Raw genomic sequence first — 168,433 nt, 5'->3', positions numbered from 1 at the left:
CACTCCGCCGATGAACTAGACCGGGTCGCCGCCGAACTCAACGGGCGACCCCGCAAAACCCTCCTGTGGAACACTCCAACCGAACAACTCAACGAACTACTTGTTGCAACGACTGCGTGAATCCACCGAGTCCAGGGACTCGTCAACCGCTCACAGGCGGAGCTAGATGCGCTCGGCGAGACCCGGGTAGTCGAGGACGAATCCGTCGCCGTCGATACGCACGGAAGACGACGACACCGGTGACAGCACGTGGATCCCGTCCGAGCCGCTGCTGTAGGTGATGCTCGCCGCCTCGACCGAGAGATCGAGCAGTTTGACGTACACGACGGGAACCTCGATGTCCTCGGACGTGGAGTTCATGTCGAAACGCCTGATCGGAAGGGTGTTGAACAGCGGGCTGAGGACCACGTCCACATCGAGCGCACCGTTGAAGGTGGACCGCTGATGCTGGGACCCGTTGTCCACCATCCACACGCCCTCTTCGTCACGGCTGATCGACATCTGTCGTTCGCCTGCCGCCATGGATGTGCGCAGAGACAGACGGCGGGTGACGCCGTTCTCGTCCGTGACGAGGTCGTAGGACGCGCTGAACGCGGGGTGCTCGGAGCATTCCGCACCGATGATGCGGCCGGCCGCCTTGATGCGGTCGCCGGAGAGTTGGACCCGCGCCGACTCCATGCGGGGTGCATTGTGTGCCCGCCAGGTCAGCACGGCGGGCCAGGTCGAGGCATCGGACGCTGGCGAGTTCACCCATCTACGGTAAGCGACAACGGGCCGCAATGCGGCAGTGGGCCGCGTTCGCCGACGTCAGTGGTGGAAGGACTGCGTGTTGCCGGCCGTGGACAGGCGGTCGAGTCGCTGCAGCACGCGATCCACCACCTGCGGGTCCTGCCCCTTCTCGGAGCGGGCAGCCAGAACCTCCACCTGAGCCGCGGACAGTGCGGCGCGCTGCAGGTCCTGAAGGGCCCTACGTCGATGCTTGAGTTGCTCGACGTGTTCGGCGTACTCGTTGGTGTGAATGCCCGGCGCCGATTCCTCCTCGAGCCGGTGGTAGAGCGCCTTGATGTGCGCAACCGACTCGGGCGGGAGATCTCCGGGAGCCTCGGTGATCACGACGAGGGCCGCGGTCCGCGCCCGCTCCACCAATGCACGTTCTTCGGCATCTTCGGCGTCCGCCATCCCGGACACCCCGAGCTTCTTCACCATCCACGGCAGAGTGAATCCAGGGATGATCATGCTCATCACCAGAACGACGGCCGCGATGACGACTGCCTCGGATCGCCACGGAAAGTTCTCGGCAGGAAGACTCAGGGCCAACGCGAGCGTCACGAGTCCGCGCATCCCACACCACGTCATGACGAGCGCCTCGGCTGCCGTCCGGGGAGCCGAGGACCCACTGTCCTCCTTGCGTCGCACCGCCAGCCAGGTGAGACCCATCCACGCCGCCCGCACTCCCACGAGAACGAAGCCGATGATCACTCCGTGCAACACCATGGTCCAGAGGTCGCTGCCCGCGTTCTCGACGATGTAGCGGAATTCCAGACCGACCAGGCCGAAGGCGAGACCTGTGACGAGCAGTTCTGCGACGTGCCAGAACGAGGCGCTCGCCAACCGGTCCTCCGCCTCGATCTCCGAGTCGGCAGCGCTCATCTGCACTGCGGCCACCACGACGGCGATCACGCCGGACGCGTGGATTTCCTCGGCGAGCAAGTAGACGACGAACGGGATGACCAACGTCAGCCCGCTGCGGCCTGGAATGTCGACGATCCGCACCACCAGGGCCGTACCCAGCCAACCGACGATCAGACCGATCGCGACGGCCGCCCCGGCGGTGTAGAGGAAGTGCAGCACCTCGAATCCGAAATCGAGATCTTGCTGCGCAATGGTCGCGGCGACGGCGGCCTGGAAGGCGACCAGAGCGGCGGCATCGTTGAACAGCCCCTCGGTCTGCAGCACGCCCACGATCCGCCTGGGGATGCCGACCGGCTCCGCAACCGCCTCGACGGCAACCGGGTCGGGTGGTGCGCACATGGCGCCGATGGCAATCGCTGCGGCAACGGTGATCCCCGGAACGAGCGCCCACGCCGACCACGCCACCGCGGCTGTGGTGACGAACACCAGGCCCACCGAGTGCACCACGATCGTTTTCCACCGATCCCGGAACATCGACCAGGAGGTGCGTCGCGCCAACGCCCACAGCAGAGGTGGCAGGAAGAGCGGCAGGATCAATTCCGGCTCGAGTGCAACGTGCGGGATGCCCGGAATGAACGCGGCACCGGCCGCCACCAGCGTCAACAACACCGGCCACGGTGCATGGAACCGATCGCCCAGACCGACGATCAAGACCGTCCCCAGCATGAGCCCGACAACCACGATCAACTGATCCATGGAACGCATCCCCTCCCGTTGTGCAGGGACCGAGCCCTGCTGCGCCGCCGGAATTTTTCCACACAGTCCCCGAAGGGGAGGTCGTTGGTCCGGGCGGTATCGGTTCTCGAGTAACGTTCACTGACGAACTGGTCGTGAAGAAGGGGTGCCGTGACGTCAACCGGGAGCATGGTGGGCTTGTTCGCCGGCATCGGCGGGCTCGAACTCGGCCTGCGCGGACACGGCTGGAACACCGAACTGCTCTGCGAGATCGACCCCGGAGCGGGTGCGGTCCTGCGGAATCGGTTCGCCGACGTGCCCCTCCACACCGATGTGACGACGCTGCGGTCGCTGCCCGCGAACATCGAACTCGTCGCTGCCGGGTTCCCCTGCCAGGACCTGTCCCAAGCCGGCCGGACCGCGGGCATCACCGGTGCCCGCTCGGGTTTGGTCGACGAGGTCTTTCGTCTCGTGAAAAGGCAGAAGGGGCCGCGCTGGCTGCTGATCGAGAACGTTCCGTTCATGCTGCAACTGGGACGCGGCGCCGCGATGCGGCACATCACGCACGCACTCGAAGACCTCGGCTACATGTGGGCCTACCGCGTCGTCGATGCGCGCGCGTTCGGTCTGCCGCAGCGCCGCCAGCGAGTGCTGATGCTGGCGTCCCGGACCGAGGATCCGCGAACCGTGCTGTTCGGTGAGAACGCGGGCGAGCCGCCGGCCGAGGACTTCCGCGAGGTGCCGTGCGGCTTCTACTGGACCGAGGGAACGCGCGGGCTGGGCTGGGCAGTCAATGCGGTCCCCACCTTGAAAGGTGGTTCGTCGGTGGGGATTGCGAGTCCCCCGGCGGTTCGTCTGCCGTCCGGCGAGATCGTCACACCGGGACTGGTGGACGCCGAGCGTCTGCAAGGCTTCGATCCCGACTGGACCGCTCCCGCAGCCGATGTGCCCGGCCTACGAAACAGCCACCGCTGGAAGCTTGTCGGCAATGCGGTGAGCGTTCGCATGGCCTCCTGGGTGGGCGGCCGGATCGACAATCCGCTCCCCTACGCGGACGAGACCGAGAGTCCACTCGTGCCAGGGGACGCCTGGCCGACGGCGGCCTGGGGTCGTGATCGTCAGGCGGTGCGCGTCCACACGTCCACCTGGCCGGTGCAGCAACCGTACGAGGATCTGAGCGGATTCCTCGAAGACTCGAGACTGCTGTCCGCAAGGGCCACAGCGGGTTTCCTCAAACGGGCCCGGGCCGGAAATCTACGGTTCTCTCCGGGATTCATCGACGACGTCGAGAGTCACCTCGCACGGATGGGCGGCTTTCCGGAGGCGGCGGCGTAGGCCATGCCGGCCACCGATCCCGCCACCAGTGCGCGGCTCTCCGCCCAGCGACGGCGCGACACCGCGCCGGAGATGGCGCTGCGGCGAGAACTGCATCGCCGCGGGTACCGGTACTTCGTGGACAAGGCCCCGTTGCGTGGGCTTCGTCGTCGCGCCGATCTGGTGTTCCCGAAACGGAAGGTGGCCGTCTACGTCGACGGCTGTTTCTGGCACAGCTGTCCGCAACACGCGACGCGGCCGAAGAACAATGCCGAATGGTGGGCGGAGAAGCTTGCGGCGAACGTTCGCCGCGATCGCGACACGGACGAACGCCTCACCGAGTCCGGATGGACGGTGATTCGGGTCTGGGAGCACGAGGACCCGGTGACAGCAGCCACACGAATACAGTCTCACCTGGCGTAACCGCCGATGTAGGTGAAAAATGGGTGACCCATACTCTGCTCGCAACGTCTCCGGAGGAGCATCATGATCCGCAACGTTGCGGCTGCCGCACTCATCTCGATGTCAGCAGTCGTGCCCTTGTTGTTTCTCTCGCCGATGGCGGGTGCGGCACAGAGCGACACATACATCAGCAATCCGGCCGACGACTCTTCGATGCAAGGCTTCTGTGACGACCAAGCGACCGTCGCGAACAATCTGTCGAAACAGAACCATCAGGCGCAGGCAGAAGAAGTGACATCGGCCGCGAACATGCGAGGCTGCCGAATCTTCACCTTCGAAAGTCCATAGCGCGCAAGCAAAAGGGCCCCGCGACCGTGGTCGCGGGGCCCTTTTCGTCACGCTGATGGATCAGGAAGAAGCGTCCAACCAGTTGGGGAGAACACCCTTCTCTGCCAGCCAGCCGGCGGGATCGATCTTGTTGCCGGCAGCATCGTGCAGTTCGAAGTGCAGGTGCGGTCCGGTGGACTGGCCGAGGTTGCCGACCGTCGCGATCTCCTGACCGGCGGAGACCTGCTGGCCCACGTTCACGAGGAACTCGTTGATGTGGCCGTAGATCGAGGTTGCGCCGTCCGGGTGCAGGATGCGAACCCACTGGCCGAAGCCGTCGGCCGGTCCCGCGCTGATGACCTCGCCACCCTCGGTCGCGACGACCGGGGTTCCGATGTCCGCCGCGATGTCGAGACCACCGTGCTGGGCGCCCCAACGGCTGCCGAAGCTGGACGTGAGGGTTCCGTCGACGGGCTGGACGGTGCCGTTCGCGGCCGGAGCCGGAGCGGATGCGTCGTCGGCCTGCGGTGCGGGTGCTTCCTCGACAGGAGCCTGGGCCGGTGCCTGGGTGGCGCCGCCGAGGTTCAGGGTCTGGCCGGGGAAGATGAGGTCGGCGTTCGTGACCTGCGTGATCAGGTCCTGCAGCGACGCGCCCTGGGTCTGCGAGATGCCGGACAGGGTGTCACCGAGCTGGACGATGTAGTTGCCGACCTCGGCGGGGGCCTGGGTCGGGGCGGGCGCTTCCGCCGGAGCCTCTGCAGCGGCCTCGGTGGCAGGCGCGGTATCGGTGGTGGCGGTGGTGCCGCTGGTCAGGTACTGACCGCAGACCGGCCATGCCCCGACGCCCTGACCCGCGAGGACGTTCTCCGCAACGCGGATCTGCTCGTCCTGGCTGGCATTCGCGGCGTTGCCCTGGCCGCCGAAGGCGTTCCAGGTGCTCTGCGTGAACTGCAGGCCGCCGTAGAAGCCGTTACCGGTGTTGGCCGCCCAGTTACCGGACGACTCGCAGTTTGCGACGCCGGACCAGTCGTGGCCGGACTGAGCCTGGGCCACTCCGCCACCGAAGGCGAGTGGGAGGGCAACTACCGCTCCCGCGGTAGCGGCTGCGCCCAGGGCATGCTTGATGTTGAAGCTGGTCATTCGGGTAGATCCTCTCCGCACCCACCTACGAGTAAGCCCGTGCACCAAACGCGCCCTGGGTCTTGTTCGCTCTCGCTCCCGCCCCTCGGGGTATGGATTCCGGTGCCTGCGGGGCGGGATCTGGCAGATGGCAGGTCCGGATGTTTCGGTTCCGTTGTTCGGGTCTTTCGAACCCGAAGCTTTCGGGCTGTGAACGACCGTAGGCACAGATCACGAATAGGTCACGGAGAGGTTTTCTGGACGACCGTACATGTTCTTTTTGCCTGGTGGGAGCACCTATGCAGGTCACGATGCTTACAGCAAGAGCACAGCCGTAACTGTTACACAGTCGTTATGTGATGACTGACACGGGCAAAATGTGGCGCGGGCCACGCTTTTACGGTGGACATTGCGGCCGAAAAGTACATCATGACTGGTCGGTTACGGTTTTTGGGGTGCCCGCACGTGCCTGAGTGCACACAAGATCGCTTCGCGGGCGGGATCCCGCCTGTGAAGTGGATTTGTGTGCAGTTATGCACGTTCATCGAGCCGCGTGAAGGCTCCTCAGCGGAATTCGTCTACGTTCTTCTGCAACCACTCGTCGATACCGGTCGCCGGGCGGGCGGTGATCTGTTCGACCAGATCGTTGGCCGGCACGACATATCCCGCACCGTCTCCCTCTTTGAGTTGCACGTACCAACGCGCATAGTCACCCATCGCGGGGGTGAGGGCCTCGATCGCCTCCTCGGGCGAGACCTGTCGAAACTCGATCTCGCAACCCAACGCGTTGCCGATGTGCTGCACCAAATCGCGGCGGCTGATCGGCTCAGGTCCTGTGATCGACAGCGCTTCCCCGACGCGCTCACCGCTGATGAGGAGGGCGGCGGCTACCTCTGCGATGTCGTTCATCGTGATCAGTGGACTCGCCGAATCCGGGAACGCCTCACGAACTACGCCGTGATTCTTGATCTGCTCGGCAATCATGACCGAGTTCTCCATGAATTCGTCGGGCCACAGGTGGGTCCACGAAATCCCTGAATCTTCCACTGCCCGTGTCACATCGCCCCAGTGACTCTCGTGTTCACCGGACAGATCGACCACCCGCTGAACTCCGGCCTTCTTTGCGAGAGCCAACACGTCGGCAGTCGTTTCGGGCGTCGGGGCGAGGTACATGGCTTCGACACCGTCGAATACGCCGGTAAGGCTGTCGAGATCTCGTAGATATCCCTTGGCGACCTCGACCGAATCGGGGAGTTTCGCCTTGTCGGGTTTGTTTGTCAGGGCCCGCACGTCTGTTGCACGGCGAGCGAGCAGATGGTCGACGACCATTCGGCCGATATTTCCAGTTGCGCCAGTCACCAGAATTGTCACCGCACCAACCATACGTACGTGATCGAGATATGGCCGGAGAGTCCGGGTTCGAGCTCAGTCACTTTTCGCCCGCGCCGACCCGTCGGTGTCCGCGGCGGCCATCAACTCGTCTGGATCTCGAGTGCGGAGTTGAGAACCACAACGTCGACGTCGAGGTCATCGGCCTGCTTTTGCATGATGGTGACCGTGAGTTGAGTCAAGAACTGGGATGACCCATCCGTGGTGAGAACGTAGCGGTTCGTCGCGGCAAAAACCACATCATTCACCACATAGCTTCCCTGCACGAAAGCCGAGGAATGCCCCCAGTGTGGTCGTCGCGATACCGCGTATTCCTGCCAGCACGGCAGGTTACGAGAATCGGCCGGCGCACGATCGAGCAGTGTGTCCGCGTCGACGTGCGCGCTGAGCCTCCCGTGCAGCAGCACGGCGTTCGGAGTCCAGGACTGTTCACTGTGCGATGGGTTCACAAGGACCTGGTATGCGTTGGGAATCAGATCGGGAGGTGTCGGCTCCCACCCGGGTAGTTCAGGTATCGACACGAGCGAATGATCACCCGATCCGGGTATGCAGGGATCGCATATGACCCCAGCGGCCTCGAGGTACTCGGCGACAGTCGGTAGGCCGTGCGCTTCCGCACCGTCAAGCATTCGAAGATGTCCTGGACCGCTCGAGTTTCTTCGCCTTCTTCACCTCGCGGGCCGCGCGGAATCGCTCCCGCAGCGGCGGGGGCCTCAGTAGTTCCGTGGCATCCACTCGGCCAAGTAATTCGCGATCCTCCGGATGTTCGTGCATATATGCCATCAACGAGTACAACGTGTTCGGTTCGGCAACCATGAGATGCGCCTGGACCAGAAAATCTTGCTCCAACGCCGAATCTGCTTGAGATGAAAGGGATCCGCGATATGTGACGCGGACCTGAGGATTATGAATATCGGATTGAGCGGTATGCACGACATACGTTTCCGGCGTGATCGTGGTGATATCAGACCAGGCGGCAAAGTCGTCCACCACTGTGCGTCTGAAACCCCGGTAGCGGCGTACGTGATGCGCGATCCCTGACGGTGTCAATGTCAGCACGGCAGGAGAGCGGAAGAAAAGGAAGAAGATGACGGACAGAAGCGCCACTCCACCAAAGATCCCCATGACGGTGGCCCCGCCCTGGTTGTCACGGCTGGCAGGCAGGAGCGACTCGCCGATACCCAAAAACCAAGCAGCGCTGGCTCCGATTCCCAGCGCCGCGCAGCATGCGAGCATCGCGACGAGGACGGAAGTCGTACGCCCTGCGGGGACAGCTATGCCGATATCCGCGCCATTGTCGACGGCCGAAATTCGCGAGGAGAGCTTTATCCAACGGAGCCCGGCGAGCCGGGTGGCGACTCCGGAAAGGATCAACATCATCAACGCGAAGACCGCAGATTCACCGGTCTTCAACAGATCTCCCTGCCGAATTCCGTCCGCAACATTGAGGAAACCGACCCCGACTACAGCAACGAGCACAACAATCCCCGCAACCGCAAGGTAGCTCAACCGTTGTGGCCACTCGACTCGGAGCTTTACAGGCACCTCGGCGGGATATGACAGGGCATCTTTTGGTTCGTTCATCGGTCCTCGAGTCGTTACGGATGCTTACGCTGGCCTGGTTGGGCAGCACAGTGGTTGGTATCAGTCCCACGCCTCTTGGATCTTCTTGGAGGTGTACCACGACGCAACTCCACCTGCCGCAACGCCAACTACGAATCCCACTGCGGTCCCGGCGCCAGGCACAACAGAGCCGACGGCGGCCCCAGTCAGTCCGCCTGCAGCCCATCCTCCGACACCACCAGCGACCGCGCCCGCTGTTTCGGACACGATGGCCTTGTCCGCATCCATGCCGCCGTTGATGTCGACGATGATTGCGGGAACCGTACCTATCGCCGCACCGAATGGACCCAATCCTCTAGCTATGTTCTTGGCGACATCGTCTCCGGATCCGACCGCGGCATTCATCAGTCCAAGCTTTGTACCATCGGCCATGGCACCGATCGTCGACGCAGCTGCAGTAGTGGGGATATCAGCGTTCATGGTGAACTGGTCGTTTCCGACTGTCACGACGTCGCCGGCGACCGCTTTCGCGGCTGCATCCTCGAGTTGCGTGATGGCGCCTTTAATGAGAGCGCTTGCGTCGGTTGCCGCTTGGTTCGCCTGACGAAGCGCGTCGACGACAGCAATGGTGAGCTCCGCCGCCTCTTTCTCGATTTGAATTCTGGCGACCTCTCGGGTCGCAGGAGGAGCGATAGCTAACCAGCTGATTTTTCCCGAGGGGTCGACAACCCCGTCGTCGTGAACAGTGAAGCCCCGTCCGCGAGCGTTTACGACCGTAGCCACCAAATGTTGCCTTCCGCCTTCCACCATCCCCGACGCCGCACGAAACTGAGTACCAATCTCGGCGAACGCACCACTCACACCCTTCCCCAGTGATCCTTCTTGAACCACCCGCGCGGCGGCAGCACTCGCAGCAGGGCCATCCCACGTCTCGGCGATGGAATCCTGAGCCTGGGCAAGACCGTGGTAGTGCTCGTTGAGGTTCCGTCCCATGGCGTCGAGTCCATCAGCCGTCGTATTGAGTGCATGCGGATTCCATGCAGTGACCTGCGGAACGTTCGCCGTCATGGCGCTACATCCATCGCATGCAGCATCCCGACGAAGTCGTCTTCCGTAACCCTGTACTTCTTGGCGTTCCCCACCGCGATCTCCGCCACTTCACTCACACGCTTGCACAGATTCTGCAGCGCGAGCAGGCTCGCATCGCAGGCCGCGATACACACGTCGGGCATGTCCGTTCCCGGTAGAGCGTCCTGGGACTCGGCGAACGGCGTCGTCGCGTCCATCTCCGCGATTTCCCCACCAACAGTCGCTGTTGCCGCCGCGAACTCTTTCAGCTTGTCCGGATCTACCAACAACGCCATAGCCGCCCCCCAAGATCAGTACATTTGACCGGTCACGACGGTATCAGCGGCATCGGGGCGCGGCGATCGGGCGGGCCGAATTATCCATATACACGGTTGGGCTTGCCAGCCGCGATACTCGGGACGTCGTGCTACCTTCTCACCGGCGAGCCGCCGAGATCGGTTGCTTATGCGCCAGGGGACTTCCGGGGGGATGACACGCTTTATGACCGAGATGACGTTTGGAAATTTCCAAGACGACGATCCCCCGCCTCAGCCGCAGTCCGCGACCCTGACCAGTGAACAACCCGTGGTCACGATGACGCTCGACACCGACCGCCTGCCGATCGATGTCCGACTGGACAGCCAGTGGGATCGCAAGGTCTCACCGCACGAGATGGGTGCCGCGATCTTTCAGGGCTATGTTCAGGCTCTCTGGCGCCACGACCGCGTTGCACTAGAATCGGGCGAGCTCGAGCGTCTCAGCTCGTTTCCGTCTCGACGCGAACGGCTTCTCTCGTTGATGGAAGCCCGTACGACGGAGGAGCATCGGGCCCTTCTAGTTTCGTTCTTCGACTCTGGCACCTTCGTGGGTAAGAGCCGGCAACTCGACCGTTGGGACGTGCCCGCAGTAACTCTGACCGCCGACAGAGGAACCGTGCGCTCTGCAACCGTATCCAGCGAATGGGTCGCCGAAGCAGACACCGATGCCATTGTCGGCGAAATCCTTTCCTGTGCAGACCAGTTGCGAGAATCTCGACCGAGTCACCGCGCCATCGGCGGATACGACCATCTCTCCGATGACGAGGTAGAAGAACGCTACGAGGCGCACCTCGCCGAACTGACCAGAACGGCGGCGACCCGATGAGCGGACCTCCCGGCGGACTGAAAGCATCCGTCGAACACATGCGCATCGCTGCAGAGAACTGGAGCAACGGCGCCGACAGGCTCGAAGGCGCGGCGACCGCGGCCACAGGCATGGACAAGACGCGTCTGGAATTCGGAATCTTCCAGATCGTCTGGTCCGAGTACGACAGTGCCGCGCAATACATACAAGACCGTCTCAGCGAAGGAAGTGCCGAATTCAATAGTGCAGCAGGCGCACTCAATAAGTGTGCTGACGCGTACGAGACCGCCGAAGGCAACTTTGCGAGCAACATCAAGGATCTGCAAGTGGGCGGCGGGCAATGACCAACGATGCAAAGGCAGAACTCGAAGGGCACATCAATCAGCTCACCGACCAGAGCAAGAGGGTCGACGAGAGTTCCGATGAAGTCGTTGACGCGTTCGACACACTGATCGGGGCACTGAGAACTGGCACGAGCATCATTCCCGGTATATCGATAGCCGGCTGGCTGACTGCCGAATACGCCGAGTCCAAGCGGGCCGAGATCCTGTCGGGAATCGACACCCTGCGCGGCAAATTGAGTGAAGCCCTCGAAGGTGCCGCGGCCCCGTTCAAGTTCATCGACGATGCGGCCGAATGGGGAAAGGTCAAGGCAGCTGTCATCGAGGCAGGAAACGACGCCGACAAACAGACGCTCAACGGCTACTGGGAAGGCTTCGCGTTCGACCGGTACGACAGCGCGATGTCCGCACAGATCGATGCGACTACTTCCGTCGCCAACCTCTGCGCCACCGTGGTCACCGCTCTTGAAGACATGGCGAAGGCGGGGCTGCAGTTCTATACCGATGTCGTCGAGGCGGTCACCGGTTACGTGACTTCTCTAGCCGCAGCCATCAGCAAGATCGCGACCGTGCTCGAGGCACCGTGGGGAATATCGGATGCCATCGACCTGGTCACAGGAATCGTCGAGACCTTCGTCCGCCTCGCGGGTACCGCAGCCAAATTCATCCATGAGCAACTGATTACCGCCGACGACCTGTCCACCGACGTGCTCGCGCAAGACGGCATCCCGGGCAACAAGTGGCCGGCAGCTACATCCGATGATTACGACGACAAAGAGGCATGGGAGTTCCCCGCATGATTCCGGGTCGGCCCTACACCGCCATTGTCACTGCGCTGATGTGCTTGCCCGCTGTCGCCGGTTGCGGCTCAGAAGCAGAACGCGCTCCACTGTCGGACAGCTCCCTTTCCGATCTGTGTGAACGCCCAGAACAGTTGTTGGTGGATGTGTGGCACTTCCCCGAACCCATCGTCGGTGAGCCCAACAACCCCGAAGCAGGTCCGAACGACAAGATCGGGGCTGGAGGGCATTGCACGTTCCGTGCGAACGGTGGTCGTGTGGCCACATCATCGCTGATCACAGCCACACCCGGATTTCTCGCCCCCCCACGTGATGCCGACACGGTGCAGGTCGGCGACCACATCGTGAAGACGTGGCCAATCAATAGTGCTCGGCTGACCTTCGAAACTGTGATCGCCGGATGGGCAGGATCAGTCACCTTGACGCCAGGGACCGATCGTGCGACCAACGAGCCCGCGGCCACCTACAGTCAGATCCATGACACTGCAGAAGAACTCGTGAAAATCGTTTCCGAGTTCAAAGGCCCCGATTTCACACCGAAGCAGTACTGACCAACACAATCGGAGGACTCAGGCGTCCGGCATCGCACCCAGACGCGCGAGCAGTGGAGCAGCTTCCGCCAATTTCGCTGCTTCTTCCGGGCTGAGGTCTGCCAACAGGTTCCGGACTCCGCGGGTCCACATGTCATCGATCTTGTCGTTGTTCTGCTGAGCCAGTTCGGTCTGATGTAACCGGTGCGAGCGGCGGTCGGCGGGGTCGGCCCGTCTCTCGAGCAGACCGCGGTCGACGAGGCTGCGGACAGTGGTGCTCACGTTGCTGCTCTGCAATCCGAGGAACCGCGCAATCTCGGAGACCGTGCTCCCCGGGCGCTCTTCGAGAGTGCGGAGCACTTCGATCTCCGAATGCGGAAGCCGAGACAGGCCGGCCTCCCTTTCACCGAAGCGGCGCAGCGACCACACCAACGAGCGCGCGGTGTGTGCCAAGCGCTGGACATCGGCATCGACTACTACGGGCGCAACCTTGGACACAAAGACCATCTTACCGTTAATCTATTTATAGTTTTAGATATACCTCTACCAATGGAAGGCTGATGTGACCCAGCTGCAAACCGCTCCGACCACGCGTTCGCCCCAGCTCCCCGCGCGAATCGTTGCAACCCTCGCCCTCCTGGCAGCGGTGGCGCCCCTCGCGATCGACATGTATCTGCCGGCGTTTCCGGAGATGGCAGCCGAGTTCTCCACCAGCGCGTCTGCCGTGCAGTTGACCCTCACGACGTTCCTGATCGGCCTCGCACTCGGGCAGCTCGTATTCGGCCCACTCTCGGATCGATACGGACGACGACCACTCCTTCTCGTCGGCACACTCGCCTGCGCAGTGTTCAGCGCGGCAGCCGCGCTGGCCCCCACAATCGAACTGTTGGCGGGCGCGCGCTTCGTACAGGGATTCGCCGGAGCGGCGGGCATCGTCCTCGGTAGGGCCGTGATCTCGGACCGCGCGACCGGCACCGCCGCCGCGAAGCTGTTCGGCATCCTCGTCGTCATCAATGCGGTCGCTCCCGTCGTCGCGCCCCTGCTCGGCGGCGTAGTCGTCACCGGATTCGGATGGCGCGCAGTGTTCTGGGTTCTGACCGCCCTGTCTGTACTGATGTTCCTGTGCGTGGTCGCACTCGTACCCGAAACCCACCCGGTGGAACGACGCACCACCGGCGGCACCGGAGCCATGCTCCGCGAGGCCCGCAATCTTCTCGGTAACCGCCGCTACGTCGGCTTCACCCTGGCATACGCATTCGCCTTCGGCGTGATGTTCGCGTACATCTCCGCGTCACCATTCGTCCTACAGGACGTCCACGGACTCTCGACCGGTTGGTACAGCGTCGTTTTCACCGTCAATGCCTTGGGCCTGGTCATATTCAGCATCGCCAACAACGCTGTCGTCTCACGGGTAGGCGACCGCGTCACCCTGCGAATCGGTCTGACTCTACTAGCGGGGTTCGCGATCGTGATGCTGATCAACAGCCTTCTCGGCCCTGCACTTCTGGTCACTCTGATCGCACTGTGGGGCACGATGGGCAGCCTCGGCCTGATCATTGCCAACGCCACGACCCTTGCGCTCGGCGAAGCGACGCATGCGGCCGGCACCGGTTCTGCCGTCCTCGGCGCACTGCAGTTCCTGCTGGCCGCGTTCATCTCACCCGTCGTCGGCATGGGCGGCGAAGACACCGCGGTGCCGATGGCTATCGCCATGGTCGCCAGTGCGGCCGTCGCGCTGGGTGCATTGGCCCTGACGGGAGGGGCGAAAGCCGCGCGGCGCGTTCTGTAGCAGATTGCTACACTGGACAGACGGGTGGTTCCTCGCTCGAAGGAGAAGATCATGACCAACGTCGCCGATCGCGTGACCAGGTTTTCGTCCGAGCTGGTGGATGCGGCCGCGAGCGAAGGCGAGCGCGAGAATCGATCCGCGCGTCAACAGCTCGAGCACTGGGCCCGCGTCGGCCGCGAGGTGTCCGATCAACGTCAGGTGGCGCGTCGTCGGGTCGAGGCCGCGCTCGCCGGCCGTGTGCCGCTGAGTGAGCTGTCGATCGAGGAAGGCGTGGTGTTCAACGCCGAGGTCGCCGCTGCCCTCGAAGAGTCGCTCGCAACCGGCAACCACGTCGCTGACCGCGCAGCGCAGGGTCGTGCAACCATCGTTCTCGACGAGCGAGGGCGCATCGTCAAGCATCACCCCGACGGCACCCAGACCGTTCTTTGAAACGCCTGGACCTGGTAATCGGCCCCAACGGCTCCGGAAAGTCGACCTTCGTCGAGCAGCGCCTCGCACCCCTCCTACCGGGCAGCGCCTTCGTGAACGCGGACGAGATCGCGAAAAGTCGCTGGCCCGACAGCGCAGAGCAACATTCGTACGAGGCCGCGCGGATAGCCGCGACCATTCGCGACAAGCTGATCGACCAGGGCGAATCGTTCATCGCGGAGACGGTGTTCTCGCACCCTTCCAAACTCGAGCTGATCGACCGCGCTCACCACGCCGGATACGTCGTGGTGTTGCACGTGATGCTCGTGCCGGTCGAATTGTCGGTGGCCCGCGTCGCCGAACGCATCATCGAAGGCGGACATTCGGTGCCCGAGGACAAGATCCGTCAGCGATTCGCGCGCCTGTGGCCACTGGTCGTCGATGCGATCACGTCGACCGACCACGCCACCGTGTACGACAACACCGCTGCCGACGTCGCCCGTATCGTCGCGCGCTACGCGGAGGGCGATCCGGTGAGCACACCCGCCTGGCCCGGATGGGCACCGGCGGAGTTACTTGGGTGAGGCAACGCCGACCCCTCGCCTGATCGTCGCCGGCTGATCGAGAACGTCGAGCATCGCCAGCGCTAGGTCGGCTCGCGTCATACTGCCGGGCACGTTGGCATCGATAGCGTTGCGGTAGTTGCCGTGTGCCGCGCCGTCGGTGAGGTATGGAGGACGCAGGATGGTCCAGTCGGTGTCGGTTCGCCTCAGGATCGTCTCCATCCGATCCAGGTCGGCGTAAACGTTACGGAAGACTGCGCGCACGATCGGCAGAATTGTAATGCGTTGCCACAGAGGCTCGCCCGCTCCGTTTCCGAGCACGGGTTGGGCACTGAGCGCGACAATTCGCCGTACCCCCGTTACGTCCATCGCCCCCAGGATCGCGCCGACCGCGGCCGCGCAGACCCCGGTGGTGTCTTTGCGATCGCGCGGACCCAGCGCCGACAGCGCGGCATCGTGCCCTTTCAGCACCGGTTCGAGAGAACTGCTGTCGAACACGTCGGCCACGACGACGTCCAATTCTGGGTGCTCGACGGGAAGCCGCGCCGGATCCCGCACCACAGCCGTCACCTGGTGTCCGTCGCCCAATGCGCGCTGCACCAGAAGGCGGCCGGTGCCACCGGTGGCGCCGAAAACAACCAGCTTCATGCGACTTCGCTCCCGATCCGAGCGGCCGGCGTTCCTGCCCAGATGCTGAGCGCGGGGACTCGAGCCAACGATGACAAGGGTTTCACGACGGCCCAATGGACCGGGCCAGGCAGTCCCATCCGACGACGGGTCGACGTGGTCCATTCGACACCGTCGACCATCCACGCAGCGAACCGAATCGATTCCCGCACCGTGTATCCATCGATCCACGCACGTTGTTCGAAGTCCTTCCACTCCTGGTGGTCGAGCGCCCGGGACGCGATTTCCATACCCCCACCCTCCTCGTGGGCGAGGTGCTCGAGCAAGGGTTTCTCGAGTGCATTCAGCGCATCGATCACCTCGCGAGGTTCCGTGCGGCTCGCGACGAGACCACGCGCGCAGGCCTCGAGCCGGAGCCGCGGCTCGTCGATTGCGTGGTGCTCTGCCTCCATGGCGTCGAGGACCGACGAGCTTTCGGGCTCTCGCTCGAGAAGGAGCGGCCATAGGTAGTGGTCTTCGCCTTCGTGATGCCAGCGAAGATTGCCCATCATCCACAGAAGATGTCGGCCGAGTCGACGCCGCCCGCGCACAGACAGCTCGTCCGAGGCTTCCAACAGAATCCGGGCCCGCTCGAGGTCGCGGCGCAATGCGGAGTGGAACAGCGTCATGGTCAATGTATCGGCTGGTTTCGCCGGATCGGCGTTCGTCATCTCGACCTCCCATATGTTGTGATTCCAGTCTGCGTGAGCAGCATCTATTTATCCAACCGATCAATTCGATGGGTAGAATCGGAAAATATGATGGATGTTCTGAAGCTCGAAGCGTTTGTCGCGGTTGCCGAGGAAGAGTCCTTCGGCGGCGCTGCCGACCGACTCGGGATCGCGCAGTCGACCATCAGCTCGCGGATGAAGGAGCTCGAAGCCCATCTCGGACAGCGGCTGTTCGCCCGCACGAGCAGGCAGGTCCGGCTGTCCCCTGCCGGGGAGGTGGCGCTACCGAAGGTGCGGGCGGCTCTCGCCGCACTGGATGGCGTCCAGCAGGCCGTGGACGACATCGCAGGCATCCGGCGCGGCACGGTGCGGCTGGGTCTCGTGACAGGGGCCGATCTCCCCGAACTGGGAGAAACCCTGGCGGCTTTCGGGTCGGAGTTTCCTGGAATCGAACTCGTCATCACCTCTGCCTCTTCCACCGACCTCGAACGGGACGTGTCCGACGGCGCCCTGGATATCGCCCTCGTGGTGCGCACCGCCCCGTCGCCACTGCACTGGCAGGAGCTGATGAGTGATCCCCTCACGGTGGTCGGCCTTACCGACGCGACAGAAAGTGTGTCGATCACGGACTTGCAGAACGAATCACTGATCGTTCTCGATGCGAGTGCCGGCGCCCGCAATGCGCTCGAGTCCGTCGCTCGACAGGACGGCGTAGACCTGAAAATCGCCGTCCAGGTCTCGACGCCCGGTATGGCACTGGATCTGCACTCGCGCGGCATGGGATTACTCGTCATTCCGCGTAGCCTCGCCCCCAGCGGCGGGACCGTGATCCTCGACGCGGGCGGAGCACAGATCAGAGTCCTGGTGGGGATTGTCAGCCACCCCGATATACGCACGCCCGCAACAGAACTACTCACGGAGCGGCTCACGCAAAACCTCGGCCTCAGCGGCTGAACAATCTCCCGTGCACCGATGAACCGCGTGGAACTACAGGCCTTGCCGGACTCGCGTCTTGTACATCAGCGGCGATTCGCCGACGTGCCGCTTGAAGGCTGAACTGAACGCACTTTCGGACGAATAGCCGAGCTCGAACGCGAGCGATCCGACGCGGGAGTCAGCAGCACGTAATTCTCGTTGGGCCAGCAGCATCCGCCAGTTGATGAGGTACGACAGCGGCGGCGTGCCCGCCACGTCGCGGAATCGCTGGGCGAACATGGTGCGCGACATAGCCGATGCGCGGGCCAGGTCGTCGAGGCTCCAACTTTTGGCGGGTTGCTCGTGAATGAGCGCCAGCGCCGGGCGCAATCGTTCATCGGCAAGGACTTTCAGCCACCCGGCGGGCATGTCGGCCTCCTGCATGAACCCACGGACGACATCGAGTACCAGCAACTGCCCGTACTGGCGGATCGCAAAGTCGGCTCCGGCTCGGCCGGTGACCATCTCGGTGAAGAGACGCTGGACATGCCCCCGCAATTGCGGCCCGACGGGGCTCGAGGCACCGACGTGCGCGACGGCCGGAAGCGCTTGGAGCAGTAGCTCTCTCCCGGTCGGGTTGAGATCGACGCGTCCACCGATGAGGACATCCGCGTCAGGCGCGTCGAGGTCGGCATCGTGGACCGCAGATCCGGCGGTCGGCGGCTCGATATTCTTCGGTTCGCCCGGCCCCGTGCCCCCGTCGAGGGCGAGCCATGAGCGGCCGTTGAAGATCGCGACATCACCGGCAACCAGTTCGATCGGCGTGAGCACGTCGTTTGCGGTGAGCATCGCGCCACCTCGCACTACTGCGACGAACTTCAAGTCGTCATCTATGACACTGCGTGTCCGCCACCGCCCGCGCACCGCAGAACCGCCGGAGACCACGCTCCTGACCTCGATGAGGTCGAGCACCTCGGAGAGCCGGTCTATCGCCATAATCGGACTATAGAGCATGAAAAGCGCACGGAACATCATTCCACGTGCGGATCGTGCGCTGCAGACTGGTGTCCTGAGTCGAAACCGACCGCGGCTCGGAAAGGAAACACCATGACCGACCCCATGATCGCCCTGGTAACCGGAGCCAACAAAGGCATCGGCCGTGAGATCGCCGCACAACTCGCACAGCTGGGCCACACCGTAGTGATCGGTGCCCGCAACCGCGAGCGCGGCGAAGAGACCGCCGACGAGTTGCGCGCGGCCGGTGGCACCGTGACTGCCGTCGCTCTCGACGTCACCGATCCTGCGTCGGTGAACGCGGCAGCGAACGCCATTGAAGCGCAACACGGCCGACTGGACGCCCTGATCAACAACGCCGGCGTCAGCCATCAGCCCGGTGCCGATTTCGCGGGGCAGCTCCCCCGGTCCGCCGATGTCGAGCACGTCCGGTACGTCTTCGAGACCAACGTATTCGGCGTCATCACCGTCACCAGTGCATTTCTGCCACTGCTGCGACGCTCCGAATCCCCTCGGATCGTCAACGTCTCCAGCAGCGCCGGTTCGTTGAGCTCGATCTCCGACTTCGACAATCCCGACCCGATCGCACTCGGCTACGTCCCCTCGAAAACTGCGCTGACCGCGGTCACGATGATGTATGCCCGCGACCTCGCCACCGAACACATCCTCGTCAACGCCGTATGTCCCGGCTTCGTCGCCACGGACCTCAACAACCACCACGGCGTCAGTACGCCCACCGAAGGTGCCCGGTCAGCAGTACGTATGGCCACCATCGCCGCCGACGGCCCGACAGGAACGTTCACCGACGAAGACGGCCCCGTGGCCTGGTAGCCGTTCCCCGCACGACGACCTCGAGCCCGCCCACCGAGCATCACACGTCCAGCCGACCCCCGAGGTGCTCGGCGAAGTGACGTTCGACCGCGCGGTAGAGCCGAAGTTGGTTCTCGGGGTTCGCAAATCCGTGGCCCTCGTCCTCGGCGAGAAGATATTCGACCGAAACGCCGCGCTCTCGCAGGGAACGCACCATGTTGTCGGACTCCGCTTGGACCACCCGAGCGTCGTTCGCGCCCTGGGCAACCAACAGTGGGGTGCGAATCCGGTCGACCATGGTGATGGGCGAACGAGCGAGCATGTCGGCCTCCTGGGCAGGGTCGTCCGGATCTCCGACGTAGCGGTACCAATTGTTGTGGATATGGGGGCGAGTGAACGGGGGAAGTGTCCGCATGAAGTTCGCGAGATCGGAGATACCGACGTAATCGACTGCGGCGGCGAAACAGTCGGGCGTGACAGTGACACCGACGAGGGCCGAGTAGCCGCCGTACGAACCACCGAAGATCCCGATTCGGTTCGGGTCGGCGTAGCCCTGCGCGACGGCCCACTCCACGGCATCTATGAGGTCGTCGTGCATCGCACGCGCGAATTCACCGATGGCACTCGTGATGTGCCGACGCCCGTAGCCTGTCGATCCCCGAAAGTTGACCTGCAGCACGGCATATCCGCGGTTGGTCAGGAGCTGCGCCTCCGAGTCGTATCCCCAGGTGTCGTGCGCCCAGGGCCCGCCGTGAACCAGGAGAACCAACGGCAGATTCTGTGGCTCGATCCCAACGGGGAGGGAGAGGAAGGCGTGCAGGGGTAGGCCGTCTCGCGCGGGAAAGCTCACGGCCGTCATCGGAGCCAGCGCTGCGGGATCCAGGTGCGGCAACGAACGGAACAGTTCCCGGCTCTCCCCGGTGGTGTGATCGTAGAACCACGTCACGCCCGGTTCCCGGTCGTGGACGAACGTGACGACCCAGCGTTGCTCCGACTCGTCCGACGACGCCGTGCCCAGCACACCGTCGGAGAGAGTGCTCAGAGCTTCGTAGACCTCCGCGAAATGCGGATCGAGTACCTCTATTCGGGGCCTGTCGCCGACGAACCGGGCCGCGATCGCCTCGCCGGTACGGCGGCTGATCAATACTGCCGGTGGCAGCAGGCCGGGGGCGTGCAAGTCCAACGTGCACAGGCTGTGCCCGTCCACGGCGCTCACCACGGTCTCCTCACCGGTGTCACGGTCGATGCGCACCAATCGCAGGTCGTCCGAGTCCTGATAGCTGCCGATCAGAAGCCCATTCCCGTCCGGCGTCACGATCTGCGGGTAGATGGCGTACGGGTGCTCGGCGCCGCCCATCCGACGGAGAAGTCGTCGATCGCCGGTATGCGATTCCACCGCGGAGATCTCGAGAGTGCCATCTTCGGCCAAGAGCGTTTCGAACGCCGGACGTCCACTGCGGTCGAGCAGAACAGTGCTCGTCGGGACGGTCTGTTCTTGGTGCACCGTGATTTCACTGCTGGCGACATCGACTCGGAACACGTCGACGAACATCTGCCGCTGATTCATCCACACCAACACGCTGCCGGGTGACGAAAACGATGGGTTCACAGCGAACACTCGCGATCCGGGCTGTAGCGGGGTCAGGTCGACCGCTGGTGTGTCCGGCGCCTCCGGATCCGCCCGGTAGAGATGCCAGTCCTCGTTTCCATCGGTGTCCTGCAGGTAGAGCAACCAGCGCGAATCGTCCGTCCAATAGAAGGTCGAGATCCCCCTTCTGCTGTCGTGCGTGACACAGACCGCATCGTCGTGGTCTTCGTCGATACCGCGCACCCAGACGTTGCGCCGCCCGCCCTTCGGCGACAGGTAAGCCAGCCTGGTGCCATCGGGAGAAATCGATGCACCGGAGAACTCGGGGTCGGTGAAGAAGTCTTCGACGGCGATCAATTCAGGAGCGAGGTGGGTAGTGGTCATCGGAGGTCTCCTCGGTAGGCGTCTCGTCTTGGTCATTACGACGAGACACCGTGCCGCCACGGCACAGTCAAGGAAGATCGGAACAATGCTGACGCGCCATCCGCGCCCGACACAAACAAGTCACCCCCTGAACTGCGAGGTATCGCAGTTCAGGGGGTGATCTTCTGTGCGCCCGAAGGGATTCGAACCCCTAACCTCCTGATCCGTAGTCAGGTGCTCTATCCGTTGAGCTACGGGCGCTGGTCTTCAATTTTTGCCGGCCAACTATCACCGGCGTGGCGGAGGCGAGAGGATTTGAACCTCCGGTCCCTCGTAAAAGGGACAACTCATTAGCAGTGAGTCCCATTCGGCCGCTCTGGCACGCCTCCCTGGGGTGGTTCCGATCCCTTCGGACCGCCGAGCGGAAAGATTACACACCTTTTCACCTCAAAGGCAAAACGTGTGGTCACGGCGTTAACGTAGGTTGCTGTCGAACCAATCGAAGATGCGACGTTGCGCGTCGAGGATAGCTTCGGCGAGCGCCTCGTCGCCACCTTCGTCACCGGGGACCTGCGGAGGTTCGTCGGCACGGTGAGCGAGGCCCGAGTAGCTCACGACGAGGGCCGCGACCTGAGCCTTACCTGCCGCCTCCCGCAACTGCTCGACGTGATCGAGTGGAATCGACGGGTCGTCTTCCCCGTACAGACCGAGCCAGGGCACCTGGAGCGCCGGCGCCGCATGAACGAGAGCGGTGGCGTCGTCCGTCAGCGGTTCCAGGATCCCGGGTGCCGCCACACTGACGGCCGCCCCGATACGGCGGGTGGTGGCGACGAGGAACGCGGCCGTCCCGGCGTCGTCGAATCCGAGTACGCCGATGCAATCCTCGTACACCCCGCGGCCCACGAGCCAGTCGAAGGTTGCGTCGAAGTCGGAGAACAGGTGGTCACCGAAGACCTCTGCGGAGCTGTGCAGTGGTTCCCGGTGGAACAGGTGGGGCGCGACGGCGACCCAGCCCTCCAGGGCCAGCGACTTCATCAGCTCGAGGAACGGCTCGGTGAACTCACGAGCTTCGTGAAGAACCACAATCCCGCCGCGCGCGGGCCCGTCCGGCTCGATCGCGGTGAGGGGCACACTGCCCGGAGCCTGGTCCGACGGCTCCCCGACCACACGCAATTGCGCGCTGTCCTCGAAGATTCCCGACATACAACCACCTTGGCACGGACGGGCCGCCGACGCACCACATAGCGGGGCGCATAATCGCATCGTGACCACTCGGACTCGTACAGACCTCGACTCGATCCCGGCCTACGTTCCCGGCAAGAACTTCCCGGGCGCCATCAAGCTGGCAAGCAACGAGACGACGCCTCCACCGCTACCGGGCGTACAGGACGCGATCGCGGCGGCCGTCACCACCGCCAACCGCTACCCGGACAACGGTTCGACTGCGCTCATCGACGCGCTGGCCGCCTTCCTCGACGTTCCGCGAGAGAACATCGCGACCGGCTGCGGCTCGGTGAGCCTGTGCCAGGAACTGGTGCACGCCACGTGCAAGGACGGCGACGAGGTCGTCTACGCCTGGCGCTCGTTCGAGGCGTACCCGGTCGTGACGAAGGTGGCCGGCGCCGTACCGGTCCAGGTTCCGCTGACCCCCGACTACGGTCACGACCTCGATGCGATGCTCGCGGCGATCACCGACCGCACTCGACTGGTGTTCGTGTGCAACCCCAACAACCCGACCGGCCGCTCGTTGGGCCGAGCCGAACTCGAACGCTTCCTCGACGCCGTCCCGGACCACGTGGTGGTCGCGCTGGACGAGGCGTACTTCGAATACAACCGCACCGACGCCGACGGCATCACCCTCCTGCCGGGTCGACCCAACGTGATCGTCCTCCGCACCTTCTCCAAGGCCTACGGGCTTGCTGGGATCCGGGTGGGGTACGCGGTAGCCGATCCGTCGATCATCACTGCGCTCGGCAAGGTGCACATCCCCTTCAGCGTCAACGCGCTCGCGCAGACGGCCGCGATCGCGTCACTCGACGCGCGTGACGAGCTCCTGGCCCGCACGGACGACGTCATCGTCGAGCGCGAGCGGGTACGCGACGCCTTGATCGCTGCGGGCTACGACGTCCCGCAGACGGCTGCGAACTTCGTGTATCTGCCCATCGAGGAGCGGTCCCCGGCATTCGGCGCCGCCAGCGCCGAGGCAGGTGTTCTGGTGCGTCCGTACGGAAACGACGGCGTGCGCATCACCATCGGCGACCCGCACGAGAACGACACGTTCCTCGCCTTCGCCACCAAAGACGAAACGCGGACCCTGGCCGGTGCCAAGGTCCGCGCGTGATCGCTTCTTCGTGTTGAGCGGCTAGAGCCCGAGCGACTTCTGGAGCAGAGGCCAGGCCGCCTTCAACTCGTCCTGCCAGTACGGCCACGAGTGAGTGCCCCACTGGTGGTAGACGAAGGTGGCCGGGATCTTCAGCTCGTCGAGCCGCTTCTGGAACGTCTGAGTGCAGAAGTAGGCTGCGGCCTCGAGCGGTCCACCCACAGCGACGGTCGAGGCGATGTCGCCGCCGGCCGCGCGCTCGTGCGGTCCGGGGAGACCGTTTCCGGTGGAGATGTAAACGTCCTTGCCGCGCAACACCTCTGCGTGACGAGTGGGATCGTGTTCACTCCACGCCGGATCGGAGTCGGGTCCCCACATGTTCGTCACGTCGCCGCCCTTGAAAGCGACCGTGCCGCGGACCGACTCACGTGAGCTGGGCTGGGTGTTGTCCAGACATCCACTGAACGCGGCAAGACCCTGGTACATGTCCGGGTGGCGGGTGATGAGGTTGCCCGCGCCCATCGCGCCCATCGACACACCCGCGAGCGAGTTGGTGCCGTTGCCGTCGAACTTGGAGTCGATGATCGGCGGCAGTTCCTTGGTGAGGAACGTTTCCCACTGGTTGACGCCGAGCACGGGGTCCGGCCGGTTCCAGTTGGTGTAGTACGAAGCCATCCCACCGACGGGGAGCACGACGTTGACGTTCTTGCCGGCGAAGAAGTCGACGATATCGGTCTTCTGCGTCCAGGTGCTCTCGGTGTAGTTGGACTCCTCACCTGCACTGACGCCGTCGAGCATGTACAGCGACGGCCGCGATCCGCTACCGGCCGGATGAAGCACCTGAACCTGGACGACCCGCTGCATCGCAGGCGATTCGACGAAGACGGCACTACGCGTGGGGGTCAACTCGTCGACCCTCTCCACGCGCACCGAATCGATGCGGGGACCGGGCGCCGGAGCGGGATCGGCATTCGCCGTGAGACCGCCCCCCAAGAGGGACAGCGTCAACGCCGCCCCGACCGCAGCCATTACACGACGACGCATTCAGATCCTCTTCCCCGAGTGATGAACAGCAATTGCACAGCACAGACAACCCACTGGTCAACCCAAGACCACAACTTTGTGACTCCTCGGTAACCGACCGCCCCGACGGTGTGAGTAGAGGCTAACCGAGATGCGCCAGAGCGGCTGCGACAGCGGCCTCGGTTCCCGTCCTGAGGGTCGGCATGATCGCCGGCGCGAACGCCGGGCTGTGGTTACCGACCGTCGGCGTTCCGGGCAGGAAACCGCCGGTGGCCCAGAACGTGTACGGCACCCCGAAAGCCGTGGGAATCAGACCGAAATCCTCCGATGCCGGCACCGGCGCGAGTTCGTGCACACGGTCCGCACCGAACATCTCGGTGAAGGCGGCGGTGACAGTGTCGGTGACCTGTGGATCGTTCACAGTCAACGGGAAGGTGGAAAGCGTCTCGATCGTGGGTTCCTTCGGTGACCCGGATGCTTCGCACTCACCCCGGACGATGCGCTCTATGGCTGCAAGGATCGTGTCTCGGACACCCGCGTCGTACGTCCGGACGTTGAGCACGATCTCGGCGTGGTCACTGATCACATTGGGGGCCGTGCCGACGTCGATCTGCCCCACGGTCACGACGCCGAACTCGCCGGGCGGTATCTCTCGGGAGACGATTCCCTGCAGTCTCAGCACGATCGACGACGCCAGCACGGCCGGATCGACACCCAGGTGCGGCATGGAGCCGTGGGTTCCCTTGCCGTAGACCGTCACCTTCAGGCTGTCACCGGCGGAGAGCACCGGGCCGACCCTGGTGGCGACGTGACCGGCTTCCGGCACGGAGAGCACGTGTTGAGCGAGACATACGTCCGGCTTGTCCGCACCGATCTTGTCGACGAGGCCGTCGTCGATCATCGCCCGCGCACCCTTGCCGGTTTCCTCACCCGGCTGGAACAGCGCGAGGTACGTGCCGGACCAGGCGTTTCTGTTCCTGGCGAGTAGCGCCACGGCGCCCAGCCCCCACGCCACATGCATGTCGTGGCCGCAGGCGTGCATCTTTCCCGGCTCTTCGGAGGCGTAGTCCAGGCCGGTCTCCTCCGTTCCCGACAGCGCGTCCACGTCCGCGCGGAACAAGACCTTGCCGCCCTCACCATTGCGGATGACGGCAACCACGCCACCGCCGATTTCCAAGACCTCGTCCACACCGAGCGACTCGAGTCGCTCGACGATCTTCGCCACCGTACGGGCCTCGTCCGGCCACACGTCGGGATGCCGGTGCAGGTCTTTGTAGACCTCCTCCTGCCAGACCTGAATCTCGTCCAGGCCATTGGTCGCCTGGTCGAGTCGCGCAGAATTCTCCGGCGAACCCGCGGTGGACGGGTTCGCGCCGGTGGTCGGCGCCGGCGCGGCATCTTGTCTCGGCGCACACGCGGCCAACAACGCCGCCGCGGTGAGACCACCGACCCCCGCAAGCATCCGACGACGCGACATCGACGATCGCTCCACCTTCACAACGGGCGCCAGCTTTGCCTGACCCCAACCACACACGTGGGCTGGATCTGCCTCACACATCGAAATGCCTCTCCATCGGCCGACCCCCGCTCGGATGGGAGGACTGTACAGCCGTGAAGACTTACCCGCCGGTACGTTCGGATGCCGAACAAAAAGAGCCCTGACCTGCTGATTATCAGCAGGTCAGGGCTCTTTGCCTATGGCGGAAGCGGAGGGATTTGAACCCCCGGTGGTTTTACCCACGCTCGCTTTCAAGGCGAGTGCATTCGGCCGCTCTGCCACGCTTCCGTGGGCGATCCTATCGGTAGGACACCTACTTGCGACAACCGGTCAGCGGCTGTCGATGGCCTTGTCGACGCGTTCGAAGACCTCGGCGAGGACTTTCAACTGCGTCTTGGTGAGCAGGTCGACCAGGTTCCGTCGAACGCTGGCCACGTGTGTGGGTGCAGCTTTCGTAAGGCGGCGCCGGCCTTCGTCGGTGATCACAGCGAGAACCCCTCGACCGTCCTCGATGCAGGTGTCCCTTGTGACCATGTGCTCGTTCTCCATGCGCCGAATCTGGTGTGTGAGCCGACTGCGCGACGACAACACGCCGTCCGCCAGATCGCTCATTCGCAGTGACCCATCGGGCGATTCCGACAAGAGCACGAGAATTCGATAGTCCGCAAGGGACAGATCGTGGAAATCCTGTAAATCACGGTTGAGCACCTCCATCAACCGCTGGTTGCCGTCCATGTACCCCCGCCAGGCACGCTGCTCCGCGGGCGTGAGCCAGTTCGGCTCCACATTCGCGTCCGTTCGCTCCGTTGTCACACGCAACATTCTAGAGGTGAGCGCCGAGTCCAGAGTGCGGGACGTCGATCTCACAAAATCGACGAGACCCGGTGAGCTTTGGATAACGTCGGTGACATGTATGCCATCACTATCGACCCCGACGATTCGAATGCGATGAACTGGTCCGAACAGCCGGATCCCCGACTCGAACCGGGACACGTGGTCGTCGACGTCGCGGCGGCTGGGGTGAACCGCGCCGACCTGATGCAGCGACGCGGCCTCTACCCGCCGCCGCCCGGGGCGAGCGAGGTTCTCGGCCTGGAGTGTTCGGGCATCGTGTCGGAGGTGGCAGAGGACGTCACGGACTGGGCGGTCGGCGACAAGGTGTGCGCCCTGCTGTCCGGCGGAGGCTACGCGGAGAAGGTACTGGTCCCGGCCACCCAACTTCTCCCGCTGCCCGAAGGCGTGGATCTCCTGGCCGCCGCGGCACTGCCCGAGGTGGCCTGCACGGTGTGGTCGAACATCGTCATGGGTGCGGGCCTGCACCAGGGCCACGTTCTGCTGGTGCACGGCGGCGGCAGCGGCATCGGCACGCACGCCATTCAGGTCGGGAAAGCGCTCGGCGCGACGGTCGCGGTCACCGCCGGTTACGAGAACAAGCTCGCTCGATGCCGCGAACTCGGCGCGGACATCGCCATCGACTACAAGGCGAGCGACTTCGTCGAGAAACTGAAGAAGGCGACCGACGGCTACGGGGCGGACATCATCCTGGACAACATGGGCGCGGCCTATCTGGACCGAAACATCGATGCGCTCGCCCCCGACGGCCAGCTCGTCGTGATCGGCATGCAGGGTGGCCGCAAGGGCGAACTCGACTTCGGAAAAATGATCGGAAAGCGTGCCCACGTGAGTGCTGCCGGCCTACGCAGCCGCCCCACCACCGGAACCTCCAGCAAGGCGAACGTCGTCGCGGACGTCCGAGCCAAGTTGTGGCCGCTCGTCGCGGAGGGCGCCGTGACGCCGGTGGTGCACGCCGAGCTGCCCGTCACCGAGGCCGCCCGCGGGCACGACATGCTCGATTCGTCCGACACCGTCGGAAAGGTGATTCTGACGATCCCACGCAGATGAACCGATTCAGCCCAGCGTCGAGAGCTCGGCCGCGAGTTGATCTATCTCGTATCGGGTCGTGTAGGGCGCCAATCCGACCGTGACCGCACCGCCCTCGTCGTTGACGCCGAGTGCATCGAGGAGACGTGAACCGCCGTGCGTTCCGCTGACGGTGGCGATGCGCTTGTCGGCGAGGTGAGTGGCCACCTTGTCGGCGGGAACCCCGTCGATCGTGAAGCTGACGGTGGGGACTCGGCTCGGCGACCTGCCGATCACCATCACCTGCGGGAGACGCTGCAAATGGGCGACGAGCCGTTCGAACAGGGTGTCCTGGTAGTTCTGCAGCGAGCTGATCGACGTCTCGAGCTTCTCGCGCCTGGTTCCGGTGGCCGAATCGTCGAGACCGGCCAGGAAGTCGATGGACGTGGTGAGGCCCGCGAGCAACGCGAACTGGTGTTCGCCCACCTCCAGACGCTCGGCGCCGCGCGCGTACGGGTTCAACGACATCGCGGGAATGCGGTCGAGCAGTGTCGGGTCACGGAACACCAGCGCGCCCACCTGCGGCCCTCCCCAAGCCGTGGCGCCGACAGCGACGACATCCGCGCCGAGCTCCTCGATGTCCACGTGCGCGTACGGCGCCGCACCCTTCGCATCGACGACGATGAGACCGCCGACCTCGTGAACCCGGTCCGCCGCGGCGCGCACATCCGGCGCCGAACCTGCGATGGGCGATGCAGCCGTCAGAGCGACGAGCCGAGTGGTGTCGGTGATCAGATCCTGGAACTGCCACGCCGGCAGTTCGCATGTCTCGATCTCGACCTCGGCCCACTTGACCTGGGCTCCGTATCGGTTCGCCACTCGCAACCACGGGGCGACGTTCGCTTCCTCGTCCAACCGTGACAGCACGAGACCGGTCCCGAGCCCGAGCCGGGTGCTGAGCGATTCCGCCAGCCAGGCGAGCAGAACCGCTCGATCCGCTCCGAGTACGACACCGGCCGGGTCGCCGCCGACGAGATCCGCGACGGCAACGCGGGCCGCTTCGAGAACAGCCGCACTGCGCCTGTTGGACACGTGTCGGCCGGTGGCCGACGAGGCGGAAGCACGGAAAGCCGTGGAGACGCTGCGAGACACCGCATCCGGAATCTGCATCCCTGCTTGGGGGTCCAGATGTATCCAACCGTCGCCTAGTGAGGGGATGTGTCCCCGAACGCGGGCAACGTCGTAAACCATGACCGACACTCTAGGACCCGAAGTCAACGCGGTCGAAGCCAGATGCCTGTTGCCCCGACATTCCTGCCACCGGTGCTGCGCGTGGGCACAGACTGCACACCGGCGCGCCGGAACAGACAAGATGGAGTCATGACGAACTCGGATAACGAAGACGCCGTCGTGATCGGCCCGGATGGCCGTCCGACCGCCCGTCCCTCGGACAGCACCGAGAAACCGCAGAACAACGATGCCCGCAGCGAGTCCGACGCGGACGAAGAGGCCGACCGGCCCGACGGAGTTTCGGGCCTGGTCGAGCAGCCGGCCAAGGTCATGCGGATCGGAACCATGATCAAACAGCTACTCGAAGAGGTACGCGCGGCTCCGCTGGACGACGCCAGCCGCAATCGGATGAAGGAAATCCACAGGTCCTCCATTCGTGAACTCGAACAAGGTCTGGCGCCGGAACTCCGTGAAGAACTCGAGCGACTCACGCTCCCCTTCACCGATGACACCACCCCGTCCGACGCCGAACTGCGGGTCTCGCAGGCACAGCTCGTCGGTTGGCTCGAGGGTTTGTTCCACGGCATCCAGACGGCATTGTTCGCTCAGCAGATGGCGGCGCGTTCCCAGCTCGAGCAGATGCGACAGGGCGCGCTGCCGCCCGGTGGGATGCTGAGTACGGCGCCCGCCACCGAAGACGAACGGCACGCCCCCGGTACCGGCCAGTACCTGTAGCAACCGGCGAAATCGTCGCCGGTTTCGACCACGGTAGGCTCGGTCTCCGTGTCAGCATCCGCAATCGAATCCGAGGCCCCCGGCGCCGGCGCGCCAGTCTCCGACTCGCAGACGTACCGTCGCGCGTTCCAGGACCTGAAGGGCGGTTTCGCCCACCGGGAACTGTGGTTGAGCCTCGGCTGGCAGGACATCAAGCAGCGGTACCGCCGGTCGGTCATCGGCCCGTTCTGGATCACCATCGCCACCGGTGTCCAGGCGTCGGCGATCGGGCTGCTCTACGCGGCGCTGCTCGACATCCCGCTCGGCGAGTTCCTGCCGTACGTGACCGTCGGCCTCATCGTGTGGAACCTCATCAACGCGAGCATCACCGAGGGTTCCGAGGTGTTCATCGCGAACGAGGGCCTGATCAAACAGCTGCCCTCACCGTTGAGCGTGCACGTGTATCGGCTGGTGTGGCGGCAGATGCTGTTCTTCGCACACAACCTGGTCATCTACCTGATCATGATGGTGGCGTTCGGGGTGTGGCGCGATCTGACCTGGGCTTCCCTGGCGGCCTTCCCGGCGCTGGCACTACTGGTCCTCAACGCCCTGTGGGTGTCGATTGTGTTCGGAATCTTCTCGACCCGCTACCGGGACATCGGCCCCATCCTCAGCAGCCTCACACTCCTGCTGTTCGTCCTCACCCCGATCATGTGGACCACGCAGAGCCTGGAGGCCCAGGGTGGACAGGCCGCCGAGCGGGTGAAACTGGCGGAGATCAACCCGCTGTTCCACTTCCTCGACATCGTGCGCGCACCGATGATCGGGCAGGAGCAGGAGGCGTACCACTGGTACATCGTTCTCGCCATCACCGTCGTCGGCTGGGCAGTGGCACTGTTCGCACTGCGCAAGTACCGTTCCCGCGTCGCCTACTGGGTTTAGAGGTAGCAAGTTCATGACCGACAACGTCAGCATCGAGACGCGTAATGCCTGCGTCGACTTCCCCATCTTCGACGCGAAGTCGCGCTCACTGAAGAAGGCGTTCCTCGGCAAGGCCGGTGGCTCGATCGGCCGCAACGACTCGGACGTCGTGGTGGTCGAGGCCCTCAAGGACATCACCCTGTCCTTGAAGGAGGGCGACCGCATCGGACTGGTCGGGCACAACGGCGCCGGCAAGTCGACACTGCTGCGGTTGCTGTCCGGCATCTACGAGCCCTCGCGCGGCACCGCCCACATTCGCGGCCGTGTCGCCCCCGTCTTCGATCTCGGCGTCGGCATGGACCCGGAGATCTCCGGGTACGAGAACATCATCATCCGCGGGCTGTTCCTCGGACAGACGCGCAAGCAGATGCTCGCCAAGATGGACGAGATCGCAGATTTCACCGAGCTCGGCGACTACCTCGACATGCCGTTGCGCACCTATTCGACCGGTATGCGCGTTCGCGTGGCGATGGGTGTCGTCACCAGCATCGACCCCGAGATCCTGCTCCTCGACGAGGGCATCGGCGCCGTCGACGCCGAGTTCATGAAGAAGGCCCGCATTCGCCTGCAGGCCCTGGTCGAGCGCTCCGGCATCCTCGTCTTCGCGAGCCACTCCAACGAATTCCTCGCGCAGCTGTGCGACTCGGCGATGTGGATCGATCACGGCCAGATCCGTCAGCACGGCAACATCGAGGACGTCGTGCGCGCCTACGAGGGCGAGGACGCCGCGGCCCACGTACGGCGCACCCTCGAGGAGATGGAGCGTGACGAGAAGAACGCTGCCGCGAGTGAGGGCACCGCACAGTGACAGACCGTTCAGGGGACGCCGGCTTCATCGTCGGCGTCGTGGTCACCCACAAGCGCCGCGAACTGCTCGCCGAGTCGCTGAAGGTTCTCGAATCGCAGACGCGTCCGCTCGACCACCTCGTGGTGGTCGACAACGCGAACGAAACTGCCGTACGCGAACTCGTCGAATCGGCCGGCGTGCCGACGTCCTACCTGGGCTCGCAGCACAATCTGGGTGGCGCGGGCGGCTTCGCGCTCGGCATGCTCTACGCGCTTTCCCTCGGCGCCGACTGGGTGTGGCTGGCCGACGACGACGGACGCCCCGAAGGGCCACAGGTCCTGGAAACACTGCTCGACTGCGCCGTCCGACACAACCTGTCCGAGGTGTCGCCGGTGGTGTGCGACATAGACGAACCCGATCGTCTCGCATTTCCGCTGCGCCGTGGCGTCGAGTGGCGTCGCCTCCGCTCGGAACTCGGCACCGACGATCTCCTGCCCGAAATCGCCTCCCTGTTCAACGGCGCCCTGTTCTCGGCCGCGGCCATCGACGCCGTCGGTGTTCCCGATCTGCGCCTGTTCGTTCGCGGCGACGAGGTCGAGGTACACCGTCGTCTGGTGCGCTCCGGGCTCGCATTCGGCACGTGCCTGCAGACCGCGTACGTGCACCCCAACGGAGCGGACGAGTTCAAGCCGATCCTCGGCGGACGGATGCACACGCAATACCCGGACAACGAGACCAAGCGCTTCTTCACCTACCGCAACCGCGGATACCTGCTGTCCCAGCCCGGAATGCGCAAGCTGCTGCCGCAGGAGTGGATCCGTTTCGGCTGGTACTTCCTCGTCACCCGGCGCGACCCAGCTGGGCTTCGCGAGTGGACGCGGCTACGCAAGCTGGGACGTCAGGAGAAGTTCGAGCGCCCCAGCTAGCCGGCCGACCCGTCCGGCTCAGTTGCCGATCGGTGCGCCGAACAGCCCTGCGACCAGATCGCCGACGCTCTCCTGCCACACCGGCCAGGTCCGTTCGTCGAGGGCCATGGACCCGACATCGTGGGTGGTGCAACCCTTTTCGACAGGAGCACCGTCGAATCGGTCACCCATCCACAACATCCACGTCGGTAGACCGGCGAGGGCGAGCGATATGTGCTCGCTGGCATTGTCCTTGGTATAGACGATCTCGGCGTTCGGATCCTCACAGTAAGTGCGCACGAGCTGGTCGACCGGCCCGACGGGCGCGATCCAGTCCGGGTTCGAGTGGTACTGGAAGACTGGCATGTCAGGCGTGTTGCGACCGAGCCTGGTCTCGTCGAGAACCTTCGCAACCATGGGGGCCTGCAACGGATCACCCCCGGTGAGCAACGCCTTGTTGTCGGTGAACGGCAGCACCGCTGCCTGATACGTCAGGCACAGGCGCTGTTTGGTGTCGACCATGGCGTGACCGGCCGGAGTGAGGTGGGCGTCGAGATAGGACGCCAACTCGGGATACTCGCGGGACAGCCCTATCACTGCGCCGAGAATCAGCCCGGACGCAGCGTTGCCGTTGGCAAGGTTCAGGGCTGCCGCCAGGTCCGGAAGACTGCCGCCTGCCGCAGCGCCGACGATATCGAGTTCGGGCGCGTACGACTGGTGAAGTTCGGCGGCCCAGTTGGTGACCATGGCACCGAGGGAGTACCCGGCCATACCCACCTTCGTGGAAGCACCGTCGAGCCCAAGTGCTGGGAAGTTTTCTGCCGCACGGATGCCGTCGAGTGTGATCCGGCCGGACAGCGGTCCAGCGGCGTACGCCGATTCCGGACCCTCGACATCGGGCACTACGACGGCCCAGCCCTGCGCCACTGCGGCCTGCACCTCCAGGAATTCGGACCCGGCCGCACCAGACCCGGTCAGCATCCAGGGGATCGACCCCTGCTGCATGAGATACGACGGGTCGCAGTAGCGGGCAAGGGAATCCGCAGCCGACTGGAACGAAAGCAGCGGACGCGGCGCACCGTTCTTGGTCGCGCCGCGGGGCTTGATCACCGTCGCCATCGCTGCGATCGGCTCACCGAGGTGGTTGTTCGACCGGTAGGACACCTGCCAGGCGTCCACGTTGAGCGGGACCACCGAAAAGTTCGCCAGCTGCACGGGACGGGCCGCGACGATCTCGCCCGGCGCGGTAGCGGCCACCACCTCGGCGGGCGGGTCGTAGAACGGATCGTCGTCCGGGAGCGGTGGCGGAATCGGTGGCGCCGGCGCCATGTCGACACCCACCGGAACCTGCGCACCAACGGGATCACCTGCCGCTACACCGGACCCCACCAGCGGGATCGACACGGCGACCGCACTGATCATCGCCAGCGCGCACAGTCGCCTGCCACCACTCCCGATACCCGCATTTCGCGCCACGCCACCCACACCTCTCGCCGATACCCCTGGGCCCGGGAACAACGCCAGCGCCGTGACTGCACAGCACGACGCACCATTATGTGCGCCATGCCACTCCGGGTTCAGGAAGTAGAGCACAGGCGATCCGTGTAAAACAAGCCATCGTTTCCAAAACCTGATCGATTTTTCCTCCGGCGCCCAGCACGAGCGGATTGGTTAGTCTGTCAACCGTGACGGAAACTTCTGCCTCCGCTGGAGCGCCGCGGCGGATCCGAGGTCTGGACCCGGAGCAGCGTCGGGCTCAGCGCCGGGATCTGCTGCTCGACGCGGCACTGGAGTTGTTCACCACGCGCGGCTACACCAATACGTCGATCGAATTGCTCTGTCGGACCGCCTATGTGAGCACGAAGAGTTTCTACGGGCTGTTCGACGGCCGCCCGGAATGTTTTCTCGCGCTCTACGAGCGGACCTCCATGGGCTACCGCGACCATATGGGCGCAGCGCTTGCGCAGGCCCCCGACGGTGAACAGACCGCTGTGCGACATCTACTACAGGTCTATGTGGACATGCTTGCCGACGACCCGCGCAAAGCGCAGGTCACCTTTGGTGGTGCACGGCTGACCTCGTCGGCCACCGAAAGCGCACGCCGCGACAACCGCCGCTGGGCAGCCGAGTTCGTAGAACTGATCTGGCGGCGCTATGGCGTCGAGGGTGATCACCGCCGCATCGCGATCGCCGTGATCGGCGGCATCTTCGACGTCATCGCCGACTGGCTCCACGACAGCGACCCGACGGACGTCATCACACGTCGATCACTCGTCGACGATCTGATCGAGTTCTACACCGCGGTAAGACAAGGGCTCGCGACGATCGCGTCGACCTGACCGGCCTGGCACCATGGTGACATGTTCGATCGTGCACGCGGCAACGCCAGACAGAAGCTTCAACGCGCTCTGACCGAGGTGATCGGGGAATCCGACCGGCGAACCCACGAACTCCTCGAGGCTCAGCATCGGCAAGTTCTCGCGGAACTCGGCGAGGTCCGCACCCAACTGACGGACACCCGCGCCCGCATCGATCACCTCGAACAACAGGTGCGCCGCGACCTCACGCACGTGATGGACGTCGATGCCGCGCGCACGTCCGGTGACTTCGTGCTCGAGCACATGCCCAAGGCGCCGTTGTTCTGGAATCCTCAGGACACGTTGCGGTATGCGCTGTCGAAGGTCACAGTTCCTGGTCTCGCGTTGGAATTCGGCGTCGCCACCGGCTCGACCCTGCGCATCGTCGTCGAAAAGCTCGACGGCAAGCACCCGGTCTACGGCTTCGACGTGTTCTCCGGCCTGCCCCAGGCGTGGAGAACAGGTTTTCCCGAAGGCGAGTTCGCTCAGGAGACCCTGCCCGACGTTCCGGGTGCCGAACTGATCTCCGGGCTCTTCGAGGACACCCTGCCCGGGTTTCTCGCCGAGCGACCCGAGCCGGTGTCGTTCCTGCACCTCGACGCAGACCTGTACTCTTCCACGGCCACGGTGCTCGATCTGATCGAACACCGCCTCGTGCCCGGCACGATCATCGTGTTCGACGAGTTCTTCAACTTCCCCGGGTGGGAGCAGCACGAATACCGCGCGTGGCAGGAGTTCGTCTCACGCACCGGAATCCGCTTCGAATACCTCGCCTACACCGCCGACCACGAACAGGTGGTCGGCCGAGTACTCGCGGCCTGACTCGAGGGATTATTTGGAGTAGAGACGCGCCCAGTTCTCGCGGCTCGTGAGTTCTGGAACGGCATCGCGGTACTTCTGCTGCACCGAATCGCCTTCTTCTTCGAGGCGCTTCAGCAGCGCGAAGGTGCGCCGCATCAATTTGTCCGCCTTCTTCTTGTCGCGGCGGCGAATTCGCACACCGGACTGCGACGCATCGGTGACGACGACGTGATCGAAGAGCGACACGTGCCACCAGTGGGCGTCCTCACGCGGAACCCCGATGAGTCCGTGCTGGGTCCTTCCGAGCCACTGCTGCACGACACGCTTGAACAACACGAGCATCGGACGACTCGGGTGGTCCTTCGCAGCCCGACGCGTGGCGAGATCGGCCGCGCGCACGGGTGCGGTCGCGGCCGGATGAGCCACCGTCTCGGGGTACTCCGCGCGCTCACGGCGAATAGCAGCCATCGCCTCGATACCGCCGTCGTGCAACACATCCGGACCCGACAGGAAGTCCTCGATGCCGCGCAGCGTGGTAGCCGCGAGGCCGTACTGCATGGCCACGAGGTACTCGCTGATCTGACGCAGGAACTGGCGCCTGATGAACTTGGTGGCGACGTCTCCGTGCAGCGCGGCAACGATCAGCGAGTTGCGGGTGCTGAAGTAGCGCGCCCAGTCGTCGTGGTCCTTCCAGTAGAAGTCCGCGTGCCACACCGCCGCATTCGGCAGGGTCACGGTGACGAATCCTGCTTCACGAGCACGAATTCCGTACTCGACGTCGTCCCACTGGAAGAAGATCGGAATGGGGAGTCCGATCTTCTTCACGACCTCGGCGGGGATGAGGCAGGTCCACCAGGCGTTGTAGCCGGCGTCGACACGGCGCTCCTGGTTCTTCTCCAGCATGCTGGTGTTGCCGAGCGCCTTCTCGACCTTCTGACCGTGGGCCAGACGGTGAAGGTGGACCTCTTCTGCGCCGACGTTGAGGTAGTCGGGGTTGAGGAGGTAGAGCATCTGCGCGCCGACGAGCGTCGGCTCGACGGTCACGTTGGCGAAGGCGTTGAGGCGCAACACGGTCTCGGGCTCGCACAGGATGTCGTCGTCCATGAGGATGACGTCGGCGTGCTCGTTGACGGCCGACACCTCGTAGAGGCCGCGGGTGAATCCGCCCGCGCCACCGAGGTTGGGCTGACGCACGTAATGGAGCTTCTCACCGAAACGCGGGGCGACCTCCTGGTACAGCCCCCGATCCTCGACCAGATCGGTGCCCTGATCGACGACGTAGACGGCGTCCAGTGCCGCGAGCACACGATCGTCGGACGCGAGTGCGGCAACGGTGTCGGCGCAATCCTTCGCGCGGTTGAAAGTACAGATGGCGATCGCCACCGGGCGCACGGTCGACGGCGACTCCACCGTCCACTCGACCTCGGAGATTCCGACGCCGCCACCGACCGCATCGAACTCGACCCACAATGCGCCGCCGTCGACGAACTTGTCGAGGGCCCCGGTGAGCTCGATCGTGTCGGATCCTCGTACGACGGTCGAACCCACGATTCGCCGGTGCCCGGCGATGTCGGAGGCCACCAGACGCACCTTGCACCGTGACTCGGCTTCCACGCGGGCACTGACGACCACTTCCCGCACGGTGGTCCACCGCTGCCAGTAACTGGCGGCGAAACGCCCGAAGTAGGTGTTGGTGTGTGCGCGCGCATCTTGTTCGAGATGCAGATCGAACCTGGTGTGGTCGGACCGACCCTCGACGACGGCATACAAGGCGTCGTTGACGATCGGCGACGTTCCGGAGAACAGCCCACGCTGGGCCAAGAGTCGACCGGGCGCTCGGTGTTCCGACAACATCAATCCTGTGTCCGTTTTCTCGGGCACGCTCAACACCATCCACAACTTCGATCGATTTTTCCCCGACAGTCTTCGTTCGCAGGGTATCGCGAACACCCGAACACTTCCGAACGCACGCAGGTCGGTCGGTTATTGTCTGTTCACATCCTCGTACCTCTGGAGTTTTCGTGACGTTCCGCGCAGATCGTTCCCCTCGCCCGGAACGCTGGCTGTGGGGCGCCCTGGTCGCCGTGGTCGTGTCTTGTGGTTTCGCGGCGATAAAGGCGATCGACTCTCGCTACTTCTACGTCGACGACACCGAATCGGGAGCAGTCGGCAACTGGATCCAACTCGGACACCTCATGAGAGAGGGACAGTGGTTCCCCACACTCGTCCTCGACCAGTGGATGGCCGGCAACTACCCGGTCGAGGGTCAGGGCGGACTGTGGAACCCGGTCCAGATGCTCATCAACTACGCCGCACCGTCCGTCGACGACATGTCGATGCTGGCAACGCTCGTCAAGCTCGGATTCTCGATCGTCCTGGCATGGGGTGTGTACCGCGTCGCGCTCGAGTACGGAGCCCGGCCCGGCTGGGCCGCGGTTGCCGCGGTGAGTGCGCCGTTCACCGGGTTCACCTTGTACTTCGAGCACCCGTCGTGGGTCACCTCGCTGATCGGTACGGCGTGGGTGGTCCAGGCTTGGGCATCGGGGGTGCGATACGCACGCGGCCGATCCGGCCCGATTCCCACGTTCGTCTTTCTGTACCTGGCGATCACCGTCGGGTATGCCCACGCTGCGCTGCTTGCCGCAGTGACCATCGGTGCGCTCGTCATCGGCGAATACCTGTTCCGGAGACAATGGCGCGACGTCGTGAAGTTGGCGGCGGTGGGTGTCGCGGCGGCCTCGGCGGCAGCAATAGCGTTCTTGCCCGGCGTGCTCACCTCCGATGTCACGTGGCGCACCGGCGACGAAGGCACCCTCAACGACAACTTCCTCACGGCCCCCTGGTCAGAATCACTGACAGCGAGCATCCCGTCGTCGGTGTCGAGTATCGAATCGTGGACCGGCGAGACCACTACGGCGCCCGTCACCTACATCGCGTGGTTCCTGATTCCGGCACTGGCGTTCATCGGTTGGCGGGCGGCCCGATCGTCGCTACGCGAACTCTCCGCACCACTGCTGCTGCTGTCGTTCGCTCTCCTCTTCACTGCAGGCCCCAGCGACATCGGCCAGATCCGATGGCCGGCTCGACTCCTGCCGTTCGTCGCACTCACCGCACTCATCCTCTTCGTAATTTTGATCAGCCGATTCGGCACGACGAAGCCGCTGCGCCCGCGCCTGATTGCAGCCGGAATCCTGATATTCGTATTGGTCCTTCGAGCGAGCTCGTCCGGCCCTCAGTACTTCGGGCGGCACGTGATGTGGGGAGTGGTGATCGCGGCGGTCGGCGCGGCAATCGTCTTCCTCGGGCGCCGGTACGGGCCGACCGTCGTCACCGCGCTGCTGATGGTGACCGTCGTTCCGATCTCGCTCTACCAGGTCGCGACATATCCGAAGGCTCTGAACAAGTGGTATCTCCCGACCAGCCAGTCGGAGGCAAAGGCCCAGTTCCCGAACTGGGAGGGCACCACCTTGCAATTGGGAACACGGGGCCTCGTGAAGATCGACGCCGACACTCCCCGACTCCCCTGGCATTCCCTCGTGTTCGGCAACTACGCGAAGGACCTCGACCTCGACTACGTCAACGCGTACACCCCGGTCGGCCACAGAGACTTCACCTCGATCATGTGCATGAGCTTCGATGGCTCCACCTGCGACGACGCTTACCAACGTGTCTTCTCCGTCGACGTGTACACCCAGCGGACGTTCGCCGACCTGATGCGCCTGGACCGCGTGGTTCTCCAGCGGAAGCAGTATCCGAACGTGGACGAGACTCCGCCACCTCTCGGCTGGCATTGGATCACACCACCAGCGGTCACGAAGGGCGAGATCGCGGTTCTCGAACGCGACGTTGGACTCGTCTCGACGCTCCCCGGGCGGGTATCGGCCACCGTCGGCGCAGAAGTTCGCCCCATCTCGGACAGCGCCGACCACGAAAAGCTCGAGGTGACGTCACCAGCCGGCGGTTCCGTCGTGTTCGCACGGCTCGCGTGGCCCGGTTACACCGCCACGCTGGACGGCCAACCGATTCCCACCAAGGGGATCGGCGGAACTTTCGTCTACGTCGATGTTCCCCCCGGTACGCAGAACGCTGAACTCGAACTCACCTTCCGTCCGCCCGGATGGCGCATGGGATTTGCAGGAATGGCATTCGGCCTCATCCTTCTCGCGGTGCTGACCGGACTCCACTACCGTCGGAGATTTTTGGAGCGCCGAGAAGCCGAAGGCACTTCGACCACGATCACGGACTCGTTGTAGACGAACGCCGGACGACTCAGGCCGTGTGCAGTTACGTTCGAGAATATGACCCGAATCATGAACGCGGGGCGCGACTCGCGTCCACCCGCGCCGGGCTGGGAGGAGGCAGTGAGGTTTGCGTATAAACTCCGGGCCTGTGAAGACCGATGACACCGAATCGTCGGCGCAGCCGCACCGACTGTCCATAGTTGTGCCGGTCTACCAGGGCGAGAAGACTCTCGACGCCCTGGTAGGAGAGATTCTGCCGTGGACGACGGCGAGTTCGACGCCGGCAGGTAGGCCGATGGTCGTCGAGGAAATTCTCCTCGTCTTCGACCACGGTCCCGACAATTCGGCGGAAGTCATTCGCGACCTTGCCCGCAAGCACGACTTCGTTCGCCCCATCTGGCTGAGTAGGAATTTCGGTCAACATCCGGCAACGCTGGCCGGCATGGCATCGAGTGGCGGCGAATGGGTTGTCACGATGGACGAGGACGGACAGCACGATCCGGCTGCGATCGGCGGGCTCCTCGACACCGCACTCGACGAGCAGGCGACTCTCGTCTATGCCAAGCCCGTCAACCCCGCGCCGCACGGCCCCTTCCGAAATTCGGCATCCCGATCCGCGAAGTGGACGATCACGCATCTGCTGTCCGGGGAGAACTCCTCCAACTTTCAGAGTTTCCGTTTGGTCCTGGGCGAGATCGGTCGGTCGGTGGCCGCTTATGCCGGGTCCGAGGCCTATCTGGATGTGGCACTCGGGTGGGTAGCGGGATCTTCGACCACCAGTCCTGTGACTCTGCGCGAGGAGGACCGGGACTCCGGCTACCGCCTGCGCACGCTCCTGTCGCATTTCTGGCGGATGGTCCTGTCGAGTGGAACCAAGGGCCTACGCATGGTGAGCCTCATCGGCTTCTTGTTCGCCGTCGGCGGCGTCGGCGTCATGATCTACGTGCTGATGTCCTACCTGTTCTTCGATGCCGGAGTCGAGGTCCGTGGGTGGGCATCGACCATGGTCGTAATGTTGCTCGGGTTCGGATCGACCCTGTTCTCGCTCGGCGTCATCGCGGAATATGTCGGGGTCAACGTCAAGACCGCAATGGGCAAGCCCCCTTATCTCATCGTGAGCGACCCAGCGGGTGGTCCGCTCGGTCGACGCGAACCGGAGCAGCGGCGGCCATGACGGCGCCGACCTGGGTTGTCGGTAGCGGAGGGCTTCTCGGTAGGGCACTCACGCACGAACTTCATCGGCGAGGCGCCGATGTTCGTACATCCACGGTCACCTGGGGCGACAACCTGGCAGCGCGCGCTGTCCTGTGCGCCGATGCACGAAGGTTCGTCGCAGATGCTGCGGGAGGTCGCTGGAACCTGGTTTGGTGTGCCGGCGCCGGCGTGAACGGCACCAGCGCCGATCAGTTCGCACGCGAGAACGCCCTCTTCGCGGCTGTGCTGGAGGTGCTGGCAATCGCCGGCGGCGACGGCACCGTCTTCCATACATCCTCTGCAGGGGGCGTGTATGCGGGAACGCCTGCACCGCCTCACACGGAACTGAGTGAGACAGTGCCGCTCGGCGACTACGGACGCGCAAAGATAGCTGCGGAACGAATCGTCACCGAGTTCGCCGAGACGACCGGGGCCACCGCCGTGATCGGTCGGTTCGCGAACCTTTACGGTCCGGGCCAGAACCTGGCGAAACCCCAGGGGCTGATATCCCACCTGTGCAGGGGATATCTGCTCGCGGCCCCGGTGTCGATCTACGTGTCGATGGACACCCTTCGCGATTACCTCTACGTGACCGACGCCGCCGAAATGGTCGCAGACACGCTTGTCCACGCCGAGGTGAAGGGAACAGGCCCGACCACCACCAAGATCTACGGCTCGGGGCAATGCGTCACCATCGGCGCGATTCTCGGGGCTTGCCGCACCGTATTCAAACGGAAGCCGAACGTGGTTCTCGCGGCATCACCGCTTGCGGCGATGCAATCCCGCGACCTACGTCTGCGGTCCGTGGTGTGGCCAGAACTCGACGAGCGCAGCCACCGGCCGTTGCCGGCAGGCATCGCGTCCACCCTCGAGTCGATTCGGCACGGAGTGCTCTCCGATCGCTGAGGCGACACCGGCCCGAAACGTCAGACCGTTTTCTCCTCGCCCGCCGCGGCATACTTCTGTTCCGTGGCCACCTTCCCGGGTCGCCACCAGGCTTCGTTGTCCCGGTACCACTCGACGGTGGCGCCCAACCCGCTCCGAAAGTCCTCGTAGCGCGGCGACCAGCCCAGTTCGGTTCGCAGCCGCGTCGAATCGATTGCGTACCGCCGGTCGTGGCCGGGACGGTCGGTGACGAAGTCGAATGCGTCGGGACTCTCGCCGAGAACCTCGAGGATCGTTTCGACGACTGTTCGATTGTTCACCTCGCCATCCGCCCCGATGAGATAGGTCTGACCGATCTCCCCCTTGTCGATGATCGCCCACACGGCGCTGTTGTGGTCATCGACGTGAATCCAGTCGCGCACGTTCAGCCCGTCGCCGTACAGCTTCGGCCTGATGCCGGACAGGACGTTCGTGATCTGCCGCGGTATGAACTTCTCGATGTGCTGATACGGACCGTAATTGTTCGAACAGTTGGACAGGGTGGCACGTACCCCGAACGAGCGGGTCCAGGCCCGCACCAACATGTCGCTCGATGCCTTCGACGACGAGTACGGGCTGGACGGGTTGTAGGCGGTGGATTCCGTGAATCGTGAGGGGTCGTCCAGTTCGAGATCCCCGTACACCTCGTCCGTGGAGATGTGGTGGTAGCGCACGCCGTGCTTTCGGACGGCCTCGAGCAACGTGTAGGTGCCCACGACGTTGGTGTGGACGAACGGCCACGGGTCTCCGAGCGAGTTGTCGTTGTGCGACTCCGCAGCGAAATGCACCACGACATCGGAGGCGGCCACCAATCGGTCGACCAGCGCCGCGTCCGTGATATCGCCGTGGACGAACTCGACCCGATCCGCCACCGGATTCAGTGATGCCTGATTGCCGGCATATGTGAGCGCGTCGAGCACCGTGACCTGGGAATCCGCACGTTCGCGCACTGTCTGGTGCACGAAGTTCGCCCCGATGAACCCGGCCCCACCCGTGACAAGTACTCGCACAACGCCTCCATGACGACGGACCGGCGGACCGGCGGACTACGAAACCCGCACGATACCGCGCCGATGTAATTTGATTCTCACTTGAACACTGGAAGACTTCGACCCATGCGCGGAATCATTCTGGCGGGCGGGACAGGGTCACGCCTTCACCCGATCACCCTCGGGGTCAGCAAACAGCTGGTGCCGGTGTTCGACAAGCCGATGATCTACTACCCACTTTCGACCCTGATGTTGGCCGGAATCCGCGACATTCTCATCATCACGACCGTCGACGACGCACCGCAATTTCAGCGTCTCCTCGGCGACGGCTCCCAGTACGGCGTCAACCTCACCTACCGCGTACAACACGAGCCGAATGGACTCGCGCAGGCGTTCGTGCTCGGCGAGGACCACATCGGATCCGACTCGGCGGCCCTGGTGTTGGGTGACAACATCTTCTACGGCCCCGGTCTCGGTTCGAAGCTCAAACGGTTCGAGAGCATCGACGGCGGCGCGGTGTTCGCCTACTGGGTCTCGGACCCCAGCGCATACGGTGTGATCGAGTTCGACGAGTCGGGGCGTGCGGTCTCACTGGAGGAGAAGCCGACGCACCCGCGCTCGAACTACGCGGTACCTGGCCTGTACTTCTACGACAACGACGTGGTGTCCATCGCCAAGAACCTGAAACCGTCCGACCGCGGTGAGTACGAGATCACGGATATCAACCGCGCCTACCTCGAGGCCGGTGAACTTCAGGTGGAGATACTACCTCGGGGAACTGCATGGCTCGACACCGGTACCTTCGACTCCTTGCTCGATGCCTCGAACTTCGTACGCACCATCGAGGAACGACAGGGACTGAAAATCGGGGCACCCGAAGAGGTCGCATGGAGGCACGGCTTCATCTCTGACGACGAACTCCGCATTCGCGGCGAACAACTTCTCAAGTCCGGATACGGCAGCTATCTCTTGGGATTGCTCGAGCGCGGCAAGGAGTGGTGATGGAATCGAGGGCGCTGAGTATCGCTGGGGCGTGGGAATTCACCCCCAAGCAGTTCGGTGACAACCGCGGTGTCTTTCTCGAGTGGTTCCGTGAACCCGGCTTCTCCGAGGCCACCGGACGCACCTTGGATCTCCAGCAAGCAAATTGCTCCGTATCCGCAGCCGGTGTGCTGCGCGGAATCCACTTCGCCGACGTCCCACCCGGCCAGGCCAAATACGTGACATGTGTCCGCGGCGCGATTCTGGATGTCGTCGTCGACCTTCGTGTCGGATCTCCCACCTACGGTCGATGGGATTCCGTACTCCTCGACGACGTCGATCGCCGGGCCGTGTTCCTGTCCGAGGGGCTGGGACACGGTTTCCTCTCCCTCGAGGACGACTCCACCGCGGTCTATCTCTGCTCGTCAGGCTACGACCCGAAGCGTGAACACGGCATCCACCCACTGGACTCCGCCGTAGGTATCGAGTGGCCGGTCACCGGGCGAGACGGTAAACCCCTGGACTTTCAACTGTCCGAGAAGGATTCGGCTGCACCATCCCTCGCACAGGCACACGGTTCCGGCCTACTGCCGATTTACCACAGCACCTCCCAGAGCTGATGACCGCCGTGAGCGAGCCACAACAATCGTCTGTCACCCCACCCGCGGGGATGCGTGGTCGTCCCGGCCCACTCATGCGAATCGTCAAGAACCAGGCACTCGCTTTTCTCCTGGTGGGTGGGATCAACACCGCCCTCGGCACACTGTGGTTCATAGCGTGGCAGCTCGCGCTCGGCGACCAACTGGGATATCACTTCGCGATCGTCGCAGGGTACGTCTGCAACGTGGCGTGTGCCTTCGCGATGTACCGCTACCTCGTGTTCGAAGTGCGTGGGCATTTTCTACGGGATCTCTGGCGATTCGTGGTGGTCAACTTCGGCGCTTTCGCGCTCAACATGGCGCTGATGACGATCGCGGTGTCCTTGTTGCACTTTCCACCCATCCCGTCGCAGATCGCCATCACCGCCATCACGGCAACCGCAAGCTTCTTCGGATACCGCGATTTCTCGTTCCGCCGTAAGACACAGTCAGGAATCTCATGACCCCTCGTGTTTCCGTTGTCGTCCCCGCTTACAACAATGCCGACTACATCGAGGAGACGATCGATTCGATCCTGAATCAGACGTTTCAGGACTTCGAGCTGATCGTCGCGGACCACTCGTCCACCGATGGAACCACGGATGCATTGGCGCGCTACGCGGAGGACCACCGAGTCCAGTTACTCACCACACCGGCAGGTGGTGGCGCCAAGGCGAATTGGGATCGCGTGAGCGAGGCTGCTAACGGCGAGCTCCTCAAACTGGTGTGCGGTGACGACACCATCTTCCCGACAAGCCTGGCGGAACAGGTTGCGGCATTCGATCGGCATCCTTCCGCAGTGCTGGTCGCTTCGCAGAGAACTTTGGTCGATGCCAGAGGAAAAACGATCATCTCCGCCCGCGGCCTCGCCGGTCTCTCCGGACTCGTCACGGGCCGGGACATGGTCCGCAATGCGGTCACCTCCGGCGCAAACATCTTCGGCGAGCCCGGTTGCGTCATGATGCGTAGGGCAGCCCTGAAGGAGGTCGGATGGTGGGACGACACCAATCCCTATCTGATCGACGAGGCCACCTACGTTGCCGTTGCGCTGCAGGGCGACGTGGTCGCATTACCCCACCCGCTCGCGTCGTTCCGCGTCAATGCCGGACAGTGGAGTGTGCGGTTGGCGAAGCAACAAGCCGGCCAGGCGGCCGCCTTCCACCGCTCGTTACGAGAATCCGACCCGACACTGCTGTCGGCACTGGATGTTCGAATCGGAAATCTGAAGGCGCTGGCAACATCGTTCATGAGGCGGGGCGTGTATTTCCTACTGCGCCACCGCATGTCCTGACGAACGCTAACGCGCGGACATCGCCAATCGACGTGCGACCAGGGCGGCCTGTAGCGGTCGGAGTCCGGAGGGTCGAACCGGGTCGAGCCCGGTGAGTTCGGCGATCCGCTTGAGCCGATAGTCGACGGTGTTGGTGTGTACGTGCAACTGCCGCGCAGTGCGCTGGCGGTTCAGGTCGTTGCGAAGATGAACTTCCAGGGTGTTGATGAGATCTGGGGTCTTCTCGAGAGGTTCGAGAAGAGCGACCAGATATTCGCGTCCCGCGCCGGGACGCATCATCTGATACTCGAACACCAGGTCCGCCATCCGATACACCTTCGGATTGCTGTGCAACAGCTGCGCGAGATCGAGAAGCTCGTGTGAGCGCTCGGACGCGTGCGGCACCTCTGCGGTCTCGGCGGTGACGGCGGACGCGATGATGTCCACCTCTGCAACAGCGCTCAACTGCGCGACAAGCGAATCCACCCACTCGTCCGTGGGGGAACCCGGCAGAAGCACGGTTCCGCCCTCGGGACTCAGGAGCGACAGAGCGGTGCGACCGCACGCCTTGGCGAGCTCCGCCTGCACGCGGCGCAGCTTGCGGCGAGCGGGTACCACCGGATTGATGGCGGGATCGGTCTCGTCGGGATGCTTCGGAAGGTAGACCGCCAGGACCACGTACTCGGTGGCCACATCGATTCCGAACTGACGCTCCATCGCCGCGCCGGCCCGGCCCGCCAGCAATGCCGTCACCAGTGTGTGCGCCGCCGTGTGATGCTCGCTCGCCACCACCTTGAGTTCCGAGATGTACGACTCGGTGGCCGCGACCGTGACCCGGGCCAGCATCGCGATCAACAACTCGCCGCCCTGCGCCATGTCCTTGACGTCGGCGCCCTCTGCACCATTGACGACGTGCAACCAACCGAGCCGGAAACCCTCGTGCAGTACCTCGAGGATCGTCTCCAGCGGAATGCCCTCACGCGCCCACTGCGCCGCCGACTCCCGGAAGCCTTCGAGTTCTTCGTCGGTGGGCACCCGACGCTTGTCCAGCATGTCCATGGCAAGGCGGAGGCACCCCATGGTCACATTGGTGACATCACCACTCAGTTCCTCGCGAGGCAGATTTCCGCACGGTATGACATTGGCAGCGAAGTGGCCGACCAAGTTTCCTGCGACAGCCTTCAGATTGCTGAGCTGTGACGATGCGGGCATCCCCGCAACCATGATTCTCGAACTCGAATTGTCGATCCCCGAACTACCGATTGTTGACACGCCGATCCTCCCCTTACCCGGCCAGGCCGAAATGTACGCGTGACCTACCGGAACACCATAGTGACCATTTCGTGATCTAGGGGGTAATTCGATGAATTACTCGCCTGCAGCGGGTGGGACCGGCGTGTCGGTCAGTTGTCGGACGAACCGGTCGCCGCGTCCGCGGATCCGGTGCCGAGCGGGCCACCGTTCGAGCTACCGCCGATCGGCGAGTTGCCGACGCAACGCACGTCGTCCTCCGTGAAGTTCTCCGGATCCAATGCGTGCTTGATCCAGTCGATCGCTCGCGGCGAGTACGACATGCTCAAGTGGTCCGACACATCGATTCCGCAGCCGTCTTGAAGCGTGATGTTGTGAACGCTCGCGCCGGGGCCCGCTTCGAGGAAGGTCCACTGGTAGGGATTCGTGACCTGGTCGTACCGGGTGCCGATCACCGTGTAGTCGATTCCGGGCACGGTGTCACCGTCCGCGTTCAGTGCCAGGAGAAGCGGTGAGTCGAACACCTGCTGCATCGGCGCCTGGCCCACTATGTAGTCGAGCATGGGATCCAGGTCGATGCCGGACACATCTCGGATAGCGCGGTCGAGGCTGGCGATTCCCATGAGTTGGGTGCCATGGTGGGTGGCGCCGAGTGTGACGAGCTTGTCGACCTTGTTCTTCGTCGCGTCGTCGATGTTCGCTCCGCCCTCGAACTTCAGATACTGGCGTGCCATCAGTCCGCCCTGCGAGTGGGCGACGATATCGACCTTCGGTGCGCCGGTGGCGGCGAGAACGGCGTCCACGAAAACCGCCATCTCCTTGGCCGATTGCTCGATCGCACCTACGCCGTTGACGCCCGGAACGATGGTGCCGGCCCCACCCTTCTCGACCAGTCCAGCCTCCCCGTAGTTCAGCGCGAACAGGCAGTAGCCCTCGTCCTTCAGGATCGGTGCCGCGCCGGACCAGTTGTTGTAGGCGTTCTCCCACGTCCCGTGAGCCAGAACCACCGGTTGCGGATGTTCATCACTCGGCTTGCAGTTCCAGTCGTTGGTGCCGACCGGCGCCGCATCCGGGGCGAGCAGTCCCTTCGCGAACGCGTCGGGAAAGTTGTTGCTCGGCAGCCCGATTCCAATTGTCGAACCTGGCTGAGTCGGTGCTGCTACCGCAGCGGGCGCAAGCGCAACGGACAGCGCGAGTGCAGCGGCCGCCGCGCCCGCAACCGTCGATGCAGCGGAGAGCCTTGATTGAGGTGTGGTCCATGTCATGACCGCAGAAGCTAGCCCATGACGGAAGGACCCCCGACTTACTTCGGAGCGCGGACTATCGCCGGACCTCGGCCGAGATCACGGGTCGCAGGGCGCCATGTCGGCGCCGCCAGCACGGCCCGCCCCGGCTTCGGAGGACGGGCAATCTCACCGATTCCGGAACTGCCTTTCACATTGCCGTACTTCACTTTTCGATTCTCCTACTCGTGGCCACGCGATACCTGAGGACGCTCCACGCAGGAGCGATGCCGATGTTGGTCGAGGTGGTCGAGCGCGCCCGCTGAAGACTTTCGACCACTGGGTGGGTTCACAGCACCGAGAACGGTGATCCACCCAAGACTCACAGTGCGGTGCCGGACCGCTTTCTCGAAGATTCGAGCCTCCGCGCGACCAGCGCTGCCTGCAGTGGACGCAGACCGGAGGGGCGAGCCGGGTCCATTCCCGTGATCTCCGCGATCCGCTTCAGTCGATAGTCGACGGTGTTGGTGTGCACGTGCAACTGTCGCGCGGTCCGTTGCCGATTGAGATCGTTGCGCACATGCACGTCCAGCGTGGTGATCAGATCGGGTGACTTCTCGAGCGGGTCCAGCAGGCCGATCAGGTGTTCACGACCGGGACCTGGGCGCATCATCTGGTACTCGAACACCAGATCGGCCATGCGGTACACCTTCGGCACGCCCCGCATCCGTTGCGCGAGGTCGAGCAACTCGTTCGCCCGCTCGGCCGCCTCGGGTACCCCCTCGGTCACCGCCTGCACGACCGCCGCGGTCACCGGGACCTCCGCGGCTGCGCCCAGCTTGCCGATCATCTCGTCGATCCAACTGTCGGAGTTCGCACCCGGGAGCAACACCGTTCCCCCGTCGGGACTCAGCAGGGACAGGCCGGTCCGGCCACAGATCTTTGCCAGTTCGGCCTGCAGACGACGCAGCTTGCGACGTGCCGGAACGGCGGGATCGATCGCGGGATCGTCCTCGTCCGCATGCCGCGGAAGGTGCAACGCGATCACCGTGTACTCGGTGGCGATCTCGACTCCGAACTGCCTGACCATGGCAGGCGACGTTCGGCCGGCGAGCAATGCGGTCACCAACGTGTGCGAAGCGGTGTGGTGCTCGCTCGCAACCACTTTCAGTTCCGCTATGTACGACTCCGTGGCCGACACGGTCACCCGAGCGAGCATGGAGATGAGCAGTTCCCCGCTGCGCGTCATACCTTCGACGTCGCCGTCTCCGGCGTTGCTCACCAGATGTAGCCAGCCGAGCCGGAACCCCTCGTGCAGCACCTCGAGGATGGTGTCGAGAGGTATGCCCTCCCGCGCCCACTGCGCCGTCGACTCACGGAATCCGGCCAGGTCGTCGTCGGTGGGGACCGTACGACGGTCGAGCATTTCCATCGCCAACCGCAGGCAGCTCATGGTCACGTTGGTGACGTCACCGCTCAGTTCCTCGCGCGGCAGATTTCCGCAGGGAACCACGGTGGAGAAGTGTCCGACGAGGTCGACGGCCATGGAGCGGAGATTACCGAGCTGAGAGGACGCCGGGGCGCCGGCCATCATTATCCGCGGACTCGTTGGGTCGAGAGTGGTCACGTTGCACGTCCTTGCGTCGAGGCTAGAGGGGCAGCAGATAATGTTTGTGCGTAGTGGGTTCGGTTCGCTTGTCACGCAAAAGCTTCAGAGCATGGCGAATCTCCAGGCGCGTACTGGACGGCTCGATCACCGCATCGATGTATCCGCGTTCTGCCGCCGCGTAGGGGGTGGCCACACTCTCGTTGTAGGTATCGATCAACGTTTGGCGAAGGTTGGCGCCGTCGTCACCGGCCGCCTCGATCTCGCGCCGGTACAGGAGGGAAATCGCCGCCTCGGCGCCCATCACGGCAATCCGCGCCGTCGGCCACGCGAAGTTGATGTCGGCTCCCATCTGCTTCGACCCCATGACCGCGTACCCACCGCCGTAGGACTTGCGCACCACCACAGTGACTTTCGGAACCGTCGCCGAGGTGAAGGTGTGCAGGAATCGACCACCGCTACGAAGCACTCCGTTGCGCTCCTGCTCGACGCCGGGCAGGAATCCCGGTGTGTCGACGACGAAGACGAGCGGAATCTCGAACACGTCACAGAGGCGAACGAAACGCGCAGCCTTGTCCGCGCTCGCCTGGTCCAGAGCACCCGAGTAGAACAGCGGTTGGTTTGCGACGACACCGACCGTCCGACCGTCGACTCGCGTCAGTCCGGTGACGATGTTCTGCGCCGCCTGCGAGGCAATCTCCAGGAAGTCGCCGTCGTCGAACATGTAGACCAGCAGGTCCCGCATGTCGTACGACTGGTTGTCCGAATCCGGGATGATGGAATCGAGCTTCAGATCGTTCGCGGTGACCTCGGGTTCGAGACCGGGATTGACAACGGGCGGAGCGTCGTGCCGAGTGGTCGGCATGAACCCGAGGTAGTCGCGAACCCAGGCGAAGGCTGCTTCTTCGCTCGGCGCCACGTGATGTACGTTGCCGTTCTCCGCCTGAGTGCGAGCGCCACCGAGTTCGTCGAGCGTCACATCCTCACCCGTCACCGACTTGATGACGTCCGGCCCCGTGACGAACATGTAGGCCTGCTCGTCGACGGCCACGACGAGGTCCGTGTTGATCGGCTGATACGCCGCGCCGCCCGCGCACTTCCCCAGCAGGATCGAGATCTGCGGGCACACGCCGGACAACGGAATCTGCCTGCGGCCCATCTCGGCGTACCAGGCGAGCGAAGCCACCGCGTCCTGGATGCGCGCGCCGCCGGAGTCGTTGATCCCGACAATCGGGCAACCCATCCTCGCTGCGAGTTCCATTACCGCGCAGACCTTTCGGCCGAACATCTCGCCGACACTGCCACCGAAGACGGTCTGATCGTGGGAGAACACCGCGACCGGGCGCCCGTCCACGGTTCCGTATCCCGTCACCACGCCATCGCCGTACGGGTTGTCGGGCGACCCCGGATTCTTCGCGAGTTGCCCGGTCTCGATGAAGGTGCCCGGGTCGAGGAGCATCCCGATACGCTCACGCGGGCTCGGCAGGCCCTTCTCCTTGCGGCGGGCAGTGGCGGCTGCGCTCCCCGGTTCCAACGCCGCGTCGAGTCGCTCGCGCAGATCGGTCAGCAGCTCCGCGGTGGTCATGCTCATGTTCGGGGTTTCCTCCTTGCGAGGCGGCCCCGACACAACGGTCGTATCGGCGCAACGTTCGCGAATCGTCTTCCAGCGCGGTACGCGACGCCGGGTCTTTCTTCCTGAAGCCGTCCAGGGATGCGAAGAGCGTATGTTTGCCGCCGCCGCAGTTCCATAGCCGAAGGCGAACCCTGGGCACTTCCCGCAACCACGGCCCCCGGAGACTGTGAACTGTCACAGAGACCCTAACCCACCCTTCGGCACGCCCGAATCGAGTAACTTTCTCTTCGTGACGAGAGCGCGGCCGATGCGGCTGACCGCAGTCGCGGCGCTGGTCGCCGCGACCATGATCGTCGGCGCCCGGTCGCTCGAACCTGCGTCGATACCGCCACCGGAAACCCCCGCAGCCCCGGTCGTCACCGCACCGGAGCGGCCGGTCCTCGCACCCGACCAAATCGAGCTCGCCGTGTCCTCGTGGACGGTGGCGATCACTGCCGACGCGGTCACTGCAACCACCGCAGGCACGGGCGTCGTCATCGGTGACGACGGACTGGTGGTGACCAATCATCATGTGATCTCAGGGGCCCGCACGGTCTCTGCCCGCTCGTTCGATACCGGGACGCAGTTCGACGCCGAGGTGCTCGGCTACGACTCGACCGAGGACATCGCGGTGCTGCGTCTCGGCGGCGCCGACGGGCTGCCGACGGCACCGCTCGGAGACCGCACGGACCTGCGAATCGGGGACGCGATCACCGCGATCGGAAATGCCGAAGGCGACGGACTCCCGATCGCTGCCCGTGGCGCCGTCACGGATCTCGAGCAGGTCCTGACCGCACGCAGCGCCACGGACGGCTCGCAGAATCGGCTCTCGGGAATGATCGAGGTGAACGCCGCTGTGCGGCCGGGCGATTCGGGTGGTCCACTCGTCGACGACACCGGCACCGTGATCGGTATCAACACCGCAGGAAACGCCGAATCCGATCCCGCACAGCCGGTGGATACACCACGTTCCTACGCGGTGCCGATCGATGTCGCGACCGGCGTGGTCGACCAGGTCCGCTCAGGAGTCGGTTCCGACACGGTTCGGGTGGGCCCGACTCCTGTTCTCGGTGTCACCGTCGCAGATCACGCGCGCGGCGCCGAGGTGCTGCGGGTGGCGATGTGGAGCCCCGCAGAGAACGCCGGCATGAAGGCGGGCGACATCGTCACTGCCGTCGACGGACGTCCGCTCACCTCGTCGCGCGAACTCACCTCGCTCATGATGCAGCGCGGTCCCGGCGATACCGTCGCCTTCACCTGGACGGATCGAGAGGGCGCCACCCGAGACGAGAAAGTCACGCTCGAAGAGGGACCGCCTCGTTGACTCGTCCACCCGGCGTCGTGTGGGTGAGGACGAAACGTGCGACGTTGCGCAGCACCGCACGGCTCTCCGGCAACCCGGGCGCCACGGCCGGGAAGGCGTGAATCTGTCCGTCCCAGATCTGTAGGCGACAGTCGACACCAGCATCGGTGAGGCGGGCCGCCATCAGCTCGGAATCGCACCGCAGAACTTCGGACTCGGACGCAAACAGAAGAGTCGGCGGCAGTCCTGCCAAGTTCCCGTTGACCGGCGACAACGACGTATCGAGAGCGCCGTCTTTCTGCGCACCCAGTCGTCCGATCTCGACGAGAGCCGACACAGGTGCGAAAGCATCACGCTCGGCATTGGCATGTGCCAGCTTGGTCGCGCAATCCAGGTCGAGGAACGGGGAGAGTCCGACGAGACCCGCCGGGGTCGGCACTTTTTCGGTCATCGCCTTCAGCGCCGTCGCGAAAACCAGGAAGCCACCTGCGGAGTCTCCGGCGAACACGGTCCCGTCCGGGCGTGCCCCGTTCTCGAGAAGCCACCGGTAGGCAACGAAACAGTCGTCGACCGAGCCGTTGATGTCGGTGTCCGGTAGCTGCCGATATCCGACGTGCATGACGGGTAGTCGCGTGCGCTTTGCGAGCGCGGCAACCACCGGACGGTGAGTATTGAGCCCGCAGCACAGAAATCCACCACCGTGCAGGTACAGGATCACGCCACGCCCGAGATCGGAAGGGACGCCCGGCGCACGAACTATCTCGGCATCGAATCCGGGCAGGCGCACAGCGGTCCGGGTGATTCCCCTGGTCGGCCGCACGCCGGCGGCGACGTCGAGCATCGCGGCCCTGCGGATGGCGCTCGCGTTGATGGGGGCGACCTTGGCCACGGGCCTGATGAACCACCTGCATGCCTGGTACAGAAGCTGCGACTCGATACTCGGACCGGCAAGACTCGCTCCGGTCCGATACCGGACACTCGCGGCCTGTGGTTCTTGCGTACTCGACATACCCACACTCCCGTCACCGTCGCTCCACGCTGAACTGCGGTTCGTTCAACGCTATTCGCCGGGGACGCACGGTGTCTCCAAGTACTCCAATTCGTTACAGATTCAACGAGAGCAGCACTCGCCGTCCGCTTAACGGATCTTGAAGATCACGACTCGCTGGACCACGAAATTGATGACCGTCGCGATACCCTGCGCGATGACGAAGGCCAGTGGGAATCGCCACCATTCGTCGGGAAACACGTGGTACAGCCAGCCGTTGATACCGACCTGGACCGCGTAAGTGAGTGCGTACAGCGCCACTACCGCGACGAAGCGTGCCCGGCTGGGTTCGGCCTTGAACGTCCATCGCCGGTTGATCAGGTAGGCCGTGGTCGTACCGACGACGAAGCTGATGGACTTCGATACGCCGATCGGGAGACCGAACACGAACACCAGAAGCGCGTACAGGCCGAAGTCGACGACGGCCGACAACCCACCCGTCAGCACGAATCGGACAATCTGCGTTTTCAGGTCAGGAGCGTCGTCCGCGATGTTCTCGGTGACCGGGATCTCGACAGGCAGCGGAACATGCGGCTCGTCGTGGTGAGCACCATGTTCACGGGCGACGTCTTCGTGACTTTCGGGCGTTGCAGGCACGCGCACGAGCCTAACCCCCTCTACCTCCAGGTAACCTCTATCCCGATGTCCGAGACAGCAGAAGAGACGCCGAACGAGGCGCTCCCCACACAGACCCGCACCCTCACCGGCTGGGGACGCACCGCGCCGACCACGGCGCAGGTGCTCTCCACCCCAGACGTGGAGGTGATCGCGAAAGCCGTCACCCAGGTTGCGGAGCAGAACGAGTCCAAGCCCTCCTACCTGCAGCGAGGGGTGATCGCCCGCGGCCTCGGCCGCTCGTACGGCGACCCGGCCCAGAACGCAGGTGGCCTGGTCGTCGACATGACCGCGCTCAACCGCATTCATCGAATCGACCGCGACACCCACCTCGTCGAGGTCGACGGTGGAGTCAGCCTCGATCAGCTGATGAAGGCCGCCCTGCCGTTCGGTCTGTGGGTCCCGGTCCTGCCGGGCACCCGCCAGGTCACCGTCGGCGGCGCCATCGCCTCGGACATCCACGGCAAGAACCATCACAGCGAGGGCAGCTTCGGCAACCACATCCGCGCGATGGATCTGCTCACCGCGGAAGGAACGGTTCTGCACCTGACGCCGGACGGCGAGAACTCGGCGATCTTCTGGGCGACCGTCGGCGGTAACGGCCTGACCGGCATCATCGTGCGGGTCGTCATCGCGATGATCCCGACCGAAACCGCCTACTTCATCAACGACGGCATCCAGACGAACAGCCTCGAAGAGACGGTCGCTGCCCACCAGGACGGCACCGAGAACAACTACACGTACTCGAGTGCGTGGTTCGACATCGTGAGCGCACCCCCGAAGCTCGGCCGCGCCGCCATCACCCGCGGCTCGCTCGCCAAGTTCGATCAGCTCCCCAAGAAGCTGCAGAAGGATCCGCTCAAGTTCGACGCCCCGCAGCTCTTGACGATGCCGGACGTCTTCCCGAACGGCCTCATGAACAAGCTCTCGGCCAGTGCGATCGGCGAGCTGTACTGGCGGCGAGGCAAGGACTACACCGGCAAGGTGCAGAACTTGACGCAGTTCTATCACCCACTCGATCTGCTCGGTGAGTGGAACCGCGCGTACGGCTCCAAGGGCTTCCTGCAGTACCAGTTCCTGGTCCCCACGGATGCCCTCGAAGAGTTCAAGAACATCATCCGTTTCATCCAGCGGTCAGGGCACTACTCGGCCCTCAACGTGTTCAAGCTGTTCGGCCCGGGAAACCAGGCGCCCCTGAGCTTCCCGATGGCGGGCTGGAACGTGGCGATGGACTTCCCGATCAAGGACGGCCTGAACGACATGGTCACCGAGCTCGACAAGCGCGTGCTCGAGTTCGGTGGACGCCTCTACACCGCAAAGGACTCCCGCACCACGGCGGAGACCTTCCACGCGATGTACCCCCGGATCGACGAATGGATCAAGGTTCGTCGCTCCGTAGATCCCACAGGCGTATTCGCCTCCGATATGGCCAGAAGGTTGGAATTGTTGTGACGATCGACGCAGTCGGTAACCCCAAGACGATCCTCGTACTCGGCGGAACGAGCGAGATCGGTCTCGCGATCACCGAGGTCTACCTGTCGCGTTCACCCGCACGCGTGATCCTCGCCGCGCTCCCCGGCGACCCGGGCCGTGACGGCGCCGTCGCGCAGCTGAAGGCGAAGGGTGCGACCGAGGTCGACGTCGTCGACTTCGACGCGGTCGACACCGACAGCCACCCGAAGGTCATCGACGAGGCGTGGTCGAAGGAAGACGTGGACGTCGCCATCGTCGCGTTCGCCCTCGACAGCGACTCCGAAGAACTGTGGCAGAACCAGCGCAAGGCGGTTCTCACGGCCAAGGTCAACTACACCGCCGCCGTCTCGGTCGGCGTTCTCGTCGGCGAGAAGATGAAGGCGCAGGGCTCCGGGCGCATCATCGCCATGTCGTCTGTGGCCGGTGAGCGCGTCAAGCGCGCCAACTTCGTCTACGGCTCCACCAAGGCCGGCCTGGACGGCTTCTACCTCGGTCTTGGCGAGGCACTCGCGGAGTTCGGCCCGCGCGTGACCGTCGTCCGCCCCGGCATGGTGCGCACGCAGTTCAGTGCCCACGTGAAGGAAGCTCCGCTCACCGTCAACAAGGAAGACGTGGCCGCACTCGCGGTCGCCGGTTCCGACAAGGGCAAGGAAATCGTCTGGACGCCCGGCCTGTGGCGTTTCGTGATGATGGGTCTGCGGCACGTGCCGCGCCCGATTTTCCGGAAGCTGCCCATCTAGGCTTCTGTTTCGTGACGAATGCAGAAATAGCCCCCGTCAGGCGGACGCTGTCGGCGGCAGGAGAAATGCTGTCGGCAGCGGCCGTCGCGGTCGTGGTCGCGGCCGTCGGCCTGTTCGCCATCGGACGGGTGCAGTGGCCGTCGTTCAACTCGTCGAACGTCACCCAGGCAGTGACGACGGTTGCCCAGGTGGTGACCATCGCCGGCGTCGCACTGTCGGTCATCCTCATCAGGCGGAAAGTCGCCCGCACGTTCGCGAAGCTGCTTTCGTGGGCAAGCCTGTCCGGCTTCGTCACCGTGACCCTCGGGCTGCCCCTCGGCGCGACGAAGCTCTATCTGCACGGCGTGTCCGTCGACCAGGAGTTTCGCACCGCATATCTCACGCGGCTCACCGACTCGGCGGCCCTGCACGACATGACCTACGCGGATCTGCCGCCGTTCTATCCGGCCGGCTGGTTCTGGATCGGCGGACGCGTCGCCAACATCCTGGGCATGGACGGCTGGGAAGCGTTCAAGCCGTACGCGATCGGATCGCTCGCCGTCGCCGCGGTGGTGGCACTCGTTCTGTGGAGCAATCTGATCCGTCAGGACTGGGCGATCGTGGTGTCGTTGGCAACCACCGCCGCTGCGCTCGCCTACGGCTCGGCCGAGGTGTACGGCGCAGTCGTCGTCCTGCTGATGCCGCCTGCCCTGCTCATGGCCTGGGGCGGCCTGCACCGTAAGGGCCTGTCCGGTGGCTGGGGCGCCGTCGTCGGCACCGGACTTTTCCTCGGTCTCGCCGCCAGCTTCTACAGTCTCTATCTCGGATACGCGGCGTTCGTGGTCACCGTGTTGGCTCTGCTGACCGCAGGGCTGGCGATACGCGAACACAAGACATGGCGCGCGGCCGTGCCGCCGCTCGTTCGCCTCGCCGCGATCGCCGCCGTGTCCGGGATCGTGGCGCTGTTCGTGTGGCTGCCGTTCCTGCTCGAGATGCTTCGCGGAAAACCCGCATCCTCCGGCACGGCCATGCACTACCTGCCCGAGAACAGCGCAGAACTCCCCTTCCCGATGATCGATTTCTCGCTCGTCGGTGCTCTCTGCCTGCTCGGCACGGTGTGGCTGGTGTCGAGGGCTGCCACGTCGAGACGCGCTCAGGCTCTCGGGGCCGGCGTCGTGTGCGTCTACCTGTGGTTCCTGCTCTCGATGACCGCCACGATCGCCGGTACCACCCTGCTGGCCTTCCGTCTCGAACCCGTACTGCTGACCCTGCTGTGCGCGGCCGGCACGTTCGGATTCATCGAGTTCTCGGGCTGGATAGTTCGCGCCACGAGCGACAGTCCGCGCGTGAAGGGATCATTGCTCGCGATCGGCGCCCTCGGCGCGCTGTCCTTCGTCCAGAACATTCCGCAGGTGCTCGGCCCGGACATCGCAGTGGCCTACTCGGACACCGACGGCAACGGTGAACGCGCCGACATGCGCCCGCCCGGATCGGCGGCACACTACGCAGAAGTCGACAAGCTGATCACCGAGCAGACCGGCCGCGACCGCCACGACACCGTCGTCCTCGCCGCCGACACCGGTTTCCTCAGCTTCTACCCCTACTTCGGATTCCAGGGCCCCACGTCCCATTACGCGAACCCGCTGGCCGACTACGAGGGCAGATCTGCGGCCATCTCGGAGTGGAGCGAGTTCGACACACCCGACGAACTGGTCGCCGCACTCGAGAAGACACCGTGGCGCGCACCCGATGCATTCGTGTTCCGCCAGGGCCCGGACGGCTACACCATGAGGCTCGCCGAGGACGTCTACCCCAACGACCCCAACGTTCGCCGCTACTCCGTCACCTTCCCCAAGGAACTGTTCGACGATCCACGGTTCACGGTGACCGAGACGGGACCGTACGTGGTGGTCACGCGGAACTAGGCCTCGAACCAGGCCTGTGCGTCCAGTCCAGAGGCCTCGCTCTCCGTGACGGCGTACAGCCCGTCCTCGAGCGCGAGCAGGCTGTCCGCGCCCATGGCGTTCGCCCATTCGCTGCGGATCTCGCCGAAGATCTGCGCCGAGATCCGCAGTACTTCCAGACCCCGGTCGGTGAGGACTACCTTCTTGCTGCGCGCGTCGTCCGGATCGGGCAACCGTGTCACGTAACCCAGATCCTCGAGGCGTTCGACGGTCTTGCCCGCCGCCTGCTTCGAGACGCCGAGGCGACGACCGAGCAGGGTCGCGCTCGCACCTTCGATCCCCACCGCCTGCATTGCGAATCCGTGCGCGGGTCGCACCTGCGGGTGTCCGCGTTCGGCGAGCCGGCGATGGGTCTCGTCGATCAATTGCCGGAAGCCCGCGAAGAGCAGGAACGGCAGCCGATATCCACGTGCGTCGTCCTCAGGCACGAGAACCCTTGCCAAAATAGACAACCATATTTACTATTTGGTCAACCATGTTGTCATTCTAACGCTGGAGGTTCACGATGACGTTCACCCGACACACGATCGGATCCGCACCCGAGGGCGCCAAGGCCACCATGACCGCCATCGAGAAACAGTTCGGCTACCTCCCCGCCGCGGTCGCCGCGATGGCCACGTCACCGCAGTTGCTTCACGGCTTCGTCCGCGCCAACGCGCTTTTCACGGAGTCGACCCTCACCGAGATCGAACGCGAGGTACTGGTGATGACCGTCGCGGCGCACAACGCGTGCCACCTGTGCGTCGCCCTGCACACCGCACACCTCGTACACAGCGAGGCGCCGGCCGACCTCGTCGACAGTCTTCGCGCCCAGGAACCACTGGGCATCGAACGACTCGAAGCCCTACGCGGATTCGTTCTGCAGGTTCTGTCGCACGCCGGAGACGTACCCGATTCGGCCCTGACAGCTTTTCTGGAAGCCGGGTTCTCGGAGCGAAATGCCCTCGAAGTCGTATTGGGTATCGGCACCTACACGATGTCTACGTTCGCCAACCGCCTCACCAGAGCGCCGATCGACCCGCAATTGGCGAGCTACGTCTTGTGATCGATTACAGAATGTTTGCCACAACGCCACCATTTGGTTCATTACCGTGGATAAACTAAACCGACTGGTCGGCGTCAGGAGTGGTAATGCGCGGTGCACAACCGTCCGACAAAGAGGAATACCTGATCGGAACGACCGTCGGGGTCAATCTGATTCATATCGGACTCGCATGGACTGTTGCGGGAGTGGTAGCGATCTACGGCGGATTCTGGATCGCTCTCGCGCTCCCCGCACTGGGAGTGGTGCTGTGGCTTGTGAGCCTGCCCATCACCAAAGCAAAGCCGGCTCATAGCTGGAAAATCCCAGCGAGGGGCGGCTTCACCGCTCCTCGCGAGCACGAGATGCGGTCAGCGGCCTGACCTGAACTCGGCTTACGGAGGCCCCCTTCACGAAAGCCTTTGCGGTACCCCGTACGTCATCACCGTGTCACCGTTCGCGGTGGTTGCCATCGCGTACGGCCGAATGGTCACCGGCCCGATCGCACCGTGCACGTGTCCGTGCAGATTGGCCAGCCGCACGCTGGCGATGGGTCCGTCGAATTCTTGATTCTCGAGAATGGGCACCGTGGTGATTCCGCCCGGCGCGAGTTCGATGTCGAGTTCCTGTGAGGGAATGATCGAGCCGCCGATTCCGGCATTGTTTCCGGCCTCGAGTCCGAGCTCGAAATCGGGCACCAGCCCGAGAATGATGGCGTTCTGCGTACCCACCTCCCAATCGAGGTTTGGTGTGTTGAGAACGACCACCGCGCCGGCCACTGCCACCGGGTATCCGATCTGGTAGCCGATCGTCAGCCTGGTTGCCTTGAACTCCGCCGCGTTCGGTCCGGTGATGTTCACCGAAGCCACACCGTCGTGAAAGAACTCGACGGTGAGCGGCGAGCTGTCGAGCGGCGGGACGGTTCGGATGAACGTGCCCCCCTGGATGACCTCGATCCGGTTTCCGTGGGCGTCCGTGACAGAACTGGCGTTGTCGATCCCTGCGGAGGCAGTCCCGTTGCCGGTGACCATCGCGAGGGCGGCGACCGCAGAGATCACTGCCACCCGTACAAGTTTGTTCGAACCGAATCGTCTTGATGTGCCGACTGCCATGATTACCCCGTTTGTGAGTGGGCCCCACAGTGTGATGAGTGGGCCCCACAGTGCGAGTGGGTCGAGGAAAGCGTCGAATGTTCGTGACGGACCCAGATTAGTCCGGCCGAGACACTGTCGTGACCGGATTGCCGAGATACTCACGTGCCCTAACATCGTATTCTGTGCCCCCTGATGCCCCTGTGACTTCACTCCAGTCGGAAGCCCGCCGCGTTCGCACGTCTCGCACCATCGCGATCGTCACCGGGTTGCTCGGATTCGTCCTGGCACTTGCCACTCCGTTCCTGCCGGTGAAGCAGGAGGCAGCCTCGATCAGTTGGCCACAGAATCAGTCGACCGAGAGCGTGACCGCTCCGCTGGTGTCCTATACGCCGACCGACCTCGACATGACGATCCCCTGCAACGCGCTGGGTGAACTCGGCAGCGAAGGTGGCACCCTCGTCAGCACCCTCCCCGCCGGGGCTGTGCAGCCTTCTGCGGGCATGCGCGCCTCCGTCCGCGGCGGGGAACTGGAAATCGCCGTCCGTGACACCGTTCTCGCCTCCGGCCCGCTCGCCGCGCTGGACGGTTGCAGCGCCATCCATGTGACATCCACCTTCGAACAGACCTCGGCCGAGATCGTGGGAGCTCCCGCCGACAAGGACGCTCTCACCGCGAAGACACTCGCCGGCGACTTCCGGCCGCAGGTGGTCGGAATCTTCACCGATCTGCAGGGCCCGCCGCCCGAGGGGCTGAACGTCCACGCCGATCTCGATTCCCGCTTCTCGTCGAGTCCGACGCTTCTGAAGCTGTTCGCCATGATCGTGTGCGCCCTCGCGACGCTCGTATCGCTGTATTCGCTGCACCGCATCGACGGCGTGGACGGCCGACGAGCACGCCGCTTCCTGCCGGCCCGTTGGTGGCGATTCACCGGCGTGGACGGAATCGTCATCGGTGTACTCGCGCTGTGGCACGTCATCGGCGCCAACACGTCCGACGACGGCTACCTGCTCGGAATGGCCCGCGTCTCCGAGCACGCCGGGTACATGGCGAACTACTTCCGCTGGTTCGGCGTCCCCGAGGCGCCGTTCGGCTGGTACTACGACGTGTTGGCAGCATTCGCCAAGGTCAGCACGATGAGCATGTGGATGCGTCTGCCTGCGCTCATCGCCGGAATCCTGTGCTGGATGGTGATCAGCCGTGAGGTGATCCCCCGCTTGGGCGTTGCGGTGCGGCGCAACAAGGTCGCGCTCTGGACCGGCGGGCTCGTGTTCCTGGCGTTCTGGTTGCCGTACGACAACGGGCTGCGCCCCGAACCGATCATCGCGCTCGGCGCACTTCTCACCTGGTGCTCCATCGAACGAGCCATCGCGACGGGCCGACTGCTGCCGGCCGCCATCGCCGTCCTCATCGCCGCGTTCTCCCTCGCGGCGGGACCGTCCGGGCTGATCTGCATCGCCGCACTCATCGCCGGGGCTCGGCCCGCCTTCCAGATCCTCGTGGCACGAGGACGCCGGGTCGGCTTCTTCTCCCAGATCGCGCCCATTCTCGCGGCGGGAACCGTGGTTCTCGTCGCGGTGTTCGCCGACCAGACACTCGCCACCGTCCTCGAATCGACTCGGGTGCGCACGGCAGTGGGCCCCAACCAGACGTGGTTCGAGGAACGCATTCGTTGGGACGCGCTGCTGTCGATCACCCCGGACGGTGCATTGAGCCGCCGATTCGGTGTCTTCGTGATGCTCCTGTGCGTCGTGCTCTGCGTCATGCTGATCCTCCGCAAGGGGAAGGTGCCCGGCACCGCCATCGGGCCGTCCAGGCGCATCCTCGGCATCGTCTTCGCGTCGCTGCTGCTCATGATCTTCACGCCGACGAAGTGGACCCACCACTTCGGCGTGTACGCGGGCCTCGCCGGTTCGGTCGCCGTTCTCGCCGCAGTCGGGGTGGGTGCCGCGAGTATCCGGTCCAGACGCAACAGAACCCTGTTCGCGGCCGGTGTGCTGTTCATTCTCGCCGTGGCCTTCACCGGTTCCAACGGCTGGTGGTACGTCTCGAGCTACGGCGTCCCGTGGTTCGACAAGCCGCCGACCGTCGCGGGCAAGGGCTTCGCCACCCTGTTCCTCGGGCTCACCGTCCTGACGCTGCTGCTCGCCGCCTGGTTCCACTTCCGCGAACCGTACGAGAAGAGCAAGCCACCGAACGGAAAGCGCGCACGGTTGCTGGCACCCTCACCGCTGACGATCGCCGCCGGCGCAGTGGTGCTCTTCGAGGTGCTCTCACTGGTGAAGGGCGCCCAGGCGCAGTACCCCGCGTACTCCATCGCGAAAGCCAACATCGACTCGCTGACCGGTAGTTGCGCGCTCGCGGACGAGGTTCTCGTCGAGACCGATCCCAACGCCGGCGTCCTGCCGCTGCGGACGCCGCCTGCCGACAGTTCCGGCGCGGGTGCATTCGGAGCGACCGAGTCCACCGGTTTCGAACCGAACGGGGTCGCCGACGACCTCACCGCGGACGCCGAGAAACTCGTCTCCGGCGGCGCCAACACCATCGACAAGGACACGGACACCGACGAGACCACTCCGGGTACCAGGTCCGGTACCGGCGGCGGTTCCGCGGAGACCGTCGGTGTGAACGGCAGCAACGTCGCACTGCCGTTCGGCCTCGACCCCGCACAGGTCCCCGTCCTCGGCAGCCTCCAGGGCGGCAAGCAGAAGCCGGCCGACCTCACGACGGGGTGGTACGCGCTCCCCGAGCGCAGTGCCGACTCGCCCCTGCTGACCATCGCGGCCGCCGGCCGAATCCACTCGGTGGACGCGGACGGCATCGTCACCCCGGGTGGCCGCCTGCAGGTCGAGTACGGGCGCACCGAAGCCGACGGCAACGTCACGGTTCTCGGTGTCGCCGACCCCATCGACATCGGACCGTCACCGACGTGGCGCAACCTCCGGGTGCCGCTCGATCAACTGGCCGGCGACGCCGACTCGGTGCGCCTGGTGGCCGCGGACACCAGCCTCGACCCGGCCCAGTGGCTCGCCGTCACTCCCCCGCGGGTACCTCGAACAGAGACCTTGCAATCGGTTGTCGGGTCGCAGACGCCCGTTCTCCTCGACTGGGCCGTCGGCCTGGCCTTCCCGTGCCAACGCCCGTTCGATCACCGGTACGGCGTCGCCGAGGTGCCGGAATACCGAGTCCTTCCGGATCGGGGCGGAGCCGAGGCCACCAACGCATGGCAGGACCGCTTCGGCGGTGGGCCGCTCGGCTGGACCGGCCAGTTGCTGTCCTCGCGCACCCTCTCGACCTATCTGTCGAACGACTGGGACCGAGACTGGGGATCGCTCGAGCAGTTCGCCCCGCTGGACGAGGCGCCACCGGCCCGCGTGGACACGACGGAGGAGACTCGATCGGGCACTTGGACCCCGGGGCCGGTGCGCCTGCAGTAGGGAACCTTCGCCTGTGACGGTCGTCCTGCACCGCCCGAAATACCCGTTGACATACGATCGACAACCGTGCCCGACGTCGCAGCAGTTCCTGCCACCACATCCGACCCACACTCGGAGTATCGAAACGTTCGACTGATCGCGGTCGTGACCGGTTTGATCGGCTTTCTGCTCGCGCTCGCGACGCCGTTCATGCCGGTCACGCAGACGACTGCCACGGTGCAGTGGCCGCAGAACGGATCGGTCGGTGACCTCGAGTCGCCACTGATGTCGCAGGCTCCGGTCGACATCGAGGCGACGATCCCGTGCACCACGGTCGCCGACATGGACGAGCGTGGCGGAATCCTGCTCGCGACCGCGCCGCCGCAGGGTGAGGGCGCGGCACTGAATGCGCTGTTCGTGCGGGTTTCCGCCGACACGGTCGACGTCCTCGACCGAAACGTGACGATCGCGTCGGCCCCTCGTGACCAGGTTCAGTCCGGGCAGTGCTCGAACCTCGTCCTCAGCTCCGACATCGACCGCACGAGAGCCGAATTCACCGGCCTGGTGAACGACGAGGGCGCGCCCGTCGTCGGCGAGCTCGGTGGCGACCTCCGACCGCAGGTGGTCGGCATCTTCACCGATCTTCCAGAGGGCACCGCAACCGACGGACTGTCGTTCACCGTGGACGTCGACTCACGGTTCTCGTCCAGCCCCACGTTCGTCAAGACGGTGGCGATGATCGGCGCGGTCCTCTTCACCCTCATCGCCATGGCTGCACTCGGTCGTCTCGACGGCACCGACGGCCGCGGCCACCGCCGCTTCTTCCCCGCACACTGGACGAAGGTGACCGGGCTGGACGGCCTCATCGTGGGCACTCTGCTCGTCTGGCACTTCATCGGCGCGAACACCGCCGACGACGGCTACCTCCTCACCATGGCCCGAGTCTCCGACGGCGCCGGATACATGGCCAACTACTTCCGCTGGTTCGGTGTCCCCGAGGCGCCGTTCGGCTGGTACTACGACGTCCTCGCCGAAATGACCAAGATCTCCACGGCCAGCGTGTTCATGCGCCTCCCCGCGCTGATCGCCGGAATCCTGTGCTGGCTGGTGATCAGCCGTGAGGTCGCGCCGCGCCTCGGACGAGCGGTTCGGGGCAATCGCGTTGCGCTGTGGACCGGCGGACTGGTGTTCCTCGCCTTCTGGCTGCCCTACAACAACGGGCTTCGCCCCGAGCCCATCGTCGCGCTCGGCGCCCTGCTGACGTGGTGCTCCATCGAGCGCGCGATTGCGACAGGCAGGTTGTTGCCGGCCGCCGCGGCGGTGCTCATCGGTGCGTTCACACTTGCGGCGGCGCCGACCGGCCTCATGTGTATCGCCGCGTTGCTCGCGGGCGCCAGGCCTCTCGTCCACATCGTCGTCAAACGACACCGTCTCGTCGGGACGTGGCCGCTGATCGCGCCGATCCTCGCGGCGGGAGCCTTGGTTCTCGTAGTCGTGTTCGCGGACCAGACGTTGGCATCCGTGATGGAAGCGACCCGGGTCCGCACCCTGATCGGCCCCAATCTCGAGTGGTACAAGGACTTCCTGCGGTACTACTACCTCTTCGTCCCCACCGTCGACGGCTCCGTCGCCCGGCGCTTCGCGTTCCTGACGATGATCCTGTGCCTCTTCACGACACTGTTCGTGCTGTTGCGGCGCAAGAAGATTCCCGGCGCCGGAATCGGGCCTTCGTGGCGCCTGCTCGGCGTCGTGTTCGGAACCATCTTCTTCATGATGTTCAACCCCACCAAGTGGACTCACCACTTCGGTGCGTACGCAGGCATCGCCGGTTCGCTTGCCGCACTGACTGCCGTGGCGGTGTCCGCTTCGGCACTTCGTTCGCGGCGTAACCGCACGATCTTCCTCGCCGGCCTGCTCCTGATGCTGGCGCTGACGTTCGCGGGTATCAACGGCTACTGGTACGTGTCGAGCTACGGAGTGCCGTGGTTCGACAAGACCATCTCGCTCGGTGGCCGCGAATCCAACACGCTGTTCCTCGTCCTCTTCGGACTCGCTGTCGCGCTCGGTGCGTGGCAGTACATGCGTGAGGGTTATGCGCCGTCGCCGCCGAAGTCGAACACCCAGAAGGGCAGGCGAATCCGCAAGTTCGCTGCCGCTCCGCTCACGGTGATAGCCGGATTGATGGTCCTGCTCGAGGTGGCGTCGCTCGCCAAGGGCGCCGTCTCGCAGTACCCGGCGTATTCGTTGGCGCGCTCCAACATTCAATCGCTGGCCGGGGAAACCTGTGGGCTGGCGAAGGACGTACTCGTCGAGTCCGACACCAACTCCGGCAACCTCGCGCCGGTACCGGAGCCCGGCCAGGTCCTGACCAATCCGAACGATCCACTCGGTGGCGACAGTCCACGTGGCTTCTCACCCAACGGAATCCCCACCGACCTCACCGCCGACTTCGTCGAGGTGAAACAGGGAATGGGCAACACCGACAATCAGAGCGTCGGGCCCACCTTCGAGACGGGTTCCAGCGCCGGTACGAGTGGCGGCACAGGTGCTGTCGGCGCCAACGGCAGCAGCGCGAAACTTCCATTCGGGCTCGATCCCGAGATCACGCCGGTCATGGGCAGCTATCAGGAGGGTGTGCAGGAACCCGCTACTCTGACCTCGAGCTGGTACGCCTTGCCGGAGCGTAGCGAGGACGCACCACTGGTGATCGTCTCCGCGGCCGGTCGCATCTGGTCCGTCGACATCAGCGGGGCCGTCACCTACGGACAGTCCCTGGTGCTGGAATACGGCAAGCGCCAACCGGACGGCACCGTGGTCTCGCAAGGCACCTACCTGCCCAAGGACGTCGGGCCCGCGCCGTCGTGGCGCAACCTGCGCATTCCGATCGACGAACTCGCACCCGACACGGACACCGTGCGTATCGTCGCCAACGACCCGAACCTGACTGGCGACCAGTGGTTCGCGTTCACTCCCCCGCGCGTCCCACAGATGCAGGATCTCGACACCGTGGTCGGGCGCGAGCAGCCCGTGCTGCTGGACTGGGCTGTAGGACTGCAGTTCCCGTGCCAGCGTCCGTTCTCACACGAGTACGGCGTGGCAGAGATGCCCAACTACCGGATCCTCCCGGACCGGCCGCTCGCCATCAGCTCTACCGACACCTGGCAGGCCGCCGAAAACGGTGGCCCACTCGGCTTCACCGAGTCGATGGCCGGCGCCACCACCATCCCCACCTATCTGCGCGACGACTGGGGTCGTGACTGGGGATCACTCGAGAAGTACGACAGGCACTACCCCGACGCAACCCCGGCAACCGTCGAGACAGCCGAAGAAACCCGTTGGGGCTGGTGGAAACCCGGGACCCTGCGCGTCTACTAGCCTCCCCCTCCCCCGACCAATGTCACACACGTTCAGCTCACGCGAACCGGTGTGACATTGGTCGGGGTGGGTTAGTGGGCACCGATCAGGTGAACAGCCGGACGCGGGCGTGACACGGCCAGCTCCCAACCCGCACGAAGGTCCGCCAGGACCGTCGCCGGTTCCGAGCGCAGCTGCTTGGGCAGGTGCGTGACCACCACGATTCCGGCGCGCTGCATGCGCGCCCGCCGAACTATCGTCGCCTCGTGTTGCTGCGCCGACAGGTGATAGCGAAGCGAATCGATCTCCCACGCCATCGCAACGCCGTCCAGCCAACCGTCGGGCCGAGCTATCCACTTTCCGTCCACCGCGATATCCCGGTTGTGAATCATCGGGGGCAACCCGCTCGTCGCGTACAGCTTCTGTGCCTGCACCTCCGCGACGGAATGCGCGTCGTCCGTCAGTTCCCTCAGCACGGCGCGTGGAACGCGGCTGCCTCGGTCGCTGCCCGCCGACAGTTCTCCGACCAGTTCGCTCACGGTCACGTCGCCGCGTTGTAGTGCCTCGGTGAGCAGGGCCCGGCAGGTGTTCGCGTTCGACATGCGCCGCGACGCATCCAGCAGACATCGGGCCACCGGCGCCGTACGCAGGGTGCCCGCGCCGTACTGCCTCTGGCTGACGCCATGTGCGTTCGACGGTCACGTACGAGACGTCACGACGATGCTGCGTCGACGGAACCAGCAGCAACACCTGATTAATCGACGATGCCGCCGGATACCCCAGCGCCGCAAGCCCGGCATGACCCGACAGCAAAGCGTGTGGCCCGCCATATTCGAGAGCTGCGACCACCCGCTGATTCCAGGACGGCGGACCGTTGTGGAGTAGAACGACCCCCGGCAACATCCGCTGCCACGGCCCGCCCGGCCGGCAACGAGAGGACACCGTGGCCCGGCCGATCTCGAACTGCTCGAGCGCAGCCGACCGCACTACGCCATCACAGCTTGCAGCAACAATTTCGTGGTGGTTCTCCACCCAGGTTCCCCGCAACATGGGGTCAGGATGCAGTACCTACTCGGACAGAAGCGGACCAATATGGCCGGCAGAACCCGCCAGTGGACAACCCTCTGCCTGTGGACAACCGCGCGAAACTACCCCACCACCCCCGACCAATGTCACACCGGTTCGCGTCAGCTGAACCGGTGTGACATTGGTCGGAAAGGGGGGAGGGAAAAATCAGAGCGGGAGAAGGTGATGCTTGCGCGGGTTGCGCTCGACCTTCTTGTCACGCAACAGCGTCAGTGCCTTGCGGATCTCGAGGCGGGTGGTCGACGGTTCGATCACCGCGTCGATGTAGCCGCGTTCGGCTGCGATGTACGGCGTGGCGATGTTCTCGTTGTAGAAGTTCACCAGCTCGCGGCGGACAGCATCCGCGTTGTCACCTGCGGCCTCGATCTGCCTGCGGCCCATGATGTTCACGGCGCCCTCGGCACCCATGACGGCGATACGGGCGGTCGGCCACGCGAGATTGATGTCCGCGCCCAACTGCTTGGAACCCATCACGGCCCAGCCGCCGCCGTACGCCTTACGAATCACGACGGTGACCTTGGGAACAGTGGCCTCGACGAATGCGAAGAGGAAGCGGCCACCGCGTTTGATGACGCCGACCTTCTCCTGCTCGAGCCCTGGAAGGAAGCCGGGGGTGTCTACGACGAACACCAGCGGGATGTCGAATGCGTCGCACAGGCGCACGAAATGCGCAGCCTTGTCCGAACTGGCGGCATCCAGCGCTCCGGACAGGAACATGGGCTGGTTGGCCACCACTCCGACCGAGCGTCCGTCGACACGTGAGAATCCGGTGATGATGTTGGGCGCGACCAGAGCACCGACCTCGTGGAACGTTCCGTCGTCGAAGATCCCGAGCAGGATGTCGTGCATGTCGTAGCCGGCGTTGTCGGCATTGGGCATGAACGAATCGAGTGCGCGGTCGCTGTCGGTGATCTCGGGTTCGAGTCCGGGATTGACGATCGGCGCCAACTCGTGACAGGTCGACGGGAGAAAGCTCAAGTACTCACGAACCCACTCGAAGGCAGCCTTCTCGTCGGGCGCAACGTGGTGAATGTTGCCGTACTGGGCCTGGTTTCGGGCCCCGCCCAGCTCGTCGAGACTGACGTCCTCGCCGGTGACGGACTTGATGATGTCCGGCCCGGTGACGAACATGTACGAATCGTCCGTGGCGACCACAATATCGGTGTTGATCGGCGCGTACACGGCGCCACCGGCGTTCTTGCCGAGCACCATCGAGACCTGCGGGCACATCCCGGACAACGGTTCCTGACGGCGACCGAGCTCCGCGTACCAGGCGAGCGACGTCACCGCGTCCTGCACACGGGCACCAGCCGATTCGTTGATGCCGACGCACGGGCAGCCGTTCTTCGCGGCGAACTCCATGATCGCTGCGACCTTGCGGCCGAACATCTCTCCAGCCGCGCCACCGAACACCGTCTGGTCGTGGGCGAACACTGCGACCGGTCGGCCGTTCACGCGACCGTGCCCGGTGACGACGCCGTCGCCGTACGGATTCGAGGCGTCACCCTGCATCTTCGCGAGCTTGCCGGTCTCGATGAAGCTACCTTCGTCGAACAACATGTCGATCCGCTCACGCGGCGACGGCATACCCTTCGCCTTGCGCTTGGCGAGGGCACGCTCCGAACCGGGCACTTCAGCCGAATCGAGCTTTTCGCGTAGCTCGGCCAGCTTCTCTGCCGTCGTCGATGTTGTCACTCGGTCGCTCCTGTTCCCGCGGGATCGATGGCCGCGAGCTTCTTGGTGAGATCCGCACCGATCTTGGAGATGTACGGCTCGTCGACGATCTGGATGTGATCGCCTCCGATATGGATGATCTCGAGGTTCTCGACCGCGTCACCCCAGCCGCCGTCGGGCTTGCGCGTCTTGAACGCAGGCTCGAGTGCGATGGCATCGTCGTGGTACTTGTCGGCCAGGTAGAGAACGACGTCGCCGTCGTACTGCTCCGCCTTGGCCGTGAGCAGCGCGCGGTTGTCGAGGTACGACGTCCGCTGATGCTCGATGATGCCACCGGGAATCTTTGCGCCACTGAGCTTGAGGAGCTCGCCGAGGATCTTGATCTGTTCCTCGTCGGTCTTCGCGGCCGCAAGCTTGTCGTATGGCAGTGGGTAGTCGACGTTGTACGTCTTCTTCGCGAACGCCGCGTACCGCTGCCAGCGCTTCTTGTTCTCCTCCGGAGTCTCTTCCATGTCTTCACCGGCCATCACGGTGTCGATCAGGCCGACGACGCGAACGTCCGCGCCGGACTCGCGCAGCAGCTTGCCGACCGCGTACGCCAGCACGCCACCGAGCGACCAGCCGTACAGCACGTACGGGCCGTCGCCTTGGATCTCACGCACGAGCGGCAGGTACTCGGCCGCGCGCGTCTCGATCGGGCCTTCCGTCCGCTCGAGGCCGAACATCGGCGTGCCCTTGGGCAGACGACGCAGCAACGGCTCGTACGCCACGGTGGAACCGCCGGCTGGGTGGAACACGAACACCGGTGTGGCCGTGGAACCTTCCGGGCGCGGCGACAGCGTGCGGACCAGTCCGTCGATCTTTCCGCCGTCTTCGAGGAATCCGCGCACCACGTTGGCGAGTTCTTCGACAGTGGTGGAATCGAGGACGTCGTCGAAGGTCACGTCACCGCCCGAACGCTCGGACAGACGAGCGGACAACTTCTCCGCCACCTCGTCCGTGAGGATCGGGAGAGTGTTGAAGATGCCCTTCGCGGACGATCCGGTGACGACCGCCCAGGTCGCGAAGGTCAGTCGTTCTGCGGCGTCGCGCGGTGGGACGTCGTCTTCGCCGACCTCCGGGATCACGGTCTCCTCTTCGGGAACCGTCACCTCGTCCTGCGCTGCAGGCTCGGTGGACGCCTCGGTCTCCGTGACGCCGGCTGCCCCCGTGGCGCCCGCTGCTTCGGCTGCCTCTTCTGCTTCCTTCTCCGCCTTCTGCTTGTCGGCGAGCGCCTGCACCTCTTCGCGATTCTCGATCGCGTAGCGCAGGTACTTGCCCACCTCGAGGAGATTGGCGTCGCGCACGGCCTGCAGTTGCAGCTGAGGAATGTCGAACTCGTACTCCACGCGGTTCTTGATGCGCACTGCCATCAGCGAGTCGAGTCCCAGCTCGATCAGCGGGATCTCGGCGGGCAGATCCTCCGGCGCGTAGCCCATGGACTCCGCGACGATGAACGCCAGACGGTCGTCCATCGACTGCGACCCGTTCGGATCCCACCGGTCGCCGATGTCCTCGACGACCTCGGGCAACGTCTCGACCGGTCCGGTGCTCTGCTCGACGGCTGGCGCGGCGATCGGCGCGGTGACCGGCTCCGACAGCGCCTCACCGGACGTGACGACCGCGTCGAACAGCAGGGTGAAAGCCGACCCGTCCTTGGCGTGGACCTGGATCGATGCTCCACCCGGATGCGGATTGAGCGTGGTGGTCAGCGTGCCCGCGGTCGGTACCGCTGCGTGCGGAATCGACGCGGTGAGGGTGACGTCCGACAGCACCTGGGACGCCGCAGCCGTGACGAGCGCCGGCAACTCGGTGATGTTGCCCGCCTGCACCTCCCACACGTGGCGACCGTCGGGTAGTGCAACGTGCGAACCGGGGGCCCGCGTGTTGCCGCTCGAGTTGATCCGATTGTCGAGCCAGTAGCGCTTGCGAGTCCATGCGGTACGCGGAACGTCCGCGTACTCGCCCTCGGGTAGCAGCGAATTCAGGTCGACGGCATGACCGTGTACGTACAGCTGGGCCAGGGCCGCGAGCACGCCGAGCGGCTCGTCTTCCTTGCGCTTGAGTGTCTGGATGAGCTGAACGTCGTGGAGTCCGGCGTCGAATGCGGTGGCGGCCACCGACATGAGCGCGACCGGGTTGGGTGCGAGCTCGACGAACGTGGTGTGGCCGTTGCCGACAGCGAGCCGCACGGCCTGCGTGAAGTACACGCTGTGCCGCATGCCCTTCACCCAGTACGCCTCGTTGTGAACCGCATCGTGGCCCGCCCGGTAGTACGTCTCCTGATCGACCGACGAGTAGACGCCGCGCTTCAGCTTGGTCGGTTCGATTCCGGCGAGCTCGGCAGCGAACTCGCCGAGGATCGGATCGACCTGGGACGTGTGGCTCGCGCCCTTGGTCTGCAGGACGCGTGCCATCTTCTCTTCGCCCTCGGCGTGGGCGACGATGGCCTCGATGTCCGACTGCGGACCACCGATGACCGTGTGGGTCGGCGCCGCGTACACGCACACTTCGAGCTTCGGGTACTTGGGCAGTAGCGCTTCGATCTCCGTGGAGCTGTACTCGAGCAGCGCCATGAGTCGGATGTCGTCGCCCTGCAGCGTCGACTCGCCCTCGCCCATCAGACGCGAACGCGAGCAGATGACGCGGACCGCGTCCTCGAGCGACAGTCCACCCGACAGGTACGCGGCAGCCGCCTCGCCCATCGAGTGACCGACGACCGCTTCGGCATCGGCGCCGTGGTGGCGCAGCAGCGCGGCGAGACCGATCTGGATCGTGAAGATTCCGACCTGTGAGGTCTCGACGTCGTAGTCGATCGCGTCGTCGAGGAACTTCTCGCGCATCGAGTAGCCGGCCTCGTCCTCGATGAGCACGTCGACCTCGTCGATCGCCTTCGCGAAGACCTGGTTCTCCTGGTACAGCTGCTTGGCCATCTTGCGGTGCTGCGAACCGAAGCCCGACAGCACCCAGACCGCGCCCTTCGAGGACGGCGAATCGGCCGAGAAGACACCCTGGCCGGGCTTGCCGGCCGCGACGGCGCGCAGACCCGTGATGGCTTCCGCGCGTGTCTTGGCCAGGACCACGGCACGCGAACGCGCGTGGTTGCGCCGAGCGAGACTGCGGGCGACATCGGTGAGCGGAGTCTGGCTGCCCACCTCGGTCTCGAGCCAGTCCGCGAGGTCTGCGGCTGCCCTGCGACGGCGGGACGGCAGAGCGCCCGACACCGGGAGCACCACGGTCACGTCTTCGGCGGGAGCCTCGGCGACCGGAGCGGCGTCCTGCTCCTCCGACTCGGCGGGGACGTACTCGCGGACGACGACGTGCGCGTTGGTACCACCGAAACCGAAGCCCGACACACCGGCGACGGCCTTGCCCGTGTACCTGGGCCACTCGGTGACCCCCGAGATTACCTCGAGGTGCGCCTTGTCGAACGGGATGTACGGATTGGGGCCCGCGTAGTTGAGCGAGGCGGGGAGCTTGTTCTCCTGCATCGCCAGGACGACCTTGATGAGCCCGGCCGCGCCGGCCGCCGCCTCGAGGTGCCCGAAGTTGGTCTTCGCGCTGCCGAGCAACGCGGGCTTGTCTTCGTCGCGGCCACGGCCGACGACGCGCGCGAGAGCGTCCGCCTCGATCGGGTCACCGAGAATGGTGCCCGTTCCGTGCGCCTCGATGTAGTCGACGCCGGTGGGGACGATGCCCGCGTCACGGTAAGCGTGTCGCAGCACGTCCGCCTGAGCGTCCGGGTTGGGAGCAGCGAGTCCGTTGGAGCGTCCGTCCTGGTTGACAGCGCTGCCCGCAATCACTGCAAGCACCTTGTCGCCGTCCCGCTCGGCGTCCTCGAGACGCTTCAAGACGACGAGTCCGCCGCCCTCGGCACGAATCATGCCGTCCGCGTCGGAGGAGAACGCCTTGATGCGACCGTTCGGGGCCATCACGCCGAGCTGATCGAATCCGAGGGTGGCCGCCGGGGCCACCAGCATGTTGACGCCACCGGCCAGCGCGACGTTCGACTCGCCGGAGCGCAACGAACGGGCAGCCTGGTGAACGGCGACGAGCGACGACGAGCACGCAGTGTCCACCGCAATCGAGGGGCCACGGAAGTCGTAGAAGTACGACACGCGGTTCGCGACGATGGAAGTGGACGTACCGGTCAGCGCGTAGGGGTGCGCCGTGACCGGGTCGCTGACCGCCAGCAACTGATAATCGTTGGCCGAACTTCCGACGAAGACGCCGACCTGTTCGCCCTTGAGCTGGTTCGCGGGAATGCGAGCGTGTTCGAGCGCCTCCCACGTCAGCTCCATCGCGAGCCGCTGCTGCGGATCGACGTTCGCGACCTCGAGCGGCGACATGGCGAAGAACTCGGCGTCGAAACCTGCGACGTCGTCGAGGTAGCCGCCCTGTGTGTTGGCCTTCTCGACGGCCGCCTTGATGGCCGGGTCGGAGGTGAACTCCTCCCAGCGGCCTTCGGGGAGTTCCGAGATGCCGTCGCGGCCCTCGATCAGCTGCTCCCACATCTGGGCGGGAGTGACCCCCGAGCCGGGGAAGCGTGATGCCATGCCGACGATCGCGATGTCGTGCGAATCCGACACCGCGCCGGACGTGTAGAAAGCCTCGTCCCCCGCGCTGTCGGGCAGCTCGGGTTCGCCCTCGATGATGCGGGTGGCCAGCGACGCGATGGTCGGATGCTGGTACGCGACCGTGGCGGTGAGGGTGACCCCCACCAGTTCCTCGATCTCACCACTGAGTGCCACGGCATCCCGCGACGAGAGCCCGAACTCTTCCATCGGACGATCGTCGGTGATTGCGGTGACCGGCTGACCGGTCGCGTCGGCAATCCATCCGCGCAACCAGTCACGCAGCTGCGCGACGGTCATATCCCCCGTCGCGGCATCAGAAGCGGTCCGGTCGTCAACATTTTCAGCCATCAATACACCAAGCTACCCGTCATGGAGGACTATTCGGACACGCTGTCGGGGAACGCCGTCTGCGTGTGTCCGCCACGCAGAGTCCCCTCGATGTAGGCCGCCCGGCAGGCACGGTGAGCGATCTTGCCGCTCGACGTACGCGGGATCGAGCCGGCGGGGACCAGAAGGACGTCGCGAGCCGTCACACCGTGGCGGACCGAAATGGCACCGCGCACCGTGTCGGCGATCGGCTGCGGATCTGCCTTGCCGGCACCCGGCGCACGCTCGGCGACGAGGACCAGCTGCTCGGAGGAATCGTCCGCGTCGAACGACAGGCCCGAATGGGTGTTCTCGAAGACCACCGGCGGTAGCTGGTTGGCCGGCACCGAGAACGCCGCCACGAATCCGGGACGCAGCGCGTCGCTGGCTTCCTGAGCCGAAGCCTCGAGATCCTGCGGGTAGTGATTGCGCCCGTCGACGATGACGAGGTCCTTCACGCGACCGGTGATGTAGAGCTCGCCGTCGACGTACACGCCGTAGTCGCCGGTACGCATCCAGTTCGCGTCCTCGGCCGTTCCCTCGGCATGGCTGTCCTTGGAAAGCGGGGTCGCGAGCTTGTTGTGGAACGTCGCCTCGGTCTCGTCCTTGCGACCCCAGTAGCCGATACCGATGTTCTTGCCGTGCAGCCAGATCTCGCCGACCTCGTTGTCGGGACGCTCGGTGCGGGTCTCGGGGTCGACGATGGTCGCCCACTGGCTCCGCGCGACGTAACCGCAGGCGACCTGCGGGATCGCATGCTCTGCGTCCTTGTCGACCTTGACGACGCGACCGGCGTTCAGCTCGTTTCGGTCCACGTAGATGACGCGGGCTTCGTCGGAGTGCTTGGTCGCGGAGACGAACAGCGTGGCCTCGGCCATGCCGTAGCAGGGCTTGATCGCCGTCTTGGGCAGTCCGTACGGCGCGAAGGCCTCGTTGAACTTGCGCATCGACGAGGTGGTGACCGGCTCGCTGCCGTTGATGAGGCCGATGACGTTGCTCAGATCGAGCGTCTCGCCGTTCTTGGGCAGGCCACGCGCCGCGGCATGCTCGAACGCGAAGTTGGGGGCAGCGGCGAACGTGCCTGCACCGTCGGAGACGGCGGCCAGTTCCTTGATCCACCGGTAGGGCCGCTGCACGAACGCGCGCGGACTCATGATGGTGATGTACTTGCCGCCGAGCGCGGGCAGGATCACCGTGAGCAGGCCCATGTCGTGGAACAGCGGGAGCCAGGTGACGCCGCGCGAGTTCTCGTTCAGCTCGATCGAGTCGACCATCTGCAGAACATTGGTACCCACGGCGCGGTGGGTGATCTCCACGCCTGCGGGGGTGCGGGTGGAACCCGACGTGTACTGCAGGTACGCGATGTCGTCGAGATCGGTGGGCGGACGGGTCCACGTCTCGCCGACGCTGTCCGGGATGGCGTCGACGGCGATCACACGCGGACGCTCGGCTGCGGGCAGGGCGCGGAAGAACTGGCGAACACCCGCCGCGGACGAGGTCGCCGTGAGGATCGCCGTGGGCTTGCAGTCCCCGAGAACCGCGTGCAGACGATCGCCGTGACCGGGCTCGTCCGGATCGAACAGCGGCACGGAGATGGTTCCGGCGAAGATGGCGGCGAAGAAGGAGATGACGTAGTCGAGACCCTGCGGCGCGAGAATGGCGACCCGATCGCCGGGCTCTGTGACCTGCTGGAGACGAGCCGCGACAGCGCGCAGACGGTAGCCGAACTGCTCCCAGTTGAGCTCGTGCGCCTCGCCGTCACGCTCACGCGAGTAGTCGATGTAGCGGTACGCCAGTTCGTCCGCGTTCTCGCGGGTGTGGCGCTCGACGTAGTCCACCAGGGTATTTCCCGGTGTGAGCCGAATTTGGCCCGTCTCGTCGATGAAATCGTCGAACTTCGCGTTCATTCCTTCTCCTCCGAAGCGATCACACAAGCACACACCGTGGTGTCTGCCTCGCGCCCCTGACTTCCTTCGCTGAATCGGATCTTGTCAATCAATCAACTATGGGCTCCGTGCCGACAGCACACGTGCCCCGAACCGAACTATCGGTTCGAAACCCCCGATATGTTACAGATCCGCATCGGTCACTATTCGCCGGACAGTTGAGAGATGATCGGCGCGAAGGCGTCCATCTGGGTCGGGAACACACCCACGTACGACATGGACGTCTTCTCCCGCACCATCCGAATCTGGTCGGCGATCTCCTCGAAGGAGCCGATGGCCAGGTACGGGGAGTTGAGAATTTCGTCGACCGACAACTTCACGTCCGCCTCGATGTTGGGCGGGAACCCCTGATCGATCGCGCCGAGCGCCATCTCTGCAGTCTGCTCACGGTCGTCGGTGATGACGATGGTGGTGATCGTCCAGTTGAGTTCGATGTCGTCGAACCGGTCACCCGCTGCTTCGCGGATCCGGTCGACGCGCTCCATCGTCTTCTCGAGGGTGATACCCGACAGCAGCAGCTTGCCTTCCTTGCTCGTCGGGGTCGCCACCGAAATGATGTCGGCGTACTTGGCCGCGAGAGCCAGCATCTTGGGGCCGCCGCCGCCGACGGCGATGGGCGGACGCGGGCCCTGACGCGGGCGCGGGCTGCCGGTGAGTCCCTTGATCTGGTAGTACTCGCCGTCGAAGTTGCACTCCTGACCGCGCAGCAAGGTGTCGAGGATCTGGAGAGACTCCTCGAGCTTGGCGATCCGAACGCCGGGACGCTCGTAGTCGATGCCGCCCTTGTCGAACTCTTCCTTCATCCAGCCCGCGCCGATGCCGAGCTCGAGACGCCCGCCGGACAGTACGTCGATCGTGGCGGCATCCTTGGCCAGGATGGCCGGGTGCCGGAAGCCGTTGGCCAGAACCGCCGTCCCGAGACGAATCTTGTCCGTGGCGACAGCGAGTGCGCCGAGCGCCGCGATCGGGCCGACCTGGTTGCCGAGGTGATCCGGAATCATGAAGCTGTCGAAGCCGAGTTCCTCGGCCTTCTGTGCGAGCTTGACGAACCGGCGTGCTCCGCCTTCGTCGGCGTTGCCCTCTCCACCGGCTGCGAATCGGAACTTGCGCAGCGAACTGCCCTCGGCGGAACTCATATGTATTGCTTCTCCTGTGGTGACGGCGCCCGGTTTACCGAATCGCACTCTACAAGGGACGGAGAACGCACTCTACCGGCGAGTAGTGGCGACGAGCACACCTTTGGAGCATCTCACAAATACAGTTTGTGGCTATCACTCATGTGGGGGCGTCGGAGCAGCCTCGATCTTCTCGCTCGCCCAGTTCGTGATCCACTGCGTCGAAGTGGTCCCCGACTCGTCGACGACGTAGCTGTTGTACATCGCGTGCACCGGGTTGTTGAAGTACTCGAGCAGCCGTGACGCACTCGCCAGCCAGTTCCCCGGCTTGAACGCTCCGGGCGGGGCATCGCAGATTCCGTCCGAGGGCGCGCAGATCTCGACGGCGCGATCTCCGAGTTCACCGAACCCGCCTTCACGCGGACCGGTCATCGAGATGCCGGGAACCTTCAGGCCGGCGAGCGACAGCTCGGCGCCCACTCCCGCGACCGGCTGACCAACGTTGGTAGCCGCAGCCGGATCACGACGGCCGTCCGCGATGAGACCGACACCGAGCACCTGGTCTGCGGGCACCGGGCCGTCGCCAGCGCCGATGGAGGCGGCGATGTCTCCGGCGATGACGGCACCCTGCGAGAAGCCGACGAGCAGGTAGTTGGTCAGCGGGCACTCCTCGTGCCTACTGGCGAGCAGGTCCGTGGCGCGCTGCGTCCCCTCGCCACGACTGTTGTTGTACGACTCCTGCCCGTCCGGCGGTATGGCGACCGGGTTCGAGAACTGGGCGACGTACGGAACCGTGTAGACATCGGCACGCGACGGATCGAACTGCGCCTGCAACGGCTGAGTGATGTTCAGCATCAGCGATGCCGGGTTCGCGGTCGGGTTGTACGGGTCGTCCGTCGACGAGGACTCCCAGGTCCCCGGAACGGACAGGACCTGCACGTCCGGGCAACTCGCGGGTTGCGCCGAGGGACGTTCGGGTCCGGGCGGGGTGGGCGTGATCTTGGTGCCACGACCGGCCAGGATGTACCAGAGCACGATCGCGATCAGTACCAGCACAAGGAAGATCGCCACGGCGATCACCAGCTTGCGCAGGATTCCGCCTCGCTTCTTACGCGTTCCGCGCCCGGACCACGACATCGTCTACCGCCTACTTGCAGTACACCGCGTCGGCGGCATCGATGTAGGTCTGGGCCTGCGCGGCGGCGTCCACCGTCGACAACTCCTTGCCCGCTGCGGCAGCGTCGCTGCCGACCATCGGGGTCAGGAACACGAGGGTCTCGGCGTCGGGCTTGCCCTGCTCCTTCGAGGCGCAGATGAAGTCACCGGCGCTCAGTGCGATGGCACCGTCACCGGCGGGCGTGATGCCCCGGTTCCCGAGCTCGTCGAGGAACTTCTGCCCCTCTGCACTGACCGGCACCTCGGTGGGGCCGGGGAAGTCGCTCGGCTGTTCTTCCGGGGTCTCCGGTGGCGCCGTGGCTGCTTCACCGGGGCTCGTGACGGGGGACGACGACTTCTCTTCGGCCTTGGACGAAGGAGCGGCGCTCGACGAAGCCTCTGCTGCGGACGTCGTGGGCTCGGGGGTGGACGACGCGGTGGAGTCGTCGCTTCCACACGCAACCAACGACCCTCCCACCGCAGCGGTGAGAGCACCCACGGCGAGTGCGCGGGTGAAGGTCTTGCGGGTGCGAGAGAACTGCGGCATGAATTTCCGTCCTTGCGTCCAAGTCGTTGTCGATCAACAGGATACAGACGCAGTGCGGGCGGCAGCCTTTACGCTGCCGCCCGCACTGCTCGGTTCGAAACTAGTGAACCTCTGCCTTGTCGCCCATCACAGTGATGTACCCGAACTGGAAGTTCTGTTGCACACCGCCCGGGATGGCGAACTTGTCGCTGATCGGGTATCCGATCCGTCCCGCCTCGTAGCCGACGCTCTTCCAGGCGTCGAAGATCGGGCCGTTCTCGATCGCCCACGATCCGGAGAGCGGGCTCCAGTAGATGTTGCCGCCGTCGAACTCGTTGAACCGGCCCATGTCACGGACGGGGATCTCACTCGTCTTCGGGAAGCCGAGCCATCCGCCCTCGTAACCGAGTTCGGCGTACTTGCCCATGATCATTCCCTGCACCGCGTGGGTGCCGTTCTCGGGACTGAAGTACATGGCGCCGATCTCGAAGCCCTGAACCGCGCCCGGCTTGTCCGGGGTGGCGGCCTCGTCGGCGACGGGGTAGCCGAGCGGTCCGGCTTCCCAGCCCTGACGCGCCCACTCGTCACGGATCGCACCGCGAATCGCGTGGCCGCCCGTCTGCGGCGTCCAGTAGATCGAGCCGTGCTCGAAGTGGTTGAAACGGCCACGTCCGTCCGGGGTACCCAGCTCGGGGGTGGACGGGAAACCGAGCGGCCCGGCAGGCCCGCCTGCGGCCTGGTACGCGCCACCGACTCGTCCGGCCACCGGCTGAGTCTTGCCGTCCTTGGTGAAGATGCGGCCGAACCGGAAGTCCTGCACCGTGCCGCCGGCGACGTTGTATTCGCCAGTGACACAGTCACCGATCCACTGGTTCGCACCCGCGACGTCACCGATCGGACCGCCCACGTTGCACGCCGGCTTGTCGACCTCCACGCCCAGAGTGTTGGCCAGCTGGGGCCACAGCTGATGCAACTCGAACTGCCAGTACGGCCACGAGTGCGTTCCCGACGGGCGGTAGTTGACCTGTGCGGGGATACCCAGCTTGTTGATCTTGGTCGCGAAGGCCTGCGACGTGAGGCGCGAAAGGATCTCGAGGCCCATGCCCGCGTAGTTGGTACTCACACCCGGAATACCGGAGGGCTGATCGTACGGACCTGTGGTTCCGCTACCGCTCGAGATGTAGAGGCTGACGCCCTTGAGATGCTCGGCGAGCAGGTACGGATCGTGTTCTTCCCAGGCCGGGCTCGACGGCGGTCCCCACATGGCACCCGAATCGAATCCGCCAGCGTCCATCATCGCGTACTGGACGGCCTGCGGCATTCCGAGAGACGTGGTGGTCAGCATGCCGGACAGCGAGCCTGCGAACTTGAAGAAGCCCTCGTTCCTGGCGGCGAGGAACATGGCGGCGGTGCCACCCATCGAGAGGCCGACGACCCCGCGCTCCTTGGTGCTGCGCCAGTCGCTTTCGAGAATGGGGGGAAGTTCCTTCGTCAGGAACGTTTCCCACTGGTAGTTCTGGCCGTTGTCCTGGTCGACCCAGTCCGAGTAGAAGCTGGACTGTCCACCCACGGGGAGCACGACGTTGACGTTCTTGTCGGCGAAGAAAGCTTCCGCGTCGGTCTCGAGCGTCCAGCCGCTCTGGTCGTCCTGCGCACGCAGACCGTCGAGCATGAACACGGACGGGAATTTCGCGTCCGGCTTCGCATTCCAGTCCCGCGCCAACAGCATCTGGACCTGGATCGGCACGCCCATCGACGGCGAGTTGATCCACAGCGCGACTCGGCGGTCGGACAACCAATCGATGTGATGGATGCTCACACCGGCCGGCGCCTGCACTGCGGCCGGGGCCGCGTGGGCCGCCGGAACGGCCGAAGCGGTGGCGGTCGACGTGAGGCCGACCGCCACCGGAAGCACCAGCACAGCTGCGAGAGAGGCGAGTGCCCGACTTCGAAGGTGCCGCATCAAATTTCCACTCTCTTTCTGCACACGGCGGTCGCAGGAGCGCGACCAGCGCGTAGAGGTCGTCGAATACTCGACCGAGACCTCACGTTCGGGTTCTTTTTACACGCAAAAGCCCGCAGAGTGGAGTTGCCGCGCTGTTACTACTGATGCATTTGTTGTGAAACGTCCCTAGCCGATGGTGTTGCCGAGATCGCCGGCCAGCTCGTGGATCTGCTGCTCCCAGTAGCGCCAGGTGTGAATACCGCGCGCCGGGAAGTTGTAGGTGACGTTCTTCGCGCCGATCGCCGCCATCTTCACCTGGAACGCGCGAGAGTTCGCGAGAGCCATGGTCTCGAGGCCGGCACCGGTGCTGGCGTTGAAGACGTCGAGTGCACTCTTCGGTGCAGCGCCACCCTTGGCCGGGATACCGCTCGCGGCCGAGACGAACACGCGGGTGCCGTTGTCGCGAAGACGATTGGCGAACACGAACGGGTCGTTGCGCAGCCACGCCGGGTTCCACGGCGGGCCCCACATCGCGTCGACGTTGTAGCCGCCGGCATCGAGCATCGCGACACGGATGGCTTCACGCATGCCGGGAGCCGAGATGTTCAGGTAGCCCGACAGCGAACCGGCGTAGTTGAACTGGTCCGGGTGGTACGCCGCCAGCGTCAGAGCCGCGCTGCCGCCCATCGACAGACCGATGATGCCGTTGTTGGTCTGCGAGAAGCCCAGCTCGTTGCCGAGGGCATTGGGAAGGTTCTCGGTGAGGAACGTCTCCCAGGTGTAGGCACGGTCCTGCTTGTTGAACGTCGACTTGGCAACCCAGTCGGAGTAGAAGCTGGACTGGCCACCGACCGGCTGGACGACGTTGATGTTCTGACCGGCGAGGAACGGGCCTGCGTCGGTGTTGATCTCCCAGCCGCTCAGGTCGTCCTGCGCACGCAGACCGTCGAGCAGGTAGACGACCCGATCGGTGTTTCCGTCGGCAGCGCGCCAGATGCGGCTCTTGACGGGCCCCATGTCGGAATCGACCCAGAAGTCCTGGGCAGCCGGATCGAAGGCTGCGGACGCCGTGGCGCCGCCTCCGATGAGCGTGACACCGAGTGGCATCGCGACGGCCACTGCGACGGCGGCTGCGACTCGTCTGAGCCATCCGCCTGTTCTTGTGGAACCCCCAACTCGCATGTGAATCCTTGTCTTCCCGCTAGGTCGGTCTGCCGCGGCGAGCGGCGTTACTGGGCATACTCCGGACGCGCCCGCGGGCGCAAGAAATTCTCAGTACAGACGCCACCCGCGCAGCCAGGCTGCGCGGGTGGCGTCTTGACGGGGTTACCTTACCGACTGTTCAGTTCATTGCAATCCCAGGTGTCCAGAATGTGGTGTCCAGATTGTGGGGATTCACCACGCGTTCAAGGAATCCAGGATTTGCGGGCGTGCCTTCCACAGCTCGTCCTGCCAGTAGCTCCATGAATGCGTGCCCTGACCCGGGAAGTCGAAGTTGGCCTGAATGCCCAGCGTGGCAAGGCGAACCTGGAACGCACGGGTGTTTGCCAGGGCCAGCGCCTCGAGCCCCATGCCGTTGGCGGTGTTGTAGTAGTCGATCAACGACGACGGATTGTCGTGCGGACCCGGAAGACCACTGGCCGCCGAGATGAACATCGGCAGACCCTGCAATCGGGGTGCGAACACGAACGGGTCGTTGCGCAGCCACGCCGGGTTCCACGGCGGGCCCCACATCGCGTCGACGTTGTAGCGACCGGCGTCGAGCATCGCGATACGAATGGCTTCACGCATGCCGGGAGCCGAGATGTTCAGGTAGCCCGACAGCGAACCGGCGAACTTGAACTGATCGCGGTGGTAGGCCGCGAGCGTCAGGGCTGCGCTGCCACCCATCGACAGACCGAGCACGGCGTTGTTGTCACGTGCCACACCGAAGCCGGCCAAGTAGTCCGGAAGCTCCTGCGTCAGGAACGTCTCCCACTTGTAGGTGATGTCCTGGCCGTTGAAATTGCTCGGTGAGTACCAGTCGCTGTAGAAGCTCGACTCACCGCCGACGGGCATGACGAGGGTGACGTTGTCGCCGCCGTACTGCTGCTGAGCATTGGTCTCGAAGGACCACGCGTTGGCGTCGTTACGAGCCCGCAGGCCGTCGAGGAGGTAGAGCGCCGCGTTGCCGCCACGCGCTGCCCACTGAACCTGAACCTTGATGTTGCCCATCGAGGAAGGAACCCACAGTTCCTGGTAGCCACCCGCAGGGGCCGTGTGCGCAGGTGCGGCTGTCGCCGCAGCGCCGCCCGCGATGCCACCGACAACGGGAAGGACGAGTGCCGCAGCACCGACACCGATCAACCGCTGCTTGAAGCGTTCAGACAACCTCGGTCTGGCAAAACGCATGAAAACTTCTCTCTCTTCGTCTGCGGCACACACTGCGCGTCGGACTGATCCGCCCCCGAGCACTGGCAAAGCCGTTGAACACTTCCGAGACACCGGCGGCCTTCGCCACCGACGACCCATCATCGGGGTACATCGTGCCGAACGATCCCACCGTTACACAAACGAGACCATATTTCAGCTTTCATCACGGTCTCGAGATCCGTCACATACTCGGCGCCGATTGTGATTCACAACACCCCGAAAGCGGAGCGTCACTTCGGTTCCGGATGCGGCGGCTGCAGGCCACACCGCTGGATCTCGTAGTCCGGCACTCGCTCGAAGCGATAGCTCGCCAGATCCAGCGCCTGCCGGAAGTTCTGTTTGAATCGCGGCCAGGTCAGATCGGCCCGATACGACGTGAGCAGTTCCTGGGTGGCGGGGCAGCCGATCGCCACCCGCGCCTCGTCGACCCAATCCTCGTCCAGGAAGAACGGCATCCACGGATGGCGATCCACCATGCCGGTGTCGACCACGACCCAGTCCGGGTAGAGGTTCTTGTCGTGTCCGATACGGCCGTCGTCCAAGCGCTCGGTATGCGCGGCGAGGGGGTATGCGAGCCCCATCTGATCGAGCACGCGTACGTCCAGTCCGACGTTCATGCTGGTCATGCCGAGGTTCAGGAAGTAGACGATGTGCTCCGCGCCGCCTTCCGGAATCGGCAGTGGCGGCGGTGCGACGTACCAGAAGTTGTAGTCCGCGGACGGCAGCAGCAGCCCACCGTCCGGAGTGTTCGCAATGGTCTCCGCCATGGCGCGCATTCGCGGGTAGTCGAGGTAGTCGTCGGCCCGGATCGGGTGTGCGTGACCGGTGTTGAGGACGTAGAAGGCACGCTCGTCGACGATTCCCGAACGGCCGACCACGGCACCCTCCGGCATACCCGTCGTGTTCGAGGCGAACGCCGCCCACACGACCGTGCCCACCCACACGACCGCGAGACCGGCGAAAGCGAACGTGCCCCGATTGCGCCCGAACGACGGCACCCGGAGCGGAATCACGGCGACCGGGATCAGCAGGCAGAACAGAGTCGGGAGGAGCACTCGCCCGTGCATGAAGTCCCCGCCCACCCGCAGCGAGTACAGGCAGAGGATCACACCGCTCGCGAGGATGAAGGTGAGTACGGCCGCCGGGGTGCGCAGCCACGCGCGGCGTGATGCCCACAGCGGGCCTTCGACCTTCCCCGGAGCGTCGGAGACGACCTTGGGCGCCCGAACCTGCCAGGCGATGATCGCGCCGACGAGAAGGAGCAGCAACGGCAGCCACAACAGGTAGGGGCCGACAAGATTCCACATGTAGGCGAATCCCTGCGACCATTTGGCTCCGCCGGCGTCCTTGGACACTGCGGTGTTGGGGTACGGCAGGGCGTAGTAGCCCATGCGCCAGATCTGATAGGCGACCGGAATCAGACCCGCGACGACGACCATCAGGGTCCGTATCTTCCAGCTCGCCCCCGGCGCCACGAAGATCATGGCCAGCGCGAGCGCGGACAGAATCGCCAACTCGGGCCGAACCAGAGGGCCGAGACCGGCAGCGAACGACAAAGTCAGTATCGATGCGGTGGAAGGCTTCACCGGCTCCGCCCACCGGACGAGCAGCCACCACAGCAAGGCGATCCAGAAGATGACGAGACACGTCTCGAGTCCCGACGTGGCGAAGTCGCGGGCGGGCGGCACCGCGATGTACACCAGCACTCCGGCGGGGAGCAGAAGCAGCGTCCCACCCGAGCCGAAAGCGGTCCCGCGGTAGAGCCGGGCGGTGCCGAACATCGCCAGAGCGATCGCGGCGGTCGACAGCACGAGCGCGATGGTGAGTACGACGTACTCGAGTCGAAGCTGGGTGAGCCAGCTGAACGCGTAGACGATGAACGTCCACGCGGTACTGGTGTTGGTCTCCACGCGCTCGCCCGCGTTGAAGACCGGCCCGTTTCCCGCAATGAGGTTGCGGACGGTGCGGAGCACGATCAGACCGTCGTCGGCGATCCAGCGGCGCTCCCAGGCGCCGAGGAACATGAGAAGCGAAGCCACGCCGACGCCGACGAGGAAGACCGCTCGTGACAGAGCGGGCCTCTCGTCGCTTCGGTCCGGCTTCCGAGTCGGCGCGTCCACGCCTTCTACATCTCCCAGTGCGTCAGACGAGGTAGACAGCGACACCGACTACTCCGATCCACGCTATCGCGAGGAGTTGGAGCACCCTGTCTCCGAGTGCGATCTCCTCAGGCTCACCTGCCTGACCCCCATCGACGTCCACCGCGTATCGCAGGATCGCGATCGTGAACGGAACCATGGAGATCGCGTACCAGTTGGTCTCCTTGAGTGCGTCCTGTTCGAACGCCCACAGTCCGTAGCAGAGCACGACCGCTGTTGCGCTCAGCGTCCAGACGAAGCGCAGGTAGGTGGTCGTGTAGTTCTCGAGCGACTTGCGGATCTTGGCGCCGGTGTTCTCGGCGAGCTGGAGCTCCGCGTACCGCTTACCGGCGGCCATGAACAGCGAACCGAAGGCCATGACCAGCAAGAACCACTGCGAAAGCACGATCTCGGCTGCAACACCGCCGGCAATGGCGCGGAGCAGGAAGCCCGAGGACACGATGCAGATGTCGAGGACGGCCTGATGCTTGAGACCGAAGCAGTACGCCAGCTGGATGCCGATGTACACGGCCATGACGACGGCCAGCTGCCAGTTCGCGATGAACGACAGTCCGATCGACAGGGCGATCAACACCGCCGACATCACGTACGCCAACTTCACGGGCAGGATGCCCGCAGCGATCGGACGGAAGCGCTTGGTGGGGTGCGCGCGGTCGGCCTCGACGTCCAACGCGTCGTTGACCAGGTAGATGCCCGACGCTCCCAGGCAGAAGACCACGAACGCCAGGGCGACGGGCAACAACACGTCGGTCTGGGTAGCCGTACCTGCCGCAACCGGGGCCGCGAGGACCAGAACGTTCTTCACCCATTGGCGGGGACGCATCGCCTTGACGACGCCGCCGGCCAGAGACTTCGGGGGCCCGCTGACAGCAGCCGGTTCCTCGCTCATTTTTCTCCAAACTTCTGGTCGGCCTTCAACACGGCCGCCGCGGACACAGCTCCCAGTGCCGAACCGGCGAGCACGTCGGTCGGGTAGTGCACTCCCAGGACGAGCCTGGAAAGCAGCATCGGCGGCACCAACATCGCAGGCAAGGGTAGCCCGGTGAGTTTGCCGATCAGAACAGCCGCCGCCGTTGTGGACGTCGCGTGCGAGGACGGGAAGCTCAATTTGCTGGGCGTCGACACGTTGACCTGGATCGACGGGTCGTTCGGGCGTGGGCGACGCACGATGCGTTTGATGACGATGGACGCGGCGTGCGCGCCTACCGCCCCGACTGCCACGCCTGCCCACTGGCGGCGGCGCGGCTTGTCCAGCGCAGCTCCCACACCGGCGATCGCGATCCAGCCGAGCGCGTGCTCACCGAAGTGAGACATGCCGCGGGCGGCCGAGATCACTCCGGGTTTGGTGGCAATCGTCGATTGCACCGAGTTCAGGATCGCCACCTCCCTGCGCGACGTCCTATCGAATACCGAAGACACTCTCCCACCTCTCCTTGCTGGTCAGTGTGGGTGCGGCACTCCGGTAGTCGGCAGCGAGCTCCGGGAACCTGCTTATCAGTTCACGGCGCAGTTCCGTCGCTCGCTTGAACAGTGCGTAGGCCTGCTTGGGGTTGCGCTTGCGGTACACGACGCCCCGGCCGTCCGCGGTGGTGACGGTGACACCGTCGACCTGGGACAGCAGGAACCAGCGCGCGTCGAGAGTCGGCACGTTGAGCTGCGGACGCTCGTGGTGCTCCTCGTTGGCGGGCTTGACGTTGTGGACGATGCCCTTGACCAGCCGCACGATCTTCGTCAGCGGGTTGGTGGGCAGCGACACCGCGCCGACACCCGCGCCCGAGGGCAGCGGCAGATCCGTCGACGACGGCAGGACGACCGCGTCCGGGAACTCCCTGCGCATCGAGTGGACGTCGCCGAGCGCCGTGGCGAGCTGGTCCGCGATGTGCTCGGGCCCTGCGAGGAAGTCCTCGATCGCCTTGTTCTGAATGGCCACCGTGGAGTACTCGAGGCACATCAGGTGCTTGACGGTCGCCTTGGTGCTGCTGATTGCGACGCCCTTGACGCTGCCGGGGAAGTGCAGAGCCGTGACGACGAGGCGGTTGCGCAGGTGGAAGTACGCCTGCCAGTCGATGGCGTCGTCCTTGTCGCTCCACGCCATGTGCCAGATCGCGATGCCCGGGATGGTGGCGGTCGAGTAGCCGGCCGCCTTGGCGCGCAGCGCGTACTCCCAGTCGTCCCACTTGATGAAGAGCGGCATCGGGAGGCCGATCTCCTCTGCACAGACGCGCGGGATCATGCACATCCACCAGCCGTTGCCGTCGACGTCGATGCGGCGGTGCAGGTTCTTCGAGTACTCGCGATCGCTGAGCGGATACTTGGCGAAGTCGTGGTCGTACTCGGCCTTCGGTGCACCGGTCCACATGACGATGGAGCCGTCGACGACCTCACCCATCGTGTGCAGGTGGCTGCGTTCCTGCAGGTTCAGCATCTGGCCACCGACGAGCATCGGAGACTTCGCGAATCGCGACAGCGCGAGGGCGCGCAGGATCGAGTCCGGCTCGATCTCGATGTCGTCGTCCATGAAGAGGATGTACGGGCTGTCGGTGGTCTTCAGTGCCTCGTACATGATGCGGCTGTACCCGCCGGACCCGCCGATGTTGGGCTGGTCGTGGATGGCGAGCCGATCGCCGAGCGCCTCGGCGGCCTCCGCGTAGCCGGGCTCGTCCTTCACCTTGCGAGTGCCCTGGTCGGGCATGATCACGGCGTCGAGGACACCCAGGACCAGCTCGTCCGATGCCAGAGCCGTCAACGCCTTCACCGCATCGGTGGGGCGGTTGAACGTGGGGATGCCGAGCGCGACGCGCCCCTCACCGGGAGCCTCGACGGGTGCGAACCAACCCGCACTCTCGAGAACGACCTCGGAATCGGTGGTGATGTCGAACCAGATCCAGCCGCCGTCCTCGAACGGCTGCAGGCCGACCTCGAACTCGATGTCGACGTCGCCGTCCTCGAACTCACGACCCTCGACGTGGATGCGGGAGCCGTCGGCCTTGGAGCGGTAGACGTCCACGCGGCAGTGGCCGGTCAGAGCGAGACGTAGGACCACCGATTCGAGGGTGGTCCATCGACGCCAGTAGCTGGCGGGAAAGGCGTTGAAGTACGAGCAGAAGGAGACCTCGGACTCGGCGCCGATCGACAGCGACGTCCGGGACAGCGAGTGCGCGCGACGGCTGTTCGTCCTGGACTCCTCCAGGTACAGCGTGCGCACGTCGAGCGGCTCACCAGCGCGGGCGAGCAGTACTCGCTGAAGCAGCGCCTTGCCCTTGTACTCGAGTTCGTAGCCTTGCTCGTCCGCGTCCAGCAGATGCCGTGCGCTCATTCGGTTTCTCCTGCAAGGTCTGCGCCGGTCTCGAAATGCGGTCGCAACGAGTTGTCGAACATCGACAGCGCACTTGCGATCGCCATGTGCATGTCGAGGTACTGGTAGGTGCCGAGACGCCCACCGAACAGCACCTTGTTCTCCGAGGTCTCGGTCTTCGCGCGGCCACGGTAGGCAGCGAGCTTCTCGCGGTCGTCGGGAGTGTTGATCGGGTAGTACGGCTCGTCGCCGCTCTTCGCGAAGCGGGAGAACTCCCGCATGATGACCGTCTTGTCCTTCGGGTAGTCCCGCTCCGGGTGGAAGTGCCGGAACTCGTGGATCCGGATGAACGGAACGTCGTCGTCGTTGTAGTTCATGACTGGCGTGCCCTGGAAGTCACCGGTCTCGAGCACTTCGGTCTCGAAGTCGATCGTGCGCCATCCCAGTTCGCCGTCCGCGTAGTCGAAGTAGCGATCCAGCGGCCCGGTGTACACGACGGGAGCGTCCGGGTTAGCGGCGCGAATCTCGTCGCGCACGTCGAACCAGTCCGTGTCCAGACGCACGTCGATGCGCTCGTCCTTCGTCATGTTCTCGAGCCACGCGGTGTACCCGTCGACGGGCAGCCCCTCGTACGTGTCGTTGAAGTAGCGGTTGTCGAAGGTGTACCGAACGGGAAGCCGGGTGATGTTGCCGGCCGGGAGGTTCTTGGGATCGGTCTGCCACTGCTTGGCCGTGTAGGCCTTGATGAACGCCTCGTACAGGGGGCGACCGATCAGGGAGATCGCCTTCTCCTCGAAGTTGGCCGCGTCCTTGGAGTCGAACTCGGACGACTGCTCCTGGATCAGCGCACGCGCCTGCTCGGGGCTGTAGTACTTGCCGAAGAACTGCGAGATGAGACCGAGGCCCATCGGGAACTGGTACGACTGGCCGTCGTGCAGCGCGAACACACGGTGCTGGTAGTTCGTGAACTCGGTGAACTGTGTGACGTAGTCCCACACCCGCTTGTTGGACGTGTGGAAGAGGTGCGCGCCGTACTTGTGGATCTCGATGCCGGTCTCCGGCTCGGCCTCCGAGTAGGCGTTTCCTCCCAGGTGGTGACGACGGTCGAGCACGAGTACACGCTTGCCGAGCTGAGTGGCAGCGCGTTCTGCGACGGTCAGGCCGAAGAAGCCGGAACCGACGACGACGAGGTCGTACCTGGAGGCGGTGGTCTCTGTTGTTGCAGCGGTCACGAGCAACCAGGGTAGGCGACAGCATCCCGTGTTCGCGTTTCCGGTAGTCCAACCCGCACGAATGTCTTCCGCGGAAGTCGAGGGTTGGGCGGGAGTTCACCGCGACGACGCACCGGGTTGTGCCGTTTGCCACCGAGACAGACCTCCATTGAGCAGTGCGCATCGTCCAGCTCGCGAATTTCTACGGTCCCCGCTCCGGCGGGTTGAGAACTGCCCTGCACAACTGGGGTGCGGGCTACGTGGCTCGCGGTCACGAGGTGGTTCTGGTGGTTCCCGGGTCCCGCGACACGGAGGAAGTGATGCCGAGCGGCGTCGTGCGGATCACGCGCCGCACTCCCACCGTTCCCGGCACGGGCGGCTACCGGGTGATCAACCCTCGCCGCGTCGCGGACGTGGCCGCGGGACTGCGCCCCGACGTCCTGGAGGTGTCCGACCGGCTCACCCTTCGTGGATTCGGCGAGTGGGCGCACAAGCGGGGTATCCGCAGTGTGGTCGTGTCCCACGAACGGCTCGACCGACTGATCGGCCAGCTGGCCCCGCGCCGAGTGGCGACGAACTGGGCGGACTTCGCGAATCGCAGGATGGCTCGGCATTACGACGCCGTCGTCTGCACCACCGAGTTCGCGAGCGAGGAGTTCACCAGGATCGGTGCGCAGAACCTGTTCCGCGTGCCGTTGGGTGTCGATCTGCAAATGTTCCACCCTGGCAAACACGACGAGTCGGTGCGAGACGAATACGCCGACCCTTCGCAACGACTCCTTCTGCATTGCGGTCGACTGTCCGTGGAGAAGCAGGTCGACCGAAGCATTGCCACGGTGCGCAGACTGGTGCGCCAGGGCCACGACACTCGGTTGGTGATTGCGGGAGACGGGCCACGGCGTGAGGCACTCGAACACAAGGCGCGCGGACTGCCGGTGCAGTTCACCGGATTCATCCACGACAAGGATCGACTGGCCGCGCTGTTCGCCACCGCGGACGTCTCACTCGCGCCCGGCCCGCACGAAACCTTCTGCCTGTCGGCTCTCGAGTCGCTGGCCGCCGGAACTCCGGTGGTCGCGTCGAAGTCGTCGGCGCTGACGGAGATCATCACGTCCGACTGCGGCGCCGTGGCACGTAACCGAGGTTCGGCATTCGCGGACGCGGTGAGCACCGTGCTCGAAGTACCCGCCAGGCGGCAGTCGTCGAGAACTCGCGCGGAGAAGTTCGGCTGGGCCGCCTCGGTGGACGGAATGCTGAAGGTCCTCACAGCCGACTAGCCGACATCACTCACTTCGTGTCGGCGGCGTCCAGCAGCCACCGATCGTCGGATCGAACGAGCGTGACGACCATCCGACTGACGTCGGTGCGGCCTTCGGGCACCATCACGTTGTGCACCTTCTGGTCGAGGAACACTGCCACCACGGCCCGCTCGTCGTCCAGGGACACGAGACCCGCGTACGGCACGGTCCCTTCGGCGACGCCCTCTCCCTGAGCCAATATCCCCTGCAGTTGCGAGGCGACGTCACGATACTTCTCACCGAACTGGGGAGTCGACTGCGCCGCAACGGTATCGAGGTTCGCGTCCTTCTGGTTGTAGTCGTAGGTGGCGAGATCGACCGTATACCTGGTGGCCGCGTCCACGGCGCTCGTTCGCAGACCCTCGAGCCGACTGTGCCGGTAGTACTCGTATCCGAAGAACGCTGCAGCGGCGGCCAACACCACAATCAGAGTCCACACCGCACCGCGCCGCAAACCCGTTCCAGCGGCGGACTCTTCACTCGAGGGTGCCATTTCGGATTCCTTCCAGCAGTTGCTTCCAGTAGTCGAGTGCCTGCACTCCGGTGGGGATGAGCACCGGATCCTCGACCATCGGCGGGCCGGTTCGCTGCCCCGGGACGGTCGCGGCCCCCAGCCCGACGGCGTCCGGGCGCGGCGCGTTTCGTGATCCGCGTTGTTCGAGATCCTCACCGGGCGGGCAGTAGAGCGCCAGGTTGGGATCACGTGGGCTCACGTCCCCCACGATTCGGCGTGGCGTGTCGTAGTAGCAGACCGGCCCCTGCGTGCCGACGAGCGTGAAATCGGCGCGGTCGCCATGTACTACCGAACCGAGGGAATCGAGGGCGTCGGGAATGGACACGAGTCCGGCCGCCAAGGCCGGCCGCCTGTTGTCGAGAGCGCCACCGACCGTGACGAGGTTGGTGAGCAGACCACCCACCGAGTCGCGATTGGCGTCGAACATCTCCTGTGCTCGCGCCAGCGCGTCCGGCGAACGATCCACGAGATAGACGAGCGACGGCTCGTTGGCGACGAGTTGTTGCGAGACGTCACGGAAGGCATCTGCGGCAGCGGGAAGGGAGTCGCTGTTGCCGGCAAGGGTTTCCAGCAGCGGAACGCCGTTGTTCACGAGCCGTGCGACCGCGGGAGCTCGGGCCGACAACATGTCGGACAGCCGACCGGCGTCCTCGATCAGTTGTTGCAGCTGCGGACCCGCACCGTCCAATCCGGTACCGAAGGTCTCCGACAGAATGCTGATCGACTCCGGATCGACTTCCGAGACCAGATCGGACATACGTACGAGCAGGTCACCGAGTTCGGCGGGCTGATCCTCGTCCCGAACGACCAGCGATCCGCCTGCCTCGAGATACGGTCCCGCTTCGGTGCCCGGCGTGATGTCGAGAGACTGAAATCCGAGAGCTGTTGTGGTCGTGACTTTTGCAGGGCTCCCCACCGGAATACGAGTGCCCGGGTCGAGGGCGATGCGCAGGTCCGCGCCGTCACCGCCCGGCGCCACCGACACCCCTTCGATCTTCCCCACCTGCATACCCCGGTAGGTGACAGCACTGCCTTCGCTCAGCCCGAACGCGTCGGACGTGCGGGCGTTCACGTGGATAGCCCCGCCGAGGGACTGCGGCCCGAGCACGTACCAGGCTCCGGCTGTGACAGCGACGAGCGCCGTGACCACGAACATCACCATCTGCACCACCACTGCCCTGCTCATCGAGCACCGCCTCCCATGAGCGCCTCGAGATCCGGGACCACTGTTTCCGGCCGACCGCCGCTCAGGAGCTTCGCTATGGACCCTGGAACATCGAGAGCACCGTCGAAGACGAGGTAGTCGCCACGCACCGCGCCGCTGAACCTGCTGATGAAGGTGTTCATGTTGTTCAGAGCGGGGCCGACCTCGGCGTTGAACCCAGCCATGGCATCCAGGACCTGGGTGGAATCGCCGAGTCCGGTGGCGACCTTCTCGCCCGTGGAATTCAGCATCTCGTCGGCGTTGCGAACGAGAATCGAAGTGTTGTCGACGAGGGTGGTGATCTTGTCTCGCTGTTCGATCAGCAGATCGAGAGTGGGCCCCATCGCGTCGAGGCCACTGTCGAGGACCTGCCGCTGATCGACGAGTGCCAGCGCCACGGTGTTCGCGGCAACGAGCGCTCGGTCGAGGTCACCCTGGTGCGCGGAGACCGTGCCGAGGGTCCGTTCGAGACTGTCGGTGAGGTACTGAATCTGCTCGCCGCGGCCCCCGAAGGCGCGGTTCGTCTCTGCCGCAACCGTACTCAGCTGATCGAGACCGCTACCGTTCAAGACGACACCCAAGGCCGCCAGCGTGGACTCCAGTTCCGGTCCCATCTCGGTGCGCTCTCTGGGAATCGTGCCGTCGTCCGCGAGAACTACCCTCGAAGGGTCGGGTGGCGGCAGCACCCGAAGGAACGGATCACCCAGCGCAGACGGCAATTCCACGCGCACCGCCACGTTGTCGGGTAGCTCGACCGCACGCTGGAGACTCAACTCGACCGCGGCGCTTCGCCCGTCCGTATCGAGATCGTGAACCCGGCCGATCACCTGTTGACCGAGACGCACCTCACTGCCTTGCATCAGGTTGTCGGCAGATGCCAGATCGACCGTGACCCGGTAGTCGTCACCTTCCGCGGTGTGCCCCACCGGCAGTTGCTGCAGACCCAGGCCACATCCAGCAGTGGACAGCGCGGTGCAGACGGAGAGAACTCGGATCGACGCGCGCATCATCGCCCTCCCTGCATGAAGGTGGCCAGACCCAAAGGATCGGAAGTACTGATGGGCACCGAGATCGGGTTGGTCATACCGGCCCCCTCACACATGGGAACGACGTGCCGGTCACACAGCGGCTTCGTCACCTCGAACTGCGTGAGCGTGGTCGACAAGTCGAGGCGAATACGCGCACGCTGATCCGGGGTGATCATCCGATCGATGTTCTGCATCAGGAGCGGAACCAGATCCACGAACTCCGCGAAGTCCCCCTCGTGTCGCGCGAACTGATCCGTCACCGTCCGTGAATCTGCGAGCACTCGGCCGATGTCACCCCCGCGCTCCGTCACCAGCGCGTCGATCTGGTCGAACATCACCGTGAGTCGGCTGATCGTGCTGCCGATGTCGAGGTCGTTCTCGGTGACGGCCTCCCCGATCCTGGACATGGACGTGGCCACCGAATCCAGCGTCTGCTGGCGATCGGCGAAGGCTGCGGTCACTCGGTCGAGATTCTCGATCAGGGCGCCGATGTCGTCGTCCTTGCCTGCGACCACCGACGTCGCCTGTGACAGATTGCGGATGGCGGTACGAATTTCGGGGCCGAGCCCCTCCACCGAATGCGCTGTGATGTCAAGGGTTTCGCCGATATTTCCACCCTCCGGACCGAGGGCCGCCGCCAGTGTGTTCACGCTGGACATCAACTCGTCCCAGTTGATCGGCGAGTGGTTTCGTTCCACGGGAATCACGGCGCCGTCGGCGATTGTCGGTCCACCGGCGTATGCCGGCCCGAGTTCGACGGACCTGTCGCTGATGACGCTGGGGTTCATCACGAACGACTGCACCGTGTCCGGCAGTTGTAGGTCTTCGGGCACCGACATGACCACCCGAACCACGGTTCCGGCGGGCTCCACCGATTCGACGGTGCCGACGGGAACACCGAGTACCGACACCTTGCTGCCGGCGAAAATTCCGTTCACATACGCGAACTCCGCGGTGATTCGCTTGTTTCCGTCACCACCGAACACGTACCAGGCACCGGCCAGAACGAGAGCAAGCACGCACACGCCGGACACCACACGTACGACCGTATTGCGGTTGGCCATGCCCTCACCCACATCCCTGCATGACCTGCAGGACGCACAGCAGGTTGTCGGGAACCGGCCCGGCCGGTGCGGACACGTCCATCCAGGTGCCGTTGCCCGACGCGTCCGTCGCGGCCCTCAGTGCCGGCGGCAATCTCGTCATCAACTGGTCGATCTCTGCGGTATTCGCGGCGAGAGTCTCCATCACCGAGCGCATGTTCGTGATCAGTCGATTCATCGCATCGTCGTTGTCCACCAGGAACTGCGATGCGTGGTCCACCAGCACGTTCAGGTCCTCGGTCAGCTGCACCAGCGCCTCCCGCCGCTGCGCCACCGTCCCGAGAACGATCTGCGCGTTGTCCAGAAGCATCACGAGCGAATCGCTCTGCGCCGCCACGAGACCGGACACCGACCGCGACGTCTCCAGCAACTGCGAGATCTGCTCGCCGTTCCGCGAGATCGTGCCGGCTACCGCGCTGACCCCGGTGAGAGCATCGCGCGTGCGATCAGACTCCGGGAGCACGTCTCCGAGGGTCGACATCATGTCTTCCAGAGCAGGAACGTCCAGTTCCGACGCGGTGCGCAGGGTGTCGGTCGCCACCTCGTCGAGACTGTAGGGAACGGTGGTCCGTTCCACCGGAATCGTGTCGTCGTCACCGACCTCGCCGCGCCCACCCGGCGCCACGTCGAGGTACAACTTTCCGAGCACGGTGCGGAACTTGATCGCCGCCGTCGTAGCGTCACCGAGTGGCTGACCATGATCGAGCCGAAACTTCACTCGCACCCGATCGCCTGCGAGTTCCACACTCTCGACGCGGCCCGCAGGGACACCCGCCACGTACACCGGGTCGGACGTCGACAGTCCGGCTGCGTTGGCGAACTCTGCGGAATAGTCGTCCGTGCGCAGCAGATACCAGGCACGCGGAAGTGCCACGGCCGCAATCAACACTGCCGCGACGAGAACGAGTCCGATCACCCCGAGCAGCAAGGGATTCACCCGATTCCGACGGGGATCGACGATCATGCCGAGAAAGGAACGGAGCATGCTCATCGGCACACCTCCGAGTGCGCGGCGCCGAATATGTTGACCTCCGCGTCACCGGCCGTCAGCGTGAAATTGCACATGTACAGGTTGAGCCAGCCGCCGTGGTCGGCGATCCGGTTGATGGAGCCCGCGAATCGGGGCAGTTCGGTCATGCTCGTCTCGAACGCTGCGGTGTTCGGTATCCACGCGTCGGTGGTGGAGTTCAGCTGATCGAGTGCGCGATCGGCCGGTTCCAGCGAGCCGGCCATCAGCGCGACAGCGGAACTCACTGCGGAACTGCCGTCGCCCAGAAGGGCGATCAATTGGTCGTTGCGTCCCGCAGCGGTTGCACTCAGATCGGTGAGCCCGGATATCAAGCGCTCGACTTCGGCCCCGCGTTCGTCGACGGCGCCGAGCAGGTTCTCCAGGTTCGCCACCAACTGCGTGAACACGGCCTCGTGGTCCTGCAGGTTGCCTGCGACCTCCGCGACTCGGACGAGGAGAGACTCGATGGTGCTCCCTTGCCCCTCGAACGCATCCACGACGGTCCGCGCGAGTTCGTTGACATCCGCAGGGTCGATGGCATCGAACAACGGCTCGAAACCGTTGATCAGCGCAGTGAGATCGACAGGCGGAGTGGTGCGGGAGGTGGGGATGGTCGAGTTCGGCTGCATACGGTCACCGACGTCGGATACGTCTGCCGTCACCGGGTTGGCCAGGGCGAGGTAGCGGACACCGAGCATGTCGCCGTACCGCACGGCTGCCTCGACGTTCGATGTCAGCACACGGTCTTCTTCGACCTCGAACTCCACGAACGCCTCCGCTCGACCATTTCCCGCCGGCTCGAACCGCACCGAATCGACCCGTCCCACCCGAACTCCCGCAAGAGTGACGTCGTTGCCGGGCGCAAGTCCCTCGACGTTCGTGAAGCGTGCAGAGTAGGTCTGCGTGGAGCCCGGCACCGGGACGGTGAGGGTATTGGCGACCACCACAGCTGCGAGCACCCCGATCCCGAGCAGGACCGCGAGCCGCAGCGCCGGACCACGCAGTGAACTCCCACGACTATTCACCGACCCGCACCTCCGTTCCCCGCAGCAACGGACCGAGCAGCATTCCGGTGGCCGGATTCGAGGAGTTCGATGCCGGATCGACTCCGGTGGCCGCCCGTTCGACGACCGACAATGCCTGCTGCTCGTCTTCGCCTCCGCTGGTCACCACCGAGCCGCAGTTGGCACCGTCCATCCCGGGATAGCGCGGGCAGTCCGCGGCCGTGTACGGCAGCGGATCGGCAAAGCTCGGCACCGCGGTGATGCTGAACTTTCCGGTCTGGAAGATGCGGGCGCCGGCGGCGCCGAAGTCGTCGAGCCCTTCGAGGCTGCGCGAGAGACCGTCACGCCTGTCTGCGACGGTGCCCAACACCGACCCACCGCTGTTCACCACCGAGACGATTCGCTCGCGGTTGTCGTGCAGGAAGACGTTCCCGCTGTCGGTGAGCCCCACCGATGCGGTGAGGATGGATTCGAGCCCCTCCCGGTGACCGAGAACGGTACGTGAGATGCGCGTCGCCGCATCGATACCCGCCAGGACGTCTGGGGTGGCAGCGGCAAGGTTGTCCGCGAGACGCGCCACCTGCCCTGTCGACGCCAGCGCAGAGTCCACGAGCGGGCTCAACACTTCGGTCAGGTGCACGGACTGATCGACCATCCGCCCGATGTCGTCGCCTCGGCCGCGCAGCGCGTCGCTCAGCGCGGTGAGTGCCTGCTGCGCCTTCTGCGGTTCGAGCCTGTCGATCAGAGTGCTGACTTCGGAGTACAACGAATACAGTTGCACCGCTTCGGTCGACGTGTCGACCCGCAGCACGTCACCGCCATTCAGCCCCGTGTCGGTCGACCCTTCTTGGCGTGAACTGCCCTCCGGCTCCACCAGATCCACGTACACGTCACCGAACAGGGTGCGGGGTACCAGCCGGACGAGCACCGAACGGGGAACCCGCGGCATCTCGTCCGCCGACAGCCGCATCGTGATCTTCGAGGACTCGGTGCCGCTCTCGATCTGCGTCACGTCGCCGATATCCACCCCGTGATATCTGACCGAGGGGTTGCCTGTCACGAGACCCGCTTCCGCCGGGAGCTCTGCGTACACGGCCGGATCCCGGTCGAATGCACCCCCGCCGTACGCAACGAGCAGGCCGCCCGCCGCCACGGCGACAACGGTCGCAGCGAGTCCACGCACGGTCAGCGCGCGCCTCGAAGGACCGCCACGGGTGTAGAACCGAATGCGTCTCACGTCGCGACTCCGGGCACGGACGGCACCAGACCCCACAGCGCGAAGGTGAGAAGCACGTCGAGGATTCCCACTGCGAGGATGCTCGTTCGAAGCGCCCTACCGGCTGCACGGCCCACGCCCTCGGGCCCACCGCTGGCGTGAAACCCGTACGAGCAGTGAACGAGTGCTATCACGATGGCGAACACCACTGCCTTGGTGAGCGAATACAACAGGTCGCTCGGGCCGAGTGCAAGATGGAAGTAGTAGTCGTAAGTTCCCGCGGAACTGCCGCTGACGTTCACGATCACCACCCGGGTCGCGATGAACGCCGAGAGCAGCCCGACCATGTAGAGCGGAATGATGCACACCACGGAGGCCACCAACCGCGTTGCCGCGAGGAACGGGATCGACCGCACGGCCATCGCGTCGAGTGCATCGATCTCGTCCGAGATGCGCATGGCACCCAACTGCGCGGTGAACCCGGTCCCCACCTTCGCAGCGAGGGCGATGCTCGCGACCACGGGAGCGAGTTCACGAGTGTTCGCGATGGCGGACAACATCCCCGACAGCGACGTCATGCCGATGAGATCGAGGCCACGATAGGTCTCGACCCCCACCATCATCGCTGCGACCGCGGACATCGCGAAGACGATTCCCAGGGTCCCACCGCCGGCAAGCAGTGATGCGTACCCGAAACTGACCTCACCGATCTGCTTCAGTATCTGTCGCCAGTATCTCCTGATCGCGAAGGGTATCGACGCGATCGTGGACACCGCGAAGGTGACATGAACACCGACCTCTTCGAGGCCCCGCCCCACCGCGACGAGCGGACGCCCGAGCCGACGGGCGCGTTCGACATTGGCGAGGCCGATCATCAGTACGCGCCCACTGCAGGAACGATCACCGTGTACAGCTGCGAGAGAACGGTATTGACGACGAAGACCATCACGAAGGCGAGCACCACTGCTTCGTTCACAGCATCGGCGACGCCGCTCGGGCCGCCCTTCGCATGGAGCCCCTTGAACGACGCGATCAAGGCCGAGGTGATCGCGAAACACACCGACTTGATCATCGCCATGGTGAAGTCGGAGAGCCGCCCGTACTCACTGAGCGTCGCCAGAAACGCACCCGAAGACTGATGTTGCACGTACACCTCGAACAACAGGCAGGCCGTGATGCCCATGAGGGTCACGAGCGCACAGAGTAAGAGCGACACCAGAACGGACGCCAGAAGACGTGGAACGACGAGTCGCGAGACGACGTCGAGACCCATCACCTCCATCGCCTCGATCTCCTCACGGATGGTGCGCGAGCCCAGGTCTGCGCAGATCGCCGACCCGCCGACACCGGCGAGCATGAGGGCGCACACGAGGGCAGCCGCCTGCCCCACCACCACGAACGCCACCACGGCCCCCGAGTAGCCGCCCGCACCGAGTTGCCCCGCGAGTGAACCCACGGATACGGCGATCAGGACTCCGATCGGAAGCATGAGCAGCAGCGCAGGACCACTGCATACTTTCGCGATGAACAACGTCTGCCGCAGTGTCTCCTCGAGCGACAGTCGCCGCAGCACCAACGTCCGCCCGGTCTGGAACATCGCGTTCAGCGAGAACCCGACGAGAGCCCCGACCTGGTTGGCAAGATCCCGCGCCGGCCCCTTCGCTGCGGGAAGTTCGAAGCTCATTCAGGCGCCGGTGACGACACCCGAAGTCGCCCCGTAGGAGTCGCGCAGCGATCCCTTGACCACCTTGCCGCTCGCATTGCGCGGCAATGCGTCCACGATCACCAGTTCCTTGGGATGCTTGAACCGTGCGAGGCGTTCGTCGAGCCAGGTCACGACTTCGCCGATCGTGGGCTCGGGCGCCTCCGGTTTCAGGGCGACGACGGCGACCGGTACCTCACCCCATTTCGCGTCCGGCCGGCCGACGACCGCGACCTCCGCAACACTCGGATACCCGTAGAGGACGTTCTCCACTTCTGCGCAGTACACGTTCTCGCCACCGGAGATGATCATGTCCTTCTTGCGATCGACGACGAAGACGAAACCTTCCTCGTCCTGCCGAACCAGGTCGCCCGAGTGAAACCACCCTCCCGAGAACGAGTCTGCGGTGGCCTGTGGGTTGCGCCAGTACCCTTCCATCAGGGTGGGACCGCGGTAGACGATTTCACCGATTTCTCCCGGGGCGACGTCGTTGTTCTCCTCGTCCACGATCCGCGCCGCGATGGTGGGAATCACTCGGCCCACCGACCCCAGTTTGCGCAGCGCGTCGTCGCCGTCCAGCACGCAGGTGATGGGCGACATCTCCGTCTGCCCGAACACCGCCACATTCGCGGCGTCCGGAAAAGTTTCTGCCATGGCTCGGAGAACCGTGTCCGAAGCAGGCGCAGCGCCCCACGAGATCACTCGGAGGGCAAGCTTTCTGGGGTTCGCCTGCTGCGCCGCACACACTGCCTGCCATTGCACGGGGACCAGGAACAGTGTGGTGACATCCTCCGCCTCGAGCGCGTCGAGTAGAGCGCCCGGATCGAAGGCGCCTGTCGGGTGAATCACGGTGGTCAGGCCCAGAACGAGGGACGGAGCAATGCTGCCGAGGGCAGCGATGTGAAACATGGGCGAGGCGCAGAAGCCGATCTCGTCACCCGCTTGCATACGAAGTGCCCGAATACATGTCAGGGCCTGCGCCTGCAGATTGGCATGCGAGAGAACGGCGCCCTTGGGCCGCCCTGTGGTTCCCGACGTGTACATGATCAGCGCAGGCGTGTCGTCCGGGACGTCGGGCCGCTGCGCGGATTCCCCTTTCTCCGCAAGAAGATCCTCGTAAGCATGATTTCCGGCCGCCACGTCGGTGTCGCCGCCGACGATCACCGTCGATTCCAGTGAGGTCACCGACTCGCGCACCTTCGACACCAGCGGTGCGAGGGCGGCCTCGGCGACGACGGCACGTGCGCCACTGTCCTCGGCGAGGTAGGCGACCTCGGGCGGACTCATCCGAAAGTTGACCGGGACCGCGATGGCGCCCAGCGCATTGATCGCAAGCACCGTCTCGAGGTACTCCGGGCGATTCAGCATGACGATGAGGACGCGGTCACCGAACTCGACGCCACGGCGCCCGAACGCATCGGCCAGACGCTCGGTTCTTTCCGAAAGCTCCTTCCAGGACAGGGATCGGCCTTCGAATCGGAGTGCGGTGTGGTGGGGCTTCATGAGTGCGTGGGTTGCGACCTGGTTGTTCCAGTGATTTCGGCGGGAACGAACCGGCTCGGGCGCTGAAGTCATGAAATCCCCTCCTGAGGGTCCCCGGTCGGGCACGATGCCCCCACCGGAAGATTGTGACGAGTATTACATGACTACGCGCTTCCGGACCAGGTTTTGTTAACGATGATTCTCGAGTGCGCGACGTGACTTCTCCGAGCCCGAACCCTCTGACTGGGAAGTTCGTAGGTAGACGAACGATTTAAGTGGTTGTCTGTTCGCGTCGACTCATTCGAAGCGAGGGCGAGCGCCGGAGAGGATCGCGGAGATGCCCGTCGCAAAGTCGGGAGCCTGAAGCAGCTCTTGCTGCCCTGCGGACTCGCGCTGCAGAGCGTCTTCGAGAAGCGTCAACGTCACGGCGTTCATCGCGTTCTTGGTCAACTCCAGCGCGCGGCGCGGGCCACGAGTGCATCTACGAGCCACCTTCGCCACTCGTTCGTCCAGGCCCGGCGCCTCGACCACCTCGTTGATCAATCCGATGTCCCGAGCAGTTCGAGCGTCGAGACGCTCACCCAACAACGCCATCGCGTTCGCCCGAGCACGACCCACAGCCGCCGCAACCAGGAGGCTGCTGCCGCCGTCGGGCATCAATCCCACGTTTGTGAAGGCGAGCAGAAAGTATGCGTCCGGCGATGCGTAGACCAGATCCGCCGCTAGTGCGAGCGACACACCCAGTCCCACGGCCGGACCGTTCACCGAAGCGATCACCGGAACCGGGAGATCCACTATCGCCCTGACCAATGCGGCTGCCGTCTCCATCGTGCGCCTCGCAAGCGCATCGGAATCTTCGGGCGTACCCGCCGGCGAGGCTGCCATCGCAGCGATGTCCGCGCCGGTACAGAACGCGGCTCCGTCACCGGTGAGCACCACGACACGAACCCGCTCGTCGCGCGCATCCTCGGTGAGCACACGAATCAGTTCCTGCGCTGCCGAGTCGTCCAACGCATTCATGCGTTCGGGCCGAACGATCGTGATCCGAAGGACTCCTTCCTCGAGCTCGCCGCGGATCCCCTGCCGGACAATGCCTCGACTCCGGTCGTCCAGTCCGTCAACCATGCGCGTACTCCCAGTCGGTCGGAGAAAGTCGGCAGCCCGAGAACTGCCGTTAACATTCCAAGAGAGGCTACGTCTGATCAATGACGTTGATCTGGGATTCGAGTGAAGTCGCGACGCCGCGGATGAGCATCTGGTCTGATAACCGAAGATCACTAGATTGGCTTGCCCGACTAACATGGGTTCCGATCAGCCACATTCAGGAGATGTCGTGACCGACCGAGCGCAGGCCGTTGCCGCCGAACGAACCCCCGTTCGGCGGCCGAAGAATCGCAAGGCCCAGATCGCCTCGGTTGCCGCAGCCGCCTTCAGCGAACGTGGGTATCACGCGGTGGGAATCGACGATATCGCCGCCGAGGTAGGCATCTCGGGTCCCGCCCTCTACCGCCACTTCTCGAACAAATACGCCCTGTTCGTCGACGCCGCACTGGGCTTGGCCGACGCCCTGCACGAGTCCGTCACGGCGGTTCCGGAGAACGACGACGCGTCCGCACAGCTCGAGGCCGTTCTGACAAGCGTCGTCGAGACCACGATCGAGAACCGCCGAACCGGCGGCTTGTATCGCTGGGAGAACCGGTACCTTCAGCCCGAGGACCGGGCTCGCCTGCGCAATCGGATCGAATCGATCAACCTCGCGATCGCCGCCCCGTTGACACGCATTCGGCCCGAACTGAGCTCCTACGACGCCGCCACTCTGAGTGCTGCTGCACTGAGCGTCATCGGAAGCATCACGGCGCACCGGGCTTCCTTGTCCACGAAGAGAATCGAGTCCCTTCTCCTCGCCACCGCAATCGCCGTCGTGCAGTGCGAACTCCCCCACTTGCAGGCGCCCGCGAAAGGCCCCGTCACCGAACCGAACCGCGGAATGCTCGCCGCATCGAAACGCGAACTGCTCCTGGCTGAATCGCTACACCTGTTCTATCGCAGCGGGTACCACGAAGTGAGCATCGAAGAGATCGCAACTGCCGCAGGCATGAACGCCTCCGGGGTGTACCGATACTTTTCCGGCAAGACGGAGCTACTCGCGACCACCTTCCATCGCGCCGGCGACCGCCTTGCCGTCGCGCTCGGTTCTGCACTCGAACACGCCACCACGCCCCGGGAGGCGCTCACGGGCCTCGTCGAGGTCTACGTCGACCTCGCCTTCCGGCACCACGAGCTCATTTCCGTGTATTACGCGGAAATACTCAGCTTGCCGACCGGTGAACGAAGAGCCCTCCGAAACGTGCAGCGCCTCAACGTGGACGAGTGGTCGCAGCTTCTCCGGGACACCCGTCCGAACCTCTCCATCTCCGAGTCGCGGTTTCTGGTACACGCAACTCTCGGATTGGTGCTCGACATCGGCAGCATGCTGCGCTTCGACGCCGAATCGGGTGGACCCGCGCGAGTGAAAGCCCTCATGCTGGCTACCCTGCTGGACTCATGAACAACGAACAGAAAATCGATTCGAGCCACTTCGTTGGCCTGAGCGCCTTCCCCCTGACTCCCATTGCCGACGACTCGGTAGACGAGGAAGCATTTGTCGGGATCGTCAAGCGCCTGGTCGAGGCCGAGGTGGACTCGATCACCGCTCTCGGTTCAACCGGGTCCTATGCGTACCTCACCTCGCAGGAACGGACGCGGGTTGCTCGACTCGCCGTCGATCACTCGATGGATACTCCGGTATTCGTAGGCGTCGGAGCATTGCGGACGTCACAGGTACTGGCGAACATCGAAGACGCCGAAGCAGTTGGGGCGCAGGGTGTTCTCCTTGCCCCGATGACGTACCAATCCCTCACGGAGAACGACGTTTTCGAACTCTTCCGAACTGCGTCCGAGCACGCGGATCTGCCGATCATCGTGTACGACAACCCCGGCACCACCCATTTCGCGTTCACGCTCGATCTCTACGCAGGCATCGCCGAACTGCCCAGGATCGCATCGATCAAGATCCCCGGCGTCCCAGCCGAACCCGACGAAGCGAAGGATCATGTCGCAGCGATTCGGGCGGTCGTGCCAAATCACATCACCATCGGCGTGTCCGGGGATGCGTCGGCGGCCACCGGGTTGAATGCGGGCTGCGAGGCCTGGTACTCCGTGATCGGCGGAACGATCCCCAGGACGGCCGTGAAGATCGCGCGTGCTGCACGTGAGGGCCGCCAGGCCGATGCCATCGCGGAATCCGCTCGTCTCGAACCACTTTGGTCGTTGTTCACGCAGTTCGGTGGAAGCTTGCGAGTGATTGCCGCAATTGCAGAGCACCTCGGGCTTGCTGCCGCCTCATCGCTGCCACTGCCCATCCAGGGGCTGGACGAGGAACAACGGACACGCGTCACCGCTGTGATCGACGAACTCCGGCTTGCCGACCGGCCGCAGTAGCAATCGCGGGGCACTGATCGTCCGCACCGAGCTCATTGTCCGCGCCGAGATCTTTGGGGCTGTACCCGACCGGGTAGCCGGGGTAGGTCCGGTTGTGCGGGTCCTTCGACGATTTCGATGCAGTTCGTGCCGGCATGAAGCGCTCCATTCGTGCCCGGGCATACAGCGCAGCATCGAGCACTGATCTCAATCGCGTCGAGCCCGAGGGGAATCCGAATGCCATGGACATCTGTGGGTCCATCATCGCGTACACCCCACGGCGGGCGATCGGCCTCGTGAACGCGGGAAACCAACTGGTGAACAGGTTAAGCGTGTACCCGCCCACCTTGTGATTGTCGTCGGTGTACCGAAACTGTTCACGTTCGTAGTCGAGCTTGAACGCGTGAAACTCCTGGAAGGACTCGGGAATGCGTTTGATGCCCATCCGCGTTCCCACCGCACGGTAGAAGTGGAACGCGGCCAGTCGCTCTTTCGGGTCCAGCCGGCGCCACCCGTACTTGTCTATCCAGTCGAGCGGGTCGTATACGAAGGTGGACAGCACATACAGCATGTCGTCGTTGTCGATGTCGTACTTGCCGTGCATACGGTTCACGACGCGCAGCGACTCCCGTCCACGCGGCGAGTCGTATCCGTGTTCCACCATCTCGGCCATCAACAACGCCGTGTCGTCGTAGCGCTTCTGCGGTTTGTTCTCGAACTCCCCCGTCTTCTGCAGGAGGGCTGACACCGTCGGAACGCAGTACGTTCGGAACAACGCGAACTCGAGCGAACGCTGGTAGTCCCACGGGAACTCGAACCCTGCTGTCAGACGGTGTATTTCATGGTTGTCCGTCACCGGATCGAGCTGCCGAATGCGCTGCAGAGTTCCGTATCGCCCGTGGCCGGCGCTGCTCGGGGCAGTCAGAAGATTCATCCGAATCACCCATGTCGCTTCGCTAGTATCCACGCCGAGATCTTCATGTCCCGCGCCTTCCGCTCGAGCGTCAACAGATTCAGTGGGGCGTTGAACTGTTGCACCGTCATCGATTTCACCGTGCTGAATTCGCGGAGGCCGTCCGCGCCGTGAATGCGTCCGAACCCGGAATCGCCGACGCCGCCGAACGGAAGCGCGGGCACTCCGGCGAACCCGAGCACCGAATTGACGGTGACGACCCCCGACTGCAGGCGTTCCGCGATCTGCTTGCCCTTGGCCTTGTTCTTCGTGAACACCGATGCGCCCAGCCCGTACTTGGATGCGTTGGCCCGCTCGACACCTTCGTCCAGGTCGGCGACCTCGTTGACCACAACCGTCGGTCCGAACGTCTCTTCCGTGATCGCGGTGCTCTCCTCGGGGACACCGGTGAGCACGACGGGCTCGACGTAGCGTTCCTTCACGGAATCGACGCCACCGACGACCGCTCGCCCACCCTTCGACAGGGCGTCCTCGATCTGATCGCGGACGATGCCGATCTGCTTTCCGAGCGTCATCGGACCGTAGGTGGAATCCGGTTCACCACCCGGAGCGACGGCTGCGGCCTTTGCTGCCAGTTTGTCGAGGAACTGCTGATACACGGGCTTCACGACGTAGATCCGCTCGACACCAGCGCAGGTCTGACCCGCGTTGCCCAACGCACCGAATGAAGCGAACTCGACCGCCGCGTCGAGGTCGGCATCCTCGGCGACCAGCATCGCGTCCTTACCTCCGCACTCTGCGACGATCGGCACGAGGTTCTCCGCGCAGGTGGCCATCACCTTTTTCGCGGTGGCGGTCGAACCGGTGAAGGCGATCTTGTTCACGTCGGCCCGACACAGAGCGGCACCGGTCGAGCCGTCGCCCGTGATCGTCTGCAACACCGGCTGACTCGGCGCGATCGACTGCCACTTGTCGGCAAGCCACATCCCCACCCCCGGCGTGAGTTCGCTGGGCTTGAACACCACCGCATTGCCGGCAGCCAACGCGTAGGCGATCGACCCCATCGGCGTGTAGACCGGGTAGTTCCACGGACCGATCACGCCCACCACGCCATAGGGCCGATAGCCCACGTAGGCAGCCTGGTTCGCACTCACGAGTCCGGAACCGACCTTGCGCTGCTTCAGAATTTTCTTCGCGTGCTTGGCCGCCCAGTCGAGATGCTCTACCGCCAGCATGACCTCGAGGAGCGCATCTTCGGCGGGCTTACCGCTCTCCCGCGAGATGACGGCGGCGAGGCCGTCCGCATCCGCGGCCACCGCCCGCTTGAACTCGAGGAGCCAGTTGCGACGTCCTCGAAACCCCTGCACATCCCACCACCGGGCAGCTCTGTGTGCCTTGGCGACAGCCGCATCCACGTCGGCGATCCCCTGCAGCGGATGGGTGGCGATCACGTCGCCGTTTCGAGGGTCGAGGCTGTCGAACACTCCGGCACCGGTGTCGCTTTCACGGTCGGCATCGAACGGGGTCAGCTGATCGGTCATCGAGACATCCTTCGGCGTTGGCCACGCATCACATATATTTGATGTGATCTACTGTTGTGAAACTCACACTATGCGGACTTCGCAAAGCCGACAACCCCTCTCAGGAGTCGACCGATGACCAGCAGCTTCACCCAGGAACAGGCGGACTTCGCGAAGGCAGTGGCCGGCTTCTGCAAGCGCGAAGCAGGCACCCGTGAACAGCGTGACACCCTCACCGGACACGGGCAGCACACCCACAACCAGGCCGTCTACACGAAGATGGCCGAACTCGGATGGCTCGGCATCACGACGGCAGAGGAGTTCGGCGGTTCGGCCGGCACCACCGTGGACATGTGCATCCTCCTCGAAGAGTCCGCCAGGGGGATGCTGCCGATCGGTGGCATCGGTCCGACGCTCATCACCGGCGCGGCCTACGCGAACTTCGGAACGCCGCAGCAGAAGGAGGCCGTGCTCGGCGGCATCGTCCGCGGGGATTCTCAGTCGATCTCGATGTCCGAGCCCGAGGCGGGCTCCGATGTGGGCAACCTGTCCTGCCGGGCCGAGAAGGCCGACTCCGGATGGCTGATCAACGGGCAGAAGACCTGGTGTTCCAATGCGCACTTCGCCGAGAACATCCTGCTGGTGGCCCGGACCTCACGCGGCGACTCCAAGCACGAGGGACTCACCATGTTCCACGTCCCGGCGAATACCGAAGGACTGAACATCAGTGGCATCGACACGATGGGCGGCCGGGAGGTCAACGATCTCTACTTCACCGACTGCCACCTGCCCGCCGATGCGGTAGTAGGAGAGGTGGGCGCGGGCTGGACGCAGTTGATGACGGGCCTGAACATCGAACGGCTGATCCTGGCGGCCATGATGCTCGGCACCGCAGAACGCGCTTTCGCGGACGCCCTCGAGTTCGTCACCCAACGCAAGCAGTTCGGTCGCCCGGTCGGCACGTTCCAGGCCATCCGGCACCGAATCGCCGATCTCGCAACCGAAATCGAGTGCGGACGCCTACTGGTGTACGACGTGGCACGCAAGGTGGACGAGAATCCCACCAAGATGTTCCCGCGCGAGGCATCGATGGCGAAGCTGAAACTCACCGAGACCGCGAAGAAGGTGGCTCTCGAGGGAATGCAGATGATGGGCGGATACGGTTACGCGACCGAGTTCGACATGGAACGCCATGTGCGAACCACGCTGGTCTCGTCGATATACGGCGGCACCAACGAGATCCAGCGAGACATCATCGGCAAGACGTACGGCTTGTGAGGAGAGCGCGATGGCCACACGAACACCTGCCCCCGCGCTGAGGCGACGCCCGCAGCTGTCCGAGGACGTCGCCGACCACGTACGAGGTCTCATCATGTCCGGCGAAATCCGGCCGGGAGACTTCGTTCGGCTCGACGAAACTGCGGCGGAGCTGGGCGTGAGCGTGACTCCGGTTCGCGAGGCGCTCCTCACCCTTCGCGGCGAAGGCATGGTCGAGCTCGTTCCGCATCGCGGGTACGTGGTGTCGCCGCTGAGCCGCGACGACGTCCGCGACATCTTCTGGCTACAGGGCGTCATCGCAGTCGAACTCGCCCTCCGAGCAGCGCGTGTCATCACCGGTGACGAGATCGACGAACTCGAGAACTTCGGAAACGGTCTTCGATCGGCGGTCGAGCGACAGGACGCAGCAGAGATCGCGCACTGTGAGTTCGAGTTCCACCGGCACCTCAATGTGGTTGCGGGAGCGGGCAAGCTGGCCTGGTTCCTGCACAACGCCGTTCGCTACACCCCGCATCGGCTCTACGCGGCCGACAGATCCTGGGGAGAATTGGCAGTGGACTGCCACGACCAGTTGATCGTCGCCCTACGGGCGGGGGACCTCGAGCAGATCGCCGAGCAGACCCGCCGACAGTTCGACGACGGCGCAGAACGGCTCATGACACATCTCGACCGCGCCGGGATCTGGGCACAGCCCGCTTAGCCCCTCACAAGAGGTACGAGCACCGACACCGCGAAGCTGCGCATCTCGTCCTCGGTGTGCAAGCGCGGCGGGCCGTCCGGCGTCAGCAACAACGATTGTGCGAGCCGGGCCAGCAGGGCTGCGAGATCGTCCACCTGGCGGATTGCGGTGGGATCGTCCGGGGAGCCGAGCGTGCCCGCCCGTTCGCGGAGGTCTCGAATCCGCGGTGCGAGGAACTGCGAAGCCAGTTCGAGAACACTGCCCGCAGCGACCGTCAGACTGTGCAGAGTCTCGTCCCGGTCCACCTGCAACATCTGTTCGAGCAGGCGGTTGCCGCGCAGGGCAGTGATCGTGACGGTGAACATCCGGACGACATACTCGTCCACGTCGTCGACCCCGGCCAGTTCGTTCTCGATGTGCGACAGCACACGCGCAGCCTCGTACAGGTACGCCGCGGAGACGATGTCGTCCTTCGGCCCGAGGCGGCGATAGAGAGTCGCGCGGTTGACGCCGGCACGACGCGCGATGTCGTCCGTACTCGTGCGCCGCACACCGGTCAGGGCGAACTGTTCGAGCGCCGCCTCCAGGATGCGAGCGTCGATGTCGGAGTGGCTGTCATCGCCGAAAAGCGCGGACAGCAGGTCGGTGGTCATCACCGTCGAATCTAGCCGATCTGCCACCACCCATTGCCACCATTGCGCAACCATGCAACAGTAATCGTAATTACGTTGCATCTGCCCTCGACGCATGGGAGCGACATGAGCACTCGCCTGACGGAACGCCGCGGCCCGACACTGCGGGAGGACCGACTCGACCTGACAGATTTCGTCGGCGAGAGTTTCCTCTTCCTCGGGGCGGGTTCGACGGTCCTGCTGCAACTGGCGAGCCCCGGGGTGGGGCACGGAGTCGCCGACCACAGCACCACTCTGGTCAGGCCGCTCGACCGACTACGCACCACGATGACGTTCGTCTACGCCGTCACGCTGGGCACTCCTGAAGAGAAACAAGCGATCGTTCGACTGGTCAACAAGGCGCACGTCCCCGTCCGGTCCGACACCTACAACGCTTTCGATCCGGACCTGCAACTCTGGGTCGCTGCGACTCTGTACAAGAACGGCTCGGACCTCTACGAACGCTTCTTCGGGAAGCTCGACGACGAGACGGCCGAACGGATCTATCAACAGTCGGCGGTATACGGCACGGCACTCCAGGTCGACGAGAGCTCGTGGCCGGAGAGTCGGGAAGCATTCGACAAGTACTGGGATCACATGATCGAACACACCGAGGTGGACGATCAGGTGCGTAAATACGTACACGCACTTCTCGGCGGCGGTGACGTCCCGCTCGCCGCCCGAGTTCTTCTCCCTCTCAACCGATTCGTCACCGTCGGCCTGCTACCCCAGACCATGCGGGAGAAGTTCGAGCTTCCGTGGGATCCTCGCGATCAGCGCCGATTCGATGCGCTGATGCGACTACTCCCCATCGTGTACAAGCTCGTTCCCAAGCCGATTCGGTGGGCGCCCGCGCATCTCTATCTTTTCGACATGCGCCGGCGCCTCCGCAATCACCGACACGTCATCTGACGGGCTTGTCGCTGCTTCCACTGTCGGGCAACACCTCTTTGATGACGTTGCCGTCGATGACCTGCGCACCGAGAGTCTCGGTCCACACGATCGTGCCCTTCTCGTACATGCGGAACTTGCCCGCCTCGCTCGGCAGCATCATCTCGGGTCCGATCGGGGCACCGACAGTGCTGTCCGGACCGCCGATTTCGCGATACTTCTCGTCGATCGGCGAGCCGGGAGTCGTTCCGATCGGATCGTCCGGATCCACCTGACCGGGATCGTGTTTCGGCGCGTCGGGCACGGTCACGCCTTCGGCGACGGTGAACCAATCGGACTTCAGCTTCAGCTTGGTTCGCGCCTGCGCGCCGGTGACCTCGGCCGTACCCGTCGTACCGACGACCTTCACTGCAGTCGCGCGGCCGCCGTCGGCTCCGAAGTTGTTGCGCGACGTCACGTCGATCGACTGCAGTTCGCCGACCCCGAAGGCCGATCCGATGTCGCCGGCCGACATCGTGACGTTCCAGTCGTGGTGCGGCGACGCGGAATCACCCTGGTCCTCGACGGCCGGGAACTCGCCGCCCGTGGTGTATCCGCCCGTGGAAGAGGAGAACTCGGCGGCCACGACCTCATTGTCCTTCGTCAAGACCGTGCCCGTGGTGGACCGCACCGCGTCCGAAGTCCGCGGGTCCTCCTTGGCAGATCCGGTGTACACCTGGCAGCTCTGCGTGTCGCAGGTGCGCGCATATGTTTCCCGGTTCTCGGCCGCCGCATACGAGCGCGCCGCCACGGCCTGTGCGCGCAACGCCTCAGCGCCACCGGTGTCCGCCCAGTCCGCCCGCGACTCGGCGGGGACGACACCGAGCAGATAGTCGTCGATGTTCACCACGTTCACGGTGCGCGGTGCCGTGCCGTCGAGAGCGACCCCGAGCGAACCGCGATAGGGAGCGTCACCGGCACAGAATTTCAGGTGTTCGTTCGTGGGCCGGTCCGGGGCCAGATCGATCGGGTCGACCCACGGGTGATCCGTGACGTCCTGCCACAGCACGTCACCGGAGCATCCCGCGGTGACCACCACGTTGGCGCCGCCGCCGGGGATCGGAGTGAGGTGCACACCCTCCCCCGGCGCGACCTGCTTGCCCGCGACGACCGCGCCGGCGTCCGAGTACACGTCGAGCGGCTTGTCGTCGTGGCCCTGAATTCGCACGCTGATCTGTGCGTCCTCGAGATGACCGAGAGTGGTGCCGCCGTAGTAGTGACCGAGGATTCGCTCGGCGGCCCAGCCCTGATCCTTGGCATACCCATAGGCACCCCACTGGCCCATGCCGCGTCCGTGACCGTTGCCGTGACCCGTGATCGTGAACGGCGTGTCGGATGCAACAACCGAGGTCACCTGGTCGTCGGAGGTGGTTTTCGCGAGGTACACGCCGCCGGCGGCCGCACCGAGCGCCAAGGCCGGTGCGATACCCAGAGCGCTTGCCCGAAGTACGGTGTTGCGCCAGCCTGCGCGGCGCGGACCTCCCGCGATGTAGCGCTTCCTGAGAGAACTCGCCATTGACGCACTCCTCGTCGCAGAACCGGCCGAGTGGGGTCCGGTGAGCGTGGGTGAAAGATTTCCGATAAAGTCTCAATCTAAGGTTGAGCCTTACACACTTGTGTGACTAGTGTGGCAAGAGTGACTGGAGTTGGCAATATCCGACACGCCTGTCACAGCACCATCGCAAGTTGCAGACATACGCGTCCGGACCACGGACATCGGCCCTGGTCGAACGCTGGAACCTACAACTGAGGAGTCCCCTTGCCGCACCGTCGACCGAAGCCCTCGCTCGTCCTGGGGGCCGTAGCCGTCCTGGCTGTCGCAAGTCCTCTCGCGGTCTTCGGCATCACCAGCGCGCCCTCCGGCGTCCAGTCCGCCAACGAATCGTCGAACACCGTCGTGTCCACCGATATCGCCAAGGTGGCACTCGAGCAGGTACCCGACATCGTCATCCCGGTGAAGGACCTGACCGGCCTGAACGTCCCCGACGTCAACATCGGACAGCTCCGCAATCTCCCCATTCCGTCGAGCATCCAGATCCCCGACGGGATTCAGCTGCCGCGCGGTCTGAAAATCCCCAGCAACCTGGAGATTCCGCTCCAACTCCCCACCCCCGGTGATATCTCCGACCCCTCCGTCGCGCCGCCCGAGGACCAACAGCCCGGCGCGGTCGTCAAGGAACTCGGCCAGGACACACCGTTCAGCATGGTCGCCCTGACTTCCAACACCGTCGCCTCCGCCGAATCCAAGGTTCGCGCGATGCAGGAGGACGGCTCCTGGGGTCCCTGGATCACACCCGGAATGGTCGACAGCCGGGCCACCGACAACACCCGATTCGACGGCACCGTCGCCACCGAGCCGATCTTCGTCGGGCTCACCAAGGCCGTCCAGATCCTGACGCCGTCCATTCCGACGGAAGTTGCGGCACCTGCACCTGCCCCGGCGCCCGAAGCAGCACCCGCGCCCGAGGCAGCACCGGCTCCCGAAGCAGCACCCGCTCCGGAAACCCTCACGCCCGCCGAACCGGCGCCGCAGGGTGACGCTCCGCTCGGCTACACCCCCGCGTCGGTGAGCAAGCCGCTGCACGAACAGCCGGCACCTGCTCACACCGGAGCGGAGGACGTCACCGCCGTTCTCATCGAGCCCGGATCGGGCCCGTCCGACGGCAACCTCGGCGATATCGCGACACCGGCATCCGCCGGCGGACCCAACGTGATCACCCGCGATCAGTGGGGTGCCGACGAGTCGATCCGTTGCGAGGAACCGACTTACGACGACTTCCTCGGTGGCGCAACCGTGCACCACACGGCCGGTAGCAACGACTACTCCAAGGCCGAGTCCGCAGAGATCGTCCGCGGCATCTACGCCTACCACGCACAGACCCTCGGGTGGTGCGACGTCGGATACAACGCGCTCGTCGACAAGTACGGCCAGGTGTTCGAGGGTCGCGCAGGCGGTCTCGACAAGCCCGTCCAGGGCGCCCACGCCGGCGGATTCAACGAGAACACCATGGGCATCGCCATGATGGGTGACTACTCCTCCGTCGAGCCGACTCAGGAGAGCCTCGACGCCGTGGGCAAGTTCCTCGGCTGGCGTCTCGGCAAAGCCGGCCTGGACCCCAAGGGCCAGACCACCATGTACTCCGAGGGCACCGAGTTCACGCCGTACGCCCAGGGCCAGGCGGTCGATCTGCCGATCATCTTCGCCCACCGCGACGTCGGCAACACGACGTGCCCGGGTGATGCCGCATACGCCCACATGGACGAGATCCGCGATATCGCCGCAGCCAACGTCGCGGGATCGGATGCCGGTATCCAGGCGTCCGCACCGCAGGGCGACACGCCCGGCAATTCGCCCGGTACCAACGCCAGCGCCGATGCCGCCGGTCAGGTTCCGGCTCTCGTCAGCGAACTCGCACGCATGGCCGATCAGTCGCCCGTCGTCCAGAAGTGGATGGCACAGGGCGGAGATGCCGGTCGTCTGGGCCAGGCCCTCACCGGGCTGCTTCAGGCGAAGGCCGGAAACACCGGCGCGCAATTCGTCAACGGTGCCATCTACAGCGCACCCAACGGCGGCGTGTGGACGGTGCTCGGCGAGATCTTCAAGACGTGGGAGAGTCTCGGACTCGACAACGGCGAACTCGGACTGCCCACCTCGGACGAGTACGCGGTCCCGGGCGGCTTCCGAACCGACTTCGAGAACGGTTCGCTGGTCTTCAACGAGCTGTCCGGTCTGGTCACGAAGGTCTTGAAGACCTACAACGACACGTACCAGGAGACGTACTCGAACGGCGCCAAGGTCGAGGCCGCTGCACCTGCTCCGGCTCCGGCCCCCGCGCCTGCTCCTGAGGCGGCTCCAGCACCGGAACCGGCTCCCGCTCCGGCGCCCGAAGCAGCACCGGCACCCGTCGGCTGAATCTCGTAACGCGCTCGAGCGCTGGTGGTCTCAGGACCACCAGCGCTCGAGTACTTTCGCGACCCCGTCGTCGACGTTGGTGGTGGTGACCTCGTCCGCGGCAGCCTTCGCATCCGGGTGCGCGTTCTCCATCGCCACGCCGGTGCCGGCGAGCGACAGCATCGGGATGTCGTTCGGCATGTCCCCGAACGCGACGGCGAATGCCGGATCGACGTGCAGATACTCGGCCAGATACACGAGGCCCGACGCCTTGGTGATGCCGGCGGCGGAGAGTTCGACGAGGCCGTTGTCGGTCGAATACGTCAGATCCGCGTTACCCGCAACGTGCGGCGCCAACGCCTCGACCATCGACTGACTACTCGCGCCGGGAAGTCGGACGAGCAGCTTCACAGCTGGTGCCGACAGCAGTTCCATACCGGACAGTTCCGTGTTGTCCGGGTTGAGCCAGGCATGTTCGTAGCCGGGTTCACTGACGAACTGCGGAGTCGCCGCATCGTGCGCGCTCGCCCCGACCCGTTCGGCAGCAAGACCGGACCCGGGCAGTACCGTCGCGGCCAGATCGGCAAGCCATTCGAGCAGATCCACCCCGAGGGTCGCCGCGCTCAGGACCCGATCGGTCGCGCTGTCGTAGATCACCGCACCGTTTGCGCACACGGCGAGCGGCGCGAATCCGAGCCCCTCGACGACCGGTGGGATCCACCGTGGCGGTCGGCCGGTGGCCAGCACGAACGGAGTCCCCGATTCGACCACTGCGGTCACAGCCTCACGCGTCCGCGCGCTCACCCGCTCGTCGTGACCGATCAAGGTGCCGTCCACGTCGGAGGCGACGATGCTCGGGCGATTCGATGCGGACGTCAGGGATGGGGACGTCGGGTATGAGCTCACCCGCCCATTGTGCCTGCCGCCCACCCCCGGCCGATCTATCCCCGCCCACCCCCCGACGAATGTCACACCGGTGGTCGTGAGCTGAACGTGTGTGACATTGGTCAGTGGTCGGGGTGGGGATCAGGCCTCGCGGGACTTACGTGATGCGGCTTTCGCGGCCGCGTCGTCCGCGTCCATCTTGTCGGCTTCTTCGAGGGTGGGGGCACCGCCGCCGAGACGGGAGGGCACCCAGTACTCGCCGGCCGGGTGCTCGTAGTTCTTCTGCAGTTCGAGCAGCTGCTGCTGCATCGACGACCGGAGTTCGGCCGTGAGGTCCGCGACCGGTTCGTACGGGGAGATCGGCTTGCCGACACTGATCGAGATCGGGGTGTTCGTGCGGCCCAACCGCTTCGGGTAGCCCTTCGTCCACACGCGCTGCGCACCCCAGATAACGAGCGGGATGATCGGCACGTCCGCTTCCACGGCCATGCGCGCCGCGCCGGACTTGAACTCCTTGATCTCGAAGCTACGACTGATGGTGGCTTCCGGGTACACGCCGACGAGTTCGCCGCGCTGCAGATACTCGACGGCAGCCTTGTACGAATCGGAGCCGGCCGCGCGATCGACGGGAATGTGCTTGAGGCTCCGCATGATCGGGCCGGAGATCTTGTTGTCGAACACGTCCTTCTTCGCCATGAACCGGATGTACCGCTTCACACTGCGCACGGGCAGGCCTGCGTAGGTGAAATCCATGTACCCGGTGTGGTTGACGGCGATCACCGCGCCGCCCTCGGCGGGAATGTTCTCGGCGCCGTGGACGGTGAACTTCAACCCCTCGAACGCGAAGATCGTGCGGGCGAGTCCGATTATGGTTCGGTAGACAGGTTCCACAGTCGATCAGCGTAGCCCGTACTTCGTGGTCCGGCTCACTGTCGACGGACACCGAGCGGTCCGAGTGGGTCGACCGCAGCCATTCGCATACCCTGGTGTGGTCGCTCAGCTTTTCAGGAGGCAGAACCAGTGCAGGTCACCAGTGTCGGACACGCCGGCTTCCACATCCAGACGGACGCAGGCTCGATCCTGTGCGATCCATGGGTCAATCCTGCTTATTTCGCGTCGTGGTTTCCGTTTCCCGACAACACCGGCCTCGACTGGGATGCTCTGGGTGACTGCGACTACCTGTACGTGTCGCACCTGCACAAGGACCACTTCGATCCGCAGACGCTGACCAAACACGTCAACAAGGACGCGACGGTTCTACTGCCCGACTACCCGGTGCCGGACCTGCGCCGTGAGCTCGAGGCGCTCGGCTTCCACAAGTTCTTCGAGACCGAGGACTCGGTCAAGCACAAGCTCACGGGACCCAAAGGCGATCTCGACATCATGATCATCGCCCTGCGCGCCCCGGCGGACGGGCCGATCGGCGACTCCGGCCTCGTGGTCTCGGACGGCGAGAGCACCTGTTTCAACATGAACGACGCACGCCCCGTCGACATGGACGTGTTGCAGCAGTTCGGCAAGATCGACATTCACCTCCTGCAGTACTCAGGCGCGATCTGGTACCCGATGGTCTACGACATTCCGAAGAAGACGAAGGCCAACTTCGGGAAGCAGAAGCGCCAACGCGGAATGGACCGCTGCCGCAGCTACATCGAGCAGGTGGGCGCCACCTGGGTCGTGCCGTCCGCCGGTCCGCCGGTGTTCCTCGACGACGAACTGCGCTACCTCAACGACGATCACGGTGACGAAGGCAACATCTTCCCGGACCAGATCACCTTCCTGGAACAGATGCGCATCCACGGCAACAACGGCGGCATCCTCATGATCCCGGGCTCGACCGCCGAGGTTCACGGCAGCGACCTGGGGCTGACGCACCCGATTCCCGACGCCGAGGTCGACAAGATCTTCAGCGAGAAAGCCGCCTACATCGAGGACATGGCGCAGCGGATGGCACCGGTTCTCGCGGCAGAGAAGGCCACCTGGGCGCCTGCCGAAGGCGAGTCGCTCTTCGAAGGACTGAAGGCGAAGTTCGAGCCGATCATGCGACAGTCCGATCTCATCTGCGACGGGATCGGCTACCCGGTCGGACTCGTGATGGGCGACGAGACCGTGGTGCTGGACTTCCCGCAACGCATCGTGCGCCCCAAGGGTGAGAAGGACGGCAAGTACCGGTACGGATTCCGTATCCCCCCGGAACTGGTCCGCACGGTCCTGCGAGACGACGAGCCCGACTGGGTGAACAGCATCTTCTTGTCGACCCGCTTCGAGGCGTGGCGCATCGGCGGCTACAACGAGTTTCTCTACACGTTCTTCAAGTGCCTCACGGACGAGCGCATCGCGTACGCCGACGGCTGGTTCTCCGAGGCGCACGACGACGACGCGTCGATCGAGGTCGGCGGGTACGAGATCCAGCGGCGTTGCCCGCACCTCAAGGCCGATCTCTCGAAGTTCGGCGTCGTGGAGGGCACCAATCTCACCTGCAACCTGCACGGTTGGCAGTGGGATCTCGAGACGGGCCGATGCAAGACCTCGAAGGGTCACGAACTACGAGCGAAGAAGCTCTAGAGCAGAGCCTCAGCCGGCAGTGGGCGGCTGATCGACGAGCTGGGCCATGTAGAGCTGGTCGCCCATCTTGTCCATCAGCTCGATCTGCGTTTCGAGGTAGTCGACGTGGTCTTCTTCCTCGCGGAGGATCTGTTCGAGGAGACCTGCCGACGTGGCATCGCCTTTGGAACGGACCATCTGCACGCCCGGACGTAGCCGCTCGACGACCTCCACCTCGATAGCGAGGTCCGAGTGGAACTGCTCCCGCAGATCCTGGCCGATACGCAGCGGCAAGAGGCGCTGATAGTTGGGCAGACCCTCGAGCAGCAGAATTCGATCCGTCAGCTTCTCCGCATGAATCATCTCTTCGATCGATTCTTCGCGGGTTTTCGCGGCCAGTTTGGTGAATCCCCAGTTGGCCTGCATCTTCGAGTGCAGAAAGTACTGGTTGATCGCGGTCAGTTCACTGGTCAGCTGTTCGTTGAGTAGAGCGATAACTTCGTCGTCGCCACGCATTACAACCTCCGGTCGCCGGAACAAGAGCGACCGTATCAAGTGTCGTCCCCGAACCGCAGCCGTTCGAGAATGCAGTGGTTCGGGATCAGGTTGTCAGGCAGCCGTCGAGCTGCCGATCGAACGAGAGCAGAGGATCTCGTTCAGACGTTCGACGCAGGTACCACATCCCCATCCGGCTCCACACCGTTCGCCGATCGCGTCCGCGTCGCCCGCACCGTCGTCGAAGTGCTGGTGCACCTCGTCCTCGGTGACGGCCTTGCAGATGCAGACGAACATGTGGAACTCCCTCGCGACCATTTCGATTAGGTAAGGGTTACATCATTCCCGGCACTTTGCAAGGGTAGCCTGCCCAATCCGTTGACAGGTGACTATTTGGTCACCTATTGTCGAAACCGTGCAGGACGAAGACCTCGTGTTCAAGGCGTTGGCGGACCCGATCCGCCGCGTGCTGTTGGACGCGCTGTTCGAGCGGGACGGCCGCTCGCTCGGAGAGCTCGAGGAAGTCGTCAACGGCACCACCGAGATGACCCGGTTCGGAGTCGCGAAGCACCTCAAGGTGCTGGAAGAGGCCGGTCTGGTCAGCTCACGCAAAGAAGGTCGGGCCAAGCTCCACTACCTGAATGCCGTCCCGATCCAGTCGATTCACGAGCGTTGGATCGGCAAGTACACCCGTCACACCGAACACATTGCGACGTCCCTGCTGGGTCTCAAACGTGGCCTGGAGGACGGCGTCGACGACACCGAGGAGTAGGACCATGACCGACAATCGCGTGTACAGCATCTATATCGATGCCCCTGCCCAGAAGATCTGGGACGCCATCACCTCGTCCGAGTACACCTCCAAGTACGGGTACGCCGGCCCGGTCGAGTTCGACCTCGTCCCCGGCGGCAAGTACACCGCGTACGCCAGCGACGAGATGAAGGCGATGAACATGCCCGACATCGTCGTGAACGGCGAGGTGATCGAGGCAGACCCGCCGAAGCGTCTCGTGCAGAAGTGGAACCCGGTCTGGCTCGAAGACCCCGCCACCACGTTGACTTGGGAAATCACCGAGTTCAGCAACGGACCGTGCCAGCTCACGCTCACCCACGACGTGACCGGCGCGCCCGAGACGGACCGTCAGACTGCGGGCGGTGCGGACCCGGCAACCGGAGGCGGCGGCTGGCCGTGGGTCCTGGCCAGCATGAAGACCCTCATCGAGACCGGCAAACCCATGACCGGAATTCTCTGAGAGGTCGACAGGCGCTCAGGGTTTGCGCAGAACGTCCGTTCCCACGAACGGAACCAGGGCCGCCGGCACCCGAACGGAACCGTCCGCCTGCTGGTGATTCTCGAGGATCGCAACGAGCCAGCGGGTGGTCGCGAGTGTTCCGTTGAGGGTGGCGGCGGTCTGCGGCTTGCCGTTCTCGTCGCGGTAACGCACGGACAGACGGCGCCCCTGGAAGGTGGTGCAGTTGGACGTCGACGTCAACTCCCGGTACGCCTTCTGCGTCGGAACCCAGGCCTCGCAGTCGAACTTGCGGGCCGCCGACGACCCGAGATCGCCGCCTGCCACGTCGATGACGCGGTACGGCACCTCGATGGCGGCCAGCATCTCGCGCTCCCAAGCCAACAGCCGCTGATGCTCGGCGTCGGCATCCTCCGGCTTGCAGTAGGTGAACATCTCGACCTTGTCGAACTGGTGCACGCGAATGATGCCGCGGGTGTCCTTGCCGTAGCTGCCCGCTTCGCGGCGGAAGCACGAGGACCACCCGGCATAGCGCTTGGGGCCACCGTTCAGGTCGAGAATCTCGCCCGAGTGGTAACCCGCCAGCGGAACCTCCGAGGTGCCGACGAGGTACAGGTCGTCGTCTTCGAGGTGGTAGATCTCGTCCGAGTGTGCACCGAGGAAACCGGTGCCCGCCATGATCTCCGGGCGCACGAGCACCGGTGGGATCATCATCTGGAATCCGTTGGCCATCGCCTTCTGCGCAGCCAACTGGAGCATTCCCAGTTGCAGCATCGCACCGAAGCCGGTGAGGAAGTAGAACCGGGCACCCGACACCTTGGCGCCACGTTCCATGTCGATCAGACCGAGCGATTCGCCGAGCTCGAGGTGATCCTTCGCCTCGAAATCGAAGTCCGGAACGTCGCCGACCGTCTCGAGCAGCACGAAGTCGTCCTCGCCACCGGCAGGTGCGCCGTCCTGCACGATGTTGGAGATGGCGCGGTGCGCGGTGTCGAGCGCAGCATCGGCCTCGTTCTGAGCGGCCTCGGCCTGCTTCACCTTCGCTGCGAGTTCCTTCGAACCCTCGAGCAGGGCGGGCCGTTCCTCCGGAGAAGCCTGGCCGACCTTCTTTCCGAACGCCTTCTGCTCGGCGCGCAGGGTGTCGCCTGCCAAGACCGCGGCACGACGGGAGGCGTCCGCCTCGAGCAGTGCGTCGACCAGAGACGGATCCTCGCCTCGGGTTCGCTGCGACTGCCGTACGGCGTCGGGGTTCTCACGGACGAATTTCAGGTCAATCACGACTCCAAACCCTACCGGGCGTGTGAGCGGCGATTATTCGGGTTTCGGTTCGAGGAGTTCGAGCAGATCCTCGCGGCCGAACATCCGGGCCGCATCGATCGCGGTGGGGTGGCCGGTCGTGGCGCTCGCCCCGCCCGCGACCAGTGCGCGCACCACCGCGTCTTCCCCTTTGAAGAGCGCCCCTGCCAGCGGCGACTGTCCCCTGTCGTTGAGTCGATCGACGTCCGCGCCGCGGTCGATCAAGGCCTGCACCGCAACCGAGTGACCGTGATAGGCCGCAAGCATGACGAGGGTGTCGCCCTTCTCGTTGGTGAGGTTCACCGGCACTCCGGCATCGACGTAGGTGGCCAGGGTGGCGGCATCGCCGGTCCGCGCACTGTCGAACACTCGACCCGCGAGTTCTTGCAACTGTGGATCGATGTCTTCGCCGGACCGTGGTTCTTCGCTCATGCCGTTCGAAACTAGTCGGCAGCGGCGCCTGCAACCACACGCCGCGGCACGATTCGACCGAGTTGTTCGGCAAGGCGCACGGGAGCAGGCATGATGGACGGCGATGTCCGAAGAGCAGCCCGAACCCAAGGATCCGGAGTCGCGCGGGAGCAAGAAGTGGCGACCCCCGCAGACACGAACCATGTCCGCGTCCACGACGCGACGTGCCCTTCTCGCCGTCGCGGTGGGCGCCGTCGTGGCTGCGATCGCGACCTTCGCCATATCCGGCGGGTTCAATCGAAGTGACCGGCTGCCCACACACGCCAATGCGGCGGGGAACCATTCCCAGTCTTCCGAGCCGGGCGAGTTCGATGCCGCGACCACCGGAGACTGCCTCGACTGGACCCAATCGGAGAACCCGGAGGAAGACCGTCAGGACGTCGCGCGGGTGGACTGCGCCGAGGAGCACCGCTTCGAGGTGGCCGCACCACTCGACCTGAGCGTCTACCCGGGGGCCGAGTTCGGCCCGGGCGCGCGCTACCCGGGCGCCCTCCGTTTCGCCTCGCTGCGCGACGAACACTGCGTCTCCGCAGTGAACTCCTACCTCGGCGCCAAGTTCGACCCCTTCGGCAAGTTCAGCGCCGGACTGATGTTCCCCAGCGAGCCGGCCTGGGCGGACGGGGACCGCACCTTGCGCTGCGGCATTCAGCTGTCGAGTACCGCAGGCACCCTGCTTCCCTTCGCGGGCGCTGTCGCCGGCCAGGACCAGTCGAACGTATGGGATACCGGAACCTGCATCGGCATCAATCAGAACGTGCCGGCCGACCCCGTCGACTGCGCGCAACCACACGCGTTCGAGGTCATCGCCGCGGTCGATCTCAGCGGCCAGTTCCCGGGGGCGATGCCCTCCGTCGAAGACCAGGACAGGTACCTCGAAGGTGTCTGCACCCAGTCGTCCAACGAGTATCTCGGCTCGGCGGACGCACTGCGCGACAAGACCCTCACCCTGTTCTGGGACAACCTCGACCTCGACAGCTGGCTCGCCGGCAGCCGCAAGATCAACTGCTCGGTGGGCAAGGAAGTCGACACCGGCGGGTTCGCTGCCGTCACCGGCACCGCGAAGGGTGACATCCTCATCGACGGCGCCGCCCCCGTACCGCCGCCGCCCGTACCCGACGGACGTTCGCTTCCGATTCCGCTGCCCGGCGCCACGCCCCCCGAAGGGAACTGACGTGTCGGTGCACATGACACCGGAGCGCTTCGAGGAATTGGTGGGTGACGCACTCGACCTCATTCCGCCGCAGCTCACGGCGGCTCTGGACAACGTCGTCATCCTCGTCGACGACCGCAACGACGAGGAGCCCACCCTACTGGGGCTCTACCACGGCGTCGCGCTGACGGAACGGGACAGTCATTACGGTGGGTCGCTGCCCGATACGATTACGGTGTATCGCGACGCACTTCTGGATATGTGCAGTTCAGAGACAGAAGTGGTACATGAGGTAGCTGTGACCGTGATACATGAGGTTGCGCACTACTTCGGGATAGAAGAAGATCGTCTGCACGAGCTCGGCTGGGGATGAACGAACGCTCGAAGAAACTTCGGGCACGGGGGAACCAAAGAGCACGTTGCAGCGTCCAAGAAACCAGGACGTGTTCGATAAGTAGTTTGCAGTCGTCCAGGGGGGCCTCTGCCTCCATGACCAGGTAGAAGGAGTTCGACGTCGTGCCAGCCCTAACCGTCAGCCCCGAAGCTCTCATCGCCGCAGCCGCCGAGTTGGATCTGTTGGCCGCCCGCCTACAGACTTCGGTCACGGCCAATTCTGCAGCCATTCGCGTTCTGCCCTCCGGTACCGAAGAGGTCTCGCTGCACGCCGCGGGCTACTTCAACACCGTCGCCAACACCTTCCTGCCGGCCGTCACCCAGGGGATCGCCGAGATGCAGGCAACTGCGGCCACCTTGCGCCAGCAGGCAGCAACTTATGTCGCTCAGGATCTCGCCGGGGGCGCGTCCCTCGACGTGATCATGTAATTCGGCACACCAGAACCTTCAGGGGAGAACGCAACATGACTTTGGGACTGACAGGCGTCATCTGGTTGCCGCGCGGAGCGACCGTGAACTCGACGACTCTGAACGCCGGCGCCGGACCGGTGCCGCTCAGCGTCGCCAGCGCAGCCTGGACCGCACTCAGCGGTACCTTCCTCGACGTGAACGCGACGCTCGTGCGCGTGATGGCAGAGCTGGGCGCAGGCTGGCAGGGCATCGCCTCGGCTTCGGCCATCGCGAAGATCGCCCCGTTCGCCCTCTGGACGGCCGAGTGCACCGAAATGGCCGCCGACACGGCCGCGAAGGCCGGCCTCGAAGCGGGCGCGTACACGACCGCACGTCTGATCATGCCGAGTATCCCCGAAATCGTGGCGGTGAAGACGGCCAAGGCCACGGCGTACAGCACCGGCGGCGCCCTCAACGGCAGTGCGGCTGCCGCCGAGGCTGTGGATCGCGCGATGGACATTCGCGCGGGGATCGTGATGGAGGGGTACGAAGCCGCTTCCAACATCCTCGCGTTGCAGCGCACCTACCGTCAGCCGCCGCGGATCGTCACGAAGGCGGACGGCGAGTCCTACGAAAGCTTCGACGAGATCAGCGATTTCGAGAAGGACCCCGTCAAGGCTGCCACCGCCGCCGCGATGGCTCTCGGCCAGAACCCCGGCGTGACCACCGCGGCTTCTCAAGCCGGCAGCATCGCGAGTACCACCGTGTCCACCGCAACGTCCGCGGCGAGCAACATCGGCAGCGCCGCGGTGAGCGCGTCCACCGGTGGCGTCAACTCCGGGGCACCCATGATGGGCGGTGCACCCATGTTCGGCAGCGGCATGTCGGGCAGCGCAGCCACGTCGGCAGCATCGGCCCGCGTCCCCTCGGCCGGAGGTGTCGGTGTTCCCGGCGCTTCCAGCGGTGCCGGACTCCCCGAGGGCTGGGGCAAGGCCGACGGCGGCGGGCAGGGCCGTCCGGGTGGCGGAGCCCCCGCTGCGGGTGTCGGGGAAATGCGCGCGGAAACCACTCCCCCTGCCGGCGCACGCGGCGGTTCGGGATCCGGCCCCATGATGGGCGGACGCGGAATGGGTGCCGGCAGCGGCTCGAACGACGACGCCGAGCGCGACACTCCCGAGTACCTGAAGAACTTCGAACACTTCTCCGATGGTCGGACGGTCATCCCGTCCGTCATCGGCGCCGACCCGGAGCAGACTGGACGTTGATCGACCTCGGAACGACACTCGGCACCAGCACCTCCACTCTTCCGCCGGTCACCCTGAGCCTCGACGAGATGGAATTTCTCGTCGACAAGCTCTCGCTGGACGTGCTGCCGGTGGTGCTCGATGCCAACCCTCGTCACGAGTCTCTCGATGCCAGGGACGCCGCGTTCCGGGAAGCCACCGAGAGCCTCACCGAACGGGACCTGCTCCAGTACGGAACCGTCGACCAGGCGCTCGAGGACCGGCTGAGAATCCTGGCCCGCCCCGCCTGGGAGATCGCGGTGCGGTGGTACGTGTCCGGGTCGGTGTCACGGCTGTGCGTGTCCCACAGTGCCGACATGTCGGTGCTCGCGATGCGGGCGGGCGACGATTTCGTGATCCAGGACGCGGGCCTGGATCTGTTCGCTCCGATCGTCAACGCGCTCGGCAATTCCCAGCCGATGAAGTTCCAGAACGTCAACGCTCCCACCGCCGATCTCAGCGCCGCATTCGACGACGGGATCGACGGCGCCAACCTCGCGGACCGGCTTACGCGGCTCGGTGTGCCATCTCAGGATGCGGGTCCGCTCGGCCGGGCGATCTACGGGTGCGACACCCATGCCGAGATCGTCGGAATCGCGTACGGCGACGGCCAGCACGACCCGGTCGGCGGGCCCGTCACGGTGTTCGACACCGAACTCGGCCGCATCGTGGGGACGTCGAGTGTGTCGGCCCACGGCGTCGCCTGGTCTTCGCTCAGCCCCGGCACCACCCCGCGCCTGCGTCAGGCGCTGGAATCCCTCACGGACCGGCTGCAGTAACGAAGGGCTGCGGTCAGCCCATGGGGTCGTCGGCACCCGGAATCACCGTGTGCTCGAACGGCGGTTCCACCGCACCCCAGCGCACGCATTCCCAGCCGCCGCCGTGCGTGGGAACCAACTCGACGGTGTGGGTGTTCGACAGGTGATTGTTCGCCGCGAACAGCCCCGGCACACCGGACAGGTGTGCGCCGACCAGACGAATCGCTGCGCCATGACTGACCACCACGACGTCACCTCCGCCGTTCGGGTCCTCGAGAAACTCGTCGCGTAGCGCGGTGAGTACAGGCACGTACCTGTCGAGGACGTCGTAGCCGGACTCCCCACCGGGCACGTGAGCACTGAGGTCACCGGTGTGCCACTGATGGAACGTCTTCACGAACAGCTCGTGGGATTCACGATCGGTGCGATCCTCGAGCTCGCCCGCTTGCGCCTCGTGAATACCCTCTCGCAGCTGCGCCGCGACGCCGGATGCCGATTCCACGAAACCCGCCGTCTGCCGGGCGCGCAGCGCCAAGGAGGAGACCAACACCGCCGGCGTCGTCCGGGCCGCCAGATTCCGTCCGAACAATTCGGCCTGGGCCAAGCCGTCCGGCGTCAGCGGTGCACCCGGAAGCCTGGTGTCCAGACGCTTGGCGACGTTGGCCTCGGTCTCTCCGTGGCGGACCAGGATCAGGCTGCCACTCACGATTCGCCGTCTCCCCTACGTATCCGTTCGATCCAGTCCGTTGCTTCTTCGTCGGACGACGGCGGCGGGCCACTCGGATTGGCTGCGGGCCAGGATCCGAGAAAGAGGACGTCGGACGTCCGATGCACGGCCCGAAAAGCCTCCCCGACCAGCGGGTCGTCGATATGCCCTATGCAGTCGACGAAGAAGCGGTACGTGCCCATGCCGGTACGCAGCGGACGTGACTCGATGCGGGTGAGGTCGATTCCTCGACTCGCGAACTCGGACAGCACTCGTACGAGCGACCCGGGGGCATTGTTGGGAAGCAGAACTGCGGCGGTGCGGTCGTACCCGGTGCGCTTGGGCGGCGGTGCCGGACGAGTCACGAGAACGAACCGGGTGCGAGCGCTGTCGACGTCGGCGACACCGGACGCAAGGGTGTCGAGGCCGAGCCTCGTGCCTGCCAATGCAGTCGACACCGCGGCGTCCGCGACTCCGGCCGCCACGTCTTCGGCGGCCCCGGCGTTGGAGGACGCCGGCTGCAGCTCTACGCCCGGCAGGTTGCGGGCCAGCCATTCGCGTACCTGCCCCGACGCGTGCGGATACGCACGAATGGTTCGTACGTCCCCCAACGCAGTACCGGGCCGGGCGAGGATCGAGAACGCGATGTCCAGCTCGGTCTCGGCGACGATCTGCAGGCGGTCACCCGCTGCGAGCGAGTCCAGAGTCGGAGTGACTCCACCCTCGACCGAGCTCTCTATGGGGACTACCGCACCCTCGACCGAACCGTCCCTCACCCTCGCCAGGGTTGCCGGCGGATTCGCTGCGGACACCCGCTCCACGGCGCCGTCGAAGGCACCGTCTGCCTCCAGCTGAGCAAGAGCCATTTCGGTGAAGGTTCCGGAGGGTCCGAAGTAAGCGATACGAGGCACGCCTACGAGATTACGCATCGAACGAAAAGGTCCGGCGGATTGTGCGTGAAGTTTCGAGGGGCCTATTTCAGACCCAGGGCGGCCAGCTCCGCACCGACACCAGCGGCGTCCGGCACCTCGATCGCGATCAGAACCTCGCGAACGGCCGCGGCGGCGTCCGGTATCAAGGCCGCGAGGCTGTCGCAGTCCGGGGAGGCGAGGGCTCGACGCACGTCGTCGCCGCGCAACGCCGCGACCGTGCCTGCCAGGATCGACAGCGCTTCTGACGCACTGTCCGCCCGAGCCACGAAACCGGTATCGGCGTGAGCGAGGACGGCGAGAAAGTCCGCGACGGCCACCACCGAACACCCACGTCCGAGGCCCGGAATCTTCCCGCCGTCGACCAGAGAACGGGCCGCATCGGCGAGCTCCAGATCAGTGTCGTCGGTGGGCGGATAGATCGCGAGCGGCGAAGGCACCCGCAAGGCAATCGCCTCGTCGAGATCCCCCGCGGAGCAGTCCAGCTGATAGCGGACCGCTTCGTACCCGGCCTGGTCCGCGCCGCGAATCTTCGCGGGGTCGACGTCGAGATCCACCACGATCCGGCCCAGTTCGTGCCCTTGTGCACCGAGCAGTCCCGACGCCGGGACGACGGGCGGACCGCACACCGGGGAGGTCGTTTCGCGCACCGAATCGGCTCGCTCGAAGCGCTCGCTCAGCAGAGCGGACAGCAGCGTCTCGGGGCCGGCTGGCCGGGGCATTCCGAGGGTGAGATCGATCGACACTCGTCCACCGTAGTTCGTCGAAGGGGTTGCGACTTACGCCACACGATATTAACTTAGGCTTACCTCATTCACTGACCTCGCAGGAGGGCCCGATGGCCACCACGACGACACCCAGCGGTCCGACAACGGCCGAACGCGTTCGTAGCTCGTGTGCCCGCACGAGAGATGCCGTGCTCGCCATCGAAGGCAGCGGGCCCACGACCACGACAGTCCATCACCTCCTGCCGAGCGGCGACGTCGTCGTCGCGGTACCGGCCGACTCGGCGGCAGCGACGCTGGCCTGGCTCGCCGGCGGTGGCGGCCTTCCGGCAGTTCTGGAGCTGACAGACCAATCCCCGCTGTCGCTGCGCGAGCCCGTCCGCTCGCTCGTGTGGCTACGCGGCACCCTCCACTCGCTCTGCGAGTCGCATTCGCGGGAACTCGCCGACGAGGTCGCTGCCGAATTTCCGCATCCAGGACTGCTCGATGTCGGGCACACCTCCGTGCTTCTTCAGCTTCGCCTCGATTCGGCGGTAGTGGCGGATTCGAGTGGGGCCGAGCCCGTCCAGGTCGAGCAACTGCTCGGCGCGTCGGCCGACCCCTTCTGGGAGATGGAAGGCGTCTGGCTGCAGCACCTCGACGAGGACCACCAGGACCTCATCGACCTGCTCACGCGGAAGCTTCCGCCCGCGATGCGTACCGGCCGGGTCCGTCCACTCGGTATCGACCGCTTCGGCTTGAATCTCCGGATCGAGAACGAGGACGGAGATCGCGACGTCAGACTTCCCTTCGCGGAGCCCGCTCACGACGCGACGTCGCTGAGCCGCGCCATCCGACTGCTCGTCGGCTGCCCGTTCGTCAACGGACTCCGCGCCCGCAACTGACCGAATCAGGTGGTGGACCGCTGCGCTCCGAGAGCGTCCGAGAATCGCTCGTGCTCGAGCACTGCACGCAGGACCAGCAGAGCAGACACGAGGAACACTTCACCGAGAATCACCCAGAACAGCAACGCGACATCGGGCGCCCACAGGGAAACGACTTGGACTGGGGCACCGACCAGCGCGGGCACCCCGAGCAGGCCGGCGAAGAGCAGCAGTCCTCCGACAATTGCGGCAAGCACCACACGGAGCACTACGCCACGTGTGCGTCTGGTCCGCAGGTCTCGCCGAGCCAACGTGAGCACGATTCGAGTGATCCACACGAGGAGTCCGGCAGCGAAGGCCACGAGTGCCGCCAGCATTCCTTCGTAGAATCCGATCCCGGAATCGGCTGGGTCCGTGGGGCCGAGCTGAGAGCGCACCACCTCGCGGGCAGCACCGGCCAGCGCGTCGGCTTCCATCTCTCCGTAGCTGTTGGCAACGAGCACGACGGCGATGTCACGCTCCGGTATCAGCGCTACATGGGTGAAATAGCCTGGAACCGCACCGGAGTGCCATCTCACCTCGGTCGACGCCCCCTCGTCGGCGGCCATCTGCTCGACGTACCACCCGTACCCGTACTCGGTTCCGTGACCCGTGTCCACCAGATCCGTGCGCCGCTGCTGTGCATCGGACTCCGGCGAGGCGAGATCCCGCAGTTGCAGCGACGCATAACGTCCGAGGTCGTCGACCGATCCGGCCAAGTAGCCGTAGCCGAAGCCGGCTGTGTCGACCCCGGTGTCGATCTTCCTGGGAACCGTGAAGAACGGGACATGCCCTGGCGGAACCTGCTGTTCGAATGCGTCTGCGGTCGAGATGACCCCACCCGCTCCGGCCGGTTCGGCAACCTCGCGTTGAACCGCCACGTCGTACGGCTCGCCCGTCACCTTCTCCACCACGGCTTGCAGCAGCAGATAGTTGACGCTCGAGTAGCGGAACTTCCCCGCCTCACCGAGGGGCAGATCGCGCACTCCCGCGAGTGCGTCCGACGCGGAACCTCGGCGGCCCCAATCGTCGGTGGTGCCGAGATCGTGTGGGAGACCGCTGGTGTGGTGGATCAGGTCGGAGATTACCGTACTCGGCGGCAACACACCTTCCATCTCAGGAAGGACGGACACCACCGGCTCCGCGAGATCGACCCGCTTCTCTGCTGCCAGGCGGGACACCACGAACGCCGTGAACGATTTGGACACCGAACCCCAGACGAACGGCGTGCTGTCGCTCACCGCCCGGCCGTCTCCGTCCTCGCCGGTCACCCCCTGGTCCACGACGCCGCGACGATCCACCACCTCGATCGCGACACCGGGAACATCGAACTCGCTCGCGAAATGCTGTGCTTGCGAATCGAGTTCGTTCTCTTCGCGCGCCGCCGAGGCAGGCGCTCCGAGCGTGACGATACCGACCATCACGGCAAGGAGCACCGCCACCGAACTCGACGACTTTCGGACCCGACCCGCTCTTCCACCCACGCGAGGCACCCTACTGCTCAACTCGTCGGAGTGCCCGACTCAGCGGCCGGCCGAGGACGGTTCCGGCACCCGCTGCTCCGACGCACCCTGCCTTCCGTGTCCGGATGTCGACCGACGCCATACACGGTCGCCGAGAAGCGCGAGGAGTGCCGGGACCATGACACCGCGAACAATCGTCGCATCGAGCGCGATCGCGGCCGCGAGGCCGACTCCGAGTTGTTTCATCTCGGGGGTCGGCAACACCACGAACAAAGCAAAGACGACCACCATCACCATCGCTGCCGCCGTCACGGGTACCGACGACGTCACGACTCCACGACGAATGGCCGCGTCGAGTCGACCGCCACCCGCGACCGCTTCCTGCACGCGAGTGAGGATGAATACGTGGTAGTCGGTCGACAGGCCGAACAGGATCACGAACATCATGATCGGCAGCAGTGTCACGACAGGCCCCATGAATTCCGAACCGAGCAGGGGCGCACCGAGTCCTACCTGGAAGATCAAGGTCAGAATTCCGTACGCGGCCAGGACCGACAGCAGGTTCAGCGCGACACTCATTGCTGCGAGCCCGATACTGCGGAATGCCGCCCACACCATCAAGAGCGAGAGAATCAGGACGATCGGCACGACGATCAGAAGGTCTCGGCTCACGGACTTCGACAGGTCGACACTGACAGCGGTCTCACCGCCGACGATCACATCGCGACCGTCCGCCACCGAAGGAATCACCTCGGACCGCAGGCTCTCGAGCGTCGACTCCGCTTCCTCCGACTCGATTTCGCGTGTCTCCACCGGTATTTCGACCCTGGCGACGGTCCCGTCCGTCGACACCTCGACGGGACGACGATCTTCGGCGAAGCCTTGACGTGTCGCCGCATCGTCGGCGACGGCATCGAGGGTTCGCTCCGCGGCAGCGACGTCCCCGTTCGTGTCCATGACCGCGGTATGACTGACGCCGTACAGCGGGAACTCGTCCGCTACTGCATCGAGCGTGCGTAAGGATTCGAAGGTACGCGGCATGCTGTCGGTGCCCGGCAACTCGAGGCGCATGAACGCGGTGGGGGCGGCCAGCGCCACGAGCACGATCCCACCGGCGACGACCGCGGCCACCGGACGACGTACGACCGCCGACGTGAGGCGACCCCACACGCCGGCATCCTCACCGGATCGGGTGGGCTGTTTCCCGAAGCGTCTGCGCACTACTCCCTTTCGACCGAAACCGAGTAGAGCCGGGAGCAGAGTGGCCGAGGCGAGAACGGCAGCGACCACCACCAGGATCAGGCCGAGTGTCAGGGAATGGAAGATCGGCGATTCCGTGAGGAAGGTGGCGATCACCGATACACCGGTGGTCAGGGCCGCCACGAACACGGACCGCGACGTTGCGGAGATCGCAACTCGACCGGCGGCGTCGACGTCGGCGCCGGCGGCGAACTCCTCCCGCATCCGACGGACGTAGAACAGCGAATAGTCCACGCCCAGTGCCAGACCCATCAGCAGAATCAGGCTCAACTGATTCTCGTGAGAAGGTACGACGAACGAGGTGATACCGCTCCAAGCAATCGCGAGCAGCACGACGCACAGACCTGTTATCAGTGGAATCGCAGCAGCGACCACACCGGCGAACACGACGAACAGAACCACGGCCGTGATCGGTAGGCTCAACATCTCGAGTAGCGACAACCGCTCCGCGTATGACTGGGTGACGTCGGCCTTCACCGAGATCGGACCCGTCGCATCGATATCGACACCCGGATTCTCACCTCGCACCGCGTTCATGGCGTCCGCGAGGCCCTGCACGTGCGTGGACGGCGACAATGCTTCATCGGTGAGCCGGACCCTGACCAACTGCGATGTGCCGTCCTCCGAGGGAGTTGTGTCGACAACGGTGTCGACGTGCGCCGCCCCTTCGAGATCGGTCGACAACTCGGCGGCCGCACGTTCGGCCGAGGGTGCGTCACCGGCCGAGACCAACACGGTCTCCGTACGGGAAGACAGGAAGTCCACACCGGTCTCCTGCTGCTCGGCAGCCCCGGCCTCGCCGACGAATCCCTCCGCCGTGGTTTGCGACTGCCCACCACCGAGCAGATACGCGGCTGCGGACAGCGCAATCAACAGCACCCACGAGACGACGACCAGCCAACGCTTTCGGTAGCTGAACCTCCCCACCGCATCCACGCGTTCGAGTATTGCGTTCACTGTTCGTCCTTCCCCTCTGTGTTCGGCCGTGCCTCGTGCTCGTCCAGCAGCACTGCGAGATCACGAATTGTCAGTCTTTCCACCACGTCCGCCAGTGCGATGTCCGCCCCGAATTCCTTCTTCAGGGTGGTGAACAGGCGCGCCACCAGCAGCGAATGGCCACCGAGTGCCAGAAAGTGGTGGTTCGTTCCGATGTCCTCGATGTCGAGCAACCGTTGCCAGATCTCGAGTAGTCGATATTCGGTGGTGGTGGCGGGTTCCCTTATCTCGATCTCGCCGGCGAGAAAATCACTGGCCGACGGTGTGGGCAACCGATCCGACGCGAGCTTCTCGCCTACCGAAATCGGGATCTCGTCGACCTCCACCAACGCTGCGGGTACTGCGTGCTTGGGAAGCGAGCGGTACAGCTCGTTCCACAATTGGCCGCGCGGCAAGGCGCCCGAGCCCGAACGGGTTGCGTAGTAGGCGACGAGAACATCCTGCTCGGTTCCACCGATGCGGGCGTGTGCCCACCGGATACCGGCGCTGCGAGCGATTACCCGTTCGACCTCGGTGAGCTCGAGGCGGTGTCCACGCAACTGCACCTGACTGTCCTGCCGTCCGCGGTAGGTCACCCAGCCGGACGCATCGAACTCGACGAGATCTCCGGTGAGGTACCGCCGACCGCCGTGCCCGTCCGGGTCGGGAACGAAACTGGACGCCGTGACGCGCGGGTTACCGAGGTAGCCGTGTGCGAGTTGATCTCCGGCGACAGCGAGCTCACCACGCAGGGTGCGCCTGCTGCGTCCCTCTCGGCGGATCACCGACGACCGAACCCCGGGCAAGGGAGCCCCTATCGTCAGATCCACCTTGCCGAGACGCTCGGCATCGAGCGGGCCGCCGGTGACCGATACGGTTGCCTCGGTCGGGCCGTACCAGTTGTCCAGACGGCAGTTCGTGAACGACGGTGCGGCGAGGACGTCCTGCAAACGCCGGCCGTCCGCGGCCTCACCACCCACGAGCAACCGGCGCAGGGAGAGCCCGCCTCCGACCGCGGCATCGTGCGAGCCCAATTGGTATGCCGCCGACGGTGTCGTCGACAGCACGGTGCATCTCTGTTCGGTGAGTAGCGCGTGCAATTTCGCCACGTCCGCAGCAACCGACTCGACGACGAGCACCGAAGTGGCGGCAGCGGCCAGGGATCCGAAAAGTTCCCAGACGGACAGATCGAACGCCGCCGAAGAACGGGCGGCGACGATGTCGTCGCGGGTCGGATGCACCAGTGCGCGAGCGGCACCCAGAAATGCCGTTGCCGCCCGGTGTGGCACCGCGACGCACTTCGGTGTGCCGGTGGTCCCGGACGTACTGATGACGTAGCACACGTCGTCGGACCTTCGCGGTGACGTCACAGGGGCCAGCGGTTCGGCGGCCGCGGTCGAAAGACCGGGGCCATCACCCATCTCGTGACGCGGATATGCGCGCCAACTCGGCGGAGTCAGCGTGTCCCAGGCGATCACGGCTGCCGGCTCGATGGTCTCCAGGATGTGCTGCTCGACCTGTTCCGGTGCATTGAACGGGATCACCGTGTACGCCGCACCGGAGCGCAGTACGCCGAGCAGCGTGGGTAGCAACCACGAGTCTCGGCGGCTCTTCAACGCAACGACGCGCCCCCGGCCGATTCCCTGCCGGCGCAGCATCGAATGCACTGTCTCGCAGCGCTGGAGGATCGACGAGGCGTCGAGATCCTCGTCCACACACCGTTGGACGACCCGCCCCTCGAAGCGATCGGCCAACGCCTGCAAGCACACCTCGTCGAGCAACGGCGGGTGACTCTCGGCGTGTTCGTCGTCGAGGAGCGGGTTCGGGTCCAGCGCAGAGGTGGTCACACCGCTCGCCCACCGGACCGACCGAGGCAGATTTGGACGACCTCGAACGAGCGGGAAAGCTCCGATTCGGTGACGGTCAACGACGGCCGCCATCGGATGGACCGGGTGCCGCACGGCAGGAGCAAGCAGCGCTCGTCCACGATTGCGGACCGCAACACCGAGTCGCGAAGCTCGGTGTTCGCGAAGGACAGTGCGCCGACCAACCCGCGCGAACGCGGCGCGGAGCACAGCCCGTTCGACGCCGCGACGATATGGTCGAGGCCGTCCCGGAGCACGGCGCCCATGTCGGCAGCGCGGCTCATCAGATCACGGCGTTCGATCTCCTCGTAGAGCAGTCCGAACCGCACCATGTCGACGAGCGCCCCACCCCAGGTGGAGCTGATCCGTCCCGATGCCACGAAGGCGTTGTCCGGCACCTCGTCCACCCTGCGGCCGCCGATCACGCCACAGATCTGGGTCTTCTTTCCGAAACAGATCAGATCCGGGGTGAGCCCCATCGCCTCGTGTGTCCAGCGCACACCCGTCAACCCGCCACCCATCTGGACTTCGTCGGCGACGGTGAGCACGTCGTGGCGGCCACACAGGTCCTGCACCGCGCGCAGGAACGCGGCCCCGATGTGGCGGTCACCGCCCTCACCCTGGATGGGCTCGTAGACGAAACACGCTATGCGATTGCCCTGTTCGGTCAGTACGGCCTCGATCAGCTCGAGCGTCTCGCGCTCTGCGTCGGACAGGTCGGTGCTGGAGTCGTCTCGGATCTCCCCGCCGTCCTCGCCGAGTGCGGGCACCGCGACCCGTGGCCACTCGAACTTCGGGAACAGCGAGATCTTGTTCGGATCGGTGTTGGTGAGCGACATCGTGTATCCGCTGCGGCCGTGAAAGGCACGCTCGAGATGCAGAACGGTGAGCTGAGGATCGAGGTCCGTGCCGGTCACGCCCAGCTTCTGCGCCTTCCAGTCGAAGGCGACTTTCAAGGCGTTCTCGACCGCCAACGCCCCACCGTCGATGACGAACAGGTGCGGCATGTCCTCGGGCATCATCACCCGCCGGAAGACTCGAACGAAGTCCGCAAGCATCCGGCTTGCGAAATCCGGGTTCGACGGCTTGATCCGGGCAGCGTCTGCCAGGCGGACGCGGGCGTCCTCGGTGGTCAGGCAATCCGGGTTGTGCCCGAGCGGTGACGACGAGAAGAACATTCCCATGTCGAGAACGTCGTCCCCGGTGATCTCGTCACGCAGGTACGAACCGCGGGAAGCCGCGAAGTCCACGAGCATCGGAGCGAAGTCTCCGACGAGAGTTGCTTCGAGTTCCCGGATTTCGCTTCGAAGTCCAGTCGACGGAGTATCCACAACGGCGGTCATGCGTGCACCTCCCCGAGTGAACGCCGCAATGACAGCGGTCTGATGTCGTCCCACACGGTCTCGATGTGATCGAGGCACTCGTCGCGACTTCCCTCGAAACCGACTGCGTCCCAACCGGCCGGAATCTCGCGTTCGACCGGCCACACCGAGTACTGCTCCTCATGATTTCGAACCACTGTCCACGTACTCAACGAACTGGCCTTTCTCTCGGGTACATCGTTGGGGCGGTTACGCTCACGGGCTCGCGAGCTTCGACAGTTCCGACATGCACGCCGCGCTCGAGCTTCACGCCGGCGTCGCTGGTGTGGAAGAACCTGTCATCGTGCGTGACGACCACGACGATGCGGCCGTCGTCCCGAAGTTCGGGAAGAATTTCCGTGTAGAAGCGGGCCCTCAGTTCCGGGTCCTGCTCGGCTGCCCACTCGTCGAGGATCACGACATCGCGGGGGTCGGCGAGAATCTCGACCAACGCCAGGCGTTTCGCCTGACCGGTGGAGAGTCCCTCGTACTCGAAACGATCCCCGACCAGCCGGACGTGGTCGTCGAGTGCGAGTTCGGTCAGCCACCGCTCGGCACGCTTCACAACATCCGGGCGACCTCCGTCCAGCCGACCGAACAGGTACGAATCCGCGAAACAGGCGCTCACCTGTTCCCGGTACGTGACCCGCTCGCTGCTTCCCAGGGCCACTCCGTCGACCACGAGCTGTCCCGAAGCCGGAGGGTAGAGACCCGCAAGGACCTTGCCGACGGTGCTCTTGCCGCTGCCGTTTCCGCCGATCAGGAACGTCACCGTTCCGCGGGCGAACGATTGCGACACCGGCCCCACGCCGAATGCCTCGTCACTGCCCTCGTATTCGAAGGTGACGTTCTCGAGCGTGACGTCGTGGATCACAGCGCGGGGCTCGTCGGTCACGCTGGATACCGCCTGACCGATTTCTGTCCGGGCGGTTTCGTCCGGCACTCCGTACTTCTCGACATCGAGGATGCGTTCGAGGGCCACGGTCGCCCGCGTCAGTACGGGGGCGATGTTGAGCACAGTGACCAACGGTGTGTTGATGTACAGCACCGCGAGAGCCACCGCGTACTGGTCGCTGCTCTCGATATCGAGCCAGCCTCCGGCGAAAACGATCGCGCCGACGCAGGCCAGGAACAACATCTGCCCCCAGTAGCCGGTGACCAGGCTGACGGTCGAACCACGCACAACACTGTCGGCGTAGCGCGAGGAGTGCGCCCGCAGTTCGTCTCCGACAACACTTGTACGTAGTTTCCGGCTGAGCTTGAGATCCTTCATCCCCTGTGTGAGGGCAGCGTAGGAAGCCTGCATGTCGTCCTGCGCTTCACGTGCGCGCCGCATGTGAATGCCGGCGCGACCGTTCGCCCACCCGTACGCGGTCGCACCGAGAACTCCAGCCACGATCAGAACGATCAGCGCCGGAACGGAGAGCACCCCGACGTAGATCAGGGAACACGCGACGACCACGGAATTGATGAGCAACAGCGGGAGTGATTGCACCGCCTGGCCCACCGCGGTGAGGTCGTCGGTCAGAACGGCGAGGGCCCGCGAGGAGCCGTACTTCTCGAACGATCGCATCGGCATCGCCAGAAAGTCGTCCACGACCTTGGCACGCAATCGATCCGTCGAACGCTGGGTCACTCGTACCAAGGCGTTCGAGGCGACCGCGCCCGACATCAGCACGAGCACCGCCGCGCCGACGAAGAGGGCCAGTCGCACTCCCCCGTCCTCCGTATCGACGGATTGGGTAATGATCGCGATCATCGCGATGGTCGCGACACCCGTCACGATTCCGGCAACGACGGCGACGGCCGACATCGCCTGGCCGCCTCGCAGCAGAACGTTGAGGAGCGTTTTCATTCTCCTACACCCTTCATGTTGGACTCGCTTGCAGCTTCGGCGATTTCCTCGGAATACAGCTCGCGGAGAAGTTCGACCCGTTCGGAGCCGATTCTCGATTCGTCGAGTACGAGCATCAGCGCCAGACGATGGTTCGGCGGGTGGACGGAGAACGTGGCCATCGCGGCAAGATCGGTGTCCTCCCGGGAATAGTGCGGGTCGTCACCCGAACCGAACGTATGGGTCTTCTCCACCGACGCAAGGCGGTGGAATTGAACGAAGTTGAAGCCGAAGTCGAACAGTGGGCCGCGTCCCACAGCACGAGTGATCTCCGCATTGGGCACTCGTCGATGTGGCGACATGTGCGCCTCCGCGCGAGCACAACGACGAGCCGTCTCGTCGATCGATTCACCGACCTCCACACGCAGCGGAATCATGTTGAGAAACATTCCCCGCGTGTCGATTCCGCCCGGCCGCTCGAGTCGGCCGTTCGATGTCGATCCGGAGAGAATGTCGTCGTCGTCGAAAACCTCGGACAACACCGTGTAGTGCACCGCCATTGCCAGGTGACGCAGCGACACCTGAGCGGTGCGGGCCCGGAGAACCAGACGTTGCGCGGCGGCGTCCTCGATCGGGATCGGGTATCGCCGCACGGTGCGTGGACCGGACCCGTACGTGTCGGCCAGCGCTCTCGGTGCGACGCCGTCGAGATGCCCATGCCACGCTGCGAGTGACGTGTCCGACGCCTGGGCCGATCTCTCCGCGGCAACGAAATCAGCGAATCGAGCCCTCGTATCGGGCGCAAGAGTCGTGTCGTAGTCGGGATCGCGCGAGGTGAGTGCGTTGTGCCGCGTGATGATCTCGGCCAACGTCGACGTCCAACTCCACCCGTCCAGGATCAAGTGATTGTCACTCAGGACGAGCTGATTCTCGTTCGCGGACACCGAGACGAGGGCGATCCGAAAAAGCGGTGCGACGGCGAGGTCGAACGGGGTGCGGCGCTCCTCGTGGACGAGGGCGTCGAGCAGGCCCGGCACATCATCGACGTCGGTCGCGTCCACGTGGCGAAAGGGTGTCGCCACTTCGCGGTGGACCACCTGGATCGGTTCGTCCCAGAGGTCGTCCCGAACAGCCGTCCTCAGTACGTCGTGTCGTCGAACCACGTCTGCGACCGCCACCCGGAAGGCCGCGGGGTCGAGAGCGCCGCGGAGTCTGACGCTGACGGTGTTGTGATAGACGCCGACCTCGGAATCCAGACCGATGTGATAGAGCATCCCCTGCTGTGCGGCCGACAGCGGATACGCATCCGCGACGTCGAAAGGCAGTGCGTCCTCTACTTCTTCGGTCACCATCTCGAAGGTCCGCATCTTGCGCCACTCGTCTGTTTCCTCCGCGACACCGGCCGCCGCGGCCTGCGAGACGGAATCCCGCAGTTCCAGAAGTGTCTCCGCGCCGAGCACCGTTCCCACACCCACACCGACCCCCGCAGCCCGAAGCTCGCCCACCAACTGGACGGCGGTGATCGAATCGCCCCCGTTGGCGAGGAACGACATGCGAAGGTCCACCTCGCCGCCCGGCAGTGCCGATTCCAGCGCCACCACGAACGGGTCCAATCGCCCGGTCTCGGCGGCCGTCGTCGCACCGTCCGAAACAAAGCACTCGAGGCGCGCTGCGTCGCGATCGAGCTTTCCGTTGGCCGTGTAGGGAAATCCGGTGACCGCGTGCAATCGATCGGGCACCTCGTATGGCGCCAGACGCGAAGATGCGTACGCTCGAACACCCTCGAGACGCTCTCGCGTGGTGGTGGGAATGCCACTCGTCACCAGTTCGACATAGCCGACGAGAGAGCCCTCGTGGACGAGTACACAGCTGCGCGACACGCCGTCTGCCGATTCGAGCACGCGCTCGACACCCGTCGCCTCGATGCGGTGACCGCGAACCTTGATCTGGCCGTCTTTGCGGCCGTGGCAGAACAGGATCGGCACTCCGTCCACGATCTGCCACCGACCCACATCGCCCGAGAGGTACAGGCGCGCACCGCGCGCGTCGCCGCCGAACGGATCGGGTACGAAACGGTCGGCAGTCAACCGGCTCTGCCCCAGGTATCCGAGCGAGACGCCCGCACCACGCACCGTGATCTCGCCGTCGCAGCCGGCCGGTAGCGCACGACCGACGTCGTCCACCACCACGACGTCCCAGTAGGGCAACGGTGCTCCCACCGAGACCGACTCCGCGTCCTCGTCGAACTCGCTCAGAACTCTCATGGTGCTGTGCACGGTCGTCTCGGTCGCGCCGAGCATGTCGACGACTTCGCAATCCGCCCCGCACAATTCACGCCACAGCGTCACGTATGCGGGGGTCACCGCTTCCCCACCGAGCACGACGCGGCGGACGGTTCGTCCCAGGGCTGCGGCAGACTCCGCCGAATGCCTGCACGCGGTGAGCAGAGACCCGAGCGCAGTGTTGGTGAGAGACAACACGGTCACCCGAGCGGCGACGAGTGCGTCGGTCAGAAGGAACGGATCACGAATGGTCTCGTCGTCCATGACATGGACGCGAGCCCCATGAGCGAGCGCACACCAGATCTCCCACACGCTGTAGTCGAAGGTGAAGGCGTGCAGGCACGACACCGCATCGCCGGATTCGACGAGGCCCTCCGTGGCTTCCACGAGCGCGAGAACGTTCCGCTGCGTGACGGCAACCCCTTTGGGGCGACCCGTGGTTCCGGATGTGAAGAGCACGTATGCGACGTCATCGAGCTCGGCCGGCTCCTTCGGCGCTTCCGCCCCGACGACCCCTTCTCCACGCCGGTCGACGAATACGAGATCGAGACTCCGAACAGCGCCGGCGCGCTCGTCGTCCCACACGGCAACTGCGGCTCCGGTTCGGGCAGCGATCTCGGCCAGGCGCTCGAGTGGGGCCGTCGGATCGACGGGAACGTACGCGGCGCCGAGCGCCATCGCCGCCCCCGCCCATGCGACGAACGCGAGATCCCGCTCGGTCGTGAGCAGTACATGGTCGCCTCGAGCCACTCCCGTTTCGGCCAACACGGCCGCCCGTCGGTCGATGCTTTCCACCAGTTCTGCCCAGGTCACTGCCCCGTCCGTCGACGTCATCGCCACCTCACCGGGCCGGTCCCGCGCCCGCAGACGCAGCGCCTCGACCACGCTTCGAACTCCACCGACGGGCTCGATCGCCCATCCGGTGACACCGAGCTCCGTATCGGCGATCCTGCGATCTCCTGCCGCGTCCAGCTGCGACACGAACTCGGTCACCGCCGCACGAAAGCCGTCGTGGGTGTCTTCGTCCCACCCGACGACCGCAGACTCGATCTGCAACTCGGCTCCACAGTGGTCCGAGGACGCGCGGGACTGCACGCTCACGGTGAGCGCCGACTTGAGGTCGCCGGTGTGCATCGGCACGGGGCGGAGTTCGCCGTGCCCGACCTCGATGGCCGTTCGATCCACGTCCTGGAAATTGAAGAACACGTCGACCGGCAGCCAGTAGCCGGGATCTGCCGCTCGCAGTTCGTCGATGATGTCGGCGACCGGACGACCTGTCTTCGTCAGTGACGCGGACAGCTGATCGTCCATCCACCGGGTCAGCTCGGACAGAGTCGCGTCCTGGTCGATCTCGACGACGAGCGGCACCGTGTCCACCATCGGACCCATGACCTCGAACTCGTCCAGCTCGTGCCGGTTGACGAGGGGAATCCAGAAGCACAGCGCGGACGTGCGCAGCATTCTCGACAGCGCGAGAGCGGTTGCAGCGGCCCACACGGACACCTCGGATACGCAGAGGCGACGGGAGGCCGATTCGGCCGGCTCGTCGAGAACGGCCCGAGTAACAGTGCCCGCCGCGCTTCGACCGGTGACATCGGCGCTCCATATCTCGATGTCGGACCAGGATCGCAAGCGCTCGGACCACCAGCGGAACCCGGTCTCGGCACCGGAACGCCCCTGTGCCACCGAGTGATACGAAGGGCGATCGAATTCGGCGGCCGCCCCTGGAGACTCGTACTCGCGGCGAAGATCCGCGACGAAGAGCGACAGCGCAGCCCCGTCGATGACTACGTGATGGAACACGATGACCAGCCTCGTGACGTCCGCGCGGTCGGACAACGTCCAGGCACGAACCAACCAGCCGGGATCTTCGGATGCGAAAGGGCGTGTGACGACGTTCTTCGTCGCCGAGTCCAGATCGTCGACTCCCGCGATGCGCTCGACGATCAGATCACCGTCCAGTGCCCCGGCCTCCAAACGGTCACCGGTCCTGCGAACAGTCGAGTGCAGCACCGGGTTTGCCGCAACCACCGCCCGAACCGCATCCGCAAGGCGGTCCAGCTCGATCCCGCCGGACACCTCGACGACGCATGGAATCGAGTAGGCCGAACTCCGTCCCGCCACGTGGCCGTCCCAGATTCGACGCTGATACTCACTCAATCGGGTCGGTGCACGCGAAGCCTCCGAGTCGCACGAGCGACTCGCCGCGTCGGAGAATTCGAGCAGCGCCGCCAACTCGGAGTCCGCAGACAGTGGAGTGGTCATCGGGCAGGTTCCAGCGTTCTGGTCAACTCGTCCAGGTGATCGCGGTCTACCCGATCGATCAGGAAGTCCTCGTGGTCGCCCAGCGTGTGACGCTCGGCGAAGTCGTCGAGGGAGACCTCCACACGGAGGATTCGACGGTACAAAGCGACAAGCTTGAGGCGCTTCATGGAGTTGCCACCCAGGTCGACGAGCGCGCTGGCCCGCGTGAGCGGCAAGGTATCGCCCAGAACATTGCTCCAGATGACACGCATGACCCGGTGTGGCTCGGGGGCGTCCGTGTCGTGTTCGGCCGCGGCCCCCGGAGCCGTGTCCTCGATTGTTCTCCGCAAGGCGGCCGCATCCAACTTTCCCGAGGCAGTACGAGGAAGAGCCGCCACACCGTGAACCTGCGCACCACCTATTTCCGAACGCCAATGACGCCTCGCGTACGCCGTGACCTCGTTCGCGACCACTTCCGGTGCGACGAACACGTCCAGCGAGCCGTTGCCCGCCGTCACCGCTGCTTCGTCGACGCCGTCGACGGAGAGCAGATCACGGCGCAACGTCTCGACATCGACTCGGACACCGTTCACCTTCTGCTGGGAATCGACCCGGCCGAGGTGGACCAGCCCCGCTGCGGTTCGGCGAACGAGATCTCCCGTCGCATACATCCGCCCACCACGCCCTGTGGTGTCGCCCGCGTCCGGCAGATACGCCGCCGCTGTGCTTCGCGGGTCGCCGAGATAGCCCCGGCTCACACAATCACCCGCGACGTGCAGCTCACCGATCGCGCCTATCGGCACCGGTACAAGATCGTCGCCGAGAACCGCAGTGCGGGATCCCGCTACCGCCTCACCGATCGGGACTACGTCTCGTGTTGCCTCGCAGCCCCTGAACCAGGTTGCGTTGGAGGTGCATTCGGATGGTCCGTACAGATTCACAACCACAGCGCCCGGCCATAGCTCGTGAGTACGCGCCACGAGCTCCGACTCGAGAGCCTCGCCACCCAGTAGGAGGGTTCCGGACTGTGGAAAGTCGACTTCGGCCACCGTCTCGAGTACCTGTCGCCACACGGTCGGCACTGTGTTGATCGCGACACCTTCGATACGCAGGGACTTCTCGATTTCGAGAATCAGGTCGTCTGTCCCTGGAAGCCGTACCTCGCCGCCCGCGCCCAGTTGACCCCAGATCTGCTTCACGATCGCATCGAATCCGGGAGCGCTCAGCGCCGGCATCGTCACTTCGGGCCCGCAGATACCAGCCGTCTCGAGAAACATGCAGTACGCGGACAGCTGCGCTCGCTCGACGACGATCGCCTTCGGCCGCCCGGTCGTTCCCGAGGTCAAGGACACGTACGCCGCCAGTGCTCCGGCCTCGGTCGACGTCGCGCCCACCCACCGTGCGAGGTCTGCGTTGTAGGTGGCGCTGTCGGATGGCGCGAGCAGCGCGTACGCACGTCCACTGAGCAATACGCCCAGCATCTCGATCACCGCGTCCGCCGAACGGTCGTACAGTACGGTGACGACGGCCGGTGCCCCGCTCGCGTCCAACGCCTCAGCGCGGCGTTGTGCTCGGTGAACGAGATCCCCGTATCCAACCGCCCCGTAGTCGCCACTGATTGCTCGTCGACTCGGGCTGCTTCGCGCCACATCGAGAATGCGATCGACGATGTCGCGAGGGCTCCAGCCCGCACTCGGCTCCACGTCCGGCTCCGTGAGCTCCTCGGACTCGGCGCCGAATCCGCGAGCAATCGCGGCACCCATCGATCGCACTATGACGTCGTCCAAACCGAAACCCGATTGCTCGCAACGAATCACGACCTCGCGCAGCGAACGACCGGAGGGCGCGGCACCGTCCACGATCAGAGCGACGTCGATCAGCGAAGTGGCGGTCGGGGCCCCGTCGCGATCCGCAATGACCTTCACCGTCACCAGCTCCGTCAATTCACTCTCGCCCGGGCCGAGCACGAACGGCAGTAGTGACTGCACGACAATCGATTCCACCTGCCGGGCCGTTCTCGGGACCACACCACCGCGTACCTGCATTGCACAGGTCGCTTCGGCGTGCTCGAGCCAGGCGCCGGCCAGAGCCCTGGCCACTCGTCGACTGCTCATAGTGTGTTCGCTCCTCGGTCGATATCGGTGTCGCCCTCGGGCGGGATCGGTGTCGGCCAATTCCCGGCTCCCGTCATGCACACTCGAATGTCGCGCGTGCCCGTGTACGGCTCACGGCCGTGCGCGAAACGGCGGTTGTCGATCACCAGCAGATCTCCGGCTTCCCAGGGGTTCGCAATGGTCACGGAGTCGACGGCGGCGCGCATCGCCACGATGTCGGAGTCCGTGAACGGTCGTCCGTCGCCGTAGGTGGAATCCTTGGGTGCCGCACCCGCACCGAGGACCGCAACGAGGTCCTCCCGCACGTCGGCGGGCAGGGTGCGACTGTTGAAGGCGACGGCCTGGTTGAACCAGCTACTGCGCCCGTCCACGTCGAGGAATGCGGGTAGAACTATCGAGGTGGCCACGGCGTCCACGGAGTCCGATTCGAGCACCTCGCCCCGAACCGCGACAGCCTGCTCCAGATCCTTCACGTCGTCGACCTCGTAGACCGCACGCCAGTCCTCACCGAGCATCGGATGAAATGTCCGCCGATACCGCACCCCCTTCTCTGCGAGAGCAGCCGATACGGCGTCCGGGATACGTTCGGCGGCAAGGTCGGTGGGAGCGATCGGAGTTGCGCCGCCGGTGCTCGACGCTTCGATACAGCAGAAGCCCAGGTGCCGGGGCCACGTCCTGGAATAGGCCATCTCGGAGTGCAGATCGATCGAGTACTCGGCCGCGAACTCGGTCGACGAATACACGTTGCCTCCCAGATCCCGACGAGGCGTCGCACCGCCCTGGTAGGTCTGAAGGGCTTCCTCGGTGATGGCGGTGACGAAGTCGTCGAACCGGGAAACCGCCTCGCCCAGTCTTCGCAGACGGACCGCGCCGAACTCCGCGTAGGCGCCCCGCACCTCGTCGAGGTTGCGTTCCAGCCAGTTCTCCGACTCTCCGTCGCACTGGAGTGTCGGGACGGTGACCTGTCGTCGGTCGGTATCGAAAGTCATGATTCTCCCGAGATCTGGCGGCCGCCGGAGACGGCATGATCGGTCGGCGCGACGAGGTCGTCGACCGACGCGGTGTCGTCACGAAATGCCCTGAGCACGTCCACGAACCGGGCGACGATCACCTCCCCTGCACGCGGGTCGACGTGTGCGGTATCGCAGTTGGCGGTCACTTCCACCGAACCTGCGCCGTCCACGTCGTCGATCACCGTGAGCGTCAACGGGAGTCCGGTACGTTCGCGCGACGACACGACGTCGACGGGTTCGCCGAGAAAGGTCGTCACTCCGCTGGAGCCCCTCGCGTCGTCGACGATCAGCGCGCATCGATAGTCGCCGTCGCTGGTGGTACACACCACGGTCTCCTGCGGCGTGGAGGGCAGCGGTGTCGAGTCCTGTAGGACCGCGTGTACGCCGGCAAGGAGCACATCGAGTTCGGTATCCGGATCGACGGTGATCTCCAGTGCACGACTGCGGATGTACATGCCGGGCGCACCCTCGTGCCCCGCGGGTCGGGATTGGCTCGTGCTGCCGAAACGTGCAGTGGTTCCGTCGGCGCCGCACAGGGTCGTTACGGCCCACGCCGCGTGGACGACCGCCGCGAAGGTGACACCGTGCGCGGCCGCGACGCGCCGCAACCGCTGAGCACCCTCGCGTGGGAGTACCGCCGTCACGTCGACATTCCGCACCGCTGCGGCGACGGTAGGAATCGCCTCGAAGCGAGGCATCACGACGGCATCAGCCGTCCCCCGAGTCACGGGACCGGATCCGGCCGAGCGTGACACGATCATGTGATCGAGCATGCGGCGGTCCGGCTCCACGCCCACCGGTTCGCGCTCGGTGTACGCGTCCTCGACGTAGCCGAGGATGGTCGACAACGACCAGCCGTCCGTCACCAGATGGTGGTAGGTAAGCGTGAGGGTCGGGTCGGATCCGCCCACGATCCGCGCCCGGAACAGTTCCCGGCATTCCGACGCACCGAGAGCCGCGACCTCGGCGGAGGCGTCGCCGACGTCCCCCACCTCTGCATACGAGATGTCGACGACCCTGTCCCGGGGGACGACGAGGACGGCTTCACTGCCGAGTCCCCATTCGACTGCGCCCCGAAGAAGCGGGTACCGGCGCGAAGCGGACTCCAGCGCCTTTCCCAGGCGACGTGAGTCGACCAGCGCTGGTAGACGAACGACCACCTGCTCCATGTACGCGCCGGCCAGGCCGTCGGACAGCGATCGCAGGTACATCGCTTCCTGTGTCGCGGTGAGCGGGGCCACGTGGTCGAGTGCTCCGAAGGTCCGCACGATCGACGCGAGGTCGTTTCCGGCGAGATCCGGGCCGCACAGACCCGAGGTGACAGGAGCCTCTGTTTCCGCTGCGATCTCGTCCAGCGCGGCCGCGAATGCGCACGCATATTCCGCAGCCGAATGTTCCTCGTGGTGCTCGACGGCGATGTGAAAGTCCGAGCCGTCGATCCACGCGTCGATCGCCACCTTCACCGGACGAGGTAGCTCACCCGAGCGCAGGCGCCCCGCACCGTAGGGGGTGACCACGAACTCCGCCGACGGCGAATCGAGCCTTCCGACGAAGTTCACACCGATGTCCGCACCGCCGGCATCTTCGGCGCGGCCCCCGTAGTACCGCAGGGCCGCCACGCGTTGCGCCGATCGACCTACGAACCGTCTCCGTCCGCGCACCTCGGTGAGCTGCCGAGCTGGAGATGCCTCGTCGACAGAAAAGGCGACGAGGCCGGTAAGCCAGCCGACAGTCCTGGTGAGGTCGAGATCTTCCACGTCCAGGTCCCGACCGTGGCTCTCGAGTTCCACGACGACTCGCTGTGCCTGTTCGACGGTCGCGTAGGCCCGGACGCCCAGCAGCACCAGCACTTCTTCGAGGGTGGCTCCCAGCCTGGCCGCGGCGTCTTCGACCCGTTCGAGAGAGAGCGCGACGAGCCTGCGCGTGGCTTCTCCCTCGGTCCCCGTCACCAACGGGGCCGACGGGTCGACCGGTGCACCACGGTGAACGGCTGCAGCCTCCGCGGCCGCCCGGTCACCGCCGGCGAGCGACATCAGCCATGACACCCATTCGTGCACGCTCGTGTACTCCGGCTCGAGCGCCGGCGCGTCACCGGCAGTCAGGTCCGTCAACGCCTCGCACAAGTCGGCCGTGACGATGTGCAGCGACACCACGTCCATGACGAAGTGATGTGCGACGACGATGATCGATGTCCTACCGGAGTCGAGTGCCCTCACGAGCCCGAATCCGATCGGAATGCCCTGCGACACATCGATTCTTCGACTGAGCTTGCCGAAGACGTAGGTGCACGCGTTCTCGATCTCGCCGGAAGTCGTGTCGAACCCCTGAACCAGGTGCTGCTCGTCTGCGTGAACGAACGACCACCCGCCGGCCTCGTCCACTGTGAGTCGGGTGCCGAGCATCGGGTGTGCCGCAACGACTGCCGCCACCGCGGATTCCAACTCACCCAGCGACGGTCGACTGTCGAGATCGATCCGCACCGCCATGTTCCAGCGCAAAGGGATTCGATCTCTGCGCACGCGTTCGCGGAACCAGTGCACCGCAGGAGGAAGCAATGCACTGACCGGAGGCTGGGTACCACTGCTCGTAGTGGTCGGGTCGACCCGTGCGCAGTCGACCAGGGCGCCGAGGTTCGCGTCGGCGAGGAGAGCTCGCGCTTCCACGATCACACCATGTCGACGTGCGCGGGCCGTGACCTCGAGGGCGCGGAGCGAATCGCCTCCTGCGGTGAGGAATCCGGTCGTCCGGTCCATGTCGCCCACGACGGCCCGTAGAGCGTCACGAAGTATCACCTCCACCGCCGAGTGAGATACGTCGCTGGTTACGGTGCGGACGATGTCGGGTGGGGCGGCGACAGTGGCGACCGACGATCGAATCGCATCGTCGTCGACCTTCCCGTTGGGTGTGAGTGGTAGTGCCTCCACTTCGTGAATCGCGGCGGGCACGAGGTACGACGGAAGCCGCTCGGCAAGATCTCGGCGAAGCCGGTCCCCGATGTCGTCGACAGCCACGGACTTCTCGGACAGCACGACTGCACACTCGAGTCGTGCCTCGACCCCTGCCTCGGAGGTGGTCCTGAACACCCGCGCGGCGGCGACACGGTCGGTCTCGAGAACAGCCCGCTCGACTTCCACGGGATCCACGCGGTACCCACGGATCTTGGTCTGGCGATCCGAACGCCCCAGGTAGACGATGCTGCCGTCGGGGCCGACACGCGCCAGATCCCCGGTTCGATACATGCGCGCCCCGGCCCGGTACGTGAGCGAGTCAGGAAGGAATACGTCTGCCGTCGTTCTCGAATCTCCCACGTATCCCGTGGCGAGCGAAGTGCCGCCCAGCCAGAGGTCCCCAACTACGCCACGTGCCACCGGTTCGAGATCCGGACCCAGCACGTACGCCGAACGTTCGCCGCTGGGGCGGCCGATTCCCACCAGTCCACCGCTTGCGTCTACGCGTTCGGTCAGAGCGGTCACGACGGCTTCGGTCGGGCCGTACGCATTCCAGAATCGAACACGCTCGTGGAGCCAGCCGTCCGCCATCCACCCGGCGAAAGCCTCGCCTCCCACGACGACCGTACGGATTGTCCGCACCCGGGTGTCGGCCGCGGAGACTGCGGGCCCGAATCGGCGCCAATACCCGGTCGGCGGGTTGAACACCGTGACCCCCTCTGCAGCGATGAGGTCGGCCACTGCGTCTGGTTCCAGCATCGTTCGTAGGCGAAATACGGTGGTGCCGCCCGCGTACAGGCCGCCGAACAATTGCTCGAGCGACGCATCGAATGCCAAGGAACCGAACACCAGGACGGTGTCGGATTCGCGATAGTCGAACCGGGCGCAGATCGCCTCGAGGTGCGCGTTCAGCGCCTCGGACGGGACTGCGATGCACTTGGGTTCTCCAGTTGTTCCGGATGTGAAGACTGTGTATGCGAATCCGCCACCGGAGTTCTCCGTGCTCGGTCCGTCGATCACCATGCCGTGGGTATCGAACCGGATGGACCAGCGGGCTCGGGAGGCAAGCAGCATGGACTCGCTGCGTGCGGCCGGCGTGCCTCGATCGACCACCAGCCAGGTCGCCCCGATCGTACGCACCGCGAGCAATGCCGATACAGGTTCGTGATCGGGGTCGACCCGAACCGCGACGACGTCACCGGCACGGACACCTGCCGCCACGAGTTCTTCGGCCTTGGAACGTCTTTGCCGATCAAGCGTTGCGTAGTCGACCACTTCACCCTCGTACACGACCGCTCTCGCATTCGGTCGCCGCGACGCCTGATGCGCGATCCGCGCCAGGAGGTCGTCCCCTTCGCCGCCTTCGGATTCGAGGACGGAAAGCATCGAGGGATCGACCAGCTCCGCGACGGATGTCGTGGCGTTGATGGTGGCGAAGGCGTCGAGGACACGAACGAACACGGCCGCAACGGTTTCGGCGACAGCCGAGTCGACACGCTGTGGGTCCACGTGCAGTAGCCACTGCACGCTCGGCCATTCACGCACCTGCAGCACGAGAGCAAACTCGGTGTGCTCGAGCAGGTCCGCGTGGACGAGTTCGACGTCCGGCCCGAAGTCGAAGGCGCTCGGGTCCAGTGGATAGTTCTCCACCACCACCAAGGTGTCGGTCCGGCCCGAACCCGCCACCGCATCCGAGCCGAGCTGTTTCGCCAGTTGCTCGCCGATCGTTCGCACGACGTCGAGCGCCTGCGCACCTCGAGGCCAGCGGGCGGTGAGGTCGGCGATCCTGATGAACAGCCCTACTGCGTCTTCCATTCCGGGCACCGAGAGGTCGCGTCCACTCGCGATCGTTCCGTGACCGACCTGTTCAAGGCCGAACACCGCGGCCAGCGTCAACGACCACGCCGCGTTGACCACAGCACCCGGAGTGACGGCGCACCGTTCCGCGATCGCGGCCAGGTCGGTGGTCGGCTCGAGATCGACCGTGCGACGCCCTTCGGCCGCCGCCCGATCGGGGGGCACTGCTGCGGGCAGAATTTCGTCGACGGTGATATCGGACCGAGAAGGCGACAGCTCGGTTCGCTGGGCCGCATACGCCGCATGGTCGAACCGGACGGACTGCACACCACGCCCGCTGTAGACGGCGCACAGGTCGCCGACCACGATCGGAAGTGACCAGCCGTCTGCGATCGCATGGTGGTGGGTCCAAACACAACGGGTTCCCGACGGCCCGTCGGCCAGCGTGACTCGCGACAGCACATCACGTTCCACCCGGAACCCCGTGCTGCGGTCCCCGGCCAGCCAGTCGCTCCACACGTCCTCGTCGGCTCCGGCGAGCTCGAGCGGGTCCACCGAGATGGGTACGACGCTCGCTTCCCCATCTGTTCGCAAGTGTTCGAGGCCTCGGTCGGCGTTCGCGAAGAGCGTCGGGTGTGCGGCGAACACCTCGCGCCAGGCATCGGCGAGGCGCGGCCTGTCGATCACTCCCGCGAGGTCCAGGACCAACTGCTCGACGTAGACGCCGGACTCGGGAGCCGCAGCGCTGTGAAGCAGCATGGCTCGTTGGTTGCGAGTCATCGGAATCCGTGTTGTCGAGGTCCAGTCCATCGACAGGGACTCGGCGATTCGGCTCGGGCCTCCACCGGGCACTCCGGTCACGTCGGCCGCTATATCTCCGATCGCTTCCTGTGAAAGCAATCGAGCAGGCGAGAGTTTGACGCCGCGCCGGTGCAGATAGCCGACCGCCCGCATGGCTGCGATCGAATCGCCACCCTGATCGACGAACGAGGAGGTCTCGTCCACCGTGCCACCGAGGGCCCGCGTCACCGCTGCCACTACGACGTCCACGTGTTTCGGGGCCGCCGGGACCGGAAGCTCCGGCGCGGTCGAATCGCTTTCCGGCGTTCCGCCCTCCAAATCCCTACCGGCGAGTTGGGCGATCAGCTCACGATCGAGCTTCCCGTTCGCAGTGCGCGGAATGTTCTCGAGTGCAACGAATCTCGAGGGCACCATGTAAGGAGGAAGACGTCTGGCCAGTTCGCGCCGCACGCCGTCTGCGTCCAGGGACTCCGATGTGCGCCGATCGACGACCGCAACGAGAACACGTCGACCGTCCGGGCCGCCGAGCAGCGGTGCCACCACGATCGCCACGGCCCCGGTCGCATCGGCGAATACGGCTTCCACTTCGCGTGGCTCGACCCGAAATCCCTGCACCTTGATCTGGTCGTCTATTCGGCCCAGGAACTGCAGTCGACCATCGGCGTCACTCCGTACGCGGTCTCCCGTTGCGTACAGCCTGCCGCCGACCGTCGATTCGGGATCGGGAACGAACGCCGACGCGGTCGCGCGTGCGCCACCGAGGTACCCGATCGCGAGATTGTCGGCGATGTACAGCTCTCCGGATTCACCATCAGCCACCGGGCGGAAGGACTCGTCCAGTATCTCGACCCTCACACCGGGGATGGGCCGTCCGATGGTGATCTCACCCGTCGTGCGTTCCAGGCGCTCGAACGTCGCCCATACGGCCGCTTCCGAGGGGCCGTATTCGTTGGCCAGCGCGACATTCGACAGTAGTCGCCGATGAGTGTCGCGCACGACGGCGGGACACTCTTCTCCGGCCACCACGACCTGCCGGAGCGAGTCGAGCGCTGCCGCGTCGCCGACCTCGAGTAGGGAGAGGTAGAGAGACGGAATCGCCAGCATGTGCGTGACCCGCCGTTCATTGATCACGGCCTCGATGTCGGCCACGGAAGGCGACGTCGCCATATCGAGAAGCACCAGTTCACCACCGGTCGCGAGCGTCCAGAACAACCCCGCGTACGCACTGTCGAACGACAGCGACGACAGATGCAGAAAGCGCTCGGGTGCAGTGGCATATACCTGATCTCGCGCACCGGTCGACCGAGCGAGAGCGCCGTGTGTGACGGCGACACGCTTCGGAATCCCGGTCGTGCCCGAGGTGAAAACCACATACGCGATGGCATCGGGATCGACCGGAGGCAACGCTGACATGACCGGAGCGCCGGCCGTGTCGTCCACACACCACACCGGCCCGGCATACGACGAGCGCACCTCGCCCACGCCGGCGGAGTCCGTGACCACACCCGAGACACCTGATCCGAGCATGCGGGACCGGCGTTCGTGCGGGTACGCCGGATCGACCACGACGAACGGCTGCCCGGCAAGCATCACGCCCAGAATCGCCACGATCGCATCGAGGCCCTTGGGAAGCATCACGCAGACCGGACCATCACTGGAGGGCGTGATCCGCACCGACAGCGCGGCGGCCCGCGCGTAGAGCTCTCCATAAGACAGAGTCTCGGTCCGACACCGCACCGCAGGTGAGTCCGGGTTTCGCCGCGCCACGTTCGCAATGCGCTCGATCACCGGCTCGGGCAGAGCATGCGGCGACGACGAGACTGCCGGGTGAACCCATCCGGCCGTCGACCGTCCTGGCGCGACGAACTCGATGCTTCCTCGACCCTCGGTCAGCGTGCGCACCTCGTCGACGATCATTTCTGCCAGATGACGTGCCTGGCCTCGCGAGACGTTCTCCGAGTCGAAGTGCACAGCACAGACGTACCGCCCGTGTACATACCCGGCTTGGAATCGGAACGGGAACTGCGCAACTTGCCCGGGCACTGGATACGGATGCGCGAGGTAGTGCGACATGTCCAGTTCGAACTCGTCGCCGAGGACGAACGCGGTTCCGAGGGCCATGTACGAGGGCTCGTACAGGAACGTCGTCTCCACGACCTCACCGGATGAGGTGGCGAGCCCGAGGAGTTCGGTGATCGGCAGGCGACCGTGAGCTTTCGCAGACTGAATTTCACGACCGGCCGCAACCAGATCGGCATCGATGTCGTCGGTCGCCTGCGCCCGCACCACCGACATGTGGGTGAAGCTGCCGAGTGTCGTTCCGAAGTTCTCGTCGCGCCGCAGAACTGGCAGCCCCACTGCTACGTCATCGGTATCGGCCACCACCGCAAGTGCTCGAACGTATGCGGCAAGGAAAGCCGCTGCAGGCGACACTGCGACCTTCGCGGATCTCCCGCGTATCGATTCGGCCGCTTCAGGATTCAGCTCGAACCGCACCCATGACTCGAGTGGATCGACGGGCGTATCGCGCGAGGCCAGTGAGCCGACGGCCCTCGTGAGGTCCGTTTCGTATGCCGCCAACCGTTGTTCCCAGTATTCCCGGTCGATCTCGGTGTCGGCGGACTCCAGATACGTCTGTTCCTGGGCGACGAACTCGGTGAAGTCGGCGCCCGCGACCAGATGAAATCCTTCCCTCCCGAATTCGAGGGGGTGCAGTTCGGCGAACATTTCGGTCAGCACCAATGGTGCGCTCACCACGTCGATCATCGCGTGATGCAGTACTGCAACGACAGCTGCCTTTCGGCCGTCGATGCGGATATGAAACCTGGCCAGGGGCTCGTCCAGTACCGCGAAAGGCATTGTGGTTGAACAAGCAAGGTTCTCTCGTACGGAGCGGTCCAACACGTCCGGCACTTGCAAGACATCGAGTGGGAGGGACCGGCCCTCGGTCACCCGCACAAAGTCGTATCCGAACCCGTCGTCGTCGGAAACGATTCGCGTAGTGAGCAGTGGGTGGCGTTTCAACGCCCTTCGCAGTGCCTCCTCGAACATGGCGTCATCAGCGGAGGTGCTCACGAGAACCGATGCAACAACGTTGTTTCCGATGTCGTCGGCATCTGACAGCTGCTGAAAGAGCATCGCAGACTGCGCGGATGTCAGTTTGTGCACTGTCGGCATTCCTCCCCTGGATGCGCGCCCTTCTGGCAACAGAATGGGAGTGAATCAGAGGAATGCAAACCACGGATGGTGGCGAAGTAAATTCCGTACCACGGAGATTCGGCCCCGAACCCGGATTTCGGCCTGTCCGGTGAACGGACGATGACAAAACCTCGAGAACCGTTGCCCTACTTGTTCGCGCATATAGAGTTCGGCGGGTGGATATGACTTACGTTTGGATTGCTCTGGGGTGGATGGCGTTCATTGCCATAGTCGTCGTCGCCGCCACCGCGGTGGTCATCGTCGCCATCCGTTCGCGCGATCGCGGCAAGAGCGACAGAAGTACCGTTGCCCCGGATGTGGTCGCTCGACCCGAACGGCCCGCAGGAGAATAGTTCGGGCTAACGTCGAGCGTGTGTTCTCACGCGCAAGTCTCGACGCCACAGTTCGTTCGTGGTTGAAGCCCGTCTCCCCGCAGTCGAGCGAATCCCCGCTCTCACCATCCGAGCGGCGTGGACTGTGGGTCGAGATCACGATCGTCCTTCTCGTCACCTTCGGCCTCAGTGGGTTGTCGAGCGTTCTGTCGTTGGCGGAGTCTCTGGCGACCCCGGGCAGCCTCGCGGATCAGGCGGTCGCACTCAACACCTCACGTGCGGACAACCAGTTCATCGACCTCGCCCGCCAACTTCTCGGCGTACTTCGCCTGGCGGCCTGGGGTGCGCTGGGGCTGTATCTGCTGTGGCGCAGTGGGGTGGGACCGAAGGCGGTCGGATTCGCGCGACCGACGTGGCGCCCGGACACCTCGCACGGAATCGGCTTGGCAGCACTCATCGGCATTCCGGGCCTCGGCCTGTACCTGGTTGCGCGCGCGGTCGGGGCGAATCTGACCGTCGCCCCGAGCACCATCGACGAGTACTGGTGGCGGCTGCCTGCACTGCTGCTGTGGGCGGCGGCGAACTCCGGCGCCGAGGAGATTCTCGTCGTCGCCTACCTGATCACGCGGCTGCGTCGACTCGGCTGGAGCGAGAACTCCTCGCTGTTGGCCTCCGCTCTGCTGCGGGGCAGCTACCACCTCTATCAGGGCTTCGGCGGTGGTCTCGGGAACGTGGTGATGGGCCTGGTGTTCGGGCGCTACTGGCAGAAGGCGGGACGTTTGTGGCCGCTCGTGATCGCCCACGCTCTCATCGACGGAGTCAGCTTCGTCGGCTACGCCGTTCTACGAGGGCGTGTCGGCTGGATTCCGTGACACAGCGGCCGGGACAGTAAAGTCATGGGGTGACCGGCAACCAACCTCCCCCGCGGCGCAGGCAGCCACCAGGGCAGCAGCCGCCCCCACGCAGGCAGCCACCCGGGCAACAGCCGCCGCGTCGGCAGGCTCCGCCGCCACCCGAGGGCACCCAGGTCATTCGCAAGGACCCACGCAACGCCCCTCCCCCGTCACAACAGGCCTGGTCACAGGCACCTCGGAACCCGCCGCAGCATCGGCCGGCGCAGCCGCAGCGCGCCTACCCGGCGCCGGCGCCTCGAAATCAGGCGTCCCAGAATCCGCCTCCCGCGGGGCACGCCCCGACGCAGACCCCCCAGCCGTATCGGCAGGATCCTCGCCGCGCGGGTTCTCCGCCACCGCCCGCGCCCCCTCGTCGGCCGCAGCGGCGCGCCCCCGAACCGAGTCGCCCTCCGAAGGTGCGCCGCAAACGACACTGGGGACGCGGGATCGGACTGCTGTTCCTCGTCTTGGTGCTCGGCCTCGTCGGAGTGACCTTCTATCTGGACAGTTCGCTCAACCGCATCGACGCGCTGGCCGACTACGAAGGTCGACTCGGTGACACCCCCGGCACCAACTGGCTGCTCGTCGGTTCGGACAGCCGCACGGGCCTGACTCCGGAGCAGGAGTCGGAGCTGGCGACGGGCGGCGAAACCGGATCCGACCGCACCGACACGATCATCCTCGTCCACATCTCGAACAGCGGCGATCCGACGATGGTCAGCATCCCCCGCGACTCCTACGTCTCCATCCCGGGCTACGGCGAGGACAAGGTCAACGCGTCGTTCGCATTCGGTGGACCTCAATTGCTCACCCAGACCGTCGAAGAAGCCACCGGCGTGCACATCGACCACTACGCCGAGATCGGCTTCGGCGGTTTCGCCGGCATCGTCGACTCGGTCGGCGGCGTGGACATGTGCCTCGAGCAACCGATGGTCGATCCGCTCGCCGGTATCGACCTGCAACCGGGTTGCCAGGAACTGTCCGGTACCCAGGCTCTCGGGTTCGTTCGCAGCCGTGCGACGGCGCTCGCCGACCTGGACCGCATGAACAATCAGCGCAAGTTCATGTCCGCCCTGCTGTCGAAGGCAACCAGTCCGGCCACCTGGCTCAATCCGTTCCGGATGTGGTCGCTCGCCAGTGACACGGTCGAGACCCTGCAGGTCGACAACGGTGACCACATCTGGGATCTCGGTCGTCTGGCCTGGGCGATGCGTGGCGGCATGACCACCACCACGATTCCGGTGTCGGGCTTCGAGGACACGAACGGTTCGGGCAACGTCCTGATGTGGGATCACGACCGCGCGAGCCAGTTCTTCGGCGCGATCGCGAACGACGAGCCGATCCCGCCAGACCTGCTGACGACCACTCCCTGACCATCCACCGCGGCCGGTAACCTCGAGTGCATGAACGTCAAGGCTGCGAAGAGTCCGAGTGAATTCCACCTGCTGCTGCTCGAACAGATAAAGAACGAGTTCGCGGCCTCACAGCAGTACGTTGCCGTGGCCGTCTATTTCGATGCGAACGATCTGCCCCGTCTGGCGGGACGCTTCTACGAGCAGGCGACCGAGGAACGCCGCCACGCGATGATGATGGTGCGATACCTCATCGACAACGACCTCGATGTGAAGATCCCCGGCGTCGAGAACGTGGTGACGGAGTTCTCCTCGGTCCGTGAGCCTGTCGAACTGGCGCTCCGCCAGGAGAAGGAAGTGACCGAACAGATCACTCGCCTCGCGCACACCGCTCGGGACACCGGCGATTACCTGGGCGAGCAGTTCGTTCAGTGGTTCCTCAAGGAACAGGTCGAAGAGGTCTCGCAGATGAACACGCTGCTCACCATCGTCGATCGCGCCGGCGGCAACCTGTTCAACATCGAGGATTTCATCGCCCGCGAATGGACGGCCGCCACTACGGACCCGACCGAGCCCGCAGTGGCCGGCGAAGGCGGCTGATTTTTCCCTTCGCACAACCACCGAATCAAAAGTTCGCCTAACCTTCCAAACGTTTCGGAATTCGATTTCGAAAACGGGAAGATTAGGCGAACTTTACTTTGGGAACGCTTACCACAATTAGGCAGAGCTTGGATGACAAGTGCTCTGACCTGCATTATCTTGGTTCACATGACCACCGATGCCCACTTCACAAAATTTCACGCATTGCTGCACGATCAAATTCGCAACGAGTTCAATGCTTCCCATCAATACATTGCGACTGCCGTCTATTTGGACAATGCAGATCTGCCGCAATTGGCAAAGCACTTCTACAAGCAGTCCATCGAAGAGCGCAATCACGCGATGATGATCGTCCAGTACTTCCTGGACCGTGACATGGAGGTCGAGCTCACCGGAGTCGACAAGGCCAAGTCGAACTTCGAGAACGCCCGCGAGCCGATCGAACTGGCACTGACCCAGGAGAAGACGGTCACCGAACAGATCGTTCAGCTCGCGAGCACCGCCCGCGAAGAAGGCGACTACCTCGGTGAGCAGTTCATGCAGTGGTTCCTCAAGGAGCAGATCGAGGAAGTGTCCAGCATGAACACGCTGCTGAACATCGCGGATCGCGCCGGCAGCAACCTGTTCGACCTCGAAGAGTTCGTCGCCCGCGAGATGAGCGCCGTGGGCGATTCCACCGGCGCGCCGAGCGCAGCCGGTGGAACCATCTGATTATTCGATCTACCGCAGTGTGATCTGACGCCCGCGGAGACCGTCGCGGGCGCGACGCTCTTCGGTGGTCAGAGGTGCGTCCACGGCGAGGGCCTCGGCCAACCGGTTACCCAGTTCCACGGTGGCCGGGGCCCACTCGTCGGCGTGCATCTCGGGATCGAGATCGAACACCGGAACGAGCAATCCGTGGGTACGGAAAGAACCGGCGTAGCGCGAGCCCTCACCCAGGTGAAGACCACCCTTGGCGTGGACGCGGGCGAGCGCCAGCATCAAGTCGTCCTCGTTCTCGGGGCGAACCCAGCGAATGTGCGCCTTGTCGCCTGCATCCACCCACCAGGCCGCCACGACGCCGTCTGCGTTCACCCGCGCCGACGGCATGATCGCCGCGTTCGCCTGCTGCACCGTGGCAGCCACCTCGGGCGCAGGTTCCACACCTTCGGGAATCCACCAGTCGAAGGTCTGATGGACGGTGATGTCGAGGAGCGCCTCGGGGTCGATCACGGTCTTCAGTTCCGGAGTGTCCTCGGTCGGATCTGCTGCGGGGAGTGAGTCGCCGGCGGACGCAGACTTCACCCATTCGACCGAGGCCGCGAGGTCGGCACCGAGGTGCTCGGAATAGGCCTGCACCTGCACACCGACGAAGGACTCGGTAGCGGCGCCGTTCTCACGAGCCAGCGCGGCGACTGCGCCCGGAAGGACGGTGGCCAACGTGATGTCGCGATCGGCACCCGGAACGGGCAGGGGTGCGGTGGCGGACGGTACGAATTCCCGCATCGCGATCAGGTCGCATTCGGCTGCGACACCCGCGAACGGGCGCGTCACGACAGCGTCGACGCTCTCCCGTTCCGCTTTACGCTGCGCGAGCTTCTCTGCACGCGCGCCACCCGGCTTCGGACCACTGTTTCTCTTGCTCTTCTTACCCACGACGCCAAAACCTACACGTCCGAGTGGGCCGGGTCAGGCACCCAGCCAGTTCTTGGTGCGCCCGGGATGGTTGGTGGCGACCCAGCCGACACCCAGGCCGCGACAGAGGTCGACGTCGGCCTGTTCGTCCACCGTCCAGCAGTAGGTGGCCCGTCCCGCGGCAGCGGCCCTGTCCACGGTGTCCGGATGCTCGCGCAGTGTCTTCACCGACGGACCCACAGCAGTAGCGCCGACCGTCGTGGCTGCGCTGCCACCCAGATAGCGCGCCGACTCCCCGAGCAGGACGGTGGGGAGCAAAGGTGCGGACCGCCTGATCCGCCATACCGCAGCCGCCGAGAAGGACATCACCACTGCTCGCGAATAGTCCGCCGACGGCGGCGAAGCGATGCCGAAGCGGTGCAGTTCGGCGAGGACCTTGCTCTCGACGAGGCTGCCGAAGCGCACCGGGTGCTTCGTTTCCACGAACAATTTGACCGGACGCGACTGCCAGTCCAATGCGAGGGTGATGAGCTCGCTGAGAGTGAGAATCTCGGCTGGGGCCCCGGGAGTGCCGTAATCGAACTCGCGTAGCTCGGCAAGCGAAAGTTCGCTGACGATGCCCGTTCCGTTCGAGGTTCGGTCGATCGCGCGATCGTGGATGCACACGAGTTGCCCGTCACGAGTCAGTCGGACGTCGCATTCGAGGCCGTCGGCGCCCTCCTCGAGGGCGAGTTCGTAAGCGGCGAGCGTGTGTTCCGGAAGGGCTGCGGAAGCACCCCGGTGCGCGACTACCAATGGGCCCCGCCGAGTCGGTTTCACGCCGCCAGCACCCATCGAGTGCGATCTGCGCTGCGCCCCCTCAGCGTTCGATTCTCGAGTCGACGCAGCACGACGAGCGTGAGGACCGCCGTAGCCGAAGCGAAGGCGGCCGTGAAGGCGGCGAGCAGAACACCGTCTGCCATCGCCTGCAGTCCGATACGAGTCCTCCACAGCCAGTTGAAACACACCAGAGCCGCGCCGCATACCCAGGTGACCCACCAGATGCGGATCAGCAGCACCGCACGCGGATCGCGGCGGACGAGTTCGAGCAGGTAGACGCCGGGCATCACCAGATTGAGGATGGGTACCGCGCAGCCGAGTGCGATCTCCACGGGTTTGCGTGGATCCACCGTCCGGGATCGCTCGAATACGTGTCGGCGCGCGCGCAGCAACCAGAAGACCGAGGTGACGGCCGTAACCAGAGCCACGAACATCCCGGAGGCCTGGAGGACGAAGACGCTGATGTCGGAGATCGCAAGCACGATCGGATCGATCAACGTCGCCCGATTCACGAGGAGGATCACGTAGCGGCCGAGCTCGGCTACCGCCGCGGCCGCGTACACGATCGCAGTCAGTACCAGCATGTACCCGGCGAGGTCTGCGAGTTGCTCGAACCGATCGACATTCTTGGGCACCGGCTTCGGTGGAGCATCACGCAATCCCCACCGCGGAACCTCGGTGTAGCGCGGAGTCTCGGCCGACCGGGCATCTGCAGCGGATCCGCTGGACCCGGTCCGCCGAAGTGGTGTTCTCGCGATCCACCGAAATCCGCGCCGCTCGGGCGGCAGGTGGACCTTCGTCTGGATAGGTGCGAGCAGCACTCCGCTGCAGCGCGGGCACCACTGCACCGGCGTCCCGACCACGGGCCAGCGGGCAGCGCACCTGGCGCACACCTGCACAACGCTCATACGCGAACCCACTTCACACTGCCGATTGTGTCATGTGGAGCCACGGGTGGCAGAGGCCGACCGAAAGGTCCAATTCGGCCCATTTTTGTGAGCTATGCCACCTTTACTGCCGAGTTATCCACAGTTTCCACAACCTCATCCACAGTTTTCAACAAACCGTGAGGTTTGTATTCACAGGTCAGAGCGCATCCTCGGGCGTGTTGTCGACAGGTTGGGAACCGATCGGTCCACACCGTCCACAGTGACAACGAGCAGACGCGGAGCAGGACGCCGAGCAGACGCCAGGCCCACAGCGGCCCGGGCCGGAATTACCCCTCCAGAACTCCGGACCGGCCGCTGTCCCCCGGCTTGGTCGAACCGAAACTGTCCGACACTTGATCAGACGCGGCCGGGACCCGTTTGGTTCCCTTCGATCTGTAATCTGTGGAATCTATGACGCGTGTCCTGCAGTCGGCGATCGCGCTCGTCGCCGTCCAACTCGTGGTTCGCGGCGTCGTCGCAGCCCGCAGCGACTTCTATTGGGACGACCTCATCCTCGCCGGGCGCGGCAGTGAACTCCCGTTCTTCTCCGCCGATCTCCTGCTCTACGACCACGACGGTCACTTCATGCCTGCCGCCTTCGCGGTGGCGGGGATCGTCACCCGGATAGCTCCATACGAGTGGGCGCTGCCTTTCGTGATGCTGGTCGTGCTCCAGGCGCTCGCGTCTCTCGCGGTCCTGCGCCTGCTGCGGACGCTCCTCGGCGATCGCCGGGTCCTACTGATTCCGCTGACGTTCTACCTGTTCACCCCGCTCACCGTGCCCGCGTTCACGTGGTGGGCGGCGGGGCTCAACGCGTTGCCTCTGCAGATCGGATTGGCCTGGGTGACTGCCGACGCGATCAGGCTGCGCCGTACCGGCAAGCGGCGCTACGCGGTGAGTGGGGCACTCGTGTTCGCCATGTGCCTGCTGTTCTTCGAGAAGTCGGTGCTGATCCCGTTCGTCGCCTTCGCGACCGTGGCGCTTCTCTGCCATGTCAGCGGCGGATCTTCACCACTGAGGACGGCCTGGCAGCGCGGCCGCGCCCTGTGGATCACAGCCCTGACAATCATCGCCGCCTGGGCCGTCGCCTACACCACGACCGTCTCGTCCCAGTTCGAATGGGCGGGCCCCGGACGTGCGTGGGAACTGTTCAGCCACGCGACGTCGCTCGGCTTGTTCCCGACACTGCTCGGCGGGCCCTGGGTCTGGGAGCGCTGGATCCCGAGTCCGCCCTGGTCGTCGCCGCCGGTCGTCCTCGTGGTCGCCGGGTGGGTGGCCGTCGTGGTCGCCGTGGTCGCCACCATGAGGTGGAAACTACGGGTGGGCTGGGTGTGGATCGCGGTCGCCGCATACTTCTTGGCCTCGGTGACGGCGATGGTCATCACGAGATGGGGCGCAGACACCACATTCGAGCTTGCACAGACCCTGCGGTACTTCACCGACACCGCGTCGATCATCACCATCGCGATGGCACTCGTTCTGCGGGCACGCAAGCGCGTGCCTCTGCCTGCCACCTCGCCTACGACGGCGAACCGCACGAAGGTGATCGCGGTTGCCGCAACGGTCGCATTCGCAATCAGCAGCCTGTATTCCACCTTCAGCTTCTCGCGCAGCTGGGAAGAGAACCCCACGACCGACTACCTCGCCACCGCGCGGGCCTCCCTGGCGGAGCACGACGATGTGCCGCTGCTCGAGCAGCCCACCTCCATCTGGGTGCTACTTCCGGTGGCGTATCCCAACAACCTGATCAGCCGAGTGCTCGGACCGTTCACCGACCGACCCGAGTTCTCCGACAGCACACCGCAACTACGCATGCTCGACGACTCCGGGCAGGTGGTCGACGGCGACGTGACCTGGGTTCGTTCGATCACGCAGGGCCTCGTACCCGACTGCGGGAATCTCGTCGAGCAGCGGAGCTTTACAGAAATCCCGCTGGACGGACCGCTCACCAACTGGGAATGGACCGTTCAACTCAATTATCTGGCGTCCGCCGACGGTGAGATCGAGATCGCGATGCAGAACGGCGAAGCCACCACGGTGCCCGTCACCACCGGGCCGAATCACGTGTTCGTGCGGCTTACCGGCGGCGGGGACAAGATCAAGGTGCGAACCCTGACCAACGACCTGTCACTGTGCGTGGGCATGGGCCCCGTCGGCGTGGTCGTGCCGCAGCAATAGGGCCGGTCAGATCCCGTACCTCGACCAGGCGGCGCGGGTGTTGATCGCGCCCATGACGGCAGCAGCCGCTCCGTCCCAGCTCGCGGCGGGCAGTCCCAGTTTCGCGAATATGGTTCGGCGCGGACCTGTCATCTCGATCTCGGCGTCCGGGTACTTCTTCTCGATCACCTCACGCAGGGTGCCGATTCCGTCGACGATGCCGAGTTCCACGGCCTTGCGGCCGAGCCACACTTCGCCGTCGAAGAGATCCTCGTCGGAGCCGCGCAGTCTGTCTCCGCGGCGCGACCGCACCCAGCCGCCGAATTCGTCGTGGATGCCCTGCTGAAGTTCGCGCAGCCACACGATGTCTTCCGACTTCTCCGCAGAGAACGGGTCGAGGCGTGCTTTGGCTTCGCCGGCCGAGTGGAGTCGGCGCTCGATTCCGAGACGATCGATGAGCTCGGAGAAGCCGAATCCGGACGAGATGACGCCGATCGAGCCGACCACCGATGTGGACGTGGCATAGATTTCGTCGGCGGCGCACGCGAGCCAGTACCCGCCCGAGGCCACCACGTCCTCGCAGAAGGCGATCACGGGGAGTTCGTGCTCTTCGGCCAATTGCCTGATGCGCCGGGCGATGTACTCGCTCTGCGTGGGTGAGCCACCTGGGCTGTTGATCATCAGAGCGACGGCTTTCGCGCCATTCGTCGTGAAGGCGCGTTCGAGCGGCTCCTCTGCCGATTCGATACTCACCGTCTGGCGGCCGAATCCGGCGCCACCCGAGGCGATCATGCCCTGCAGTTTCACGACGGGCACCACTCCCGCGCCCGGGCCCCCGATGGATTCCGGTAGCCGATCTGCCAGTGGTTTCGGAAGTGTGAATGCCATGTCTCGAGCGTACTTACCGCGCTTGCGGAACACTGGTCGGCATGAAGCTACGAGTTTTCACCGAACCACAGCAGGGTGCGACGTACGACCAACTCCTCGCCGTCGCGCAGACGTCGGAAAGGTTGGGATTCGACGCCTTCTTCAGGTCGGATCACTACCTGGCGATGAATTCCGAAGGGCTCCCCGGCCCTACCGACGCGTGGATCACCCTCGCCGGCCTGGCCCGCGAGACGTCCACCATTCGGCTGGGCACGCTCGTCACGTCTGCGACGTTCCGCCATCCCGGCCCTCTCGCCGTATCGGTCGCCCAGGTCGATCAGATGAGCGGTGGCCGGGTCGATCTCGGGCTCGGTGCCGGCTGGTTCGAGGACGAGCACGAGGCCTACGGCATTCCGTTCCCACCGCTCGGCGAACGGTTCGATCGGCTGGAAGAGACGCTCGAAGTGGTCACCGGGCTGTGGCGGACACCGGTCGGTGAGAAGTTCTCACACGACGGCAAGTACCTGAAGCTGACCGATTCTCCGGCGCTCCCGAAGCCGCACACCCCGCACGGGCCCCCGGTGCTGATCGGCGGTCTCGGCAAGAAGCGCACGCCCGCACTCGCCGCGCGGTTCGCCGACGAGTTCAACGTCCCGTTCGCGTCCATCGAGGACACGAAGGCGATGTTCGAGCGGGTACACACTGCGTGCTCAGCGGCCGAACGGAACCCGCAGGAGTTGGTGTACTCCAACGCGCTGGTCCTGTGTTGTGGACGCACCGAGGACGAGATCGCGAGGCGCGCTGCCGCCATCGGGCGCGAGGTGGACGAGCTTCGCGAGAACGGGCTTGCCGGAAGCCCGGCCGAACTGGTGGACAAGATCGGCCGCTACGCAGAGGCGGGGTCGCAGCGCATCTACCTGCAGACCCTCGACCTCTCCGATCTGGATCACCTCGAGTTGGTGGCCGGCGAGGTCATGTCGCAGCTGTGACCCTCAGGTCAATAGCTGGTGGTGGAATCCAGAAACGCTCGTAGATCACGGTCCCACTTCTCGTACCGAAGGTGGTCCCAGCGCATCCTGGCGAGCTGATAGCCGATGGTTGCCAACACCATGATCGACAACCAGGTGAACACCCCCAGCGTGATTCCCCCGACGACGGCAGCGGAGTGCGTCGTCGGGGGTTCGGACAACGCGCCCCCGCCGTCCACCCACACGTCGATGTCGGTTCCCGGTTCGGTGGCGGGCGGCACCAGAGCGGTTCCGTGACGCACCTGCTCGCCCCACTTCCAGGTGACGTCGGCGGTCTCCGGTCCGGAGACGAATTCCGCCTGAGGTTGTGCGCTCGTGGAGTCCACGACCGTTGCCGACACCGAGGTGAACTCCGCCTGCTGCTTCTCGCTCAGCTCGAGCCCCGAGCCGGCGGAACGAACCCCGAGTATCACCGCAACGGGGATCAGCGCGATCGCGAGGACGATCAGCGCGACAAAGCAGCGCCGCTGAGTACGGTCGACCGGCCGAACCAACGGCTCGGGCCTCGCTGACCTGCTCCACATCTCTTCGGTTTGCCTTTCGTGCTCGTCTTCTCAGGTGGGCGGCAGCACGTCCGTCTGCGCCGGCACCTCGTCCTGTTTGAAGACACCGACCGGGCAGCTGACGCCGGTGGCATGCACAGGGCAGTACCCGCCGGGGTTCTTCGCGAGGTACTGCTGGTGGTAGTCCTCCGCGTAGTAGAACTGCGTGAGCGGCGCGATCTCGGTGGTCACCTTGCCGAAGCCGGCCGTCGTGAGGCGCTTCTCGAACAACTCACCCGTGGCTTCGGCGACCTCGACCTGATCCTCGTCGAACGTGTAGATCGCCGAGCGGTACTGGGTGCCGAGATCGTTGCCCTGCCGCATGCCCTGGGTGGGATCGTGGTTCTCCCAGAAATGCTGAAGGATCTGCTCGTACGTGATCACCTCGGGGTCGAATACGACCAACACGGATTCGGTGTGCCCCGTACGACCGGAGCACGTTTCCTCGTAAGTGGGGTTCGGCGTGTAGCCGCCCGCGTAGCCGGCAGCGGTCGAGTAGACGCCGTCGAGTTCCCAGTAGCTCTTCTCGGCTCCCCAGAAACATCCCATGGCGACCACGGCCGTCTGCATGCCCGGCGGGAACGGCGGAGCGATCGGATGACCGTTGACATAGTGCTCGGCCGGCACCGGTATCGGCTGATTGCGGCCTGGCAGAGCCTGATCGGCGCTGACCATCGGGCGTTCAGTTGATGCGCGACCCAGAAGTTCGTCGTACCAAGACATGCCCCGATGCTACGCGCGGCGAAGGTGTGGGCGCCGCCACCCGACCTGGCGGTATGGACGCACGTGCGGCAACCCTGCGGTCCGTCCATGCCGCGATCCTTCGTGCCGCAGGCACCTCCACCCATCGGTAGAGGGCTTCGGCCACCGCAGCCATCACGACGACGAACGCGATGATTGCGCCCGTCGGACCGAAATGACCCACCGTGTTTTCGTAAACCCGATACAGCACGAGGGTGTGAACGAGGTAGATCGTGTAGCTGCGCTGCGCCGTCCAGCGGACGACCGCCCAGTTGTTGAGCGCGCCGTCGTAGCGGCCGATCAACACGACACAGGCGGTCACGACCGCGATGGTCCACAGGTAGCGGTCGCCTGCCCAGTACACACGGAACTCGGTCGCCAGGCGCACGACCTCGATCTGAGCGAAGGCGGCGACGACGATCAGCCGCCAGTCGGCGAGCCGCGCCCAGCCGAGGTAGATGATCTGCCCCAGGAAGACAGTCGGGAGTGTGGCCGCGATCTTCGACAGCATCGGCACCGAGTACGGCTGCGGGATGTACAGGTTGTAGAGGAGCACCAGCGAACAGATCGCGGCGCCGGCCAGCGGCATGATGATCGGGTTCAGACGCAGAACGGGCCGTGCGAACACGCAGGCCAGGTAGAACGTCACCTGCACGGCCAAAGTCCAGGCCACACCGAGCACGGCAACTTCCGGCTTCAAGAAGAAATTACCGAGAAAGAAACTCGACACGGCCTCGTAGTTGGACACCCCGTCCTGGCCGCTGAACATTCCGTTGATTCCCAGTCGAACCAGAATGATCGCCGCTGCGATGGCCACCCAGAAGGCAGGCAGCAGACGTCCCAGGCGATTCAGCAGAAACTTCTGCGGACTGTGCCTGATTGCCGACCTGGTGATCAGCGCACCCGTCAACGTCATGAACACGGCGACACCGAGGAACGACAGGTGTTGATTGAGCCCGGCACGCGCGATGAGCAGCTCGTACACCAGGTCCAAACCCCACCAGCCGGTGCCCAGATCGTCGATCAGATAGAACGAAATATGCGAGTAGAGGACCGTGAGGACCGCCAGAAACCGCAGAAGATTTGCGCCCTTCAAGTCGACGCGTGGCGCGGGATCACGCGGCGTCGACGAAGGGAGCAGGGCTGACACTCGGGACAGTTTAGGTGCTGATCACCCGGGTACCGAATCACGCGGCGGTTCGACCGTGCAGTTCGGCGGGCATTTCGGGCACCCGAACTTTTCTTTCAGGGAATGACTTACGGACCCCAGCTGTTGCGGTG

General features: G+C 64.9%; 142 protein-coding genes, 3 tRNA genes and 3 pseudogenes. 59 read left to right on the top strand and 89 right to left on the bottom strand.

All coding sequences use genetic code 11. From position 1 onward, the window contains the following. Positions 1–120: pseudogene (locus ACZI8R_RS06510) on the top strand (IS30 family transposase); the annotation flags it as partial. Positions 121–162: 42 nt separating this feature from the next. On the opposite strand, the gene ACZI8R_RS06505 reads toward ACZI8R_RS06510, so the two are convergent. Next, positions 163–750 (bottom strand): putative glycolipid-binding domain-containing protein, encoded by a 588-nt coding sequence (locus ACZI8R_RS06505; protein WP_463378748.1) that lies wholly within the window; start codon positions 748–750, stop codon positions 163–165. 57 nt (positions 751–807) lie between these two features. Beyond that, on the bottom strand, positions 808–2,388 hold the full coding sequence (locus tag ACZI8R_RS06500) for a cation:proton antiporter (RefSeq protein WP_463378747.1): 1,581 nt from the start codon (positions 2,386–2,388) through the stop codon (positions 808–810). Between the two features lie 168 nt (positions 2,389–2,556). Between ACZI8R_RS06500 and ACZI8R_RS06495 the strand changes: the two genes are divergently transcribed. The 3 genes from ACZI8R_RS06495 (at position 2,557) to ACZI8R_RS06485 (ending at position 4,431) form a co-directional block, all read left to right on the top strand. After that, positions 2,557–3,702 (top strand): DNA cytosine methyltransferase, encoded by a 1,146-nt coding sequence (locus ACZI8R_RS06495; protein WP_463378782.1) that lies wholly within the window; start codon positions 2,557–2,559, stop codon positions 3,700–3,702. A gap of 3 nt (positions 3,703–3,705) precedes the next feature. Continuing rightward, on the top strand, positions 3,706–4,104 hold the full coding sequence (locus ACZI8R_RS06490) for a very short patch repair endonuclease (protein WP_463378746.1): 399 nt from the start codon (positions 3,706–3,708) through the stop codon (positions 4,102–4,104). Between the two features lie 63 nt (positions 4,105–4,167). Continuing rightward, positions 4,168–4,431: a hypothetical protein gene (locus ACZI8R_RS06485; protein ID WP_463378745.1), complete on the top strand. Its 264-nt coding sequence runs from the start codon at positions 4,168–4,170 to the stop codon at positions 4,429–4,431. Positions 4,432–4,491: 60 nt separating this feature from the next. Here ACZI8R_RS06485 and ACZI8R_RS06480 read toward each other — a convergent pair whose 3' ends face one another. From ACZI8R_RS06480 to ACZI8R_RS06450, 7 genes and pseudogenes are all read right to left on the bottom strand, one after another. Next, entirely contained in the window at positions 4,492–5,223 is a 732-nt protein-coding gene (locus ACZI8R_RS06480; RefSeq protein ID WP_463378781.1) for a M23 family metallopeptidase, read from the bottom strand. A 21-nt stretch (positions 5,224–5,244) separates the two neighbouring features. Continuing rightward, positions 5,245–5,550 (bottom strand): annotated as a pseudogene (locus tag ACZI8R_RS06475) (transglycosylase family protein); the annotation flags it as partial. A 543-nt stretch (positions 5,551–6,093) separates the two neighbouring features. After that, complete coding sequence (locus ACZI8R_RS06470; RefSeq protein ID WP_463378744.1) at positions 6,094–6,900, bottom strand: SDR family oxidoreductase; 807 nt, start codon at positions 6,898–6,900, stop codon at positions 6,094–6,096. A 101-nt stretch (positions 6,901–7,001) separates the two neighbouring features. Next, on the bottom strand, positions 7,002–7,547 hold the full coding sequence (locus tag ACZI8R_RS06465) for an LpqN/LpqT family lipoprotein (protein WP_463378743.1): 546 nt from the start codon (positions 7,545–7,547) through the stop codon (positions 7,002–7,004). Then, complete coding sequence (locus ACZI8R_RS06460; protein ID WP_463378742.1) at positions 7,540–8,502, bottom strand: hypothetical protein; 963 nt, start codon at positions 8,500–8,502, stop codon at positions 7,540–7,542. The genes ACZI8R_RS06465 and ACZI8R_RS06460 overlap by 8 nt, the downstream gene beginning before the upstream one ends. A 60-nt stretch (positions 8,503–8,562) precedes the next feature. Next, positions 8,563–9,549: a hypothetical protein gene (locus tag ACZI8R_RS06455; RefSeq protein ID WP_463378741.1), complete on the bottom strand. Its 987-nt coding sequence runs from the start codon at positions 9,547–9,549 to the stop codon at positions 8,563–8,565. Further along, complete coding sequence (locus tag ACZI8R_RS06450; RefSeq protein WP_463378740.1) at positions 9,546–9,845, bottom strand: hypothetical protein; 300 nt, start codon at positions 9,843–9,845, stop codon at positions 9,546–9,548. Before ACZI8R_RS06450 ends, ACZI8R_RS06455 begins: the two co-directional genes overlap by 4 nt. Positions 9,846–10,059: 214 nt before the next feature. On the opposite strand from ACZI8R_RS06450, the gene ACZI8R_RS06445 reads away from it, so the two are divergent. From ACZI8R_RS06445 to ACZI8R_RS06430, 4 genes are read left to right on the top strand one after another with little or no spacing between them, the layout of a single operon-like run. Next, complete coding sequence (locus ACZI8R_RS06445; RefSeq protein WP_463378739.1) at positions 10,060–10,692, top strand: hypothetical protein; 633 nt, start codon at positions 10,060–10,062, stop codon at positions 10,690–10,692. Positions 10,693–10,730: 38 nt separating this feature from the next. Then, on the top strand, positions 10,731–11,015 hold the full coding sequence (locus tag ACZI8R_RS06440) for a hypothetical protein (RefSeq protein ID WP_463378738.1): 285 nt from the start codon (positions 10,731–10,733) through the stop codon (positions 11,013–11,015). Continuing rightward, positions 11,012–11,812, top strand: a complete 801-nt coding sequence (locus ACZI8R_RS06435; protein ID WP_463378737.1) for a hypothetical protein — start codon at positions 11,012–11,014, stop codon at positions 11,810–11,812. The genes ACZI8R_RS06440 and ACZI8R_RS06435 overlap by 4 nt, the downstream gene beginning before the upstream one ends. Further along, on the top strand, positions 11,794–12,363 hold the full coding sequence (locus ACZI8R_RS06430; RefSeq protein ID WP_463378736.1) for a hypothetical protein: 570 nt from the start codon (positions 11,794–11,796) through the stop codon (positions 12,361–12,363). Before ACZI8R_RS06435 ends, ACZI8R_RS06430 begins: the two co-directional genes overlap by 19 nt. 18 nt (positions 12,364–12,381) lie before the next feature. Here ACZI8R_RS06430 and ACZI8R_RS06425 read toward each other — a convergent pair whose 3' ends face one another. Then, a complete protein-coding gene (locus tag ACZI8R_RS06425) occupies positions 12,382–12,849 on the bottom strand; it encodes a MarR family winged helix-turn-helix transcriptional regulator (RefSeq protein WP_463378735.1) in 468 nt (155 codons plus the stop codon). Between the two features lie 55 nt (positions 12,850–12,904). Between ACZI8R_RS06425 and ACZI8R_RS06420 the strand changes: the two genes are divergently transcribed. Genes ACZI8R_RS06420 through ACZI8R_RS06410 form a run of 3 tightly spaced genes read left to right on the top strand, consistent with a single transcriptional unit; the run spans position 12,905 to position 15,123 of the window. Next, positions 12,905–14,131, top strand: a complete 1,227-nt coding sequence (locus ACZI8R_RS06420) for a multidrug effflux MFS transporter (protein WP_463378734.1) — start codon at positions 12,905–12,907, stop codon at positions 14,129–14,131. 51 nt (positions 14,132–14,182) lie between these two features. Further along, positions 14,183–14,560 carry a TA system antitoxin ParD family protein gene (locus ACZI8R_RS06415; RefSeq protein WP_463378733.1) on the top strand — a complete coding sequence of 126 codons (378 nt, stop codon included), beginning with the start codon at positions 14,183–14,185 and terminating at the stop codon, positions 14,558–14,560. Continuing rightward, positions 14,557–15,123: an ATPase gene (locus ACZI8R_RS06410; RefSeq protein ID WP_463378732.1), complete on the top strand. Its 567-nt coding sequence runs from the start codon at positions 14,557–14,559 to the stop codon at positions 15,121–15,123. Before ACZI8R_RS06415 ends, ACZI8R_RS06410 begins: the two co-directional genes overlap by 4 nt. Here ACZI8R_RS06410 and ACZI8R_RS06405 read toward each other — a convergent pair. Further along, complete coding sequence (locus ACZI8R_RS06405) at positions 15,112–15,750, bottom strand: NAD(P)-dependent oxidoreductase (protein ID WP_463378731.1); 639 nt, start codon at positions 15,748–15,750, stop codon at positions 15,112–15,114. The two genes, ACZI8R_RS06410 and ACZI8R_RS06405, sit on opposite strands and share 12 nt — an antisense overlap. After that, on the bottom strand, positions 15,747–16,439 hold the full coding sequence (locus ACZI8R_RS06400) for a hemerythrin domain-containing protein (RefSeq protein WP_463378730.1): 693 nt from the start codon (positions 16,437–16,439) through the stop codon (positions 15,747–15,749). Before ACZI8R_RS06400 ends, ACZI8R_RS06405 begins: the two co-directional genes overlap by 4 nt. A gap of 87 nt (positions 16,440–16,526) precedes the next feature. On the opposite strand from ACZI8R_RS06400, the gene ACZI8R_RS06395 reads away from it, so the two are divergent. Then, the gene (locus ACZI8R_RS06395; RefSeq protein WP_463378729.1) at positions 16,527–17,393 is read left to right on the top strand and encodes a LysR family transcriptional regulator; all 867 of its coding nucleotides are present in this window, start codon (positions 16,527–16,529) and stop codon (positions 17,391–17,393) included. A 33-nt stretch (positions 17,394–17,426) separates the two neighbouring features. On the opposite strand, the gene ACZI8R_RS06390 is transcribed toward ACZI8R_RS06395, so the two are convergent. Beyond that, a complete protein-coding gene (locus ACZI8R_RS06390; protein WP_463378728.1) occupies positions 17,427–18,350 on the bottom strand; it encodes an AraC family transcriptional regulator in 924 nt (307 codons plus the stop codon). A 111-nt stretch (positions 18,351–18,461) separates the two neighbouring features. Between ACZI8R_RS06390 and ACZI8R_RS06385 the strand changes: the two genes are divergently transcribed. Then, on the top strand, positions 18,462–19,199 hold the full coding sequence (locus ACZI8R_RS06385) for an SDR family oxidoreductase (protein ID WP_463378727.1): 738 nt from the start codon (positions 18,462–18,464) through the stop codon (positions 19,197–19,199). Positions 19,200–19,239: 40 nt separating this feature from the next. Here the strand turns inward: ACZI8R_RS06385 and ACZI8R_RS06380 are convergent, their stop codons facing one another. The 4 genes from ACZI8R_RS06380 to ACZI8R_RS06365 form a co-directional block, all read right to left on the bottom strand. Further along, entirely contained in the window at positions 19,240–21,150 is a 1,911-nt protein-coding gene (locus tag ACZI8R_RS06380) for a S9 family peptidase (RefSeq protein ID WP_463378726.1), read from the bottom strand. A gap of 167 nt (positions 21,151–21,317) precedes the next feature. Then, positions 21,318–21,390, bottom strand: a tRNA-Arg gene (locus ACZI8R_RS06375). A gap of 36 nt (positions 21,391–21,426) precedes the next feature. Further along, positions 21,427–21,518: transfer RNA gene (locus tag ACZI8R_RS06370), tRNA-Ser, on the bottom strand. A gap of 85 nt (positions 21,519–21,603) precedes the next feature. Then, a complete protein-coding gene (locus ACZI8R_RS06365; protein ID WP_463378725.1) occupies positions 21,604–22,332 on the bottom strand; it encodes a dienelactone hydrolase family protein in 729 nt (242 codons plus the stop codon). A 61-nt stretch (positions 22,333–22,393) separates the two neighbouring features. Between ACZI8R_RS06365 and hisC the strand changes: the two genes are divergently transcribed. Further along, positions 22,394–23,470 (top strand): histidinol-phosphate transaminase, encoded by a 1,077-nt coding sequence (hisC, locus tag ACZI8R_RS06360; protein ID WP_463378724.1) that lies wholly within the window; start codon positions 22,394–22,396, stop codon positions 23,468–23,470. 21 nt (positions 23,471–23,491) lie between these two features. Here hisC and ACZI8R_RS06355 read toward each other — a convergent pair whose 3' ends face one another. From ACZI8R_RS06355 to ACZI8R_RS06340, 4 genes are all read right to left on the bottom strand, one after another. Then, the gene (locus ACZI8R_RS06355) at positions 23,492–24,493 is read right to left on the bottom strand and encodes an alpha/beta hydrolase (protein WP_463378723.1); all 1,002 of its coding nucleotides are present in this window, start codon (positions 24,491–24,493) and stop codon (positions 23,492–23,494) included. Positions 24,494–24,614: 121 nt separating this feature from the next. Next, entirely contained in the window at positions 24,615–25,949 is a 1,335-nt protein-coding gene (locus ACZI8R_RS06350) for an amidohydrolase (protein ID WP_463378722.1), read from the bottom strand. A gap of 221 nt (positions 25,950–26,170) precedes the next feature. Next, a tRNA-Ser gene (locus ACZI8R_RS06345) sits at positions 26,171–26,258 on the bottom strand. A gap of 42 nt (positions 26,259–26,300) precedes the next feature. After that, on the bottom strand, positions 26,301–26,783 hold the full coding sequence (locus tag ACZI8R_RS06340; RefSeq protein WP_463378721.1) for a MarR family winged helix-turn-helix transcriptional regulator: 483 nt from the start codon (positions 26,781–26,783) through the stop codon (positions 26,301–26,303). 96 nt (positions 26,784–26,879) lie between these two features. On the opposite strand from ACZI8R_RS06340, the gene ACZI8R_RS06335 reads away from it, so the two are divergent. Continuing rightward, a complete protein-coding gene (locus ACZI8R_RS06335; RefSeq protein ID WP_463378720.1) occupies positions 26,880–27,872 on the top strand; it encodes an NAD(P)H-quinone oxidoreductase in 993 nt (330 codons plus the stop codon). A gap of 6 nt (positions 27,873–27,878) precedes the next feature. Here the strand turns inward: ACZI8R_RS06335 and ACZI8R_RS06330 are convergent, their stop codons facing one another. Continuing rightward, positions 27,879–29,081, bottom strand: coding sequence for a cysteine desulfurase-like protein (locus tag ACZI8R_RS06330; RefSeq protein ID WP_463378719.1), 1,203 nt, complete (start codon positions 29,079–29,081; stop codon positions 27,879–27,881). A 129-nt stretch (positions 29,082–29,210) separates the two neighbouring features. Between ACZI8R_RS06330 and ACZI8R_RS06325 the strand changes: the two genes are divergently transcribed. Genes ACZI8R_RS06325 through glfT1 form a run of 4 tightly spaced genes read left to right on the top strand, consistent with a single transcriptional unit; the run spans position 29,211 to position 32,468 of the window. After that, positions 29,211–29,795 carry a bacterial proteasome activator family protein gene (locus ACZI8R_RS06325; protein WP_463378718.1) on the top strand — a complete coding sequence of 195 codons (585 nt, stop codon included), beginning with the start codon at positions 29,211–29,213 and terminating at the stop codon, positions 29,793–29,795. A gap of 48 nt (positions 29,796–29,843) precedes the next feature. After that, a complete protein-coding gene (gene wzm / locus ACZI8R_RS06320; protein WP_463378717.1) occupies positions 29,844–30,716 on the top strand; it encodes a galactan export ABC transporter permease subunit Wzm/RfbD in 873 nt (290 codons plus the stop codon). Positions 30,717–30,729: 13 nt separating this feature from the next. Next, on the top strand, positions 30,730–31,563 hold the full coding sequence (wzt, locus tag ACZI8R_RS06315; RefSeq protein WP_463378716.1) for a galactan export ABC transporter ATP-binding subunit Wzt/RfbE: 834 nt from the start codon (positions 30,730–30,732) through the stop codon (positions 31,561–31,563). Then, positions 31,560–32,468: a galactofuranosyltransferase GlfT1 gene (gene glfT1 / locus ACZI8R_RS06310; RefSeq protein ID WP_463378715.1), complete on the top strand. Its 909-nt coding sequence runs from the start codon at positions 31,560–31,562 to the stop codon at positions 32,466–32,468. The genes wzt and glfT1 overlap by 4 nt, the downstream gene beginning before the upstream one ends. A gap of 18 nt (positions 32,469–32,486) precedes the next feature. Here the strand turns inward: glfT1 and ACZI8R_RS06305 are convergent, their stop codons facing one another. Further along, complete coding sequence (locus ACZI8R_RS06305) at positions 32,487–33,869, bottom strand: lipase family protein (protein ID WP_463378780.1); 1,383 nt, start codon at positions 33,867–33,869, stop codon at positions 32,487–32,489. A 263-nt stretch (positions 33,870–34,132) separates the two neighbouring features. Here ACZI8R_RS06305 and ACZI8R_RS06300 point away from each other — a divergent pair, with 263 nt between their 5' ends. Both ACZI8R_RS06300 and ACZI8R_RS06295 read left to right on the top strand, forming a co-directional pair. Beyond that, positions 34,133–34,786 carry a TetR/AcrR family transcriptional regulator gene (locus tag ACZI8R_RS06300; protein WP_463378714.1) on the top strand — a complete coding sequence of 218 codons (654 nt, stop codon included), beginning with the start codon at positions 34,133–34,135 and terminating at the stop codon, positions 34,784–34,786. 21 nt (positions 34,787–34,807) lie between these two features. Then, positions 34,808–35,626 (top strand): class I SAM-dependent methyltransferase, encoded by an 819-nt coding sequence (locus ACZI8R_RS06295; RefSeq protein ID WP_463378713.1) that lies wholly within the window; start codon positions 34,808–34,810, stop codon positions 35,624–35,626. A gap of 9 nt (positions 35,627–35,635) precedes the next feature. On the opposite strand, the gene ACZI8R_RS06290 is transcribed toward ACZI8R_RS06295, so the two are convergent. Then, positions 35,636–37,498: a glycosyltransferase gene (locus ACZI8R_RS06290; RefSeq protein ID WP_463378712.1), complete on the bottom strand. Its 1,863-nt coding sequence runs from the start codon at positions 37,496–37,498 to the stop codon at positions 35,636–35,638. Between the two features lie 128 nt (positions 37,499–37,626). Here ACZI8R_RS06290 and ACZI8R_RS06285 point away from each other — a divergent pair, with 128 nt between their 5' ends. The 3 genes from ACZI8R_RS06285 (at position 37,627) to ACZI8R_RS06275 (ending at position 41,946) form a co-directional block, all read left to right on the top strand. After that, entirely contained in the window at positions 37,627–39,858 is a 2,232-nt protein-coding gene (locus tag ACZI8R_RS06285) for a hypothetical protein (RefSeq protein ID WP_463378711.1), read from the top strand. 178 nt (positions 39,859–40,036) lie between these two features. Beyond that, a complete protein-coding gene (locus ACZI8R_RS06280; protein WP_463378779.1) occupies positions 40,037–41,020 on the top strand; it encodes a glycosyltransferase in 984 nt (327 codons plus the stop codon). Further along, on the top strand, positions 41,017–41,946 hold the full coding sequence (locus ACZI8R_RS06275; protein ID WP_463378710.1) for an NAD-dependent epimerase/dehydratase family protein: 930 nt from the start codon (positions 41,017–41,019) through the stop codon (positions 41,944–41,946). Before ACZI8R_RS06280 ends, ACZI8R_RS06275 begins: the two co-directional genes overlap by 4 nt. A 20-nt stretch (positions 41,947–41,966) precedes the next feature. Here the strand turns inward: ACZI8R_RS06275 and rfbB are convergent, their stop codons facing one another. Then, positions 41,967–42,974 carry a dTDP-glucose 4,6-dehydratase gene (gene rfbB / locus ACZI8R_RS06270; protein ID WP_463378709.1) on the bottom strand — a complete coding sequence of 336 codons (1,008 nt, stop codon included), beginning with the start codon at positions 42,972–42,974 and terminating at the stop codon, positions 41,967–41,969. Positions 42,975–43,079: 105 nt separating this feature from the next. Between rfbB and rfbA the strand changes: the two genes are divergently transcribed. From rfbA to ACZI8R_RS06250, 4 genes are read left to right on the top strand one after another with little or no spacing between them, the layout of a single operon-like run. Next, positions 43,080–43,955: a glucose-1-phosphate thymidylyltransferase RfbA gene (rfbA, locus tag ACZI8R_RS06265; protein ID WP_463378708.1), complete on the top strand. Its 876-nt coding sequence runs from the start codon at positions 43,080–43,082 to the stop codon at positions 43,953–43,955. Then, complete coding sequence (locus tag ACZI8R_RS06260) at positions 43,955–44,554, top strand: dTDP-4-dehydrorhamnose 3,5-epimerase family protein (RefSeq protein WP_463378707.1); 600 nt, start codon at positions 43,955–43,957, stop codon at positions 44,552–44,554. Before rfbA ends, ACZI8R_RS06260 begins: the two co-directional genes overlap by 1 nt. Next, on the top strand, positions 44,554–45,036 hold the full coding sequence (locus tag ACZI8R_RS06255; RefSeq protein WP_463378706.1) for a GtrA family protein: 483 nt from the start codon (positions 44,554–44,556) through the stop codon (positions 45,034–45,036). Before ACZI8R_RS06260 ends, ACZI8R_RS06255 begins: the two co-directional genes overlap by 1 nt. Beyond that, positions 45,033–45,863, top strand: coding sequence for a glycosyltransferase family 2 protein (locus tag ACZI8R_RS06250; RefSeq protein ID WP_463378705.1), 831 nt, complete (start codon positions 45,033–45,035; stop codon positions 45,861–45,863). Before ACZI8R_RS06255 ends, ACZI8R_RS06250 begins: the two co-directional genes overlap by 4 nt. 6 nt (positions 45,864–45,869) lie before the next feature. Here the strand turns inward: ACZI8R_RS06250 and ACZI8R_RS06245 are convergent, their stop codons facing one another. From ACZI8R_RS06245 to ACZI8R_RS06230, 4 genes are all read right to left on the bottom strand, one after another. Beyond that, the gene (locus ACZI8R_RS06245) at positions 45,870–47,054 is read right to left on the bottom strand and encodes a PucR family transcriptional regulator (protein WP_463378704.1); all 1,185 of its coding nucleotides are present in this window, start codon (positions 47,052–47,054) and stop codon (positions 45,870–45,872) included. 191 nt (positions 47,055–47,245) lie between these two features. Continuing rightward, the gene (locus ACZI8R_RS06240; RefSeq protein ID WP_463378703.1) at positions 47,246–48,358 is read right to left on the bottom strand and encodes an esterase/lipase family protein; all 1,113 of its coding nucleotides are present in this window, start codon (positions 48,356–48,358) and stop codon (positions 47,246–47,248) included. A gap of 340 nt (positions 48,359–48,698) precedes the next feature. Beyond that, positions 48,699–49,943, bottom strand: coding sequence for a PucR family transcriptional regulator (locus ACZI8R_RS06235; protein ID WP_463378701.1), 1,245 nt, complete (start codon positions 49,941–49,943; stop codon positions 48,699–48,701). A gap of 22 nt (positions 49,944–49,965) precedes the next feature. After that, positions 49,966–51,513: an acyl-CoA carboxylase subunit beta gene (locus ACZI8R_RS06230; protein ID WP_463378700.1), complete on the bottom strand. Its 1,548-nt coding sequence runs from the start codon at positions 51,511–51,513 to the stop codon at positions 49,966–49,968. Between the two features lie 271 nt (positions 51,514–51,784). Between ACZI8R_RS06230 and ACZI8R_RS06225 the strand changes: the two genes are divergently transcribed. After that, positions 51,785–52,858, top strand: coding sequence for a S1C family serine protease (locus ACZI8R_RS06225; protein ID WP_463378699.1), 1,074 nt, complete (start codon positions 51,785–51,787; stop codon positions 52,856–52,858). Here the strand turns inward: ACZI8R_RS06225 and ACZI8R_RS06220 are convergent. After that, the gene (locus ACZI8R_RS06220; protein ID WP_463378698.1) at positions 52,830–53,846 is read right to left on the bottom strand and encodes an alpha/beta hydrolase; all 1,017 of its coding nucleotides are present in this window, start codon (positions 53,844–53,846) and stop codon (positions 52,830–52,832) included. The two genes, ACZI8R_RS06225 and ACZI8R_RS06220, sit on opposite strands and share 29 nt — an antisense overlap. A 129-nt stretch (positions 53,847–53,975) precedes the next feature. Continuing rightward, complete coding sequence (locus ACZI8R_RS06215; RefSeq protein WP_463378697.1) at positions 53,976–54,482, bottom strand: GtrA family protein; 507 nt, start codon at positions 54,480–54,482, stop codon at positions 53,976–53,978. A 45-nt stretch (positions 54,483–54,527) separates the two neighbouring features. Here ACZI8R_RS06215 and ACZI8R_RS06210 point away from each other — a divergent pair, with 45 nt between their 5' ends. The 3 genes from ACZI8R_RS06210 (at position 54,528) to ACZI8R_RS06200 (ending at position 58,617) form a co-directional block, all read left to right on the top strand. Beyond that, positions 54,528–55,952: a decaprenylphosphoryl-beta-D-ribose oxidase gene (locus ACZI8R_RS06210; protein WP_463378696.1), complete on the top strand. Its 1,425-nt coding sequence runs from the start codon at positions 54,528–54,530 to the stop codon at positions 55,950–55,952. Beyond that, entirely contained in the window at positions 55,949–56,713 is a 765-nt protein-coding gene (locus ACZI8R_RS06205; protein ID WP_463378695.1) for a decaprenylphospho-beta-D-erythro-pentofuranosid-2-ulose 2-reductase, read from the top strand. Before ACZI8R_RS06210 ends, ACZI8R_RS06205 begins: the two co-directional genes overlap by 4 nt. A gap of 65 nt (positions 56,714–56,778) precedes the next feature. Then, on the top strand, positions 56,779–58,617 hold the full coding sequence (locus ACZI8R_RS06200; RefSeq protein WP_463378778.1) for a galactan 5-O-arabinofuranosyltransferase: 1,839 nt from the start codon (positions 56,779–56,781) through the stop codon (positions 58,615–58,617). On the opposite strand, the gene ACZI8R_RS06195 is transcribed toward ACZI8R_RS06200, so the two are convergent. Continuing rightward, positions 58,614–59,084 carry a MarR family winged helix-turn-helix transcriptional regulator gene (locus ACZI8R_RS06195; protein ID WP_463378694.1) on the bottom strand — a complete coding sequence of 157 codons (471 nt, stop codon included), beginning with the start codon at positions 59,082–59,084 and terminating at the stop codon, positions 58,614–58,616. The genes ACZI8R_RS06200 and ACZI8R_RS06195 overlap by 4 nt on opposite strands. Before the next feature lie 77 nt (positions 59,085–59,161). Between ACZI8R_RS06195 and ACZI8R_RS06190 the strand changes: the two genes are divergently transcribed. Together ACZI8R_RS06190 and ACZI8R_RS06185 are read left to right on the top strand one after the other, a co-directional pair. Continuing rightward, on the top strand, positions 59,162–59,701 hold the full coding sequence (locus tag ACZI8R_RS06190) for a carboxymuconolactone decarboxylase family protein (protein ID WP_463378693.1): 540 nt from the start codon (positions 59,162–59,164) through the stop codon (positions 59,699–59,701). Between the two features lie 86 nt (positions 59,702–59,787). Then, the gene (locus ACZI8R_RS06185) at positions 59,788–60,060 is read left to right on the top strand and encodes a hypothetical protein (protein ID WP_463378692.1); all 273 of its coding nucleotides are present in this window, start codon (positions 59,788–59,790) and stop codon (positions 60,058–60,060) included. 27 nt (positions 60,061–60,087) lie between these two features. Here ACZI8R_RS06185 and ACZI8R_RS06180 read toward each other — a convergent pair whose 3' ends face one another. After that, positions 60,088–60,789, bottom strand: coding sequence for an MspA family porin (locus tag ACZI8R_RS06180; RefSeq protein ID WP_463378691.1), 702 nt, complete (start codon positions 60,787–60,789; stop codon positions 60,088–60,090). A gap of 182 nt (positions 60,790–60,971) precedes the next feature. Between ACZI8R_RS06180 and ACZI8R_RS06175 the strand changes: the two genes are divergently transcribed. Both ACZI8R_RS06175 and ACZI8R_RS06170 read left to right on the top strand, forming a co-directional pair. Then, positions 60,972–64,205, top strand: coding sequence for an arabinosyltransferase domain-containing protein (locus ACZI8R_RS06175; RefSeq protein ID WP_463378690.1), 3,234 nt, complete (start codon positions 60,972–60,974; stop codon positions 64,203–64,205). Between the two features lie 66 nt (positions 64,206–64,271). Further along, positions 64,272–67,559 (top strand): arabinosyltransferase domain-containing protein, encoded by a 3,288-nt coding sequence (locus tag ACZI8R_RS06170; RefSeq protein ID WP_463378689.1) that lies wholly within the window; start codon positions 64,272–64,274, stop codon positions 67,557–67,559. 71 nt (positions 67,560–67,630) lie between these two features. Here the strand turns inward: ACZI8R_RS06170 and ACZI8R_RS06165 are convergent. The 15 genes and pseudogenes from ACZI8R_RS06165 to glf all read right to left on the bottom strand — a co-directional run bounded on the left by ACZI8R_RS06165 (position 67,631) and on the right by glf (position 91,065). Next, positions 67,631–68,588, bottom strand: a pseudogene (locus ACZI8R_RS06165) (hypothetical protein). 183 nt (positions 68,589–68,771) lie between these two features. Beyond that, positions 68,772–70,319 (bottom strand): acyl-CoA carboxylase subunit beta, encoded by a 1,548-nt coding sequence (locus ACZI8R_RS06160; RefSeq protein WP_463378687.1) that lies wholly within the window; start codon positions 70,317–70,319, stop codon positions 68,772–68,774. Continuing rightward, positions 70,316–75,211 (bottom strand): polyketide synthase Pks13, encoded by a 4,896-nt coding sequence (pks13, locus tag ACZI8R_RS06155; RefSeq protein ID WP_463378777.1) that lies wholly within the window; start codon positions 75,209–75,211, stop codon positions 70,316–70,318. Before pks13 ends, ACZI8R_RS06160 begins: the two co-directional genes overlap by 4 nt. Positions 75,212–75,291: 80 nt before the next feature. Then, complete coding sequence (gene fadD32 / locus ACZI8R_RS06150; protein WP_463378686.1) at positions 75,292–77,187, bottom strand: long-chain-fatty-acid--AMP ligase FadD32; 1,896 nt, start codon at positions 77,185–77,187, stop codon at positions 75,292–75,294. Positions 77,188–77,369: 182 nt separating this feature from the next. Then, positions 77,370–78,362 (bottom strand): LLM class F420-dependent oxidoreductase, encoded by a 993-nt coding sequence (locus ACZI8R_RS06145; RefSeq protein ID WP_463378685.1) that lies wholly within the window; start codon positions 78,360–78,362, stop codon positions 77,370–77,372. Between the two features lie 135 nt (positions 78,363–78,497). Beyond that, positions 78,498–79,478 (bottom strand): cutinase family protein, encoded by a 981-nt coding sequence (locus ACZI8R_RS06140; protein WP_463378684.1) that lies wholly within the window; start codon positions 79,476–79,478, stop codon positions 78,498–78,500. Between the two features lie 10 nt (positions 79,479–79,488). Further along, complete coding sequence (locus tag ACZI8R_RS06135; RefSeq protein ID WP_463378683.1) at positions 79,489–80,043, bottom strand: DUF732 domain-containing protein; 555 nt, start codon at positions 80,041–80,043, stop codon at positions 79,489–79,491. A 100-nt stretch (positions 80,044–80,143) separates the two neighbouring features. Then, positions 80,144–81,985, bottom strand: a complete 1,842-nt coding sequence (locus tag ACZI8R_RS06130; protein ID WP_463378682.1) for an alpha/beta hydrolase-fold protein — start codon at positions 81,983–81,985, stop codon at positions 80,144–80,146. Between the two features lie 168 nt (positions 81,986–82,153). Beyond that, a complete protein-coding gene (locus ACZI8R_RS06125) occupies positions 82,154–83,149 on the bottom strand; it encodes an alpha/beta hydrolase (protein ID WP_463378681.1) in 996 nt (331 codons plus the stop codon). Positions 83,150–83,362: 213 nt separating this feature from the next. Next, positions 83,363–84,358, bottom strand: coding sequence for an alpha/beta hydrolase (locus tag ACZI8R_RS06120; protein ID WP_463378680.1), 996 nt, complete (start codon positions 84,356–84,358; stop codon positions 83,363–83,365). Positions 84,359–84,609: 251 nt separating this feature from the next. Next, positions 84,610–86,544 (bottom strand): arabinofuranosyltransferase AftB family protein, encoded by a 1,935-nt coding sequence (zomB, locus tag ACZI8R_RS06115; protein WP_463378679.1) that lies wholly within the window; start codon positions 86,542–86,544, stop codon positions 84,610–84,612. Further along, a complete protein-coding gene (locus ACZI8R_RS06110) occupies positions 86,522–87,427 on the bottom strand; it encodes a decaprenyl-phosphate phosphoribosyltransferase (protein ID WP_463378678.1) in 906 nt (301 codons plus the stop codon). Before ACZI8R_RS06110 ends, zomB begins: the two co-directional genes overlap by 23 nt. Beyond that, entirely contained in the window at positions 87,424–87,921 is a 498-nt protein-coding gene (locus ACZI8R_RS06105) for a phosphatase PAP2 family protein (RefSeq protein ID WP_463378776.1), read from the bottom strand. Before ACZI8R_RS06105 ends, ACZI8R_RS06110 begins: the two co-directional genes overlap by 4 nt. 16 nt (positions 87,922–87,937) lie before the next feature. Continuing rightward, positions 87,938–89,854 (bottom strand): glycosyltransferase, encoded by a 1,917-nt coding sequence (locus ACZI8R_RS06100; RefSeq protein WP_463378677.1) that lies wholly within the window; start codon positions 89,852–89,854, stop codon positions 87,938–87,940. Then, a complete protein-coding gene (gene glf, locus ACZI8R_RS06095) occupies positions 89,851–91,065 on the bottom strand; it encodes a UDP-galactopyranose mutase (RefSeq protein ID WP_463378676.1) in 1,215 nt (404 codons plus the stop codon). Before glf ends, ACZI8R_RS06100 begins: the two co-directional genes overlap by 4 nt. A gap of 155 nt (positions 91,066–91,220) precedes the next feature. On the opposite strand from glf, the gene ACZI8R_RS06090 reads away from it, so the two are divergent. Then, on the top strand, positions 91,221–92,321 hold the full coding sequence (locus ACZI8R_RS06090) for a glycosyltransferase (RefSeq protein ID WP_463378675.1): 1,101 nt from the start codon (positions 91,221–91,223) through the stop codon (positions 92,319–92,321). 10 nt (positions 92,322–92,331) lie between these two features. Here the strand turns inward: ACZI8R_RS06090 and ACZI8R_RS06085 are convergent, their stop codons facing one another. The 11 genes from ACZI8R_RS06085 to ACZI8R_RS06035 form a co-directional block, all read right to left on the bottom strand. Continuing rightward, positions 92,332–92,835: a hypothetical protein gene (locus ACZI8R_RS06085; protein WP_463378674.1), complete on the bottom strand. Its 504-nt coding sequence runs from the start codon at positions 92,833–92,835 to the stop codon at positions 92,332–92,334. After that, the gene (locus ACZI8R_RS06080) at positions 92,819–94,042 is read right to left on the bottom strand and encodes an MlaD family protein (RefSeq protein WP_463378673.1); all 1,224 of its coding nucleotides are present in this window, start codon (positions 94,040–94,042) and stop codon (positions 92,819–92,821) included. Before ACZI8R_RS06080 ends, ACZI8R_RS06085 begins: the two co-directional genes overlap by 17 nt. After that, on the bottom strand, positions 94,039–95,070 hold the full coding sequence (locus ACZI8R_RS06075) for an MCE family protein (protein WP_463378672.1): 1,032 nt from the start codon (positions 95,068–95,070) through the stop codon (positions 94,039–94,041). The genes ACZI8R_RS06080 and ACZI8R_RS06075 overlap by 4 nt, the downstream gene beginning before the upstream one ends. Then, positions 95,067–96,152: an MCE family protein gene (locus ACZI8R_RS06070; RefSeq protein WP_463378671.1), complete on the bottom strand. Its 1,086-nt coding sequence runs from the start codon at positions 96,150–96,152 to the stop codon at positions 95,067–95,069. Before ACZI8R_RS06070 ends, ACZI8R_RS06075 begins: the two co-directional genes overlap by 4 nt. 4 nt (positions 96,153–96,156) lie before the next feature. Continuing rightward, complete coding sequence (locus tag ACZI8R_RS06065) at positions 96,157–97,182, bottom strand: MCE family protein (RefSeq protein WP_463378670.1); 1,026 nt, start codon at positions 97,180–97,182, stop codon at positions 96,157–96,159. Beyond that, on the bottom strand, positions 97,179–98,225 hold the full coding sequence (locus tag ACZI8R_RS06060; protein ID WP_463378669.1) for an MCE family protein: 1,047 nt from the start codon (positions 98,223–98,225) through the stop codon (positions 97,179–97,181). Before ACZI8R_RS06060 ends, ACZI8R_RS06065 begins: the two co-directional genes overlap by 4 nt. Then, positions 98,218–99,441, bottom strand: coding sequence for an MCE family protein (locus tag ACZI8R_RS06055; RefSeq protein WP_463378668.1), 1,224 nt, complete (start codon positions 99,439–99,441; stop codon positions 98,218–98,220). The genes ACZI8R_RS06060 and ACZI8R_RS06055 overlap by 8 nt, the downstream gene beginning before the upstream one ends. Continuing rightward, positions 99,438–100,295, bottom strand: a complete 858-nt coding sequence (locus ACZI8R_RS06050) for an MlaE family ABC transporter permease (protein WP_463378667.1) — start codon at positions 100,293–100,295, stop codon at positions 99,438–99,440. The genes ACZI8R_RS06055 and ACZI8R_RS06050 overlap by 4 nt, the downstream gene beginning before the upstream one ends. After that, positions 100,295–101,104 carry an ABC transporter permease gene (locus tag ACZI8R_RS06045; protein WP_463378666.1) on the bottom strand — a complete coding sequence of 270 codons (810 nt, stop codon included), beginning with the start codon at positions 101,102–101,104 and terminating at the stop codon, positions 100,295–100,297. Before ACZI8R_RS06045 ends, ACZI8R_RS06050 begins: the two co-directional genes overlap by 1 nt. After that, positions 101,105–102,697: a fatty-acid--CoA ligase FadD5 gene (gene fadD5, locus ACZI8R_RS06040; protein ID WP_463378665.1), complete on the bottom strand. Its 1,593-nt coding sequence runs from the start codon at positions 102,695–102,697 to the stop codon at positions 101,105–101,107. A 204-nt stretch (positions 102,698–102,901) separates the two neighbouring features. Then, positions 102,902–103,729 carry an enoyl-CoA hydratase gene (locus ACZI8R_RS06035; RefSeq protein ID WP_463378664.1) on the bottom strand — a complete coding sequence of 276 codons (828 nt, stop codon included), beginning with the start codon at positions 103,727–103,729 and terminating at the stop codon, positions 102,902–102,904. A gap of 208 nt (positions 103,730–103,937) precedes the next feature. Here ACZI8R_RS06035 and ACZI8R_RS06030 point away from each other — a divergent pair, with 208 nt between their 5' ends. Both ACZI8R_RS06030 and ACZI8R_RS06025 read left to right on the top strand, forming a co-directional pair. Beyond that, complete coding sequence (locus tag ACZI8R_RS06030; RefSeq protein ID WP_463378663.1) at positions 103,938–105,152, top strand: TetR/AcrR family transcriptional regulator; 1,215 nt, start codon at positions 103,938–103,940, stop codon at positions 105,150–105,152. Beyond that, positions 105,149–106,084 (top strand): dihydrodipicolinate synthase family protein, encoded by a 936-nt coding sequence (locus tag ACZI8R_RS06025; RefSeq protein ID WP_463378662.1) that lies wholly within the window; start codon positions 105,149–105,151, stop codon positions 106,082–106,084. Before ACZI8R_RS06030 ends, ACZI8R_RS06025 begins: the two co-directional genes overlap by 4 nt. Here ACZI8R_RS06025 and ACZI8R_RS06020 read toward each other — a convergent pair. Then, positions 106,038–106,997, bottom strand: coding sequence for an oxygenase MpaB family protein (locus tag ACZI8R_RS06020; protein ID WP_463378661.1), 960 nt, complete (start codon positions 106,995–106,997; stop codon positions 106,038–106,040). The genes ACZI8R_RS06025 and ACZI8R_RS06020 overlap by 47 nt on opposite strands. Before the next feature lie 5 nt (positions 106,998–107,002). Further along, positions 107,003–108,517, bottom strand: coding sequence for an aldehyde dehydrogenase family protein (locus tag ACZI8R_RS06015; protein ID WP_463378660.1), 1,515 nt, complete (start codon positions 108,515–108,517; stop codon positions 107,003–107,005). A 114-nt stretch (positions 108,518–108,631) separates the two neighbouring features. On the opposite strand from ACZI8R_RS06015, the gene ACZI8R_RS06010 reads away from it, so the two are divergent. Together ACZI8R_RS06010 and ACZI8R_RS06005 are read left to right on the top strand one after the other, a co-directional pair. Further along, the gene (locus ACZI8R_RS06010; RefSeq protein WP_463378659.1) at positions 108,632–109,774 is read left to right on the top strand and encodes an acyl-CoA dehydrogenase family protein; all 1,143 of its coding nucleotides are present in this window, start codon (positions 108,632–108,634) and stop codon (positions 109,772–109,774) included. 10 nt (positions 109,775–109,784) lie between these two features. Next, complete coding sequence (locus ACZI8R_RS06005) at positions 109,785–110,474, top strand: GntR family transcriptional regulator (RefSeq protein ID WP_463378658.1); 690 nt, start codon at positions 109,785–109,787, stop codon at positions 110,472–110,474. On the opposite strand, the gene ACZI8R_RS06000 is transcribed toward ACZI8R_RS06005, so the two are convergent. Next, the gene (locus tag ACZI8R_RS06000; RefSeq protein WP_463378657.1) at positions 110,471–111,106 is read right to left on the bottom strand and encodes a TetR/AcrR family transcriptional regulator; all 636 of its coding nucleotides are present in this window, start codon (positions 111,104–111,106) and stop codon (positions 110,471–110,473) included. The two genes, ACZI8R_RS06005 and ACZI8R_RS06000, sit on opposite strands and share 4 nt — an antisense overlap. Before the next feature lie 105 nt (positions 111,107–111,211). Between ACZI8R_RS06000 and ACZI8R_RS05995 the strand changes: the two genes are divergently transcribed. Beyond that, positions 111,212–112,036, top strand: a complete 825-nt coding sequence (locus tag ACZI8R_RS05995; protein ID WP_463378656.1) for an oxygenase MpaB family protein — start codon at positions 111,212–111,214, stop codon at positions 112,034–112,036. On the opposite strand, the gene ACZI8R_RS05990 is transcribed toward ACZI8R_RS05995, so the two are convergent. Then, positions 112,029–113,570, bottom strand: coding sequence for a SpoIID/LytB domain-containing protein (locus ACZI8R_RS05990; RefSeq protein ID WP_463378655.1), 1,542 nt, complete (start codon positions 113,568–113,570; stop codon positions 112,029–112,031). The two genes, ACZI8R_RS05995 and ACZI8R_RS05990, sit on opposite strands and share 8 nt — an antisense overlap. A 243-nt stretch (positions 113,571–113,813) precedes the next feature. Here ACZI8R_RS05990 and ACZI8R_RS05985 point away from each other — a divergent pair, with 243 nt between their 5' ends. Further along, entirely contained in the window at positions 113,814–115,967 is a 2,154-nt protein-coding gene (locus tag ACZI8R_RS05985; RefSeq protein WP_463378654.1) for an N-acetylmuramoyl-L-alanine amidase, read from the top strand. Positions 115,968–115,997: 30 nt separating this feature from the next. On the opposite strand, the gene ACZI8R_RS05980 is transcribed toward ACZI8R_RS05985, so the two are convergent. Both ACZI8R_RS05980 and ACZI8R_RS05975 read right to left on the bottom strand, forming a co-directional pair. Next, positions 115,998–116,852 carry an HAD family hydrolase gene (locus tag ACZI8R_RS05980; protein ID WP_463378653.1) on the bottom strand — a complete coding sequence of 285 codons (855 nt, stop codon included), beginning with the start codon at positions 116,850–116,852 and terminating at the stop codon, positions 115,998–116,000. A 120-nt stretch (positions 116,853–116,972) separates the two neighbouring features. After that, positions 116,973–117,722, bottom strand: coding sequence for a lysophospholipid acyltransferase family protein (locus tag ACZI8R_RS05975; protein ID WP_463378652.1), 750 nt, complete (start codon positions 117,720–117,722; stop codon positions 116,973–116,975). 129 nt (positions 117,723–117,851) lie between these two features. Here ACZI8R_RS05975 and ACZI8R_RS05970 point away from each other — a divergent pair, with 129 nt between their 5' ends. Next, a complete protein-coding gene (locus tag ACZI8R_RS05970) occupies positions 117,852–119,396 on the top strand; it encodes a Rieske 2Fe-2S domain-containing protein (RefSeq protein ID WP_463378651.1) in 1,545 nt (514 codons plus the stop codon). A 9-nt stretch (positions 119,397–119,405) separates the two neighbouring features. On the opposite strand, the gene bfr is transcribed toward ACZI8R_RS05970, so the two are convergent. Continuing rightward, the gene (bfr, locus tag ACZI8R_RS05965; protein ID WP_463378650.1) at positions 119,406–119,891 is read right to left on the bottom strand and encodes a bacterioferritin; all 486 of its coding nucleotides are present in this window, start codon (positions 119,889–119,891) and stop codon (positions 119,406–119,408) included. A 93-nt stretch (positions 119,892–119,984) separates the two neighbouring features. Beyond that, on the bottom strand, positions 119,985–120,167 hold the full coding sequence (locus ACZI8R_RS05960; protein ID WP_463378775.1) for a (2Fe-2S)-binding protein: 183 nt from the start codon (positions 120,165–120,167) through the stop codon (positions 119,985–119,987). A gap of 118 nt (positions 120,168–120,285) precedes the next feature. On the opposite strand from ACZI8R_RS05960, the gene ACZI8R_RS05955 reads away from it, so the two are divergent. Next, positions 120,286–120,642, top strand: a complete 357-nt coding sequence (locus ACZI8R_RS05955; RefSeq protein ID WP_463378649.1) for an ArsR/SmtB family transcription factor — start codon at positions 120,286–120,288, stop codon at positions 120,640–120,642. A 4-nt stretch (positions 120,643–120,646) separates the two neighbouring features. Continuing rightward, on the top strand, positions 120,647–121,123 hold the full coding sequence (locus tag ACZI8R_RS05950; RefSeq protein ID WP_463378648.1) for an SRPBCC domain-containing protein: 477 nt from the start codon (positions 120,647–120,649) through the stop codon (positions 121,121–121,123). Positions 121,124–121,138: 15 nt separating this feature from the next. Here the strand turns inward: ACZI8R_RS05950 and serS are convergent, their stop codons facing one another. Further along, positions 121,139–122,398, bottom strand: coding sequence for a serine--tRNA ligase (serS, locus tag ACZI8R_RS05945; RefSeq protein ID WP_463378647.1), 1,260 nt, complete (start codon positions 122,396–122,398; stop codon positions 121,139–121,141). A gap of 33 nt (positions 122,399–122,431) precedes the next feature. Beyond that, the gene (locus tag ACZI8R_RS05940) at positions 122,432–122,848 is read right to left on the bottom strand and encodes an ankyrin repeat domain-containing protein (protein ID WP_463378646.1); all 417 of its coding nucleotides are present in this window, start codon (positions 122,846–122,848) and stop codon (positions 122,432–122,434) included. 103 nt (positions 122,849–122,951) lie between these two features. Here ACZI8R_RS05940 and ACZI8R_RS05935 point away from each other — a divergent pair, with 103 nt between their 5' ends. The 5 genes from ACZI8R_RS05935 (at position 122,952) to ACZI8R_RS05915 (ending at position 126,882) form a co-directional block, all read left to right on the top strand. Continuing rightward, positions 122,952–124,058: a septum formation family protein gene (locus ACZI8R_RS05935; protein ID WP_463378645.1), complete on the top strand. Its 1,107-nt coding sequence runs from the start codon at positions 122,952–122,954 to the stop codon at positions 124,056–124,058. A 1-nt stretch (position 124,059) separates the two neighbouring features. Further along, complete coding sequence (locus ACZI8R_RS05930; RefSeq protein WP_463378644.1) at positions 124,060–124,410, top strand: metallopeptidase family protein; 351 nt, start codon at positions 124,060–124,062, stop codon at positions 124,408–124,410. A gap of 143 nt (positions 124,411–124,553) precedes the next feature. Continuing rightward, on the top strand, positions 124,554–124,859 hold the full coding sequence (locus ACZI8R_RS05925; protein ID WP_463378643.1) for a PE domain-containing protein: 306 nt from the start codon (positions 124,554–124,556) through the stop codon (positions 124,857–124,859). Between the two features lie 35 nt (positions 124,860–124,894). Next, entirely contained in the window at positions 124,895–126,085 is a 1,191-nt protein-coding gene (locus tag ACZI8R_RS05920; protein ID WP_463378642.1) for a PPE domain-containing protein, read from the top strand. Next, a complete protein-coding gene (locus tag ACZI8R_RS05915) occupies positions 126,082–126,882 on the top strand; it encodes an ESX secretion-associated protein EspG (RefSeq protein WP_463378641.1) in 801 nt (266 codons plus the stop codon). The genes ACZI8R_RS05920 and ACZI8R_RS05915 overlap by 4 nt, the downstream gene beginning before the upstream one ends. 13 nt (positions 126,883–126,895) lie before the next feature. Here the strand turns inward: ACZI8R_RS05915 and ACZI8R_RS05910 are convergent, their stop codons facing one another. The 3 genes from ACZI8R_RS05910 to ACZI8R_RS05900 are packed head-to-tail and all read right to left on the bottom strand — an operon-like array spanning position 126,896 to position 129,242. After that, entirely contained in the window at positions 126,896–127,567 is a 672-nt protein-coding gene (locus ACZI8R_RS05910; protein ID WP_463378640.1) for a histidine phosphatase family protein, read from the bottom strand. Further along, positions 127,564–128,496: a prephenate dehydratase gene (gene pheA / locus ACZI8R_RS05905; RefSeq protein WP_463378639.1), complete on the bottom strand. Its 933-nt coding sequence runs from the start codon at positions 128,494–128,496 to the stop codon at positions 127,564–127,566. The genes ACZI8R_RS05910 and pheA overlap by 4 nt, the downstream gene beginning before the upstream one ends. A 44-nt stretch (positions 128,497–128,540) precedes the next feature. Beyond that, entirely contained in the window at positions 128,541–129,242 is a 702-nt protein-coding gene (locus ACZI8R_RS05900; RefSeq protein ID WP_463378638.1) for a hypothetical protein, read from the bottom strand. Between the two features lie 92 nt (positions 129,243–129,334). Between ACZI8R_RS05900 and ACZI8R_RS05895 the strand changes: the two genes are divergently transcribed. Continuing rightward, complete coding sequence (locus tag ACZI8R_RS05895; protein ID WP_463378637.1) at positions 129,335–130,105, top strand: DUF2470 domain-containing protein; 771 nt, start codon at positions 129,335–129,337, stop codon at positions 130,103–130,105. A 5-nt stretch (positions 130,106–130,110) separates the two neighbouring features. Here the strand turns inward: ACZI8R_RS05895 and ACZI8R_RS05890 are convergent, their stop codons facing one another. The 10 genes from ACZI8R_RS05890 to ACZI8R_RS05845 are packed head-to-tail and all read right to left on the bottom strand — an operon-like array spanning position 130,111 to position 155,248. Continuing rightward, complete coding sequence (locus tag ACZI8R_RS05890) at positions 130,111–131,607, bottom strand: serine hydrolase domain-containing protein (RefSeq protein WP_463378636.1); 1,497 nt, start codon at positions 131,605–131,607, stop codon at positions 130,111–130,113. Positions 131,608–131,646: 39 nt separating this feature from the next. Continuing rightward, positions 131,647–133,803 (bottom strand): MMPL family transporter, encoded by a 2,157-nt coding sequence (locus tag ACZI8R_RS05885; protein WP_463378634.1) that lies wholly within the window; start codon positions 133,801–133,803, stop codon positions 131,647–131,649. Continuing rightward, a complete protein-coding gene (locus ACZI8R_RS05880) occupies positions 133,800–135,668 on the bottom strand; it encodes a non-ribosomal peptide synthetase (RefSeq protein ID WP_463378633.1) in 1,869 nt (622 codons plus the stop codon). Before ACZI8R_RS05880 ends, ACZI8R_RS05885 begins: the two co-directional genes overlap by 4 nt. Then, positions 135,665–137,029, bottom strand: a complete 1,365-nt coding sequence (locus ACZI8R_RS05875; protein ID WP_463378632.1) for an aminotransferase class III-fold pyridoxal phosphate-dependent enzyme — start codon at positions 137,027–137,029, stop codon at positions 135,665–135,667. Before ACZI8R_RS05875 ends, ACZI8R_RS05880 begins: the two co-directional genes overlap by 4 nt. Further along, positions 137,026–137,205 carry an MbtH family protein gene (locus ACZI8R_RS05870; RefSeq protein ID WP_463378631.1) on the bottom strand — a complete coding sequence of 60 codons (180 nt, stop codon included), beginning with the start codon at positions 137,203–137,205 and terminating at the stop codon, positions 137,026–137,028. The genes ACZI8R_RS05875 and ACZI8R_RS05870 overlap by 4 nt, the downstream gene beginning before the upstream one ends. A gap of 11 nt (positions 137,206–137,216) precedes the next feature. Continuing rightward, the gene (locus ACZI8R_RS05865; protein ID WP_463378630.1) at positions 137,217–138,902 is read right to left on the bottom strand and encodes a cyclic peptide export ABC transporter; all 1,686 of its coding nucleotides are present in this window, start codon (positions 138,900–138,902) and stop codon (positions 137,217–137,219) included. Beyond that, entirely contained in the window at positions 138,899–143,428 is a 4,530-nt protein-coding gene (locus ACZI8R_RS05860) for an amino acid adenylation domain-containing protein (RefSeq protein WP_463378629.1), read from the bottom strand. The genes ACZI8R_RS05865 and ACZI8R_RS05860 overlap by 4 nt, the downstream gene beginning before the upstream one ends. Continuing rightward, on the bottom strand, positions 143,425–145,521 hold the full coding sequence (locus tag ACZI8R_RS05855) for a non-ribosomal peptide synthetase (RefSeq protein ID WP_463378628.1): 2,097 nt from the start codon (positions 145,519–145,521) through the stop codon (positions 143,425–143,427). The genes ACZI8R_RS05860 and ACZI8R_RS05855 overlap by 4 nt, the downstream gene beginning before the upstream one ends. Beyond that, complete coding sequence (locus tag ACZI8R_RS05850) at positions 145,518–146,510, bottom strand: TauD/TfdA family dioxygenase (RefSeq protein ID WP_463378627.1); 993 nt, start codon at positions 146,508–146,510, stop codon at positions 145,518–145,520. Before ACZI8R_RS05850 ends, ACZI8R_RS05855 begins: the two co-directional genes overlap by 4 nt. Beyond that, on the bottom strand, positions 146,507–155,248 hold the full coding sequence (locus ACZI8R_RS05845) for an AMP-binding protein (RefSeq protein WP_463378626.1): 8,742 nt from the start codon (positions 155,246–155,248) through the stop codon (positions 146,507–146,509). The genes ACZI8R_RS05850 and ACZI8R_RS05845 overlap by 4 nt, the downstream gene beginning before the upstream one ends. Before the next feature lie 212 nt (positions 155,249–155,460). Here ACZI8R_RS05845 and ACZI8R_RS05840 point away from each other — a divergent pair, with 212 nt between their 5' ends. The 5 genes from ACZI8R_RS05840 to ACZI8R_RS05820 all read left to right on the top strand — a co-directional run bounded on the left by ACZI8R_RS05840 (position 155,461) and on the right by ACZI8R_RS05820 (position 159,166). Next, positions 155,461–155,631, top strand: a complete 171-nt coding sequence (locus ACZI8R_RS05840; RefSeq protein WP_463378625.1) for a hypothetical protein — start codon at positions 155,461–155,463, stop codon at positions 155,629–155,631. A 20-nt stretch (positions 155,632–155,651) separates the two neighbouring features. Then, positions 155,652–156,482, top strand: coding sequence for a CPBP family intramembrane glutamic endopeptidase (locus tag ACZI8R_RS05835; protein ID WP_463378624.1), 831 nt, complete (start codon positions 155,652–155,654; stop codon positions 156,480–156,482). A gap of 158 nt (positions 156,483–156,640) precedes the next feature. Further along, positions 156,641–157,876 carry an LCP family protein gene (locus ACZI8R_RS05830; protein WP_463378774.1) on the top strand — a complete coding sequence of 412 codons (1,236 nt, stop codon included), beginning with the start codon at positions 156,641–156,643 and terminating at the stop codon, positions 157,874–157,876. Positions 157,877–157,906: 30 nt separating this feature from the next. Next, entirely contained in the window at positions 157,907–158,455 is a 549-nt protein-coding gene (locus ACZI8R_RS05825) for a ferritin (protein ID WP_463378622.1), read from the top strand. A 168-nt stretch (positions 158,456–158,623) separates the two neighbouring features. Further along, positions 158,624–159,166, top strand: coding sequence for a ferritin (locus ACZI8R_RS05820; protein WP_463378621.1), 543 nt, complete (start codon positions 158,624–158,626; stop codon positions 159,164–159,166). A 9-nt stretch (positions 159,167–159,175) separates the two neighbouring features. Here the strand turns inward: ACZI8R_RS05820 and ACZI8R_RS05815 are convergent, their stop codons facing one another. Genes ACZI8R_RS05815 through ACZI8R_RS05805 form a run of 3 tightly spaced genes read right to left on the bottom strand, consistent with a single transcriptional unit; the run spans position 159,176 to position 161,796 of the window. Then, a complete protein-coding gene (locus ACZI8R_RS05815; protein ID WP_463378620.1) occupies positions 159,176–160,090 on the bottom strand; it encodes a DUF5926 family protein in 915 nt (304 codons plus the stop codon). 33 nt (positions 160,091–160,123) lie between these two features. Beyond that, on the bottom strand, positions 160,124–160,903 hold the full coding sequence (locus tag ACZI8R_RS05810; RefSeq protein WP_463378619.1) for a glycerophosphodiester phosphodiesterase: 780 nt from the start codon (positions 160,901–160,903) through the stop codon (positions 160,124–160,126). Further along, positions 160,885–161,796, bottom strand: a complete 912-nt coding sequence (locus ACZI8R_RS05805) for a DUF4328 domain-containing protein (protein WP_463378618.1) — start codon at positions 161,794–161,796, stop codon at positions 160,885–160,887. Before ACZI8R_RS05805 ends, ACZI8R_RS05810 begins: the two co-directional genes overlap by 19 nt. 432 nt (positions 161,797–162,228) lie before the next feature. On the opposite strand from ACZI8R_RS05805, the gene ACZI8R_RS05800 reads away from it, so the two are divergent. Next, the gene (locus ACZI8R_RS05800) at positions 162,229–163,995 is read left to right on the top strand and encodes a hypothetical protein (protein WP_463378617.1); all 1,767 of its coding nucleotides are present in this window, start codon (positions 162,229–162,231) and stop codon (positions 163,993–163,995) included. 6 nt (positions 163,996–164,001) lie between these two features. Here ACZI8R_RS05800 and ACZI8R_RS05795 read toward each other — a convergent pair whose 3' ends face one another. Beyond that, positions 164,002–164,862 carry a S49 family peptidase gene (locus tag ACZI8R_RS05795; RefSeq protein WP_463378616.1) on the bottom strand — a complete coding sequence of 287 codons (861 nt, stop codon included), beginning with the start codon at positions 164,860–164,862 and terminating at the stop codon, positions 164,002–164,004. A gap of 41 nt (positions 164,863–164,903) precedes the next feature. On the opposite strand from ACZI8R_RS05795, the gene ACZI8R_RS05790 reads away from it, so the two are divergent. Next, positions 164,904–165,830, top strand: a complete 927-nt coding sequence (locus ACZI8R_RS05790; RefSeq protein WP_463378615.1) for an LLM class F420-dependent oxidoreductase — start codon at positions 164,904–164,906, stop codon at positions 165,828–165,830. An 8-nt stretch (positions 165,831–165,838) separates the two neighbouring features. Here the strand turns inward: ACZI8R_RS05790 and ACZI8R_RS05785 are convergent, their stop codons facing one another. The 3 genes from ACZI8R_RS05785 to ACZI8R_RS05775 are packed head-to-tail and all read right to left on the bottom strand — an operon-like array spanning position 165,839 to position 168,293. After that, positions 165,839–166,393 (bottom strand): Rv1733c family protein, encoded by a 555-nt coding sequence (locus ACZI8R_RS05785; RefSeq protein ID WP_463378614.1) that lies wholly within the window; start codon positions 166,391–166,393, stop codon positions 165,839–165,841. A 30-nt stretch (positions 166,394–166,423) separates the two neighbouring features. Beyond that, entirely contained in the window at positions 166,424–167,134 is a 711-nt protein-coding gene (msrA, locus tag ACZI8R_RS05780; protein ID WP_463378613.1) for a peptide-methionine (S)-S-oxide reductase MsrA, read from the bottom strand. Further along, the gene (locus ACZI8R_RS05775) at positions 167,094–168,293 is read right to left on the bottom strand and encodes an acyltransferase family protein (protein ID WP_463378773.1); all 1,200 of its coding nucleotides are present in this window, start codon (positions 168,291–168,293) and stop codon (positions 167,094–167,096) included. Before ACZI8R_RS05775 ends, msrA begins: the two co-directional genes overlap by 41 nt. Between the last annotated feature and the right edge of the window lie 140 nt (positions 168,294–168,433).

Source organism: Rhodococcus huquni, assembly GCF_055231055.1.
Note: the sequence above shows the minus strand (reverse complement) of the source record. Positions and strands in the feature narration are given on the sequence as shown.

What these genes read in the sequence shown, in the direction of transcription:
- ACZI8R_RS05820 (WP_463378621.1), top strand. Translation starts at nt 158,624, where the DNA reads ATGACCACCGATGCCCACTTCACAAAATTTCACGCATTGCTGCACGAT.
- ACZI8R_RS06200 (WP_463378778.1), top strand. Translation starts at nt 56,779, where the DNA reads ATGCTGTCGGCAGCGGCCGTCGCGGTCGTGGTCGCGGCCGTCGGCCTG.
- wzt (WP_463378716.1), top strand. Translation starts at nt 30,730, where the DNA reads ATGACCGACAACGTCAGCATCGAGACGCGTAATGCCTGCGTCGACTTC.
- ACZI8R_RS06500 (WP_463378747.1), bottom strand. Translation starts at nt 2,388, where the DNA reads ATGGATCAGTTGATCGTGGTTGTCGGGCTCATGCTGGGGACGGTCTTG.
- ACZI8R_RS06425 (WP_463378735.1), bottom strand. Translation starts at nt 12,849, where the DNA reads ATGGTCTTTGTGTCCAAGGTTGCGCCCGTAGTAGTCGATGCCGATGTC.
- ACZI8R_RS06035 (WP_463378664.1), bottom strand. Translation starts at nt 103,729, where the DNA reads ATGGTTGACGGACTGGACGACCGGAGTCGAGGCATTGTCCGGCAGGGG.
- ACZI8R_RS06135 (WP_463378683.1), bottom strand. Translation starts at nt 80,043, where the DNA reads ATGCCGCAGTTCTCTCGCACCCGCAAGACCTTCACCCGCGCACTCGCC.
- ACZI8R_RS06450 (WP_463378740.1), bottom strand. Translation starts at nt 9,845, where the DNA reads ATGGCGTTGTTGGTAGATCCGGACAAGCTGAAAGAGTTCGCGGCGGCA.
- ACZI8R_RS06220 (WP_463378698.1), bottom strand. Translation starts at nt 53,846, where the DNA reads ATGTCGAGTACGCAAGAACCACAGGCCGCGAGTGTCCGGTATCGGACC.
- ACZI8R_RS06325 (WP_463378718.1), top strand. Translation starts at nt 29,211, where the DNA reads ATGACGAACTCGGATAACGAAGACGCCGTCGTGATCGGCCCGGATGGC.
- ACZI8R_RS05805 (WP_463378618.1), bottom strand. Translation starts at nt 161,796, where the DNA reads ATGAGCGTTGTGCAGGTGTGCGCCAGGTGCGCTGCCCGCTGGCCCGTG.
- ACZI8R_RS06465 (WP_463378743.1), bottom strand. Translation starts at nt 7,547, where the DNA reads ATGCTTGACGGTGCGGAAGCGCACGGCCTACCGACTGTCGCCGAGTAC.
- ACZI8R_RS05940 (WP_463378646.1), bottom strand. Translation starts at nt 122,848, where the DNA reads ATGAGCGAAGAACCACGGTCCGGCGAAGACATCGATCCACAGTTGCAA.
- ACZI8R_RS06130 (WP_463378682.1), bottom strand. Translation starts at nt 81,985, where the DNA reads ATGCGGCACCTTCGAAGTCGGGCACTCGCCTCTCTCGCAGCTGTGCTG.
- ACZI8R_RS05995 (WP_463378656.1), top strand. Translation starts at nt 111,212, where the DNA reads ATGAGCACTCGCCTGACGGAACGCCGCGGCCCGACACTGCGGGAGGAC.
- ACZI8R_RS06210 (WP_463378696.1), top strand. Translation starts at nt 54,528, where the DNA reads ATGTCCGAGACAGCAGAAGAGACGCCGAACGAGGCGCTCCCCACACAG.
- ACZI8R_RS06305 (WP_463378780.1), bottom strand. Translation starts at nt 33,869, where the DNA reads ATGATCAGTGCGGTCGCCGTGTCGATCCCGCTGGTGGGGTCCGGTGTA.
- ACZI8R_RS05920 (WP_463378642.1), top strand. Translation starts at nt 124,895, where the DNA reads ATGACTTTGGGACTGACAGGCGTCATCTGGTTGCCGCGCGGAGCGACC.
- ACZI8R_RS06275 (WP_463378710.1), top strand. Translation starts at nt 41,017, where the DNA reads ATGACGGCGCCGACCTGGGTTGTCGGTAGCGGAGGGCTTCTCGGTAGG.
- ACZI8R_RS06435 (WP_463378737.1), top strand. Translation starts at nt 11,012, where the DNA reads ATGACCAACGATGCAAAGGCAGAACTCGAAGGGCACATCAATCAGCTC.
- ACZI8R_RS05840 (WP_463378625.1), top strand. Translation starts at nt 155,461, where the DNA reads ATGACTTACGTTTGGATTGCTCTGGGGTGGATGGCGTTCATTGCCATA.
- ACZI8R_RS05990 (WP_463378655.1), bottom strand. Translation starts at nt 113,570, where the DNA reads ATGGCGAGTTCTCTCAGGAAGCGCTACATCGCGGGAGGTCCGCGCCGC.
- ACZI8R_RS06020 (WP_463378661.1), bottom strand. Translation starts at nt 106,997, where the DNA reads ATGAATCTTCTGACTGCCCCGAGCAGCGCCGGCCACGGGCGATACGGA.
- ACZI8R_RS06010 (WP_463378659.1), top strand. Translation starts at nt 108,632, where the DNA reads ATGACCAGCAGCTTCACCCAGGAACAGGCGGACTTCGCGAAGGCAGTG.
- ACZI8R_RS06070 (WP_463378671.1), bottom strand. Translation starts at nt 96,152, where the DNA reads ATGGCCAACCGCAATACGGTCGTACGTGTGGTGTCCGGCGTGTGCGTG.
- ACZI8R_RS06245 (WP_463378704.1), bottom strand. Translation starts at nt 47,054, where the DNA reads ATGCCCGCATCGTCACAGCTCAGCAATCTGAAGGCTGTCGCAGGAAAC.
- ACZI8R_RS06400 (WP_463378730.1), bottom strand. Translation starts at nt 16,439, where the DNA reads ATGACGAACGCCGATCCGGCGAAACCAGCCGATACATTGACCATGACG.
- ACZI8R_RS06140 (WP_463378684.1), bottom strand. Translation starts at nt 79,478, where the DNA reads ATGTCGTGGTCCGGGCGCGGAACGCGTAAGAAGCGAGGCGGAATCCTG.
- ACZI8R_RS06495 (WP_463378782.1), top strand. Translation starts at nt 2,557, where the DNA reads ATGGTGGGCTTGTTCGCCGGCATCGGCGGGCTCGAACTCGGCCTGCGC.
- ACZI8R_RS06350 (WP_463378722.1), bottom strand. Translation starts at nt 25,949, where the DNA reads ATGTCGCGTCGTCGGATGCTTGCGGGGGTCGGTGGTCTCACCGCGGCG.
- ACZI8R_RS06260 (WP_463378707.1), top strand. Translation starts at nt 43,955, where the DNA reads ATGGAATCGAGGGCGCTGAGTATCGCTGGGGCGTGGGAATTCACCCCC.
- ACZI8R_RS06295 (WP_463378713.1), top strand. Translation starts at nt 34,808, where the DNA reads ATGTTCGATCGTGCACGCGGCAACGCCAGACAGAAGCTTCAACGCGCT.
- ACZI8R_RS06415 (WP_463378733.1), top strand. Translation starts at nt 14,183, where the DNA reads ATGACCAACGTCGCCGATCGCGTGACCAGGTTTTCGTCCGAGCTGGTG.
- ACZI8R_RS06385 (WP_463378727.1), top strand. Translation starts at nt 18,462, where the DNA reads ATGACCGACCCCATGATCGCCCTGGTAACCGGAGCCAACAAAGGCATC.
- rfbA (WP_463378708.1), top strand. Translation starts at nt 43,080, where the DNA reads ATGCGCGGAATCATTCTGGCGGGCGGGACAGGGTCACGCCTTCACCCG.
- ACZI8R_RS06080 (WP_463378673.1), bottom strand. Translation starts at nt 94,042, where the DNA reads ATGAGCAGGGCAGTGGTGGTGCAGATGGTGATGTTCGTGGTCACGGCG.
- ACZI8R_RS05850 (WP_463378627.1), bottom strand. Translation starts at nt 146,510, where the DNA reads ATGACTTTCGATACCGACCGACGACAGGTCACCGTCCCGACACTCCAG.
- ACZI8R_RS05960 (WP_463378775.1), bottom strand. Translation starts at nt 120,167, where the DNA reads ATGTTCGTCTGCATCTGCAAGGCCGTCACCGAGGACGAGGTGCACCAG.
- fadD5 (WP_463378665.1), bottom strand. Translation starts at nt 102,697, where the DNA reads ATGACTTCAGCGCCCGAGCCGGTTCGTTCCCGCCGAAATCACTGGAAC.
- ACZI8R_RS06110 (WP_463378678.1), bottom strand. Translation starts at nt 87,427, where the DNA reads ATGAGCGAGGAACCGGCTGCTGTCAGCGGGCCCCCGAAGTCTCTGGCC.
- ACZI8R_RS06005 (WP_463378658.1), top strand. Translation starts at nt 109,785, where the DNA reads ATGGCCACACGAACACCTGCCCCCGCGCTGAGGCGACGCCCGCAGCTG.
- ACZI8R_RS05825 (WP_463378622.1), top strand. Translation starts at nt 157,907, where the DNA reads ATGAACGTCAAGGCTGCGAAGAGTCCGAGTGAATTCCACCTGCTGCTG.
- ACZI8R_RS06230 (WP_463378700.1), bottom strand. Translation starts at nt 51,513, where the DNA reads ATGAGCATGACCACCGCGGAGCTGCTGACCGATCTGCGCGAGCGACTC.
- ACZI8R_RS06120 (WP_463378680.1), bottom strand. Translation starts at nt 84,358, where the DNA reads ATGCGTTTTGCCAGACCGAGGTTGTCTGAACGCTTCAAGCAGCGGTTG.
- ACZI8R_RS06065 (WP_463378670.1), bottom strand. Translation starts at nt 97,182, where the DNA reads ATGAGCATGCTCCGTTCCTTTCTCGGCATGATCGTCGATCCCCGTCGG.
- ACZI8R_RS05895 (WP_463378637.1), top strand. Translation starts at nt 129,335, where the DNA reads ATGGCCACCACGACGACACCCAGCGGTCCGACAACGGCCGAACGCGTT.
- ACZI8R_RS06445 (WP_463378739.1), top strand. Translation starts at nt 10,060, where the DNA reads ATGACGTTTGGAAATTTCCAAGACGACGATCCCCCGCCTCAGCCGCAG.
- pks13 (WP_463378777.1), bottom strand. Translation starts at nt 75,211, where the DNA reads ATGACCGTCGCGCAGCTGCGTGACTGGTTGCGCGGATGGATTGCCGAC.
- ACZI8R_RS06075 (WP_463378672.1), bottom strand. Translation starts at nt 95,070, where the DNA reads ATGATGCGCGCGTCGATCCGAGTTCTCTCCGTCTGCACCGCGCTGTCC.
- ACZI8R_RS06485 (WP_463378745.1), top strand. Translation starts at nt 4,168, where the DNA reads ATGATCCGCAACGTTGCGGCTGCCGCACTCATCTCGATGTCAGCAGTC.
- ACZI8R_RS05810 (WP_463378619.1), bottom strand. Translation starts at nt 160,903, where the DNA reads ATGGGTGCTGGCGGCGTGAAACCGACTCGGCGGGGCCCATTGGTAGTC.
- ACZI8R_RS05855 (WP_463378628.1), bottom strand. Translation starts at nt 145,521, where the DNA reads ATGAGCAGTCGACGAGTGGCCAGGGCTCTGGCCGGCGCCTGGCTCGAG.
- ACZI8R_RS06025 (WP_463378662.1), top strand. Translation starts at nt 105,149, where the DNA reads ATGAACAACGAACAGAAAATCGATTCGAGCCACTTCGTTGGCCTGAGC.
- ACZI8R_RS05795 (WP_463378616.1), bottom strand. Translation starts at nt 164,862, where the DNA reads ATGGCATTCACACTTCCGAAACCACTGGCAGATCGGCTACCGGAATCC.
- ACZI8R_RS06250 (WP_463378705.1), top strand. Translation starts at nt 45,033, where the DNA reads ATGACCCCTCGTGTTTCCGTTGTCGTCCCCGCTTACAACAATGCCGAC.
- ACZI8R_RS06355 (WP_463378723.1), bottom strand. Translation starts at nt 24,493, where the DNA reads ATGCGTCGTCGTGTAATGGCTGCGGTCGGGGCGGCGTTGACGCTGTCC.
- ACZI8R_RS06015 (WP_463378660.1), bottom strand. Translation starts at nt 108,517, where the DNA reads ATGACCGATCAGCTGACCCCGTTCGATGCCGACCGTGAAAGCGACACC.
- ACZI8R_RS06405 (WP_463378731.1), bottom strand. Translation starts at nt 15,750, where the DNA reads ATGAAGCTGGTTGTTTTCGGCGCCACCGGTGGCACCGGCCGCCTTCTG.
- ACZI8R_RS05800 (WP_463378617.1), top strand. Translation starts at nt 162,229, where the DNA reads ATGACGCGTGTCCTGCAGTCGGCGATCGCGCTCGTCGCCGTCCAACTC.
- msrA (WP_463378613.1), bottom strand. Translation starts at nt 167,134, where the DNA reads ATGTCTTGGTACGACGAACTTCTGGGTCGCGCATCAACTGAACGCCCG.
- ACZI8R_RS05935 (WP_463378645.1), top strand. Translation starts at nt 122,952, where the DNA reads ATGTCCGAAGAGCAGCCCGAACCCAAGGATCCGGAGTCGCGCGGGAGC.
- ACZI8R_RS06330 (WP_463378719.1), bottom strand. Translation starts at nt 29,081, where the DNA reads ATGGTTTACGACGTTGCCCGCGTTCGGGGACACATCCCCTCACTAGGC.
- ACZI8R_RS06255 (WP_463378706.1), top strand. Translation starts at nt 44,554, where the DNA reads ATGACCGCCGTGAGCGAGCCACAACAATCGTCTGTCACCCCACCCGCG.
- ACZI8R_RS06440 (WP_463378738.1), top strand. Translation starts at nt 10,731, where the DNA reads ATGCGCATCGCTGCAGAGAACTGGAGCAACGGCGCCGACAGGCTCGAA.
- ACZI8R_RS05875 (WP_463378632.1), bottom strand. Translation starts at nt 137,029, where the DNA reads ATGACCGCCGTTGTGGATACTCCGTCGACTGGACTTCGAAGCGAAATC.
- ACZI8R_RS05790 (WP_463378615.1), top strand. Translation starts at nt 164,904, where the DNA reads ATGAAGCTACGAGTTTTCACCGAACCACAGCAGGGTGCGACGTACGAC.
- fadD32 (WP_463378686.1), bottom strand. Translation starts at nt 77,187, where the DNA reads ATGAACGCGAAGTTCGACGATTTCATCGACGAGACGGGCCAAATTCGG.
- pheA (WP_463378639.1), bottom strand. Translation starts at nt 128,496, where the DNA reads ATGCGTAATCTCGTAGGCGTGCCTCGTATCGCTTACTTCGGACCCTCC.
- ACZI8R_RS06335 (WP_463378720.1), top strand. Translation starts at nt 26,880, where the DNA reads ATGTATGCCATCACTATCGACCCCGACGATTCGAATGCGATGAACTGG.
- ACZI8R_RS06050 (WP_463378667.1), bottom strand. Translation starts at nt 100,295, where the DNA reads ATGATCGGCCTCGCCAATGTCGAACGCGCCCGTCGGCTCGGGCGTCCG.
- ACZI8R_RS06240 (WP_463378703.1), bottom strand. Translation starts at nt 48,358, where the DNA reads ATGACATGGACCACACCTCAATCAAGGCTCTCCGCTGCATCGACGGTT.
- ACZI8R_RS06460 (WP_463378742.1), bottom strand. Translation starts at nt 8,502, where the DNA reads ATGAACGAACCAAAAGATGCCCTGTCATATCCCGCCGAGGTGCCTGTA.
- ACZI8R_RS06100 (WP_463378677.1), bottom strand. Translation starts at nt 89,854, where the DNA reads ATGAGCGCACGGCATCTGCTGGACGCGGACGAGCAAGGCTACGAACTC.
- ACZI8R_RS06190 (WP_463378693.1), top strand. Translation starts at nt 59,162, where the DNA reads ATGACGTTCACCCGACACACGATCGGATCCGCACCCGAGGGCGCCAAG.
- ACZI8R_RS05950 (WP_463378648.1), top strand. Translation starts at nt 120,647, where the DNA reads ATGACCGACAATCGCGTGTACAGCATCTATATCGATGCCCCTGCCCAG.
- ACZI8R_RS06000 (WP_463378657.1), bottom strand. Translation starts at nt 111,106, where the DNA reads ATGACCACCGACCTGCTGTCCGCGCTTTTCGGCGATGACAGCCACTCC.
- ACZI8R_RS06125 (WP_463378681.1), bottom strand. Translation starts at nt 83,149, where the DNA reads ATGCGAGTTGGGGGTTCCACAAGAACAGGCGGATGGCTCAGACGAGTC.
- ACZI8R_RS06145 (WP_463378685.1), bottom strand. Translation starts at nt 78,362, where the DNA reads ATGAGTTCCGCCGAGGGCAGTTCGCTGCGCAAGTTCCGATTCGCAGCC.
- ACZI8R_RS06395 (WP_463378729.1), top strand. Translation starts at nt 16,527, where the DNA reads ATGATGGATGTTCTGAAGCTCGAAGCGTTTGTCGCGGTTGCCGAGGAA.
- ACZI8R_RS06290 (WP_463378712.1), bottom strand. Translation starts at nt 37,498, where the DNA reads ATGGTGTTGAGCGTGCCCGAGAAAACGGACACAGGATTGATGTTGTCG.
- ACZI8R_RS05860 (WP_463378629.1), bottom strand. Translation starts at nt 143,428, where the DNA reads ATGACCACTCCACTGTCTGCGGACTCCGAGTTGGCGGCGCTGCTCGAA.
- ACZI8R_RS06180 (WP_463378691.1), bottom strand. Translation starts at nt 60,789, where the DNA reads ATGGCAGTCGGCACATCAAGACGATTCGGTTCGAACAAACTTGTACGG.
- ACZI8R_RS06490 (WP_463378746.1), top strand. Translation starts at nt 3,706, where the DNA reads ATGCCGGCCACCGATCCCGCCACCAGTGCGCGGCTCTCCGCCCAGCGA.
- ACZI8R_RS06045 (WP_463378666.1), bottom strand. Translation starts at nt 101,104, where the DNA reads ATGAGCTTCGAACTTCCCGCAGCGAAGGGGCCGGCGCGGGATCTTGCC.
- ACZI8R_RS06085 (WP_463378674.1), bottom strand. Translation starts at nt 92,835, where the DNA reads ATGGCACCCTCGAGTGAAGAGTCCGCCGCTGGAACGGGTTTGCGGCGC.
- ACZI8R_RS06365 (WP_463378725.1), bottom strand. Translation starts at nt 22,332, where the DNA reads ATGTCGGGAATCTTCGAGGACAGCGCGCAATTGCGTGTGGTCGGGGAG.
- ACZI8R_RS05785 (WP_463378614.1), bottom strand. Translation starts at nt 166,393, where the DNA reads ATGTGGAGCAGGTCAGCGAGGCCCGAGCCGTTGGTTCGGCCGGTCGAC.
- ACZI8R_RS06380 (WP_463378726.1), bottom strand. Translation starts at nt 21,150, where the DNA reads ATGACCACTACCCACCTCGCTCCTGAATTGATCGCCGTCGAAGACTTC.
- ACZI8R_RS06185 (WP_463378692.1), top strand. Translation starts at nt 59,788, where the DNA reads ATGCGCGGTGCACAACCGTCCGACAAAGAGGAATACCTGATCGGAACG.
- bfr (WP_463378650.1), bottom strand. Translation starts at nt 119,891, where the DNA reads ATGCGTGGCGACGACGAAGTTATCGCTCTACTCAACGAACAGCTGACC.
- ACZI8R_RS06430 (WP_463378736.1), top strand. Translation starts at nt 11,794, where the DNA reads ATGGGAGTTCCCCGCATGATTCCGGGTCGGCCCTACACCGCCATTGTC.
- ACZI8R_RS06455 (WP_463378741.1), bottom strand. Translation starts at nt 9,549, where the DNA reads ATGACGGCGAACGTTCCGCAGGTCACTGCATGGAATCCGCATGCACTC.
- ACZI8R_RS06390 (WP_463378728.1), bottom strand. Translation starts at nt 18,350, where the DNA reads ATGGCGATAGACCGGCTCTCCGAGGTGCTCGACCTCATCGAGGTCAGG.
- ACZI8R_RS05865 (WP_463378630.1), bottom strand. Translation starts at nt 138,902, where the DNA reads ATGAAAACGCTCCTCAACGTTCTGCTGCGAGGCGGCCAGGCGATGTCG.